The sequence below is a fragment of the Kumtagia ephedrae genome (assembly GCF_003012745.1).
Lineage (GTDB): Bacteria > Pseudomonadota > Alphaproteobacteria > Rhizobiales > Rhizobiaceae > Kumtagia > Kumtagia ephedrae.
Window position 1 is genome coordinate 56311 of record NZ_PXYK01000007.1, and the last position, 176766, is coordinate 233076.

The 176766-nt window shown below is 66.4% G+C and carries 177 protein-coding genes, 2 pseudogenes and 1 riboswitch (1 of these 180 only partly in view); of the genes and pseudogenes, 70 read left to right on the forward strand and 109 right to left on the reverse strand.

Annotated elements, in window-relative coordinates; translation table 11 throughout:
- A protein-coding gene (gene tkt, locus C7I84_RS09040) for a transketolase (protein ID WP_245428368.1) crosses the window boundary here: on the reverse strand, positions 1 to 1842 show its 5' portion. Its footprint begins 168 nt before the window's first position; only the first 1842 of its 2010 coding nucleotides appear in the window; the start codon lies at positions 1840 to 1842; its stop codon lies off the left edge, out of view.
- Between the two features lie 331 nt (positions 1843 to 2173).
- Between tkt and C7I84_RS09045 the strand changes: the two genes are divergently transcribed.
- The 6 genes from C7I84_RS09045 (at position 2174) to C7I84_RS09075 (ending at position 8554) form a co-directional block, all read left to right on the forward strand.
- Positions 2174 to 3172 (forward strand): sulfate ABC transporter substrate-binding protein, encoded by a 999-nt coding sequence (locus C7I84_RS09045; RefSeq protein WP_106771848.1) that lies wholly within the window; start codon positions 2174 to 2176, stop codon positions 3170 to 3172.
- Positions 3173 to 3495: 323 nt separating this feature from the next.
- Positions 3496 to 4320 carry a sulfate ABC transporter permease subunit CysT gene (gene cysT, locus C7I84_RS09055; RefSeq protein ID WP_106771850.1) on the forward strand — a complete coding sequence of 275 codons (825 nt, stop codon included), beginning with the start codon at positions 3496 to 3498 and terminating at the stop codon, positions 4318 to 4320.
- Between the two features lies 1 nt (position 4321).
- Entirely contained in the window at positions 4322 to 5206 is an 885-nt protein-coding gene (gene cysW / locus C7I84_RS09060; protein WP_106771851.1) for a sulfate ABC transporter permease subunit CysW, read from the forward strand.
- Positions 5203 to 6222 (forward strand): sulfate/molybdate ABC transporter ATP-binding protein, encoded by a 1020-nt coding sequence (locus C7I84_RS09065; RefSeq protein WP_106771852.1) that lies wholly within the window; start codon positions 5203 to 5205, stop codon positions 6220 to 6222. Before cysW ends, C7I84_RS09065 begins: the two co-directional genes overlap by 4 nt.
- A 285-nt stretch (positions 6223 to 6507) precedes the next feature.
- Entirely contained in the window at positions 6508 to 6957 is a 450-nt protein-coding gene (locus tag C7I84_RS09070; RefSeq protein WP_106771853.1) for an RrF2 family transcriptional regulator, read from the forward strand.
- Positions 6958 to 7201: 244 nt separating this feature from the next.
- Positions 7202 to 8554: an FAD/NAD(P)-binding protein gene (locus C7I84_RS09075; protein WP_106771854.1), complete on the forward strand. Its 1353-nt coding sequence runs from the start codon at positions 7202 to 7204 to the stop codon at positions 8552 to 8554.
- 81 nt (positions 8555 to 8635) lie between these two features.
- Here the strand turns inward: C7I84_RS09075 and C7I84_RS09080 are convergent, their stop codons facing one another.
- From C7I84_RS09080 to C7I84_RS29985, 4 genes are all read right to left on the reverse strand, one after another.
- Positions 8636 to 9604 carry an LLM class flavin-dependent oxidoreductase gene (locus tag C7I84_RS09080; RefSeq protein ID WP_106771855.1) on the reverse strand — a complete coding sequence of 323 codons (969 nt, stop codon included), beginning with the start codon at positions 9602 to 9604 and terminating at the stop codon, positions 8636 to 8638.
- A 103-nt stretch (positions 9605 to 9707) separates the two neighbouring features.
- Positions 9708 to 9860: a hypothetical protein gene (locus C7I84_RS29980; protein ID WP_165816035.1), complete on the reverse strand. Its 153-nt coding sequence runs from the start codon at positions 9858 to 9860 to the stop codon at positions 9708 to 9710.
- Positions 9861 to 9972: 112 nt separating this feature from the next.
- Positions 9973 to 10302 carry a BRA0787 family protein gene (locus tag C7I84_RS09085; protein WP_106771856.1) on the reverse strand — a complete coding sequence of 110 codons (330 nt, stop codon included), beginning with the start codon at positions 10300 to 10302 and terminating at the stop codon, positions 9973 to 9975.
- A 104-nt stretch (positions 10303 to 10406) separates the two neighbouring features.
- Positions 10407 to 10565 carry a hypothetical protein gene (locus C7I84_RS29985; protein ID WP_165816036.1) on the reverse strand — a complete coding sequence of 53 codons (159 nt, stop codon included), beginning with the start codon at positions 10563 to 10565 and terminating at the stop codon, positions 10407 to 10409.
- A gap of 430 nt (positions 10566 to 10995) precedes the next feature.
- Between C7I84_RS29985 and C7I84_RS09090 the strand changes: the two genes are divergently transcribed.
- The gene (locus C7I84_RS09090; RefSeq protein ID WP_106771857.1) at positions 10996 to 12420 is read left to right on the forward strand and encodes a pyridoxal-phosphate dependent enzyme; all 1425 of its coding nucleotides are present in this window, start codon (positions 10996 to 10998) and stop codon (positions 12418 to 12420) included.
- Positions 12417 to 13586, forward strand: coding sequence for a cystathionine gamma-synthase (locus C7I84_RS09095; RefSeq protein ID WP_106771858.1), 1170 nt, complete (start codon positions 12417 to 12419; stop codon positions 13584 to 13586). The genes C7I84_RS09090 and C7I84_RS09095 overlap by 4 nt, the downstream gene beginning before the upstream one ends.
- Before the next feature lie 36 nt (positions 13587 to 13622).
- Here the strand turns inward: C7I84_RS09095 and C7I84_RS09100 are convergent, their stop codons facing one another.
- From C7I84_RS09100 to C7I84_RS09115, 4 genes are all read right to left on the reverse strand, one after another.
- Positions 13623 to 14060 (reverse strand): DUF1489 family protein, encoded by a 438-nt coding sequence (locus C7I84_RS09100; RefSeq protein WP_106771859.1) that lies wholly within the window; start codon positions 14058 to 14060, stop codon positions 13623 to 13625.
- 180 nt (positions 14061 to 14240) lie between these two features.
- Positions 14241 to 15038 carry an FAD binding domain-containing protein gene (locus C7I84_RS09105; RefSeq protein WP_106771860.1) on the reverse strand — a complete coding sequence of 266 codons (798 nt, stop codon included), beginning with the start codon at positions 15036 to 15038 and terminating at the stop codon, positions 14241 to 14243.
- A gap of 123 nt (positions 15039 to 15161) precedes the next feature.
- The gene (locus C7I84_RS09110; protein WP_106771861.1) at positions 15162 to 17513 is read right to left on the reverse strand and encodes a xanthine dehydrogenase family protein molybdopterin-binding subunit; all 2352 of its coding nucleotides are present in this window, start codon (positions 17511 to 17513) and stop codon (positions 15162 to 15164) included.
- 118 nt (positions 17514 to 17631) lie between these two features.
- Positions 17632 to 18126 carry a (2Fe-2S)-binding protein gene (locus C7I84_RS09115; protein WP_106771862.1) on the reverse strand — a complete coding sequence of 165 codons (495 nt, stop codon included), beginning with the start codon at positions 18124 to 18126 and terminating at the stop codon, positions 17632 to 17634.
- A 274-nt stretch (positions 18127 to 18400) separates the two neighbouring features.
- Here C7I84_RS09115 and C7I84_RS09120 point away from each other — a divergent pair, with 274 nt between their 5' ends.
- Both C7I84_RS09120 and C7I84_RS09125 read left to right on the forward strand, forming a co-directional pair.
- The gene (locus tag C7I84_RS09120; RefSeq protein WP_106771863.1) at positions 18401 to 19555 is read left to right on the forward strand and encodes an FIST N-terminal domain-containing protein; all 1155 of its coding nucleotides are present in this window, start codon (positions 18401 to 18403) and stop codon (positions 19553 to 19555) included.
- A 2-nt stretch (positions 19556 to 19557) separates the two neighbouring features.
- Entirely contained in the window at positions 19558 to 20895 is a 1338-nt protein-coding gene (locus C7I84_RS09125; RefSeq protein WP_106771864.1) for an ATP-binding response regulator, read from the forward strand.
- Between the two features lie 118 nt (positions 20896 to 21013).
- Here the strand turns inward: C7I84_RS09125 and C7I84_RS09130 are convergent, their stop codons facing one another.
- Positions 21014 to 21694: a response regulator gene (locus C7I84_RS09130; protein WP_106771865.1), complete on the reverse strand. Its 681-nt coding sequence runs from the start codon at positions 21692 to 21694 to the stop codon at positions 21014 to 21016.
- A gap of 203 nt (positions 21695 to 21897) precedes the next feature.
- Here C7I84_RS09130 and C7I84_RS09135 point away from each other — a divergent pair, with 203 nt between their 5' ends.
- On the forward strand, positions 21898 to 22578 hold the full coding sequence (locus C7I84_RS09135) for a DNA alkylation repair protein (protein ID WP_207770983.1): 681 nt from the start codon (positions 21898 to 21900) through the stop codon (positions 22576 to 22578).
- 13 nt (positions 22579 to 22591) lie between these two features.
- On the opposite strand, the gene C7I84_RS09140 is transcribed toward C7I84_RS09135, so the two are convergent.
- The 3 genes from C7I84_RS09140 to C7I84_RS09150 all read right to left on the reverse strand — a co-directional run bounded on the left by C7I84_RS09140 (position 22592) and on the right by C7I84_RS09150 (position 24292).
- Positions 22592 to 23077 carry a MaoC family dehydratase gene (locus C7I84_RS09140; protein ID WP_106771866.1) on the reverse strand — a complete coding sequence of 162 codons (486 nt, stop codon included), beginning with the start codon at positions 23075 to 23077 and terminating at the stop codon, positions 22592 to 22594.
- A 109-nt stretch (positions 23078 to 23186) separates the two neighbouring features.
- Positions 23187 to 23618, reverse strand: a complete 432-nt coding sequence (locus C7I84_RS09145; RefSeq protein ID WP_106771867.1) for a phasin family protein — start codon at positions 23616 to 23618, stop codon at positions 23187 to 23189.
- Between the two features lie 86 nt (positions 23619 to 23704).
- Positions 23705 to 24292, reverse strand: a complete 588-nt coding sequence (locus C7I84_RS09150; protein WP_106771868.1) for a GNAT family N-acetyltransferase — start codon at positions 24290 to 24292, stop codon at positions 23705 to 23707.
- A gap of 208 nt (positions 24293 to 24500) precedes the next feature.
- Between C7I84_RS09150 and rirA the strand changes: the two genes are divergently transcribed.
- A complete protein-coding gene (rirA, locus tag C7I84_RS09155; RefSeq protein ID WP_106771869.1) occupies positions 24501 to 24965 on the forward strand; it encodes an iron-responsive transcriptional regulator RirA in 465 nt (154 codons plus the stop codon).
- A 113-nt stretch (positions 24966 to 25078) separates the two neighbouring features.
- On the opposite strand, the gene C7I84_RS09160 is transcribed toward rirA, so the two are convergent.
- From C7I84_RS09160 to hemP, 5 genes are read right to left on the reverse strand one after another with little or no spacing between them, the layout of a single operon-like run.
- Complete coding sequence (locus tag C7I84_RS09160; RefSeq protein ID WP_106772012.1) at positions 25079 to 25876, reverse strand: heme ABC transporter ATP-binding protein; 798 nt, start codon at positions 25874 to 25876, stop codon at positions 25079 to 25081.
- A gap of 10 nt (positions 25877 to 25886) precedes the next feature.
- Positions 25887 to 26990, reverse strand: coding sequence for a FecCD family ABC transporter permease (locus C7I84_RS09165; protein WP_106771870.1), 1104 nt, complete (start codon positions 26988 to 26990; stop codon positions 25887 to 25889).
- A gap of 8 nt (positions 26991 to 26998) precedes the next feature.
- Positions 26999 to 27904: a heme/hemin ABC transporter substrate-binding protein gene (locus tag C7I84_RS09170; protein ID WP_106771871.1), complete on the reverse strand. Its 906-nt coding sequence runs from the start codon at positions 27902 to 27904 to the stop codon at positions 26999 to 27001.
- Between the two features lie 10 nt (positions 27905 to 27914).
- Complete coding sequence (locus tag C7I84_RS09175) at positions 27915 to 28973, reverse strand: hemin-degrading factor (RefSeq protein WP_245428369.1); 1059 nt, start codon at positions 28971 to 28973, stop codon at positions 27915 to 27917.
- Positions 28974 to 28981: 8 nt separating this feature from the next.
- The gene (gene hemP / locus C7I84_RS09180) at positions 28982 to 29194 is read right to left on the reverse strand and encodes a hemin uptake protein HemP (RefSeq protein ID WP_106771872.1); all 213 of its coding nucleotides are present in this window, start codon (positions 29192 to 29194) and stop codon (positions 28982 to 28984) included.
- A 199-nt stretch (positions 29195 to 29393) separates the two neighbouring features.
- Here hemP and C7I84_RS09185 point away from each other — a divergent pair, with 199 nt between their 5' ends.
- From C7I84_RS09185 to hmuQ, 4 genes are all read left to right on the forward strand, one after another.
- On the forward strand, positions 29394 to 31625 hold the full coding sequence (locus tag C7I84_RS09185) for a TonB-dependent hemoglobin/transferrin/lactoferrin family receptor (protein WP_106771873.1): 2232 nt from the start codon (positions 29394 to 29396) through the stop codon (positions 31623 to 31625).
- A gap of 19 nt (positions 31626 to 31644) precedes the next feature.
- Entirely contained in the window at positions 31645 to 32088 is a 444-nt protein-coding gene (locus C7I84_RS09190) for a hypothetical protein (RefSeq protein ID WP_106771874.1), read from the forward strand.
- A gap of 124 nt (positions 32089 to 32212) precedes the next feature.
- Positions 32213 to 32476 (forward strand): hypothetical protein, encoded by a 264-nt coding sequence (locus C7I84_RS29660; RefSeq protein ID WP_133170077.1) that lies wholly within the window; start codon positions 32213 to 32215, stop codon positions 32474 to 32476.
- 22 nt (positions 32477 to 32498) lie between these two features.
- On the forward strand, positions 32499 to 32813 hold the full coding sequence (gene hmuQ / locus C7I84_RS09195) for a heme-degrading protein HmuQ (RefSeq protein ID WP_106771875.1): 315 nt from the start codon (positions 32499 to 32501) through the stop codon (positions 32811 to 32813).
- Positions 32814 to 32886: 73 nt separating this feature from the next.
- Here hmuQ and C7I84_RS09200 read toward each other — a convergent pair whose 3' ends face one another.
- The 3 genes from C7I84_RS09200 to putA form a co-directional block, all read right to left on the reverse strand.
- Positions 32887 to 33237 carry a DUF5615 family PIN-like protein gene (locus tag C7I84_RS09200; RefSeq protein WP_207770985.1) on the reverse strand — a complete coding sequence of 117 codons (351 nt, stop codon included), beginning with the start codon at positions 33235 to 33237 and terminating at the stop codon, positions 32887 to 32889.
- Between the two features lie 14 nt (positions 33238 to 33251).
- Positions 33252 to 33482 (reverse strand): DUF433 domain-containing protein, encoded by a 231-nt coding sequence (locus C7I84_RS09205; protein WP_106771877.1) that lies wholly within the window; start codon positions 33480 to 33482, stop codon positions 33252 to 33254.
- An 88-nt stretch (positions 33483 to 33570) separates the two neighbouring features.
- Positions 33571 to 37182: a bifunctional proline dehydrogenase/L-glutamate gamma-semialdehyde dehydrogenase PutA gene (gene putA, locus C7I84_RS09210; RefSeq protein ID WP_106771878.1), complete on the reverse strand. Its 3612-nt coding sequence runs from the start codon at positions 37180 to 37182 to the stop codon at positions 33571 to 33573.
- A gap of 146 nt (positions 37183 to 37328) precedes the next feature.
- Between putA and C7I84_RS09215 the strand changes: the two genes are divergently transcribed.
- Positions 37329 to 37781, forward strand: a complete 453-nt coding sequence (locus tag C7I84_RS09215; RefSeq protein ID WP_106771879.1) for an Lrp/AsnC family transcriptional regulator — start codon at positions 37329 to 37331, stop codon at positions 37779 to 37781.
- Positions 37782 to 37866: 85 nt separating this feature from the next.
- Here the strand turns inward: C7I84_RS09215 and C7I84_RS09220 are convergent, their stop codons facing one another.
- The 4 genes from C7I84_RS09220 to C7I84_RS09235 form a co-directional block, all read right to left on the reverse strand.
- A complete protein-coding gene (locus C7I84_RS09220) occupies positions 37867 to 38373 on the reverse strand; it encodes a GNAT family N-acetyltransferase (RefSeq protein WP_106771880.1) in 507 nt (168 codons plus the stop codon).
- 3 nt (positions 38374 to 38376) lie between these two features.
- A complete protein-coding gene (locus C7I84_RS09225) occupies positions 38377 to 38679 on the reverse strand; it encodes a type II toxin-antitoxin system TacA family antitoxin (protein ID WP_106771881.1) in 303 nt (100 codons plus the stop codon).
- 122 nt (positions 38680 to 38801) lie between these two features.
- Complete coding sequence (locus C7I84_RS09230) at positions 38802 to 40013, reverse strand: cytochrome-c peroxidase (protein WP_106771882.1); 1212 nt, start codon at positions 40011 to 40013, stop codon at positions 38802 to 38804.
- A gap of 7 nt (positions 40014 to 40020) precedes the next feature.
- Entirely contained in the window at positions 40021 to 40524 is a 504-nt protein-coding gene (locus C7I84_RS09235; RefSeq protein WP_106771883.1) for a FixH family protein, read from the reverse strand.
- Between the two features lie 67 nt (positions 40525 to 40591).
- Between C7I84_RS09235 and C7I84_RS09240 the strand changes: the two genes are divergently transcribed.
- On the forward strand, positions 40592 to 41512 hold the full coding sequence (locus C7I84_RS09240) for a sugar kinase (RefSeq protein WP_106771884.1): 921 nt from the start codon (positions 40592 to 40594) through the stop codon (positions 41510 to 41512).
- Positions 41513 to 41528: 16 nt separating this feature from the next.
- Here C7I84_RS09240 and C7I84_RS09245 read toward each other — a convergent pair whose 3' ends face one another.
- The 3 genes from C7I84_RS09245 to C7I84_RS09255 all read right to left on the reverse strand — a co-directional run bounded on the left by C7I84_RS09245 (position 41529) and on the right by C7I84_RS09255 (position 45156).
- Positions 41529 to 42593: an aldose epimerase family protein gene (locus C7I84_RS09245; protein ID WP_425351318.1), complete on the reverse strand. Its 1065-nt coding sequence runs from the start codon at positions 42591 to 42593 to the stop codon at positions 41529 to 41531.
- Entirely contained in the window at positions 42565 to 44022 is a 1458-nt protein-coding gene (locus C7I84_RS09250; protein ID WP_106771885.1) for an NAD-dependent succinate-semialdehyde dehydrogenase, read from the reverse strand. Before C7I84_RS09250 ends, C7I84_RS09245 begins: the two co-directional genes overlap by 29 nt.
- A gap of 183 nt (positions 44023 to 44205) precedes the next feature.
- A complete protein-coding gene (locus C7I84_RS09255; RefSeq protein ID WP_106772015.1) occupies positions 44206 to 45156 on the reverse strand; it encodes an AEC family transporter in 951 nt (316 codons plus the stop codon).
- A 200-nt stretch (positions 45157 to 45356) separates the two neighbouring features.
- Here C7I84_RS09255 and C7I84_RS09260 point away from each other — a divergent pair, with 200 nt between their 5' ends.
- From C7I84_RS09260 to C7I84_RS09275, 4 genes are all read left to right on the forward strand, one after another.
- Positions 45357 to 45914 carry a histidine phosphatase family protein gene (locus tag C7I84_RS09260; protein ID WP_106771886.1) on the forward strand — a complete coding sequence of 186 codons (558 nt, stop codon included), beginning with the start codon at positions 45357 to 45359 and terminating at the stop codon, positions 45912 to 45914.
- Between the two features lie 135 nt (positions 45915 to 46049).
- Positions 46050 to 47297: a tetratricopeptide repeat protein gene (locus tag C7I84_RS09265; protein WP_106771887.1), complete on the forward strand. Its 1248-nt coding sequence runs from the start codon at positions 46050 to 46052 to the stop codon at positions 47295 to 47297.
- A gap of 230 nt (positions 47298 to 47527) precedes the next feature.
- Positions 47528 to 48592: a class II fructose-bisphosphate aldolase gene (gene fba, locus C7I84_RS09270; protein WP_106771888.1), complete on the forward strand. Its 1065-nt coding sequence runs from the start codon at positions 47528 to 47530 to the stop codon at positions 48590 to 48592.
- 181 nt (positions 48593 to 48773) lie between these two features.
- Positions 48774 to 49520: a copper homeostasis protein CutC gene (locus C7I84_RS09275; protein ID WP_106771889.1), complete on the forward strand. Its 747-nt coding sequence runs from the start codon at positions 48774 to 48776 to the stop codon at positions 49518 to 49520.
- Positions 49521 to 49584: 64 nt separating this feature from the next.
- Here C7I84_RS09275 and C7I84_RS09280 read toward each other — a convergent pair whose 3' ends face one another.
- Complete coding sequence (locus C7I84_RS09280) at positions 49585 to 50325, reverse strand: 3-oxoacyl-ACP reductase family protein (protein ID WP_106771890.1); 741 nt, start codon at positions 50323 to 50325, stop codon at positions 49585 to 49587.
- 103 nt (positions 50326 to 50428) lie between these two features.
- Between C7I84_RS09280 and C7I84_RS09285 the strand changes: the two genes are divergently transcribed.
- From C7I84_RS09285 to soxG, 5 genes are all read left to right on the forward strand, one after another.
- Positions 50429 to 51055, forward strand: a complete 627-nt coding sequence (locus C7I84_RS09285) for a TetR/AcrR family transcriptional regulator (protein ID WP_106771891.1) — start codon at positions 50429 to 50431, stop codon at positions 51053 to 51055.
- 167 nt (positions 51056 to 51222) lie between these two features.
- Complete coding sequence (locus C7I84_RS09290; protein ID WP_106771892.1) at positions 51223 to 52482, forward strand: sarcosine oxidase subunit beta family protein; 1260 nt, start codon at positions 51223 to 51225, stop codon at positions 52480 to 52482.
- A gap of 229 nt (positions 52483 to 52711) precedes the next feature.
- Positions 52712 to 53008, forward strand: a complete 297-nt coding sequence (locus C7I84_RS09300; RefSeq protein WP_106771894.1) for a sarcosine oxidase subunit delta — start codon at positions 52712 to 52714, stop codon at positions 53006 to 53008.
- Positions 53005 to 55995, forward strand: coding sequence for a sarcosine oxidase subunit alpha family protein (locus C7I84_RS09305; RefSeq protein WP_106771895.1), 2991 nt, complete (start codon positions 53005 to 53007; stop codon positions 55993 to 55995). The genes C7I84_RS09300 and C7I84_RS09305 overlap by 4 nt, the downstream gene beginning before the upstream one ends.
- Entirely contained in the window at positions 55988 to 56575 is a 588-nt protein-coding gene (gene soxG / locus C7I84_RS09310) for a sarcosine oxidase subunit gamma family protein (protein ID WP_106771896.1), read from the forward strand. The genes C7I84_RS09305 and soxG overlap by 8 nt, the downstream gene beginning before the upstream one ends.
- 176 nt (positions 56576 to 56751) lie before the next feature.
- Here the strand turns inward: soxG and C7I84_RS09315 are convergent, their stop codons facing one another.
- Positions 56752 to 57870, reverse strand: coding sequence for a DUF2336 domain-containing protein (locus tag C7I84_RS09315; RefSeq protein WP_106771897.1), 1119 nt, complete (start codon positions 57868 to 57870; stop codon positions 56752 to 56754).
- 149 nt (positions 57871 to 58019) lie between these two features.
- On the opposite strand from C7I84_RS09315, the gene C7I84_RS09320 reads away from it, so the two are divergent.
- Positions 58020 to 58472: a MaoC family dehydratase gene (locus C7I84_RS09320; RefSeq protein ID WP_106771898.1), complete on the forward strand. Its 453-nt coding sequence runs from the start codon at positions 58020 to 58022 to the stop codon at positions 58470 to 58472.
- Positions 58472 to 59335 (forward strand): HpcH/HpaI aldolase/citrate lyase family protein, encoded by an 864-nt coding sequence (locus C7I84_RS09325; protein WP_106771899.1) that lies wholly within the window; start codon positions 58472 to 58474, stop codon positions 59333 to 59335. Before C7I84_RS09320 ends, C7I84_RS09325 begins: the two co-directional genes overlap by 1 nt.
- Positions 59336 to 59357: 22 nt before the next feature.
- Here the strand turns inward: C7I84_RS09325 and C7I84_RS09330 are convergent, their stop codons facing one another.
- Both C7I84_RS09330 and C7I84_RS09335 read right to left on the reverse strand, forming a co-directional pair.
- Positions 59358 to 59963 carry a flavin reductase family protein gene (locus C7I84_RS09330; RefSeq protein WP_106771900.1) on the reverse strand — a complete coding sequence of 202 codons (606 nt, stop codon included), beginning with the start codon at positions 59961 to 59963 and terminating at the stop codon, positions 59358 to 59360.
- 3 nt (positions 59964 to 59966) lie between these two features.
- Positions 59967 to 60551, reverse strand: a complete 585-nt coding sequence (locus tag C7I84_RS09335; protein ID WP_106771901.1) for a nitroreductase family protein — start codon at positions 60549 to 60551, stop codon at positions 59967 to 59969.
- 110 nt (positions 60552 to 60661) lie between these two features.
- Here C7I84_RS09335 and C7I84_RS09340 point away from each other — a divergent pair, with 110 nt between their 5' ends.
- Complete coding sequence (locus tag C7I84_RS09340; protein WP_106771902.1) at positions 60662 to 61609, forward strand: hypothetical protein; 948 nt, start codon at positions 60662 to 60664, stop codon at positions 61607 to 61609.
- Positions 61610 to 61628: 19 nt separating this feature from the next.
- Here the strand turns inward: C7I84_RS09340 and cobO are convergent, their stop codons facing one another.
- The 5 genes from cobO to C7I84_RS09365 all read right to left on the reverse strand — a co-directional run bounded on the left by cobO (position 61629) and on the right by C7I84_RS09365 (position 64691).
- Positions 61629 to 62243: a cob(I)yrinic acid a,c-diamide adenosyltransferase gene (gene cobO, locus C7I84_RS09345; protein WP_106771903.1), complete on the reverse strand. Its 615-nt coding sequence runs from the start codon at positions 62241 to 62243 to the stop codon at positions 61629 to 61631.
- Position 62244: 1 nt separating this feature from the next.
- Positions 62245 to 62760, reverse strand: a complete 516-nt coding sequence (gene cobU, locus C7I84_RS09350; RefSeq protein WP_106771904.1) for a bifunctional adenosylcobinamide kinase/adenosylcobinamide-phosphate guanylyltransferase — start codon at positions 62758 to 62760, stop codon at positions 62245 to 62247.
- On the reverse strand, positions 62753 to 63517 hold the full coding sequence (locus C7I84_RS09355; RefSeq protein ID WP_106771905.1) for a CbtA family protein: 765 nt from the start codon (positions 63515 to 63517) through the stop codon (positions 62753 to 62755). Before C7I84_RS09355 ends, cobU begins: the two co-directional genes overlap by 8 nt.
- A 12-nt stretch (positions 63518 to 63529) precedes the next feature.
- Positions 63530 to 63709, reverse strand: a complete 180-nt coding sequence (locus tag C7I84_RS09360; protein WP_106771906.1) for a CbtB domain-containing protein — start codon at positions 63707 to 63709, stop codon at positions 63530 to 63532.
- Positions 63710 to 63744: 35 nt separating this feature from the next.
- Positions 63745 to 63938: riboswitch (cobalamin riboswitch) on the reverse strand.
- A gap of 66 nt (positions 63939 to 64004) precedes the next feature.
- Positions 64005 to 64691: a gamma-glutamylcyclotransferase gene (locus C7I84_RS09365; protein ID WP_106771907.1), complete on the reverse strand. Its 687-nt coding sequence runs from the start codon at positions 64689 to 64691 to the stop codon at positions 64005 to 64007.
- Between the two features lie 136 nt (positions 64692 to 64827).
- On the opposite strand from C7I84_RS09365, the gene C7I84_RS09370 reads away from it, so the two are divergent.
- Positions 64828 to 66009: an aromatic ring-hydroxylating oxygenase subunit alpha gene (locus tag C7I84_RS09370; RefSeq protein ID WP_106771908.1), complete on the forward strand. Its 1182-nt coding sequence runs from the start codon at positions 64828 to 64830 to the stop codon at positions 66007 to 66009.
- A 28-nt stretch (positions 66010 to 66037) separates the two neighbouring features.
- Here C7I84_RS09370 and C7I84_RS09375 read toward each other — a convergent pair whose 3' ends face one another.
- The gene (locus C7I84_RS09375; RefSeq protein ID WP_106771909.1) at positions 66038 to 66871 is read right to left on the reverse strand and encodes an aldo/keto reductase; all 834 of its coding nucleotides are present in this window, start codon (positions 66869 to 66871) and stop codon (positions 66038 to 66040) included.
- An 80-nt stretch (positions 66872 to 66951) separates the two neighbouring features.
- On the opposite strand from C7I84_RS09375, the gene C7I84_RS09380 reads away from it, so the two are divergent.
- Positions 66952 to 67950: a heparan-alpha-glucosaminide N-acetyltransferase gene (locus C7I84_RS09380; RefSeq protein ID WP_106771910.1), complete on the forward strand. Its 999-nt coding sequence runs from the start codon at positions 66952 to 66954 to the stop codon at positions 67948 to 67950.
- Complete coding sequence (locus C7I84_RS09385) at positions 67947 to 68411, forward strand: methyltransferase family protein (protein WP_106771911.1); 465 nt, start codon at positions 67947 to 67949, stop codon at positions 68409 to 68411. Before C7I84_RS09380 ends, C7I84_RS09385 begins: the two co-directional genes overlap by 4 nt.
- Positions 68412 to 68432: 21 nt before the next feature.
- Here C7I84_RS09385 and C7I84_RS09390 read toward each other — a convergent pair whose 3' ends face one another.
- From C7I84_RS09390 to mgtE, 3 genes are all read right to left on the reverse strand, one after another.
- A complete protein-coding gene (locus C7I84_RS09390; protein WP_106771912.1) occupies positions 68433 to 69842 on the reverse strand; it encodes an adenylate/guanylate cyclase domain-containing protein in 1410 nt (469 codons plus the stop codon).
- Between the two features lie 119 nt (positions 69843 to 69961).
- Positions 69962 to 70348, reverse strand: coding sequence for a MerR family transcriptional regulator (locus C7I84_RS09395; protein ID WP_106771913.1), 387 nt, complete (start codon positions 70346 to 70348; stop codon positions 69962 to 69964).
- Positions 70349 to 70417: 69 nt separating this feature from the next.
- Positions 70418 to 71836, reverse strand: coding sequence for a magnesium transporter (gene mgtE, locus C7I84_RS09400; protein ID WP_106771914.1), 1419 nt, complete (start codon positions 71834 to 71836; stop codon positions 70418 to 70420).
- Between the two features lie 308 nt (positions 71837 to 72144).
- Between mgtE and C7I84_RS09405 the strand changes: the two are divergent.
- Both C7I84_RS09405 and C7I84_RS29990 read left to right on the forward strand, forming a co-directional pair.
- A pseudogene (locus C7I84_RS09405) lies at positions 72145 to 73002 on the forward strand (MBL fold metallo-hydrolase); the annotation flags it as partial.
- A 115-nt stretch (positions 73003 to 73117) separates the two neighbouring features.
- Complete coding sequence (locus tag C7I84_RS29990; RefSeq protein ID WP_165816033.1) at positions 73118 to 73255, forward strand: hypothetical protein; 138 nt, start codon at positions 73118 to 73120, stop codon at positions 73253 to 73255.
- Between the two features lie 9 nt (positions 73256 to 73264).
- On the opposite strand, the gene C7I84_RS09410 is transcribed toward C7I84_RS29990, so the two are convergent.
- Positions 73265 to 73582: a Dabb family protein gene (locus C7I84_RS09410; RefSeq protein ID WP_106771916.1), complete on the reverse strand. Its 318-nt coding sequence runs from the start codon at positions 73580 to 73582 to the stop codon at positions 73265 to 73267.
- 95 nt (positions 73583 to 73677) lie between these two features.
- The gene (locus C7I84_RS30845; protein WP_280954219.1) at positions 73678 to 73806 is read right to left on the reverse strand and encodes a hypothetical protein; all 129 of its coding nucleotides are present in this window, start codon (positions 73804 to 73806) and stop codon (positions 73678 to 73680) included.
- Positions 73807 to 74010: 204 nt separating this feature from the next.
- Between C7I84_RS30845 and C7I84_RS09415 the strand changes: the two genes are divergently transcribed.
- Positions 74011 to 74358 carry a hypothetical protein gene (locus tag C7I84_RS09415; protein ID WP_106771917.1) on the forward strand — a complete coding sequence of 116 codons (348 nt, stop codon included), beginning with the start codon at positions 74011 to 74013 and terminating at the stop codon, positions 74356 to 74358.
- Between the two features lie 12 nt (positions 74359 to 74370).
- On the opposite strand, the gene C7I84_RS09420 is transcribed toward C7I84_RS09415, so the two are convergent.
- Entirely contained in the window at positions 74371 to 76347 is a 1977-nt protein-coding gene (locus C7I84_RS09420; protein ID WP_106771918.1) for a bifunctional 2',3'-cyclic-nucleotide 2'-phosphodiesterase/3'-nucleotidase, read from the reverse strand.
- Positions 76348 to 76445: 98 nt separating this feature from the next.
- Positions 76446 to 77726 (reverse strand): NAD(P)/FAD-dependent oxidoreductase, encoded by a 1281-nt coding sequence (locus C7I84_RS09425; RefSeq protein WP_106771919.1) that lies wholly within the window; start codon positions 77724 to 77726, stop codon positions 76446 to 76448.
- 168 nt (positions 77727 to 77894) lie between these two features.
- Between C7I84_RS09425 and C7I84_RS09430 the strand changes: the two genes are divergently transcribed.
- The 3 genes from C7I84_RS09430 (at position 77895) to C7I84_RS09445 (ending at position 82025) form a co-directional block, all read left to right on the forward strand.
- Positions 77895 to 78563, forward strand: a complete 669-nt coding sequence (locus tag C7I84_RS09430) for a 5-formyltetrahydrofolate cyclo-ligase (RefSeq protein ID WP_106771920.1) — start codon at positions 77895 to 77897, stop codon at positions 78561 to 78563.
- A gap of 726 nt (positions 78564 to 79289) precedes the next feature.
- Entirely contained in the window at positions 79290 to 80246 is a 957-nt protein-coding gene (locus C7I84_RS09440) for a manganese catalase family protein (RefSeq protein ID WP_106771922.1), read from the forward strand.
- A gap of 423 nt (positions 80247 to 80669) precedes the next feature.
- Positions 80670 to 82025, forward strand: coding sequence for an 8-oxoguanine deaminase (locus C7I84_RS09445; protein WP_106771923.1), 1356 nt, complete (start codon positions 80670 to 80672; stop codon positions 82023 to 82025).
- A 54-nt stretch (positions 82026 to 82079) separates the two neighbouring features.
- Here the strand turns inward: C7I84_RS09445 and C7I84_RS09450 are convergent, their stop codons facing one another.
- Positions 82080 to 82553, reverse strand: coding sequence for an Lrp/AsnC family transcriptional regulator (locus tag C7I84_RS09450; RefSeq protein WP_106771924.1), 474 nt, complete (start codon positions 82551 to 82553; stop codon positions 82080 to 82082).
- 157 nt (positions 82554 to 82710) lie between these two features.
- Between C7I84_RS09450 and ald the strand changes: the two genes are divergently transcribed.
- A complete protein-coding gene (ald, locus tag C7I84_RS09455; protein WP_106771925.1) occupies positions 82711 to 83826 on the forward strand; it encodes an alanine dehydrogenase in 1116 nt (371 codons plus the stop codon).
- A 192-nt stretch (positions 83827 to 84018) separates the two neighbouring features.
- On the opposite strand, the gene C7I84_RS09460 is transcribed toward ald, so the two are convergent.
- The 5 genes from C7I84_RS09460 to sseA form a co-directional block, all read right to left on the reverse strand.
- The gene (locus C7I84_RS09460; protein ID WP_106771926.1) at positions 84019 to 84489 is read right to left on the reverse strand and encodes a DUF1203 domain-containing protein; all 471 of its coding nucleotides are present in this window, start codon (positions 84487 to 84489) and stop codon (positions 84019 to 84021) included.
- A 103-nt stretch (positions 84490 to 84592) separates the two neighbouring features.
- Entirely contained in the window at positions 84593 to 85246 is a 654-nt protein-coding gene (locus C7I84_RS09465) for an outer membrane protein (protein WP_245428371.1), read from the reverse strand.
- 113 nt (positions 85247 to 85359) lie between these two features.
- On the reverse strand, positions 85360 to 85914 hold the full coding sequence (locus C7I84_RS09470; protein WP_106771927.1) for an OmpA family protein: 555 nt from the start codon (positions 85912 to 85914) through the stop codon (positions 85360 to 85362).
- A 176-nt stretch (positions 85915 to 86090) separates the two neighbouring features.
- Positions 86091 to 86654, reverse strand: a complete 564-nt coding sequence (locus tag C7I84_RS09475) for a GNAT family N-acetyltransferase (RefSeq protein WP_106771928.1) — start codon at positions 86652 to 86654, stop codon at positions 86091 to 86093.
- Between the two features lies 1 nt (position 86655).
- Positions 86656 to 87507, reverse strand: coding sequence for a 3-mercaptopyruvate sulfurtransferase (sseA, locus tag C7I84_RS09480; RefSeq protein WP_106772017.1), 852 nt, complete (start codon positions 87505 to 87507; stop codon positions 86656 to 86658).
- A gap of 240 nt (positions 87508 to 87747) precedes the next feature.
- Here sseA and C7I84_RS30555 point away from each other — a divergent pair, with 240 nt between their 5' ends.
- Entirely contained in the window at positions 87748 to 88068 is a 321-nt protein-coding gene (locus tag C7I84_RS30555) for an antibiotic biosynthesis monooxygenase (protein ID WP_106771929.1), read from the forward strand.
- Positions 88069 to 88076: 8 nt separating this feature from the next.
- On the opposite strand, the gene C7I84_RS09490 is transcribed toward C7I84_RS30555, so the two are convergent.
- From C7I84_RS09490 to C7I84_RS09505, 4 genes are all read right to left on the reverse strand, one after another.
- Positions 88077 to 88811 (reverse strand): alanyl-tRNA editing protein, encoded by a 735-nt coding sequence (locus C7I84_RS09490; protein ID WP_106771930.1) that lies wholly within the window; start codon positions 88809 to 88811, stop codon positions 88077 to 88079.
- Positions 88811 to 89845 (reverse strand): cysteine synthase A, encoded by a 1035-nt coding sequence (locus C7I84_RS09495; protein ID WP_106771931.1) that lies wholly within the window; start codon positions 89843 to 89845, stop codon positions 88811 to 88813. Before C7I84_RS09495 ends, C7I84_RS09490 begins: the two co-directional genes overlap by 1 nt.
- 185 nt (positions 89846 to 90030) lie before the next feature.
- Positions 90031 to 91227 (reverse strand): MFS transporter, encoded by a 1197-nt coding sequence (locus C7I84_RS09500; protein WP_106771932.1) that lies wholly within the window; start codon positions 91225 to 91227, stop codon positions 90031 to 90033.
- Between the two features lie 124 nt (positions 91228 to 91351).
- Positions 91352 to 92821 (reverse strand): DEAD/DEAH box helicase, encoded by a 1470-nt coding sequence (locus C7I84_RS09505; RefSeq protein ID WP_106771933.1) that lies wholly within the window; start codon positions 92819 to 92821, stop codon positions 91352 to 91354.
- 447 nt (positions 92822 to 93268) lie between these two features.
- Between C7I84_RS09505 and C7I84_RS09510 the strand changes: the two genes are divergently transcribed.
- Positions 93269 to 93577 (forward strand): hypothetical protein, encoded by a 309-nt coding sequence (locus tag C7I84_RS09510; RefSeq protein ID WP_133170078.1) that lies wholly within the window; start codon positions 93269 to 93271, stop codon positions 93575 to 93577.
- A 420-nt stretch (positions 93578 to 93997) separates the two neighbouring features.
- Here C7I84_RS09510 and C7I84_RS09515 read toward each other — a convergent pair whose 3' ends face one another.
- Complete coding sequence (locus C7I84_RS09515; RefSeq protein ID WP_106771935.1) at positions 93998 to 94699, reverse strand: metal-dependent hydrolase; 702 nt, start codon at positions 94697 to 94699, stop codon at positions 93998 to 94000.
- Positions 94700 to 94794: 95 nt separating this feature from the next.
- Between C7I84_RS09515 and ruvX the strand changes: the two genes are divergently transcribed.
- The gene (gene ruvX / locus C7I84_RS09520; protein ID WP_106771936.1) at positions 94795 to 95280 is read left to right on the forward strand and encodes a Holliday junction resolvase RuvX; all 486 of its coding nucleotides are present in this window, start codon (positions 94795 to 94797) and stop codon (positions 95278 to 95280) included.
- Here ruvX and C7I84_RS09525 read toward each other — a convergent pair.
- The 3 genes from C7I84_RS09525 to C7I84_RS09535 all read right to left on the reverse strand — a co-directional run bounded on the left by C7I84_RS09525 (position 95247) and on the right by C7I84_RS09535 (position 97928).
- Positions 95247 to 95558, reverse strand: a complete 312-nt coding sequence (locus C7I84_RS09525; protein ID WP_106771937.1) for a DUF6105 family protein — start codon at positions 95556 to 95558, stop codon at positions 95247 to 95249. The two genes, ruvX and C7I84_RS09525, sit on opposite strands and share 34 nt — an antisense overlap.
- On the reverse strand, positions 95558 to 96112 hold the full coding sequence (locus C7I84_RS09530) for a hypothetical protein (RefSeq protein ID WP_106771938.1): 555 nt from the start codon (positions 96110 to 96112) through the stop codon (positions 95558 to 95560). Before C7I84_RS09530 ends, C7I84_RS09525 begins: the two co-directional genes overlap by 1 nt.
- 190 nt (positions 96113 to 96302) lie before the next feature.
- Complete coding sequence (locus tag C7I84_RS09535) at positions 96303 to 97928, reverse strand: acyl-CoA dehydrogenase family protein (protein ID WP_106771939.1); 1626 nt, start codon at positions 97926 to 97928, stop codon at positions 96303 to 96305.
- 343 nt (positions 97929 to 98271) lie between these two features.
- Between C7I84_RS09535 and C7I84_RS09540 the strand changes: the two genes are divergently transcribed.
- Both C7I84_RS09540 and C7I84_RS09545 read left to right on the forward strand, forming a co-directional pair.
- Positions 98272 to 99756 (forward strand): SLC13 family permease, encoded by a 1485-nt coding sequence (locus tag C7I84_RS09540; RefSeq protein WP_106771940.1) that lies wholly within the window; start codon positions 98272 to 98274, stop codon positions 99754 to 99756.
- A gap of 133 nt (positions 99757 to 99889) precedes the next feature.
- Entirely contained in the window at positions 99890 to 101104 is a 1215-nt protein-coding gene (locus C7I84_RS09545; protein ID WP_106771941.1) for a glycerate kinase family protein, read from the forward strand.
- Between the two features lie 306 nt (positions 101105 to 101410).
- Here C7I84_RS09545 and C7I84_RS09550 read toward each other — a convergent pair whose 3' ends face one another.
- Genes C7I84_RS09550 through C7I84_RS09560 form a run of 3 tightly spaced genes read right to left on the reverse strand, consistent with a single transcriptional unit; the run spans position 101411 to position 103427 of the window.
- On the reverse strand, positions 101411 to 101749 hold the full coding sequence (locus C7I84_RS09550; protein WP_106771942.1) for a hypothetical protein: 339 nt from the start codon (positions 101747 to 101749) through the stop codon (positions 101411 to 101413).
- Positions 101750 to 101766: 17 nt separating this feature from the next.
- A complete protein-coding gene (locus C7I84_RS09555) occupies positions 101767 to 102465 on the reverse strand; it encodes a L,D-transpeptidase (RefSeq protein WP_106771943.1) in 699 nt (232 codons plus the stop codon).
- Entirely contained in the window at positions 102462 to 103427 is a 966-nt protein-coding gene (locus C7I84_RS09560; RefSeq protein ID WP_106771944.1) for an ABC transporter substrate-binding protein, read from the reverse strand. Before C7I84_RS09560 ends, C7I84_RS09555 begins: the two co-directional genes overlap by 4 nt.
- 300 nt (positions 103428 to 103727) lie before the next feature.
- Here C7I84_RS09560 and C7I84_RS09565 point away from each other — a divergent pair, with 300 nt between their 5' ends.
- From C7I84_RS09565 to dprA, 4 genes and pseudogenes are all read left to right on the forward strand, one after another.
- Positions 103728 to 104696, forward strand: a complete 969-nt coding sequence (locus tag C7I84_RS09565; RefSeq protein WP_106771945.1) for an aspartate carbamoyltransferase catalytic subunit — start codon at positions 103728 to 103730, stop codon at positions 104694 to 104696.
- Entirely contained in the window at positions 104693 to 105979 is a 1287-nt protein-coding gene (locus C7I84_RS09570) for a dihydroorotase (RefSeq protein WP_106771946.1), read from the forward strand. Before C7I84_RS09565 ends, C7I84_RS09570 begins: the two co-directional genes overlap by 4 nt.
- 38 nt (positions 105980 to 106017) lie before the next feature.
- Positions 106018 to 106605: a glycerol-3-phosphate 1-O-acyltransferase PlsY gene (gene plsY / locus C7I84_RS09575; RefSeq protein ID WP_106771947.1), complete on the forward strand. Its 588-nt coding sequence runs from the start codon at positions 106018 to 106020 to the stop codon at positions 106603 to 106605.
- Positions 106602 to 107730, forward strand: a pseudogene (gene dprA / locus C7I84_RS09580) (DNA-processing protein DprA). Before plsY ends, dprA begins: the two are co-directional and overlap by 4 nt.
- Here dprA and C7I84_RS09585 read toward each other — a convergent pair.
- A complete protein-coding gene (locus C7I84_RS09585; RefSeq protein ID WP_342587159.1) occupies positions 107692 to 107841 on the reverse strand; it encodes a hypothetical protein in 150 nt (49 codons plus the stop codon). The pseudogene dprA and the gene C7I84_RS09585 sit on opposite strands and share 39 nt — an antisense overlap.
- 321 nt (positions 107842 to 108162) lie before the next feature.
- Here C7I84_RS09585 and topA point away from each other — a divergent pair, with 321 nt between their 5' ends.
- From topA to rpmG, 6 genes are all read left to right on the forward strand, one after another.
- On the forward strand, positions 108163 to 110760 hold the full coding sequence (topA, locus tag C7I84_RS09590) for a type I DNA topoisomerase (RefSeq protein WP_106771949.1): 2598 nt from the start codon (positions 108163 to 108165) through the stop codon (positions 110758 to 110760).
- 33 nt (positions 110761 to 110793) lie between these two features.
- A complete protein-coding gene (gene rnr / locus C7I84_RS09595; protein WP_106772018.1) occupies positions 110794 to 113088 on the forward strand; it encodes a ribonuclease R in 2295 nt (764 codons plus the stop codon).
- Positions 113089 to 113090: 2 nt separating this feature from the next.
- Positions 113091 to 113525 carry a DUF983 domain-containing protein gene (locus tag C7I84_RS09600; RefSeq protein WP_165816037.1) on the forward strand — a complete coding sequence of 145 codons (435 nt, stop codon included), beginning with the start codon at positions 113091 to 113093 and terminating at the stop codon, positions 113523 to 113525.
- Between the two features lie 76 nt (positions 113526 to 113601).
- Complete coding sequence (locus C7I84_RS09605) at positions 113602 to 114339, forward strand: NUDIX hydrolase (protein WP_106771951.1); 738 nt, start codon at positions 113602 to 113604, stop codon at positions 114337 to 114339.
- 22 nt (positions 114340 to 114361) lie between these two features.
- Positions 114362 to 115549: an MFS transporter gene (locus tag C7I84_RS09610; protein ID WP_106771952.1), complete on the forward strand. Its 1188-nt coding sequence runs from the start codon at positions 114362 to 114364 to the stop codon at positions 115547 to 115549.
- 100 nt (positions 115550 to 115649) lie between these two features.
- Positions 115650 to 115817, forward strand: coding sequence for a 50S ribosomal protein L33 (rpmG, locus tag C7I84_RS09615; protein WP_106771953.1), 168 nt, complete (start codon positions 115650 to 115652; stop codon positions 115815 to 115817).
- A gap of 843 nt (positions 115818 to 116660) precedes the next feature.
- On the opposite strand, the gene C7I84_RS09620 is transcribed toward rpmG, so the two are convergent.
- Positions 116661 to 118034: a PleD family two-component system response regulator gene (locus C7I84_RS09620; RefSeq protein WP_106771954.1), complete on the reverse strand. Its 1374-nt coding sequence runs from the start codon at positions 118032 to 118034 to the stop codon at positions 116661 to 116663.
- A gap of 37 nt (positions 118035 to 118071) precedes the next feature.
- Positions 118072 to 118443 (reverse strand): response regulator, encoded by a 372-nt coding sequence (locus C7I84_RS09625; RefSeq protein ID WP_106771955.1) that lies wholly within the window; start codon positions 118441 to 118443, stop codon positions 118072 to 118074.
- Positions 118444 to 118665: 222 nt separating this feature from the next.
- Here C7I84_RS09625 and C7I84_RS09630 point away from each other — a divergent pair, with 222 nt between their 5' ends.
- On the forward strand, positions 118666 to 118965 hold the full coding sequence (locus C7I84_RS09630; protein ID WP_106771956.1) for a DUF3572 domain-containing protein: 300 nt from the start codon (positions 118666 to 118668) through the stop codon (positions 118963 to 118965).
- Positions 118962 to 119615, forward strand: a complete 654-nt coding sequence (locus C7I84_RS09635; RefSeq protein ID WP_106771957.1) for a hypothetical protein — start codon at positions 118962 to 118964, stop codon at positions 119613 to 119615. The genes C7I84_RS09630 and C7I84_RS09635 overlap by 4 nt, the downstream gene beginning before the upstream one ends.
- A 48-nt stretch (positions 119616 to 119663) precedes the next feature.
- Here the strand turns inward: C7I84_RS09635 and C7I84_RS09640 are convergent, their stop codons facing one another.
- Complete coding sequence (locus C7I84_RS09640; RefSeq protein ID WP_106771958.1) at positions 119664 to 122003, reverse strand: calcium-binding protein; 2340 nt, start codon at positions 122001 to 122003, stop codon at positions 119664 to 119666.
- 693 nt (positions 122004 to 122696) lie between these two features.
- Between C7I84_RS09640 and C7I84_RS09645 the strand changes: the two genes are divergently transcribed.
- Positions 122697 to 122915, forward strand: coding sequence for a hypothetical protein (locus C7I84_RS09645; RefSeq protein ID WP_106771959.1), 219 nt, complete (start codon positions 122697 to 122699; stop codon positions 122913 to 122915).
- A 49-nt stretch (positions 122916 to 122964) separates the two neighbouring features.
- Here the strand turns inward: C7I84_RS09645 and C7I84_RS29995 are convergent, their stop codons facing one another.
- A complete protein-coding gene (locus C7I84_RS29995) occupies positions 122965 to 125688 on the reverse strand; it encodes a calcium-binding protein (protein WP_165816038.1) in 2724 nt (907 codons plus the stop codon).
- Between the two features lie 344 nt (positions 125689 to 126032).
- Here C7I84_RS29995 and C7I84_RS09655 point away from each other — a divergent pair, with 344 nt between their 5' ends.
- Complete coding sequence (locus C7I84_RS09655; RefSeq protein WP_133170079.1) at positions 126033 to 127007, forward strand: helix-turn-helix transcriptional regulator; 975 nt, start codon at positions 126033 to 126035, stop codon at positions 127005 to 127007.
- Between the two features lie 83 nt (positions 127008 to 127090).
- Here the strand turns inward: C7I84_RS09655 and C7I84_RS09660 are convergent, their stop codons facing one another.
- The 3 genes from C7I84_RS09660 to C7I84_RS09670 all read right to left on the reverse strand — a co-directional run bounded on the left by C7I84_RS09660 (position 127091) and on the right by C7I84_RS09670 (position 139205).
- Positions 127091 to 130216 (reverse strand): S8 family serine peptidase, encoded by a 3126-nt coding sequence (locus tag C7I84_RS09660; protein WP_106771961.1) that lies wholly within the window; start codon positions 130214 to 130216, stop codon positions 127091 to 127093.
- Positions 130217 to 130400: 184 nt separating this feature from the next.
- Positions 130401 to 134087, reverse strand: a complete 3687-nt coding sequence (locus tag C7I84_RS09665) for a calcium-binding protein (protein WP_106771962.1) — start codon at positions 134085 to 134087, stop codon at positions 130401 to 130403.
- Positions 134088 to 134372: 285 nt separating this feature from the next.
- Positions 134373 to 139205, reverse strand: coding sequence for a beta strand repeat-containing protein (locus C7I84_RS09670; protein ID WP_106771963.1), 4833 nt, complete (start codon positions 139203 to 139205; stop codon positions 134373 to 134375).
- A gap of 891 nt (positions 139206 to 140096) precedes the next feature.
- On the opposite strand from C7I84_RS09670, the gene C7I84_RS09675 reads away from it, so the two are divergent.
- Together C7I84_RS09675 and C7I84_RS29665 are read left to right on the forward strand one after the other, a co-directional pair.
- The gene (locus C7I84_RS09675) at positions 140097 to 143996 is read left to right on the forward strand and encodes a vitamin B12-dependent ribonucleotide reductase (protein ID WP_106771964.1); all 3900 of its coding nucleotides are present in this window, start codon (positions 140097 to 140099) and stop codon (positions 143994 to 143996) included.
- An 11-nt stretch (positions 143997 to 144007) separates the two neighbouring features.
- Complete coding sequence (locus C7I84_RS29665) at positions 144008 to 144340, forward strand: hypothetical protein (RefSeq protein WP_133170080.1); 333 nt, start codon at positions 144008 to 144010, stop codon at positions 144338 to 144340.
- 225 nt (positions 144341 to 144565) lie between these two features.
- Here the strand turns inward: C7I84_RS29665 and C7I84_RS09680 are convergent, their stop codons facing one another.
- Positions 144566 to 144937, reverse strand: coding sequence for an endonuclease domain-containing protein (locus C7I84_RS09680; RefSeq protein ID WP_106771965.1), 372 nt, complete (start codon positions 144935 to 144937; stop codon positions 144566 to 144568).
- 1211 nt (positions 144938 to 146148) lie between these two features.
- Between C7I84_RS09680 and C7I84_RS09685 the strand changes: the two genes are divergently transcribed.
- The 5 genes from C7I84_RS09685 to C7I84_RS09705 all read left to right on the forward strand — a co-directional run bounded on the left by C7I84_RS09685 (position 146149) and on the right by C7I84_RS09705 (position 148900).
- A complete protein-coding gene (locus tag C7I84_RS09685; protein ID WP_106771966.1) occupies positions 146149 to 146772 on the forward strand; it encodes a YdeI/OmpD-associated family protein in 624 nt (207 codons plus the stop codon).
- Positions 146769 to 147044 carry an acylphosphatase gene (locus C7I84_RS09690; protein ID WP_106771967.1) on the forward strand — a complete coding sequence of 92 codons (276 nt, stop codon included), beginning with the start codon at positions 146769 to 146771 and terminating at the stop codon, positions 147042 to 147044. The genes C7I84_RS09685 and C7I84_RS09690 overlap by 4 nt, the downstream gene beginning before the upstream one ends.
- 10 nt (positions 147045 to 147054) lie before the next feature.
- Complete coding sequence (locus C7I84_RS09695; protein WP_106771968.1) at positions 147055 to 147645, forward strand: SOS response-associated peptidase family protein; 591 nt, start codon at positions 147055 to 147057, stop codon at positions 147643 to 147645.
- 71 nt (positions 147646 to 147716) lie between these two features.
- Positions 147717 to 148277 carry a type 1 glutamine amidotransferase domain-containing protein gene (locus tag C7I84_RS09700; RefSeq protein WP_106771969.1) on the forward strand — a complete coding sequence of 187 codons (561 nt, stop codon included), beginning with the start codon at positions 147717 to 147719 and terminating at the stop codon, positions 148275 to 148277.
- A gap of 173 nt (positions 148278 to 148450) precedes the next feature.
- Entirely contained in the window at positions 148451 to 148900 is a 450-nt protein-coding gene (locus tag C7I84_RS09705; RefSeq protein WP_106771970.1) for a hypothetical protein, read from the forward strand.
- Between the two features lie 128 nt (positions 148901 to 149028).
- Here C7I84_RS09705 and C7I84_RS09710 read toward each other — a convergent pair whose 3' ends face one another.
- A complete protein-coding gene (locus C7I84_RS09710; RefSeq protein ID WP_106771971.1) occupies positions 149029 to 150048 on the reverse strand; it encodes a glycoside hydrolase family 25 protein in 1020 nt (339 codons plus the stop codon).
- 239 nt (positions 150049 to 150287) lie between these two features.
- Between C7I84_RS09710 and C7I84_RS09715 the strand changes: the two genes are divergently transcribed.
- A complete protein-coding gene (locus C7I84_RS09715; RefSeq protein ID WP_106772020.1) occupies positions 150288 to 150914 on the forward strand; it encodes a glutathione S-transferase family protein in 627 nt (208 codons plus the stop codon).
- A gap of 5 nt (positions 150915 to 150919) precedes the next feature.
- Here the strand turns inward: C7I84_RS09715 and C7I84_RS09720 are convergent, their stop codons facing one another.
- Positions 150920 to 151633 (reverse strand): DNA-3-methyladenine glycosylase I, encoded by a 714-nt coding sequence (locus tag C7I84_RS09720; RefSeq protein WP_106771972.1) that lies wholly within the window; start codon positions 151631 to 151633, stop codon positions 150920 to 150922.
- A 76-nt stretch (positions 151634 to 151709) separates the two neighbouring features.
- Here C7I84_RS09720 and C7I84_RS09725 point away from each other — a divergent pair, with 76 nt between their 5' ends.
- Together C7I84_RS09725 and C7I84_RS09730 are read left to right on the forward strand one after the other, a co-directional pair.
- On the forward strand, positions 151710 to 152273 hold the full coding sequence (locus C7I84_RS09725) for a DUF1003 domain-containing protein (RefSeq protein WP_106771973.1): 564 nt from the start codon (positions 151710 to 151712) through the stop codon (positions 152271 to 152273).
- A complete protein-coding gene (locus tag C7I84_RS09730; protein WP_106771974.1) occupies positions 152270 to 152869 on the forward strand; it encodes a DedA family protein in 600 nt (199 codons plus the stop codon). The genes C7I84_RS09725 and C7I84_RS09730 overlap by 4 nt, the downstream gene beginning before the upstream one ends.
- An 8-nt stretch (positions 152870 to 152877) precedes the next feature.
- Here C7I84_RS09730 and C7I84_RS09735 read toward each other — a convergent pair whose 3' ends face one another.
- Both C7I84_RS09735 and C7I84_RS09740 read right to left on the reverse strand, forming a co-directional pair.
- Positions 152878 to 153237, reverse strand: a complete 360-nt coding sequence (locus tag C7I84_RS09735) for a diacylglycerol kinase (protein WP_106771975.1) — start codon at positions 153235 to 153237, stop codon at positions 152878 to 152880.
- 236 nt (positions 153238 to 153473) lie between these two features.
- Positions 153474 to 153893: a GFA family protein gene (locus C7I84_RS09740; protein WP_106771976.1), complete on the reverse strand. Its 420-nt coding sequence runs from the start codon at positions 153891 to 153893 to the stop codon at positions 153474 to 153476.
- A 306-nt stretch (positions 153894 to 154199) separates the two neighbouring features.
- Here C7I84_RS09740 and C7I84_RS09745 point away from each other — a divergent pair, with 306 nt between their 5' ends.
- The gene (locus tag C7I84_RS09745; protein ID WP_106771977.1) at positions 154200 to 155267 is read left to right on the forward strand and encodes a GGDEF domain-containing protein; all 1068 of its coding nucleotides are present in this window, start codon (positions 154200 to 154202) and stop codon (positions 155265 to 155267) included.
- A 51-nt stretch (positions 155268 to 155318) separates the two neighbouring features.
- Here C7I84_RS09745 and C7I84_RS09750 read toward each other — a convergent pair whose 3' ends face one another.
- From C7I84_RS09750 to C7I84_RS09910, 34 genes are all read right to left on the reverse strand, one after another.
- Positions 155319 to 156635, reverse strand: coding sequence for a replication-associated recombination protein A (locus C7I84_RS09750; RefSeq protein ID WP_106771978.1), 1317 nt, complete (start codon positions 156633 to 156635; stop codon positions 155319 to 155321).
- Positions 156636 to 156640: 5 nt separating this feature from the next.
- The gene (locus tag C7I84_RS09755; RefSeq protein ID WP_106771979.1) at positions 156641 to 158176 is read right to left on the reverse strand and encodes a DegQ family serine endoprotease; all 1536 of its coding nucleotides are present in this window, start codon (positions 158174 to 158176) and stop codon (positions 156641 to 156643) included.
- 186 nt (positions 158177 to 158362) lie between these two features.
- A complete protein-coding gene (locus tag C7I84_RS09760) occupies positions 158363 to 159481 on the reverse strand; it encodes a 2OG-Fe(II) oxygenase (RefSeq protein ID WP_106771980.1) in 1119 nt (372 codons plus the stop codon).
- A gap of 69 nt (positions 159482 to 159550) precedes the next feature.
- The gene (locus tag C7I84_RS09765) at positions 159551 to 160222 is read right to left on the reverse strand and encodes an ankyrin repeat domain-containing protein (protein ID WP_106772021.1); all 672 of its coding nucleotides are present in this window, start codon (positions 160220 to 160222) and stop codon (positions 159551 to 159553) included.
- A 91-nt stretch (positions 160223 to 160313) separates the two neighbouring features.
- On the reverse strand, positions 160314 to 160742 hold the full coding sequence (gene rplQ, locus C7I84_RS09770) for a 50S ribosomal protein L17 (protein WP_106771981.1): 429 nt from the start codon (positions 160740 to 160742) through the stop codon (positions 160314 to 160316).
- Positions 160743 to 160871: 129 nt separating this feature from the next.
- Positions 160872 to 161882: a DNA-directed RNA polymerase subunit alpha gene (locus C7I84_RS09775; RefSeq protein WP_106771982.1), complete on the reverse strand. Its 1011-nt coding sequence runs from the start codon at positions 161880 to 161882 to the stop codon at positions 160872 to 160874.
- A 103-nt stretch (positions 161883 to 161985) separates the two neighbouring features.
- Positions 161986 to 162375, reverse strand: a complete 390-nt coding sequence (gene rpsK / locus C7I84_RS09780) for a 30S ribosomal protein S11 (RefSeq protein WP_106771983.1) — start codon at positions 162373 to 162375, stop codon at positions 161986 to 161988.
- A gap of 123 nt (positions 162376 to 162498) precedes the next feature.
- On the reverse strand, positions 162499 to 162867 hold the full coding sequence (gene rpsM / locus C7I84_RS09785; protein ID WP_106771984.1) for a 30S ribosomal protein S13: 369 nt from the start codon (positions 162865 to 162867) through the stop codon (positions 162499 to 162501).
- 219 nt (positions 162868 to 163086) lie between these two features.
- Entirely contained in the window at positions 163087 to 163542 is a 456-nt protein-coding gene (locus C7I84_RS09790; RefSeq protein WP_106771985.1) for a hypothetical protein, read from the reverse strand.
- Positions 163543 to 163557: 15 nt separating this feature from the next.
- The gene (locus tag C7I84_RS29670; protein WP_133170081.1) at positions 163558 to 164490 is read right to left on the reverse strand and encodes an RHS repeat-associated core domain-containing protein; all 933 of its coding nucleotides are present in this window, start codon (positions 164488 to 164490) and stop codon (positions 163558 to 163560) included.
- 130 nt (positions 164491 to 164620) lie between these two features.
- Positions 164621 to 165226, reverse strand: coding sequence for an adenylate kinase (locus tag C7I84_RS09795; RefSeq protein ID WP_106771986.1), 606 nt, complete (start codon positions 165224 to 165226; stop codon positions 164621 to 164623).
- On the reverse strand, positions 165223 to 166563 hold the full coding sequence (secY, locus tag C7I84_RS09800) for a preprotein translocase subunit SecY (RefSeq protein WP_106771987.1): 1341 nt from the start codon (positions 166561 to 166563) through the stop codon (positions 165223 to 165225). Before secY ends, C7I84_RS09795 begins: the two co-directional genes overlap by 4 nt.
- Positions 166564 to 166692: 129 nt before the next feature.
- Entirely contained in the window at positions 166693 to 167190 is a 498-nt protein-coding gene (gene rplO, locus C7I84_RS09805) for a 50S ribosomal protein L15 (RefSeq protein ID WP_106771988.1), read from the reverse strand.
- Positions 167191 to 167212: 22 nt separating this feature from the next.
- Positions 167213 to 167410: a 50S ribosomal protein L30 gene (gene rpmD, locus C7I84_RS09810; RefSeq protein ID WP_106771989.1), complete on the reverse strand. Its 198-nt coding sequence runs from the start codon at positions 167408 to 167410 to the stop codon at positions 167213 to 167215.
- 24 nt (positions 167411 to 167434) lie between these two features.
- Entirely contained in the window at positions 167435 to 167998 is a 564-nt protein-coding gene (gene rpsE, locus C7I84_RS09815) for a 30S ribosomal protein S5 (RefSeq protein ID WP_106771990.1), read from the reverse strand.
- Between the two features lie 173 nt (positions 167999 to 168171).
- Positions 168172 to 168531 (reverse strand): 50S ribosomal protein L18, encoded by a 360-nt coding sequence (gene rplR / locus C7I84_RS09820; RefSeq protein ID WP_106771991.1) that lies wholly within the window; start codon positions 168529 to 168531, stop codon positions 168172 to 168174.
- Positions 168532 to 168717: 186 nt separating this feature from the next.
- Complete coding sequence (gene rplF, locus C7I84_RS09825) at positions 168718 to 169251, reverse strand: 50S ribosomal protein L6 (RefSeq protein WP_106771992.1); 534 nt, start codon at positions 169249 to 169251, stop codon at positions 168718 to 168720.
- Positions 169252 to 169351: 100 nt separating this feature from the next.
- Entirely contained in the window at positions 169352 to 169750 is a 399-nt protein-coding gene (gene rpsH, locus C7I84_RS09830) for a 30S ribosomal protein S8 (RefSeq protein WP_106771993.1), read from the reverse strand.
- A gap of 12 nt (positions 169751 to 169762) precedes the next feature.
- Entirely contained in the window at positions 169763 to 170068 is a 306-nt protein-coding gene (gene rpsN / locus C7I84_RS09835; RefSeq protein WP_106771994.1) for a 30S ribosomal protein S14, read from the reverse strand.
- A gap of 27 nt (positions 170069 to 170095) precedes the next feature.
- Positions 170096 to 170653, reverse strand: coding sequence for a 50S ribosomal protein L5 (gene rplE / locus C7I84_RS09840; RefSeq protein WP_106771995.1), 558 nt, complete (start codon positions 170651 to 170653; stop codon positions 170096 to 170098).
- The gene (gene rplX / locus C7I84_RS09845) at positions 170646 to 170957 is read right to left on the reverse strand and encodes a 50S ribosomal protein L24 (protein ID WP_106771996.1); all 312 of its coding nucleotides are present in this window, start codon (positions 170955 to 170957) and stop codon (positions 170646 to 170648) included. Before rplX ends, rplE begins: the two co-directional genes overlap by 8 nt.
- A 12-nt stretch (positions 170958 to 170969) precedes the next feature.
- The gene (gene rplN / locus C7I84_RS09850; protein WP_006205457.1) at positions 170970 to 171338 is read right to left on the reverse strand and encodes a 50S ribosomal protein L14; all 369 of its coding nucleotides are present in this window, start codon (positions 171336 to 171338) and stop codon (positions 170970 to 170972) included.
- A gap of 63 nt (positions 171339 to 171401) precedes the next feature.
- A complete protein-coding gene (gene rpsQ / locus C7I84_RS09855) occupies positions 171402 to 171647 on the reverse strand; it encodes a 30S ribosomal protein S17 (RefSeq protein ID WP_106771997.1) in 246 nt (81 codons plus the stop codon).
- An 11-nt stretch (positions 171648 to 171658) separates the two neighbouring features.
- Positions 171659 to 171856 (reverse strand): 50S ribosomal protein L29, encoded by a 198-nt coding sequence (gene rpmC, locus C7I84_RS09860; protein ID WP_106771998.1) that lies wholly within the window; start codon positions 171854 to 171856, stop codon positions 171659 to 171661.
- Between the two features lie 14 nt (positions 171857 to 171870).
- Positions 171871 to 172284, reverse strand: a complete 414-nt coding sequence (gene rplP, locus C7I84_RS09865) for a 50S ribosomal protein L16 (RefSeq protein ID WP_106771999.1) — start codon at positions 172282 to 172284, stop codon at positions 171871 to 171873.
- Positions 172285 to 172310: 26 nt separating this feature from the next.
- Positions 172311 to 173042 carry a 30S ribosomal protein S3 gene (gene rpsC, locus C7I84_RS09870; RefSeq protein WP_106772000.1) on the reverse strand — a complete coding sequence of 244 codons (732 nt, stop codon included), beginning with the start codon at positions 173040 to 173042 and terminating at the stop codon, positions 172311 to 172313.
- A complete protein-coding gene (gene rplV / locus C7I84_RS09875) occupies positions 173042 to 173428 on the reverse strand; it encodes a 50S ribosomal protein L22 (RefSeq protein WP_106772001.1) in 387 nt (128 codons plus the stop codon). The genes rpsC and rplV overlap by 1 nt, the downstream gene beginning before the upstream one ends.
- Before the next feature lies 1 nt (position 173429).
- A complete protein-coding gene (gene rpsS / locus C7I84_RS09880) occupies positions 173430 to 173708 on the reverse strand; it encodes a 30S ribosomal protein S19 (protein WP_106772002.1) in 279 nt (92 codons plus the stop codon).
- Between the two features lie 16 nt (positions 173709 to 173724).
- The gene (gene rplB / locus C7I84_RS09885) at positions 173725 to 174558 is read right to left on the reverse strand and encodes a 50S ribosomal protein L2 (RefSeq protein ID WP_106772003.1); all 834 of its coding nucleotides are present in this window, start codon (positions 174556 to 174558) and stop codon (positions 173725 to 173727) included.
- Between the two features lie 19 nt (positions 174559 to 174577).
- Positions 174578 to 174871 (reverse strand): 50S ribosomal protein L23, encoded by a 294-nt coding sequence (locus C7I84_RS09890; protein ID WP_106772004.1) that lies wholly within the window; start codon positions 174869 to 174871, stop codon positions 174578 to 174580.
- Positions 174868 to 175488, reverse strand: coding sequence for a 50S ribosomal protein L4 (gene rplD / locus C7I84_RS09895; RefSeq protein ID WP_106772005.1), 621 nt, complete (start codon positions 175486 to 175488; stop codon positions 174868 to 174870). The genes C7I84_RS09890 and rplD overlap by 4 nt, the downstream gene beginning before the upstream one ends.
- Positions 175488 to 176207, reverse strand: a complete 720-nt coding sequence (rplC, locus tag C7I84_RS09900) for a 50S ribosomal protein L3 (protein ID WP_106772006.1) — start codon at positions 176205 to 176207, stop codon at positions 175488 to 175490. Before rplC ends, rplD begins: the two co-directional genes overlap by 1 nt.
- A 62-nt stretch (positions 176208 to 176269) precedes the next feature.
- A complete protein-coding gene (gene rpsJ / locus C7I84_RS09905; RefSeq protein ID WP_007066362.1) occupies positions 176270 to 176578 on the reverse strand; it encodes a 30S ribosomal protein S10 in 309 nt (102 codons plus the stop codon).
- 63 nt (positions 176579 to 176641) lie between these two features.
- A partial coding sequence (locus tag C7I84_RS09910; protein WP_483423485.1) for an EF-Tu C-terminal domain-related protein occupies positions 176642 to 176766 on the reverse strand: 125 nt, incomplete at its 5' end.

Sequence of the window (176766 nt, forward strand, 5' to 3'; positions counted from 1 at the left end):
CGGCGACGCCGCCTCGATGGCGAAGCGCGGGGCATCTCCCAGCACCGCGGCCTGGTAGGCGCTATCCTGGCGGGCGAACACCTCCCAGCAGGGCATCGACACCACCGCCGCGTCGAGGCCGTGCTTGGCCAGCAGCTCGCGCGTCTCCAGCGCCAGGCTGACCTCCGAGCCGGAGGCGAGCAGCGTGAGGTCGCGCTCGGCGCCGCCGGCCAGCAGATAGGCGCCGCGCCGCGCCGGCATGCCTTCGGCCAAGGAGAGTCTGACCTGCGGCACCTTCTGGCGGGCCACCACCATGACGCTCGGGCCCTGGCCGGCGACGGCGTCGTACCAGCATTCCAGTGCCTCGACGCTGTCCGCCGGCCGGTAGACCTTCAATCCGGGAATGGCGCGCAGCGACGCCAGATGCTCGATCGGCTGATGGGTCGGGCCGTCCTCGCCCACTCCGATCGAATCGTGGCTCATCAGGAAGATGGTGCGGATGCCCATCAGCGCCGCCAGCCGGATCGCCGGGCGGGCATAGTCGCTGAAGGTGAGATAGGTACCGGCGTAGGGCACGAAGCCGCCATGCAGGGCGATGCCGTTCAGCGCCGCCGCCATGCCGTGCTCGCGCACGCCGAAGCTGATATGCCGGCCGGCGAGGTCGCCCGGCGTCAGCGGCGGCATGCCGTCCGGCCGCGACAGCACGCTGGAGGTGAGGTCGGCGGAGCCGCCGACGAGTTCCGGCATGACGGAAGCGAGCACGCCGGTGGCAAGCTGGCTGCCCTGGCGCACCGGCACGGCGGCCGGCTTCGCCACCTGCGCGGCGATCGCCGCCTGCACGGCCGGCTCCACCGCGGCATCCAGCCTGCCCTCGATCCGCCGCGAGAAGGCGGCGCGGCGCGCCGGCTCCGTCGCTTCGAGCCGTCGCTGCCATGCGGCGCGCTCGACCCCGCCGCGCCGCCCGGCTGCCTTCCAGGCGACCGCGATGGCCTCGGGAATCTCGAACGGCGAATGGTGCCAGTTCAGCGCCTTGCGCATCGCCTCGACCTCGCCGGCGCCGAGGGGCGAGCCGTGCGCGGCGGAAAGCCCCTGCTTGGTCGGCGCGCCGAAACCGATCCTGGTGCGCGCCGCGATCAGCGTCGGCCTGTCCGACGCCCTGGCATAGGTGAACGCGCGGTCGATGGCCTCGGCATCGTGACCGTCGACGCCGATCGTCGCCCAGCCCGACGCCTCGAAACGTTTGCGCTGGTCGTCGGACGTGCTGACCGAGGTCGGCCCGTCGATCGTCGTGCTGTTGTCGTCGAAAACCAGCGTCAGTTTAGACAGGCCGAGATGACCGGCGAGCGAGATCGCCTCCTGGCTGACGCCCTCCATCAGGCAGCCGTCGCCGCAGAACACCCAGGTGCGGTGGTCGACGAGGTCTGCGCAAAACTCTGCCGCCAGCATGCGCTCGGCCAGCGCCATGCCGACCGCGGTAGCCACGCCCTGCCCCAGCGGCCCGGTGGTCGTCTCGATCCCGGCAAAATGGCCGTATTCGGGATGGCCGGCGGCCAGCGCGCCAGCCTTGCGGAAATTGCGCAGCTCCTCCAGCGGCACGTCGGCATAGCCGGTGAGATGCAGCAGCCCGTAGAGCAGCATCGAACCATGGCCGTTCGACAGCACGAAGCGGTCGCGGTCCGGCCATTTCGGCTCTGACGCGTCGAATTTTAGGTGCCGGGTGAACAGCACCGTCGCCAGATCGGCCATGCCGAGCGGCATGCCGGGATGGCCGGTGCCGGCCCGCTCGACCGCGTCGGCGGCCAGAAAGCGCAGTGCCGTCGCCAGCGGTGCGATTTCGTCCAGAGGAATATGCGTGTCGTTCACTCTATGCGCTCCTGCTCCGACCATTCCGTCGATAGAGCAATGGCACCTTTGTAGCAATTCCTTGCTAAAAAGAAATTTCTTTCTCATTCATTTCGTGGAGTACCGGAGGCCCGCCTCCCAAGCCATCAGTCGTCACCACTGGCAGACTTGGTCGACCGCGAGCGTGCAGTTTCCGCCGCGGATACGGTTCGCAATTCCCGACCCTATTTCCGACAATTTCAGGAACAATTTTCCAAAGGCTGCCGACAAACTGCAGGTCCGTCTCTCTGCCAAGCGCGCGATTGGCATTATTTTTGGCATCCTCAGGCAACACCTTCTTCCGGAGACATCCATGAAACGCCTATTGCTCCTCGGCGCCGCCCTAGCCTTGCTCGCCGGCCCGGCCAGCGCGCAATCGGCGGACAAGATCCTCAACGCCTCCTACGACGTGGCACGCGAGCTGTTCGAGGACGTCAATGCCGCCTTCGTGCCGAAATACAAGGCCGACACCGGCAAGGACGTCACCGTCGACCAGTCGCACGCCGGCACCTCCAAGCAGGCGCGCGCCATCGTCGAGGGTCTGGAGGCCGACGTCGTCACCTTCAACCAGGTCACCGACATCGACTTCCTGGTCAAGAACGGTTTTGTCTCCGACGATTGGCAGGGCGATTTCGCCAGCAACGCCTCGCCCTTCTATTCGCTGCCGTCCTTCCTGGTGCGCGCCGGCAACCCGAAGAACGTCAAGGACTGGAGCGACCTCGTGCGCGACGACGTACAGGTGATCTTCCCCAACCCGAAGACCTCCGGCAACGCCCGCTACACCTATCTCGCCGCCACCGCCTACGCCCGCGAGGCCTTCAACGGCGATGAGGCCAAGGTGAAGGAATTTGTCACGAAACTCTTCGACAACGTGCCGGTGTTCGACACCGGCGGCCGCGCCGCCACCACCACCTTCGTCGAGCGCGAGATCGGCGACGTGCTGATCACCTTCGAATCCGAGACCACCGGCATCCGCAAGGAGTTCGGCGAGGACAAGTTCGAGACGGTCACGCCCTCGGTCAGTCTGCTCGCCGAGTTCCCGGTCGCCATCGTCGACAAGGTGGTCGACAAGCGCGGCTCGCGCGACCTGGCGAAGGCCTATCTCGACTTCCTTTATACGCCCGAGGGCCAGAAGATCGCCGCCGAGAACGGCAACCGCGTGCGTGACGAGACGGTGGCGGCGGAGTTCAAGGCGACATTCCCGGAAGTCCGACTGGTGACCGTCGAGGACGTGTTCGGCGGCTGGTCGAAGGTCCAGGAGGAGCATTTCGCTTCCGGCGGCCTGCTCGACCAGATCTACGGCGAGCGTTGACCTGACGTGTCGTTTCGGCTTGATGGCCGGCGGGCCTTCTGGGCCCGCCGGTTTTTCCGTTTTCACGCTTCAGCTTCTGTGATGCCACCGCTCTACTTTGCCCCCCTCTGTCCTGCCGGACATCTCCCCCACAAGGGGGGAGATTGGCCGGCCGCCTTCGCAGCGCCCGTTCTGCAACGCTGGAGATTGGCGGAGGCCGCATTGAAGGCCAATCTCCCCCCTTGTGGGGGAGATGTCCGGCAGGACAGAGGGGGGCAACGTAGGGCACTGGCTCATTCTATATCTATGCCCGCGCGGCAGGCTCCGCTCGCGAGCATCCAGACATGACCCGCCGCCGCGTCCTCCCCGGCCTGCCGCTGTCGCTCGGCATCACGCTCTTCTATGTCGGGCTGATCGTGGTGCTGCCGCTTGGCGCTCTGGTATTTCACGCCGCCAGCCTTGGCCCCGAGGACTACTGGCGGGTCGTGTCGTCGGCACGCGCGGTCGCCAGCTATCGAGTCACCGTCTTGTCGGCGCTCGCCGCCACCGCCTTCAACCTCGTCTTCGGCCTGGCGCTGGCCTGGGTGCTCGTGCGCTACCAGTTTCCGGGCAAGCGGCTGGTCGATGCCATCGTCGACCTGCCCTTCGCGCTGCCGACCGCCGTTGCCGGCATCGCGTTGACCGCGCTGTTCGCCCCGAACGGCTGGTTCGGCTCGGTGCTCGCCGAGACCGGCGTCAAGGTCGCCTACACGCCGCTCGGCATCATGATCGCCATGTCCTTCACCAGCCTGCCCTTCATCGTGCGCACGGTGCAGCCGGTGCTCGAAGACCTCGACCCGACGCTGGAGGAGGCCGCGCAGACGCTCGGCGGCTCCGACCGCTCGATTTTCCTGCGCGTGATCCTGCCGCTGCTGATGCCCGCTTTGCTCGCCGGCCTGTCGCTCTCCTTCGCCCGCAGCCTCGGCGAATTCGGCGCCGTCATCTTCATCGCCGGTAACCAGCCGATGTCGACGGAGATCACCGCGCTGCTCACCTTCATCCGGCTGGAGGAATACGACTACCAGGCGGCGGCGGCGATCGCCTCGGTGCTGCTGATCACCGCCTTCGTCATGCTGGCCTTCACCAACCTCCTGCAGGCGCGCGCCCTGCGCCACACGGCGAGGAGCTGACATGCAGCGAGGAAAGCGCCCGCCCCGCGTCGGCGACAACCCGGCGATCCGGCGCACGCTCATCGCCTTCGTGCTCGTCCTCGGCGCCCTGCTCGTCCTGGCGCCGCTCGTCGTCATCTTCACCCAGGCCTTTTCGCTCGGCCCAGCCGGCTTCGCCCGCACGATCGGCCATCCCGACACCCGCCACGCCATCATGCTTACCGTCGTGACGGCGCTGATAGCCGTGCCGGTCAACACCGTCTTCGGCATCGCCGCCGCTTGGGCGATCACCAAATTCGACTTCTGGGGCCGCCGCTTCCTGCTGGTGGTGATCGAAATCCCATTCTCGGTCTCGCCCATCGTTGCCGGTGTCGCCTATCTGTTCGTCTACGGCCTGCAGGGCGTATTCGGCCCGATGCTGGACTCCGCCGGCATCAAGATCCTGTTCGCGCTGCCCGGCATCGTGCTCGCCTCCATGTTCGTCACCGCCCCCTTCGTGGTGCGCGAACTGGTGCCGCTGATGCAGGCGCAGGGCCGCGACCTGGAAGAGGCCGCCACCTCGCTCGGCGCGTCGGGCTGGCGCACCTTCTTCTCGGTCACGCTGCCCAACATCCGCTGGGCGCTGCTTTACGGCGTGGTGCTGTGCAACGCTCGCGTCATGGGCGAGTTCGGCGCGGTCTCGGTCGTCTCCGGCAATATCCGCGGCCAGACCAACACGCTGCCGCTGCATGTCGAACTGCTCTACCACGACTACCAGACGGTCGGCGCGTTCGCCGCCGCCGCCATCCTCACCGTGCTCGCCATCGTCACCATAGCCGCCAAAGTGCTGCTGGAGCGCCAGGGCGCCGGTCGCGCCAGCCGCCCGGCGCTCGCCGCGCCGACCGCCGCTCCGGGGAATGCGAAATGAAGATCCGCCTCGACGAGGTCGTGAAGACCTTCGACACCTTCCGCGCCGTCCATGGCGTGTCGCTCGACATCGAGAGCGGCGAGCTGGTGGCGCTGCTTGGGCCGTCCGGTTCGGGCAAGACCACGATCCTGCGCATGGTCGCCGGGCTCGAATATGCCGACGGCGGCCGCATCCTGTTCGGCGAGCAGGACGCCACCGACATTCCGGTGCGCGACCGCGGCGTCGGCTTCGTCTTCCAGCACTATGCGCTGTTCCCGCACATGACGGTGGCCGAAAACATCGGCTTCGGCATGAAGGTCTCGAAGGTGCGGCGCACGAAGGCCGAGGTCGCCGGGCGCGTCGCCGATTTGCTCAGGCTGGTGAAGCTGGAAGGCTTGGGCGACCGTTTCCCCACCCAGATTTCCGGTGGCCAGCGCCAGCGCGTGGCGCTGGCGCGGGCGCTCGCCGTCGATCCCAAAGTGCTGCTGCTGGACGAGCCGTTCGGCGCGCTCGACGCCAATGTGCGCCGGGATCTGCGCCGCTGGCTACGCGAGATCCATGACGAGCTCGGCATCACCACGCTGTTCGTCACCCATGACCAGGAGGAAGCGCTCGACCTCGCCGACCGCGTCGTCATCCTGAACGAAGGAAAGATCGTCCAGCAGGGCACGCCCGAAGAGGTCTGCCGCGCGCCGGCCACCGCCTTCGTGATGAAGTTCCTCGGCGACACCAACCGCCTGCGCGCCACCGTCAAGGATGGCATCGCCTCGCTCGACGGCCTGACGCTCGACGCCGCCGGCTGTCCCGACGGCCCGGCCGACATCTATCTGCGTCCCGGCGACCTCGAATGGACCAGCGAGGGCGACGGCGTCGCAGCCACGGTTTCGCGCGTCATCGACAGGCCGGACGGCCGCCGCCTGTCTGTCCGTACCGGAAGTGGTGAAACGGCTGAGCTCGACGTGCCGCCGGAAACCGTCGTCGCGGCGGGCGACCGCGGCGTTCTGCGGGTGGTGCGCATGCGGGTTTTCGCGGCTTGAAGGCCAAGGAGCCTGCTGGCGTGCTTCCCTAATCCTATTTTTTCTATAGACTTTGCCTGCACCCTTGGACCGTCCCGCCACGAGGCCGAACGACGCCAATGAAGCCGTTTTTGCTCGAAAACGTCGAGAGTCGACATGGATATTTCCGGATTCGTCGTAGAAATGACGAAAAATCAACGCATTTTCACTTGTTTATAGACTCACTCAAAATTACTCGGGGCGGATGCGAGCCCTTCCCGCATACGCATCGGGCTTTCTCAGGCAACACAAAGAAACCGCAGAAAAATGCTCACCAAGAAAGGCAAGTACGGGCTGAAGGCTCTCATCCACCTGTCGCAGATACCCGAGGGCCGGCTGGCATTCGTCAACGACATCGCCAAGACGAACAACATCCCGAAGAAGTTCCTCGACGCCATCCTCAGCGAGCTGCGCAACGCCGGCTTCGTGCAGAGCCGCAAGGGCAAGGACGGCGGCTACCGGCTGTCCCGGCCGGCCGCCGAGATCCGGATTGGCCACGTCATCCGCGTGCTCGACGGTCCGCTGGCGCCCATCCCCTGCGCCAGTCACACGCAGTACCAGCGCTGCGAGGATTGCGACGAGGCGACCTGCCAGGTCCGGCACATGATGCTGGAGGTGCGCCACGCGATCGCCTCGGTGCTGGACAACCGCAGCCTCGAGCAGATGCGCGACGCTGCCAACGACGACGTCGCGGCGTTGCTGAAGTATCAGGCCTGAGGCCGCCGCTCGCCGGCCGGGCGATCGCACTTCAGTCCACCCCCACCCCTAATCCCTCCCCGCAAGGGGGAGGGGAATCGTGCCGCGCCTCTGCCAGACGCCAATCGGCGGCGATTTCGCCCGGCATAGCGGCCGCAAAGTTCCCCTCCCCCTTGTGGGGAGGGGTTAGGGGTGGGGGTGCGAGGCCCCCGAACTCCTCGCCGCTTGCGACACGCGACTGCCCTCCCCCTTACGGGGCGCGCGCGTGAGCGGTCGGCAGCGCTCCTCGATCGCCATCGTCGGCGGCGGAGCCAGCGGCGTGCTGCTCGCCGCGCATCTGCTCAGGTCGCCGCAGCCCGACCTGCGCGTCACCCTGATCGAGAAGGCGCCGACCTTCGGACGCGGGCGGGCCTATTCGACCACGTTACCCGACCATGTCCTCAACGTCAGCGCCCTCGGCATGAGCGCCTATGCCGACGACCCCGAGCATTTTTGGCGCTGGGTGCGCGAAAACGGCATCGTCACCGACGGCAATCCCGCCGTCTACCTGCCGCGCGCCATCTATGGGCGGTATCTGGAGGAACTGCTGGCCGACATTGTCCAACGCGAGGGCGACCGGCTGCGGGTGGTGCGGGAAACCTGCGCAGGGCTCATGCCGACGGCCTCCGGTGTCGACGTGCAGCTGGCGAACGGCACCAGCATCGCCTGCCACGCCGCGGTGCTGGCCGTCGGCCACGACGAGGAACCGTCCCCCGAGCATCCGCTCTCTGTCCGCATCGATTCGCCGGCGGATACGCCGCTCGCCCCGCAGGCGCGTGTGCTCATCCTCGGCACCGGTCTCAGCATGGTCGACGCATGGCTGACGCTGCAGCATCGCGGCCATCGCGGCGAGGTCGTCGCGGTCTCGCGCCGCGGGCTGCTGCCCTCGCCGCACCGCAAGGGCAAGCCGATCCGCCTCGACATCGCCGACGTGCCTCTCGGCACCGAGCTGTCCTATTTCGTCGGCTGGCTGCGCGACCTCATCCGCGCGACCCAAAGGGCCGGCGGCGACTGGCGCGACGTTCTCGACGGCCTACGCCCGTTCAACCAGAGCGTCTGGCAGAGTTGGCCGGCTTCGGCGAAGCGCCGCTTCATCGAGCACACGAAGGCCTGGTGGGACATCCATCGCCACCGCATGGCGCCGGCAATCCATATGCGCATCGACGCGGCGGTGAGGGGCGGGCGCATCCGCCTCGTGGCGGCGCGCATCGAGAGCATGACGAAACACGATGGCCGTATCGCGGTGGCGCTGCAGCATCGCCATTCGCGGGCGCCCGAGACCATCGAAGCCGACCGCGTCTACGACTGCACCGGGATCGTCAAGGATCTGTCCGCCGGCTCGATCGCGGTGGTGCGTGCGCTGATCGACCGCGGCCTGGCACGCCCCGACGCGCTAAAACTCGGCCTCGACGTGACCGATGGCTGCGCCGTCATCGCCGACAACGGCTCGGCGTCGGACAAGCTGTTCGCCGTCGGCCCGCTGACCCGCGGTACCTTCTTCGAGATCGAGGCGATCCCTGACATCCGCACGCAATGCGCCGGGCTTGCGAGGACATTGCTCGGGCACGCCGGGACCTGACGGCGGCAGACGACGCCGATCGCCGCGTTATGACAAGGGCCGGCGTCTGGCGCCGGCTCTCCATCGGTGAAGCGTATCCGTTCAGTGATGCCGCAACAGGTCCGGCGCCGACAGCCCGGCCGACAGGACGGGGCGGAAGGGACGGCCTGGCCATGCCACCTCGGGCGAAAGCCGCCGCTCGGCGGCATCCCGGATGGCGGGCGCGATCCGGTCGCCGAAGGCGGCGATCGTCTCCACCGTGTTCAGATCATGGATCATCAGCTCCGAGACGCCGAGCGATGCGTAAGGCAGAAGCGCTTGCGCAAGCCGCTCGGGCGAGCCGGCCCGGATGGCGGCGTCCATTGCATCGTCGGCTGTCCCGCCGTGCTGCCAATGCCGCAGGCTGAGCGGCAGGGCGAAGCCGACCTTGCCCGACCGCCCCCGCTCGGCCGCGGCGGCCAGCACGCGTCCGATCACATGGCGCAGCTGATCGGGCGCCCCGTAGGGCAGCTCGAAGACGTCGGCATGGCGACCGGCGACGCGGAAGGCGGTGCCCGACAGGCCGTTCATGCGCACCGGTATGTCGGCGCCGCGCGGCCCCTTGCGCGGCACGAAGCCGGCGCGCAAGCTGTAGGCTGGACCTTCGTGATCGAAGGGCGACGTATTCGCCCACAGGCGCTTCAGCAGCACCAGATATTCGTCGGTCCGGGCCAGTGCCTCGACATGCGTGGTGGCATCGATATCGCCACCAGCCGTCATCCGCAGCGCCAGCCTGCCGCCGCTGATGGCATCCAACGCCGCCAGCTGGCGCGCCGCAACGGCCGGCTCTATATCGCCGGCCCAGTGTGTCAGGGCGATGTCGATCCCGCCGGAGGCCCGGACCGCTTCGGCGGCGATGTCCATGTTGGTCAGCAGCCCGCCGGCGTCGTCGACGACCAGCCGCGAGAATCCGGCACGCTCGATCGCGGCGATCCGCCGCTCGGCGTCATGGGCATCGAAGAAGAAGGACGTCGCGACACCTCCGCTGGCGGCGCGAGACGGACCGGCGACATGGGAAAATGCGAGTTGCATGGGACACTCCTTCGCCTTCCGCGCGCCAGCCGGCGCGAACGGTCAGTCAGAAACGCGAGCGGATTGTTCCGGGTATCCGGTTGGAAGCGGCCGGACGGCCGCTTCAGGCAACGAAGCCGAGCACCAGGGCCGCGGCGAAGGCCACCGCTGCGAGGAACACGGCGTGCGCCGCTACCGAAGCCAACGAGGAGCCGGCCGAGGCATTCTGGGAGCGCGACGCGGAGCGGGTTTCGGACAGGTTTTGAGTGTGAGCCACGGCAACCTCCTCTTTCCCTTAGTCTATAAAATAAGTAGATTTTGTCGATTCCGAATTTTGCAGAGAAAGAGGAACATCATCCCTCTTCAGCCGAAGAAATTGGAACCGCATTTCAATTTCCGTCTCCGCGCAGCCGTTCCACGCAAACAGCCCGCATCAGGAAGGCGGCCTGCGCATAGGTGGCCGCGTCGTCGTCAAGCTCGGCTGCGCGCTCGCCGAGAACGATCTTGACCGAATCCAGTGTGCGGACCGGCAGGATATCGGTACAGGTGCGCATGCGGCCGAAGACGGAGCTGATCGGCACCGCCTTGCCGTCGAGATCGACGGCCGGCTCGCCGACATCGAAATTCCAGTCCTCATAGGCATCCAGAGCCTCCTGGAAGGCGAGGTGAAGAAAGATCGGCGCATGGCCTTCGTACAGCGGGGGAAGAACTCGGGTCATGGCATGGCTCCTCTGGCCGATTTCGCTTTCTGGCGCAATCGCGGCCGAACAGGCCGCTCAAGGCTCGACTGTCGAAAGGGTTGCGGGTGGGGCTTTTGAGCGGCTCACCAATGGCCGTTCATGCACCAGCCCCAATAGAACGACTCATCACGCGTCAGACGATCCTTGTCGTCAGGCGCGGTGCGGCCGTCTGCTTGGGTCTGGCGGGCCGGCGAAAGAAAGGCCCGCAGGCGGTCGATCAGCGACCGGACTTTCTGTGTCATCGTCAACTCCTCCCCATGCGATTGCGGACGGTTGGCAGAACGGCACGTCTGTCACGGATTATGACTCCTGATTTCAGGATGTCAACAATGTCTACTAGAATTATAGATTAATGAATCGAAGCAATGACTTAACGTCTGGTACCGCTGTGGATGGCATCGCCCGAGCCGCGGCGGGCTTGCTGCTCGCCTCGAAAATCCATTGGAAGCCGGTAGAATCTTCCTGAAAATGGGTCGTTTTCCCGCGGGCACTGAAACATAAATCCCGAATTCGCTCGAATAATAGTGAATGCTGCCTTCTTCGGAACAAGCCGCTTGTGAGATGAGGGCGGCCGGCAACGCGATGCCGGTCATGCGCGTTTGCTGATAAGCTCCGACAGGTGAATCGCCCCGGCGCAGTGCCGGGCGTTCGGCCGGCAACAGGGAGGCAGGAATGAGCGTCCATGCGGTATCGGCATCAGACGGTAACAAGGGGCGGCTCAGGCCGCCTTACAGCTCCGTCCTCGACCTGATCGGCGAGACGCCCGTCGTCGAACTCACACGTTTCGATACCGGCAAGTGCCGGTTGTTCGTCAAGCTGGAGAGCCAGAACCCCGGCGGCTCGATCAAGGACCGCATCGCGCTATCGATGATCGCCGACGCCGAGCGCTATGGAAGGCTGGCGCCGGGCGGCACCATCGTCGAGGCCACCGCCGGCAACACCGGGCTCGGTCTCGCCCAGGTCGGCATCCCCAAGGGTTATCGCATCGTGCTGGTCGTTCCCGACAAGATGTCGCGCGAGAAGATCCAGCATCTTAGGGCGCTAGGTGCCGAAGTGCGGCTGACCCGCTCCGACGTCGGCAAGGGCCATCCCGAATATTATCAGGACATGGCGGAAAAGATCGCCGCCGACACGCCCGGCGCCTTCTACGTCAACCAGTTCGCCAATCCGGCCAATCCGCTGGCGCATGAGACGACCACCGGGCCTGAGATCTGGAGCCAGCTCGGCGAGAAGGTCGATGCCGTGGTGGTCGGCGTCGGCTCCGGCGGCACGCTGACGGGGCTCGGACGCTTCTTCGCGAAAGTTTCGCCCAAGACCGAGATGGTGCTGGCCGACCCGGTGGGATCGGTGCTCGCGCCCTACGTCAAGACCGGCGAGCTCGGCCAAGCCGGTAGCTGGACGGTGGAAGGCATCGGCGAGGACTTTATTCCGCCCAACTGCGACCTTTCCCTCGTCAGGAAGGCCTATTCGATCACCGACAAGCACAGCATGCTGGCGGTGCGCGACCTGTTGTCCAGGGAGGGCATCCTCGCCGGCTCCTCGTCCGGCACGCTGCTCGCCGCCGCCCTGCGCTACTGCCGCGAGCAGACCGCGCCGAAGCGCGTCGTCACCTTCGTGTGCGACAGCGGCAACAAATATCTGTCGAAGGTGTTCGACGATTTCTGGCTGGCCGAACAGGGCCTTGCAGAGCGCGAGCAGCATGGCGACCTGCGCGACATCGTCGCCCGCTCGCATCGCGAGGGCGGTACAGTCTTCGTCGGGCCGCAGGACACGCTGCTCACCGCCTATGGCCGCATGCGCCGCGGCGACGTCTCGCAGCTGCCGGTGCTCGACGACGGAAAGCTGGTCGGCATCGTCGACGAGAGCGACATTCTTGCCGTGCTGGAAGGCCCCTACGAAGGCCGCTGGGACCGCTTCAGCGCGCCCGTCAGTTCGGCGATGACCGCCGACCTGCACACGCTGCAGGCAAGCCAGACGCTCGACGCGCTGCTGCCGGTGTTCGAGCGCAACGAGGTGGCGATCGTCTTCGACGGCGACGAATTCTTCGGCCTCATCACGCGGGTCGATCTCATCAACCATCTGAGGCGCAATCGATGACCCTTGAGCGCAGGAACCGGCTGGCCTTCTCGACCCGCACCATCCATGGCGGCCAGAGCCACGATCCGACCACCGGCGCGGTGATGGTGCCGATCTACGCCACCTCCACCTACGGCCAGCAGAGCCCGGGCGTGCACAAGGGTTTCGAATACGCCCGCAGCCAGAACCCGACACGCTTCGCCTTCGAGCGCGCCGTGGCCGATCTCGAAAGCGGCACCGCCGCCTTCGCCTTCGCATCGGGCCTTGCGGCGATCGGCACGGTGCTGGAGCTGTTCGATTCGGGCGCCCACATCGTCGCCACCGACGACATCTATGGCGGCACCTTCCGGCTGTTGGAGCGGGTGAGAAAGCGCTCGGCCGGATTGCAGACGAGCTTCGTCGACTTCACCAACCTCGCCGCAGTCGAGGCGGCGATCCGGCCGGAGACGAAGCTGCTGTGGGTGGAGACCCCGACCAACCCGTTGCTCAGGGTCGTCGACCTCGAAGCCGTGGCGACGCTCGCCCGCCGCAAGGGGCTGCTGTCGGTCGCCGACAACACCTTCTGCAGCCCCTACCTGCAACGGCCGCTGGAGCTCGGCATCGACATCGTCGTGCATTCGACGACGAAATACCTCAACGGCCATTCGGACATGGTCGGCGGCGTGGCGGTGGTGGGTGACAACCGCGACCTCGCCGATCGGCTGAAATTTTTGCAGAACGCGGTCGGCGCCATTTCCGGGCCGTTCGACAGCTTCCTGGCACTGCGCGGCCTCAAGACGCTGGCGCTACGTATGGAGCGGCACTCCGCCAACGGCGAAAAGATCGCGCGCTGGCTGGAAGGCCGCGGCGACGTGCGCCGCGTCCTCTATCCCGGCCTCGCCAGCCACCCGCAGCATGAAATCGCCAGGCGACAGATGCACGCCTTCGGCGGCATGATCTCGGTCGAGCTCGACCGCGACCTCGCCGGCACCAAGCGCTTCCTCGAGCACACGCATCTGTTCACGCTGGCCGAAAGCCTCGGCGGTGTGGAAAGCCTGATCGAGCACCCTGCCCTGATGACGCACGGCTCGATCCCGCCCGAGCAGCGCGCGGCCATCGGCATCTCCGATTCGCTGGTGCGGCTGTCGGCCGGCATCGAGGACGGCGACGACCTTATCGCCGACCTGGAGCAGGCGCTGAAGGCGTAGCGATCAGAAGCGAGTTCGTCGCGTTCGCGGTGGCCGCTAGAGAAGCCCGAGCTCGGCCAGTTCCTGCCGCAGCTTCGGCGGCATCTCCATCAGGCCGGACCCGCCCCTGCCGAGATCGGCCGGCGCGTCCGCCTGCTTCAGGTAGCGCCAGCCCTGGAAGGCGCGGCGCGGCTGCCATTGCGTGCGCTCCACCTTCGGATCGAGGACCAGATGACAACGGCCGATGCCGTCGGCATCCACGAACGGGCGGATGTCGAGCAGGCGCTGGCGGCATTGCACCTGCGCCTTGATCACCCAGTAGAGCGAGCCGCCGTCGACGAGTTCCGCCGTGCGGCTCGGCACCATCCGGGTCGTGTGCCACTGTTCCACAGGCTCGCCGGCGCGGCGCCTTTCATCGAGCCGGAAGGCGATCCATTCCTCCAGGTCCTCGACGCTGTCGCAGCCGACGCAGAGCTTTATGAGGTTGAGAGCCATGGAACGAAGGTTTAGCGTCCGCGCCGGCGGGGTCAACGGCCGCGATGGTTCTCCACAGGCTCGTCGCCTCCCGAAAGGCAGGCAAACGAATACAAGACCAGAGGCGCTGGTGGCACAATCCCTGCCCTCCCCGCGAAGAGGAGATTAAGCCGGCCGCGCCTGCCAGCGAAATGCTCTTCCCTACCCGGTCGCCGCCATCACCGCGCGCTTGGCCATGACCACAACGAGATTGGCTCGGTACTCCGCCGAGGCGTGCAGGTCGCTCATCAGGCCGTCGCTCGGCACCGACACGCCTTCAAGCGCGGCAGCCTCGAAGTTCCTGGCCAGCGCCGCCTCGATTGGCCTGGAGCGGAACACCCCGTCGTCGCCGGCCCCGGTCACGGCGGCACGCACGCCCTCCTTGCCGCTGGCGACGAACACCCCGGTCATGGCGTAGCGCGAGGCAGGATTCGGGAATTTCGCGTAGCCGGCCTTGGCCGGAACCGTGAAGCGGACCGCCTTGACGATCTCGCCGTCCTTCAGCGCCGTCTCGAACAGGCCCTTGAAGAATTTTTCGGCGGCAAGCTCGCGCTTGGTGGTGACGATCGTGGCGTCGAGCGCCAGCAGCGCCGCCGGGTAGTCGGCGGCGGGGTCGTTGTTGGCGATCGAGCCGCCGATGGTGCCGCGATGGCGCACATGCGGGTCACCGATATGCGATGCAAGGTGGCAAATCGCCGGGCATGCCGCCTTGAGTTTTGCATTGTTGGCGACCTCGGCATGGGTCGTCGCCGCGCCGATGGTGACGCTCTTGCCCGACACGGTGATCCCCTTGAGCTCAGCGATGTGCGTCAGGTCGATCACGTCGGGTGGCGCGGCGAGCCGCGTCTTCATGGCCGGGATCAGCGTCATGCCGCCCGACAGGAACTTTGCCTCGTCCTTCTTGGCGAGCTTGGCCGCGTCGGAAAGCGAGGCGGCGCGGTGGTAGGTGACGGAATACATCGTGTTTCTCCCTTCGGGAGAGAGCGAATAGGGAATAGGGAGTAGCGAATAGGGAGTTGAACCTATAACGCCAGCGCCTTCTTTCCCTATTCGCTACTCCCTATTCGCTATTCGCTTCTTCTCTCAATGCCTCGTCGCCGCGCGCGCCGCCGCCCACACCTTCTGCGGCGTCGCCGGCATGGTCAGGTTCTCGGTGCCGAGCGCGTCGGTGATGGCGTTGATGACCGCCGGCGGCGAACCGATGGCGCCGGCCTCGCCGCAGCCCTTGATGCCGAGCGGATTGCTCGGGCACGGCGTGTTCGAGGTCGACACCTTGAAGGACGGCAGGTCGTCGGCGCGCGGCATGGTGTAGTCCATGTAGCTCGCCGTCAGCAATTGCCCGCTGCCATCGTAGTAGGCGCCTTCCAGCAGCGCCTGGCCGACGCCCTGGGCGATGCCGCCATGCACCTGGCCTTCGACGATCATCGGATTGATGATGTTGCCGAAATCGTCGGCCGCGACGAACTGGACGATGTCGGTGCGGCCCGTTTCGGGATCGATCTCGACCTCGCAGATGTAGCAGCCCGCCGGGAAGGTGAAGTTGGACGGATCGTAGAAGGCGCCTTCCTTCAGGCCCGGCTCCATGCCGGCCGGCAAATTGTGGGCGGTGTAGGCGGCGAGCGCCAGCTGGAACCACGGCACCGTCTTGTCGGTGCCGGCGACCTTGAGCGCGCCGTTCTCGATGACGATGTCGCCCTCGTCGGCCTCCATCAGATGCGCGGCGATCTTCTTGGCCTTGGCCTCGACCTTGTCGAGCGCCTTGACGATCGCCGACATGCCGACCGCGCCGGAGCGCGAGCCGTAGGTACCCATGCCCATCTGCACCTTGTCGGTGTCGCCATGCACGATGTTGATGCTGTCGAGCGGCAGGCCGAACCGGTCCGCGACCAGTTGCGCGAAGGTGGTCTCGTGGCCCTGGCCGTGGCTGTGCGAACCGGTCAGCACCTCGATGGTGCCGACGGCGTTGACGCGCACTTCCGCTGATTCCCAGAGTCCGACGCCAGCCCCCAGCGAACCGACCGCCGCCGACGGCGCGATGCCGCAAGCCTCGATGTAACTGGCCATGCCGATGCCGCGCAGCCTGCCGCGCTTCTTCGCCGCCGCCCGGCGCTTCTCGAAGCCGGCATAGTCGGCCGCCTGCATCGCGGCGTCCAGCGAGGCGGCATAGTCGCCGGCGTCGTAGTTCATGATCACCGGCGTCTGGTGCGGGAACTGGGTGATGAAGTTCTTGCGGCGCAGCTCGGCCGGCGACACGCCGAGCTCGCGCGCGGCGATCTCCATGGTGCGCTCAAGCAGGTAGGTCGCCTCCGGCCGCCCTGCCCCACGATAGGCGTCGACTGGCGCGGTGTTGGTGTAGACCGTGCGCACATTGGCGTGGATGGCCGGGATGTCGTACTGGCCCGACAGCAGCGTGGCGTAGAGATAGGTCGGCACGCAGGACGAGAACAGCGACATGTAGGCGCCGAGATTGGCGATCGTGTCGACCTTGAGCCCGGTAATGCGGTTGTCCTTGTCGAAGGCCATCTCGACTTCCGACACATGGTCGCGGCCATGCGCGTCGGTCAAAAAGCTCTCGGTGCGGTCGGCCACCCATTTCACCGGCACGCCGGTCTTCTTCGACGCCCACAGGCAGACGATCTCTTCCGGATAGATGTAGATCTTGGAGCCGAAGCCGCCGCCGACGTCCGGCGCGATGACGCGCAGCTTGTTCTCCGGCGCGACATTGTAGAAGGCGCTCATGACGAGGCGCGCCACATGCGGGTTCTGCGAGGTGGTCCAGCAGGTGTAATGGTCCTCGCCGCGGTCATAGTGGCCGAGCGCTGCGCGCGGCTCCATGGCGTTGGGCACCAGCCGGTTGTTGTGGATCTTCACCCGTGTCACATGCGCGGCCGAGGCGATGGCCGCGTCCGCCGCCTTGGCATCGCCGATCTCCCAGTCGAAGATCAGATTGCCCTCGGCCTCGGGATGGATCTGCGGCGCGCCCTTCTTCAGCGCGTCGACCGCCTCGGTTACCGCCTTTTTCTCCTTGTAGGTGACATCGACGGCCTCGGCCGCGTCGCGCGCCTGGCCCTTGGTCTCGGCCACCACGATCGCCACCGCGTCGCCGACATAGCGCACCGAGCCGACTGCCAGCGGCGACCATGCGCCCATCTTCATCGGCGTGCCGTCCTTGGAATGGATCATCCAGCCGCAGATCAAATTGCCGATGCCGTCCGCCTTGAGCTCCTTGCCGGTCAACACGCCGATGACGCCCGGCATCGCCTTGGCCCTGGACACGTCGATCTTCTTGATGTCGGCATGGGCGTGCGGGCTGCGCACAAATGCCGCGTGCTTCATGCCGGGCACGACCATGTCGTCTACATAGCGGCCGGCGCCGGTGATGAAGCGCCTGTCCTCCTTGCGCGCAACGCGTGCGCCGATTCCCTCGATGCCCATTGGATGGTTTCCTCCCGAATTTCGCGAGCGAATAGGGAATAGCGAGTAGCGAGTAGCGGAAAAGCAGATGCGATAGAGGGAAAAAACCCTATTCGCTACTCCCTATTCGCTCTGTTCCCTATGCCGCCTTCGCCCTGCCCTTGCCCTTGGCCATCGCCTGCGAGGCCGCCAGGATCGACTTGACGATGTTGTGGTAGCCGGTGCAGCGGCAGATATTGCCTTCCAGCTCGGCCCGCACGGTCGCCTCGTCGAGGCCTTCCGGGTGACGGTTGATCATGTCGGTCGCCGCCATGATCATGCCCGGCGTGCAGAAGCCGCACTGCAATCCGTGATTCTCCTTGAAGGCGGCCTGCACCGGGTGCAGGCCGGTGCCGTCGGAGAGCCCTTCGATGGTGACCACGGTGGAGCCGGAGGCCTGGGCGGCGAGCATGGTGCAGGACTTCACCGCCTTGCCGTCGACATGCACGACGCAGGCGCCGCATTGCGAGGTGTCGCAGCCCACATGCGTTCCGGTGAGCCCGAGATGCTCGCGGAGAAAATGCACCAGGAGCGTGCGGTCCTCGACCGCTGCGTTCACCTGGCGCCCGTTCACGGTTAGAGAAACGTCCGACATTCTGCCTGCCTCCCTCGGTAGGTATTTTTCAGGGCACTCCGGGCACCCCCTGTTCGTCGATCGCGGTGGCTCCCCGGCGCGCAGCCGGCAGCCGATATGGCGAGAATGCAGCCGGCCCCCGAAAGCGTATATTGTACTAAAGGCCAGCCGCTTCGCCGCCCAGCATTGCAAAAGAGCGTCGCGCGGACAAGAATGCATCACGTCATCGTGCGTGGGCACGGCAGTTGCGGTCGGCGGCGGAAGGCCGGAGGAATTGGCGCCAGTCACATCGAAGATGACCTATGGCTGCGGCCTGACGGTGCTCAGCACCGAGCGGCGCGATGCCGATGTCTTCGCGGCAAGCGTGGCCCGGGAGGCCGCGGCGATCGACGCCGGCTTCGCCCTGTTCTTCTTCTCGCAGGAGCTCGTCGCGGCCCGCGATCTTTCCGCGGCGATCGCCCGGCACGCGCCGGGACTGCGGCATGCCGGCTGCTCGACCGCCGGCGAGATCACGCCGTTCGGGCTGGAGGAAGGGCAGATGCTGGCCATTCTCTTCCCGGCGCGCCGCTTCACCATCGTCAGCGCCATGATCCGCAACCTGTCGGGCTGCGGCATGGACAGGATCGCCGCCGACGTCGGCACGCTCAGGCGCACGCTCGCCGCCCATGCCGGCGATTCCTCCTCGGCGGGCGCCTTCGCGCTCTGCCTGATCGACGGGCTGTCCTTCGCCGAGGAATCGGTGACCTCGGCGATCCACTGGGGCCTCGACGACATCCCGCTGATCGGCGGATCGGCCGGCGACGACCTGCATTTCGAGACGACGACGCTGCTGAGCGACGGCGCCGTCGACACGGATTGCGCGGTGGTGATCCTGGTCCGGACCGACGTGCCGTTCCAGGTGTTCAAGACCGAAAACTTCGTTCCAACCGACGAGAAGCTGGTGGTCACCGCCTCCGACCCCGACCGCCGGATCGTCCACGAGTTCAACGCCGCGGTGGCGGCGGAGGAGTTCGCGCTGGCCGTCGGTATCCTGCCCGACGCGCTCACCCCCTTCAGCTTCGCCTCGCATCCGGTGGTGGTGCGGGTCGGCGGCGAGTACTACTGCCGCTCCATCCAGAAGCTCAATCCCGACGGCTCGCTGTCCTTCTTCTGCGCCATCGACGACGGCGTGGTGCTGTCGATCGCGCAGCCGACCGGCATGGTCGAATCAACGCGCGCCGCCCTTCAGGAAGTCGCCGAGAAGGTCGGCGGCATCGACGTGATACTCGGCTTCGATTGTGTGCTGCGCCGGCTCGACGCACGCAACCGCCAGGTGCTGCGCGACATCTCCGACCTCTACCGGACCAACAACGTCGTCGGCTTCGGTACCTACGGCGAGCAGTACCGCACCATGCATCTCAACCAGACGCTGACCGGCATCGCCTTCGGCCGGCAGCAAGCGGCGGAGTGACGATGCCGGTCCGCGACATCACCGACGTCGAGCGGCTGAGGAAGATCAACGCCGCGCTGATCTCGCGCGTCGAACGCTCGATGGACCAGCAGGGCAACGCCTTCACGCTGTTCCAGACGGCGATCAACCTGGAGAACCGGGTTCGCAGCCGCACCGAGGAGCTGCGCTCGACGCTCAGGCGGCTGGAGCAGTCGAACATCGACCTCTATTCCGCCAAGGAGGCGGCCGAGCAGGCCAACCTGTCGAAGACGCGCTTTCTTGCCGCCGCCAGTCACGACGTGCTGCAGCCGCTCAACGCCGCGCATCTCTCCGTCTCGGCGCTGGCCGAAGTGCAGACCAGCGAGGAAGGGCGCCGGCTGGTCGGCCAGGTCGAGCGCTCGCTCGCCACCATCGGCAACCTGCTGCAGACACTTCTCGACATCTCGCGGCTGGACGCCGGCGTGGTGCGGCCCGACGTCACCGAGGTCGCGCTGGAGCCGCTGTTTGCCTCGCTCAAGTCGGATTTCCAGCCGCTCGCCGAACAGAAGGGGCTGAGCTTCCGCTTCCGCGCCGGCAATGCGGTCGTCCGCTCCGACCGCACCATGCTCAGGCGCATCCTGCAGAACATCGTCTCCAACGCCATGCGCTACACACGCTCAGGCGGCGTGCTGGTCGGGGCGCGCCGCCGCGGCGCGACGATCCGCATCGAAGTCGTCGACACCGGCTGCGGCATCGCCGAAGACCAGCAGGAGGCGGTGTTCGAGGAGTTCCACCGCGGCGCCGGCGCGGTCGAAAGCGACGCCGCCGGCGCCGGGCTCGGGCTCGGGCTGTCGATCGTGCGCCGCATGGCCGACACGCTCGGGCATCGCATCGCCGTCTCCTCGGTGGTCGGACGCGGCACCGTCTTCCGGCTCGACGTGCCGGCCGTCTCGCCGCGGCGTCTTGGCCTGCACTCGGCCACCTCGCCGGCGCGGCCGCGCGGCTACGGCCTGTTCGGCACGAAGGTGCTGCTGATCGAGGACGACGACGCCGTTTCCGCCGCGATGGTCGCGCTGCTGGCGCATTGGCAATGCGCGGTGCGGGCCGCCGCATCCTCGGGCGAGGCGATCCGCGCGCTCGGCGACACCGACTGGCTGCCGGACGTGATCATCGCCGACCAGCATCTGGCGGATGGCGATCTCGGCACCGAGACCGTCGCCGCCGTGCGTGCCTATCTCGGCCGTCCGGTGCCAGCACTCATCGTAACCGGCGACCCCTCCCCCATGCTGGCAAAGACAACGCGCGCCGCGGCGATCGAACTGATGCGCAAGCCCGTCAAGCCGGCGGAGCTCAGGGCGCTGCTGGCGCATTTGCTGGCGTGAGATGAGCGAATAGCGAATAGCGAATAGCGAATAGCGAATAGCGAATAGCGATAGAAGCAGATACCGGGGTACTCCCTATTCGCTACTCCCTATTCGCTATTCGCTCTCTTCTGTCCGCTCAGAATCCCTGCTCCCTAAACAGATCCGCGTTGTCCAGCTTCGACACCTCGATCACCGCCTGGGTGCGGCTGTAGACGTTGAGCTTGCGCAGGATCTCCGAGACGTGCGCCTTCACCGTAGTCTCGCCGACCTGCAGCTCATAGGCGATCTGCTTGTTGAGCAGCCCCTGTCGCAGCATCTGCAGGACGCGCAGTTGCTGCGGGGTCAGCGTCGCCAGCCGGCGCACCATGTCGGCGCGGTCGGCGGTGTCCGGTTCGGCCTGTCGAGCGCTGTAGTTCTCCGGGACATAAACGGCGCCCTCCATGACCGAGCGGATGGCGGCCGCCAGATCGTCCTTGCGCGCCGATTTCGGGATGAAGCCGGCCGCACCGTAGGACAATGCCTCCGAGATGATCCTGGGTTCCTCATGCGCCGACACCACGACGATCGGCAGGCGCGGGTGGCGGGTGCGCATCTGCAACAGTCCCTCGAAACCATGCACGTCCGGCATGCTGAGATCGAGCAGCGCGAGGTCGAAAGGCAACGGACCGGACAGCTTGTCCAGCGCCTCGGCGATCGACTTGGCCTCCACCGTGTCCACGTCGGGGTAAGCCATGCGCACGGCGCTGTGCAGCGCCTCGCGGAACAGCGGGTGATCGTCGATGATCAGGAAGCGGGTCGCTTCGCTGCTCTGGCTCATGGCGCAACTCCCTCCCGGCCCTCCTCGCGGACCGGGCCTCCTCCTCGGCCGGCAGCTCCCGACACCGCCGGCCGGACACACCCTGTCAGAAGTTCTGGCACGACTTCAAGCATGGAAGTGGATCGGTCATGCGCTATGATGGGCTGGCGGAGAGCGAACCTTGGAACAGCACCGGTGAAGGAGCGCCGGATGGAGGAGGCACCATGTCGACGAGCATGCCGATCGAGGAAATCCTGCGCGAGCTCGCAACGCTCGAAGACCCGAAGATGCGCGAGGCCAACGAACGCCGCGGCGACGATCACGGCGTGAACCTCACCCACCTTCGCACGCTCGCCAAGCGACTGAAGACGCAGCATGAGCTCGCGCTTCAGCTCTGGGCAACGGGCGGCACCGCAGCGCGCCTTCTCGCGACGCTCATATGCAGGCCGAAGGCTTTTTCCGCGGCCGAGCTCGATGCGATGGTCCGTGACATCCGCTCTCCAAAACTCCTCGACTGGTTCATCGTCAACGTGGTGAAGCCGGGCCGCCACGCAGAAGAGCTCCGCCCGGTCTGGAAGGACGAGGACGATCTCGTCGGCCGCGCCGGCTGGAGCCTGACGACGGACCGGGTCGTCAAGAACGCAGACGGTCTCGACCTCGATGCATTGCTCGACCAGATCGAGAGGGAGCTGAAGCAGGCTCCGGACCGCAAGCAGTGGACGATGAACCATTGCCTCGCAGAGATCGGCATCCATCATCCGGAATTTCGCAGGCGGGCGATAGCGATCGGCGAGCGGCTGGCCGTGCACATCGACTACCCCGCGTCACCCGGCTGCACGCCACCCTACGCGCCGGCCTGGATCGCCGAGATGGTTCGCCGGCGCGAGCAAGCGCCGGGTGCATGACCACCGCGCGAGGCTATGCCCCGCGCCTGCGCCGCTCGTAGAGCATCACCAGCGTGTGGGCCACCAGCGCCGGCCTGTCCTCCCCTTCGATCTCCATCGTGTTGGACGCCTTCATCAGATATTGGCCGGGACCTCTATCTTCCATCGACAGGAGCGTCGTGCGCAGCCGCACGCGGGCGCCGGAGCGCACCGGTGCGGTGAAGCGGACGTGGTCGATGCCGTAGTTGAAGGCGCCCTGCGTGTTCTCCGGCAGGATGCGCATCTCCTGGATGAAGGAGCCGATCAGCGAAAGCGACAGGTAGCCATGGGCGATCGTGGTGCGCAGCGGGCTCCTGCGCCGCGCCAGCTCGACATCGACATGGATCCACTGCCGGTCGCCGGTGCATTCGGCGAACTGGTCGATCCGCGCCTGGTCGACCGTCACCCAGTCCGACACGGCGAGTTCCTGCCCAATCAATCCGCGCAGTTCGTCGAATGTCGGCGCTACCTCCCGCGGCATCGCGTCCCCCTTGCTCGATACGATATGAAACTACTTAGCCGGCGGTGCCGGAAGCGCAAGACGGGAGGCCGGCGCCACCGGGCGATTGCCGGCGCGGCAGCCGGCGCCGCTACTTGCGCCTGTCGTAGCCTTCGCGGATCTCCTCCATCGAAGCGCGGATGCGGGCGCGCAAAATCTCCAGCGATTCGGCGCCCGATTTCTGCGCGATCTGCGCCACCTCGCTGGCATTCCTCACTGCGGCCTCGAAGGAGCGGCGGGCGAACTCGGCATGCTTCGACATGGCCTCGCCGGCACCGGGCATGGTGTTGTAGCTGCGGGCGAGGTCGGCGATCTCCTCCAACTGCCTGTGCAGCGCCTCGCGCTGCCTGGCGAGGATGGTGGAAGCGCCCGTGGCCGATGCCGAAGCCGACTTCTGCAACGCCTCCAGGTTCTTGCGGTGGTGCTCGAGGACCGCCTCGATGTCCATCTTCGGCACCTTCATGTCGCGGCCGAAGCTGTTGAACAGGTCCAGGAAGGATTCGCTGTCGGGTTTGTTGACCATGACTTCCTCCTTGCTTGCACAAGGAGGATAGGCGCCGGGCACGGCGCGTCAAATCACAGGATCGGTCGCCGCGAACAGCAGTGCCGCTACCTGCCGATCGCACGCGTCGAAGCGACCGGTGCGCCACGGCCGAAGCCGAGCATGCGCAGCGGCCACCACGGCTGGCCGCGCGTCTCCGGAACCGGCGGCAGCGGATCGAGCGCGATGACGCCGACCGCCTCGCCGGCCTGGAAACTCAGCCGCGCCTGGAACTTGCGCGCCAGCCGGCGCATCCGGTCGTTGCCCGGATGCGTGGTCACCCGCAGATGCCGGTAGCCCATGGCGCGGGCGTGCGCCAGCAGCCGTTCGAACAGCAGCGCGCCGATGCCGCGGCCCTGCAGCTGCGGCTCGACGCTGAAGGCGATCTCGGCCGTCGGCTCGTCGTGGCCGGCGCATTCGTGGATCTCTGCGGCGCCGCGGATCTCGTCGCCTTCCAGATAACCGATCACCGTCGTGCCGCGCGCAAAGCTGCGCTCGGCATAGGCGGCGACGAAGGCATCGCCGATGCCGCCGTTGAAGCGGTCGTGCCGGCTCGACGAATCGAGCCGCAGCAGATGATCGCGGAATCGCGGCAGGTCGGACGGTCGAAGCTGCCGGATCACGCCCGGAATCGGGCGCTTGCTGACTGGTGTCATGTCGTAGCCCTCATGGGTTCCTCCCCGTGAGTTGACGACTCCCGCGCGGATATTGTGCGCCGCAGCATCGATTGCAAGGCGCCTGCCTGCGACATGTTCGCAAAACATGACAGGAAAATTCAGGAAATAGATTCTCGTGTCTGGAATTATTCCAAACTATGGTCCATATTCCGGCTTACCAAAAGACTCTGTCCGCGGAGGAACCACCATGCGGCTGACCCGACAGACCAACTACGCCATGCGCATTTTGATGTATTGCGCGGCCAATGACGGACGGCTGAGCCGGATTCCCGAGATCGCCGAGGCGTATTCGGTATCCGAGCTGTTCCTGTTCAAGATCCTGCAGCCGCTGGTCGAGAACGGCCTCGTGCAGACCGTACGCGGCCGCAACGGCGGCGTCCGCCTCGGCCGGCCGGCCGACAAGATCAACCTGTTCGACGTCGTGCGCGTCACCGAAGAGAGCTTCGCCATGGCGGAGTGTTTCGAGAACGACGCGGCCGAATGCCCCCTGGTCGACAGCTGCTCGCTGAACGCGGCGCTGCGCGAGGCGCTCAACGCCTTCTTCGCCGTGCTGGAGCGCTACACGATCGAGGATCTGGTGGCGTCCCGCAAGGACGTCCGCACCTTGCTCGGCATAGAGGCCCTCGCCTCCGCGCGCGCGCCGGCGGCCTGACAGGCATTCCGCTTACAGCACGTCGCGTGAGGAAGGACTCACGCAACGTGCTGTAAGGCCTTGATGTTGCGCATATTCTTCCGAAATCGCTACCCGCTTTCGGGAGACATTTCCTACAGACGCGCCGCCACCGACTGCGGCAGCACGAAGGGCACGCCGCCCGCCGGCAGCACCCCCACCTTGAGCTCGCAGTCGAACACCTTTGCGATCAGCCTGTCCTCAAGCACGTCGCGCGGCGTGCCGGCGGCGGCTATGCGGCCATGGCTCATGACGGCGACCCTGTCGGCATACATGGCCGTCAGGTTGAGGTCGTGCAGGATCGCCACCACGCCGCCGCCGCGGCGCGCATAATCGCGGGCAATGTCCATGATGACGAGCTGGTGCTTGATGTCGAGGCTGGATACCGGCTCGTCGAGGAAGAGATAACGCGGCCGCCCTTCCAGCACCGGTGCCCACACCTGACAGAGCACGCGCGCCAGCTGGACGCGCTGCTGCTCGCCGCCGGAAAGCTCCTGGTAGAAGCGCCCGCCAAAACCGTCGAGATCGACCTTCGCCAGGGCGCGTTCCGGCAGCCGCTCCGCCTCGCCGGCGAGCGCGCCGGAGCGCCCGCCCATCAGCCCGAGCTTCACCACCTCGCGCACCGTGAACGGAAAGGAAAGCTGCGTCGCCTGCGGCAGCACGGCACGCATGCCGGCCGCCTCGGGCGGCCGCATCGCCGCGACCTCGCGGCCGTTGAGCGTGATGCGGCCGCGATAAGGCAGGTCGCCGGTGAGCGCCCGCAAGAAGGTCGTCTTGCCCGACCCGTTCGGCCCGACGATCGCCGTGATCTCGCCCGCCGAGGCCGTGAACACAACGTCCTCGACAATCCGTCGATCGCCGATCGAGACGCCGACAGTGCTCGCTTCAATCATCGCCGGCACCCTACAGGTCGAGGATGCCGCGCCGCCGCAGCAGTATCCACAGGAAGAACGGGCCGCCGGCGGCGGCGGTTAGGATGCCGATCGGCAGTTCGGCCGGCGCTACGATGGTGCGGCTGACGGCGTCGGCGATCAAAAGCAGGCTGGCGCCGAGCAGGGCCGCGCAGGGCAAGAGGTAGCGGTTGTCCGGCCCGATCAGCAATCTCAGCAGATGCGGCACGACGATGCCGACGAAGGCGATGCCGCCGCTGACGGCCACCGCCGCGCCCGTGCCGGCCGAGACCAGCAGGATCGCCACATGCTTCAGCCGCTGCACCGGCACGCCGAGATGCGCGGCGGTCGCCTCGCCCAGCGCCATGGCGTTCAGCCCACGCGCCAGGAATGGCGATACCGCGAGCACGGCGACCACGATCGGGCCGACGGCAAACACCTTGCTCCAGGTTGCGCCGGCCAGCGAGCCGAGCGACCAGAAGGTGAAGTCGCGCAGCTGCCGGTCGTCGGCGACGAAGATCAGCAGGCCGGTCAGTGCCACCGCCATGGCGCCGATGGCGATGCCGGCAAGCAGCATGGTGGCGATCGAGGTCTGACCGCGCCGGGTGGCGACGCGGTAGAGGGTGAGCGTCACCGCCAGCCCGCCGGCAAAGGCGGCGAGCGGCAGCGCATAGATGCCGAGGACGGCGGTGAGCGGCGCCAGCAGGGTGCCGCCGAGCACGATGACCGAGACGGCGCCAAGGCCGGCGCCGGCCGAGACGCCGACGATCGCCGGATCGGCGAGCGGATTGCGGAACAGGCCCTGCATGACAGCGCCGGAGACGGCGAGCGCCGCGCCGACCAGCATGCCCATGACCACACGCGGCATGCGGATGTCGTAGATGATGATGCGGTCGCGCTCGGAGAGCACCGCCTCCCCTGCCCCGGCCGGCAGCAGCCAGCCCTTCAGCACCGCGAACGCGGATGCATCCGAGGCGCCGGACGAGACGCCGAAGGCAGCCGTCAGCGCAAGCACCACGCACAGGGCGCCGATGACGAGCCTGGCCCGGCCCGACCTGTCGCCCGCGATCTGTCCGGAATGCATCGTTGCCGGCGCCACCACCGATTGAATGGACATCGGCAGGCCTACTGCTTGATCGTGTCGCCGTAAAGCTCGCCGGCAAGGGCACGGACGGCGTCGGCGGTGCGGGGGCCAAAGCCGAGCAGGAAGGCGCCGCCCATACGGACCAGGCGCTTCTGCTCTCCGGCCGGCGTCGAGAGGATGGCCGGCAGCGCCAGGAGTTGCGCCTCGACGGCCTCGTGGTCGCCCTCGCCGCGGTCCATCATCAGGATGAGGTCGGGCTTGGCGGTGATGATCGCCTCGTCTGCCAGCGGCCGGTAGCCGGCGAAACCCTGGATGGCGTTGACGCCGCCGGCAAGCTCGATGATGCCGTCGGCAGCCGTGTCGCTGCCCGAGCCGAGGATCTTGCCGTCCTGCAGTCCGAGCACGAACAGCACCCGCTTGCGCTCGCCGATGCCGGCGGTCAGCGCTTCGGCCGCCTTCATGTCGGCATCGACCTTTTCGGCGAGCTTTTCCGCCTTCTCGTCGGCGCCGATCGCCTTGCCGACGATCCTGATCTTGTCGAGGATGCCTTCATGTTCGAAGTCGTCGGGTACCTCGATATAGGGGATGCTGGTTTTCTTGAGCACGTCGACGGCTTCCCGCGGGCCGCTGCCCTTGAGTGCCAGGATGCCCGTCGGCTTCACCGACAGCACGCCTTCCGGCGACAGCGCGCGCATGTAGCCGACATCCGGCAGGCTGAAGGCTTCGCGCGGATAGACGCTGGTCGAATCGCGGGCGACGAGCCGTTTTTCCTCGCCCAGCGCATAAACGATTTCGGTGATCGAGCCGCCGACGGCAACGATCCGCGACGGGTCCGGGAAGACCTCGACGCCTTCGACGGCATGCGACGGCCCGGTGGCCGAAAACAGAAAAAGCGCGGTTGCAAAAACCGCGCGCAGCGACGAACCGCCGAAACCAGCTATTTTCATTTCCGAACTTTCACGCGGCGGTCGAACAGGGGATGCGCGGCAGGCGCTCGGCGAGGGACCGCCAGTCCCCGCGCTCGCCCTCGCCTTCATGGCGCTTGCCGAAGAACTGTATCACCAGTTGGCCGGCGGCGTCATAGGCCTCGACCGAGGTCACGTGACCGTCCTTGGTCGGCTTGCGCACCGCCCAGGTCTCGTGGATATGGTCGAGACGCAGATGCAGGTGGAACGTCTCGTCGAAGACGTTGATCCACGGGCCCATCGGCGCCACCGAGCGGATCGGCCCGGAATGGATCTGGATGCAGCCGCGGCTGCCGACGAAGCACATGATCGGCTGGCCGCTCTCGGCCGCCCCGTTCATCAACCCCGACACCGCCGTGGAATCGAGCTGCCATGCGAACTCCGGCCCGGCCAAATGCATGGCGCGCCGGCGGCTGATCTTCAGCGTGCGCAGCATGCCGAAGAACTGGTGCGTGTCGGTGAGTTTTGTCCAGCGCTCGCGCAGCATCTCCGGCGACACCGATTCGTCGTCGGTCTCGACCGCCCGCAGGTCGGCCCGCACCGCGACGACCGGCGACTGGTCCGCCGCCTCGAGCGAAGCCACCAGCTTCTGATAGGCATAGAGGTTCGAGCCGGCCCGCAGATGCACCTTGTGCACCGCTTCGCCGGTCGCATCGAAGAACTGCAGGCTGCGGCGGATATCCTCGCCGTCGCGCTTCTCCACGGCGAAGCCGTGCGCCCACACTTTCGGGAAGATGCGCAGGTCGATGTCGGCACCCAGCACCATGGCGCTGTGCTCGCCGGTCACCACCTTGTCGTAGACGCCGATCTTCTCATGCACGGCGCTGTCGTTGCGGGTCAGCGCCATCACCTCGCCGACGGCTTCGAGCCCGGCAAGCAGGTCGTTGACGCGCGGCTCGATGCGCAGCGCGCTTTCGCCGCAATGCGCCGCGACCAGCTCGGCCTCGGAAATGCCGAGCTTGGCCGCGAGATCGCGCTCGCGCATCTTGGGATTGTCGGCGCGCTCGCGCCGGATCTGCTCCGGCGCGGGCTTCACTTGCTCTGCACTCACGGGCTGCATCACTTGTTGAGGATCAGCTTGCCCTGGCGGGTGATCTTCAGCCGGTAGAGCGATCCGGCGTGGTCGATGCCGATCTCGTGCTCGCCCTGGAACAGCGACTGGCTGGTCAGGGTGCGCACGGCAGCGGGGCGTTTGAACTCGGGCCGATGCAGCGCCTCGCCGGCGTAAGGACGCGCGCGATGGAAGAAGCCATTCGGATTGTGCGTGTTCATCTCAATCGACCCTCTCGGTCTCGCCGCGGTACCGCCCCGGCCCGGTAGCCCGAAGGCCGCCCTGTTATCTTGACTTAAAATATCAGGTTTTATAGGGAGTGCAATACCGGATAATTCGAGTCAAGATTATATCGGATCAGAAAATGATGCCAGCCAGCCACGAGCCAGCCCGCATTCCCATTTGGCATGGAGCAGGGACATGGGGCACGGGCGGTCTGAAGAGACCAGGGGATCGAGGTCGGGCAAGGCCTGCGGATCGGCGCTTTCAGGAAGAATCGGATTTTTGGCGAGCGTCGCCGCGCTGGCGCCGATCGGCGCGCCGGCCTACGCGCAGGATCAGGCCGCGACGGAACAACTGCCCGCTGAGCAGGCGGCGCGGGAAGGAAACGAGCAGCGCACGGACCAGGGTGCGACCGTGCTGGACCAGATCACGGTGGTCAGCCGCACCGGCGAATCGGCGATCGACACGCTTGGCTCGGTCAGCCATGTCGACCAGGAGCAGCTCGAGCGGCGCATGGCGGTGACGCCCGGCGACGCCCTGTTCGGCATCCCCGGCGTGGCGGCGCAGACCGACGCCAAGCGCGCGGCGACCAGCATCAACATTCGCGGCCTGCAGGATTTCGGCCGCGTTGCCGTCATCGTCGACGGCGCGCGCCAGAATTTTCAGCGCACCGGCCACGGCACACAGTCGGTCTTCTTCATCGACCCCGAACTGATCAAGCAGGTGGACGTGATTCGCGGCCCCGTCTCCAACACATATGGCTCAGGCGCGATCGGCGGTGTGGTCTTTTACGAGACCAAGGACGCCGAAGACTTCCTGCGGCCCGGCGAGACGTGGGGCGCCTCGACCACCGGTCGCTTCGACAGCAACGGCGAGGGCTGGACCACCAGCGGCACCGCCGCCTACCGCATCAGCGATTCGGCCGACATCCTCGGCAACATCGTCTGGCGCGACTTCGGCGACTACAAGGACGGCGACGGCGACACGGTCGACGGCACCGGCTTCGATGTGCTGAGCGGCATGCTGAAGAGCACGCTGAAGCCGACCGACAACAGCGAGTTGAAGCTCGGCTGGATCGGCGCCAACGACAGCTGGTCGGAGGGAGGCGAGAATTACGACGTCGACACCCGCCAGAACACCTTCACCGGCCGCTACAACATTACCGACGACGACAAGAGCTGGCTCGACCTGCACATCAACGCCTCGGCCAACATCGCCTCGCTCGACCAGACCTACAACCGCGACGTGACACGATACAGCTCGGTGACCGGCCTGCCGATCGTCGTCCCGGCCGGCTCGAAAACCGGCTACGATCTCGACACCTACAGCATCGACGTCTGGAACACCTCGCGCTTCGACACTGGCGCGGTGTCGCACGAGCTGACTTATGGCGGCGACTGGGTCACCGACGATGTCGTCACCTCCAGCCCGGAGGGCGGCAGCGACATCTACACCCCGTCCGGCAAGCGGCGCGTGTCCGGCGCCTATATCCAGGAGAAGTTCACCTGGGAGTGGCTGGAGGTCATCGGCGGGCTCCGCTACGACAGCTACAAGCTGGACAGCGACGAAGGCGAAGTCTCAGGCGACCGGCTATCGCCGCGCATCACCGTCGGCGTTTCGCCGTTCCAGAACATCGGCCTGGAGGGACTGCAGGTCTACGGCACCTATGCCGAGGGCTATCGCTCGCCGTCGCTCTCCGAGACGCTGATCAGCGGCCTTCATCCGAACGGCGTGGTGTTCCCCTTCCTGCCCAATCCGGACCTGAAGCCGGAGACCGGCAAGACCTGGGAAGCCGGCATCAACTACGCGCAGGACAGCGTGATCCAGGCCGGCGACAGCCTGCGCATCAAGGCGGCCTACTTCAACAATGACATCGACGACTATATCGGAGGCACGGAACTTAGCGCGGGTGACCCGGGCTGTCCGTTCATTCCCGGTCTTCCCCCGGTCTGGGTTCCGGGTGGCTACTACGTTCCGACATGCTTCCAGTACCAGAACTACGCCAACGCCAAGATCAAGGGTTTCGAGTTCGAGGCCGTCTACGACGCCGGCTGGGGGTTTGCCGGCTTGAGCGCCTCGATCATCGACGGGCACACCGTCTCCTATGCCGGCGTGCGCGAGGATCTCGCCACCATCCCGTCGTCGCAGGTGACGGCGCAGCTCGGCTTCCGCTTCCTCGAGGACAAGCTGACGGTGGGCGGCGAGGTGCAGTACAACGCCGCACCGAAGGGAAACCCGGTCGCCGACGACTTTACGCTGGTCAACGCCTTCGCCAGCTACCAGGCGAGCGAAGACTTCCGGCTCGATTTCCGCGCCGACAACATCTTCGACGTCAAATATGTGAACCCGCTCAACGGCACGACCACGGCCACGCTTTACGAGCCGGGCGTGTCGCTGAAGCTGGCGGCGACCATGCGCTTTGGAGGCTGACTTGCGAAAACCCGATCTTTTGCGCCTGGCGCGCCTTCTCCCGGCCGTAGCGCTCGCTGCTGGGGCGGGCGCGGCCAATGCCCAGGAGGCCGCGCCGAAGCCGGCGGAGGCCGCGGCCAAAACCCTGTCGCTCGAGCTCAATGCCGCGCAGCCGTCGCAAAAAGGCTGCCGGCTGACCTTCGTCGTCGCCAACGGGCTCGGCGCGGACCTGTCGAAGGCCGCCTTCGAGATCGCGCTGTTCAACGATGTCGGCGTGGTCGACACGCTGACCGTGCTCGACTTCAAGGACCTGCCGTCCGGCAAGACCAAGGTGACGCGCTTCGACCTGCCGCTCGACTGCGCCAAGATCACCCGCGTGCTGGTCAACCGCGCCGTCGACTGCGCAGGCGGCGGCGTCGACCCGGCCGCCTGCATGCGGCAGCTGCAGCCGAGCGGCAAATCGCAGATTGCCTTCGGCCTGTGAGCCGCGCTTCAACCGGCCGTGCGACGGTTCCGCGTCTCGCGGCCTCCCAACCCTGCCCGGAGGGCGGGCTTCGGCCTGCCCTCCCCTCTTTTCAGCCCGGCGCGGCCCGGCAGGAGCAACGATCTTGAACCTTCTACCCCTCCACAAGCTGATCGCCGGACGCGGCGACGGCCTGCACCCGCACCTCGTCTACCTGCTCGAGGCCCGCGCGAAATCCGCGGCCGATCCGGCGATCAAGGAGCTTGCGCTTCATCGCGCCGACCCGCATATCCAGGCCGGGTCGCATCCGAACCGGAGTGCGGGCGCGCAGTTGCCTGAGGGCGTCGTGCGTTTTGCGCCGCGGTCAGCGGAAGCCAGGAGACACGGCCGCTCGAAATCGGCCCGATGAGGAATCACGGAAAGGAAATGCCATGTTCATCGCAATGAACCGCTTCAAGGTGCAGAAGGGCTCGGAGGAAGCCTTCGAGAACGTCTGGAAGGGCCGCGATTCCAAGCTCTCCGAAATGAAGGGGTTCAAGCAGTTCCACCTGCTGCGCGGCCCGGTGAACGAGGAGGAAGGTTATACGCTGTTCGCCTCGCACACGGTGTGGGCGAGCCAGGACGATTTCGTCGCCTGGACCAAGTCGGAGAATTTCCGCGCCGCCCACCGCAACGCCGGCGACAACAAGCCGCTCTATCTCGGCCATCCGCAGTTCGAGGGTTTTTCGGTGGTCGAGGGGGCCTGACGCTCAGGCGCGCCTCCTCGCTGCTTGGGAGGAGAAGTCCGGAAGGCAACGCAGCTTTTCCGACGCTGCGGCGTTATCGCCGCAGCGGCAGCAGTCGTATACGCACCCGCACCGGGTCAATCGACAACAGCGCGCCGGCCTCCAGTTCCGTCGCCATCTGATGTAGAGCCCTGATCACCGGCTCGCCGATTGCATCGGGGCTGACATCGTCGGAACGAACCTGAATGACGCTCGGCTTCCCGCCATTGGTCGCGGCAAGGATCGAGCTGAAGTCGAGATCGTGCGTCAGCACGATGTAGCCCTCAACCTTCGCATGTTTCATGATCTCTTTGTCGGAAGCATTGGCCGCGCCGATGGTCGACCAATGTGCCGCCTCGAAGCCGGCGACAACAAGCCTGCCGATCCATGCCGGGGACAGGTTCATGTCAATGAGAATTCTCATTCACCGGCCAGCACGACTTCCCTCTCGTCGGCGCGCCAGGCCGCATAGCGGAGCGCCTGCATGACGTCTTCGCGCTCAAGATAGGGAAAATCGGCAAGGACGTCGTCAACGCTGTGACCGGCGCCGATCTGCGCGACAATCATCCCAACCGTTACCCGCATGCCACGAATGCAGGGGCGACCGCCCATCTTTCCGGGCTCCAGGGTGATGCGGTCAAAAGACTCCATCCAACGCTCCTCGGGACCTTCCGGCTCCGAACATACATGCAGCCGTTCGACAATCTCTATCACGGATGAGCCGACATCCGAAGCGCCCTCACCCCGCGCCGGCCAGCAGGCTGGCGTTGCCGCCCGCCGCCGTCGTATCGACGCAGACCGAGCGTTCATGCGCATAGGCGGCCGGGTTCAGCACCTCGCTGATCAAAGGCACGATCGGACCGGGATGGTCGGCCAGCACGCGACGCACGACCCGCATCGCCTCCGGCGTGCCTGAAAACGCCACTGCGTCCACACCGAGCGAACGGGCCTCGACCGGATCCGGCCGTCCGTCGACCACCGCCAGCGGCAGGCCCTTTCCGGTCAGCGGCTGCAACGCCGCCGGCGCGCCCGGCGCCACGGCCAGCACCGCATTGCCGGCGGCGAGCGCCTGGATCGTCTGGGCGAGCAGCGTGTCGCCGTCCGGGCCGAGGCAGAGCACCTTTCCGCGCGGATGCAGCGTCAGCGTGTTGGCCTCGCCGGTCGGTCCCGGCAGGTCGACCGGGCCGAAATCCGTCGCGGCGGCCGCGGCGATCGCCTCCGCACCCCTGCCGCGCAGCAGCTTGCGCAGCACCGGCACCCGGTCGGTGCGCATCGACCAGTCGGCCGGATCGGAGAGCGCGTCGGCCAGTTCGGTCGCCGTCACCTTGCGGCCGTCGCCGAGTTCGGTGCCTGCTCCCGCCGATTTGCGGAAACGACGGAGATAATGCGGCCCGCCGGCCTTCGGCCCTGTACCCGAAAGCCCCTCGCCGCCGAAAGGCTGCAAGCCGACCACCGCGCCGATCTGGTTGCGGTTGACGTAGATATTGCCGGCATGCACGCCATCGACGATGTGCTGGACGCGCACCTCGATGCGCGTGTGCAGGCCGAAGGTCAGGCCGTAACCCTTGCGGTTGATGGTTAAGATGACGTCGTCGATGTCGTCGGCCCCAAAACTGGCGACATGCAGCACCGGCCCAAAGATCTCCTTGCGCATCTCCTCGATGCCGGACACACGGAAGATGTGCGGCGCGACGAAACGCCCTTCCGCCGGCGCGTCGAGTTTTGCGACCAGCCGGCCCTGCCGCTCCATGTCAGCACAATAGCCGAGGATCGCCTCGCGCGCCTCGTCGTCGATGACGGGCCCGACATCGGTGGCGATTTTCCAGGGGTCGCCGACGGTGAGCGCCTTGAGCGCGCCCTCCAGCATCTCCAAAACCTTCTTCTCGACGTCCTTCTGCACGTAGAGGATGCGCAGCGCCGAGCAGCGCTGGCCGGCGCTCTGGAAGGCGGAGGCGAGGATGTCGCGCACCGCCTGCTCCGGCAGCGCGGTGGAATCGACGATCATGGCATTGAGCCCGCCGGTCTCGGCGATCAGCATGGCGTCGGGCGCCGCCGTCTCGGCGAGCTGTTTCTCGATCAGCTTCGCCACCTCGGTGGAGCCGGTGAAGCAGACGCCGGCGATGCGCGGATCGGCGGTCAGCGGCGCACCGACGGACGGCCCGTCGCCGGGCAGGAGATGCAGCACGTCGGCCGGTACGCCGGCCCGGTGCAGCAGTTCGACCGCGCGCGCCGCGATCAGCGGCGTCTGCTCGGCCGGTTTTGCGACCACCGCATTGCCGGTCGCCAGGGCCGCGGCAATCTGCCCGGAAAAGATCGCCAGCGGAAAATTCCAGGGCGAGATGCAGGCGATCACTCCCCTCGCCTCGGTGCCGGGCTCTACCTTCGCCGCCTCGCCGGCGTAGTAGCGCAGAAAATCGACCGCCTCGCGAAGCTCGGCCACGCCGTCGGCCAGCGTCTTGCCGGCCTCGCGCGTGCACAGCGCGAAGAACTCGGCGGCGTTCTCCTCGTAGAGATCGGCGGCGCGGCGAAGCATCTCCGCGCGTTCGCGGACCGGCCGCTTCGCCCAGGCGGGCTGTGCCTCCACGGCGATACGCACCGCCGCCGCGACCTGTTTCGCGCCGGCCTCGACAACCGTGCCGACCGTCTCGGCCGGCCTTGCCGGGTTCAGCACCGGCCGCTTGGTGCCGTAGCCGGCGGCGCGCGGCGCCGGACCGGCCGACCAGCGCTCGGCTCCGGCGAAGGCGCTTCTGGCGTCCTCGATACGGGCCAGAGTGTCCGGATCGGATATGTCGAAACCCCGCGAATTGCGCCGCCCGCCACCGAAGATGTCAGCCGGTTTTGCGATCGCCGGATTGGCGGCCGGGCCTTGGCTCTCCACCACGGCGAACGGATCGCGCGCGATCTCCTCCGGCGGCACATCCTCGTCGGTCACCTGGTGCACGAAGGAGGAGTTGGCGCCGTTTTCCAAGAGCCGGCGCACCAGATAGGCGAGCAGGTCGGAATGCGCGCCGACCGGCGCATAGATGCGGCAGCGCGTGCCTTCCGCCTTGCGCACGGTCTCGTGCAGCGCCTCGCCCATGCCGTGCAGCCGCTGGAACTCGAATCTTTCACGGTCCGGCGCCATGCGCAGGATGGCCGCGACGGTGTGCGCGTTGTGCGTGGCGAACTGCGGGTAGATGCGGTCGGTCATGCCCAGCAGCTTTTTGGCGCAGGCGATGTAGGAAACGTCGGTGTTCACCTTCCGCGTGAACACCGGATAGCCGGAGAGCCCCAGAACCTGCGCCCGCTTGATCTCGGTGTCCCAGTAGGCCCCCTTGACCAGCCGCACCATGATGGTGCGGTCGAGCCTTTGCGCAAGCGCGTACAGCCAGTCGATGACGAAAGCCGCGCGCGGCCCGTAGGCCTGCACCACGACGCCGAACCCGTCCCACTCCGCCAGCCGCGGATCGGCGAGCACCCGCTCGATCACGTCGAGCGAGAGGTCGAGCCGATCGGCTTCCTCGGCGTCGATGTTGAGCCCCATCCTCGCATGGGCCGCGGCCAGCGCCAGCGACAGCAGCCGTTCGCTCATGACGGGCAGCATGGTCTCGCGCTGCGCCTGCTCGTAGCGCGGATGGATGGCCGAGAGTTTTACCGAGATGCCGGGATTGTAGCGGATCTCCGGGGCATTGGTGCCGCTGTTGAGCGACGAGATCGCATCGGCATAGGCCTTAAGGTAGCGCAGCGCGTCGGCTTCCGTCCGCGCGGCCTCGCCCAGCATGTCGTAGGAATAGAGATAACCCTTCTCCATCGTGTCGCCGCCGCGCCGCACCGCTTCGTCGATGGTGCGGCCGAGCACGAACTGCTCGCCCATCTCGCGCATGGCGGCCGACACGGCGCGGCGGATGACGGGCTCGCCCAGCCTGCGCACCATCGAGCGCAGCGTGCCGGCGATGCCGTCGTCCTCGCTTTCGTCGAGCACCCGGCCGGTCAGCATCAGCGCCCAGGTCGAGGCGTTGACGAAGATCGAGCTCGATTTCCCCGAATGCGCCGACCAGTCGTGCGGTGCGATCTTGTCCTGGATGAGGTCGTCCATGGTCTGCGTGTCGGGCACCCGCAGCAGCGCCTCCGCCAGGCACATCAGCGCCACACCCTCCTTGGTGGAGAGACCGTAGGCCGACAGAAAAACCTCCATCAGCCGGGGATCGGAGGAGGCGCGCACGGCGCACACCAACTCGGCGGCGCGCGTGGAAATCGCCTTGCGCTGCTCGGGCGTCAGACCGGCGAGTTCCACCAGCCGAGCCAGCGCCTCGTCCTCGTCGGGAAGGTAGTTTTCGCGGATATGGCTGCGGAGCACGTCGAGCGCGGTCATGACGATCCTGTTGGCGCGGGGCGGAGTGGAAAGGATGACGCTCGATTATCATGCACCGCTTTTCGGCGGGAACCAAACTTGTGGTGCCAGCAATCCGATCGAACTATAGAATGGCTGATCAAGAACCGAATCAGATCATAATCTCTATGCGGGAAGACCAACTGGACCGCATCGACCGCAACATCCTTGCCGCGCTTTCGCGCGAAGGTCGGCTGTCGGCGAGCGAACTGGCGGCCAAGGTCGGCCTGTCGAAGACGCCGGTGCAGGCGCGGGTGCGTCGGCTGGAGAAGGACGGCTTCATCCGCGGCTACATGGCCGTCATCGACCGCGAGCGCATGGGCGAAGGCCATGTCGCCTTCGTGCAGGTAAAACTGTCGGACACGCGCTCGCTGGCGCTTAATGAGTTCAACCGCGCAGTGCAGGCCGTACCCGAGATCGAACAGTGCCACATGATGGCGGCGAGCTTTGACTACCTCTTGAAAGTGCGCACCCGCGACATCGCCGCCTACCGCCGCGTGCTCGGCGAACGCATCTCGGCGCTGCCGCATGTCGCGCAGACGTCGACCTTCGTGGCGATGGAGACGGTGAAGGACCGGTAGGATGGCAGATCACTAAGCACCTGACGTGCCCACGAAGATGGGTTCGAGACGCGAATGGCGCCGCCGCCGTCACATATGATCCGATTTAGTCCAGCACCTTGCGGATATCGGCAATCGGTCGAAACAACTTCAGTGGGCGATCAGGAAACGGAAGGAAGCCTTCCCGCGCATAGAACGATCGAGCCGCGTCATTCTTGGCATCCACTATGACCGCAAAAGAGGCGATTTCGCTGCGGACTACCCGCATCAATGCGTCCGCGAGCAGGAAACGGCCAAAGCCGCGGCCTTGTTGATGCCGGTCGACGGCAAGTCGGCCGAGCAGAGTCGCAGGCACGAGCGGATAGCGGGCCAAACGACTCACCGTCTGTGCGGGAAGCTCGCTCAGCACAATTGCGGTCGAGGATAGAGTGTAGTAGCCGCCGATCGAACCATCATCCAGGATGAGCACGAAAGTCGCGGCCATGTTCTTGCGGGCATCCTGCCCAGCCTGAGTTCGAAAATATCGATCCAGCTGCTCGACGCCACTTGTGAACGCGCCGCGGTCGTGATGGGGGCCAAGAGCTTCGACGCGGAGGCCAGCCGTCAGCTTCACTACCTACCCGCCGGTTGTTTCGCGGTAGCGGCGCATCGTCTCACGCAGCCGGTCATTCGCGGGAGCGGGGTTCAACATGGCTTCAACGAAGGCCTCGCTGTCGCGAACCGACAGTTCCAGTTGCCGATGCTCCTCGATTGCGCGGCGGGCTGCGTCCTGAACGCTCGCCAGGACGAAGTCGGTCACTGTCCGCCCCTGCAGCGAGGCCGCCCGCTCAATCAAACCCTTCTGCTCGGCCGTGACACGGGCCTCCAACCGCTCTGCCTTAGCGCGGGTCCGGGGTGATTTGGTGGCCATGTTCTTCATCGTCAGCTCTCCTCCAAAATGTACGGCCAATGACCGGCCATTTCAAGTGAAACCCGTAATGTTCCTTCCGCCCTCGTCGTCCCCCTTTATCTCCACCCTGAATGCAGTACCTTGCGCTGCATTCAATCCGCACCCCCTGGCGACAGCGTCCCCAAAAACGCCACCAGCGCCGCCCTTTCCCTCTCAGACAATTGCAGCTGCTTTGCCTCCGAATGCCCTTCCGCCGGCTGCGGGGCGCGGGCATAGTGGTCCACCACCTCCTCAAGCGTCTTGATCTGCCCTGCATGCATGTAGGGCGCCCGCCCGGCCGCGCCGCGCAGCGACGGCGTCTTGTAGGCGCGCCTCAGTTCTGGCCCGTCGCGCACCATGTGGCGCAGCTCGCCGCAAGCCGCCTCGTCGCCGTCGCGAAAACGGCCGAGGCAGTTGAACGGATCGGCCAGCACTTCGGCTGTCGCCGTCTCACGGCCGAGATCGGGCGGCTTGCCCACAGCCGGCGGCACGCCGGTGTTGTGGAAAAAATCGTCCGTGAAGCGCGGGCCGTTGTGGCAGGTCGAGCAGTTCGCCTTGCCAATGAAGAGTTTCAGGCCGAGCACCTCCTCGTCGCTGAACACCGCATCCCCTTCCGGCTCGTACCCTGCGGCGAGCGCGTCGGCGAATCGGTCGAAGCGTGTCGGCTGATGCACAATCGTGCGCTCGAAGGCGGCGAGCGCCTTGCCGATATTGGCGAAGATCGTATCGATGCCGGCGCGCTTCGCTTCCGGCACCGCGGCCCAGGCCGCGCGCTCGGTCTCGGTTCCGAACGGCCCGGCCGAAGCAGGAAGATCGGCAAGGTCCGGCAGCGGTCCGAAAATGCGCTCGTAGCGGTCCTTGAATTCACGCGCGATCAGATGCGCATAGGCGGTGCGCGTCCCGGCATGCTCGTTCATATCCTCCAACGGCACCAGCGCCTGCGCCCACAGGCTGTCACGGCGGCCGTCCCAGAAGAACCACGGGCTGTAGGCGACCCCGGCGAGCGGCATGGTGCGCCGCTTGGTCTCGCCGACGGCGATCCCGAACGGCCGGTCGTCCTGGAACTGCCGGTCGATCATGTGGCAGGTCGAGCAGGCGACGCTGCCGTCGCGCGACAGCCTCTGCTCGAAGAACAGCGTCGCGCCGAAGGCAGCGGGCGCCGCCTGGTCGGCGAAGCGGTTGGTCGGATCGGGCGGCAGCGGTTGTTGCGCCGACAGCGACAACGAGGCGATCGCCGCCTTCTCGGCATCGGAAAAGCCATCGCCGCAGCCGGCCGCTAAGGCGGAGAACCCGACCGCGAACAGCAATGCCAGTGCCCGGCGCATGGCGCACCTAAAGCAGGATGTTGAAGGTCACCCGGTCGGTGCCGTCGTCGGCCGCGATGTCGAACCGCAGCACCCACCGGCCCGGCATGGAGAATTTTAGGCCATCGATCCGATAGCGGCCGTCCCCTTCTGCTGCCGATACGGTCGGCCGGGTCGGCAGGCCGTGATCGTGTTCGGGCATGCCGCCATCGACAGCGACCCGGGCATTTTCAACCGGACGGCCATCGGGATATCTGAGTTCCAGCGTCCAACTCGCCAGCGGGCCGACCGTCGGCTCGCCGCCTTCCGGCGCGATCGTGGCGACGAACAGGCGTTTTTCCGTCGCCTTGGAGCGCGCCAGGTCCGGCGTCGCCGCGGTCGGCGCCGTGAGATAGACGATGCCCATCGCCGCGGCTGCCAGTGCCACGAAGCCGAGAACGGCAAGGATTTTTGCAATCGGCCTGCGCACGATCTTCTCCACCACCAATCGCGGCAATCTACGCTCGCGACCGGCGATCGGAAAGCCGCCCATCGCCGCTTGTGAACGGCTGGCGGCAATGGCAAAAGGCGGCCAAGCTCGACGACGGGAGGAGGCAAACATGCGCGGCATCGCGACGATCGGCGAATGCATGCTGGAACTGTCCGGCCAGAGCGGCGAGACGTGGCGGCTCGGCTATGCCGGCGACACCTTCAACACCTTGTGGACGCTGCGGGCGCTGGCCGGCACCGAGCGCGACGCCGACTATGTCTCGGCCTACGGCGACGATCCCTTCTCCGAGCGGCAAATCGCCTTCTTCCGGGAAAACGGCATCGGCATCGCCGAAAGCCCGGTGATCGCCGGCGCGCGGCCCGGCCTTTATGCCATCACGCTCACCGGGGCAGAGCGCTCCTTCACCTACTGGCGCGCCGACGCCGCCGCCCGGCAGCTGGCGCGCGATCCGGCGACATTGGCAAAAAGCCTCGAAAACCGGGAGCTTGTGTATTTTTCCGGAATTACCCTGGCAATTCTGGAGCCCTCAGACCGTGCAGTTCTGCTGGAGGCCGTGGCGGAGGCGCGCCGGCATGGCACCCACATCGCCTTCGACCCCAACTACCGACCCCGCCTGTGGCCGGACGCGGCGGCCGCGCGGGCCGCCATCGACCAGGCGCTGGCGACCGTCGACATCGCCTTGCCCACCTTCCCCGACGAGCAGGCGCTTTACGGCGACCAGACGCCCGAGGACACCGCCATGCGTATCGAGCGGTCCGGCGTCGGCGAAATCGTGGTGAAGAACGGCGAGGAGACGGCGCTGATCGCCCATTATGGCGGCCGCCAAGGCTCGCCTGCCGTCAATGTCGCGACGCCGGTCGACACTACCGGCGCCGGCGACAGTTTTAATGGCGCCTACCTTGCCGCACGGCTTGCCGGCGATACGCCTGCCGAGGCCGCCGTCCGCGCCCACCGGGTCGCCGCCGCCGTCATCCAGGTGCGCGGCGCGCTGGCGCCGGTCGACGTGTTGAAGATGGCGTTCCGGGCGTAGAGACGCCGGCGACCGCTCACCCCCGCCGGAACCGGAACTCCGTGATCTGCCGGTAGATTTCGTCGGGCCGCAGCAGCGCCTGCGGGAAATACGGCCGATTAGGCGAATCGGGCCAGGTCTGCGCCTCCAGGCAGAAGCCGGAGAACGGCCCGTAGTCCCGCCCGCCAAGCCCGGCCGGCTGATTGCCAACGTATTGGCCGCCATAGAACTGGATGCCCGGCTCGGTGGTCCAGACCTCCATCTCGACGCCCGACCGGGCGCCGCGCGCCCAGGCCGCGCGCCGCAGGGCGCCGCGGGCGGCGGCCAGGCAAAAATTATTGTCGTAGCGGACGGATGCTTCCACCTCGGCGGGCCTGATCTTACGCGGCCGGCGGAAATCATACACGGTGCCCGCCACCGGCAGCACCTCGCCGGTCGGGATCAGCTCCGCATCGACCGGCAGGTAGGCATCCGCCGCGATCGTCAGCTCGTGCGACAGCGTGTCGGTCGCGCCGCCGTCGTCGAGATTGAAATAGGCATGCTGGGCGAGGTTGCAGAGCGTCGGCTGGTCGGTGGTGGCCGTCAGCTCGACGGAGAAAATGCCGGGTTCCCGCAGCCTGTAGACGCACTGCACGTCGAGGGAGCCGGGAAAGCCCATTATGCCGTCCGGATCGGTAAGCGAAAGACTGACGAAATCGGCGCCGAAACCGGCCACGGCCCAGTTGCGGCGGCCGTAGCCGCCCGAGCCGCCGTGCAGGCCGTGCGCTTGCGGACGCTCCGGCTCGATGCGGTATTCGTCCCCTGCAACGGTGAAGCGCCCGTCGCGGATGCGGTTGGCGTGGCGGCCCACCACCGCGCCGAAATAATTGGGATGTTCGAGATAGTCGTCGAAGCGCTCGAAGCCGAGCGTCAGCGGGGCCTCGTGGCCCTCCAGCCTGAGATCCTGGATCACAGCGCCCCACGACAGGATGTTTGCCGTGAGGCCGCCGGCCGAGATCGTCACCCGCCGGACCGGCTCGCCGTCCGGCGCATGACCGAAGATCGTGTCCGCCCCCATCTCCAGCGCCGCCGGCTCAGAGGCCGAGGCCGCCGATGCAGACATATTTTGTGTCGAGATAGTCCTCGATGCCCTGGTGGCCGCCCTCGCGGCCGATGCCTGACTCCTTCACGCCGCCGAACGGCGCCTCGACCGTGGTGATCAGGCCTTCATTGACGCCGACCATGCCGTATTTCAGCCCTTCCATCACCCGGAAGGCGCGACCGAGATCGCCGGTATAGAAGTAGCAGGCGAGGCCGAACTCGGTGTCGTTGGCGAGCTTTACCGCCTCCTCCTCCGTCTCGAAGCGGAAGACGGGCGCCAGCGGGCCGAAGATCTCCTCCTTCATGAACATCATGTCGGGGGTAGCCTCGGAGATCACGGTCGGCTCGAAGAAGGAGCCTCCGAGCGCGTGGCGCTTGCCGCCGGTCACCACCTTGCCGCCCTTGGCCTTCGCGTCGGCGACGAATTCCTCGACCTTCTCGACCGCCTTCTCGTCGATCAGCGGACCCTGCTGGGTGCCATCCTCGAGGCCGACGCCGACCTTGAGCTTGCGGCTCGCCTCGGAAAACTTCTCGACGAACGCGTCGTAGACGCCCGCCTGCACGAAGAAGCGGTTGGTGCATACGCAGGTCTGGCCGGAATTGCGGTACTTCGCAAGCATCGCGCCTTCCACGGCGCGGTCGATGTCGGCGTCGTCGAACACCAGGAACGGCGCATTGCCGCCGAGTTCCATCGACACCTTCTTCACGGTCGCGGCGGCCTTGGCCATCAGCATCTTGCCGACGCCGGTCGAGCCGGTGAAGGTGATCTTCTTGACCAGCGGGTTGGCGCAGATCTCGTCGCCGATTTCGGATGCCGAGCCGGTAACGATGTTGACCGTGCCCTTCGGAAAACCGGCCTCCTCGCACAGCGCCCCCCAGGCGAGGCCCGAATAGGGCGTCTGCGAAGCCGGCTTCACCACCGTGGTGCAGCCGGCGGCGAGCGCCGGCGCCAGTTTTCGCGACAGCATGGAGGACGGGAAGTTCCACGGCGTGATGGCAGCGACGACGCCGGTCGGCTCCTTGGTGACGAGGATGCGCCGGTCCGCCCAGGGCGACGGCACGACGTCGCCATAGGCGCGGCGGCCTTCCTCGGCGAACCACAGCACATAGGCGGCGGAGATGGCGATCTCGCCCTTGGCCTCGGTCAGCGACTTGCCCTGCTCCATGGTCAGCAGCTCGGCCAGCGGCTGCTGGTTGTCCATGATGGCGTCGTGCAGCTTGCGCAGCAGCTTGTGGCGCTCCAGCACGCTCGTCTTCTTCCACGACAGGAACGCGGCCTCGGCCGCCTCGATGGCGCGGCGCGTCTCGGCCTTGCCGGAGTTCGGCACGGTGCCGATGACCAGGCCGGTCGCCGGATTGGTGACGTCGACCGTCTTGCCGGAATCGGCCTGCACCCACTCGCCGCCGATGAAGTTGGCCTGGCGCATGAAATGGCTGGTCTTCTGGAGCATGATGGTCTCCCTGCGGTCCCGTCCGGGCGGGACCCTTTGCGTGACGTGATGAGGGCGCCGCGATCGGGCGCATGCGGCCACGCCGACCGGCGGCCGCTCCGGCAGTGGTCTTACCGCATAGGCAACGCCCGGATCAATCGCCGCACGCGCAGATCGCGATTGGTCCAGTTCAGCCGACCTGGCCTAACCGAACACCGCCTGCGCCGCCGTCAGCCACAGCGCGGTGGTGACCGCCGCAAGCGCCGTAGCGATCGTCATCTGGTTGGAGGCGAGCGCCTGGCCGGTGCCGAACTGGGTCGCGATGAGATAGGAATTCACTCCAGACGGCAGCGCCGCCGCCGCGACTGCCACTTTCGCGGTGAGCGGCGGCAGGCCGAACAGCCAGGCGAGCGCCAGCGCCGCCGCCGGCATCAGCCCGAGCTTCAGCGCCGACAGCGCCAGCGCCGGGCGCACATTGCCCGACACGCCGAAGCGTTTCAGTCCTAGCCCCATGGCGAACAGCGCCAGCGGCGCGGCGATCTCGGCCAGCGCATCGACGAAGCGCATGGCGAGCGCCGGCAGCTCCAGCCCGGTGAACCGCCACGCCAGGCCGCAGACGATGCCGACGATCAGCGGGTTGGTGAAAACCTTGCGCAGGAAATCCCGGACGATGCGCAGCGGGTGCATCGGCTCGCCGCCGTCCCGCGAGAACAGCTCGAACAGGATGATGGAGGCCATCAGCATGGTCGGCAGGTGGATCGAGATCAGCAGCGACAGCTCCTCGAAACCGCGCTGTCCGAACACGCCGAGCATGAAGGGGATGCCGAGCAGCACCAGGTTGGAGAAAGCCGACGACACGCCGCCGACCACACCGGCCCTGGAATCGCGGCCGAAGACGCGGGTGGTGACGAGGTGCCCGGCCGTCCAGGCGACGATGACCGCCGCGAAGTATACGCCCCACAGCCCCCACGGCGCTGAACCGTGGAAATCGGCCCCGATCATGGTGCGGAACAAAAGCAGCGGCAGCGCCACGCCGACGGCGAATTCGGAAAGCGCCTCGCCCGTCTGCACCTTCAGATAGCCTGTGGCGCCGGCGATATAGCCGAGCGCCACCAGCCCGAAGATGAACAGCACGGTTTCGAGAAGAGGAGACATCAGCGCGTGATAGGCGAGCGCCGGAGGCGGCGCAACGTCCGTGCGCGTCCACACGTGCATGCCGGCAACGCCCCTGGACCCGCCTGATACCGGCCTGTCAATCGTCGAACACCTTCTGTTGAGCTTTCGCCCCGCGCGCCGGCTTGTCTTTTCGCCGTCGATACCATCCCTATATCCGGGCGACCGCACAGGGAGGCCGGATGCTTCGTTTCGTTTTCGCATTGATCGCGCTCATCGCCACGGCAGTCGCCGCGCCGGCGACGGAAGCCGGCTGGGCGCTGCTGCGCGACGGCGGCCATGTCGTTCTGCTGCGCAACGCCATGGTGAGCGGCGGAGCCGCGGAGCCGGCCAATTTCGACATCGAGAAATGCAGCACGCAGCGCAATCTTTCCGAACGCGGCAAGCAGCAGGCGCGCAAGATCGGGGCGCTGTTCGCCGCCCGCGCCGCGCCGGTCGAGCGGATGCTGTCCAGCCGCTACTGCCGCTGCCTCGAGACGGCGCGTGTCGCCTTCCGCGAAGATCCGGAGCCTTTCGAAGCCCTCGACCCGCTCGCTGCCGACGAAGCGGTCAAGGCCGAGCAGATCAAGGCGATCCTGACCGAGATCACGAATTTCTCCGGCTCGGACAATTTTCTCATGATCACCCATGCCGAGAACATCCGCGAGTTGACCGGCGTTTCGGCGCGCGAGGGCGAGGCGGTGATCGTGCGGCCGGAGGGCGAGCGCCTGCACGTGCTCGGCCGCATCGTGTTCAACTGACCAGTGGTTGTTTTCCGACCGTCGGCGCCGACCTCCACCGCAGCGGGGAAATCGCTCTTTCGCCGCCTTGCGGTTTGCAGCCGGGGCGAAGTCCTGTAGGAGTGGCCCGTTTTTTCTGCTGAAGGAGGTGCCCGCGTGAGTCGTCAATCGGAGCTGGCCCTGAAAACCGCCATCGTGGCGCCCCCCTCCGCCTTCGAGGGAGATGCCTTCAAGGTCGTCCCGCATGCGGGCTCGAAGCAGCTCGCGATCTTCATGAGCGCTTCCGGCGCCAAGCCGGGTTCCTTCAATTTCGTCGACGCCGCGGACGAACTCCCCGCCAACCGGCTATTCCTGAACAATGGCGGCCGCAACGAATGGTACCAGGGCGGCGTCCCGGGCCTGGGCGACGATGTCGATCAAACGCTGCATACGCTTTCGCTCTGGGCCCGCTATCTCGGGGCCGAGGAAATCGTGGTCGTCGGGCAAGGCATGGGCGCACACGGCGCCATCCTCTACGGAACGCAACTCGGCGCGCGCGTCCTCGCCTTTTCTCCGGAAACCACGCTGAAGCTGCCGGCAAGCCGCAGCGAAAGGCTGATGGCGCCGGATGCCCCCATCCGGCACCAGAACCTGCACGGCTTCGTCCGCGCCGCCGAACAGCCGGTCACGGTGATTGCGGGGGAGCGCGATCCTGTCGAGCTCTACTGCATGAGCCTGGCGACGGCGCTGCCGAATTTTCAGGGACGAACCCTCCGCCGGGTCGGCCATGACATTCCGGCCTATCTGCATGGCAGACGCCTTCTGGTGCCGCTGCTGCAGGCCTTTCTCGCCGGTGAACCGCTGCCGCCGCTGCAACAGGACGGCAACGCACTGCGGCACGAGGGTTTTGCCACCTACTTCTATGCGCTGCATGTCGCCCACGACCGGAAGGAATGGAACGCCGCTATCCGCATCGGCCGGGAAGTCACCAAGCAGAACCTGTGGTCGGACCATGCCCACTATCTGCTGGGATTGGCGCTCATGCAGGAAGGGGACCATGCGGAGGCGTTGCGCGCCTTCGCGCTCGCCGACGCGATCCTGCCCGACCAGCCCAACTACCGCTTCAACCTGGCGACGTGTTTCAAGAAGCTCGGCGACTACGATCAGGCGATCGCCATTCACCGCAAGTCAATGCAGGCGTTCCCGCGCTTCGCCAAGCCCAGCTACGACCTCAGCCTGATCTACATGCAGTTCGGGCTCTATGCGAAGGCGCAGACCTTCGCGGCGAAGGCGGCGAAGATTGAGCCCGCCAACAAGGGCTATGCCGCGCATGTCAAGAAGATCAAGGCCAGGGTACAGAAGGGCTCGCAGCCGGGCGACATGTCGGAAGAAGCGGTGCGGATGCGCGCGGTCTACGGAGCCTGAACGGCGGGGCTCGAAATGCCGCCGCCGGGATGGTCCTGCCCGGGCCTCCGGCTTGCTAGGCAGGTAACAGTATCCTTTTAATCGATTGAGCCGCCCGGATGCCGCGTTGCGCTCCGAATCGGCGCTGCAAATGTCGCGAAAAGTTGGAAATTCGCTGTTTTCCCGGTCGTTTTTCCACTATTCGGTCGGCATCCAGATTATTTTTTGCAGATCGTGAGGAGACAGTTTGCATGGCCCGCATCACCCTTCGGCAGTTGCTTGATCACGCCGCCGAGCATGGCTACGGCGTCCCCGCCTTCAACATCAACAATATGGAGCAGGCGCTGGCGATCATGGAAGCGGCGGACGCCGCCAACGCTCCGGTGATCCTGCAGGCCTCGCGCGGCGCCCGCGCCTACGCCAACGACATCATGTTGCGCCACATGATGGACGCCGTCACCGAGATCTATCCGCAGATCCCGGTGTGCGTGCATCTCGACCACGGCAACGAGCCCGGCACCTGCATGACGGCGATCCAGTCGGGCTTCACCTCTGTGATGATGGACGGCTCGCTCAAGGCCGACGGCAAGACGCCCGGCGACTGGGACTACAATGTCGGTGTGACCAAGACGGTCACCGACATGGCGCATCTCGGCGGCATCTCGGTCGAGGGCGAACTGGGCGTGCTCGGCTCGCTGGAGACCGGCATGGGCGACAAGGAGGACGGCCACGGCGCCGAGGGCAAGCTGTCCCACGACCAGCTGCTCACCGATCCCGACGAGGCGGTGAAATTCGTCGCCGAGACCAGGGTCGACGCGCTGGCCATCGCCATGGGCACCAGCCACGGCGCCTACAAGTTCTCGCGCAAGCCGGACGGCAAGGTTCTCGCCATGCACGTCATCGAGGAGATCCACCGCAAGCTGCCGAACACGCATCTGGTCATGCACGGCTCCTCCTCCGTGCCGGAGGACCTGCAGGAGATCATCAACAAATACGGCGGCAAGATGAAGCCGACCTGGGGCGTGCCGGTGGAGGAGATCCAGCGCGGCATCAAGAACGGCGTGCGCAAGATCAACATCGACACCGACAACCGCATGGCGCTGACCGGCCAGATCCGCAAGATTCTCTCCGAGGACCCGAGCGAGTTCGACCCGCGCAAATATCTGAAGCCTGCAATGGCGGCGATGACAAAACTGTGCAAGCAGCGCTTCGAGGAGTTCGGCACCGCCGGTCACGCCGACAAGATCAAGCCACTGCCGGTTTCCGAAATGGCCAAGCGCTACAAGAACGGCAGCCTCGACCCGAAGTTCGGCTGAGCGCGAGCTTTCTCCCCTTTGAGGGAGGAGATGGCCGCGAAGCGGCCAGAAGGGGTACAAGCGGCCGTGCGCCCGCGCCCGTTCTGACGGCGTAAGACGAGGTGCCGAGCACTGCTGCACGTACCCCACCTGGCGGCTTCGCCGCCACCCTCCCCTCGAAGGGGAGGAAACGGAGACGCCAATGCCCCTCATCGAAGTCTGCGTCGAAGGCATTGACGGGCTGGTGGCCGCCCAGGAAGGCGGCGCCGACCGCGTCGAGCTGTGCGCGGCGCTGATCGAGGGCGGCATAACGCCGAGCATCGGTACCGTACGGCAGGCGCTCGCCGTCGCCAAAATCCCGTTCCATGTGATCGTGCGGCCGCGCGGCGGCGATTTCCTCTACAGCGAGCGCGAGTTCGGCTCGATGCTCGATGACGTGGCGGCGCTGCGTGATTTCGGCGTCGCGGGCATCGTCGTCGGCTGCCTGAGGGCCGACGGCACGATCGACGAGCCGCGGATGGCGGCGCTGGCCGAGGCGGCCGGGCCGCTCGCCGTCACCTGCCACCGCGCCTTCGACATGACGCGCGATCCGGCGGAAGCGCTGGAGGCGCTGGCGCGCTGCGGCGTCGGCCGCGTGCTCACCAGCGGCCAGCGCGACACGGCGGTCGAGGGTGCCGACCTGCTCGCCCGCCTGGTGAGGCAGGCGTCCGGCCGCATCATTGTCATGGCCTGCGGCGGGCTCGACGCCGTCAACATCGCCAGTGTTCTGGCTGCCACCGGCGTCGAAGAGATGCATTTCGCCACGCTGAAGAACGTGCCGAGCGGCATGGCCTACCGCAATCCGAATGTCGGCATGGGCGGCACCGACCTCGACCGCGAGTACCGCAACACGGTGACGGATGCCGAAGCGGTGGCGGCAACGATCGCGGCCGCGCAGTCGACTGCCTAAACCCGCACCGGCCTTTCCGGGAGCCGCTGGAAGGTTGCGCCACGACGCCGGCCGACCGCATCGTTCAGACGTTCGCCCCGCCGTCGATCGTGAATTCGGCGCCGGTGACGTTGCGTCCTTCCGGCCCGGCCAGCCAGGCGACGAGTCCTGCGACGTCGTCCGGATCGCTGAAGCGCCGGAGCGGGATCGATCGCAGTTGCGCCGCCGCCCCCGGGCCTGAAGCCGGGTTCATGTCCGTGTCGGTCGGGCCGGGGTGGACGACATTGACGGTGATGCCCCGCGCGCCCAGGTCGCGCGCCATGCCCTTGGTCATTCCGATGAGGGCGGCCTTGCTCAGCGAATAGAGGCTGAGTCCTTCTTCCGGCGCGCGCGTGGCGAAGGTGCTGCCGATCGAGATGATCCTGGCGCCATCGCCCATGTGACGCGCCGCCGCGCTGGAGGCCAGGAAGGGGGCGCGAAGATTGATGGCGACGGTCTTCTCGAAATCCTCCCGGGTAAGTCGGTCGATCGCGCCGACCTCGTAGACGCCGGCGTTGTTGACCAGGACGTCGAGCCTGCCGAGCCGCTCGACGGTCAGACTGACGGCGGTTTCGACCGCGCCGGGATCGGCGCTGTCGGCATGAATCGCCAGGGCGCGGCGCCCCCGCTCTTCGACCGCCCGGACCATCGCTTCTGCCCTGTCGCCCGAGCGGGCGTAGGTGAAGGCGACATCGGCGCCTTCCAAGGCCAGGCGTCCGGCGATCGCGGCACCAATTCCGCGACTTCCTCCCGTGACCAGCGCAACCTTGCCAACCAGCTTGCTCATGTCTCGACTCCTTTTAATTTAGTGATTACTACATATTTCATGCGCCGCTTGCCCAGACACGTCAAGCAGTTTATTTATCGACTGATACAAAAAGGATGAAGGCATGTCCGGACGCGGCAGGCCACGGCAGTTCAATCGTCAGGAAGCGCTGCGGTGCGCGATGGAGCTGTTCTGGGCAAAGGGTTATGGCGGCACGTCGCTGGCGGACCTGACGGCTGCGATGGGCATCAATCCGCCCAGCCTCTATGCCGCCTTCGGCTCCAAGGAAGAGCTGTTCAGCGAGGCGGTGGAGCTCTACGAGCGCAGCGAAGGCCCGGAGATATGGGAAGCGCTGACGACCGAGCCGACCGCGCGCGCCGCCTTCGAGGCCTATCTGAGGCGGACGGCCCATTCCTTCACCCGCTCGGACAAGCCGGCCGGCTGCCTGATCGTGCTGGGCGCGCTCAACGGCAGCGACGCCAGCCCCGAAGCCTGCGCCGTGCTGCGCCGGCATCGCGCCGGAAATCTCGCGGGATTGCGCGAAAGGCTGGAGCGCGGCGTCGCCGAGGGCGAGCTGCCTGCCGGCCTCGACTGCCAGGCGATCGCCAGCTTCTACGCCACCGTCCAGCAGGGCATGTCGATCCAGGCCCGCGATGGCGCCGCCGTCGGGACGCTGCTCGCCGTCGCCGAAGGCGCGATGGCCGCCTGGGACAGGCTGACCGCCGTACCGCGGGAAGCGTCGCCAGCCTGACTTCCGCCCGCGCCAGCCCCCGTTACCCGCGCCGTCGAAGGAACGGCAGGTTGTCGATATCCTCCCGCCAAGTCGGACTTGTGAAAAGCGGTGGCGTAAAACTGGCCTTGGCGCACCGGCTGCGCCTATAGTCTGCCGCGACTCCCTGACCTGGACGATGCCCTGCGATGGCGGAATATTCTGCTCTCTCGATCCTGAAGAACGCGCTTTCGGGCAACCGCCACTGGAAGCCGGCCTGGCGCAAGCCGGACCCGAAGCCGTCCTATGACGTCATCGTCATCGGTGGTGGCGGCCACGGGCTGTCGACCGCCTACTATCTCGCCAAGGAGCACGGCATCACCAACGTCGCCGTGCTGGAGAAGGGCTATCTCGGCTCCGGCAATGTCGGACGCAACACCACGGCCGTGCGCTCCAACTACCTGCTGCCGGAAAACATCCGCTTCTACGAGCAGTCGATGAAGCTGTGGGAGAATCTTTCCCACGACCTCAACTACAACGTCATGTTCTCGCAGCGCGGCGTGCTCAACCTGGCTCACACGCCGGCACAGCTCGACGATTATGCCCGCCGCGGCAACGCCATGCGCCATCTCGATGCCGACGCAGAGCTCATGACGCCGGAGCAGATCGCCCGCCTCGTGCCCGGCATCGACATGTCGCGCTCCGCCCGCTTCCCGATCGTCGGCGGGCTGATGCAGCGGCGCGCCGGCACGGCCCGCCACGACGCCGTCGCCTGGGGCTATGCGCGCGGCGCCGACCGCCGCGGCGTCGACATTCTTGAGAACTGCGCGGTCACCGGCTTCCTCAGGGAAGGCGACCGCGTGGTCGGCGTCGCCACGACGCGCGGCGAGATCAGGGCGAAGAAGGTGGCGGTGGCGGTCGCCGGCTCCACCGGCCACGTGCTCCGCATGGCCGGCATCGAGCGCCTGCCGATCGAGAGCCACGTGCTGCAGGCCTTCGTCTCGGAATCGCTGAAACCCTTCCTCGATACCGTGGTCACCTTCGGCATGGGCCATTTCTACATGGGCCAGTCCGACAAGGGCGGGCTCGTCTATGGCGGCGACCTCGACGGCTACAACTCCTACGCCCAGCGCGGCGGTCTGCCGATCGTCGAGGAGGTGATGAGCGAGATGCTGGCGCTGTTCCCGTCGCTGGCGCCGGTGCGCGTGCTGCGCTCCTGGGGCGGCGTGTGCGACATGTCGATGGACGGCTCGCCGATCATCACCACCGGCCCGCTGCCCGGCATGTATCTCAACTGCGGCTGGTGCTATGGCGGCTTCAAGGCGACGCCGATCTCCGGCTGGTGTTTCGCCTGGACCATCGCCAAGAACGCCCCGCACGAGCTCAACGCCTCCTTCACCCTCGACCGGTTCCACCGCGGCCTCGTCATCGACGACAAGGGCCAGGGCGCGACGCCAAGGCTGCATTGAAACCCACTTTGATGTTCGCATTCCTTCACACCCCCCTCTGTCCTGCCGGACATCTCCCCCACAAGGGGGGAGATTGGCTGTCATCTCCCCTCTCGCCAATCGCCAACGTCGCAGGATGGGCGGCAATGTCGAAGCTGCCGATCTCCCCCCTTGTGGGGGAGATGTCCGGCAGGACAGAGGGGGGTGCCTCGCGCCAACCGTTCACACACTACGCCTGGACCACTTCCCCATGCTGATCCCCTGCCCCTATTGCGGCCCGCGCGACGTGTCCGAGTTCACCTACCAAGGCGACGCCGGCCGCGTGCGTCCGGATCCCGCCTCGACCGACCAGGCGGCATGGAACGCCTATGTCTACGACCGGACCAACCCGGCCGGCGACCATCATGAGTATTGGCAGCACTCCGGCGGCTGCCGCTCGCACCTCAAGGTGACCCGCAACACGCTCAGCCACCGCATCCTCGACGTCGCCTTCGCCCGGCCCTCAACCGCGCATGCCTCGTCCCGCAGACAGGGGCCTCGCCCATGAGCCCGCGCCGCGGCAATGGCGGGCGCATAGACCGCACCCGCACGATCCGCTTCACCTTCGACGGCAGGCCGATGACCGGACATGCCGGCGACACGCTCGCCTCGGCGCTGCTAGCCGGCGGCGTGTCGCTTTTCGGCCGCTCCTTCAAGTACCACCGCCCGCGCGGCCTCTTGTCGGCCGGCGTCGAGGAGCCAAACGCGCTGGTCACGGTGCTGCGCGGCGAGGTGCGCGAGCCCAACATCCCGGCCACCACCACCGAAATCCACGACGGCTTTACCGCCGTCAGCCAGAACCGCTTTCCCTCACTGGATTTCGACGTCGGTGCCGTCAACGGGCTCGCCGGCCCGCTGATCTCGGCCGGCTTCTACTACAAGACCTTCATGGGACCGGTGCTCGGCCCGCTGAAGGGCACGCGCTTCTGGATGATATGCGAGCGCTTCATCCGCCGCGCCGCCGGCCTCGGCCGCGCCGGGCTGGCACCTGATACGGCGCGTTATGAGCGCATGAACGCCTTCTGCGACGTGCTGGTCGTCGGCTCGGGTCCGGCCGGGCTGATGGCCGCCAGCACCGCGGCCGACAGCGGTGCGCGCGTCATCCTGGCCGAGCTCGAGCCGCGCCTCGGCGGCTCGGCCAACTGGTCGGCCGAGACCATCGACGGCACGCCGGCGTCCGAATGGTCTGCGGAAGCCGTCCGCGACCTTGCCGGGCGCGACAACGTCCGGCTGCTGCCGCGCACTACCGTTTGGGGCTACTACGACGACAACACCATCGCGGCGCTGGAGCGCGTCGCAGACCACAAGCCGGCGCCGGCCAAGGGCGAGCCGCGCCATCGCCACTGGACCATTCGCTCCCAAAAGGTCGTGCTCGCCACCGGCGCCTTCGAACGCCCGCTAGTGTTTCCCGGCAACGACCGGCCGGGGGTGATGCTCGCCTCCGCCGCCGAACGCTATGCGCGGGAATTCGGCGTCGTCACCGGCGACAAGGCCGTTCTGTTCGTCAACAACGACGGCGCCTATGCGGCAGCCGCCGGACTGCGCGAGGCAGGCGGCACGATCGCCGCCATCGTCGACATGCGCGCGGAAATCTCCGCCGAGGCGCGCGCCATCGCCGCCGCGGCCGGCTGCGAGCATCTCACAGGCCATGCCGTCGTCGGCACCGAGGGCGGCAAGGCGCTTTCCGGCGTCAAGGTGCAGCGCTTCGACGCCGCCACGCGCCGGCTTTCCGGCGAGCCGCGCCATCTCGATGCCGACTGCCTGCTGGTCTCCGGCGGCTGGTCGCCCGCCATCCACCTCGCCAGCCAGGCCGGCACCGCGCCGCGCTGGGACGACGGCCTGCAGGCCTTCCTGCCGCCGGCGCCGACACAGGCCTGGCTCGGCGCCGGCGCCTTCAACGGCCGCTTCTCCACGGCGCAGGCGCTGGCGGAAGGCATTTCCGCCGGGCTGACCGCCGCCGCCGGCAAGGGCCGTCCGGCCGTCGCACCTGCGGTCGGCAACGCAGCCCCCTTCTCCGAGCCGGCGCCGGTCTTCGAGGTCCCGGCCAAGGGAAAAGCCTTCGTCGACTTCCAGCACGACGTGACGGCCGAGGACGTCCGGCTGGCCCATCGCGAAGGGTTCGTCTCGGTCGAGCACCTGAAGCGCTACACCACGCTCGGCATGGCGACCGACCAGGGCAAGACCTCCAACGTGCCCGGGCTCGCCATCATGGCCGAGACGCTCGGCAAGCCGATCCCCGAGGTCGGCACCACGCGCTTCCGCCCGCCCTTCGCGCCCGTGTCGATCGGCGCGCTGGCGGCCGAGCGTTTCGGCGACATCAAGCCGGAGCGGCTGACGCCGATGCACGACTGGCATGCCGACAACGGCGCCACGCTCTATGCCGCCGGCCTGTGGCTGCGTCCGCAGATCTACGGCCTGTCGGGCGAGACCGTCGATCAGGCCTATGTGCGCGAGGCGCGCATCGTGCGCGAGGCCGCCGGCATCGTCGACGTGTCGACGCTCGGCAAGATCGCCGTGCAGGGGCCGGACGCGGCCGAATTCCTCGACCGGGTCTATACCAACATGTTCTCCACCCTGCCGGTGAACAAGGCGCGCTACGGCCTGATGCTGCGCGAGGACGGTTTCGTCATGGACGACGGCACGACCTGGCGGCTCGGCGAGCACGATTTCCTGATGACCACGACCACGGCCAATGCCGGCAAGGTCATGCAGCATCTCGAGTATTTCCTCGATGTGGTGTGGCCGGACCTCAGGGTGCACGTCACCTCCGTCACCGACCAGTGGGCGGGTGCTGCGATCGGCGGGCCGAAGGCGCGGGAAATTCTCGCCGCCTGCGTCACCGGCACGGCGGTCGACAATGCCGCCATGCCCTTCATGGGCATCGTCAAAGGCGACATCGCCGGCGCGCCGGTGACGATCTGCCGCCTCTCCTTCTCCGGCGAAATGGCCTTCGAAGTCTATTGCGGCGCCGGCCACGGCACGCATGTCTGGGAAGCGCTGATCGAGGCCGGCAAGCCATACGGCCTCGTCCCCTACGGGCTGGAGGCGCTGGGCACACTGCGCATCGAGAAGGGCCATGTCACCGGCGCCGAGATCGACGGCCGCACCACCGCGCACGACCTGCATCTCGACTGGATGCTGTCGAAGAAGAAGCCGTTCATCGGCTCCGCCATGCTGGGGCGCGAGGGTCTTGTCTCGGACGAACGCCTGAGCCTTGTCGGCCTGATCGCCCGCGACAACCGGCCGCTCAACGGCGGCGCGCATGTCGTCGACTACCCCGACGAGGAGCGTCCGCGCTATTCGCTCGGCCACCTTACCGCCGCCTGCTACTCGCCGGCACTGGGCAAGCACATCGCGCTGGCGCTGATCCGCGGCGGCAAGGCGCGCCATGGCACCCGCGCCTACATCTCCGATCCGCTGCGAAAACGCTTCGGCGAGGTCGAGATCGTCAGCCATCACTTCTTCGATCCGGAAGGGACCCGCCTGCATGGTTGAGATGCTGTCGCCTCTGCAGCCGGTGTGGCGCCCGGGCTCGCATGGCAACTTCGCCGACGGCGTCGGCGTGGTGCTGTCGGAGACGCAGCCCGGCTCCATCGTGCAGGCCGCGGCCTGGCCCGGCTCGGAACGGGCCGTCATCGCAGCGATCAAGACGGCAACCGGCCTGTCGCTGCCCGACGGCGCCGGCGGCGGTGTCGCCACGGAGGCCAAGGCGGCTTTCGGCTTCGCGCCCGGCCGCTTCCTGATCGTGGCCGACGACGAGGGGCTGGCTGACACGCTGGTTCAGGCGATCCCAATAAGTGACGGAACCGTCACCGATCTTTCGCATGGTCGTACGGCGATCCGTATCGCCGGGGTGAAGGCGGAGTGGGTGCTGCAGAAATTCTTCGCCGTCGACTTCTCGCTGCCGGCGCTGCCCGTCGGCTCGGGCATCTCGACCAATCATCACGACATTTTCGCGCAGATCCAGCGCACCGGCCCCGACCGTTTCGATCTCTACGTCTTCCGCTCCTTCGCCCGCAGCTTCTGGAAGATGCTCTGCCACGGCTGCGACGAGGTCGGCTACGAGGTGCGATGAGGGTCAGGCTGGCGACGATGCGCGCGGCCCGCGAGGCCGATGCCTGCCGCGGCGTACCCGTCGGCGCCCACAACGACATCTGGTCGGCAGGGCTGACGACGATTGCGGCCGAATGGCGATTCGGCGCCGGCCGGCGAAATCGAATAACCAGGCTGGCCTCGCCGGTGCGCGGAAAGCTACGCGGCCGCGATCGCCATCGCATGGGCGCGGGCGTTCTCGCGCAGTACGTCGACATGGATCGACTTCAGCAGGCTTGCGAGTTCTCCCGCCGGATTCGGGCCGAGTTCCCTCAACATCAGCCATGACACCTCCTGCGGGCCGGCGACGCGCTTGCCCCTCGCGACCTCGCGCCAGACCTTCAGTGCGCGGACGATCACGGTATGGGTGACGGCGGCCAGCCCCGCCCGGTGCAGCAGCGCCGAGACGGCACCGTCGCCGCCGGCGGCGAGCAGCGACTTCACGCGGTGCCCGGCCTCTCCGCTCAGGGCAATCAGGGCGGATCCGAAAAAATCCATCTTGCCGTGCGCGACCACGCGGATGAGGAAGGCGGCGGTGAGGTCGCCGCGCAGACGCAGGTGCTCGATCAGCGCGCCGTGTTCGTCGGCATGCGTGCCTTCGATGAGCATGAGCGATGCCCTGACACAGGCGTCGCGCGCCACCTTCTCGGCGCGTGCATGGCCGATCAGCGCGCGGACCAGCGGCGCCCGGCTCAGCGCGTCGCCGAGCTTGACCAGCAGCATGTGACGGCAGTCCGAGGGCAGCCGCGGATCGGCGACCATGGCTTCGCGCAGTCGCCCGACATGGCCGTGCCTTTCGGCGATGCGGCGGAAGCTGATCGAGGCGATGTCGGCGCCGGGATTGGCGAGAAGGGCCGAGCAGGCTTCGGCTTCGCCCACCTCGGCCAGCGCGGCCGAAACCGACATCGAGATGGCCGACCTGCGGGCGATCAGTTCCTGCGTGGCCACGCTTCCCGTGGCGACCCGGTCGATCAGATCGGCATCGGTGATCAGCGGCGAGCGCCCGATGATCAGGCTGGCCACCTCCGGCTGGTCGGAGGCCAGCGCGCTGATCACCTGCAAGGGGGCGTGCCGGCTCATCGACAGGGCTTCAGCAAGCGCCAGCCGCACTTTCCACGAGGGGTCGTCGAGCAGGAAGGTGAGCGCCGCTTCCGCCGCGCAGCGTTCCTCGAAGGCGAAGCGGTTCTCGATGAAGGCGCGCGCCAACGCACTCGCCGCCGCGGCCCGCTCGGCGACGCGCGCCGTGTTGACCCACCTCAGGAATTGCGACACCACCATGCGGACTGCCCACTACCCCCCGGAACGATGCCCGGTCCCGTCGGCGACCCTAGGAACAAAAGGTTTACGAAGCGTTCACCATGTTCCTTAACCGGCTTGCCAGCCGGGGCGGCGGGGGCTAGCAAGGTCGGGAAACAGGAGGAGATCGCGTGGCGGGCTTGTACCTGGAGGAGTGCCGGCCGGGGCTGGTCGTCCGGCACCAGCTCACCAAGACGGTGACGGAGAACGACAACATGATGTTCTCCACCATGACGCTCAACCCGCAGCCGCTGCATATCGACTTCGACTTCGCTGCCAAGAGCGAATGGGGCCGGCCGCTGGTAAACTCGCTGTTCACGCTCGGCCTGATGATCGGCATCTCCGTGCACGACACGACGCTCGGCACGCTGGTCGGCAATCTCGGCATGCGCGAGACGGTGTTTCCGCATCCGGTCTTCCATGGCGACACGATCCGGGTGGAGACGGAGATCGTCTCGGCGCGCGAATCGAAGTCGAAGCCGGATCGCGGCATCGTCGAGATGGAGCACCGCGCCTTCAACCAGGACGGCGTGCTTGTGGCGCGCTGCCTGCGCCAGGCGATGATGCTGAAGAGGCCCGCCTGATGCGCTCGCTGCTGTTCGTCCCCGGCGATTCGGAGCGCAAGCTCGAGAAGGGATTCGCGTCCGCTGCCGACGTCATCATCGTCGATCTTGAGGATTCGGTCGCAGCGGGCAACAAGGCGGCCGCCCGCACGATCGCGGCCGATTTCATCCGCGCCCGGCGGACCGCGAGGGCCGCGATCTACATCCGGGTCAACGATTTCTCTTCCGGCCTCACGGATGACGATTTGGCGGCGCTGGTGCCGGCGCGGCCGGACGGCATCATGCTGCCCAAGGCATCCGGCCTGCCTGATGTCGAGCGGTTGGCCGCGAGGCTCCGCGTCCAGGAGGCAGAGAACGGCCTTGCCGACGGCGCCACCCGCATTCTGCCAATCATCACCGAGACCGCCGCCGGCGTGTTCGGCGCGGCGAGCTACGGCCAAGGCCACCAGCGTCTTGCCGGCGTCACCTGGGGCGCGGAGGACCTTTCGGCCGCCATCGGCGCGCACGCGACCCGCGACGAGCGTGGCCGCTATACCGACGTCTTTCGCCTCGCCCGCTCGGTCACGCTCCTTGCAGCCTCGGCGGCCGAGACCGCGGCGATCGACACCGTCTTCGTCAACTTTCGCGACACGGCCGGCCTGAAGGCCGAATGCCTCGATGCCGAGCGCGACGGTTTTGCCGGCAAGATGGCGATCCATCCCGACCAGGTGGCGATCATCAACGAGGCGTTCACCCCCTCACCCGAGGTGGTAGCGGAGGCGCGTGCCGTGATCGAAGCCTTTGCCGCCGCCGGCAATCCGGGCGTGGTCGGCATCGGCGGCAAGATGTACGACCGCCCGCATCTCAAGCGGGCAGAGCGCCTGCTGGCCAGGCTGCGTCCGTAACCGCGATGCAGCCTGGCCAGTCTCAATCCCGATCCCATTTCGGCGGGCGCATGGCAAAGGTTGCATCGACGCGGGCATAGTCGAAATAGCCGAGACGGGCGACGTTGCCGGCCTTGGCCGTGTCGAACAGCCCGTCCTTGAGATAGGCCTCGTCGATATGGACGCCGACGACCTCGCCGATCGCGATCGTGGCGGGCGACGACCCGTCGAGCGCCTTCGGGTGGATGATTTCGGTCACCTTGCATTCAAGTGCTGCCGGAGCCTCGGCGACGCGCGGCGGCGCCACCAGCCGCGAGGGTGCGGCCGCCAGCCCCGCATAGTCGAATTCGTTGACGCCGCGTGGCGCCTCCACGGAGGTCCTGACCATCCGCTCGGCAAGCTCGCGGCCGACCAGGTTGACGACGAATTCGCCGGTCTCCTCGGCGAAGGTCACGCTGTCCTTGCCGTTGTCGGAGGAGAACCAGACGAGGGGCGGCTTCGACGAAAGCGCATTGAAGAACGAATAAGGCGCGAGATTGACCTGCCCTGCCCTGCTCATCGTCGATATCCAGCCGATCGGCCGCGGCGCCACGATCGCCTTGAACGGATCATGCCGCAATCCGTGGCCTTTCGCCGGCTCGAAGAACATCGTCTATTCCTTCCACGGCCCGGAGTAGTCGGAATAGAGCGCCGGGACATCCGGGCGCGGCCGCTCCGGCGGCTGGCCTTCATAATTGCCGATGTGGACGAAGCCGACGACGCGCTCGTGCGGCGCCAGACCGAGCAGCCGGCGCCCCTCCTCCACGTCAGAGTACCAGTTGGTGATCCAGTTCGCCCCATAGCCGAGCCCGTTCGCAGCAATCAAAAGGCTCATGGCGGCGGCTCCGCCTGACAGGAACATCTCCCATCTCGGGATCTTCAGGTTCGGTTTCGGGCTCGAAATCACACCGATCACCAGCGGCGCGCGGGAAAACCGCTCGCGCTCCTTCTGCTTGCGGCCTTCCGGCTGCGGCCCCTCGACCGCGTCGACCAGGTCCGCCAGCTTCTCGCCGATCTCCTCGCGTGCCTTGCCGCGATAGAGGATGAAGCGCCAGGGCTCCAGCCGCCCGTGATCCGGCACGCGGCTTGCGATCTTCAGCATCAGGGCGATCTCGTCGTCCGTCGGACCGGGCCCCTTGAGATCCTGGATCGGCGCGGAGCCGCGGGCAAGCATGAAGTCGATGATGGGCGACGCCATTTTATTGTGGTTCCTCGAGTTTTCGCTGAAGCACGCTGGGCGGCGGCTTGGGCCGCGCCCTAGCGCGCGCGGTCTTGAAATTGCCACCGCCTTGCGCTTCAAGGCAAGACATGATCGCGCGAAAATTCCTGCTGGTGGCCGTCGGCCTTGTCGCACTCCCGGCTGCCGCATCCGCGCAGGACCGCGGCGATCGCCTGCACATCGACATGCCCGGTCTGTCCACCTACGCCCCGGCCCAAGCCACCTCGCCCTTGGCGACCGCCGGGCTCGGCCGCATCACGCTGGCGGCGCAACTGGTGGGCGATGGCGCCGAGATCACGCGCGGCCTGGTCTGGCGGGTGTTCGATACCGAGGCAGGCCCGGACGGTAAGCTGAAGCTCGTCGCCTCGGCCAAGGGCGGCACGCAGTCCTTCGACCTGATGCCGGGGCAATATCTCGTGCACGCCTCCTACGGGCGCGCCGGCGCGACCAAGCGCGTGTCGGTCGGCAGCGATGCCAAGCGCGAGGCCTTCGTGCTGGATGCCGGCGGGCTGAAGCTCAATGCGGAGAATTCCGGCGGCCTGCGCATTCCCGGCAACAAATTGAGCTTCTCGGTCTACCAGGGCGACGACAAGCCGGGGGCCGAGCGCGCGCTGATCCTGCCCGACATCAGCCCGGACACGGTGATCCGGCTCAACGCCGGCACCTATCACGTCGTGTCGACCTACGGGAACGTCAACGCCGTCGTGCGCTCCGACATCAAGGTCGAGGCGGGCAAGCTGACCGAGGCTACCGTGGAGCACAGGGCGGCCGAGCTGACGATGAAGCTGGTGCGCGAGGCCGGCGGCGAGGCCATCGCCGACACGTCCTGGTCGGTTCTCACCAATTCGGGCGATCCGGTGCGCGAGAGCGTCGGCGCCTACGCCTCCATGGTGCTGGCCGAAGGCGACTACACCATCGTCGCCAAGAACCGCGACCACATCTACCAGCGCGACTTCACGGTCGAGGCCGGCCGCAACGAGGAGGTCGAGGTGATCGCCGACGAGAATGTTCCGCCGGCCGTGGAGGGCGCGGACTGAGCGCGTTCCCGCCAGCCGTCTAAAACTCGATTCCCTGCTGCGCCTTCACGCCGGCTGCGAAGTGGTGCTTGGTCGCGCCCATCTCGGTGACCAGGTCCGCGGCCTCGACCAGCGCCGGCTTGGCGTTGCGGCCGGTCACCACCACATGCAGCCCGCCGCGCCGCGCCTTGAGCGCCGCGACGACCGCGTCGAGATCGAGATAATCGTAGCGCAGCGCGATGTTGAGTTCGTCGAGCACGACGAGGCCGATCGTCGGATCGGCCATGAGTTCCCGTGCCTTCGCCCAGGCGGCTTCGGCCGCCGCCACATCGCGCCGAAGATCCTGCGTTTCCCAGGTGAAGCCTTCGCCCATCGAATGCCACACCACCTTGTCGCCGAAGGCCGCGAAAGCGGCCCGCTCGCCGGTGTGCCAGGCGCCCTTGACGAATTGCACGATGCCGACGCGGCGGCCGTAGCCCAGCATGCGCAACGCCAGACCGAAGGCGGCCGTGGTCTTGCCCTTGCCCGGCCCGGTGTTGATGATGAGCAGCCCCTTCTCGACCGTCTTGGTCGCGACCTCCGCGTCCTGAACGGCCTTGCGCTTGGTCATCTTGGCCTTGTGGCGCTCGGCCTGCGCGTCGTCGATCGCCTTCATCTCACTTCACCCGCATCGGCAGCCCGGCCGCCATGAACAGCACATCGTCGGCCACGGCTGCCACCTTCTGATTGAGCCGCCCGGCCGCATCGCGAAAGCGCCGGGCGAGCGCGTTGTCCGGCACGATGCCGAGGCCGACCTCGTTGGAGACGACGAACCAGGGGCCGCGCGGCCGCGCCAGCAGGTCCGCCAGGCGGCGGCTTTCGCCCTCGACGTCATGATCGGCGAGCATATGGTTCGACAGCCACAGCGTCAGGCAGTCGACCAGCACGGGCCGCCCATCCGTAACCGCCTCGAGGGCTCCGGCCAGATCGAGCGGCGCGTCGACCGTTTCCCACCCGGCCTCGCGGCGGGCGCGGTGCAGCGCGATGCGCTCCGCCATCTCGTCGTCGAAGGCCTGCGCCGTGGCGATATAGGTCCACGGCGCCGGAAGCGCCGTGACCCGCGCCTCGGCGTGGCTGCTCTTGCCGGAGCGCGCCCCGCCGAGGACGAAGGTCAGCCGGCCGCGTTCAGGCAAGCTGGCCGCGCGCCTCACTGGCCGAGCCGAAAAAGCGCGAGCGCACGGCGCCGACCAGGCCGCCGAGCAGCGCCCAGAAGATCAGGTTGGTCACCGTGGTGGCGACCACGAACTGGTGGTGCAGGTCGGCGGGAATGGGCGAATCGTGGCTTTCCGGCTGCGGCGCGCCGATGATGTGCGGGACGACGATCAGCGCCACGCCGAGGATCGACAGCGCGACCGTGCCGCGAAAGGCGATCAGGGCGAGGCCCGCCGCCGTCGCCAACACCGTGCCGATCCACCAGACCTGGCGCGCGGCGAGATCGGCCGCCGGCATGGCCGGCAGCTCCGGCGGCAGGCCAAGGCCGGGCGCCAATGTGAACACGGCGAAGCCGGCAAAGCCCCAGAGAATTCCCGAGCGCCAGCCCGAAATGCCGCCGGCGAACTCCGACGCGGCCACCAGGATCAGCGCGAAACCGATGCCGCTCAGCACGTTTGCAAGGAAGTTGAAGAAGAAGCGCTCGAAACCGTCGGCCGGAGTCCACGCCTCCTCGCCATGGGAATGCGCCTCGGCGGCGGCCGGCACGGCTTCGGTGCCGGTAGCTTCAGCCGCAGCGGGCGCGCCGTGGTCGTGGCCTGTGGCCTCGCCGGCGCTCTCGAAGGTTTCCGCCTTCAGGATCAGCGGCACGGTGGAATAGGCCTGGAGCGCGGTCATGACGAGGCTTGCCAAAAGCCCTGCCGCCGCCGCGACCAGCACGACGTTGCGAAGAAAGGTCATGTCACGCTCCCGTCAGTGGCAGGGAAAGGCCATCGAGTGACGGTAGTCATGCGCCGCGTTGTGCGCCGCCTCCATATGCGAGAAGCCAACGAAGCCGACGATGAAGATGCCGAGAAAGCCGGCAAGCGCGAGTTGAATGGCGCGCGAGGAAGCCGAGACCGGAACGCCCAGCGAAGTCGAAACCGTATTCATTGCAAGTCCCTTCCGCCCTCCACCCGAGGGCCCTTGATGCACGAATGTCGCCGGCAGGTCTCCTGGCTCGCGGGTTCTCGCCTTGCCCCGCCTTCCCGAGACAAAAGCCTCAGTGGCATTCGGGGTAGGCTCGCCGCTTACAGTTGCGGGGGCAGCCGCGGCCTTGGGCGAGACGCCCGCACCGCATTCCCTTTTGGTTCCTCGCGGAACCGACGACGGCCGCGACAATAGGCGCAAACCAGCGCCACTGCAAATCCGAATCCGACATCGCACAGCCGGCCTGGTCGAGGAATCGCTATCGGTCGGCCGCGAGTTCGGCTGCCACCAACTCCTGCAGCCGCCACAGGCGGCGGTCATGGATGCCGCGCGTTTCGAGGTTGCGCACGGTGTGGAACAGATAGTCGGCGCCGGAGCCGAGATGGCCGCAGGCTCGGGCCAGGATGCGCGCCACTTCCGCGTCGCTTCGCTTGCCGGCAAACGTCCGGCCCTTCGGGTTGACGGCGAAGCCGAGCGCGGCAAGCGGCCCGCCGGCGGTATCGAGCTTCAGCCAGGTCGGCAGGTAGGTGGAAGGCTTTGCGGTCATCTCGCGGCGGATCAGCCTGGAGACCATCTCCGCCGGATCGCCATCCGGCAGCCTGAAGGCGACGCCTCCGCATTGGCCGCCGGGCATGAGACCCATCATCAATCCCGGCTGCTCCAGCGTGCCGCGCCAGCGGGTCTGGTGAATGCAGAAGGCGCGGTGATAACCGCGCGCGGTGGCGACGCACTCCTCCACATGCTCGATCTCCGGCTTCCAGATCAGCGAGCCATAGGCGAACAGCCACAGCGGTCCGGCCGGCCGCTCCTCCATCGTGGCACCGAGGAGTTGCGCATAGTCGTCCTCGTCGAGATAGCCGAGGCCCGGCTCCTGACCGGAATCGGCGATATCTCGGTGGCAGCGCGCCACCATTTCCTCGGTCAACGCCATCAAGCGGGGCTTCATGCGACCGTACTCCGCGATAGGACACCCTGGCGCCCTTCGCGGCACAATCGCCCGGCGCTGCCTGGAAAAGCAAGTCGCCCCGGCACGGTTGACAAAGCCCGATGCGAAGTGTCCGCTCATGCAAATGGAGTGCGCGATGACCCCTGAATCGGTGAAGAGCGATCCTTACAACGGCCTGCCGTCGGCCGAGCCGACCCTGCCGTCCTCCGCCTACTGGGACCCCGCGGAATACCAGCGCGACCTCGAAGCGATCTGGTACCGCGACTGGATAATGGTCTGCCGCGAAGCTGACCTGTCGCAGCCGCTTGCCTACCGGGTCTTCACCATCGGCTCGCAGCAGGTGCTGGTGCTGCGCGACGAGCACGGCGAGTTGCGGGCCTTCCACAACACCTGCCGCCACCGCGGCTCGCAGCTCTGCCGCGGAAGCGAAGGTCGGCTCAAGGCGCGGCTGCTCACCTGTCCCTACCACGCTTGGTCCTATTCGCTGCGCGGCGATCTGGTGCGCGTGCCGTCGAAGTCGCTACCCGAAGGCTTCGACAAGGCCGACTATCCGCTCTACCCGGTGGCGCTGTCGCTGTGGCGCGGCTTCGTCTTCGTCAATCTCTCGCCCGAGCCCGCCGGCACGGCCGCCCACGCCCTCGACCGCGATTCGGCCGACCTCACCAACTGGCCGCTGGAAGGTCTGGTGACCGGCCATGTCTTCACCAAGGTGATGGCCTGCAACTGGAAGATATTCTGGGAGAACTTCAACGAATGCCTGCACTGCCCCGGCGTGCACAAGCACCTGTCGGCGCTGGTGCCGATCTACGGCCGCGGGCTGATGGCGCGCCATGACGATCCGCAATGGGCGCTGCATGCCGACAATGACGAGCCGCAATATGCCGGCGGCCTGCGCGCGGGCGCGCAGACCTGGTCGCATGACGGGCGGGCGCTGCGCCACACGTTCAACGGGCTGTCGGAGCGCGAGCGCACCGCCGGCCAGAGCTATGCCATGAACCTGCCGTCCATGTTCGTCGTCGGCCATGTCGACTATGTGCGCACGGTGCGGCTGGTGCCGCTCGGCCCGGAGTTGACCGAACTCACCGCCGAATGGCTGTTCCTGCCGGAAGCGCTCGAAGAGCCCGGTGCCGACCTCGACAACATCGTCGCCTTCGGCACCACCGTACTCGAGGAGGACGCGGCCGTCTGCGAGATCAACCAGCGCGGGCTGCACGCCCGGCCGCACCGGGCCGGCGTGCTGATGCCGGAGGAATACGATCTCCACCGCTTCCACGAATGGGTGCGCGCGGCACACCGGCGCGCCGCCGCCTCGCCCTGACGCTCCGCCTCCGACCGGGAAAACCGGATCAGCCCGCGGCCCAGTCGATCGGAAATTCATCGTGGTCGCAGAGCCGCCGGCCGGCCTGCGTGAGCGTAGTGATCGCCTCCATCTCCGGCTCGCTCAAGGCGAAATCGAAGACGGCGATGTTCTCGGCCAGCCGCTCCTTCCTGGTCGTGCGCGGGATGGCCACCACGCCGGCCTGCTGCACGTGCCAGCGCAGGATCACCTGACCCGGCGTCTTGCCGTGGTGCTCGGCGGCGGCGCGCACCGCCGGCTCCGAAAACAGGCCGCCGTCACGGAACAGCGGACAGTAGGAGACCAGCGCCATGTCAGCCGCGCGGCATGCGGCGACGAGCTTCGACTGGTCGAGATAGGGATGGTACTCGACCTGGTCGCAGACCAGCGGCGCTTCCGACAGCGCCACCGCCTCGGCGAGAAGTCTCGGCGGAAAGTTCGAGACTCCGACGTGCCGGGTCAGGCCGCCACGGCGCGCCGCGTTGAGGGCGCCGATCGTCTCCTTCAGCGGGATGGTGGGGTTCGGCCAATGGATAAGCAGGAGGTCGACATGGTGGAGGCCGAGCCGCCGCAGGCTCGCTTCGGCCGCGCGCTCCAGCTTGCCGGCGGCAATGTCGGTGTACCAGACCTTGGTCGTGACGAAGACCGCGTCGCGGCCAATATCGCTCGCAGCAAGCCCGCGCCCGACGTCGGCCTCGTTGTCATATCGCGCGGCGGTGTCGACGTGCCGGTAGCCGAGCGCCAGCGCCGACGCCACGAGATCCGCGCAGGCATCGCCGCGCAGGGTCCAGGTGCCGAGCCCGAGCGCGGGAATGGCGGCGCCATTGGCGTTGACGACATGCATGATAGCCTCCAGGTGCTTTCGTTGGCGCTGCCGGACGTGATAGCCGTGGCGCCGCAGCCGGCACCGGAACCCGCCCCCAAATGCATCCTGACCCGAAAACCCAGCGAGAGCCAGCCGCGAAGCGGCGAATCGAGGCGCTCGACCTCGCCCGCGGCCTCGCCCTCCTCGCCATGGCGATCTACCATTTCGCCTGGGATCTCGAATTCTTCGGCTATGCGCCGCCGGGCATGACGGCCGTCGGCGGCTGGAAGCTGTTCGCCCGCTGCATCGCCTCCAGCTTCCTGTTCCTGGTCGGCGTCAGCCTGGTGGTGGCGCATGGCCGCGGGATACGCTGGCCGGGTTTCCTGCGCAGGCTGGCGATGATCATCGCCGCCGCGGCGGCGATCTCCGCCGTCACCTATGTCGCCGTGCCGGACGCCTTCATCTTCTTCGGCATCCTTCACCAGATCGCCCTGGCCAGCCTGCTCGGCCTCGCCTTCCTGCGTCTGCCGCCGCTCCTGACGCTTGCGGCAGCCGCCTTCGTCATCGCCCTGCCGCTCTTGTTCCGCTCTACAATCTTCGACCATCCGGCCTTGCTGTGGCTGGGGCTGTTCGAGAGCAGGCCGCGCTCCAACGACTACGTCCCGCTGTTCCCCTGGTTCGGCGCGGTGCTCGCCGGTATCGCCCTGGCGGGAATGGCGGCCGCCGCCGGCCTGTTCGACCGGCTCGCAACAATCCGGTTCGGCCGCTGGTCGACCCCGCTGCAGTTCATCGGCCGCCACAGCCTCGCCTTCTACCTGATCCACCAGCCGGTGCTGATCGGCGCCGTCTGGCTGTTCTCCCAGATGCTTCCGCCTGCGATACAGCCTCCGGAGGTACGCTTCCGCGCCTCCTGCGAGGCGACATGCGCGCAAGAACGCGACGCGGCGTTCTGCACGCGCTATTGTGCGTGCATGCTCGGCGAACTGGAGACTACGGGCGACCTGCCCAGCATCTTCGCCGGACGACAGGATGAGGATCTGCGCGAACGCGTCTCGGGCATGGCCGGACTGTGCACGGCGCGCGCCGAGGACAACGAGCTGGAGGATACCGCGCCGTGACGCCACCCAACCGCTTTCCCTGGCCGCCGGTGATCTATCTCGCGGCGATCGCCGTCAGCATCGTGCTCGGCATCGTCTATCCCCTGCCGTGGATCACCGGACCGCTGTCCGACCTGCTGTTCGCCGCCGGCTGGCTGGTGGTCGCCGCCGCGGTCGCCGTCGAGGTCGCGGCCTTCCGCGCCTTCTCGCGCGCCAGGACGACGGTCATGCCGACACGCGTGTCGGAACATCTGGTGACCACCGGACCGTTCGCCTTCACCCGCAACCCGATCTATCTCGGCAACACCGCGCTCACCATCGGCATCGGGCTGATCGTCGGCAGTCTATGGTTCCTGCTCTTCGCTGTGCTCGCAGCGGTGACCACGCAGAAGCTGACGATCGAACCGGAGGAAAGACATCTGGAGGCGCGCTTCGGCAAGAAGTACCGCGACTATCGCGCCCGCGTCCGCCGCTGGCTGTAGAGGCGGCGAGCTGCGCCGCCGTCAGGGAATCGCGAAAATCCTCACCTCGCGCTCGATGCCGCGCAGCGCCAGATCCTGTGAGACCGGCGTCAGCCTGTTGGCGGCGAGCACGCCGGCCGAATGCTCGTCCTCGACCACCGCGCTTGTGACGAAGATCGCCTGCGAGGTGGCGAGCCCCTGCACCCTGGACGCGATGTTGACGGTCTGGCCGAAATAGTCCTGCCGGTCGTTCATGGTGACGGCGATGCAGGGGCCCTCATGGACGCCGATCTTCAAGAGCAGATCCTCGCGGCCGCTGTTCTCGTTCAGCGAGCGCATCGCGTCCCGCATCCTGATCGCCGCCGCGACGGCCCGGTCCGGCGTCGGAAAGGTCGCCATCACCGCGTCGCCGATCGTCTTGACCACCGCGCCGGCTTCCGAGGCGACGATCTCCTGCAGCACGCGGAAATGCGCCTGCACCATGTCGAAGGCGTTCAGGTCGCCGACACGCTCGTAAAGCTCGGTCGAGCCGCGCAGGTCGGTGAACAGGAATGTCAGGCTGGTGATCTTCAGCCGCTGGTCGACCGCCACCGTATCGGTGCGGTAGAGATCGCGAAACGTCTGGTTGGTCAGCAACTGCTTGGCGGTCAGGAACGGCCGCCGCCGCCCGAGCATGTCGTGCAAGGCATGGCCGGCGATGAAGACCGCCGGCAGGACGCGTATGTCGGTGCGGTTGTCGATCGCAATGCGAAGCGGTCCGGGCTGCATCTGCAAGGTCTGGTTCTGCGAATGCTCGCGGTCGTAGATCAGCGCTAGATTCTGCCGCTCGCGCGTCGGCTCGCCCTTCACGTCGATGAACTGCACGCTGTGCGTCACCGGTTCGAAGACGATGATGAACTCGGCTGGCAATTGCAGCGCCAGCACCATCTTCTCGCCCGCCGGAACCTCGACGGCTTCGATGACCATCTCGTCGATCGCTTCGGCGTAACCATCCTCCGGCAGGTCGACGCCGGAGCCCCAGTAAAGCTGCCTGAGATATTCGAGCATCGGCAGCGTTTCGGGATTGTGGGCGGCGATGCGGCGCACCCTCGGGCTCACGGTGAACGTCACCTCGACCATCTCGTCGAGCGTCGGTGAATACCCTTCGGCGCAGAGGGTGCAGACATATTCTTCCTTGGTGACGGTCTTCAGGGTGGCACCGCTCTCCAGCACGCCGCCGCAGCCGGGGCAGAGCACGTTCCACGCTATGTCGAACACGCCGAGCGACGCGCCATGCAGGAAGCCGGCGACGGTCCGCTCCGGGTCGAGGCCGTTGCGGTCCGCGAAGGCCAGCGGGTTGATTCTGCACAGCGCGCGGTCGGTGCCGTCGGCGACAAGCGTTTCGATGGCGCCCGCCACCGCAGGGTCCGCGGAATTCCGCAACATCGCAAAGAGAGCGCTTGTTTCGCTCATGATCCGCCTCCGCAGCTGCTGGAGCGTCGTTCAAGGCGATTCATACACCCGGCGAAGCGGTCCGTCACTTGCGACATGGGCACCTGCTGACACCGCAGTGTCGGCAGGGCCGCGGCAAGTCAGGTGTTGACGCCGAGCTCGACCAGCCGCTCGACGCAGGATTCCTCCGCCTGGTCCAGTTCCGCCAGCGTCTCTTCCAGATCCCGGCGCTTCTGGCGAAGGTCTTCCTTCTTCTCGTTGATGCGCGTGATGAGCAGCTTCAGCTGTCCGACCTCGCCGGGCGGCTCCCGGTACATCTGGATGATCTCGCGGATCTCGTTGATGGAGAAGCCGAGCCTTTTTCCGCGCAGGATCTGTCGCACCAGATGGCGGTCGGAGGGCCGGAACAGCCGGGTGCGGCCGCGCCGGACCGGCTGGATCAATCCCTCGTCCTCGTAGAAGCGCAGGGTGCGCGTCGATATGTCGAACTCCCTGGTGAGTTCGGTGATCGAATAGTATTCGCGCATGCCCAGTCCTGCCGGCCGATTCCAGTTCGGCAGGATCGCACGGCGTTTACGTAAAAGTCAATTCAGGCCTCACCCGAGATGCATCCACCACGTGGCCAGCCCGAGAAAGGCCAGAAACCCGATGACGTCGGTGATCATCGTAGTGAAGATCGACGAGGAGATCGCCGGGTCGGCGCCGAGCTTGTCGAGCAGCAGCGGGATAAGGATGCCGCCAAGTGCTGCCGCCAGCATGTTGATGACCATGGCGGCGGCGATCACGATGCCGAGGTCGTGGTTCTGGAACCACAGGGCGGCGACGACGCCGATGATGATGGCGATAATGGCGCCATTGGTGAGGCCGACCAGCACCTCGCGGCGGATGACGCGGCCTGCATTGTAGATGTCGAGATCCTTGGTGGCGAGCGCCCGCACCGTCACCGTCATCGTCTGGGTGCCGGCATTGCCGCCGAGCGAGGCGACGATCGGCATCAGCGCGGCAAGCGCCACCATTTCCTCAATTGTGGCGCCGAACAGGCTGATGACGGAGGCCGACAGGAAGGCGGTCGCCAGATTGACCAGCAGCCAGGGCACGCGCGAGCGCGAGGTCGCAATGACAGTGTCGGAGAGCTCCTCGTCGCCGACGCCGCCCATGCGCAGGAGATCCTCCTCGGCCTCCTGCTGGATGACGTCGACGACGTCATCGATGGTGAGCACGCCGACCAGCCGCTCGTTCTCGTCGACGACGGCGGCCGACAGCAGGTTGTACTGCTCGAACTCCCGCGCCGCCTCCTCCTGGTCCATCGTGGCCGGGATCGCGTGGCGCGTCTCGTGCATGATGTCTTCGATCTTGACCGAGCGCTTGGCGCGCAGGATCTGGTCGAGATCGATGGCGCCGAGCAGCTTGAAGGACGGATCGATGACGAAGACCTGGCTGAAGCGGTCGGGCAGGTTGTTGTCCTCGCGCATGTAGTCGATGGTCTGGCCGACCGTCCAGAACGGCGGCACCGCGACGAACTCGGTCTGCATGCGTCGGCCGGCCGACTCTTCCGGATAGTCGAGCGAGCGGCGCAGCCGGATGCGCTCGGTGAACGGAAGCTGGGCGAGGATCTCGTCCTGGTCGGCCTGGTCGAGATCCTCGAGAATGTAGACCGCATCGTCGGAGTCGAGCTCCTGGACGGCCTTGGCGATCTGCGCGTTGGGCAGGTTCTCGACGATCTCCAGGCGGATCGCCTCGTCGACCTCGGTCAGCGCCGAAAAATCGAAGTCGGCGCCGAGCAGGTCGACCAGCGTGCGCCGCTGCTCCGGCAGCAGCGCTTCCAGCAGGTCGCCGACCTCCGACTGGTGCAGGTCGCCGACATCCTTGCGCAGCGTCAGCGTATCGCGGTCGGCGATCGCCGCGCCGATATGCGCGACGAAAGCCGGCCGGATGACGCCGTCCTCGCCATAGATGTCGGCATGCGCCGCCTCGTGGCCGGCGTCGCCCGGGGTCGTTTCCTCGTGGCCTTCCAATTGCGCCGCCTTGCGATGTCCGGTGTCGTTGTGCCGCAGCTTTAGCCCGGCAGGGAACGGAATTTCAAACGAAATGCAGCCGCGCCGAACACCGTCTCCGGCGGGCAACGCACTGATGACCCCGCTGCGTTAAGTGCGGCATCCACGAACGGCGTGGACAGAAGCAGGCGCCGACCGCCCCGGCAACAGGTGCCGCCGTCGCGATGGCGTTGTACACTCTACCAGAATCGACGGGTTTCCGGCTGGCGGGAGATGCAATGCAGCAGAACGAAACCACCGATGGGTGCGCGGTCACCGGCCGGCCGGCCGTACAAGGCTTCTTCGACCCGCGAACATCGAGCATCCAGTACATCGTCACCGATCCCGCGACGAAGCGCTGCGCCATCGTCGACCCCGTGCTCGATTTCGACGAGAAGTCGGGCGCGACCTGCACCGCCAGCGCCGACGCCCTGCTCGCCCATGTGACGGCACAAGGGTTCACTGTGGACTGGATCCTCGACACCCATCCGCATGCCGACCACTTTTCCGCCGCGCACTACCTGAAGGGCAGGACCGGCGCTCCCACCGCGATCGGCGCCCATGTCGTCGACGTCCAGCGGCTGTGGAAGGATATCTACAACTGGCCGTCGCTCGCCACCGACGGCTCGCAATGGGACCGGCTCTTCGCCGGGGACGACCGCTTCGGCATCGGCTCGCTGGAGGCCCGGGTGATGTTTTCACCAGGCCACACGATGGCTTCGGTCACCTATGTCGTCGGCGACGCCGCCTTCATCCACGACACGCTGTTCATGCCCGACGGCGGCACCGCCCGAACCGATTTCCCTGGAGGCAGCGCGTGCAGCCTGTGGGCGTCGATCCAGGACATCCTCGCCTTGCCGGATGACACCCGGCTGTTCACCGGCCACGATTACCAGCCCGGCGGACGCGAGCCCTCTTGGGAAAGCACGGTGGCCGAGCAGAAGCGCTCCAACATCCACGTCGCCGGCTCCGATGAAGCCGCCTTCGTCGCCATGCGCGAGGCGCGCGACCGCACCTTGCCGATGCCGAAGCTGATCCTGCACGCCCTGCAGGTCAACATCTGCGGCGGCCGCCTGCCCGAGCCGGAGGACAATGGCCGCCGCTACCTCAAGTTTCCGCTCGATGCGCTGAAAGGCGCCTGCTGGTGATTTTTCCGACCTCCGCCGCCCGACGGTCACCTGACACAGCAGCCTTGCGCCGTGGCCACCCTGCCCTACCTGTCGGCCACACCTTGCGAAACGGAGCGGCCGATTGAAAACTGTTGTGATTGTCTTGCTGGCCGTCCTGCTGTCGGCCTGCGGCGCGGCCAAGGCCGCACGCGAGACCGGGCAACTCTTCGACAAGTATGGCTGCATGAGCCGCGATCTGAAGGGCGAGAAACCTTGCGGCGTGGAGAACTGAAGTGCCGCCCTACTGGATTTCGGGCGCCGCTTTGGCATGGGCGAAAGCCGCGAAATCAGCCGAAAACCGCAACTCGCGCATCGGCCTGACCTTGCGCGTCGTCTCGGCATAGAGCGGATGCGCCTTGTAGGCGGCCAGCGCCGCCTCGTCGGCGAACTCCGCATAGACGACGACGTCGATGGCGTCGCACAGCGGATCGACCTTGCTGTTGCGCGCAACCTCGAAATGGCTGGAATGCGGGATTTCGGCGAGCTTCCACAGCCCCGCCTCGACAGCGTCCACCTGGCCGGGGCGCTTTGCGCTGAAGAATACGATATGCCGGATCAACACCGCCTCCGCACGACGATCGTGCGGTGCTTTTGCGGCGCCGGGCGCCGATCGTCAATGCGACGACTTCGCCCTCCCCGCGCCCGGGCAGGCCGTCAGCCGGTGACGCTCTTCACCATCGCGTCGACCGTCTTCATGACCTGCGCCAGATAGCGGCCGTCGTAGCGGGCGCCGTCCCATATGATGAGGCCGGTCAGAATGCAGATGCCGATGACGTAGCGCATGTCCGTTCCCGCCTCAAATCCATCATCCGCAGCATAAGGCGCAGGAGTAAATCATCCGTCATCGGCGGCGAACAGGCTTCTGTCGGCGGTCCGCCCGTCTCGAACGTGATCTCGGAAAGGCATGAAACAAATGCGGGCGGGCGGCGTTGCGGATGCGAACCGCGCGGATTCTCGCCACGCGGTGCATGACGAAAGGATGCAGTCATGAAGCGCATTTCGTTTCTAGCAGCGGCGGTTCTGCTCGGCAGCGCCGCAGCAGGTTTGGCGCAATCGGATGAACCTTGCGTCGAGGATCTGGCAGGCATTGCCGGGTCGGGCGCATGCATCGCCACCCCGAGTTTCGATTCGACGCTGGACTCGTCAGGAACACTTGACGAGGGCACGACCTCGGCCATCCCCTCGGTTCCGCAACCGCAAGGCATGGCGCCGCTGGTGGTGCCGAGCACGCCTCAGGAACAGGGGCTCGGCCAATCAGGCGGCAGCGGGAATTTGCTGGACGGTTCCGGCAACGGTCTGGGCAGCAACCGGATTCCTTCGCCGGAAATCCGCTGACGGTGTAGCCGCTTACAGCGTGATGCGGTACTTCGCGAAGCCGTTCTCGCCCTCGCCCGCCGGCTCGATCTTCACCGCCTTGACGTCGGCGATGAAATCCTTCGCCTTCGGCCCGGTCTCGAAGATCACGGTGGCGCCTTCGACCGGTACGAACGACCAGTTGGCATCGGCGGTCGGGTTGATCGTCTTCTGCTCCATGATGTAGCGCACGATCACGTCGCGGTTGGTGTCGGGCGCCTCGAAGATCACCTTGCTGTCGTTGATCTCGGGGAAATTGCCCCCGCCGCCGGCACGGTAGTTGTTGGTGGCGACCACGAATTTCTGCACGGGATCAACCGGTTTTCCGTCGAACATCAAGTCCTTTATGCGATTCGCGGAGGCATCGAGCACGGCGCCCTTCGGATCGTATTTCGGTGGCTGCGACAGGTCGATGCGATAGGTCACGCCGTCGATGACGTCGAAATTGTAGGCGGGGAAGTCGGTGTTGATGAGCTTCTGGTCGGCCTTGCCAGGCTCGATCCGGTTGAAGATGCCGGCCGACATCTCCAGCCATTCCTTGACCTGCGCCCCGGTGACCGCCACGGCGCGGACGGTGTTCGGGTAGAGATAGAGATCGGCGACGTTCTTGATCGCCACGTCGCCGGCCGGCACATCGGTGTAGTAGTCGGGTCCGCCACGGCCGCCCGACTTGAACGGAGCGGCCGCCGACAGCACCGGAAGGTCTTTCCATTCAGTGTCTTTCAGAAGATCCTTGATGTACCAGGTCTGCGCCTGGCTGACGATCTGCACGGACGGATCGTCGGCGACCAGCGCGAAATAGGAATAGAGCGGAGCAGCCGTCTTGCCGACGGGACGGCGGACATAGGCGAGCGTCGCCTCGTGGTCGGTCTTCAGCGCCTCGACCAGGCGCTTGTCGTCCTCGACCGTCGCCTTGTTCCTGTTGTCGACCCGTTCAAAGATCGGCCGGGCCTCCGAGGTCGCGGAGACGACCTTCCATTTCGAGCCGTCGCGTTCGAGCAAGAGGTCGATCAGGCCCATATGTGAGCCCCAGAAGCCGCCCATGACCGCCGGCTTGCCCTGCAGCGTGCCGGCCTTGGCGTCGACTCCCTCCAGGTCCTGAAAATCCTTCTTGCCGGGGAAGACGAGGTGCTGATGCCCGGTGAACACCGCATCGATACCGTCTACGCCGGCAAGGAAGAAGGAAGCGTTCTCCATCATGTCGCCCTGCTTGACGTCGATGCCGGAGTGCGACAGCGCGATCACGATGTCGGCTCCCTCCTCCTTCATCTGCGGCACCCAGGCCTTCGCCGCCTGCACGATGTCGCGGGTGGCGACGTTGCCGGAAAGATTTTTGGCGTCCCACAACATGATCTGCGGCGGCACGAAGCCGATGACGCCGATCTTGATCGGGTGTTCGGCGCCGGCGCCGTCCTTGATGGTCTTGTCGAGGATCAGATACGGCTTGAGATAGAGCTTGTCGTCGCGCGGGTTGGCGGCGAGTTCGGTGCCGCGCACCAGGTTGGCGCAGACGAAGGGGAAATTCGCACCGGCCAGCACCTTGTCCATGAAAGACAGGCCATAGTTGAACTCGTGGTTGCCGAGCGTCGAGGCCTCGTAGCCGAGCAGGTTCATGCCCTTCATCACCGGGTGGACGTCGCCGTCCTTCATGCCCTTCTCATAGGCGATGTAGTCGCCCATCGGATTGCCCTGCAGGAAGTCGCCATTGTCGACCAGCATGGCGTTGGTCGCTTCCTTGCGCACCGCCTCGATCAGCGACGCCGTGCGCGACAGGCCCATCGTGTCGTTCGCCTTGTCGGCATAGTAGTCGTAGGGCAGCACGTTCACATGGATGTCGGTCGTCTCCATGATCCTCAGATGCGCCTGATTGGCCTGGGCGCGCGCCGAGAATGGATGCATCATGACGAAGGCGGCAGCGGTGCTGCCGGCCAGAAAGGAACGACGCGAAACAGGCCGAACGAGACGGGACATGCTCTCCTCCCCAGGATGTGCCGCGGCAACTGTCGCGCCGAATCCCGCGCAAGTCCAGCAGCCGGGATCACCGGCACGATCAAACTGCCGGCCGGGAGCTATGCGCGACCGTCGTTTCCTCCGTCCGCGTCGCCTTGCGTGATGAGCCGCGCGCTGCGCTGGCCGGTGGCATAGATCCACAGCCAGCTCAGCGCCACCGCCAGCCTGTAGCGCAGGCCGATGAGGAAATAGATGTGGGCGAACCCCCAGAGCCACCAGGCAGGCCGGCCGGTCAGCCTGATCCAGCCGAGATCGGTGACGGCGGCCCGCTTGCCGATGGTGGCGAGGTCGCCGCCGTGGCGGTATCGGAAAGGCCGGGCCTCGCCCTCTCCCGCAAGCCTCGCCTTGATCGCCGCGGCGACATGCCGTCCCTGCTGCTTTGCCGCGGGCGCGACGCCCGGCACGAGCGAGCCGTCCGCATTCTCGACATGCGCCGTGTCGCCGACGACGAAGATGTCCGGATTGCCCGGCAGCGTCAGGTCCGGCGCGACCTTGACCCGTCCCGCCCGATCGGCCTCGGCGCCGAGCCATTCCGCCGCCGGCGAAGCCGCCACGCCGGCCGCCCAGATGATGGTGGCCGCCGGCAGGACCACGCCGCCGAACGTCACCCCTTCCGCGCCGCAGCCGGTGACCGGGCGGCCGAGTTCCACCGTCGCGCCCAGCTTTTCCAGCGCCCCCTTCGCATAGGCCGAAAGTTCGGGCTTGAAGGCGGGAAGGATGCGCTCTCCGGCTTCGACCAGCACGACACGCGCCTCGCGCGGATCGATCGAGCGGAACTCGCCGGCCAGCGTGTCGCGCGCCAGTTCTGCGATCGTGCCGGCGAGCTCGACGCCGGTCGGGCCTCCGCCGATGATGACGAAAGTGAGCAATGCCCTGCGGCGTTCCGGATCGGGCTCGGTCTCGGCCTTCTCGAAGGCGAGCAGCAGGCGGCGCCTGATCGTCGTCGCGTCCTCGAGCGTCTTCAGTCCGGGTGCGTAGGGCTCCCACTCGTCATGGCCGAAATAGGCATGGCGCGCCCCCGTGGCGACGACGAGCGTGTCGTAGGGAATGCCGCCGCCGTCGTCCAGCAGGACGCGCTTGCCGGCCCTGTCGACGCCGGCCGCCGAGGCGAGCAGCGTTCGCACGTCCTTGCGCCGGCGCAAGAGATGGCGGATCGGCCAGGCGATTTCGGAGGTCGCCAGAGAGGTCGTTGCGACCTGGTAGAGCAGCGGCTGGAAGAGATGGTGGTTTCGCCGGTCGATCAGCGTGACCTCGACATCGGCGCCTTTGAGCTCCTTGACGAGCTCCAGTCCGGCAAAGCCGGCACCGACGACGACGACATGGTGTCTGGCCTTCGCCATTCGTTCACCTTTCGCAGGCCGCCCTGGTAGATGTAGGGAAATTTGTGCATTGCAGCAAGACAATGCCTGCCGAATGCCCATGAATGCCGGGTGCCATGTCGCAAATGCGCCTGCCGCATTCCCGCGCGAGGACTAGCTTTACCTGGCAGGAGAGCATGGAGGACACGCATGGCCCATGGTGCCGACGACCGACGCGGAGCGCAGTATTCCTCCCCGCCCTGCTTCATGCATGAACTGGAAGGACATGCCGACCGGGAGACGCCCGCGGATCCGGCGCAGTGGGCTGACGTCCGGCGCTGGCGCAAGGCCGAACGCGAGCGCCTGATCGAGGACCGCCTGGCGATCTCGGCCGAGGCGCGCGGAAATATGTCGGCAGCAATCGCGGCCGGACTCGACACCGCGATCGGCGGCCTGCGCGGGAGGACGATCAGCCTCTACTGGCCGTTTCGCGGCGAGCCGGACCTGCGGGGCTGGGCCGCTGGCGTGGTCGAGCGCGGCGGCGGCGTCGCGCTGCCGGTGGTGATCGAGAAGGCGCGGCCGCTGGTGTTCCGCAGCTACCGGCCGGGCGACAGGCTGGAAAAAGGTGTCTGGAACATCCCGGTCCCGGCGGACGGCGCCGAGGTGCTGCCCGACATCGTCATCGCCCCGCTGGTCGGTTTCGACGCCAAAAACTTCCGGCTCGGTTATGGCGGCGGCTTCTTCGACCGCACACTGGCGGCCCTGCCGCGTAAACCGCTGGTGATCGGTGTCGGCTATTCCATGCAGAGCATCGCGACCATCTACCCGCAACCGCACGACATTCCCATGGACTTCGTCGTGACGGAGATACCCGGATAGTCGTTCCAGGCTACCCGAACTGTCGGTTCTGACGGCATATCAGGCCACGGCTGCCGCCAGGCGGCCCGCCTCTCTCGAATTGTCACCGTCCCGGATCATCTTCCTTAACCTGCACCGCCTAACATTGGCCGTCGAACAGGCGAGGTCGAGATGCGCCGTGTTGAAGCCCTACTTGCAGGCGCCCTGCTGCTCCTTGCCGGCCTGTCCGGCACCCTTCCAGCCACGGCGGCCGAGGCATGCATGGGCGAGAACTGCCTGTCGCAAGAGGCTGCACCGCAGACGGACTGCGTCGGCGAGCAATGCAGCGCTCCCGCCGAGCAGGCCGACCCTCCCGCGATGGAATGTCTGGGCGATGGCTGCGCCCAGCGGGCAGGCGGCCCTGTCAAGGAGTGCTCCGGACAGGATTGCGTCCTGAAGCCGGTGGAGCCAAATGCGGACTAAGAGTCTGTCAGGCCATATCGACTCATGGTGAGCCCTGAATCCGGCTGTGAAAGCAGTCCGCCGGCAAACGACCCCTTCGAAGACGTTGACGACGCCATCACACGTACCAAAGCAGCCGTTCCCACAGAGGCTCGCAGCAGCGGATGGCGTGAACGAGGCCATCACGCCTCGTCGACGCACCCCCAGTGCAGAGAAAGGCGGACAACTTCCCGACCAGCTTAGCGGAACATGCGAATGCCTGGAAAGTTGGGAAGGCCGTCGAAACCCCTGCCAGGAGCGTCATCAATGTTTATGCACAACAAGCGGCTTCAATACACAGTGCGCGTCTCTGAGCCGAACCCGCAACTCGCATGCATGATAATGGAGCAGTTCGGCGGTGCGGACGGCGAGCTTGCCGCTGCGATGCGCTATTTCACGCAAGGGCTTGGTGAGGACGATCCCGGCCGAAAGGATATGCTGCTTGACATTGCGACCGAGGAGTTGAGCCACCTTGAGGTGGTCGGTTCCATCGTCACCATGCTCAACAAGAGCCTCAAGGCACAGCTCGCCGAAGGTCAGATGAAGGAGGCCGAGCTTTACAGGATGGTCGGCGCCAGCGGCACCAGCGCAAAGGAGTCGATCCTCTTCGGCGGCGCTCCGGCCTTGTGCGATTCTGCCGGTGTTCCGTGGACCGCCGCCTATGTCGATTCGCGCGGCGAGCCTACGGTGGACCTGCGCTCCAACATCGCTGCCGAAGCACGCGCCAAGATTGTCTATGAGCGCCTGATCAACATCACCGACGATCCCGGCATCAAGGACGCGCTCGCCTTCCTGATGACGCGCGAGGTCGCTCACCAGAAGTCGTTCGAAAAGGCGCTCTATGCGATCGAGAACAACTTCCCGACGGGCAAGCTGCCGGGCATCGAGAAGTATGCCAGCATATACGTCAACGCCTCGCAGGGCGAGGGCGACGCGACTGGCCCGTGGAATTCCGGCGATGAATGGGACCGCATCGACAATCTCGAGGAGGTGATGCCGATCGACGGCGGCGACGGTCTCGCGACGGTCAAGCTCGACGCAAAGGACAAGAAGGTTGCGATCAAAATGGCCCAGCGCACCATGTCGGATCCGTCGTCCGACCCCACAACCGGTGCCGATCTCGGTGCGGGCCCGGGAGCGGGCCGTACCAAGAATGGCGATATGGGCGGGGCCGCCAACATCCAGAAGGCCCCCGCCATGGCGGAAGCGACCGCTCGCAAGTGAGCGACGTTAGTCAGCCGCGAATCTTCTTTCGACCGCGGCTGATTTTGCCCCGACGGAATCTCCGGGTCTGCGTGGATGGCCCTGCTTCCCGCGTGCCTTCTGGGAAGCAGACGGACCGCTTCCCACTCCATCTCAGCGTTTCGCGTTTATGGTTTCACCGCCCAGACGGGCTCGCGAGCTAACGTTTTCGCCTTCAAGGCTTCAGCGGGCGAAAACTTCACTCCGATGAATTTAGTTTGACATCCATGCAAGGATCGTTTCAGATCGCCTGATCGAAGGCTGCGAACTGCAGCCCTTCGAAATCGGAAACCAGCCCGCTCGCGCAAGCGATGACGATCCGGAGCGCACACCTCCAGGGACAGGGCTCACAACGCACCGCCAGGTATCGGCGCTGCATGGTGAGATTGCCTTGGAGGACTGCCAATGATCGTCGACCTTCTCGTCCGTGACGCCTACATCTATGTCGATCGCGACTGGGAAGTGGATGGCGGCTGGATTGCTATCGAGAACGGGCGTGTGCACTCGATCGGCAAGACCAGTCAGGAACCTCCCCCGGCTGCGCGCACGATCTCGGCCCGCGGCCGGCTGGTGACGCCGGGGCTGATCAATGCCCACCACCACATGTATCAAAACCTCACCCGCTCCTACGCGCCGGTGACCAACGGCTCGCTGTTCGAGTGGCTCACCGGCCTTTACCCGCTGTGGGCGAAGCTCGACGAGGAATCCCTCTATCTCTCGACCTTCGTCGCCATGACCGAGCTGCTGATGGGCGGCTGCACCACCTCGATGGACCACATGTACGTCCATCCGAAGCCGGGCCTGATCGACGCGCAGATCAAGGCCGGCACCGATATCGGCTTCCGCTTCTACGCCACGCGCGGCTCGATGACCCGCTCCGTCGAGGACGGCGGCCTGCCGCCGGCCTCCGTCGTGCAGACGGAGGAGGAAATCCTTGCCGACAGCATCCGCCTGGTCGAGCGCTATCACGATGCCTCGCCGGGGGCGATGACACGCGTCGCGCTGGCGCCCTGCTCGCTGTTCTCGGTGACCGAACGGCTGATGTCGGAGACGGCCAGGCTGGCCGACCGCTACGACCTGCGGCTGCACACGCACCTGGCCGAGGATCCCGACGAGGACGACTATTGCGCCCGGGTCTACGGCTGCACGCCCACGGAATATTTCGAGCGGGTCGGCTGGGCGAGCAAGCGCTCCTGGGTGGCGCATTACATCTACCCGTCGCATGACGAGATCGGCCGCCTCGCCCAGGCGGGCGTGTGCGCAACCCAATGCCCATGCTCGAACATGCTGATCGGCGGCGGCTCGGCCGACGCCATGGCGCTGCGCGCCCGCGGCATGCCTGTCGGACTGGGCTGCGACGGCTCGGCCTCGACCGACCATGCCTCGCTGTGGCTGGAGGCCCGCACCGCCCTGCTGCTCGGGCGCTATCGCAACGGGCCGAGATCGATGACGGCGCGCGACGCGCTCGAGATGGCCACGCGCGGCGGCGCCGCGTGCCTCGGCTGGGAGGACGAGATCGGCCATTTGCGGCCCGGCGCCTGCGCGGACCTGGTCATCTGGAAGATGTCGGACGTGGCCCTTGCCGGCGCGCATACCGACCCGGTCGAAGCCTGGCTGCGCTGCGGCCCGGCGGTGGCGGGGACGACCATCGTCAACGGCAAGGTGCTGGTCGAGGACGGCGAGCCGGTCATGCCGCAGCTCGGCGACGTGCTGACGCGCCACGCCAGGCACGCCCGGCGCATTCAATGCCTGGAAGCCTGACGCTTGGACCGTCGGGATGACCCCACTGGACCTCTTTCCGCGGCAAGACAGCGTTTATGCCATCTCCGGCTTCAGCCCCAGCGCGGTGCGGTCGACGATCTCGCGCAGGGCGAAACTCGAATTGATCTTGGTCACATGCGGCATCGCCGACAGCCATTCCTTGTGGATGCGCTCGTAGTCGGCGAGATCCTTGGCGGCGATGCGCAGGATGTAGTCGTACTCGCCCGACATCAGATGGCAGGAGAGCACGTTGGGGCAGCGCTTGATCGCCGCCTCGAAATCCGAAAGCGTCTTCTCGAACTGTCCCGACAGCGATATGTGGACGATCGCCGTCATCTGGTGGCCGAGCGCTGCATTCGACAGGCGGGCGTGATAACCGCGCACCACGCCGCTCTTTTCCAGGTTGTCCAGCCGCCGCGAACAGGCCGACTGCGACAGCCCGACCTTCTCGGCCAGCGCCGCGTTGGAGATGCGGCCGTCCTTCTGCAGCGTATCCAGAATCGCAATATCAATCCTGTCAAGCGACATTCTTGCCAATTCCTTCGATATTCTCCGGGCTTGACGCAAGGAATAGCGAAACCGACGGGGATAGACAACCGACTTCGCAAGGACGTTCGGCCTGCTCCGTGGTTCAATTCATCCTCAGCAGGAGACAAGGCCGCAAAGGCCGGTGAGGAGAACGAAGATGCGCGTCGGCTGCCCTAAGGAAATCAAGAATCACGAATACCGCGTCGGGCTGACCCCGGGCTCGGTACGCGAATATGTGGCGCACGGCCACGACGTGCTGGTCGAGACAGGCGCGGGCGCCGGCATCGGCGCCGGCGACGATGCGTATCGCGCCGCCGGCGCGACGATCGCCAGGACGGCGGCGGACGTGTTCGCCAGGTCCGACATGATCGTCAAGGTGAAGGAGCCGCAGCCCGGCGAATGGGCGCAGCTGCGCGAAGGCCAGATCCTTTACACCTACCTGCATCTCGCGCCGGATCCGGAGCAGACCAAGGGCCTGCTCGCCTCCGGCGTCACCGCCGTCGCTTACGAGACCGTCACCGACGAGCGCGGCGGCCTGCCGCTGCTGGCGCCGATGTCGGAAGTCGCCGGCCGCCTGTCCATCCAGGCCGGCGCAACGGCCCTGCAGAAGGCCAATGGCGGCCGCGGCGTACTGCTTGGCGGCGTGCCGGGCGTGCTTCCCGGCAAGGTCGCGGTGATCGGGGGCGGCGTCGTCGGCCTGCACGCGGCCAAGATGGCCGCCGGGCTGGGTGCCGACGTCACCATCATCGACCGCTCGATCCCGCGCCTGCGCCAGCTCGACGACATCTTCAACGGCCGCGTCCACACGCGCTACTCGACCGTCGAGGCGCTGGAGGAGGAATGCTTCTCGGCCGACATCGTGATCGGCGCCGTGCTCATCCCGGGCGCGGCGGCGCCCAAGCTGGTTAGCCGCGAGATGCTGTCCGGCATGAAGAAGGGCGCGGTACTGGTCGACGTCGCCATCGACCAGGGCGGCTGCTTCGAGACCTCGCATGCCACTACCCATGCCGAGCCGACCTACGAGGTCGACGGCATCATCCACTATTGCGTCGCCAACATGCCTGGTGCCGTGCCGGTGACGTCGGCGCATGCGCTGAACAACGCGACGCTGCACTACGGCCTGCAGCTCGCCGACAAGGGTCTGAAGGCGCTGGTCGACGACCCGCATCTGCGCAACGGCCTCAACGTCCACAAGGGCCGGGTCGCCAACCGCGCCGTCGCCGAGGCGCTGGGCTACGAGATGGTGGAGCCGAAGCAGGTGCTAGCCGCTTGACCAGTTTCCCTATCCTGAACTCAAAATCCCGCTGCTAAGGCGGGATTTTTTCAAGCAGGCAACAAAAAAGCGGGACAAAACCCGCTTTTTTGCAATCGGCTTTCCGCCAGTCCATCCGTGGTCGGAAGCCGATCAGCATTGCCAAGCGTAAGCCGTGGAAGGTTAACGAAAGGTAATGACAGGCGACCGACCCTACGCCCGCTCGACGCGGCACTGGTAACAATTGTTCCTGGCCGAGCGCACGTGAACATAGGCGACGTCGTCGCGCTCGAACAATTCGTGTGCCCGGCCGCAGATGCTTTGCGTCGGCGTGACCGCGCCGGTGCCGTAGACGATGCGGTCGTCGGCGCCGTAGCCTCGGACGATGTAGTCCGGGGTCGGGCGAAAAATGTCCGGCAGCACGTCGCTTTCCGGCGCGCGGTCGCACTCGTCGGCGCACAGGAAGATCGGCCCGGTCTCGGCATAGGGCTGCAGCGCGGGGAACGGCCGGTAGGCCAGGACGAGATACGATTTGCCCGCCGGAACGGTCCGCAGGCAGTGGCGGCAGGGAACACCGTCGCCGTCGGAGACCTTGCGCTCGGGCGCAAAGCCGTAGGCGTCCTTGCCGCCGCGCTGCAAGGCGCGGACGCTATCGGTCGGCAGGGCGATGAAGCGTATCAGCATGGGAGGCCTCCTCGTCATTGATCGACGAGGACGCTACGCTCGCGGACGGCGCCCCTCCACCCGAAACCTGCGTTCGGCCAGTCGTCCCTGCCCCTTCGTCAGGTCAGAACTTGTAGGAGAAGCCGGCCGTCACGGTGTGGGTGTTCAGCTCGACATCGCTGAAGCCGAGGATGTCCTCCTTGCCGAAGTCGTAGTAGCGGTACTCCAGGCGGCCGATCAGGTTGTCGGTGAAGGCGTATTCGGCACCGCCGCCAACGGTCCAGCCCGTATAGCTCTGGTCTTCACTGAAGGTCGCGCCGCCGGCACTCGCATCCACCGAAGCCCTTGTGAAGGCGACCCCGCCGGTACCGAAGATCAATGTCCGATCCCAGGCATAGCCGACACGTCCGCGGATCGACGCCAGATAGTCCGTTCCGACCTCGACCTCCACGCCCGGAAACGCGAAGGTCTCGTCGTTCCAGGTCGCGTTGATGTCGCCTTCGACGCCGAACACGAACGATCCGACCTGCCAGTTGTAGCCGATAAAGCCGCCGAGCAGGCCGCCGTCGAAATCCCGGGAGCCGCTGCCGAATACCGCGTCGAACTCCGCTTCGTTCCAGGCATAGCCGCCCTGGATGCCGACATAGCCGCCGGTCCATGTGAACACGGGCGCTTCGGCGATCGGCACGGGTTCCTGCACGATCGCGTCGGCCGCCATCGCGCCGGACGCGGCAATGAGGGAAAGAGCGGACGCGACGAAGATGGAACCAAGGCGCACAGCGGCCTCCACGTTAACGAAAATCAAGCCCGTCTACCCCTGGGCCTCTATCTAGCACACACAACCGGAGATAGCTGTAGCAAAACGGCATCAGCTATCTCCGACCAGCCCATTCACCGCAGAAAATCGTCGATGCGCCGCAGCGTCACGCGGCGGTTCTGCCAGTTCTCGTTCTGGGTTGGCACCAGCAGGAACTCTTCGCCATAGCCGACGGTCTCCAGCGCCCGGCCGGGAATGCCGAACTCGCGCATCAGCACGCGACGCAGCGATTCGGCACGGCGCTCGGACAGGATCTGGTTGGAGGCGGCCGAGCCGACCGCGTCGGTGTGGCCCTCGATCAGCACGGTGGTGCCCGGCCGCCGGCGCAGCAGGCGCTCAAGCGCGGTCGCGATGGCCTCGACCTTTTGGTATTGCGAGACGGGGATCTCGGCCGAGCCGAAGGCGAAGTTGATCGCCTGGATGTCGATCGATGGCGCGGCGCGGCGCAGGTCGGGCCGGCGCTTGAACTCGCGTGCGGTCACCCGCTGGTCGGGCCTTATCCGGCGCTCCGCCGGCGCTTCCAGGCGCCGCTCGATCTGGGCGGCGGACGGCATCGACTGCGCCGCGGCGACAGTCGGGAAAGCGAGCAGCGCGAGCGCAAGGGCGGCGAACTGGCGGCGGGTGGGCATGGATATCTCCTTCGGTGGTCGTCGTGCGGTGGATCGCCGATCGGCACCACTTCTGGACGGTGGAAGCTGAATCGTTGCTGAACGGCGTGTTCAGGCAGTAGGCAATGGGCAGTCGGCGATAGAGGCCCTTTAGCTACTGCCCTACTGCCCTACTGCCCTACTGCCCTACTGCCCTCTTACCGCATCACCACGGCAGAGCGCTCGGCGAAACTCATCGGATGGACGACCTCGCGCTTCTGGCCGATCGGCGAGAAGCCGATCTTCTGGTAGAGCGGCAGGGCGGCGGGATGGTCGAGCGTGCAGGTCTGCACCGACACCTTCTGCGGCTCGTAGGACCACGCCGCCGCGACGGCGGAGCCGAGGAACCAGCGGCCGAGCCCCTGGCCCGTCGCGTGCTCCATCAGGCCGAAATAGGCGAGCTCGACCTCCTCAGGCAGGTCGGTCTTGAGGTCGAAGAAGCCCGCCGGCGCACCGTCGACATAAAGCACCCGGATATCGCGCTCGGGCTTGCGCAGCCCCTCCTCCATTTCTTCATCGGAGAGCCGCAAGGCATTGACCCAATGCCACTTCCGCCCGACCCGGTCGATCAGATAGCGATAGTAGTGGACCGGAATGTCGCGGACCCTGAGCAGCGCGATCTGCCGGTTGTACGGCAAGGGCGCGTACTGCGCCGGCGGCCGCGCCATTTCGAGGAACGTCACGGTCACGTCTATCGTCTCGGGCAACTTCGTGTCGGCCATGTCAGTCCTTGCCTGTGACGACGGGCGTATCGGAGTTCCCGCCCCATTCGGTCCACGACCCGTCATAGAGCCGGTTGTCACCGTGTCCGACGCTCTGCAGCGCCAGCGTGATAACGGCCGCCGTAACACCGGAGCCGCAGGAGGTGACGACCGGCTTCGACAGGTCGAGCCCTGCCTCCGCCAGTTTGCGACGCAGTGCCTCGACCGGCAGCAAATGGCCGTTTTCCGACAGCGAGACGGCGGGCACGTTCTTCGCGCCCGGCATGTGGCCGGAACGCACGCCCTTGCGCGGCTCCGGGTCGGTTCCGGCAAAGCGGCCCGGCGGGCGCGCGTCGGCGATCTGCGCCGTGCCCGCCTCGACCACCTCGCGCATGTCGGCGAGGCTCGCCACCCGCTTCGCGTCGAAATCGGTGAAGAACACGTTGGGCGCCGTGCGTGTCGCCTCGGCCGTGACCGGACGTCCGGCCGCCTTCCAGTTGTCGAAGCCGCCGTCGAGGACAAAAACCTCCGGCGCCCCCATGACGCGGAACATCCACCAGACGCGCGGCGCCGAAAACATGCCGGGGCCGTCATAGACGACAATGGTGTCGTCGGCCGAAATCCCCATCGAGCCGACATGCTGGGCAAAGACCGCCGGCCGCGGCAGCGTGTGCGGCAGACCCGAATCGGGATCGACGACCAGGTCCTGATCGAAAAAGATCGCGCCCGGTATGTGGGCCGCGTCATATTCGGCCTTGGCATCGCGGCCCTGCGCCGGCAGGTACCAGGAGGCATCGACGATCGACAGGCCGGGGCGGCCGAGTTGGCCCTGCAGCCAGTCGGCGTCGACGACGAACGGGCTTTTCTCCGGCATGCGCGCCTCCATAGCAACGGCCACTGCTTCTCGCATATCGCGGCCCGGGCAAAAAGGGGCAGCGCTGCTTTCCTGCATGGGCAGCACCCCGGCTCCGCCGGTCTTGATCCCGGATGGTGCCATTCTCGCCATTCTTGCGGTCGTTCGGCCACATCATGGCTGGAAGGCCATCCTTCCCGGCACAAATAGCAGAGACACGCCCTCGCCCGCCATGCGAGGAATCACGAAGGAGAGCCTGCCATGATCAAGCGCATCTGGAACGGTTTCACGACCCGCGAAAATGCCGACGCCTATGAGCGGCTGCTCGACGGCTTCGTTTTTCCGGGCATCGAGGCGAAAAGGATCCCGGGCTACCGCTCGATCGAGCTGTTGCGGCGCGAGGTGGGCGACGAGGTGCAGTTCACCACGGTGATGTGCTTCGATTCGCTTGCCAACGTCGTCGCCTTCCAGGGCGCCGACTATGAGATAGCCTATGTGCCGGAAGAAGCCCGAAGGATTTTGAAGCGCTGGGATGAGCGCTCGACGCATCATGAGGTGCGGCAGACGCGGATTTATGGCTGATCCGGCGGTTAGCTCGGCAATTCGCCGAAGCGTATGCGGAAGCGGCGCTTCTCCCGCCCCTTTTTCTCGATCTTGCCGATGTGGATCGGACCGACCTCGCCGGTCGAGCGCACATGCGTGCCGCCGCAGGGCTGGCTGTCGATCCCCCCGTCGTCGCCGATGCAGACCAGCCGGATACGGCCGGTGCCCGAGGGCGGGCGGACGTTCTTCGACTTCACCAGCCCGGGATTGGCGGCGAGATCGGCATCGGTGATCCAGCGGGTGAACACCGGCTGCTCCGCCGAGACGAGTTGCATCAGCTTTTCGCTGACCAGTTCCTTGGTGTAGCCCGCGTCGGGAATGTCGAAATCGACGCGGCTCTCCTCCTCGCCGACCGACGCGCCGGTGATCGGGAACGGACAGACCACGGTGAGCAGGTGGCAGGCCGTATGCATGCGCATCAGCAGATGCCGGCGCGGCCAATCGATGAACAGGCCGACCACTTCGCCGGCGACCGGCAGCGGCTGATCCGGCGCCGGCAGATGGATGATCTCGTCCTTGCTCTCGCCGGTGATGGTGGCGGCGATGGCGATGCGGCTGCCATCGGGTCGCAGGAGATGGCCGGTGTCGCCCGGCTGGCCGCCCGACGTGGCGTAGAAGATGGTCTTGTCGAGCACGACGCCGCCGCGCTCGTTGACGCCGAGGACCGTCGCATGCGCTTCGGCGAGATAGGCATCGTCGCGGAACAGTGCCTCGGTCGGCATCACGGCACCGGCTCGTACGGCACGGGAATGTCGGCCGTCCGGTCCATCCAGTCGGGGATCGGCAGGTTCTTGGTGCGCAGGAAATCCGGATTGAACAGCTTCGACTGGTAGCGCGTACCGTAGTCGGCGAGCACCGTCACGATGGTGTGGCCGGGGCCGAGCTCGCGCGCCAGGCGGATGGCGCCGGCAATGTTGATGCCGGTCGAGCCGCCAAGGCAGAGCCCCTCCTCCTGCACGAGGTCGAAAATGATCGGCAGGGCCTCCTCGTCCGGGATCTGGTAGGAAAAGTCGGGCGCGAAACCTTCGAGATTGGCGGTGATGCGCCCCTGCCCTATGCCTTCGGTGATCGAGCTGCCTTCTGCCTTCAGCGCGCCGGTCGTGTAATAGCTGTGCAGTGCCGCCCCCAACGGATCGGCGATGGCTATCTTGACGTCCTTGCGCTTGGCCCTCAGCCCGATGGCGACCCCGGCCAGCGTGCCGCCGGTGCCGACCGCCGACACGAAGCCGTCGACCTTGCCGTTAGTCTGCGCCCAGATCTCCTCGGCGGTGGTGGCGATATGGCCGTCGCGGTTGGCGACGTTGTCGAACTGATTGGCCCAGATGGCGCCGCTGTTGTCGCTGCGGGCGAGCTGCTCGGCGAGCCGCCCGGATACCTTCACGTAGTTGTTCGGATTCTTGTACGGCACCGCCGGCACTTCGATGAGCTCGGCGCCGAGCAGTCGCAGCGCGTCCTTCTTCTCCTGGCTCTGGGTATCGGGAATGACGATCACCGTGCGATAGCCGAGCGCCTTGGCGACCACGGTCAGCCCGATGCCGGTATTGCCCGCCGTACCTTCCACGATCACGCCGCCGGGCCGCAGCAGGCCGCGCTTCTCCGCGTCGCGAATGATGAACAGGCCGGCGCGGTCCTTGACCGACTGGCCCGGGTTCATGAACTCGGCCTTCCCGAGGATCTCGCACCCGGTCTCCTCCGAAGCGCGGCGCAGCCGGATGAGCGGCGTGTTGCCGATCGCGTCGATGACCGAACCAAGCATGAGGCAGTTCCCGTTGCGCAGGCGGCACCGGCGAAGCGCTGCCGCTGTTGAAGGACGTGGCGGCGCCTGCCGCCATTTCGACCGCCTTCCTGCCAGAGACCGCCCCGACATTCAACACGCCGGTCGGGATAGAAGAACGCTGGTCCATGGGAAATACCGGCGCGGCGTGATCCCGCAACGGCGTGTCATGCCGCATGGGCCGGCTTGGCGTCGCGAGCGGCGAGATAGACGACAAGGGCCAGTCCGAGCACCAGCGCGATGAACAGGAACAGCGCCGAATAGGCGGCGGCCGGCTCGCCGGGCACCGTGCCGCCGGTCACCACCGCGCCGGTGGCGAACTGCAGAAGCCCGGCACCGCCGATGACGAAAAAATTCATCAGGGTGACGCCGCGCCCGATCAGGTGCGGTGGCATGAAGGCCCGCGCATGCGCCATCAGCAGGCCGTAGCTGCCGCCGGCGACCCCGATCAGCACCAGCAGCGCCGTAGCCGACCCGAGCGAACTCTGTGGATGAAGGCCGAGCGCGAGCAGCGCCGAGAGGCTGATCGTTGTCCCCACGACCGCCACCCATTTGCGCGTGCCGAAGAACTGGTCGAGCGGGCCATAGATGAAGGCGCCCGCCGCCATGGCCAGCGCCATCAGGACCGTGGCGTTGCCGATCGCCAGCATGTCGGCGGCATGGACATCGGCGAGATAGGGACCTGCCCACAGGCCGCGAATGCAGGCGGACGGCGCGTAGGCGACCATGGTCAGCGGGATGATCGGCCACAGCACGCGCAGCCGCAGCAGCTCGGCGAACCCGGCAAATCCCGTGGAGCCGCTGCCGGCATGCGGATTTTCCGGATCGCGCACGAGCGCAAAGACCAGCGCCGCGATCAGCAGGGTGAACACGCCGAGCCCGGCCATGACCGGGCGCCAGCCGAACGCCTCGGCGGCATAGGCCAGCGGCGAGGCGCCGAGGACGTTGCCGGCCGTGCCGAAGGCGACGATCCACGACGACAGCATGGCGAATTTGGCCGGCGTGTAGCGGCGCGCAAAGATGAACAGCGCCGCCATCAGGACCGGGGCGCAGCCGATCCCCATCAGCCCGGTGGCGAAAATGACCATCCAGGGTGCCGTAGCGGCGGAAAACAGGAAGGTTCCGCCGCCCGCGCCGAATATCATCAATGTCACCGCGGTATAGCGCGGCCCGATGCGGTCGAGCGCAACGCCGACCGGGAACTGCGACAGCGCGAAGGTCAGGAAGAACACGCCGGAGGCGATGGAGAAGTCGGCCTTGGTCATGCCGAGCTCGCTGCCGAGCACCGGCGTGAGCACGGCCAGGAATGAGCGGTAGAACTGGGAAAGCACATAGGCGACTGCGAGTGCCGCGATGCCGGCCATGTCCTCTCCCGTCTCCCCGAAAATGCAAGTGGCGGCCGAAGCGCTCGCTGCGGCCGCCACCTTGTTTCATCGTCGAGTGCCGCGCAATTGGACCAAACGCGGCTTCGTTCGGCCCAACCGCAGGTCAGGCCGCGCGCGGGGCATTGCGGCGGCCGCGGAACGGCCGCTTCTTGCCGGCGAAGCGCTTCTCGCCGGCCGGCTGGCCGCCGGGGCGTCCCTCGCCCGCGGGTTTGCCGCCAAAGCGCTGCTCGCCGGCCGACGGCTGGCCACCGAAGCGCTGGCCACCGGGCTTGCCGGAGAACGGCTTCTTGCCAAAACCCTGGCGCGGCTTGTCGCCGCCGGGCCGGCCGGCGCGGTGATGCTCGCGCGGCTGTCCGCTATCCCTGCTGTCCGCAGGACGGTCGGCACGCGGCTCGCGCGCCTCGGCCTGCGGATCCGGCTCGCCGAGATGGTCGGCAGCGACCGGCAGCTTCATGCGGATGATGCGTTCCACCGAGCGCAGCTTTGCGTTCTCGTTGGGATCGCACAGCGTGATGGCGACGCCGTCGGCGCCGTTGCGGCCGGTGCGGCCGATGCGGTGGACATAGCTCTCGGCCTCGTCCGGCAGGTCGAAATTGACGACGTGCGAAATGCCGGGCACGTCGATGCCGCGCGCCGCGATATCGGTGGCGACGAGGATGCGCACGGAGCCGTCGCGAAAGCCATTGAGCGCCTTCTGGCGGGCGTTCTGCGACTTGTTGCCGTGGATGACGGCGGCATTGAAGCCGTCGCGCTCGAGGTCGCGCACCACCCGGTCGGCGCCGTGCTTGGTGCGGGCGAAGACCATCACCGAGGACATGGCGGGATCGGCGAGCATCGCTGACAGCACCTTGCGCTTCTGCTTCAGTCTGGCCAGCACGACGCTCTGCCTGATCTCGGCGGCAGTGGTGCCCTGCGGGGCGACCTCGACATGCACGGGATCCTTCAGGATGCCGCGCGCCAGCTGCTCGATCTCGCTCGGCATGGTGGCCGAGAACAGCGCCGTCTGGCGCTCGCGGTGGGTGGCATTCGCCAGCCGCCGGACGTCGTGGATGAAGCCCATGTCGAGCATGCGGTCGGCCTCGTCGAGCACCAGCCAGCGGGTCTCGCCGAGCTTGACCTCGCCTTCGCGGACCAGGTCGGTGAGCCGGCCCGGTGTCGCGATCAGGATGTCGACGCCGGGAGCCATGCGCTTGACCTGGCTGTGGCGCGACACGCCGCCCAGCACCAGGGCGGTCGAGATGTGCATGCCCTTGGCGAGCACCTTGATCGTGTCCTCGATCTGCACCGCGAGCTCGCGGGTCGGGGCGAGGATCAGGGCGCGGGCGGTGCGCGGCAGCCGCTTGCTGCCGAGTGTGGCGATCTTGGCCAGAATCGGCAGGCTGAAGGCTGCGGTCTTGCCCGACCCGGTCTGGGCGACGCCGAGGATGTCGCGGCCTTCGAGCTGCGCGGGAATGGCCTGGGCCTGGATCGGCTTCGGCGTGTCGAAACCCGCGGTTTCGGTCGCCTTGAGCAGCGCACCTGTGATGCCGAGGGCGGCGAAGCCTTCGGGCTTCGCGGAAAGTTCAGTGTTCAAAATTGTCTCTTTCAGGCGGCATCGGCCGCCAACTATCTGCCGCGGCAGGGCGCAACCTGCCGTCGAGCATCATTACGTGAAACGACAAGGCGGCAGGCTGGTTGGCCCGCGCGGCTGCGCTGTCGTGCCCGCGCTTCAGAATACGCGGGGCTTCGTCTCCATGCCGGGATAAGCGGGGAAGGAGAACACGAGACGCAACCAGTCCCATCCGATCGGGAAAGCCGCATCATTCGCGGCCCAAGCGCCTGTTGGCTGCGCATATGGCCCATTCGCCGGGCAATTGCAAGGTGCCATTGTGCATCGCAGCAATGCAGCAGGGGTGGCGGGGGGTAGAAGTGACGTGGATCGCATGCCCTCTTTGCGTCCATACCTGGCATCGGTTGCTGCGTCGGCTTGACAGGAAAAACGCTGTCGTCCTTTGTCACGCTGCAAATTCGGGGGGACAAGATGAGACCATTCGCCATAACTCTGTTGGTGGCGTCGGCCGCGCTGGGCGGCTGTTCGACGGTTCAGGACGATGTGAGGAACGACCGCGAGGCTGCCATCGCTCGCTGCGTCAGACAGGTCGATCTGTCTGGTCCGCGCTTCAAGGCGCATGCCATGACCTATATGGGCGTATCACGCGAGAGCCTGGCAACGACGATGTGCGATCGGCTGGCCAACGGCGTTGCCGAAGGCCGCATCGACCAGAGCGACATCAATCGCCTGATAAGAACCGGCCAACTGACGAGCAAATTCAGTTTCCTCAGGGGATAGAATCCAAGCGTCATCCTCCACGCCCTGCTTTTGCAGTCTGGCCATTGAAAGGAAAGTGCGGGAAGCGGGGCGCGGGGCCGAGCCTCTCTAAGTAAAGTACGTGGCGCGGTGACCCGCGCCCCGCCGGCGTTCTTGCCCGTCCGCTAACCCGCATTCGCGCGACCTTCGCGGCTGGGGCCCGGGTCTCCAGCTCACGCCAGCCGCGCTACCGATTGCGCGACCGACCCGGCGCCGACGCTCCCTCCTGATACCCGGTGCGCACCAAGTTCCCGCAGGAAGCGGCTTTCACGGCGAAATATAGGTGAGGCGGAAAGGGAGGGGATAGAATCGCATTTTCCGAACCTGCCGCTCGACGCGGGGAAACAGGTAAGTGACGGCGACGGTTCACTTTTCCCGTGCACAGCGCGAGACGATACCGTCTCAGATTTCCCTCGCTTGCCCCACCGTCGGCAGCACCAGCTCGGTGCCGCTGCCTTCCATGCCGGAGACGAATTTGTCGGCGCTCTGGTCGAGCACTCCGAACGTGCCATAGTGGCAGGGCACCACGGCCTCGAACTGGAAGAAGCGCCGGCAGGCCAGAGCCGCAACGGCGCCGCCCATGGTGAAGCGATCGCCCACCGGCACCAGGCCGATCTGCGGCTGATGCAACTCGTTGATCAGCGCCATGTCGGAAAAGATGTCGGTGTCGCCCATGTGGTAGAGCGTCCTGTCGTCGGGGAAGTGCAGCACCAGCCCGTTGGGATTGCCGAGATAGACCGCCTGGCCGTTCTCCTGCGTCAAGGCCGAGGAGTGCACGGCGTTGACGAAGGTCACGGTGAAGCCGCCGCAATCGACCGTACCGCCGTGATTGCCGGGATTGACGTTTTCGATGCCCTTGCCGGCGACGAAGTCCGATATTTCCGCATTGGCGACCAGCATCGCCCCCGTCTTCTTCAGAATCGCTATGGTGTCGCCGAAATGATCGTTGTGCCCGTGGGTGAGCAGCACATGGGTGACGCCCTCGGCCGGCTCTTCCCAGCCGCCGGGCCACGACGGATTGCCGGAGAGGAACGGATCGATCAGGATTTTCGCGTCGCCGGCTTCGGCGCGAAAGGCCGAATGGCCGTACCAGGTGAGTTTCATGGCGCACTCCTCGATTTCGGTTGCGGGCGAGGATAGAACGCGCGACGGCGAGGGCAAGGGCGGAGCGCCCGGAAGCGGACCGAAAAGGACAGCCAATGACCGTGGTTGCAATCGAATCGCTCGCCGATCATCTGAGCGGCGGCAGGACGCTTGCCGGGCTGGATCTCGGCGAGAAGACCATCGGCGTTGCCGTCTCCGACCGCGGCTTCTCCTTCGCCCATCCCCGCCCGGTGATCCTGCGGAAAAAATTCACCGCCGATGCCGAGGCGCTGCTCACGCGGCTGAAGGCCGAGGACGTCGGCGCGATCATCATCGGCCTGCCGGTCAACATGGACGGCAGCGAGGGACCCCGCGCCCAGGCGACACGCGCCTTCGTGCGCAACATGGCGCGGCTGACCGCGCTTCCCTTCGCATTCTGGGACGAGCGGCTGTCGACGGTCGCGGCGGAGCGCACGCTGATCGAGATGGATTTTTCGCGAGCCAGGCGCAAGGAGAAGATCGATTCGGCGGCGGCCGCCTTCATCCTGCAAGGCGTCCTGGACCGGCTTCAGGTGCTGCGGGCCGGCTCCACGCCGGAATAGCGCTCGCGCCGCCGCTGTATCCAGGCGGCGATGGCGCGGCGGCGCCGGAACGCCAGGATGCCGAACAGGATCAGCGTATCGATGACGAAAGCCTTTGCCAGCAGCCAGGGGATCGTGGCCGGTTCGAGCCCGAGCAGTTCACCGTAGAGCTCGAAGACGAGGTCGTGCAGCCCGCGCGACAGCATCACGTAGCCGAAATTCATGTCGTAGTAGGACAGCCCGAACCAGCCCCAGAAGACGGCGAGCGGCAGGGCCCAGAGGATAAGGATCCAACGCATCAGCGCTCAAAACTCCTCTGCCCGTCATGCGCGCCGGCGAAGCGCGACAGTTTTACCGTCTGCGAGGCGCCGATCGCCCTGGCGCGCGCCGCCAGGCGCAGTCGCTCGTCGACCAGAGCCTCGGCCCGTTGCACGGCGCTCTGCTGTTCGCTGCGGATCGCCACATAGGATGCGATCAGCGCGGCGAAATGCGCCGCCATCGCCGGAAACAACCCGGCGGAGGACCTGAACGTGCCGACCACCAGCAGCAGGGTCATCAAGCCTGCCGCCGCGGCGAAGGCGACGCGCAAGACCTCCTCGCCGATCGTTCCGTCGTCATTGCCGGCAAACAGCGCCACCAGCGCCCACCAGAACAGCACCGCGCAGGTCGCGAATCCCATGGCCACGCTGGCGGCGACCACCGGAACGGAAACGACGAGGTAGTCGGCGCCCGGCAGGTCGATGCCGAAGAAGCGCAACCCGCCGCCATCGCTCCCGAGGACGCTGAGCGTCGCCAGCAGCGAGAACACGACCGCCCAATGCACCACCAGAAAGAATGTCAGAATCCGCGCCATGTCGCCCCTGCTCCCTGGCTAAATTGGAGCGGCGGCGGTCGCTGCGCAACGTAAACCAATTGTTAAGGTTAACGTCGGCCGGGAACCGTGTCGGCGCGCTGTGCCGGTCCATAGCCAATTGCCTGGGAATGCCGCGCCGTCCCCCTTCCCCGTGGAAGCAGGAAAGCCGGCCGCCGGCGTGAAAGATGCTTCAGACCGCCGGATACAGCGTGTCGAGGATGAGGAGCGGGTCGTGGCGCGGCGCCAGCATGCCGTAGGTGGAGCGCCACTGGCCGGCAAGCCGCGTCTCGACGAAGGCGTCGGCGATACGACCGGCGCCGATGCGCCGCAGTTCCGCCGCCGCCGCCGACAAAGCGAGCTGCTCAGTCAGGACGCGCGCCGAGCCCTCGTCCGACGAGGCTATCTGCATGGCGGCGCGCAGCACGCCGGTCGTTCCGGCGCCGCCCGCGCCGAGGTCGCGCTCGATCCCCGCCAGCACCTCGTCGAACAGCGCCGAGCCGCGGCCGAGCACGCGCAGCACGTCCAACGCCATGACGTTGCCGGAACCTTCCCAGATGGCGTTGACCGGCGCCTCGCGATAGTAGCGGGCGAGCGGTCCTTCTTCGACATAGCCGTTGCCGCCGAGGCACTCCATCGCCTCCGCCAGCAGCGGCGGCGCCACCTTGCACACCCAGTACTTCACCACCGGCGTCATCACGCGGGCAAAGGCCGCCTCGCCGCGATCCCTGGCCGCCTCGTCGAAGGAGCGCGCCAGCCGGAACGACAGCGCCGTGGCGCCGGCGACGTCGAGCGCCATGTCGGCAAGCACGCGCTGCATCAGCGGCTTGTCGATCAGGTTCGCCCCGAACACTTTTCGATGCCGTGCATGGTGGACGGCTTCTGCCAGTCCGGCGCGCATGATCGCGGCCGATGCGACGGCGCAGTCGAGCCGGGTCAGCGTCACCATGTCCATGATCGTCTTGACGCCGGCGCCGAGTTCGCCCACCGGCTCGCCGATGGCGCCCTCGAACTCGACCTCGGAGGACGCGTTGGAGCGGTTGCCGAGCTTGTCCTTGAGGCGCTGGAAGCGAAAGCCGTTGCCGCTGCCGTCACCGAGGATGCGCGGCACCAGGAAGCAGGACAGCCCCTCCCCGGCCTGCGCAAGCACGAGGAAGGCGTCCGACATTGGTGCCGACATGAACCATTTGTGACCGGTGAGGCGATAGAAGCCGTTGCCGGCCCGCTCGGCGCGGGTGGTGTTGGCGCGCACGTCGGTGCCGCCCTGCTTCTCGGTCATGCCCATGCCGAGCGTCAGCCCGGCCTTCTGCACCGGCGGCTTCTGCGTCTGGTCGTATTTGCGGCTGGTGACGCGCGGCGCCCATTCGCGGAACAGTTTCGGGTTGGCCATCAGCGCGGCGAGCGAAGCGCTGGTCATGGTGACGGGGCACAGATGCCCGGCCTCCAGCTCGGCGGTGAGATAGAAGCGCGCCGCCCGCACCTGGTGGCGGCGGCCGGTCTCCTGCTCCCCGTTCTCCCATACAGAGGAATGCAGCCCGCCGGCGATGCTGCGGCGCAGCAGTGCATGATAGGCCGGATGGAAGTCGACGACGTCGAGCCGCCGGCCTTGGCGGTCGTGCGTTTTTAGCCGCGGCGTCTCGGTGTTGGCGAGCCGCGCCAGCTCCTGCGCCTCCTGGCTCATCACGAAACGGCCGTGCTGGTCGAGCTCCTTGCGCACCGGCTCGGAAAAATCCTCCGCGAGCTGCACCAGCAGCGGGTCGCCCCGCCATGCGTTCGTGCCCGTCAGCGGTGGCGGCTGGTTGGTAACCTCGTGCGTCACGCCGGATCTCTTGCTCGCGCCCTGCGCTATCGAATCCGTAGCGCCTGCGGCGCTTATAGCCGAAGCCGCGGAAGCCGCGCGACGAAAAATCCGAAGCGCCGACGCACATCGCGATCGTAGCGGCGGCTTCGCCGGCCGGCCGGACTGCCGCAGGGACGTAGCGCAGCGCGGTGCTTCGCCGCCGCGGACGAGCGCGGCCGCCCGTCTGCCCACCGGCGCGACGGGACCATTTCCTCACGAAAATGTTAGCCGGCTGGAATAGACCGCAGCCGTCGCCGTTTGCTCCCGCATCGCACAGACAAGCGCAGCCGGCCTGGGCGCGCGTTCGGAGAGATGCCCAAAGATGTCAGACATCAGCACCTTGCCAGGCGCTGCCGCGTCAACACTTCAACTGCCCGGCGGTACCGCAAAAATCTCGCGGCCGGTCGGCAGGCTTGTGATCGGCGCCCTGCTCGCAGGTCTGGCCGTCCTCGCCATCTTCGCCGGCGGCGATGGCCTGACATATCCGATGCGCGTGGCCCTGTCGGTTTTCGCCGCCACGCTGATCGCCTGGACGGTCATGGACCTGCCGGAGACGCCTGTGGCGCTGGCCGGCGCCCTAGCGCTGGTCTTTGCCGGCGCGGTGGAGCAACGCGCCCTTTTCGACGCGCTCGGCAGCGGCATCGTCGCCCTGATGCTGGCCGCTTTCGTCATCGGCGCGGTGCTGAAGGAAACCGGCCTCGCCAACCGCCTCGCCTTGCGCATGCTGGCGCCGTTCCGCACCGTCTCCGGCATCTTCTGGGGGATCACCGGCGCCATCTTCCTGACGGCATTCTTCATACCGTCGACGTCGGCGCGGGCAGCGATCCTGATGCCGGTCTTTCTCGCGCTTTCCCGGACGATCGCCAGGCCCAGGGTGACAAGGGCGCTTGCCCTGCTGTTTCCGTCGGTGATCCTGCTTTCGGCCGCCGCTTCCCTGACCGGCGCCGGCGCGCATCTGGTGGCGGCCGATGCGATCCGGCGCATCTCCGGTGAGACGCTGGGCTTCGCCGCCTGGGCGATGCTCGCCGCGCCGTTCGCGCTGCTGTGCAGCCTTGCCGCCGGCGGCCTGATCCTCGGCACGTTCCTTGGCGCCGACGACCGCAGGGCGCGTGTCGCCGCGCTCGACGCTGCAACGCAACCGCTGTCCAGCCGCGACCGGGTCGTCGCCGGCATCGTGCTTGCGGTCGTCGGGCTGTGGGCCACGGCCGGTCTGCATGGGATCGACCTGGCGCTGGTCGCGCTTGCCGGAGCGCTTGTCGCCGCGTCGAAATCCGTGTCGGGCGTCTCGTTCAAGGCCGCGCTCAAGGGCGTCGAATGGAACCTGCTGCTGTTTCTCGCCGCCACGCTCGTCATCGGCGAAGCGCTGCTCGACACCGGAGCCGCCAGGCTGATCGTCGACCGGCTGCTGCTTTCGTTTGCCGGCGCCGGCACGCCGCCTGCCTGGCTCGTCGTCACCCTTACCGCGACCGCGTCGGCGTTGGCGCATATCGTGATCAACTCGCGCACGGCGCGTGCGACCGTCCTGATTCCTGCCCTGGCCCTTCCGCTCGCCGGGTTCGGCATCGACCCGGCCTCGCTGATCCTGCTGGTCACGCTGGGCAGCGGCTTCTGTCAGACGCTGATGGTCTCGGCGAAACCGGTCACGCTGTTCGGCGGCATGGAACCACCGGCCTTCACCTCGGGCGATCTGCTGCGCCTGTCGGCGATGCTTCTGCCGCTGTTCGTAGCGCTGCTCTGCCTGTTCGCCCTGCTCGTCTGGCCAAGTTTTGGGCTTTTTCCCACGCCGGCCGAATACCGGAACCTCTAGATTTGGCAGCTCGACGAGCTCCTAAAAAATTAGGCCAAGTTATTCTCATAAGATACTGAAATAATGTGGAATAAACTCGATTTCGCTCCGTTTCTCCTTGGTCCTTCCAATGCACTGAGACAAGGAGTTTACCATGCCTTTCACCGTTCTCGTCGCGCCGTCCGGCTTCAAGGAAAGCCTGTCGGCCAATGAGGTGGCCGACTGCATCGGCGAAGGCGTTCTGCGTGCCGTGCCCCGCGCCAGGATATTGAAGGCGCCGCTGGTCGACGGCGGCGAGGGTTTTACCGAGGCGCTCGTCGCCGCCACCGGCGGCGAGATGCACCGCCTGACCGTCACCGGCCCGGTCGGCGATCCCGTCCCCTCTTTCTTCGGCTTTCTCGGCGGCGCGCCGGTGCGCACCGCGGTCATCGAGATGGCCGCGGCCGCTGGCCTGCGGCTGGTGCCGCGCGACCGCCGCGATCCCTGCCGCACGACCAGCCGCGGCGTGGGCGAACTGATCAAGGCGGCGCTCGACGCCGGCGCCGAGCGCATCCTGCTCGGCTGCGGCGACAGCGGTATCAACGACGGCGGCGCCGGCATGGCCGAGGCGCTGGGCGTGCGCTTCCTCGATCGCAGCGGCGAACCTCTTGCAGCAGGCGGCGGTGCCCTGGCGCAACTCGCCCGGATCGATCTCTCCGATCGCGACCCGCGCCTCGACGCGGTGCGGATCGACGCCGCGGTCAACTGGCACAACATGCTCACCGGCCCGCGCGGCGTTGCCCGGGTGTTCGGGCCGCAGAAGGGAGCGACGGCGGAGCAGGTCGAACTGCTCGATCGGGCCATGGAGACCTATGCCGGACAAATCCTGGCCGCCGCCGGCATCGACGTCGCCACGGCCGAAGGCGCCGGCGCCTCGGGCGGACTCGGCGCAGGCGTGCTCGGGTTGCTCTCCGGCCGGCTGCATCCGCGCTACGACATCGTCATGCGCTATCTCGATCTCGACCGGATGATCGCCAAGGCCGATCTCGTCATCACCGCCGAAGGCAGCCTCGACGGCCAGACCCCGTTCGGAAAAGTGCCGGCGGAGGTGGGGCGCCGCGCCAGGGCGGCGGGCCTGCCGGTGATCGCGCTCGCCGGCACCATCGGCAAGGGCGTGACGCTCAATTTCGAGCATGGCATCGACGCCTTCGCCTCGATCCTCAAGCGGCCGTGCAGCCTCGACGAAGCGATCGCGGCGACGTCCAAGCTGCTGGTGCGTGCCGCCGAGGACGCGGCGCGCATGATCCTGGTCGGCATGCGCCTGAAACGGACGGGCGTCGTCGCGCGCCGCGTCCGGCATGGGCGGGCCGGATCACGAGCCGCGGCGTGACCCGGACGGCGAGCCGCCTGCCTGCCCCGGGTGGGCAGGGCAATAGCATATGGCAAACGACGGGGACTTTCGCCGGTTCGCACCCCCATCCCTAACCGCTCCCCACAAGCGGAGGGGGACTTTGCGGCGGCCATGCCGCGCGAAACCATTGACGATTGGCGCCTGGGGGAGGTGCCAGTCGGCCCCCCTCCCCCTTGTGGGGAGGGGCTAGGGGTGGGGGTAAACTCATATGCCCTGCCCCGAGGTGGACAGGCTGTCGTCTCGCTGCGAACGCCAAGGCGCATGCCGTGGCCAGGGCGCACGCCGTCAGGCCGCCTGAACGGAGACGATCTTCCCGTCGGCGTCGACGACGCAGGTCGTCGGCTTGCCGCCGGCATTGAGGTCCACGTGATAGTTCCTGGCGTCCAGCTTGCGCGAGCCCACGGGCAGCACCTTGCTGCTTTCCACCCCGGTGGTCTTCGCCACCTCGTTGGCGCAAAGCAGCTGCAGATCCGCCGGCGCCGTCTCCACCGTCGTCCGCGACATCTGGTCGGGGGTCGGACCGCTGGTGCTGCAGGCGCCGAGCGCCGCCAGGGCCAGCGCGACGAGCGCCCATCCGCCAGGGCGCGCCCATCCGCCGCCCGCCTGCCTTGCCGGTAAAGTCATGTCCCCTCCGTCGGCGCTCAGACGCCCTTGTACAGTGCAGCCCCCTGCATCAGCACGATCACCTTCGCACCGACCTCGATGCGGGAATGAAGGTCGACGATGTCGTCGTTGTTCATTCTTATGCAGCCGGACGAGACATCGAGGCCGATCGTCCATGGCTCGGGCGTGCCGTGAATGCGGTAGATCGTGTCCTGATCGCCTTCGTAGAGGTAGAGCGCCCGGGCGCCGAGCGGATTGTCGGGACCGCCCGGCTGGCCGCCCGCCCATTTGCGGGCGTTCGGGTCGCGGGCGACCATCTCGGCGGGCGGCGTCCAGGTCGGCCATTCGGCGGTCCGGCCGATGCGCACGATGCCGGCCCAGCCGAACCCTTCACGGCCGACGCCGATGCCGTAGCGGATCGCCTTCTGGCCGGGCTGGACGAGGTAGAGAAAATGCTGGTTGCCGTCGATGATGATGGTGCCCGGCTTCTCGGCGGTGCGGAACTTGACCATTTGCGGACGAAACGCCTCGGGCACCTGCTTGTGCTGCTTCCAGTGCCGGTAGGCTTTGGTGCGGTCGTAATTGACCCATTTCCGCGTCTTGGAATCGTAGACCTGGGTTCCCGCCGCGAGCGCGGTCGCCGTGGCGACGGCAAGCCCGGCGGCGAGCAGGATCGCGAACCTCGCGAACCGCCGGCGGCCTGGTTCAGTCCTGTTGCGGGCGAAAAACTTGGTCATGGCTTTGCCCACCCATCGACCCGCGCTTCGTTTTTGGCCACCCATTGCTCGGCGAATTTATAGGGATCCTGCCTTTCCACCTGCAGCGCATAGCTCATGTCGATCGCCTCCTCCGGCTTGAGATCCATGCGCTCGAGAAAACGCACGACATCCGGATGCTTTTCGCGCAGCGAGGTTGCATAGGCGACATGGTAGTGGGCGGCGTCCCAGCCGACGCTGGCCTCCGATTTCGACAGCCACTCGGCATCTTCCGACGGCAGCACGACCTTCCATTTCGCCGGATCGTAGGGAGGCTCGGAGAGGCGCGCGATGTCGTGCAGCTTGAACACGGCGTGCGGCGCGTAACAGGCGAAGACCACGGGACGGGCCGTCGCCTCGGCGGCATCCACCGCGGCCATGCCGACGTCCTCGGGCATTTCCAGCAGCGTCAGCGTCGCCGCATAGCCGTAGCTGTTGGCTCTGATCCGCTCGATCGTCGTGGACGACCAGGTCGACGCCCCGATCCACATTTCGCCCTGGCCGTCGCCGTCGGTGTCGAGCGCGGCGGTCTTCTTCTGGTCCTGCAAATCCGAGATGTCGCGAATCCCCGCCTCGTCGGCGGCGGCGCGATTCGCACAGATGCCTTGCCAGGCCGGCACGCCCGTCGGGCTGATGGCGACGGTGCCGGCATCGGTGACGTAGCGTTTGACGAGATTGTCGAGATTGGGCAGCCACACTTCCGGATGGATGTCCACCTGCCCGGAATCCAGTCCGGTGAAGGCGATCAGCGTGCCCATCTCGACCACGTCCGCGTCGAGACCGAGCTCCTTTTTCAGTCCGACCTTGATGATGTTGGCCGTCGCCTGCCCGGACGACCAATTCGGCATGGCGATCACGAGATCGGCGGCACCGGCATATCCGTGGGACACAACGACCGCCGCCGCGGCCAATGCCCCCCTCAACCACGGCCACGCAAAAGTCATCAAGCGAGCCTCTCTTTCGAGCGTCCCCCGTCCCGCGCAACCAATGTTGCACGGTCGCCGGCCGTGCGCAATTGCCGCAGCCGCGCTAAAACCGACAGCGTTCGACTTTTGGTTGCAGAAGGGTTTCCGCTCCGGGCAAACAGACGCCTCGCGTCGATCTTGCGGCAGCAGCTCCGACCTGCCGAAAATCCCGCCTCCGCTCGCAGGGTGCCTCCGAGGGTCTCCAGGCAGCGAGAGGTGTTGATGACCCGCCTCGCGCCTTGCGGCGCGGCTGGCCCGGCCCTATAGCACCGTCTCGACATGATCGACGCCGCGCCCCCGCCCCTGTTTCCGCACCGCCATCTGCTTGGCATCCGCGATCTTTCCCCCGCCGACATCAAATCCCTGCTCGACCGCGCCGACGCAGCCGTGGCGATCTCGCGTCGCCACGAGAAGAAGACGTCGGCGCTGCGCGGGCGCACCCAGATCAACCTGTTCTACGAGGCCTCGACCCGCACCCAGTCCTCCTTCGAACTGGCGGGCAAACGGCTCGGCGCCGACGTCATGAACATGAGCGTCGCCTCGTCCTCGGTGAAGAAGGGCGAGACGCTGATCGACACGGCGATGACGCTCAACGCCATGCGCCCCGACATCCTGATCATCCGCCACGCCTCGGCGGGAGCGGCCGCGCTGCTTGCCCAGAAGGTCGGCTGCTCGGTGGTGAACGCCGGCGACGGCACGCACGAGCACCCGACCCAGGCGCTGCTCGACGCCCTCACCATCCGCCGTGCCAAGGGCCGGCTTGCCGGCCTCACCGTCGCCATCTGCGGCGACATCCTGCATTCGCGGGTGGCGCGCTCCAACATCCTGCTGCTCAACGCCATGGGCGCCTTCGTGCGCGTCGCCGCGCCCTCGACGCTGCTGCCGGCAGGCATCCGGCAGATGTCGGTCGAGGTCTTCCCGACAATGGCCGACGCGCTGCGCGGTGCCGACGTGGTGATGATGCTGCGCCTCCAGCGCGAGCGCATGGCCGGCGCTTTTGTCCCCTCGGTGCGCGAATATTTCCGTTATTTCGGCCTCGACGCGGAAAAACTGAAGGTTGCCAGGGAGGATGCGCTGGTCATGCATCCCGGACCGATGAACCGCGGCGTCGAGATCGCCTCCGAGATCGCCGACGGCCCGCAAAGCGCCATCCAGGAACAGGTGGAGATGGGCGTCGCCGTGCGCATGGCGGTCATGGAGGCGCTGCTCGATCCGCGCCGCAACCCGGCCGACGGGGTCGCGGCATGAGTGTCACCGTCTTCCAGAACGCCCGCATCGTCGACCCGTCGCGCGGCCTCGACGAAGTCGGCGCGATCCTCGTCGAAGGCAAAAAAATCGCCGCCGCCGGCGCGGCCGCCCACAATCAGGGCACGCCGGAGGGCGCCAAGGTCATCGACTGCGGCGGCAAGACGATCGTGCCAGGCCTGGTCGATGGCCGCGTCTTCATCGGCGAGCCGGGGGCGGAGCACCGCGAGACCATCGCCTCCGCAAGCCGTGCGGCCGCCGCCGGCGGCGTCACCTCGCTGGTCATGATGCCCGACACCGATCCGGTCATCGACGACATCGCGCTGGTCGAGTTCGTGCTGCGCACGGCGCGCGACACGGCGCTGGTCAACGTCTTTCCGGCCGCCGCCATCACCAAGGGGCTGGAAGGCCGCGAGATGACCGAGTTCGGCCTCTTGCGCGAGGCCGGCGCGGTCGCCTTCACCGATGGCCGCCATTCGATCGCCAACGCCCTGGTCATGCGGCGCGCCCTCACCTATGCCCGCGACTTCGGTGCCGTGGTGGCGCACGAGACGCTCGACCGCGACCTCGGCGCCGGCGGGGTGATGAACGAGGGCCTGTTCGCGAGCTGGCTCGGCCTGCCCGGCATGCCGCGCGAGGCGGAGACCATCCCGCTGGAGCGCGACCTGGCGCTGGCGCGGCTGACCGGTGGCGCCTACCACGCCGCAAAAATCTCGACCGGGCTCGCCGCCGCCGCGGTGGCGCGCGCCAAGGCGGACGGCGCCGACGTCACGGCCGGCGTCTCGATCAACCACCTGTCGCTCAACGAGAACGACGTCGGGGAATACCGCACCTTCTTCAAGCTGTCGCCGCCGCTGCGCGCCGAGGACGACCGGCTCGCCATGATCGAGGCGCTGCGCGACGGCACCATCGACATCGTCGTGTCCTCGCACGATCCCCAAGACGTCGACACCAAGCGCCTGCCCTTCGCCGACGCGGCCGACGGCGCGATCGGCCTGGAGACGCTGCTCGGCGCGGCGCTCAGGCTCCATCACAATGGCGACGTGCCGCTGATACGGCTGATCGAGGTGCTCTCCACCGCCCCGGCAAGACTGTTCGGCCTGCCGGGCGGCACGCTGAAGCCCGGCGCGCCGGCCGATCTGGCGGTGCTCGACCTCGACGAGCCGTGGATCGTCCGCGAGGCGGACATCCGCTCCCGCTCCAAGAACACCTGCTTCGAAGGCGCGCGCCTGCAGGGCCGCGTGCTGCGCACGCTGGTTGCCGGCAGGACGGTTTTCGAGGCATAGTCCGAACGGGACGGCGCAGGCCGTCGCGGGGGAGGCTCATGGTACTTCATCTCATCGCCGCGCTCGCTTTCGGCTATCTGCTCGGCTCGATTCCCTTCGGCCTGCTGATCACCCGGGCCGCCGGCCTGGGCGACGTGCGCAAGATCGGCTCGGGCAATATCGGCGCGACCAACGTGCTGAGGACCGGCAACAAGGGGCTGGCGGGGCTGACGCTCGTCTGCGACGCCCTCAAGGGCACCGCGGCGGCGCTGATCGCCGGCAGCTTCGCCCCGGAACTCGGCATCGCCGCCGGCTTCGCCGCCTTCATCGGCCACATCTTCCCGGTCTGGCTCGGCTTCAAGGGCGGCAAGGGGGTGGCCACCTATCTCGGCGTACTGCTCGGCCTCGCCTGGAAGGCCGTGCTCGCCTTCGCCGTGATCTGGCTGGCGATCGCCTTCCTGCTGCGCTACTCCTCGCTCGCCGCGCTTCTGGCCACGCTCGGCGTGCCGGTCGCGCTCTTCATCATGGGGCAGACCGATCTCGCCCTGGTCTTCGCCGTCATGTCGGCGATCGTCTGGCTGAAGCACCGCGCCAATATCGGGCGGCTGCTCGCCGGCACCGAATCGCGCATCGGCTCCAAGGGATGACCGAGGCGCGGCCGCGGCTCTCCGAGCGCCAGCGGCTTGCCTGGCTGAGGCTGATCCGCACGCCTAATGTCGGCCCGGCCACCTTCCGCGACCTGATCAACCGCTTCGGCTCGGCCGAGACGGCGATCGAGCACCTGCCGGAGCTGATGCGCAACGCCGGCTCGACCGCCGTCCCGCGCGTGCCGAGCGTGGCGGCGGCGGAAGCCGAGATGGAGAAGGCGGAGCGCTTCGGCGCCCGCTTCATCGGCATCGGCGAGCCCGACTACCCGCCGCAGCTCCGGCGCATGGACTATCCGCCGCCGCTGATCGCCGTGAAGGGCAACGACGCGGTGTTCAGGCTGCCGGCGGTTTCCATCGTCGGCGCCCGCAACGCCTCGCTGGCCGGGCTGAAGATGGCGCGCATGCTGGCAGGCGCCGTCGGCAGGGAAGGTTATGCCGTCATCTCAGGGCTGGCGCGCGGCATCGACACGGCGGGCCCACGAAGGCAGCCTCGCCACCGGAACGGTCGGCGTGCTGGCAGGCGGCCTCGATCGCCCCTACCCGCCGGAAAACGTCGGGCTGTGCGAGCGCATCACCGAGGCCGGTGCGGTCGTCTCCGAAATGCCGTTCGGCTGGGAACCGCGGGCGCAGGATTTTCCGCGCCGCAACCGCGTGGTCGCCGGGCTCGGCCTAGGACTGGTCGTGGTCGAAGCGGCGCGGCGCTCGGGCTCGCTGATCAGCGCGAGGCTCGCCGGCGAGATGGGCCGCATCGTCTTCTCGGTGCCGGGCTCGCCGCTCGACCCGCGGGCCGAAGGCGCCAACCGCCTGCTCAAGGACGGCGCCATCCTGGTCACCGGGCCGGAGGACATCCTCGACGCGCTGGCGCCGCTCACACTGACGGAGGGGCCTCCGGACATCTCGGCGGAGGAGCCGCCCGACTATTCCGACGTGCCGCCGCCGGCGGCGACCGACCGCCAGAAGGTGCTGGAGGCACTGAGCCCGGTGCCGACCGGCATCGACGAGCTGATCTGGCACACCGGCCTGCATCCGGCGCAGGTCTTCCTCATCCTGCTGGAGCTCGACCTCGCCGGCCGGCTGGAGCGCCATTCAGGCGGTGCGGTTTCGCTTGTGCTCCCGGACGCTTGACGGTCGTTCGCCGCGGGCGAGGTCGCCGACTTCGAGATAGGCCATCTCGATCAGATAGGCGAGCATGTCGCAGCGCTCGGCCTCGGCCATGGTGCGCAACTGCGCGAGCATGCTTTGCATATACTCCAGCGTCTCGCTGCGGCGCCTTCCATGATGAGCATTCATGATCAGACCCTTTGCCGGGCAGAGGCCGTCCCGAAGCCTTCGCCTGCGATTGTGATCGTCACTGCAACCGATGGTCGTCCTTTATTTACCATATTAACTTAAAATTGCAAGGAATATTTGCCTATCCTGCAAGTTGCAGGAGGTGGTATCGGACCGACAATCAGCGTCTGCCCTTGACCGGACGGTTTTCCGCAGCCATTTGACGACACCGACCGGCGTTCGCGGATACTGTCGCCGGCCCATTTAGATACGGAATTGCGAAATCCAATGGACGTTGTCGTCGTCGAGTCGCCCAACAAGGTCAAAACGATCAACAAGTATTTGGGCAAGAACTACAAGGTTCTGGCTTCCTTCGGCCATGTCCGCGACTTGCCGGCCAAGGATGGCTCCGTACGGCCGGACGACGATTTCTCCATGTCATGGGAAGTTGACGGCCCGTCGTCGAAGCGGCTGGCCGACATCGCCAAGGCGGTCAAGGAGGCCGACGGGCTGATTCTGGCGACCGACCCCGACCGCGAGGGCGAGGCGATCTCCTGGCATGTGCTGGAGGTGCTGCGGCAGAAGCGCGCGCTCAAGGACAAGCGGGTGCAGCGCGTCGTCTTCAACTCGATCACCAAGCAGGCCGTGCTCGACGCCATGGCCAACCCGCGCCAGATCGATCCGCCGCTGGTCGACGCCTATCTCGCCCGCCGCGCGCTCGACTACCTCGTCGGCTTCACGCTGTCGCCGGTGCTGTGGCGCAAGCTGCCGGGTGCCCGCTCCGCCGGCCGCGTGCAGTCGGTGGCGCTGCGCTTCGTCTGCGACCGCGAGGCCGAGATCGAGCGCTTCGTGCGCGAGGACTACTGGCTGATTGCCGCTATCCTCGGCACGCCGCGCAACGAAAGCTTCGAGGCGCGGCTGACCACGGTCGACGGCAAGAAGCTCGAAAAGCTCGACATCAAGACCCAGGAGCAGGCCGACGGCATCAAGGCCATGCTCGACGGCGCCGTCTTCAGGGCCCTGTCGGTCGAGGCCAAGCCGACCAAGCGCAACCCGGCGGCGCCCTTCACCACCTCGACGCTGCAGCAGGCCGCCTCTTCGCGGCTCTCCTTTTCGGCACAGCGCACCATGCAGGTGGCGCAGCGTCTCTACGAAGGCCTCGAGATCGGCGGCGAGACGGCGGGCCTGATCACCTATATGCGTACCGACGGCGTGCAGATGGCGCCGGAGGCGATCACCGCCGCTCGCGAAGCCATCGCCAAGGAGTTCGGCCAGAAATACGTGCCGGAGAAGCCGCGCTACTATTCGGCCAAGGCCAAGAACGCCCAGGAGGCGCACGAGGCCATCCGCCCCACCGATTTCTCCCGCACGCCGGCCGAGATGAAAAAATATCTCGATGCCGACCAGGCGCGGCTCTACGAGATGATCTGGAAGCGGGCGATCGCCAGCCAGATGCTGCCGGCCGAGATCGAGCGGACCACGGTCGAGATCGAAGCTCGCAACGGCGCGCAGACCGCCGGCCTGCGCGCCGTCGGCTCGGTGGTGCGCTTCGACGGCTTCATCGCCGCCTATACCGAGCAGAAGGACGAGGACGCCGAGGACGAGGAAAGCAAGCGCCTGCCGGAGATCCGTGCCGGCGAGACGCTCGACCGCAAGACGGTGAACGTGACCGCCCACACTACCGAGCCGCCGCCGCGCTATTCGGAAGCGTCCTTCATCAAGAAGATGGAAGAGCTCGGCATCGGTCGCCCGTCGACCTATGTCGCGACGCTGAAGACGCTGGAGGACCGCGACTACGTCAAGATCGAGAACCGCAAGCTGATCCCGCAGCCCAAGGGCCGGTTGGTGACGGCCTTCATGGAAAGCTTCTTCGAGCACTATGTCGAATACGACTTCACCGCCTCGCTGGAGGAGAAGCTCGACGAGATCTCCGACGGAAAGCTCGCCTGGAAGGACGTGCTGCGCGATTTCTGGCGCGATTTTTCCGGCGCCGTCGGCGGCATCAAGGAGCTGCGCGTCACCGACGTGCTGGATGCGCTCAACGAGGAACTGGCGCCGCTGGTGTTCCCGGCGCGCGAGGACGGCTCCAACCCGCGCATCTGCCCGCGCTGCGGCAGCGGCAACCTGTCGCTGAAGCTCGGCAAGTTCGGCGCCTTCGTCGGCTGCTCCAACTATCCCGAATGCGGCTACACCCGCCAGCTCGGCGACGCCGCGAACGGCAATGGCGAGGCCGCCAACGGCGATTCCGGCGACAAGGTGTTGGGCAAGGATCCCTATACGGCCGAGGAGATCACGCTGCGCAACGGCCGTTTCGGCCCCTATGTGCAGCGCGGCGAAGGCAAGGAGGCCAAGCGCTCCAGCCTGCCCAAGGGTTGGACGGTCGACACGGTCGACCACGAGAAGGCGCTGGCGCTGCTGGCGCTGCCGCGCGACGTCGGAAAGCATCCGGAAAGCGGCAAGATGATCTCCGCCGGCCTCGGCCGCTACGGGCCGTTCGTGCTGCACGACGGAACCTATGCCAATCTGGAGAGTATCGAGGACGTGTTCTCGATCGGCCTCAATCGCGCGGTCTCGGTGATCGCCGAGAAGCACTCGAAGGGCAAGGCCGCCCGCGGCGGTGCGCCGGCGGCGCTGAAGACGCTGGGCGACCATCCGGACGGCGGCGCCGTCACCGTGCGCGACGGTCGTTATGGTCCCTATGTGAACCACGGCAAGGTCAACGCGACGCTGCCGAAGGGCAAGGACCCGATGACGGTGACGCTGGAGGAGGCTCTGGCGCTGGTCGCCGAACGCGCGGGCAAGGGTGGCGGCAATGGCAAGGGCAATGGCGCCCGGCGAACGGCGAAGCCCGCCAGGAAGACCGCGGCCAAGAAAAAGAAGGAATGAGGCCTTTTGGCCAGAAAGCCGTCTCCGCCGAGGATTGAACGAGGCAGCCCCGCCTTCGGGCCCGGCGCGCACCCGCGGACGGCCGGCGATTTCCGGCCGAGCCGCGAGGAACTCCTTACCTATATCGAGGAGAATCCCGACCGGAGCGGCAAGCGCGATCTGGCCAAGGCCTTCTCGCTCAAGGGCGCCGACCGCGTCTGGCTTAAGGAGACGCTCGCCGGCCTGCATGACGAGGGACTGATCGAGAAGGAGCGCAAGCGGCTGCGGCGCCCCGGCACCCTGCCCCCGGTCACCGTGCTCGACATTTTTTCGCGCGACGCCGACGGCACGCTGCTGGCGAGGCCTGCCGAGCGCGACGGCGCCGACAGCCCGATCGTCGTGGCGATCAAGACGACCAAGGGTGGCCGCGGATCCGCGCCCGGCGTCGGCGACCGGGTGCTGGCAAAGACCTTCCGCAACGACGACAAGGCCGGCCCTGCCTACACCGCTCGCGTGATGAAGGTGTTCGAGAAGCGCGCCGACACCGCGCTCGGCGTGTTCCGCACGCTGGCCGACGGCCGTTTGCGCATCATCCCGGTCGAGCGTGGAAAGTCCGAGTTCGAGGTGGCGGAGGAGAACCGCAACGGCGCCCGCGACGGCGATCTGGTCGAGATCGAGACGGGTCGCTCCATCCGCTACGGCCTGCCGCAGGCGAAGGTGCTTTCCGTCGTCGGCTCGCTGACCAGCGAGAAGGCGGTCTCGATGATCGCCATCCACGCCCACGGCATCCCGCATATTTTCCCGCGGGAAGTGCTCGCCGAGGCGGACGCTGCGGCGTCGGTCGGCATGGATGGCCGCGAGGACTGGCGCGACCTGCCGCTAGTCACCATCGATCCGGCCGACGCCAAGGACCATGACGACGCCGTGCTCGCCGTGCCGGATACCGATCCGGCCAATCCCGGCGGGGTGGTCGCCACCGTCGCTATCGCCGACGTCGCCGCCTATGTGCGGACCGGCAGCGCACTCGACCGCGAGGCGCTCAACCGCGGCAACTCGGTCTACTTCCCGGACCGGGTGGTGCCGATGCTGCCGGAGCGCATCTCCAACGACCTCTGCTCCCTGAAGGAAGGCGTCGACCGCCCGGCGCTCGCCGTGCGCATGACGTTTGCGGCCGACGGCCGAAAACTGCGCCATTCCTTCCATCGCGTCATGATGCGCTCCATCGCCCGCCTCGCCTACCCGCAGGCCCAGGCCGCGATCGACGGCACGCCCGATGAGCGCACGGCGCCGATCCTGGATACGGTGCTGAAGCCGCTGTGGGATGGCTACGCAGTGCTGAAGCGCGGCCGCGACAAGCGTCAGCCGCTCGACCTCGACCTGCCGGAGCGAAAAATCCTGCTGAAGCCCGACGGCACCGTCGACCGGGTCATCGTGCCGGAACGGCTCGACGCCCACCGGCTGATCGAGGAGTTCATGATCCAGGCCAATGTCGCGGCTGCCGAGACCCTGGAGGGCAAGCGGCAGAAGCTGGTCTATCGCGTCCACGACGCACCGTCGCTGGCCAAGCAGGAAGCGCTGCGCGAGTTCCTGCACTCGATCGGCATCTCGCTGGCGCGCGGCGCCGATCTGCGCACCGCGCAGTTCAACCACATCCTCGAGCGCGTCCGCGACGGCGAGCATGAGGCGCTGGTCAACGAAGTTGTGCTGCGCACGCAGATGCAGGCCATCTATTCGCCGGACAATCTCGGCCATTTCGGCCTCAACCTCAGGCGTTATGCGCATTTCACCTCGCCGATCCGCCGCTATGCCGACCTGATCGTGCACCGCGCGCTGATCGCCGCGCTCGGCCTCGGCAAGGACGGGCTGACGGCGGGCCAGGAGGAGCGGCTGGACGACATTTCCGGGCTGATCTCTACCACCGAGCGGCGCGCCATGGCGGCCGAGCGCGAGACCGTCGACCGGCTGATCGCCGCCCATCTTGCCGAGCGCATCGACGGCGAGTTCGACGGCCGCGTGTCGGGCGTCACCAGGGCGGGACTTTTTGTCCAATTGCCGCAGTTCGGCACCGATGGCTTTGTCCCTGTGGCAACGCTCGGCGGCGATTACTATGTCTTCGACGAGACGACGCGGGCGCTGGTCGGCGAACGCACCGGCAAGGGTTTTCAGCTTGCCGACGCCGTTTCGGTCAAGCTGGTCGAGGTCGCGCCGCTCGCAGGGGCGCTGCGCTTCGAGATGCTGAGCGAGCCGAAGCCGATGGGCAGCGCCACGCGCTCGTTCCACAAGGCCAAGGCCCGGCAGAAGCGCGCCCGCGCGTCGCAGCCGCGACGCGGGGCCCGCGGCAGGAGATGAGCATGGAAGAACAGGTTTTCGGCGGCGAGCACCATGCCGGCAGGCCCACGCGGCCGCTGTGGATGGCGATGAAGCGCGGCTTCCTCGGCCGCTGCCCGCATTGCGGCGAGGGAAAGCTGTTCCGCTCCTTCCTGAAGACCGTCGACCGTTGCGAGCACTGCGGCGAGGAGATGCACCACCACCGCGCCGACGACCTGCCGGCCTATCTCGTCGTCGTCATCGTCGGGCACATCATCGTCGGCGCCTTCATGGGCGTCGAGGCGACCAGCACGCTGTCGACCTGGCAGCATCTGGCGATCTGGGTGCCGCTGACGATCGTCTCGGCGCTGGCCCTGCTCCGGCCGGTCAAGGGCGCCGTCGTCGGACTGCAATGGGCCTTCTATATGCACGGCTTCGGCGGCGAATCGGACCTGGTCGAGCAGCATCCCGAGGCGTGACGCCACGGCGCTGGCCCAAGACTGCGCCGCGACGCGGCGGTTTTCTCACAGGCCGCGCTCCGCTATGGGAGGCTCCATGGACGGCATGACTCGCACAGAGGTCGACAAGGCCGAGGCCAAGGATTTCGCGCTCGGCAAGGGTCCGCTGCGGCCGCGCGACGCCGCCACGCTCATCCTGCTCGAGCGCAGGGATGGCGAGGTCCGCGTCCTGATGGGCCGCCGCCATGCCCGCCACGCCTTCATGCCTGGCAAGTTCGTGTTTCCGGGCGGCCGCACCGACCCCGAGGATGGCCGCATTCCGGTGGCGCAGGACCTGCATCCCGACGAGCAGGCCAAGCTGACCAGCGCAGCGCGAATCGCGCCGGCGCGTGCCCGCGCCATCGCGCTGTCGGCCGTGCGCGAGACCTATGAGGAGGCGGGCCTTCTGATCGGCCGCGCCGCATCGTTCCAGACGCGCCAGGCCGGATGGCTCGGTTTCGCCGAGCACAATGTGGCGCCCGCTCTCGACGGCTTGCGCTATATCGCACGCGCCATCACCCCGCCCGGCCGCGTGCGCCGCTTCGACACCCGCTTCCTCGCCGCCTGGCGCGACAGCGTGGCGGTGGAGCTGCCGCAAGGCGGCCCGACCGGGGAACTGGAAGAGCTCGCCTGGCTGCCGCTCGCCGAGGCCCGGCAGGCCGACATTCCCGCCATCACCGGGACCGTCCTGGGCGAGCTCGAGCAGCGTCTGACCGAAGACCCGCTGCTGCGTCCCGGCGGGCCCGTGCCGTTCTACCGCATGGTCCGCAATCGCTTCGTCCGCGAACTCCTGTAGCCACAAGCCAAGCAGTTTCGACATGACCGGCAGCGTTGACACCGAAGACGATCCCGCGCGCGTGCGCTGGCTGGCGATCACGGCGGCAATCGCCTCGATCAGCGTGGTCGGCATCGCCATCGGGCTGGGCATGCCGCTGCTCAGCATCATTTTGGAGAATCGCGGCTACTCCGCCAGCATGATCGGCCTCAACACCGCCGTGGCCGGGCTCGCCTCGATCGCCGGCGCGCCGCTCGCCACGCCGCTCGCCGTGCGCTTCGGCACGGTGCCGGTGATGGTCACCATGATCCTGCTCGGCGCCTTCGCCTTCATGGGCTTCTATTTCGCGCCGGCCTTCTGGACGTGGTTTCCGTTGCGCGTGGTGCTGCACATCGCGCTCACCGTGCTGTTCATCCTGTCGGAATTCTGGATATCGTCCTCGGCGCCGCCGCACCGGCGCGGCTTCGTGCTCGGCATCTACGCCACGGTGCTGTCGCTCGGCTTCGCGCTCGGCCCCTGGCTGTTCTCGCAGCTCGGCAGCGGCGGCTTCGAGCCCTTCGGCGCCGTCTTCGTCCTGGTGATGATCGCGCTGGTGCCGGTGATCGCCGCCTGGCGCGAGAGCCCGCGCATCCATGCCAGGGAGGACGAGAGCGGTCACTTCCTGCGCTATATCTGGCTGGTGCCGACGGCGACCGCGGCGGTGCTGGTGTTCGGCGCCGTCGAGACCGGCGGCTTCGCCCTCTTCCCGATCTATGGCGCCCGCAGCGGCTATTCGGAGGCCGACGCCGCACTGCTGCTCACCATGATCGGCCTCGGCAACGTGCTCTTGCAGATCCCGATTGGCATGCTGAGCGACCGGGTGCCGGACCGCCGCTATCTGCTGCTCGGCTGCGCCACGGTCGGCTTGGCCGGCATGATCGTCCTGCCCAGCGTTTCGATCAGCTGGCACATGCTGGCGGCCGTGCTGTTCGTCTGGGGCGGTGTGGTGGCGGCGCTCTACACCATCGGCCTCGCCCATCTCGGCGCAAGACTCTCCGGTCACGAGCTCGCCAACGCCAATGCCGCCTTCGTGCTCTGCTACGGCCTCGGCATGGTCATCGGCCCGCAGGCGATCGGCATCGGCATGGACCTGTTCGGCAAGGAAGGTTTTCCCGGGGCGCTTGCCCTGTTCTTCCTGTTCTACATCGTTCTCGCCGTCAGCCGCATCGCTGCCTCGCGCCGCCGCTCTTGACTTTCCGGCACCGATCTTTATGTGTCGCGCCTGATTTCCGCGCCGGGGCCACCGCCCTTCGAGAAGCGGTCAGGCCCCAGACAGTCGAACGGAACGCATCATGGCAAAAGCCGCCAACATCAAGATCAAGCTGCTCTCCACCGCCGACACCGGCTATTTCTACGTGACCAGCAAGAACAGCCGCACCAAGACCGACAAGCTGTCCTTCCGCAAATACGACCCGGTCGCCAAGAAGCACGTCGAGTTCAAGGAAACGAAGATCAAGTAATCTTCGCTTTCCGCGTTGCCGCCAAAGCCGCCGCGAGGCGGCTTTTTGCGTTTGGGCGGCAAGCCCTCGCGGCCGCGGACGGCCCGCGACCGCACAACCGGACGAAGCCGCAAGAGGCCACAACCGGAGCCTGCGACAATTTGCATGACAGATATGCATGCGCCGAGGCTTGCCGAAAGAGCAGGCAGCGATTAGGTCAATGGTGTTGACGCTCTTCCTCCTCCCTGAGCGTCGGCACAGAGAGCGGCGCACCTCCTCCCGCGCCGCAATCAAATCAAGCCCGCCGGACCTCCTCCCCCGGCGGGCTTTCTTTTTGCGCGCCGGCCGGCATGCATTTGCCCGCGAGGACCATCTGCCTGAAAAGGAGCCCGAAGGTCGGGGCTCAACCCTCTGGCGATACAGGAGCAGGACGGGACGCTGCATCGCAGCGGCTCTTTTTTATTGAGGATTTTGCGGAAGAGGAGAAAAGGGGGCCGGCCGACATGCTGGCAGCGGTACGAGGAGGCCACTGTGTGCCAGTTGCCGGCCGGCCGACCCCACGGACCCAGGAGATGCGGCGGACCTGAGCATCATGGGGTATCTTCGGAAAACATCGGCATGCCGAAGCATTATGACGTTTTCTTGTTCTTGATTTTGATCGTTGCTCAGGAACACTTGAAAATCAACAGTTTCTTAACCAAACCGCGACGGATTGCGGTGTTAAGGTAAACTGGAAACCATCTTTTTCGCCGGCAAACGGTCAGAAAACCGCGTAAACGGACGCGTTTCCACCGTTTTCGCGCGCGCTTTCAAAAGCATGCCGGCTCAACTTCACGTTTGCTTGAGCATTGCAAGATTTGGCGTTCATGCCGCCTTGGCGACCACCCGGTTGCGTCCGCCGGACTTGGCTTCGTAGAGGGCAAGGTCCGCGCGCTTGATCAGGTCCTCGACCGCATCGGGGCCGCGTAGCACCGAGGAGACGCCGACACTGATGGTGAGCGCGATGGTCTGCCCCGTCTTGCCGACCGGGAACGGATGGCGCTCGATCTCGGCGCGGATGCGCTCGGCGACCTTCTCGGCGACCGAAGCCTCGGTGTCCGGCATGACGATCACGAACTCCTCGCCGCCGTAGCGGCAGGCGAGGTCGATGCCGCGGACGTTCTTGCGCAGCCGGCGCGCGAACTCGCGCAGCACGTCGTCGCCGCCGTCATGGCCATGGGTGTCGTTGATCGACTTGAAGCGGTCGAGGTCGGTGATCATCATCGACAGCGGCCGGCGCCGCGACACGGCCCGGTCGAACAGCGTCTTCAGGTGGCTGTCGAGATAGCGCCGGTTGTGCAGGCCGGTGAGCGCGTCGGTCACCGCCATCTCGATGGTCTGGGCGACGCTGGCGCGCAGCTCGTCGTTGTAGCGCTTTCGCTTCACCTGGGTACGCAGCCGCGCCGTCAGCTCCTGCCGGTCGATCGGCCGCACCAGATAGTCGTTGATGCCGAGCTCCAGCCCGCGCACGATCCGGTTCTCCTCGCCGGTGTCGGCAAGCAGGATGATCGGCACGAAGCGCGTGCGGTCGAGCGACCGTATCTGCGAGCACAGCCTGAGCGGATCGTAATTGGCGAAGGCCGTCGAGATCAGCATGCATTCATACGGCGCCTCGGCCGCCTGGAAGAAGCCGGCCTGCGGATCGCTCACCACGTCGAGCTCGGCCTGTCCCGCGAGGAAGCGGCCGATGCGTTCGGACGAGGACGGCCGCTCGTCGACCAGCAGCACCCTGGGCAGCGTCTCGTCGTCCGGCACGCGACGGGCGAGCAGTTCCTCGATGCCTATGTTGCGGGTTGTCGCGGCCCGCAGCCGCAGTTCGTCGGTGAGCGTCTTCAGCCGCACCAGGCTTTTCACCCGTGTCATCAGCTGCAGGTCGTTGACCGGCTTGGTCAGAAAATCGTCGGCGCCCGCCTCCAGGCCGCGCACCCGGTCGACCACCTGGTCGAGCGCCGTGACCATGATCACAGGGATATGCTGGGTCGCGGGGTCGGCCTTCAGCCGGCGGCAGACCTCGAAGCCGTCCATGCCCGGCATCATCACGTCGAGCAGCACCACGTCGACCTTGCCGTTCTCGCAGGCCTCGATGGCGTCCTCGCCATTGCCGGCGGTGAGCACCTCGAAATATTCGGCGAGCAGCCGCACCTCGAGCAGCTTCACATTGGCCGGAATGTCGTCGACGACGAGGATGCGCGCGGTCATCGGCTGCAAGGGCTCCGGAGGGGCGGGCGGGCGGGCCTCATGCGTCGCCCAGATATGACTTGATGGTCTCGATGAAGCGCGGCACCGAGATCGGCTTGGAGATGTAGGCCTCGCAGCCGCCCTGGCGGATACGCTCCTCGTCGCCCTTCATGGCGAAGGCGGTGACGGCGATGACCGGGATCGTGTGCAGGTCGTCGTCCTGCTTCAGCCATTTCGTCACTTCGAGGCCGGAGACTTCCGGCAGCTGGATGTCCATGAGGATGAGGTCCGGCCGGTGCGAGCGCGCCAGTTCCAGCGCCTCGAGGCCGTTGCGGGTGCGCACCGTCTCGTAGCCGCTCGCCTCGATCAGGTCGCGGAAGAGCTTCATGTTGAGCTCGTTGTCCTCGACGATCATCACCTTTTTGGCCATTTCGCCTTCAACCCCGGACCAGGACGTCATGCCCCCAGCCTCTCCGCGCCACGCTCATAGCGCCGAGTCCAGCCGGACCTTATCTCCAGAACATTGACGAAACGGAAACTGTTCCGTCCGCTGAGGCGATCGTGAACGCAACGATCGCCCGGCTCGCTTGCCCGGCCGGCACTACCCGGCTACTGGCAGATAGGAATTTGTTGCGGGAGTCGCCAGAAAGCCATGCCGGCGCACAAGACCACAGCGGCGGATGCCGAGGCCCTGGCCGTGTCGGCGCTGGCGTTCATCGCCGGCGACCCGGTGCTGTTGCCGCGCTTCCTGGCGCTGACCGGCATCGAGGCGCAGGCGATCCGCCTGGCGGCGCGCGAGCCGGGTTTTCTGGCCGGCGTGCTGCGCTTCATCCTGGCACACGAGCCGACCCTGCTTTCCTTCGCCGAGCATGCCGGGATCGACCCGGCCTCGGTCGGCGCGGCGCTCAGGGCGCTGCCCGACGGCGACGAACTTTATGAGGCATCGACATGAGCGACGATCCCGAAACAGCGCGCCAGATCGCCGAGCTGGCGCCCGGCACGCGGCCGCTGCTGGTGCTCGACGTCGACGACGTGCTGATGGAGTTCATCGCGCCGTTCATGCGCTTCCTCGACGCACAGGGGCTGCATCTGTCGCTGGAGACTTTTCGGCTGCACGGCAACATCACGCGGCGCGAGACAGGGGAAGCGCTCGACTACGAGGCCGTCTCGACGCTCATCGATGATTTCTTCGCCGCGCAGGACCGCTGGCAGTCGCCGCTCGCCCGGGCGGTCGAGGCGGTGGCGGAGCTTTCCGACCAGGCCGACATCGTGCTGCTCACGGCGATGCCGCACCGGCACCGGGCGGTGCGCCGCATCCATCTCGACAGCCTCGGCTTCCCCTACCCGCTGCTGACCACCGAAGCGGCCAAGGGGCCGGCGCTGCGCCGGCTGCTCGGCGCCACGCCGCGTCCCATCGCCTTCGTCGACGACACGCCGCACAATCTCGTCTCGGCCCGCCAGACGCTCGCCGACGTGCATCTGTTCCACCTGATGGGCATGCCGGCCTTGCGTCCGCTGCTGTCGCCCTTGCCCGAGCGCGTCGAGATCGTCGACGAGTGGCACGAGGCCGGCCCGCGGATCGCCGCCGCGCTGGGCATCTGAACAGGGCCTTTGCCGTTCTTCCCTGCGCCGCACTGCGGGACCGCGGCCTCAAGCCACCGAAAAATCCAGGTTCGTCATAGCCAGGCCGGCGTCGGCGACGGCGAACAGGACACCGCCGCCGGCCGCGTCACCGTTGAAGTCGTAATAAACCTCGCCCGTGTCCATCTCGTAGATGATGCGGTCGCTGGCGTCCTCGGCGAGACCATCGTCATTGGCGCGGAAGGCGGCGGCGGCCAGCGTGCCCGGCGTCAGCGCCGTGAAGATCGCGTCGGACAGGAGGAAGCGGTCGTCGGCCACGATGAAGTCGATGATGGTGTCGACATTGCCGCCCCCCAGCGCCGTGGCGAAGACGAAGGTGTCGTCGCCGCCGAAGCCGCGCAGCGTGTCGGCCCCGCCTTTGCCCTCCAGCCGGTTGTCGCCGGCATTGCCGACGATTTCCTGCGCGATCTCATTGCCGGTGAGCCATATGTCCGAGGTCCCGCCGGAGCCGTTGGTGGTCATGATCTCGACACGGACGTCCGCGTCGAGCGTGTAGCTGACGGCGGCGACGACCCGGTCGGCGGCACCTTGCACCGCGCTCTCCTCGATCACGTCGGCGGAATTGAACACGCGGTAGGTGTCGTCGCCATCGAGCCCGCGCAGCGTGTCGGCCGCGCCCTTGCCGCCGTCATGCAGGATATTGTCGCCGGCATTGCCGATGATCTCCTGGGCCAGCACGTTGCCGGTGAGGTTTATATCGGCCAGCCCTGCCGATGAGGTCGTGCCCAGGATTTCGACCTGCACGCCGGCGCCGAGCGCATAGTCCACCGCCGCCGCGACCTTGTCGGCCGTGCCCTGCGACACGCCTTCGGAAACCGTCGTGGCGGAATTGTAGACGAGATAGGTGTCGTTGCCGGCAAACCCCTTCATCGCGTCGGCGGCGCCGCCGCCATCCTTCAGCGTATTGCCGGCCGCATTGCCCTCGATCGCCTGCGCGAAGGTGTTGCCGGTCAGGTCGATCGCCGCCATACCGGTCGAGCCGTTGGTGGTGAGGCGCTCGATCGAGGCCCCTGCAGTCAGTTGATAGCTGGTCGTGGCGATGACGCGGTCCTCGCCACTACCGATGATCTCGTCGATGACGTCGCCGGCCTGGCCGACGCGGAAGACATCGTCACCCTTTCCCCCGGCCATGGTGTCGTTGCCGTCCTTGCCGTCGATGGTGTCGTTTTCGACCGTGCCTATGATGATCTCGCCGGCATTGGTGCCGTTGACCTTGATGATGTCCGTGCCGTTCGTCCAGTTCGAGAAGGCCAGGCCTGCGAGGTCGAACAGGCCGGCGCCGGTGCGGTCGACGGTGAGCGTGTCCACCGCGGCGCTGCCGGTGACCTTGTCGAAATCGATGATCGCCTCGGAGCCGAACCGCGCGCTGCTGACGCCGGACTGGTAGGTGAGTTGCTCGACGCCGTTGAACACCACCTCGAAGAAGTCGATCGCGCCGGCGTCGGCGAGTTGCACGGTGTCGGTGCCGGCGGCGCCGATCACCCCCTCCGCCTCGCCCTTCACCAGGTCGCTGCCGGCGCGGTAGACGAACTTGTCGGCGCCGTCGTTGCCAAACAGGAGATCGGTGCCGCCGCCGCCCTCCAGCGTGTCGCCGGCGGAGCCGCCATTGATCGTGTCGTCCTCGCTTGATCCGACGAGGTCGTTGGCGACGAAGATTTCGCCCTCGATCGAGATCGTCTGGTCGGGCCTGCCCCAGGTCAGAAAACTGACGCCGCTCAGGTCGGTATCGGCACCCTCCACGACGACCACATTCTGCTCGGACTTGGTGCCGATGACCTGCTTGATCGCATCGGCGCCTAACTGGTCGTCATTGAAGGTGGCGGTGATGATCTGCGCGAACTGCACCTGCTCGACGTCGACGATCGTGGTCCCGGTGAAATCGTAGTCGGCAACCTGGGTGAGCAGCAGCCCGTCGGTGCCGTCGCCGCCGTCGAAGATCGAGCCCGCCACCGCTCCGAACGGAAGCCGCAGGATGTCGTTGCCGCCATAGGCGAACAGCTTGTCGATGCCGCCGCCATTGTTGAGCGCGCCGATCTGGTCCTTGCCGTCGGTGCCGTGGATCTCGTCGTTGCCCACCGTCCCGAATATCTGGACCTGGTCGAAGCCCGTCCAGTTCGACAGCGTCCAGTCCTTGGCCGAAAAGAAACCGGCCGCGGACATGTCGACCCGCAGGAAATTGTTGCCGGCGCCGCCGGTCAGCGTGACGGTCTCGGAGACCTGCCCGCCGCCGAACTGGCTGCTGTCGAAGGTGGCGGAGATCGAGATGTCGTCGCCATAGACGATCTCGTCGATGTCGACGAGGTCGTCGGCCGAGAAGTCGGTGGAAACATCTACGTTGAGCGTGGGCATGATTCCTCCTTGAAATGAGACGTCATTTCAATGCGAAGATGTCTGCCCCGTCGGAAGGTCGGACGCGCGGGACGCGTCCAGAATTGTCAAAGCCTGCAGCCGGCCCCTAATGTGGGCTCAGGACAATCTTGCAGGCAACATGCTTCCAGATGTTTGCACTATACTCGCACAAGGCCCGCAAAGCCAGCCGCGACAACAAACACGCTGTATTTTACCGTCCTGTCACCCCTGTGACTATCGCCATATCGCCCAATTCTCGTCACGGCGTCGGGCGGCCGCTCGCCGGCTGTCGCCGACCCGGCAATTCACATTTTGGCGGCGGCGTTTACGCAAACGATCGGACGGCCCGGCAAGCGCCTGTTGGGGCACCGAGTGCGGCGCATGGCCGGGCCGCCGACGCTGCGATTGTGACGCGGGCCCTATGACGGCGCCAGTCGGCATATGCCGACTGCCTGCCTTGGCTCGCGTCACCGCAGCTCCTGGTCCCGACGTCCGGTGCCGGCTTCGAAGGGCCGGTCCCGGGCGGCGGGTTGTTCCCGCAAGGCGCATACCGCAGTGGCGGCACGCCTGTTCACGGCATGAATTGAGGACGGCGGGAGGAAGCGGGCCGATCACCTCATCGTCGGTTGCGGGCTTCCGGCCGGGCGCACGGTAGTCTTTCCACCGCGCGCCGCCGCCCTATCTTAGTCGGCTATGAAAGATCTGCCGGCCGACATCGACGCCGATGCCGTCATCACAATCGGGCGCTATCTCGACGACCACGGCCGCTCGGCGCCGGTGTCGCTCGGCATCGCCATCCCGGAGGTCCGCGCGCTCGTCAGCACCCGGCTCTCCAACAAGGCGATCGAGGAGCTGCTCGTCCAGATGGCGGCGACACGCGGCATGGCGGTCCTGCTCGACAATCACGGTTGACTGTGCGGTCCCGGCCGGAACACGTCCGGCCGGGACCTGATGGTTTTGCCTATGCGATGCTGAAGTCCGCATTGGTCAGGCTGAGGCCGGTATCGAGTTTTGCGAACAGCACGCTGGCGCCGGCGCCATTGCCGTCGGCGTCGTAGTACAGCTCGCCCGTGTCGGTCTCGTAGACGATGCGGTCGCTGGCGTCCGCCGCAAGACCCGTCGTGTTCGCCCGGAAGGCGGCAGCGGCAAGCGTGCCGGGGGCGTTGAGGACGGTGAAGACCGCGTTCTCCAGCTCGATCGTGTCGGCCGCCGCGTTGAAATCGACGATGGTGTCGACATTGCCGGCACCCAGCGCCGAGGAAAACACGAAGGTGTCGGCACCGCCGCCACCTTGCAGAGTGTCGATGCCACCCTTGCCGTCGATGCGGTTCACCCCTGCATTGCCGGTGATCGTCTGCGCGATTTCGTTCCCGGTAAGATCGATGCTCGCCTTGCCGGCCGAACCGTTGGTCTGCACGATCTCGACATGGACGCCGGCGCCGAGCTTGTAGTCGACCGCCGTGACGACCTTGTCGGCGCTGCCCTGCGAGGCAGCCTCGACGATGAGGTCGCCGGAGTTGAAGATGCGATAGGTGTCGTTGCCGCCAAGCCCCTTCATGGTGTCCGCCGAGCCAGCGCCGCCATCGTGCAGGATGTTGTCGCCGGCATTGCCGGTGATCTCCTGCTTCAACGCGTTGCCGGTGAGGTCGATCGCCGCCTTGCCGGCAGAGCCGTTGGTCGTCATGATTTCGACTTCCACGCCGGCACCGAGCTTGTAGTCGACCGCGGCGGCGACCTTGTCGGCGGTGCCTTGCCCGGCGGCCTCGGCGATGAGGTCGCCGGAATTGTAGACGCGGTAGGTGTCGTTGCCGCCAAGCCCCTTCATGGTATCCGCCGCGCCGGCGCCGCCGTCATGCAGGATGTTGTCGCCGGCATTGCCGGTGATCGTCTGCGCCAGCGCATTGCCGGTCAGGTCGATCGCCGCCTTGCCTGCGTTGGAGGTGGTCGAGAGGATCTCGACCTCGACGCCGGCCCCGAGCACGAAATCCACCGCCGCCGCGACCTTGTCGGCGCTGCCCTTGCCGGCCTCTTCGAGAACCACGGTGCCGGCGGCATAGACCAGATAGGTGTCGTTGCCGTCGAGCCCCTGCAGCGTGTCGGCCGCGCCGCCGCCGTCCTTCAGCAGGTTGACGCCGTTGTTGCCGTAAATCTCCTGCGACAGCGCGTTTCCGGCCAGGTCGATCGCCAGGGTGCCCTTGTAGTTGGCCGTGCTCAGAGTCTCGACGTCATCGTCGGCCGCGAGCGCGAAGCTGTCCCTGGCCGCCACCAGATCGGTGCCGTTCCCGGCTGTTTCGATGATCACGTCGCCGGTGCCATCGACAAAGTACCGGTCGTCGCCGCTGCCGCCATCCAGCGTGTCGTTGCCCTCGCCGCCGTCCAGCCGGTCGTTACCACCCTCGCCGATGAGCGTGTCGTCACCGCCGTTGCCGTTGATCTGGTCGTCGCCTCCCTGGCCGTCATACACATCGTTGCCCAAATGGCCGAAGATGTTGTCGACCAGCTCGTCGCCGGTGAAGACCGTGTCGGAAGCCAGCCCCGCCGTCGTGGTGCGCACGATCTCCGTCACGGTCGAGCTGATCCGGCCGCTGCTGGAGTCGGCCGTGTTGTCCTGCCACACCGTCATGAACTTGCCGGCGAGCAGGCCGGCGATGGAAGGATCCGTATCGGAGCCGCCCGAAACGTTGAGCGTGAACTCGTCGGTCACCGGCGTGCCGTCCGGCATGAACACCCGCGCCAGCACGTCGTTGTCGATGATGTCGAAATTCTTGCGCCAGGTCACCGCGATGAAGCCGTTTTCGAGCATCGTGACGTCGGGCTCGGATTCGTACTGGCTGGACGGCGCGTTGACGCGGATGAAGCCGGTGATGCCGTCGCCGTTGCCGTCGAACACTTTCAGCGTGATCGCCAGATTGCCGGCATCGTCCGATCCCCAGCCGCTGTCCGTATAGACGACCGCCCAGTTGCCGCCCTCCAGTCCGACCACCTTGGAGGCGGTGTTGTCGCCGAAGCTGTCGATGACGAAGTCGTTGACCTTGGTCGTCCCGTCGGCATTGTAGATGCGGGCATGCAGCACCTGATCGGACGGAGCGGTGTCGGTATAGGTCACGACGTAGCCGCCGGTGCTCAGGCCCGCCACGGCCCCCAGGCCCTGGTTTCCCGGCAGGGCGGCATTCACCTGGAAGAAGCCGCCGTCGAGAATGCCGGTGCCGGCGAAACGCCCTTGCATCACGTTGCCGCCTTGGGTGAAGGTCATGACGACCTCGCCATTGTCGAGGGCGGTCAGCTTCAGGTCGGTGAAGTCGGTGCCGGTATAGAACGTCAGCTCGTCAGGATATTGTTGGCCATTGATGTCGTAGAGGCGCGCCTTGATCCCGGCATCGTTGTCGCCCTCGTCCTTCCAGGCGACCAGGACGGTGCCGTTGGTGAGCTGGATCACCTGCGGCTGGCCGGCTGCCTCGGTGGCGCCGTCATGCGGTATCCTGTAGTTGCCGATGAGATTGTGGTCGGCATCGTAGAAATCGACCAGGATCTGGCCGCCCGCGGCGCCGCTGTTGTTGTAGGCGACGACGGAGTTGCCGTTCGTCAGACCCGTGATGTGCGGGGCGAACTGGTTGCCGGCTTCGAAGCTGTTCGCCTGGAACTCGGCTTCGACGACCGAGCGGCTGTAGTTGGTGCTAAAGGCCATTGGTGCATTCCTTCTGACAATAGGGTTCCCGCCGCGGCCGTGTGGCGCGGGGATGGATTTTCCTGATGGATGTGCGAAGGTTTCAGCCGGTCTGCCGCGCAGCCTCAGCGGGGGTGGCGGCGCCGGAAGTCCTTTCGCGATTTTCGGCGCCAGATAGACGACGCCCCCAGCCTCGTCTTGCACCCACGGGCACCGGGCTTGACCGTGGGGGAACTCGTGTCAGCCAGGCGCGAAAAAGATCGTGTTTCCTATGAGATGAGCGCGGCTGTCGCGGTCGCTGCGTATTGTTCGTGCTCCGCCGCGTCGGCGGTGCCGCCCTCCTCACAGCCGAAAGAACCCCGTTCATGACCGACAAGGTCGTGCTCTCGACCCACGACATGCCGGCGCAGCTCGATGACCTGGCCCGCTTCCGGACCTGGCACGACATGTATGTGGCGGCCTATTGCGAGTTCGACCTCAGCCGCGTCGGCGAAACGCCCTTTGCCGCGACGACGGAAGCCCGGCAGATCGGCGGCGTCAACGTGGCCGAGACGACCGCCGCGGTCGAGCGGCTGGTGCGCGACCGGCGCCAGGTCGCGACCGCCGTGCGTTCCAATTTCTGCCTCGCCTTCAGCCGCAACAATTCTCCCATCGTCCAGGCGCAGCTCGGCCGCGAGACCGTCCATCGCCTCGACAGCCCGGTGCTGGTGACGGAGAGCGAGACCGGCGACATCCGCCAGCCGGGCGGTTTCGATTTCTTCCTCATCGACCTGCCCGCCAAGCTGCTGCTGGAGCGCGTGGCGCATGCCTTCGATCTGGTGTCGCAGCCGCTCGACGCGGCTCCACAGGCCTCGGCGCACCTCAAGCGCTACCTTGCCATCCTGCCGCAACTGGCGGCGGACAAGGCGGAATCGGCGCTGACCACCCATGTCGAATCGACCCTGATCGACCTGGTGTCGCTTGTCCTGGGGGCCAACGGCGATTCGGCCGAGCTGGCGCGGATGCGCGGCCTGCGTGCCGCCCGGCTGGAGGAGATTTTTGCCCTGATCCGCAAGCACTATGCCGATCCCGAGTTCTCGACGGCGCATGTGGCGCGCCGGCTCGGTCTGACGCCGCGCTACGTCAACGATCTCCTGCAGGAGACCGGCACCGGATTTTCCGAGCGTGTCACCGAACTGCGGCTGCAGGCGGCGCGAAAGATGCTGGCCGACCGCGGCAAGGACCGGCTGAAGGTCATCGACATCGCCTACGCCGTCGGCTTCAACGAGGTGTCCTACTTCAACCGCCGCTTCCGCCAGCGCTTTGGCGAGAAGCCGACGGAAGTGCGCGGCGACGGCTGACCGATTTCGTCCATACCGGAGATGCGGACGGGCGGCCCAATGACGTGGAATGGCGCTTTTGTCGCCGTCCGCCGAGGCCTGGCTCAGGCGACGGAAAAATCGGCGCTGGTGAGGGCTAGCCCGGCCGTGATCGTGGCGAAATGGATGCCGGCCGCGGTGCCGGTGCCGTCCGCGTCGTAGAAGATGCTTCCCGTATCGGTCCGGTAGACGATGCGGTCGTCGGCGTCCCCGGCAAGCCCGGTGGCGTTGGCAAGGAAGGCGGCCGCGGCGAGCGCGCCTTGCGCCAGTGCGGCAAAGATCGACGCCGACAGAAGAAGAACGTCCTCGCCGACGCCGAAATCGGTGATCGTATCGACATTGTCGGACCCGAGCGCGCTGGCGAAGACGAAGCTGTCGGCGCCGCCGAGCCCGCTCAGCCGGTCCGTCCCGCCCTGCCCCTCCAGCCGGTTGTCGCCGGCATTGCCGTAGATCCGCTGGCCGAGCTCGTTGCCGGTCAGGTCGATTGCCGCGCGCCCGGCCGCCGAGATGGTGGTCATCACCTCGACATCGGCGCCGGCGCCGAGCGCATAATCCACCGCCGTGGCCACACGGTCGGTGCCCCGTCCGGCCACCTCGACGATCGTGGTCGCCGCGGAACGGACGATATAGGTGTCGTCGCCCAGGAACCCGCTGAGCACATCGCCTGCCCCACCGCCGTCCCCCAGAACATTGTCGCCGGCATTGCCGGTGATCGCCTGCGCAAGCTCGTTGCCGGTGAGTTTGACGGCCGCCGTGCCGCCTGCCGACAGGGTGCTCATCGCCTCGACATGGACGCCGGCCGCCAGCGCATAGTCGACCGCCGCGGCGACCTTGTCGGAAGCGCCCTGGGCGGCGCCCTCGACGATGGTCGTGCCCGAAGTGTAGATGCGATAGGTGTCGTTGCCGGAAAGGCCGCGCAGGTGATCGGCGGCGCCGGCGCCGTCGGTCAGCACGTTGTCGCCGGCATTGCCGACGATCTCCTGCGCGAAGCCGTTGCCGGTCAGGTCGATGGCGGCGGTGCCGACTGAACCGTTGGTAGTCAGGCGCTCGACATGCACGCCGGCGCCGAGCCTGTAGTCGACTGCCGCCATCACCCGGTCGGCCTCGCCCTGCGCCGCGCCCTCGGCAATGAGGTCGGCGGCGTTGAAGACCCGGTAGACGTCGTTGCCGCCGAGCCCTTTCATGACGTCCGCGGCGCCCTTGCCGCCGTCATGCAGCACATTGTCTCCGGCATTGCCGATGATCGTCTGGGCCAGCCTGTTGCCGGTGAGATCGAGGGCCGTCAGGCTGCCATTCGCGGTGGTGCGCAGCGTCTCCACCGCGGAGCCCGCGGCAAGCGTGTAGTCGATGTTGGCGGCGACCAGGTCGGTGCCCTGCCCCGCCTTCTCGAAGGAGCCGTCACCCGCGCCGTTCACGTAATAAATGTCGTTGCCGCGTCCGCCGTGCAGGGCGTTGTCGGCGCTATTGCCGAAGATGACGTCGTCGCCGTCGCCGGTCACCGCGTTCTCGATCACCGTTCCGGCGGCGATCTCGATGAATTGCCCGCCCTCCAGCGTCGAAAACGCGCCTTCCCGCAGATCGAGGCGGATGTCGCCGCGTACCGCCGCCATGTTCAGCCAGTCGAGACCGGCATCGCCGTCGTCGACGAGCCGGCGCGCCGGATCGAGCGCGGCCATCGCCGAAAACTCGTCGGTGAAGTGGTAGACGTCGTCGGCGCCTTCGGCGCGGCCGTGGATGCGGAACTGGACGTCAGTGAGTTGGCCCGACGGTCCGCCGGCTCGCGAGACCCGGATCGACCAGTCGCCTTCCGCCGCGACGTTGCGCAGTCCCTCGACGCTGAACCGCCAGATCACGTCGGCATAGGTGATCGACGGCGTGTCGTAATAAAGCAGCGGATGGACGCTGCCGTCGGGCGCGATCAGTTCGGCGCTCAGCACCGGGAAAGTGGAATTGACGAAGCGCAGTGTGACGTCGACCTGCTCGACCACCAGGTCCGAGGTCAGCGACAGCGTATAGATGGCGGGCTGCTCGGTGATCGCCAGGTTCGCCTTGCCCGACAGGTCGACGAAACTCTCGTTCGTGGAGGTGCGGGGCGCGCCGAACAAACCCCAGGCCTCGGCCATGCGCACCGCGTTGGAGCCGTTGACTACGCCGTAGCCGTAGTTGACGTGGTAATGCAGGCCGCCGCCGTTCCAGCTGTCGGCGCCGTTCACCACCCAGGTGCCGTTCTCGAATCCGGTGCTTGCAGCGCCGATGGCGCTTCCCGTATGGGTGGCCGACAGCGCAAGTATGTCGCGCACGTCGGGCCAGCCGAGAGTTTCGTTCGCCTCCAGCATGAGCGCCGCGACGCCGGACACGACGGGCGCTGCCCCGGAGGTGCCGCCGAACTGGTTGGTGTAGTCGTTGTCGCCGCCGCCGTTCCAGTTCCATCCCTCTTCGCCGAGGATGTCGACAGTGACCATGTTGTAGCCGGCCGGTGCCGAGACCAGGACATTGGCGCCGTGGTTGGAATAGTCGGCCGCCAGACCGTCCTCCGTCACCGATCCCACCACGACCACGTGCCGCGAGACGTTCAGCCCGATGCTCTGGGCGTTCCAGTAGTCGTTGCCGGCCCCCTTGACGACAATCGTCCCGAGCCCACCGCGGCCGTTCTCGGCTAGATCTTCCCAGATGCCGGCGATCTGAAAATCGACGGTGTCGGGGCGGATGACGTTGTGGCTGTAGTAAAAGGACGACCGGAAACTCCAACTGTTGTTGACCACGTCGAGCAGCGCGCCCTGGGCCAGCGCCGCATACAGGCCGGTCAGCGTGCCCATGTTGACGTAGAGCGGCGTGGCGGGGTTGAAGATGTCGAAGCCGGTCAGGCTGGCGCCGGGCGCCACGCCTACCGAGCCCTTGCCGTCCAGCGCCGCGGCGATGACGCCGGCGACATGCGTGCCGTGCTCGGTGCCGTGCGGGTTGCCGTCCTTGGCCGGGCCGGTATAGGCGGCGTCATAGACCGTGCCCTCGAAGACGAGATGCTTGGTCGCGTCATAGTTCGCCGCGAGCTCGGGATGGGCGTACTGGATGGCACTGTCGTAGATGCCGACCGAGACGCCCGCGCCGGTATAGTCGTCCCAGACCGTCGGCATGTCGCCGATCAGCGCGAGATGCCACTGCGCATCGTAGAGCGGATCGCTTGGATGCGGCATGCCCCCTTGCACCCCACATGGCGCCGGCGGCCCGCAATGGCCGTCCGCTGCCGGTGAATTAGGCACATGCCAACGGATTGTTCAACGGAAATCTGGCGCGTATCTCCGCGGCCGGCGATCTTCTTCCTTCGCGGTCGATGTCCGGCCGGGTGAGACGCGTGTGAAATCCCCTTGGACGTCGCGGCTACGCCACCGACAAATCCGCACTGGTGAGCGCCAGCCCGGCGGTGATCGTGGCGAAGTGGACACCCGCCACCCCGCCCACGCCGTCCTCGTCATAGAACAGCTTGCCCGTGTCGCTCTCGTAGACGATGCGGTCGGTCGCATCCTGGGCGAGCCCTGTGGTGTTGGCCCGGAACGCCGCGGCCGCAAGCGTGCCGGTGTTCAGTTCGGTGAAGATCGCATCCGACAGCAGGAAGCGGTCGTCAGCGACGTTGAAGTCGGTGACGATGTCGACATTGCCGGCGCCAAGCGCGGTGGCAAAGACGAAGGTGTCCTTGCCGCCAAGGCCGCTGAGCACGTCGAGCCCGCCCTTGCCTTCCAGCCGGTTGTCGCCGGCGTTGCCGACGATCTCCTGCGCCAATTCGTTGCCGGAAAGATCGATGGCGGACGTGCCGCCCGAACCGTTGGTGGTCATGATCTCGACATGCACGCCGGCGTCGAGCGTGTAATCCACGGCGGCTACGACGCGGTCGGCATTGCCCTGCGCCGCCGCCTCGACGATGACGTCGCCGGAATTGAAGATGCGGTAGGTATCGTTGCCGCCGAGCCCGCGCAGGATGTCCGCTGCGCCCTGGCCGCCGTCATGCAGCACGTTGTCGCCGGCATTGCCGGTGATGTCCTGCTTCAGCGCGTTGCCGGTGAGGTCGATACCCGCCGTGCCGCCGCTGCTGCTGGTGGTCAAGATCTCGACGTGCACGCCGGTGCCGAGCTTGTAGTCGATTCCGGCGGCCACGCGGTCGGCGCTGCCCTGGGTCGCGCCCTCGACGACCACGGTGTCGGCGCTGTAGATGAGATAAGTGTCGTTGCCGCTCAGACCGCGCAGCAGGTCTCCGGCGCCGACACCGTCCTTCAGAACGTTCTGCCCGGCATTGCCGATGATTTCCTGCTTCAGTGCATTGCCGGTAAGGTCGATGGCTGTCGTGCCGGTCGAGGATGTCGTGGTAAGCAGTTCGATGTCGGCGCCGGCCGCCAGCGCATAGCTCGCCCGCGCCGCCACCCGGTCCGCCGTGCCGTTGCCGGCGATCTCGATGACGACGTCTGCCTGCGTGTCGACGAAGTAGGTGTCGTTGCCGGCATTGCCTTCCAGCCGGTCGACGCCGCTGCCGCCGTCGAGGATGTCGTCCCCGTCCGCTGCCGTGATCGTGTCGTCGCCTGCGCCGCCCTTGACGGTGATCTTTGCCAGCGCGCCCAAAGCGCCGCTCATGCTGATGACATCGTCGCCGCCGCCGGCGTCGAGCACCAGGTTCTCCACCGTACCGACATCGAGCGCAAACGGCACGGGATTGGTCCGCTGCAGCAGCACCCGGCCGATGTTCTCGGCGATGGTGAATATCTCGGCGCCGGCGCCGCCGTTGACCTCGGCGGTGTCGGTGCCCTCGCCACCCTCCATCACGTCGCTGCCGTCGCCATCGTTCCAGATCATGCGGTCGTCGCCGGCCTCGCCCAGCAAGATGTCGCCGCCGATCCCGCCGACAAGCGTGTCGTTGTCGTCGCCGCCTTTCAGCACGTCCTGCCCGCCGCCGCCCTTGAGCGTATCGTTGCCGGTGCCGCCTTCGATCGACACCGCCCGCAAATGGCTCGACGCATCGACGCTGTCGTTGCCGCCGAGCGCCCGCACGACGATGGCGTCGCCCGATTCCACCCTGGTTATCTCCACCGTCGCGGCAAGGCCCGAGACGGTCGTCTTGGCACTGCCGCCCGAGATCACCACGGCATTGGCGCCGTTGGTGCCGTTGACGGTGACCTTGTCGGCGGCTCCGTCGCCGACGCTGCCGCCCGCCGCGGCCAGGCTGATCTTCACCAGGTCGACGTCGGTTCCGGAGAGGTCGTTGACGACGACGTTGTCGGTCCCGGCCAGGGCGTTGAGTTCGATCTGCTCGATATCGTCGAGATCCATGACGATGTTGGCGATGTCGCGGAAGAAGCGGACCCGCCCGCCATTCGCCGCGATGTCGAAATTCTCGTTGGCGCCGCTGCCGTTGAACAGCAGCGCATCGAAGCCGGCCTGGCCTTCGACCGTATCGTTGCCGTCGCCCGGGTCCCACTGGAACACGTCGTTGCCGGCCCCCAGGAAGGCCACGTCGTTGCCCTGCTGGCCGTCGAGGAAATCGTCGCCCTCGCCGCCGAGCAGAAGGTCGATGCCGTTGCTGCCCAAAATCGTGTCGTTGCCGGCGCCGCCGTCGATCGTGATCCTGATCAGTGCCGCGAGATTGCCGGTCGTCGAGATGAAATCGTCGCCGCCGCCGGCGTTCAGCACCAGGTTCTCGGTCGTGCCGATGTCGAGCGAGGAAGGCGCCGGATCGAGTCGATCGGAGCGCACCCGTGCGCCGTTGGCGGTGATCGTGAACTCCTCCGCGCCGGCTCCGCCATTGACCTCGGCCGTGTCGTTGCCCTCGCCGCCCTCCATCAGGTCGGTGCCGTCTCCGGAGTTCCAGATCATGCGGTCGTCGCCGGCCTCGCCCAGCATCTGGTCGCTGCCGATGCCGCCGGAAAGCGTGTCCTTGTCCGCTCCGCCGACCAGCACGTCGTTGCCGCCGCCGCCCTTCAGCGTGTCGTTCCCGACGCCGCCATTCAGCGTCACCGCATGCAGCGCCGCGGATGCGTCGATGCCGTCGTCGCCGCCGAGCCCGTTCACCGCCACGACGTCGGTCGCCTCCAGCGTCGCTATCGACACCACGGCCTGCAGCCCCGCGATCTTGGCGTCGGTCGCGCCGCCCGACACGACGATGGCATCGCCAGCCCCGGTGCCGTTGACCGCGACGGTATCGATCTGCGCATCCCCGGCGGTTCCGCCGATCACGCCGGCCAGGTTGACCGCCACCTGCGTGACGTCTGTGCCGGAGAGATCGTTGACGGTGATCGTATCGGCTCCGCCCAGGGCGTTGTGCTCGAGCCGCTCGACGTCGTTCAGGTCCATGACGATGTTGCCGACGTCGCGGAAGAATCTCACCCGGCCGCCATTGGCCGCGATGTCGATATTCTCGTTGGCGCCGCTGCTGTTGAACAGCATGCGATCGAAGCCGGCCTGGCCTTCGACCACGTCGCTGCCGTCGCCCGGGTCCCACTGGAAGACGTCGTCGCCAGTACCGAGGAAGGCGACGTCGTTGCCCTGCTGGCCGTCGATGAAATCGTTGCCGATGCCGCCCAGCAGGACATCCGCGCCGTTGCTGCCGAGGATCGTGTCGTTGCCCGAGCCGCCGTCGACGGTGATCTTGATCAGGGCGGCGAGATTGCCGGTGGCGGAGATCTTGTCGTCGCCGCCGCCGGCATTGAGCACGAGGTTTTCCGTCGTGCCGATGTCGAGCGCCGCCGGCGCCGGGTCGAGGCGGTCGAACCGCACCCGCGTTCCGTTGGCGGTGATGGTGAAGACCTCGCCGGCGGCGCCGCCATTGGCTTCGGTCGTGTCGACGCCGTCACCGCCTTCCATCAGGTCGGTGCCGTCGCCGGAATTCCAGATCATGGTGTCGTCGCCGGCCTCGCCGAACATCTGATCGTCGCCGCCGCCGCCCTCAAGCGTGTCGTTGCCGCCGCCGCCGCTCAGGATGTCGTCTGCCGCACCGGGGGCTGATCCGCCCGATGTCGCGACAGTCGGAGACACGAGATCCGGCGTGATGGTCTCGTTGGCATCTGTGCCCGTGAAGGTAGCCATGACTGCTCCCGATCGGTGTCTTCCGCACGGAGGGAAGGCGAAAACTATCGAAGCGACCGCGAGAATATCCGATGGCAGCCGCCGGCCGGCAAGACAAGGCCTTCGGCACCTTGGCGAGCGTCTGCAACGGGTCGATGTCGCTTGGCGATGCCGAACGATACCGATCCGTTACCCGTGGCCCATTGATTGAATGAGACTGCAAAGGCTGCCGGACATCGGAGCGCCTGCCTGCCGCGCGCCGCCGGAGCGGGCGCCGCGAGGATCAGGCCCCGCGGCGCTTGAAATTCAGACCACCGCGAAGTCGGCGTTGGTCAGTGTCGGCAATCCCGTGAGCGTGGCAAAGTGGATGCGCGCGCCGGCGCCGTTGGCGTCGGCGTCGTAGTAGAGCCGGCCGGTGTCGGTCTCGTAGATGATGCGGTCGTTGCTGTCCTGCGCCTCTCCGGTGGTGTTGGCCCGGAAATTGGCCAGGCTCAGCGTTCCGGTCGTGGTCAGCGCGGCAAAGATCGCATTTTCCAGCCGTATCGTATCGTCGACGACGCTGAAGTCGGCGATCGTGTCGATATTGGTCGCGCCGAGGGTGGAGGAGAACAGGAAGAAATCCTTGCCGGCTCCTCCCGTCAGCACGTCGTCGCCCGCCTTGCCGTCGAGGATGTTGGCGCCGGCATTGCCGGTGATCGACTGCGCGATCTCATTGCCGGTGATATCGATGCCAGAGGTTCCAGAGGCGCCATTGGTCTGCATGATCTCCACATGCACACCGGCGCCGAGCGTGTAGTCGATCGCCGACACCACCCTGTCGGCTGTCCCCTGCGTCGACGACTCGACGATGATGTCGCCGGCGTTGTAGACGCGGTAGGTGTCGTTGCCGCCGAGCCCGGTCATCGTATCGGCGGCGCCCGCCGCGCCGGAGCTCAGGATGTTGTCGCCGGCATTGCCGGTGATCTGCTGCGCCAGCGCATTGCCGGTCAGATCGATGGCCGATGTCCCGGCAGCGCCGTTGGTCTGCATGATCTCGACCTCGATCCCGGCCTTGAGCACGTAGTCGACGGCGGCCAGCACGCGGTCCGCGGTCCCCTGCCCGGCGCCTTCGACGATCACGTCGCCGGCATTGTAGACGCGGTAGGTGTCGTTGCCGCCGAGCCCGGTCATCGTATCGGCGGCGCCCGCCGCGCCGGAGCTCAGGATATTGTCTCCGGCATTGCCGGTGATCTGCTGCGCCAGCGCATTGCCGGTGAGGTTGATCGCCGTCGTGCCGGCAGCGCTGGTGGTGGTGAGCAGCTCGATCTGGACCCCCGCCTTCAGCACATAGCTCACGCCGGCTGCCACCTTGTCCGCCGTGCCCTGGCCCGCCCCCTCGACGACGACGGTCCCGCTATTGCGGACGATGTAGGTGTCGTTGCCGCCGAGCCCGGTCATCGTGTCGACGCCGGCGCCACCGCCGTCGGAGAGGATGTTGGCGCCGGCATTGCCGGTGATGTCCTGCACCAGCGCGTTGCCGGTAAGGTCGATGGCCGCCGTCCCGGCCGCGTCGTCGGTCGCCATGATCTCGACCTCGACGCCCGATTTCAGCACGTAGTCCAAGCCCGCGATCACCCGGTCGGCTGTGCCCTGCCCGGTCGCCTCGACGATCACGTCGCCGGCGTTGAAGACCCGGTAGGTATCGTTGCCGCCGAGGCCCCTCAGCGTATCCGCAGCACCCGCCGCACCGGCGCTCAGGATGTTGTCGCCGGCATTGCCGGTGATGTCCTGCGCCAGCGCGTTGCCGGTCAGATCGATGGCCGACGTGCCGGCCGCGTCGTCGGTCGCCATGATCTCGACCTCGACGCCGGCCTGCAGCACATAGTCCAAGGCCGCCGCCACTTTGTCGGCCGTGCCCTGCCCGGCGCCTTCGACGATCACGTCGCCGGCATTGTAGACGCGGTAGGTGTCGTTGCCGCCGAGGCCGGTCATCGTGTCGGCCGCACCCGCCGCGCCGGAGCTCAGGATGTTGTCGCCGGCATTGCCGGTGATCTGCTGCGCCAACGCATTGCCGGTCAGATCGATGGCCGACGTGCCGGCCGCATCCTCCGTTTCGAGCAATTCGACATGGACGCCGGCGGCCAGCGCATAATCCACGGACGCCATCATGCGGTCGGCCGCGCCTTCGGCGGCGCCCTCGATGATGATCGCGGCGGAGTTGCCGACCTTGTAGGTATCGTTGCCGCCGAGACCCCGCAGCGTGTCGATGCCGGCGCCGCCGCCGTCTGCCAGAATGTTGTCGCCGGCATTGCCGGTGATCTTCTGGGCGAACGTGTTGCCGGTGATGTTGATGGCGCTTGTTCCACCCGAGGAACTGGTGGTCATCACCTCGACTTCGCTGCCGGCCGTCAGGACATAGGACGCCTTCACCACGACCTTGTCGTTGGCGCCCTCGCCCACCGCCTCGGTGACGACATCGCCGGCGTTGTCGACATAGAAGGTATCGTCGCCCTTTCCGCCGGCCAGGGTGTCGGCGCCGCCGGCGCCATCCAGGACGTCGTCGCCGTCGAGGCCCTCGAGCTTGTTGGCCGAGCCGTTGCCGGTCAGCTTGTCGATGAAGTTGGAGCCGCGCAGGTTCTCGAAGCCGATGAAGGTGTCGCCCTCCGCATGCCCGCCGGTGGCGACGCCGGTCGCGAGGCTGACGGTCACCCCGGCGTCCGATCCGGCATAGCTCAGCGTATCGCTGCCCGTGCCGCCGTCGACATTGTCGTAGCCGACATGGCCGGTATAGGTGTCGGCGCCGCCGTTGAGGAGTATCTGGCTGCCGTAAAGTGTCGTGATGCCGCTGAGGTCGAAGACGTCGGCGCCTGTGGTACCGAACAGCGCCGCGCCGTTGAGGTTGAGCTCCTCCACCCCGGCCGCCGCATTCAGGATGAGGCTCGACAGTGTCGTATTGTCGGTCAGGAAGACGCGGTCGTACTCCGTGCCGCCGATGAAGCTGTCCTTGCCGGCCTCGTTGCCGCCGATGTAGAAGTAGTCGTCGCCCGCTCCGCCATCCAGCGTGTCGTCGCCCTTGCCGCCGGTGAGCTCGTCATTGCCGTCGCCGCCCGACAGCGTGTCGTTGCCGTCGCCGCCATCGACCAGATCCGTGCCGACATGGCCGGTATAACTGTCGACACCGAGGCCGAGCTGGATGAGGGAATAGGGGAGCGACGTCAGGCCGCTGAGGTCGAAGACGTCGGCCCCGTCCGTCCCGGAAAGCGTCCAGCCGTTGAGGGTCAGTTCCTCGACGCTGCCGGCCTTGAGCGAAAGATAGGATACCGAGACGTCGGCGATAAGATAGACGCGGTCATAGTCGTCGCCGCCGACGAAGCTGTCCTTGCCGGTCTCGTTGCCGCCTATGTAGAAATAGTCGTCGCCGGCGCCGCCGTTGAGATTGTCGTCGCCCTTGCCGCCGGTGAGTTCGTCATTGCCGTCGCCGCCCGACAGGGTGTCGTTGCCGTCGCCGCCGTCGACCAGGTCCGTGCCGATGTGCCCGGCATAGCTGTCGGCGCCGCCGTTGAGATTGATGGTCGCATAATCGATGGAAGACAGGCCGCTGACGTCGAAGACATCGTCTCCGCTGGTGCCGGACAGCGTCCAGCCGTTGAGGCTCAGATGTTCGACGCTTCCGGCCTTGAGGGTCAGGCTCGACAGCGCGGTATCGGCGGTGAGCGACAGGTAGTCGAAACCAGCGCCGCCGACATAGCTGTCCTTGCCCACTTCGCTGCCGCCGATATAGAAGGTGTCGTCCCCCTCGCCGCCTTCCAGCGTGTCGTCGCCCTTGCCGCCGGTGAGCAGATCGTTGCCCTTGCCGCCGGAAAGCTTGTCGTTGCCGTCGCCGCCGTCGACGAGGTCGCTGCCGACATGGCCCACATAGCCGTCGGCGCCGGCGTTGAGATTGATGGTGACATAGTCGATGGACAAGACGCCGCTGACGTCGAAGGCGTCGTTGCCGCCCGTTCCCGACAGCGTCCAGCCGTTGAGGCTCAGATAGTCGACGCTGCCGGCCTTGAGCGTCAGGCTCGACAGAACGGTATCGGCGGTCAGGAACAGATAGTCGTTTCCGGCACCCCCGACGAAGCTGTCCTTTCCGCTATCGGTTCCGCCGATAAAGAAATAGTCGTCGCCGCCGCCGCCATTGAGGCTGTCGTCGCCCTTGCCGCCGGTGAGTTGGTCGTGACCGTCGCCGCCCGACAGCGTGTCGTTGCCGTCGCCGCCGTCGACCATGTCCGTTCCGACATGGCCGACATAGCTGTCAGCTTCGGCGCCGAGATTGATCGTGACCGCGTCGAGCGCCGCCAGGCCGCTGACGTCGAAGACGTCCTTGCCGCTCGTTCCCGACAGCGCCCAGCCGTTGAGGCTCAGCTGCTCGACGCTGCCGGCCTTGAGCGTCAGGCTCGACAACGACGTATCGGCCGTGAGCTGGACGTAGTCGTAGTCGGCCCCGCCGACATAGCTGTCCTTGCCGACGTCGTTGCCGCCGATGTAAAAAACGTCGTCGCCGCTTCCGCCGTTGAGAACGTCGTCGCCCTTGCCGCCGGTCAGCTGGTCGTAGCCAGCGCCGCCCGACAGCGTGTCGTTGCCGTCGCCGCCGTCGACGATGTCGGTGCCGGCATGGCCGGTAAAGCTGTCGACGCCGTTGCCGAGATTGATGGCACCGCCATAGAAATTGGTCAGCCCGCTCAGGTCGAACGTGTCGTTGCCGCCGGTTCCCGACAGCGAATAGCCTTGGGAGTTGAAATCCTCGACGCTGCCGGCCTTCAGGAGGAGGCTCGACAGCGCTGTGTCGGCGAAGAGAGCGAGAACGTCGTAGTTGGCTCCGCCATTGAAGGTGTCCGAGCCCGCATCGGTGCCGCCGATGTAGAAGATGTCGTCTCCGGCGCCGCCGTTCAGCGTGTCGTCGCCGGTGTCGCCGTAGAGAACGTCGTTGTCATTGCCGCCGTCGAGCGTGTCGTTGCCGCCGCCGCCACGGATTTCGTCGTTGCCTTCGAGACCGTTCAGCGTGTCGTTGCCGATGTCGAGAAGAGGGTCGCCACCGTCGGGATAGCCATAGATGAAATCCCCGTCCACCGTGCCGTTCTTGGTGTCAGCACCATTCGTTCCGAAGATGGTAGCCATCCGGATTCCCCCCGCCAAAGATGTCGATATGCTTGAGCGCCTTCGCAGGTCACCCGGCCCCGCCTGATTTGTAGATTTTCTTAAGGAAATAATCAACTGTCAACTTGCGAGTATTCTTTGGCTTCTTCCAAGGCCCGCAAAGACATCGACAACCGAAACATGATCACCGATCGGCATGTAGTTGGCCGGAGCTGATCTCGCATTGTGCTCGGAAGCTGCGGAACGAAGGTCAAATCCACTCGACTTCGACCTGGATCGAAGTCGAACGACCGACGATGCGCGAGGATCCTCTGCCCGTCCCCGCCACTCGCATCCATGCCGGCACGATGCGTTCCCCATCCCCGCTATCCACATGCCCACCCACAAGATGTTGAGGCTGCGGGATTGCCGCAAACGAATCCTTGACGGCCCCGGACGAGTCGCCTTTTATGGATGACGCGCCTCTGTTGCGGGCGCGGCCGGCGGGCCTTCCCGCAGGCCCTGTGAAGTGAACCTTCAAGTGTTTTCGGGCATTTCGCCGCCCCTTCCGGGCGGGCGGAGGCCTGTTGCGTCACGCGTGGCTTTTTTCGCGCCGGAAAGCGTCGAAAGGGTGGCGAGAAAGGTGTGGTTAACCTATATTTAGTGTTTACCGACGACGATGGACGCTAGATGAAGTGGTTAGTCGACTTCGGGATCAAGCGGCGGCCGGAACGCAGGGGCCGCCTCGAGGGCTCGATCCCAGGCGTCGACGCAGTGCTCCACGGGGCGGCCTTCCCGGACGAGGCGGAAGGTTTCGGGGCAAAGGTGCCGCGGCCATGACGGCGGCGGCGGACGGTGGATCTAGCCCTGCCGATGAGAGCCGGTGGCAGCCGGCGGGCAGGCGCTATATATAGACATGAAGGACTGAGCATCATGCGGATCGAGCGGCGTTTCACCAAGTCCGGACAGAGCCCCTATGCGGAGATCGATTTCCGCAAGGCGGTGAGCGAGATCAAGAACCCGGACGGCTCCGTCGTCTTCCGGCTGGCCGACATCGACGTGCCCCAGCAGTTCTCGCAGGTCGCCGCCGACATTCTGGCGCAAAAGTACTTCCGCAAGGCCGGCGTGCCGGCGCGGCTGAAGAAGGTCGAAGAGACCTCCGTCCCGTCCTTCCTGTGGCGCTCGGTGCCCGACACCGAGGCGCTCGCCGCGCTGCCCGAGGCCGAGCGCTACGGCTCCGAGACCGACGCCCGCCAGGTCTTCGACCGACTGGCCGGCACCTGGGCCTATTGGGGCTGGAAGGGCGGCTACTTCGCATCGGAAGAGGATGCGAGGACGTTCCGCGACGAACTCGCCTACATGCTCGCCACCCAGCGCGTCGCCCCCAACTCGCCGCAATGGTTCAACACCGGCCTGCACTGGGCCTACGGCATCGACGGCCCCGGCCAGGGCCATTTCTACGTCGACCCGTTCACCGGCAAACTCACCAAGTCGAAATCCGCCTACGAGCATCCGCAGCCGCATGCCTGCTTCATCCAGGGCGTGCAGGACGACCTCGTCAACGAGGGCGGCATCATGGACCTGTGGGTGCGCGAGGCGCGCCTGTTCAAATACGGCTCCGGCACCGGCTCCAATTTTTCCATGCTGCGCGGCGAGGGCGAAAAGCTGTCCGGCGGCGGAAAATCGTCGGGCCTGATGAGCTTTCTGAAGATCGGCGACCGCGCCGCCGGCGCCATCAAGTCGGGCGGCACGACGCGCCGCGCCGCCAAGATGGTGATCGTCGACGCCGACCATCCCGACATCGAGGCCTTCATCGACTGGAAGGTGAAGGAGGAGGAAAAGGTCGCCTCGCTCGTCACCGGCTCCAAGATCGTGAAAAAGCACCTCGCCGCGATTATGAAGGCCTGCGTCAACTGCGAAGGCAGCGACGACGACTGTTTCGACCCGTCGGTCAACACCGCGCTGAAGCGCGCCATCAAGGACGCCAAGAAGAGCGCCGTGCCGGAGAACTACATCAAGCGCGTCATCCAGTTCGCGCGCCAGGGCTACACCGCGCTCGACTTCAGGACCTACGACACCGACTGGGATTCCGAGGCCTATCTCACCGTCTCCGGCCAGAACTCCAACAACTCGATCTCGCTCAGGGACGATTTCCTGCGCGCCGTCGAGACCGACGGCGAGTGGAACCTGATCCGCCGCATGGACGGAAAGGTCCACAAGACCCTCCCCGCCCGCGACCTGTGGGAGAAGATCGGCTACGCCGCCTGGGCCTCGGCCGATCCGGGCCTGCATTTCAACACCACCATGAACGACTGGCACACCTGCGTGTCGGCCGGCGCCATCCGCGCCTCCAATCCGTGCTCGGAATACATGTTTTTGGACGACACGGCCTGCAACCTGGCGTCCATCAACCTGCTGCCCTACCGCAATGCCGACGGCAGCATCGACATCGCCGCCTACGAGCACACCGTGCGCCTGTGGACCATCGTGCTGGAAATCTCCGTCATGATGGCGCAGTTCCCGTCCAGGGAGATCGCCAAGCTCTCCTACGACTACCGCACGCTCGGCCTCGGCTACGCCAATATCGGCGGCCTGTTGATGACCTCCGGCATCCCCTATGATTCGGCCGAGGGCCGCGCCATCTGCGCCGCGCTCACCGCCATCATGACCGGCGTCGCCTATGCCACCTCGGCCGAGATGGCGGCCGAGCTCGGCGCCTTCCCCGACTACGGCCGCAACAGCGTCCACATGCTGCGTGTCATGCGCAACCATCGCCGCGCCGCCTATGGCGAGAAGGACGGCTACGAGAAGCTGGCGGTCAACCCGGTGCCGCTGGTGCATGCCGACCTCGTCCAGAGCGAGCTCGGCGAGCATGCGAAAACCGCCTGGGACCGCGCCATCGAGCTCGGCGAGGAGCACGGTTTTCGCAACGCCCAGGCGACGGTGATCGCGCCCACCGGCACGATCGGCCTCGTCATGGACTGCGACACCACCGGCATCGAGCCCGACTTCGCCCTGGTGAAGTTCAAGAAGCTCGCCGGCGGCGGCTACTTCAAGATCATCAACCGCGCCGTGCCCGAGGCGCTGCGCACGCTCGGCTATTCGGAAAGCCAGATCGCCGAGATCGAGGCCTATGCGGTCGGCCACGGCAATTTGAACCAGGCGCCCGGCGTCAACCTGACCACGCTCAGGACGAAGGGATTCACCGACGACAAGATCGAGGCGCTCAACGCCGCGCTGAAGTCGGCCTTCGACATAAAGTTCGTCTTCAACCAGTGGGCGCTCGGCGCCGACTGGCTGAAGCAGACGTTCGGCTTCACCGACGAGCAGCTCAACGATTTCTCCTTCGAGATGCTGCCGTCGCTCGGCTTCACCAGGAAGGAGATCGAGGCCGCCAACATCCATGTCTGCGGCGCCATGACGCTGGAGGGTGCACCCTTCCTGAAAGCCGAACATCTGCCGGTGTTCGACTGCGCCAATCCCTGCGGCAAGATCGGCAAGCGCTACCTGTCGGTCGAGAGCCACATCCGCATGATGGCGGCGGCGCAGCCCTTCATCTCCGGCGCCATCTCCAAAACCATCAACATGCCGAACGAGGCGACCGTCGAGGACTGCAAGAACGCCTACATGCTGTCGTGGAAGCTGGCGCTGAAGGCCAACGCGCTCTACCGCGACGGCTCGAAGCTGTCGCAGCCGCTGAACGCCTCCCTCATCGCCGACGAGGATGAGGACGAGGACGACGCGGTCGAGGCGCTGGTCGCCGCCCCCGCCGCCGCCAAGGCCGTGCAGGTGACGGAAAAGATCGTCGAGCGCGTGGTCGAGCGCCTCTATCGCGACCGCGAAAAGCTGCCGAACCGCCGCCAGGGTTATACGCAGAAGGCGGTCGTCGGCGGCCACAAGGTGTACCTGCGCACCGGCGAGTTCGGCGACGGGCGGATCGGCGAGATTTTCATCGACATGCACAAGGAAGGCGCGGCCTTCCGCGCCATGATGAACAATTTCGCCATCGCCATTTCGCTCGGCCTGCAATACGGCGTGCCGCTCGAGGAATATGTGGAGGCCTTCACCTTCACCAAGTTCGAGCCGGCGGGCGTGGTCATCGGCAACGATGCCATCAAGAACGCAACCTCGATCCTCGACTACGTCTTCCGCGAGCTCGCCGTCTCCTATCTCGGCCGCCACGACCTCGCCCATGTCGACGTGTCGGATTTTTCCAACACGTCGCTCGGAAAAGGCATCCAGGAGGGCAAGACCAATCTGGTCTCGACCGGCTGGACGCGCGGCCACAAGCCGACGCTGGTCGGCAAGTCGAACGAGGCCAAGGGGTTTGCCGGCGCCGGTGCAGGTGGCTCCAGCCCCTCCCCCGCCGCCGCTCCCGTCCGCGCCGCGCCGACCGCCTCCGGCGGTTCCAACGTGCGCGCCTTCACCGGCAGCACCGTGACCGCGCTGAAGCCGCTCGCCTCCGAACTGCGCGACGAGGTCACCGCCTTCAAGCGCGACTACGAGGAGCGGGCGAAGGAGCTGGCGGAAGACATCGCCTTCGACGAGGAATGGGCACCCGAGGCCGACGCCTCCCCCACGCCCGCCGCCTCCGCCGCGCCGACCTCCCGCGCCGCCGCCTCGTCCGGCGCTTCGGCGACGGCCGACCTCTTCACCGACGCGGCGGCGCGCGAAGCGTCCGACGCCAAGGCGATCGCCGCCGAGCGGCGCAGCCAGGCCATCATGCGCGGCTACACCGGCAACATGTGCTCGGAGTGCCAGAATTTCACGATGGTGCGGAATGGGACTTGCGAGAAGTGCGACACGTGCGGGGCGACCAGCGGGTGTAGTTGAAAGACGATCAAATGAACCTAAAAGACTTCGTCCGAACAACACTGTTGGAAATTATGGAAGGTGTTGCAAGCGCGCAACAGGAATGGAATTCAAGGCCAAACTCAAAAGGTGTCATCAACCCGGTCTTTGGCTCTGTCCAAGAGGCACACAAATACACAAGGACGGTCAAGTTTGATGTCGCGGTAACCGTCTCGGAGGCTAAGGAAGGCTCCGGGAATGCAGGGCTGAAAATATGGAGCGTTGAGCTTGGAGCTAGTGGTGCACTCTCTAGCGGTAACAGCACTGTCAGTCGCGTCGAATTTGAGATTCCTGTCAACCCGGCTGCGCTTATAGTCGAGTCGTGACGGAAATCTGCCAAGCGCCAACGCTGAAGATTGGCGGAAGCGTAAATGCAGCGCTCCCCCTTCTCCCCTTGTGGGAGAAGGTGTCGCCCTCGGCCTTGGCGACAGCCAAGGACGAGAAAGGGCGACGGATGAGGGGTGTTGGACGGATCGCGTCGCGCCAGGCTGGAACACCCCTCATCCGACCTCGCTTCGCTCGGCCACCTTCTCCCACAAGGGGAGAAGGGGTCACCGCCACGGCTGCAAACTCTGGTTCCGCACATAGGCGATGATCGTGTCGCAGACGGAGTCCAATTCCCTAAGCACCTCGTCGTTCCAGAACCGCAGCACCCGAAATCCCCTCGCCTGCAAGTCGGCCTTGCGAAGATCGTCGTGAGCGGATTCGGCATGCTGGCTGCCGTCGATCTCGACGATCAGTTTTGCCTCGAGGCAGGCGAAGTCGGCCACGTATCGGCCGATCGGCACCTGCCGGCGGAACTTGATGTGGTCGAGCCGCCGGCCGCGCAATTCGCGCCACAGCCTGTCCTCGGCCTCGGTCATGTCGCGGCGCAGGGTTTTGGCGAAACGACGTTTGGCCGGTGGCACGGGCTGGTGCGGCATGACGTCAGACTATGCCCGCGTCGCGATCCTTCCAACGCCCTTATAGGTCCCGTTTCGTCCAACACCTCCCATTCGACCTTTCTTTTGCCTCGCTCGCTGCGCTCGGGGCTCAGGATCTGGCCCCTTCTCCCACAAGAAGGGGCGTTTCGCGTCGGCCTCGTCGCCAATCGCCGACGTCGATGATTGGCGGAGCCGCAAAAGCAGCGCCCCCCTTCTCCCCTTGTGGGAGAAGGTGTCGCCATCGGCCTTGGCTACAGCCAAGGCCGAGATCAGGCGACGGATGAGGGGTGTTGGACGGAGCGCAACGGCTGCGGCCTCAGGGGACAGTTTTATTTTCCTTCCGCGGAGAAGCGGCGGCACTCCAAGGCTGGCGCGAACGAAAAAGCCAATCTTTTCCGGTTCTTACCCGTCCTCTTCGGAAGGCGTTGCGGAGAAATTGCGGCGTCTCCCACCGATTCTTATCCCCTCCCTCCGGCCTCCCTTATACTTCCACCCAGTCCCTCCTGCGGGAACGCCGATCATGACGGTGGTCTGCGGGGAGGGGCCGGTGTCCGGAAGGTAGCGGCTAACGTGGCCGCGAGGGCCGGCGCTGCTTCAGAGTTTCCAACGATCCCGTCTTTGAGCGGGACGGGGCTCCGGTATGGCCTCAGGAGCCGTCATGAGCGGGATATCGCCGGCGTCGCTTAAGCCGGAGTAGCGAGTACGATCCCATGACCCGGAAATGAAGCGGCGAAGAAGCACCGGACGGGCGGCCGAAAGGTCGCATATAAAATTAGATGAGCGATCTCGCGGCCGCCCGTCTTCCCGACTTCTTCAATGGCCAGACTGCGATGCAGGGCGTGGCGAGGACGACGTATGCTCAGGGGATGCTCAGGGGACAGTTTACTTTCTTTCGGCAGAAAGGCACGGCGGTTCAAAGGTCGCGCGGGCCAAAAAAAGTAAACTGTCCCCGGCGCTTCCTCTCCCGGCGCTTCCCTCTCTCCGTCTCGGGCTTCGCCCTCGACACCTCTCCCCCTGCGGGGGCGAGGAACCGCTGCCGCGATGCCGGCGCCTCTCCAGCCTGGGTTCCTCGCCCCCACGCATGTGGGGGAGAGGTGTGGAGCGCGAAGCCCGAGACGGAGAGGGGGAGATTTGCGCCGGCGCGCCCGGGCGCGGTAGATATCGGGTCTCGCGCAAGCACCGCGTCCAGGAAACTGCCAGGGTTTGAGAAAATGGCCCCCGTCCCCGTCGATCCCGCCAAGGTGCACGAATTCGCCGATGCCGATGCCTTCCACGACTGGCTCGGCAGGCATCACGACAGCGCCGACGAGGTCTGGATAAAGATCCACAAGGTCGGCTCGGGCCTGCCCTCGATCACGCCCAAGGAGGCGATCGACGTCTGCCTGTGCTGGGGCTGGATCGACGCCATCCGCAAAGGGTTCGACGAGCGCAGTTTTTTGCAGCGCTACACGCCGCGCGGGAAAAGGAGCACCTGGAGCAAGATCAACGTCGACAACGTCGCCCGGCTGATCGGCGAGGGCCGCATGACCGGGCACGGGCTGAGGCAGGTGGAGATGGCCAAGGCCGACGGGCGCTGGCAGCGCGCCTACGGTCCGGCCAGCGAGATGACCATCCCCGCCGACCTGCAGGCGGCCATCGACGCCGAGCCGCAGGCCAAGGCGATGCTGGAAAAACTCAGCGCGCAGAACCGCTTCGCGCTCGCCTTCCGCCTGCACAATCTGAAAACCGAGGCGGCACGCCTGAAGAAGATCGAAACCTTCGTCGCCATGCTGAAGCGCGGCGAGACGATCTATCCGCAGGGCGGCAGGCGCGGCGCGGGGGGCGGCACGCCATGAGCAGGCGGGCGGTAAAACTCCGCATCCGCGGCCGCGTGCAAGGCGTCGGCTTCCGCTACTGGACGCAGGGCGAGGCGCAGGCGCTCGGCGTCGACGGCTGGGTGCGCAACGAGCCGGACGGCTCCGTCTCCGCCCTGATCGCCGGGCCGGAGGAGGAGGTGGAAAAGATGCTGAAAAGGCTGCGCGTCGGCCCGCCCGGCGCGGAGGTCACCGGGATCGCGCACGATCCGGCCGACGAGCCGGCTCCGGACGGCTTCCGCATCCTGCGCTGAGGCCGCTGCCATGTGCAACGACTACGAGCAATATGTCGCCTGGGACGAATACCGCAAAGCCATGGCGCAGGCGGCGCTCAAAATCCCGGAGCATCAGGGCCCGTCGGACCTGCCGCAGGCGGCCGACATCCGCATCAGGGATGTCGGGCCGGTGATGCGCACCGCCGGCGAGGCCGTCGAGCTGGCGCCGATGGCCTTCGGCCTGCCGCCCAAAGGCAAGGGCGGGCCGGTGTTCAACTTCCGCTCGGAAGGCCGCGGCTTTGCCGGAAGCCGGCGCTGCCTCGTGCCGACCTCCGGCTTCTTCGAGTTCACCGGAAAAAGATCGCCGAAAGCGAAACATCGCTTCCGGCTGGCGGGCTGCGCCGTCACCGCGATCGCCGCTCTCTGGCGGGAAGGTGCCGGCAACCAGCCGCCGGCCTTCGCCATGCTCACCACCGCGCCCGGACCCGACATCAAACCCTATCACGACCGCCAGGTGGCGGTGCTGGCACCGCAGGACTGGGCGCATTGGCTGCATCTCACCCGTCCGGAAGCCGAGCTGCTCACGCCGCTTGCCGCTGGCTTCCTGTCGGTGGAGACGGTGCGGCCAGGCAGCGACTAGCCGCGGCGCGCATGGAACACCTCCCGCCCCTCTCCGTTGGGCCGATGTCCCCCGAAAGCAAGGAGAGAACAATGCCGGAGATTTCAGGAAAGCGCGTCGCCATCCTCGCCACCCACGGTTTCGAGCAGTCCGAGCTGGAGGTGCCGCTGAAGAAGCTGCGCGAGGCCGGCGCAAAGGTCGATGTCGTGTCGCTTGAGCCGGGCGAGATCAAGGGCTGGGAGAAGAAGGACTGGGGCCGGCCGGTGCCGGTCGACCGCACGCTCGATGCCGTAAGCCCGCAGGATTACGACGCCCTGGTGCTGCCCGGCGGCCAGATCAATCCCGACCTGCTGCGCATCGAAGACCAGGCGCTGGACTTCATCAAGGGCTTCTGGACCGAGCGCAAGGTGATCGGCGCCATCTGCCATGCGCCCTGGCTGCTGGTCGAGCTCGGCATCCTCAAAGGCCGCCGCGTCACCTCCTACAAGTCGATCAGGACCGACGTCGTCAATGCCGGCGGCAAGTGGGAGGATTCCGAGGTGGTCACCGACCAGGGCCTGGTCACCAGCCGCAATCCCGGCGACCTCGACGCCTTCTGCGGCAAGCTGGTCGAGGAGATTCGCGAGGGCCGGCACGAGCGCCGCGCCGCGTGAGTGCACGATATCGCAAAAGACCCGTCCGGCCGGTCGCCGGCGGGGTCTTTCGCGGTGTCCTGCCGTTCCCGAATCCCGTCCCGCAAATCTGAAAAAAACCTTGCCCGGACCTCCTGTCCGCGCGCGCTGCCTGCGCTACCTTTCCATTGATCTCATCAAAGTTGGAGGTTGCCATGAAGCACCAGATCCCTGACGAGATCATTTCGACCGCCGAACTCATCCCGCTGATCGGCAACCCGGCGAAGCTCTCCGCCGGCGAGCGTATCGAGCTGTGGGCGAAGGCGCTCGAACGCCACGGCGGGCCGCTCAGCGCGCTCAGGCGCCTCGAGCACCTGTCCTCCGACGAGCTTCGCGCCTACCGCGGCGGCAACACGCCGCTCACCGTCGCCTTCAGCGACCCAGTGCTGCGTGCGCATGGGCTCAAGGGCGACAGCCTGGGCGACGCGATGGACTTCTTCGCGCTCAGCGACCGCGACGCCCATTGGCTGCTCTGCGACTGCCACCATGTCGGCACGATGACCGGCGCCGGACTTGCCAAACGGCTGCGCCACCATGCTCGCTGGAGCGAGCGCCGGGCCCGCTGGTCCGGGGCGGTCATGCGGTTCTTCGGCCTCGCCCGCTGAGGGCGAGGCTCAGGACCCTGCGATCCATGGCCGGCCGCTTAGGCGGACCGGCCCGGATCGTTTGCGGCCTTCAGCTCCAGGGGCCTGCCGCTCCGGCCGGCTCGTCCCCGCGACGCAGCGCGACCGCATCACCCGGCATTGTCGCCCAGCCAGCGGCGCCATTCGCGCTCGCTGCCGTGGAAGACGTTGAGGTCGATCTGGCCCCTGACTCCGTGCGACAGGCCGGAGCCGGAATATTGCCAGAACACCCATTCGCGGCCGGGATAGACCTTTGACGGATGCGCCGCCACCGAGCGCAGCCAGAACGGATAGCCGCGGAAGTGGCCCTTGAGGTTGTCGCGATAAAAATCCGGCGGCGTGTAGATGACCGGGCGCTGGCCGTAATGCGCCTCGAGCTTGTCCATGAACACCTGCATCTTCTCGCGGTAGCGCTCCGGCGACAGCCGGCGCTTGCAGCGGGATTCGGCATTGTATTCGACGTCGATCACCGGCGGCAGCGCACCGGGAACCTTCGGCACGTTGCGGATGAACCAGTCGGCCTGCTCGCTGGCGACGCGGCACCAGTAGAAGAAATGGTAGGCGCCGCGCCGCAGCCCCGCCTCGCCCGCCCCGCGCCAGTTCTTGCGGAACATCGGATCGAGGTGGTCGCCGCCGTCGGTCGCCTTGATGTAGGCGAAGTTGGCGCCCTGGCTGCGCAGCCGCGGCCAGTCGATCTCGCCCTGCCAGCGCGACACGTCGACGCCGTGCACGGCGAGCCTGCTCGGCGAGGCCGAGCCGAAATTGATCGGTTTCGCGTCGCGGAAGCGGTGGCGCGTCACGGTGCCGTCGAAGCTCGGCGCGGAGCGCGCCCGCGGCCTCGCCTGCGGGATCATAGCCGCCGCCGGCTTCGCCGGAGCGACCAGGGCGGCGGGCTCGACCGGGGCCCCCAGAGGTTCGGCGGACTCGGGAACGACCATCGCGACCGTTTCCTCCTGCCGGATGATGGCCTCGACATCGGCCGGCGGCACCGGTCGCGGCATGCCGGCGACCGAGCTCGTCGTTTCGGCCGAAGGGCCCGGCACTTGCAGAACGTCGATGCCGGAGCGCGACGTGCAGCCGCTCAGGGCAAGACACGCAATGAGAGCGAGGACGACGCTTGGCGACCGCATTGGCACCTGTACGCAAAACAACACAGACCGTCGGCAACCCAGCGCCACCCGCCAGAGCCTGGGAAAATTCCTAACGAGAAATTACCAACAAAGTTTGAATCCGATTCGCATTCGAACGATTCGCTGTCCTCGCATCGTGTTGGCGTCCAGTGTCAGCAGACCGTCCGTGGACCAGCAGGCAGGACTTGCAGGCCGATCCCGGCGAAGCGCATTCTGGCGCGCCTCCGGAGACCTTCTTCATGATCCTCATCGGCCAGTACGATTCCTCCTTCGTCCGCCGCGTCGGCATTGCGCTCAGGCTCTACGGCCTGCCCTTCGAGCACCGGCCGTGGTCAACTTTCGGTGAGGCGGACAAGATCCGCCCCTACAACCCGCTCACCCGCGTGCCGACGCTGGTGCTCGACGACGGCGACGTGCTGGTCGAGAGCCACGTCATCCTCGACTACGTCGACAGCCTCGTTGCGCCCGAGCGGCGCATGTACCCGACCGCCGAGCCGGAGCGGCACCGCGGCATGAAGGTCGCCGCGCTCGCCACCGGGCTCGCCGACAAGGGGGTGAGCCTGTTCTACGAGAAGCGGCTGCACGGCGAGGTCTCCGACCTGTGGGTGGAGCGCTGCCGCACCCAGATCGGCACCGTCCTCGACGTGTTGGAGAAGGACCGGGCCGGCCGGCCGACGCCTTACTGGTTCGGCGAGGCGATCGGCCATGCCGACATCGCCGTGGCGGCGGCGCTGCGCCACGTCATGGACTCGCATCCCGGCATGATCGCGCTCGACGCCTATCCGGCGCTTGCCGCGCATGCGGCGAAGCTCGAGGCGCTGCCAGTCTTCCAGGAAATCCAGCAGCCCTTCATCCCGCCGGAGTGATCGCCCTACTCGCCGGTATATTCCCTGATCTGTGCCGGCGTGTTGTTGACGCCGGTCGACATGGCGAGGATGCGTGAGATGTGCTTGCGCGGCAGGCCGGTCTCCTCGACCCATCCGTTGATGCGATCCTGGATTTTCTGCAGATCTTTCTTCGAGGTCGGGTTGTCCGGAATGTCGAGCCCGGCGTCGCGCAGCGCCGCCGTCATGTCGCTGGAGACGATGAAGGCGTCCCAGCCGATCCAGCGCAGGAAATACTGCCCCGTATTGCCGCCGAGCCGGCTGCCATGCTTGCCGAGAAAGGCCATGAGTCCGACCTGATCGCCGGCCGGCCAGGCGGCGAGGAACTTTCCGAAGCCGCCATGCTCCGCCGACATGCGCTCGACGAAGGCGGCGTTGTCGCGCACCGAGCGTATCTTCTGCGGGTTGCGCACGATGCGGCTGTCGGAGGCGAGCTCGTGCCAGAAGTCGTCGGGCTGGAACAGCAGGCGCTTCGGCTCGAAGCCGAGAAAGGCGGCCTCGAAGCCTGGCCATTTCTGCTCGATCACCCGCCAGACGAAACCGGCGGCAAAAACCCGCTCGGCGATGGTCGACAGCAGACGGTCGTCGGAAAGCTTCGCCACGTCGCGATTGTCGGGCGCCGGGCCGAGCAGCGAGACCAGCACCCGCTCGCCGCCCTTGCGTTCGGCGGCGCGGGCGCGAATTGCGGCGAAATCGGCCATTCTGCTATTCCTCCCCTGGCCGCGGCCGTTTCAGCGGCGCCGCAGTGCCCCCAACCCAGAAGCCGGAGCGCTTCCCATGCACAAGACCCTCCCCGACCTCGCCAAGCGGTGGCTGACGCGCAAGCCGGAGCACCTGACCGAAACGGAGAGCCGTGTGCTGCAAAGCGCGCTCGACCACAGCACGATATCGCGCGACGTCAATGACGTCCATGCGAGCCGCCAGTCACGCGGCGACCGCATAGCCGACGGCATGGCGCGGGTCGGCGGCTCGTGGAGCTTCATCATATCCTTCCTGGTCTTCCTGGTGCTGTGGGCCGTCGCCAACACGCTGCTGCTGACCAGAGAGGCGTTCGATCCCTACCCCTTCATCTTCCTCAACCTGGTGCTGTCCATGCTCGCCGCCATCCAGGCGCCGATCATCATGATGTCGCAGAACCGCCAGACCGAGCGCGATCGCGTCGACGCCGCGCACGACTATGCGGTCAACCTCAAGGCGGAGATCGAGATCATGGCGCTGCACGAGAAGTTCGACGAGATCCGCCACATGGACATCCTGAAGCTGCGCGACGACATCACCGAACTGCGGGCGATGCTGGCCCGCATCGAAAGCCGGCTTGCAGAGACCGGCCGGCCGGCATGAGCGAGACCATCCACGCGCTGATCGAGCAATACGGCCTCGTCGCCGTCTTCGCCGGCTGCCTGTTCGAAGGCGAGACGGCCGCCATCCTCGGTGGCTTCTTCGGCCATCAGGGCGTGTTCGTGCCGTGGCAGGCCTTCGCCGCCGCCTTCGCCGGAGCCTTCCTTGGCGACGCCAGCTTCTTTCTCGCCGGCCGCCGCTTCGCCGAACACCGTCTGGTGCGGCGCCTGCGCAAAAGGCCCGGCTTCAGCCATGCCTATGAGCTGGTGCGGGCGCATCCCAACCTGTTCGTGCTCACCAACCGCTACGTCTACGGCATGCGGCTGCTCGGAGGCGTCGTCGCCGGGCTGTCCGACATTCCGCCGCTGCGCTTTCTGCTGCTGAACGCGGTTTCGTCGCTGAGCTGGGCCGCCTTGTTCACGGGCCTCGGCTACTTCTTCGGGCTCGGCGCCGAACAGCTGCTCGGGGAGACGCTGCACAAGCACCACAGGCTGCTGATCGCCCTGGGGATCGGCGTCGTCGTGCTGCTGCTCGGCCATTTCGCGGCGCGCCGGCTGTCCCGCCGCCGGAAGGACGGCGAGCCTGCCGACGGCACATAAGCAACCGCTCAGGCCGGCATGCCACCAAGGCGCTCGACGATGGCGAAACCCCAGACGCCGAGGACCAGGATGATGGCGATCAGCACGGCAAGCGAGCCGCAATCCTTGGCGAGCTGGATCTCGACGTTGAACTCGCGCGAGAAGGCGTCGCAAGCCGCCTCGATCCCGGTGTTCAGCACCTCCACCATGATCAGCACCAGAATAGCGCCGATCAAGAGCGCATAGCCCGACCATGTGGTGGCGAGGAACCAGCCGGCGGGGATCGCCAGAACCAGAAGGGCGAGTTCCTGCTGGAAAGCCTTTTCGGTCAGGGTCAGGCGCCGAAGCGCCCGCATGGAATTCCAGAAGGCGCTGACGATACGGTCCATGGACGACGAGAATCCGCTTGCTGGCTTGTGCAGGCAGATCGTTTAGAGCAATTCCAGCAAAAGTGTGAGCGGTTTCGCGTTCGGAATTGCGAAAAAACAAGGAGTTAGAGCAGTTCCGATGATCGAGGAGAACCGGAAATGCTCTAGCGAAAGCCGCGCCTGCGGGAACAGGCCGCGGTCGCCGCCGACGAGAAGGTGCGGTGCGGGCTTGTGGGATGCCTGCCGCGCCGGCAGGCTCAATCGCCCGCGACCTTGATCGACGGCGTCGACTGTTCGAACCGCGGAAGGCCGTCCGTCAGTTCGTAATAGTCGCCCTTGTCGGAGACGAAGATGTGACACGTTCCGGAGAGGCCGGTGGGGTGGTCGAAGAGCCCGGCCATCACCGAGATTGTCGGATCGCCGTCCAGCTTCCAGAACAGCGCCGAGCCACAGGTCCGGCAGAATCCGCGTTTGGCGGCGGAAGAAGACTGGAACCAGGTGATGTTGTCTGTCCCCTCAACCAGAAGATCGGCATCGGTGACATTGGTCGCCGCATAGAAATGCCCGGTCTGCTTCCGGCATTGCGAGCAGTGGCAGTAGATGACATCGCGCAGCCTGCCGGTGGTTCGGAACCTGATCGCGCCACAGTTGCAGGATCCGGTGTGGACTTCGCTCATTGGCTCGCCATCTCCCTTCGCATCTGCCCACGAGGGTGACAGGCTGCTCGGGATGGCGCCGCCCCGGATACGGCATCGGATGCCGCCTTCGCGAAACTCGACGCGCTCCCGGAAAACCCATCGCAAGGCCGCGAGCAAGGTTTGCAAGTAAAGTTTTTGCGATGGCGCCGATGATTTAAGGAAACTTTAGAGTCAAGTGTTGCATTGTCGAGCCGTCAACGGACGAAACAAGGCCTCCCCGATCGAGCACCCACGTCGGGTGACGGCGGCGAGCACCGTTATCGCCAGTGCGGGAGTGTTTTGCAGATGCAACCAGCGGTGGCTCCCGCGGAACGCGCGAACGACATCGCCCTAAGTGTCGTAACCACCATGCGGCAGATGGGTGTGGTCGGCCTGCCCCGCAACTACGAGATTTTCTACGAGGCGCTGACCGGCTCCAGGCCCGAGCTAACGCTGGAGGTCGTGGCGCTCGGCAACCGGCCGTCGCAGCAGGAACTGGACCGGATCGGCCGGAAATACTTCGCCCACAATCATGAGCAGACGATCGTCGAGACGGCGCGCGAGACGCTGGCGCGCGAGCTGGAGAGCGTCGCCCGCCTGCTCAGGGCCGAGCGCGTCCATATCGAGAAATATGGGGCGATCCTCAACGAGACGTCGGACGGATTGAAGAACCGTCACGCCCTGAGCCGCGAGCTGCTGCAGAAGATCGTCGGGGTCATGTCGAGCGCCACGAGCTCGACCATCGACCACGGCCGGCAGGTGGCCGAGACGCTGGACGAGAAGTCGGCCGAGCTCGAAAGCGTCAAGTCGGCGCTCGAGGAATACAAGATCCTCGCCGAGACCGACCCCTTGACCCACATCTGGAACCGCCGCGCCTTCGACCGCCGCATCGCCGAAATCTACAACGACAGGACGGGCATCCTGTTCGGCGCGCTCGTGCTTGCCGATATCGACCGCTTCAAGGCGATCAACGATCGTTTCGGCCACCCCGCCGGCGACAAGATCATCCGCCAGGTCGCCGACATACTGCGCGGCAGTCTCGGCACCGGCATGTTCGTCGCCCGCACCGGCGGCGAGGAATTCGCGATCATCATCGAAGGCGTCTCCGAGCACGCCACCTTCGATCTCGCCGACGGATTGCGCGCGGCGATCGAGCAGACCCATTTCCTGTCGCCGTCCAGCGCCGCCTGCGGACCGGTGACCGTGTCGATGGGCGTCTGCATGGCGTCCGAAGCGGACGGGCCGGAAGACCTCTACGCCAAGGCGGACCGGGCGCTCTACCGCTCCAAGATCAGCGGTCGCAACCGGGTAACGGCCTTCTCGACCGTGCGCGACCGCCCGCTGAAGAGCTGGATGCTGTACAAGCGCGATTGAGCGCGGAGGCAGTCGGCCGGCCGATCTTTCGCCCGGTCACCGGCAATCGGCTCAGTCGCCGCCCGATCGCTCCGTCCTGAGCTTCGCCCAATAGTCGAGACGCTTGCGGATCTCGCGCTCGAAACCCCGTTCCGGCGGATCGTAAAAACTCTGCCGGCCCATCTTCTCCGGAAAATAGTCCTGCCCGGAAAAGGCCTCCGGCTCGTCATGGTCGTAGCGATAGCCGGAGCCGTAGCTCTCGTCCTTCATCAGCTTGGTCGGTGCGTTGAGGATGTGTTTCGGCGGCAACAGCGAGCCGTGTTCCTTGGCCGCGCGCGTCGCCGCCTTGAAGGCCGTGTAGACGGCGTTGGATTTCGGCGCGGTCGCGAGATAGACGGCCGCCTCGGCGAAGGCGAGTTCGCCCTCGGGCGAGCCGAGATAGTCGTAGGCGTCCTTGGCGGCGTTGGCGATCACCAGCGCCTGCGGGTCGGCCATGCCGATGTCCTCGACCGCCATGCGCACAAGGCGGCGGCCGAGATAGAGCGGATCCTCGCCGGCATCGAACATGCGCGCGAGATAATAGAGCGCCGCATCTGGATCGGAGCCGCGCACCGATTTGTGCAGGGCCGAGATCAGATTGTAGTGGCCGTCCTGGCCCTTGTCATAGACGGGCGCCCGGCGCTGCACGACGCGCTGAATTCCTTCCGCGTCGAACACCTCGCCCGGCTTGGCGGCGCGCCAAATCTCCTCGGCAAGTGTCAGCGCGGCGCGGCCGTCGCCGTCGGCCATGCGCAGCAGCACCGCCCTCGCATCCTCGTCGAGCGGCAGCGGCTTGCCTTCGACCGCCTCGGCGCGCTCCAGGAGCCGCGACAGGCTGTCCTCGGCAAGGGTCTGGAAGACGAGCACACGGGCGCGCGACAAGAGCGCGGCGTTGAGCTCGAAGGAGGGATTTTCGGTCGTGGCGCCGACCAGTATGACGGTGCCGTCCTCCATCACCGGCAGGAAAGAATCCTGCTGGGCGCGGTTGAAGCGATGGATCTCGTCGACGAACAGCAGCGTCTGGCGGCCGTTGGTTCGGCGCAGCCGCGCCGTTTCGAATACCTTCTTCAGGTCGGCGACGCCGGAGAAGATCGCCGATATCTGCTCGAAAGCCAGATTGGTCTCGCCGGCGAGCAGCCGCGCCACCGTCGTCTTGCCGGTGCCCGGCGGTCCCCAGAAGATCATCGAACCGAGCGATCCGGAGCGGATCATGCGTGACAGCACGCCATCCTCGCCGGTCAGATGCTCCTGGCCGACGACCTCGCCGAGGCTTTTCGGCCTCAGCCGGTCGGCTAGCGGCCGGCCGGTTTCGACCTTTTGCGGCTCGTCCTTTGAGAAGAGATCGGCCATCGCCTTCAGTAACGCAGCATCTGCCGCATCAGTTGCCCGTCGCGCTCGACGGTGAAGCGCCACCAGCGCGTATCCTGGGCGGCCACCTCCTCGAGCTGGGCGGTCGTGCTGATCGCCTCGCCATTGACCTCGCGCACGATGTCGCGCGGCCGCAGCCCGAAGCCGGCGGCCGGCGAATTGCGGTCGATGTCGACCACCGTCACGCCGGCGACGTCGGCCGGCATGCGCAGCCGCTGCGCCAGCCGGGGCGACAGTTCGGCCACCTTGGCGCCGGCGAACGGGCTGCGTCCGCGGATGGTGACCGGCCCGGTGGTGCTGCCCTCCGGGGCGCGTTCGAGGCCGACCTCGACAGTCTTCTCCTCGCCGTTGCTGAGCAGCTGCAGGCTGGCCTTGGCGCCGATCGGCTGCGTCGAGAGGCGGTAGCCGAGCGCATCCACATGCTCGATGGCGACGCCGTTCATCGACAGCACCACGTCGCCGGGTTTCAGTCCGGCCTTCGCCGCCGGACCGTTTTCGGCCACGTTGGCCACCAGCGCGCCGGTCGGCGTCATGCCGAGCGCCTCCGCCACCTGCGCCGTGACCGGTTCGAAGCTCGCCCCGATGAAGGGTCGCTCGAAGAAGTCCTGGCCGTTCTTGGCCGCGTTCACCACGGCGCGCACGATGTTCGACGGGATGGCGAAGCCGATGCCGATCGAGCCGCCGCTGCGGCTGTAGATGGCGGTGTTGATGCCGACCAGCTGGCCGGTCATGTTGATTAGCCCGCCGCCGGAATTGCCGGGGTTGATCGCCGCATCCGTCTGGATGAAGAAGCCGAAGTCGGAGACGCCGATATGCGAACGGGCGAGCGCCGAGACGATGCCGCTGGTGGTGGTCTGGCCGACGCCGAACGGGTTGCCGATCGCCAGCACCAGGTCGCCGATCTCCAGCGCGTCGGAATCGCCGATCTGCACCACAGGGAAGTCTGCATCGCCTTCGATCTTGAGCACGGCAAGGTCGATGGTCTCGTCCTTGAGCAGCACCTTGCTCTCGAATTCGCGTCCGTCGGAGGTCGCGACCTTCACCTCGTCGGCATCGCGGATGACGTGGAAGTTGGTGACGACGATGCCGCTCTTGTCGACCAGCACGCCGGAGCCGAGCGACTGGGAGCGGCGCAGCGGTCCGCCGCCGCCGCCACCGCCGCCGAAGAAGCGCTCGAAGAACGGGTCGCCCTCGAAGGGCGAGCGCACCCGGACCTGCTGCGAGGCGTAGACGTTGACCACGGCCGGCGCCGTCTCCTTGACCAGCGGCGCGAAGGAGAGCTGGATTTCGGCACGCCCGAACGGCAGCCGCCGGCCGGGCGGCGCCGGCGGAGGCGGCGGCTCCTCCATGCTCTTCATCAGGTCGTTGAGCACATCCTTCAGGCCAGGCTCCGCCGGCTGCTCGGCGGCCGGCTTTTCGGTAGGCGCGGGCTGCCCGCCGGCCGGCTTCTCCTGCGCGAAGGCAGGGCCGGCGAGCGTCAGCGACAGGGAGACCAGAAGGGCCAGCAAGCCGTTCGGCAACATGCGAATCCTCCAGCGGGACATCCGCCTATAGACGCGATGATTGTGCAAATTGGAAGGCGTGCGTGACCGACGAGCCGCATCCCGTGCCCCGCCGGCGCGGAATCATGCCACCGGTCGCAAGTTTTGACCGATGAAACACCCCTCACCGGCTCTTCGGGCCACCTTTCCCGGACCTGAAGGTCCGGTTCAGCCTGTCTTCACGTAGTTGCCGACGTTCTCGTCGAGATATTTGTTGTTGGCTTCCCGCAGCGCTGCGGCAGCATCGTCGTAGAGGAACGGCAGAAAGGCGTAGCGCTTGCCGCGTGTCACCGGCGAGACGGCATGCAGCAGCGAACAGGAAAAGACAACGGCACCGCCCGGCGTCGGCTTGAACGAGCGCGGACCGTATTCGGGAAAACTCACCTCGCCGCCGTCGAACTCGGCATTGAGGTTGATCGACACGGCAAAGCGGCGGTGCGCCGTACCCTTAGTGGTGTTGTCGCGATGCGCGCGGAAGTGTCCGCCATTGGCGCTGTCGTAGCAAGCGACGATATAGCGCTCCATGCGGGTGACCGTATACTGATGCACCTTCTGGATCTCCGGCACCACCCGGCGGATGATCTTCTGGCGGATGGTGAGCCGCAGCTTCTCGTCCTCGATGGTGAAGTCGGACCGGCGCTTGTGCCGGGCATCGACGACCTCGACCGTCTTGCCGTCGACCTCCCGCATGAAACCGGAATCGGTGCCGCCATCGGCATCGTAGAGATCGATAAGGTGACGGCAGAAGGCCTGATCGAAGACGTTGGGCAGGACGATGATCGGCGCCTGCACGGCAAAGCCGGCATAGGCATCGACCGCCGGCAGCGCCTCCAGATAGGCGGCGAGCTCCCGGCGCTCGCTGCCGTCGGGTTTTGCGTTGAAGATGGCGCGCACCCGCATGGTCGGGTCGACGACCATCCAGAAGCGGCGGATCGACACCTGTCCGGTCGAATTGAGCGGCAGGCTTCCATAGAGCTGGCCGATCTTGCCGTCGAAATCGTAGAAATGCCGCGCGCCCGGAAGCGCCTCCGGCAGGCGTCCCTGCTCCTCGTCGCTGCGGTCGTGGCTGATGCCGAAGAAGGCGAGCTTCCGGTCGTCGAAAAAGTGCCGGTGCTCATCCGCGAAGCCGAGCATGGCGCGACCGACCTGGTCGGCTGCGGAGCCGAAGAAGCACAGGACCAGATAGCGTCCCGCCACCGTGTCGAAATGGAAACTCGGGTTCGAGGCAGTGCGCTGCGTGAACCATGGCGCGGGGTCTCCCACCTCCAGCAGACGATATTCCGGCATGGCTCCCCCCATTCAAGAGACCGCCAAGAATGCTGCGCAAAACGTCGCAGCGCAAGCCGGTCGCCGCGCTCAGCCCCTTCCCTGCCCTTCGAGGATGGCGGCGATCTCGCCGAAACCGAGCGACCGTGCGTGGTCGAGCGGCGTCCTCCCGCCGCGGTCGGCGATCGGCTTCGCGCCGGCGTCAATGAGCAGCCGCACGATTTCCTGGTAGACCGGCCCGCCATCGCCCAGGATCACGGCTTCCAGCAGCGCCGTCCAGCCGAGATCGTTGACGTGGTCGATGTCGATCGCCGTCTCCAGCAGGATACGCACCGTCTCGGGATGGCCGTGATGCGCCGCCGGGATCAGCGCGACGCCGCCATAACGGTTGGTGTCCTTCAGATCGGCCTTGCCGGTCGCAAGGATGTGACGGAGAATTCCGTTCCGCCCTTCCGCGCCGGCATAGAGGAAGGGCGTGTCCTCGATGGCATCCTTGGCGTTGACGTCCGCACCCGCCTCGATCAGCAATCGCGCCACTTCCGCCTGATCGGCCTGAACCGCGATGAGAAGCGGCGTCCGCCGCGCCCCGTCGCGCATGTCGACGGCAGCGCCCGACGCCAGCAATTGCCGCGTCCGCTCGACATCGCCGTCCGCAGCCGCCTCGTGCAGCATGACCTCTTCCCCGCTTTCGGCCGGCGCCAGCGATGCGGCCGAAACCATCGCCACCAGCACCATCGTCAACAGCCGTGTCAGAACCAGCATGCGCAGCATCTCCCGAATTCTGGCGCGCCGCCGCGCCGGACATGCAAAAGGGGCCCGCAGGCCCCTTGAGCGTTTCAGAAAAATGCGACGCTTATGCGGCTTCGGCCGTCTCGGCGGTCTCCGCCTCGACGCGGGCGCGGTCGCCTGCGCCCTTGGCCGAGGTATCGCGGTCGACGAACTCGATCACCGCCAGCGGGGCGTTGTCGCCGTGGCGGAAGCCCGCCTTCATGATGCGCAGATAGCCGCCATTGCGGGTGGCGTAGCGCGGCGCGATCGTGTCGAACAGGCGCTTGACGACCTTCTCGTTGCCGATCTGGGCGATCACCTGGCGGCGGGCGTGCAGGTCGCCGCGCTTGCCCAGCGTGATGAGCTTCTCGACGATCGGACGCAGGTCCTTCGCCTTAGGTAGGGTGGTGACGATCTGCTCATGCTCGATGAGCGAGACGGCGAGGTTTGCGAACATCGCCTTGCGGTGGCTTGCGCTGCGGGCGAAGCGGCGGCCGGCAAATCCATGGCGCATGGCTCTTCTCCGTGGGTTCTATGGGCCGGAGCCCGGTGTCTTATAGAGGGAGTAGCGAATAGCGAATAGCGAATAGTAGTACGCCTGCTATTTTCCTATTCGCTATTCGCTACTTCCCTATTCGCTGTTTCAGTACTGGTCTTCGTAACGCTTGGCGAGGTCTTCGATGTTCTCCGGCGGCCAGTCGGCCACCTCCATGCCGAGATGGAGACCCATCGCGGCGAGAACTTCCTTGATCTCGTTGAGCGACTTGCGGCCGAAATTCGGCGTGCGCAGCATCTCGGCTTCCGTCTTCTGGATCAGGTCGCCGATGTAGACGATGTTGTCGTTCTTCAGGCAGTTGGCCGAACGCACCGACAGTTCGAGCTCGTCGACCTTCTTGAGCAGCGCCGGGTTGAAGGCGAGCTCGGTGACGGCCTCGGCAGCGGTCTCCTTCTGCGGCTCCTCGAAGTTGACGAAGAGGCCGAGCTGGTCCTGCAGGATGCGCGCCGCGAAGGCGACGGCGTCCTCGCCGGTGACCGAGCCGTTAGTCTCGATGGTCATGGTCAGCTTGTCGTAGTCGAGCACCTGGCCCTCGCGGGTGTTCTCGACCTTGTAGGAGACCTTCTTGACCGGCGAATAGAGGCTGTCGACCGGGATCAGCCCGATCGGCGCATCCTCGGCACGGTTACGCTCGGCCGGCACATAGCCCTTGCCGGTGTCGACGGTGAACTCCATGCGGATCTCGGCGCCCTCGTCGAGGGTGCAGATCACATGGTCGGGATTGAGGATCTCGACGTCGCCGACCGTCTGGATGTCGCCGGCGAGCACGGCGCCCGGGCCCTGCTTGCGCACGACCATGCGCTTCGGCCCGTCGCCTTCCATCTTGATGGCGATTTCCTTGATGTTGAGCACGATGTCGGTCACGTCCTCGCGCACGCCGGCGATGGACGAGAACTCATGCAGCACGCCGTCGATCTGCACGGAGGTGACGGCCGCACCACGCAGCGAGGACAGGAGCACGCGGCGCAGCGCGTTGCCGAGCGTCAGGCCGAAGCCGCGCTCCAGCGGCTCGGCTATGAGCGTGGTCAGCGTCTTGCCCTTCGAGGAAAACTCGATCTTGTTAGGCTTGATCAGTTCCTGCCAGTTTTTCTGGATCATTTTACGGTCCTTCCGATACCCCGCCACCATCCAATCGTGACGGGCGATCTGGAAATGCCGCGCAGGCGCCTGATGGCGCTTGCGCGGCGGTTAAGCCTAAAGATCAGACGCGACGCTTCTTGCGCGGGCGGCAGCCATTGTGCGGGATCGGCGTGACGTCACGGATCGAGGTGATCGTGAAGCCGCCGGCCTGCAGGGCGCGCAGCGCCGATTCACGGCCGGAGCCGGGACCGCAGACCTCGACCTCGAGGGTGCGCATGCCGTGTTCCTGCGCCTTCTTGGCGACGTCTTCCGCGGCCATCTGGGCGGCGAACGGCGTCGACTTGCGCGAGCCCTTGAAACCCTGGGCACCGGCCGACGACCAGGCGATCGCATTGCCCTGAGCGTCGGTGATGGTGATCATCGTGTTGTTGAAGGTCGAGTTCACGTGGGCGACGCCCGACGAGATGTTCTTGCGTTCGCGACGCTTTACGCGCCCGGCTTCCTTGGCCATGTCAGTCCTTTCAGTCGATCTCGACGCCGCCGTAATGCCAGCGGCTACACCAGAGGAGCGAATAGGGAGTAGCGAATAGCAAGTAGTAAAAGGTTTCTATTCGCTATTTCGCTATTCGCTCAATTATTTCTTCTTACCAGCAATCGCCTTCGCCGGGCCCTTGCGGGTGCGGGCGTTGGTGTGCGTGCGCTGGCCGCGCACCGGCAGCGAGCGGCGGTGGCGCAGGCCGCGGTAGCAGCCGAGGTCCATCAGCCGCTTGATGTTCATCGACACTTCGCGGCGCAGGTCGCCCTCGACGCGGTAGTCGCGGTCGATCGCCTCGCGGATCGCCAGCACCTCGGCGTCGGTGAGCTGGTTGACGCGGCGCTCGGCCGGGATGCCGACCTTGTCGACGATCTCCTGGGCGAACTTCTTGCCGATCCCGTGAATGTACTGCAGCGCGATCACGACGCGCTTATTGGTCGGTATGTTGACGCCGGCTATACGGGCCATATTCTCTCACTCCATGTGGGCCGGCAAAAGCCGGCGCTCCGATTGACCCGCGTCCGGTGGAGGCCGGCCCTTGCGGGTGTTCCAATCAAAAAGCCGGCCTACCCGGCAAGGGTGGCCAGTTACACACCTGATTGGAATGTAGGCGGCACATAGGCGAGGAAGAGGCACATGTCAACTGGAGGGTCAAATTGACGATCGAATCCCGTCGATCCTGAAGTTTCAGCCGTACAGATACCGCTTCAGGCGCGGCAACTCCTTGACGACGTCATCAATCAGCCTGGCAGCCGCCGCTTCGACGGTCTCGCCATTGTGTTGTTCGAGCGAAAAAGACCTGTCGATGAACCTCGTGAAAAAATGCCTGAAAGAAAACGGCCGCAGCAGAGCAAAGCCGGCGGGAAAGCCAGGATGAACTGGAACGCTCCCGTCTTTGGGATCAACCACCACTCCTTTCTCTCCGATGATATCTAGGCTGGAGTCTTTGATGGAAATCGCAAACCGACACAGTCTAATGTCATCTGGATCGCGGACATCGGCAAACTCATACATATAGCCGTGTTGTTCACGGCCAAAGGAAGCTTGGGAATTGGGATGGCGGATCAAACCCCATGACTCGAAGATCGGCTTGACCCTCGTCTGGAACTCATCGTTGATCGCCCCGATCCGGCTTTTGCTCATCACACGGCACCAAAATTAAGGTGCACTCTCCTCCTTACCCGATGAGTGATTCGCTCCCGCCGCTATTCCCCCGGACGCAGCGCCTCCAGCAGCACCTCCTACTTGGTCAGGTGTCATCTTGTCATATTCGAAAATGCCGCCATTTCTTTTGGCAACTCGCTGATTCGGACTTGGCCCCGCCCAGCGCCCGAGTTTGCTATCCACCAATTTAGATTGACGAGTGAATGCATTATTAAACTCACGGTCAATAAGGGCCCTTTGCGGCCTTCCGGTAGGCGTCAAACGACCTGTAAACACTTCAACATTCTTGCGCCCAGGAAAGTTCCCCTTCACCGCCTCTTTTGCAATCGTCAGCTTCTCTCCCAACTTTCCCTTCGGGTGATTTGAGAGGCCGTTGATGCCATTGCTTATTCTGGATCCTACGACACCGCCGGCGAGTCCAAAAGCGCCGCCTACCGCAGCGTCCCCGACAACCCCCGATACGGTCGATGCATTGCCGTTTATCGCATCCTCGGTGACCCCAGCGGTCACGTTGCCGGCAGCTCCGGCAACTGCGGCCGTTCCGTAGACACCCACTGCCCCGCTCAACAACCCGGCCGTAGCTCCCGCGATCGCTCCGCCCGCCGCCGCCCCGGCGTAAGCTCCTACGCCACTGAGTTCTCCGTTGTATGCATCTACCGCCGCCTGAATGCCGACCCCAACCACGGCACCGACAACGGCACCCAATACCGCGAAGTTTCCATTCGGGTCGCTCTTGTTGATAGGATCGTTCAGAGCGTAGGCATATCTGTTGGTGCCGACACCGGGCAGTGTCGGATCCAGTGTATCCGGCGAAATATAGCGTATCGGCTCTATGATCGAGCGACTAGAGAGTTCCAGACGAACGGCTGGGGCCGCAATGCTCGTCGCCACATTGGCCGCTGTCGAGCATACCGCCAGCAGAACCACCGGCGCCCATCTTGCCCGTCTCCCGTTTCCCGATTCCATGGCAATCCCCCTTCGCCTAACGGAGGGAGAGCATGCCTGGAACCAAAGAACTTGAAAGACTACCCGTCGTTATCCACGGATTTTTTTGATCTCAGGCGACAGACTCCGCACGGTCGCCGCGATGCAGTATCCCCTCGACCTCGGCGGTCACCACATCGATGTCCGCCATGCCGTCGATCGTCCGCAATTCTCCGGTGCCGGCATAATACGCCGACAGCGGAGCCGTCTTCTGACGGTATTCGTCGAGGCGCTTCTTGAACGATTCCGGATTATCGTCGGCACGGGTCTGGCCGCCCGCCGCCAGGGTGTCGGCGACGCGCTTCTCCATGCGCTTCAGCAGCGCCGATTCGTCGACCTTGAGCTCGATCACCGCGTCGAGTTTCTGGCCCTTCTCGGCCAGCATGCTGGTCAGGGCCTCTGCCTGCGGCACCGTGCGCGGAAAACCGTCGAGGATGAAGCCCCTGCGGCAGTCCGGCTCGTCGATGCGCTCGGACACGATCTGGTTGACGATCTCGTCGGAGACCAGCTGACCGGAATCCATCACCGCCTTGGCGCGCTTGCCGACCTCGGTGCCTGCCTTGACGGCGGCGCGCAGCATGTCGCCGGTGGAGAGTTGCGGGATGCCGTGCTTCTCGACCAGGCGCTGCGCCTGGGTTCCCTTGCCCGCCCCGGGCGGTCCGAGCAGAATCAGCCTCATTTGCCCCTCTTCCCCCCGCGCAGCTTGGACTTCTTGATCAGCCCCTCATACTGGTGGGCGATCAGGTGACCCTGGATCTGCGCCACCGTGTCGAGCGTCACGCTCACCACGATCAGCAGCGAGGTGCCGCCGAGATAGAAGGGCACGCCGGTCGCCGAGATCAGGAACTCGGGCATCAGGCAGATGACGACCAGGTAGATAGCGCCGACCACGGTGATGCGCGTCAGCACGTAGTCGATGTATTCCGCCGTGCGCTCGCCCGGCCGATAGCCGGGAATGAAGCCGGAATGCTTCTTCAGCTGGTCGGCGGTGTCCTTCGGGTTGAAGACGATCGCCGTGTAGAAGAAGGCGAAGAAGGCGATCATCGCCGCATAGAGCGCCATGTAGAGCGGCTGGCCATGGCCGAGCGTCGCCAGGATGCCGCCCGCCCAGGCCGGCAGTTCCGCCGTATTGGTGAAGCCCGCGACGGTCGCCGGCAGAAGCAGCAGCGACGAGGCGAAGATCGGCGGGATGACGCCGGCGGTGTTGAGCTTCAGCGGCAGGTGCGAGGTGTCGCCCTGGAACATGCGGTTGCCGACCTGCCGCTTCGGATACTGGATCAGCAGGCGGCGCTGGGCACGCTCGAAGAAGACGATGACGGCGATCACCACGATCGCCAGCACGATGATCGCCAGGATGAGGCCCGTCGACAGCGCGCCGGTGCGCCCCAGCTCCAGCGTGCCGCTGATGGCGCTGGGCAGGCCGGCGACGATGCCGGCGAAGATGATCAGCGAGATGCCGTTGCCGATGCCGCGCGCGGTGATCTGCTCGCCCAGCCACATCAGGAACATGGTGCCGCCGACCAGCGTGATGACGGCGGAGATGCGGAAGAACCAGCCGGGATCGGTGACGATGCCGCTGCCGCTCTCCAGCCCGACGGCGATGCCGTAGGCCTGCACCAGCGCCAGAAGCACGGTACCGTAGCGGGTGTACTGGTTGATGATCTTGCGGCCCTGCTCGCCTTCCTTCTTCAGCGCTTCGAGCGACGGCACGACCGACGTCATCAGCTGCATGATGATGGAGGCGGAGATGTAGGGCATGATGCCGAGCGCGAAGATCGCCATGCGCTCGACCGCGCCGCCCGCGAACATGTTGAAGACGCCGAGCACGCCCCGGCTCTGCTGGGTGAAGGCCTGGGCGAAGGCGTCGGGATTGATGCCGGGAAGCGGGATATAGGTGCCGAGGCGGTAGACCAGCAGCGCGCCCAGCGTGAACCAGATGCGCTTCTTCAGGTCCTCGGCCTTTGCGAAGGCCGCGAAATTCAGGTTGGAGGCTAGTTGCTCGGCGGCCGATGCCATAAAGTATTCTCCGCTTCGTCACGCTGGGATGGCCGCAGCGGCGCCACGAGTCGACGAAGCTCCGAAATAGGCGCCGGGCGTCGAAGTTGCAAGCGGCCGACTATGCCGTCAGCCGCTTGCGACGAAGGGTCACTTGGCCTTTTTGACCATCTTCTTGACCGGCACGACCGGCTCGGGAAGCTTCACCGAGCCGCCGGCCTTTTCGATCTTCTCGACGGCCGCCTTGGAGGCGCCGGCCACGTCGAAGGAGAGCTTCGCCTTCAACTCGCCATCCGACAGCACGCGCACGCCGTCCAGCGGACGGCGGATGACGCCGGCCTTGATCAGCGCTTCGGCCGTCACGACCTCCTTCGCGTCGAGCTTGCCGGCGTCGACAGCCGTCTGGATGCGGCCCAGCGACACGGCGTTGAAGCTCTTCGAGAACGGGTTCTTGAAGCCACGCTTGGGCAGACGGCGATAGAGCGGCATCTGGCCACCCTCGAAGCCGTTGATGGCGACGCCGGAGCGCGCCTTCTGGCCCTTCACGCCGCGGCCGGCAGTCTTGCCGGAGCCGGAGCCGATGCCGCGGCCGAGGCGCTTGCGCGAGTGCGTCGCGCCTTCCTTGTCACGCAGTTCGTTCAGTTTCATCGTCTTTCTCCTGGCGCGCGGCTTACTTCTCGTCGACGACGCGGACGAGGTGCTGCACGGTCGCGATCATGCCGCGCACCGCCGGCGTATCCTCCAGCGTGCGCTGCTTGTGCATCTTGTTCAGGCCGAGGCCGACGAGCGTTGCCCGCTGTTCCTTCGGACGGCGGATCGGGCTGCCGATCTGCTCGACCGTGATGGTCTTGGTCGCTTTCTTTGCCATGGTCGTACTCCTCAGCGCCCGCGACTATTCTTCCGCGGCGACCGCGTTGCCGCGGCGAGCCTGGAGGGTCGAATACTTGATGCCGCGCTGGGCGGCGACGTCCTTCGGGTGCACCTGGTTCTTCAGGGCGTCGAAAGTGGCGCGCACCATGTTGTAGGGGTTCGACGAACCCATCGACTTGGCGACGACATCGTGCATGCCGAGCGTCTCGAACACGGCGCGCATCGGGCCGCCGGCGATGATGCCGGTACCGGGCTTGGCGGCGCGCAGGAGAACCTTGCCCGCTCCGTGGCGGCCTGCCACGTCGTGATGCAGGGTGCGACCGGAGCGCAGCGGCACGAAGATCAGGTCGCGCTTGGCGGCCTCGGTGGCCTTGCGGATCGCCTCCGGCACCTCGCGCGCCTTGCCGTGGCCGAAGCCGACGCGGCCCTTCTGGTCGCCTACCACGACGAGCGCGGCGAAACCGAAGCGACGGCCGCCCTTCACCACCTTGGCGACGCGGTTGATGTGGACGAGCTTGTCGACGAATTCGCTGTCGCGCTCGTCGCGGTCGCGCTCGCGGCGACCTTCCCTACGTTCCTGTGCCATGTCCTGTCCTTGTTCTTTTCCGGAAGCACGGGTTGCTGTGATGCGCCCGGCTGTGCCGGTGCGCGGTGGATTCACTTCGGTGAATGGTGAATGGAAAAATGGTGAATGGTATCAAGGCTTTGAAAGCCGCTCCTACCAGACTGCCATTTCACCATTCACCATTCACCATTCACTTAGAAGCTCAGGCCGCCCTCGCGCGCGGCTTCGGCCAGCGCCTTGACGCGGCCGTGATAGATGTAGGCGCCGCGGTCGAACACGACCTCCTTGACGCCGGCCTTGCCGGCCCGCTCGGCGATCAGCTTGCCGATGGCGGTCGCGGCGGCGATGTCGGCTCCCGTCTTGAGCGAGCCCTTCAGATCCTTCTCGAGCGTCGAGGCGGCTGCCAGCGTATGGCCCTTCCCGTCGTCGATGATCTGCGCGTAGATATGCTTCGACGAGCGATGCACGGACAGGCGCGGCCGATCGCCGGCGACCTTCCTGATCTGACGGCGGATGCGCTGCGCGCGCTTTTGCGTTGCTGCCTTGACGGCCATGGTCTGCTCCTGCCTTGTAAGACGGTGGCGGCCCTGTGCGGTAAGCCGATAGGCGCTTCCCGCGGCCGCCCTCCGTGGCGTTGCTTCGGTGAATGGTGAAATGTGAAATGGTGAATGGCACGATCCGCTGCGATGCAGTCGCTCGGACCTATCCTACTTCCATTTCACCATTCACCATTCACAGTCTTACTTCTTCTTGCCTTCCTTGCGGACGATCCGCTCTCCGGCATACTTCACGCCCTTGCCCTTGTAGGGCTCGGGGCCGCGATACTCGCGGATCTCGGCGGCAGCCTGGCCGACCGCCTGCTTGTCGATGCCCGACACGACGATCTCGGTCGGCTTCGGCACGGCGATCGTGATGCCCTGCGGCGCCTCGTAGACGACGTCGTGGCTGAAGCCAAGCGCCAATTGCAGGTTCTTGCCCTGCATGGCGGCGCGATAGCCGACGCCGTTGATCTCGAGCTTCTTCTCGAAGCCCTTGGTCACGCCGTCCAGGATGTTGACGATCTGGGTGCGCGACATGCCCCACTTGGAGCGGGCGGTCTTGGTCTGGTCGCGCGGCTCGACGGCAATCTCGCCGTCCTCCAGCTTGACCAGCACCTCGTCGTTGACGACGAACTTCAGCTCGCCCTTCGGACCTTTCGCGGTGACGATCTGGCCGTCGACCGAAGCGGTCACACCGGCCGGCACCTTCACCGGCTTCTTGCCAATACGAGACATCTGGTTGTCTCCTCTTTCCTATCCGGTGAATGGTGAAGGGAGGAATGGTGAAGGGTAGACGACCACCAACCGCTCGCTATTCACCATTCACGATTCACCCTTAGAACACCTTGCAGAGAATCTCGCCGCCGACGTTCTGCTCGCGCGCCTCGTGGTCGGCCATCACGCCCTTCGGCGTGGAGAGGATCGAGATCCCCAGCCCGTTGGCGACCGACGGAATCGACTTGACCGAGACGTAGACGCGGCGGCCCGGCTTGGACACGCGGGCGATCTCGCGGATGACCGGCACGCCGTCGAAATATTTCAGCTCGATCTCGATCTCGGACTTGCCGTTGTCGAAATCGGTCTGGCTGAAGTCGCGGATGTAACCTTCCGTCTTCAGAACCTCAAGCACGCGGGTGCGCAGACGCGAGGCCGGGGTCGACACCTTGGTCTTCTTGCGGCCGTAGGCGTTGCGGATGCGGGTCAGCATATCGCCGAGGGGATCGTTCAGTGACATGTCATGCCCTCCTTACCAGCTCGACTTGACCAGGCCCGGAACGGCGCCCAGCGAGCCCAGTTCGCGCAGCGCGATACGCGACATCTTCAGCTTGCGATAATAGGCGCGCGGACGTCCCGTCACCTCGCAGCGGTTGCGGATGCGCACCTTGGCGGAATTGCGCGGCATCGCGGCGAGCTTGAGCTGCGCGCGGAAGCGCTCCTCGATCGGCAGGTCCTTGCTCATGATGACCGCCTTCAGCGCCTTGCGCTTGGCTGCCTTCTGCTCCACGAGCCTGCGGCGCCGGTTGTTCTTCTCGACTGAGCTGGTCTTTGCCATTTCAGATCTTTCCTTTTCTCGCTGCCGTTACTGCCGGAACGGGAAGTTGAAGGCCTTGAGCAGAGCCCGGGCTTCGTCATCCGTCTTGGCGGTCGTACAAACGATGATGTCCATTCCCCAGATCTGGTCGACCTTGTCGTAGTTGATCTCGGGGAACACGATGTGCTCCTTGATGCCCATGGCATAGTTGCCACGCCCGTCGAAGCTCTTCGGGTTGAGGCCGCGGAAATCGCGCACGCGCGGCAGCGCGATATTCACCAGGCGGTCGAGGAACTCGTACATGCGTTCCTTGCGCAGCGTCACCTTGGCGCCGATCGGCATCTTCTCGCGCACCTTGAAGGAGGCGATCGACTTGCGCGCATGGGTGACGATCGCCTTCTGGCCGGCGATCAGCGCCAGGTCGGCGGCGGCCACCGACGGCTTCTTGGAATCGCCCGTCGCCTCGCCGACGCCCATGTTCAGCACGATCTTGTCGAGACGGGGGATCTCCATCTCGTTGTCGTACTTGAACTGCTCGAGCAGCGCCTTGCGGATGGTCTCTTCGTAGACCTTCTTAAGGCGTGGCTGAATTGCTGCCTTAGCCATTGATCGTTTCTCCCGAGCGCTTCGCGAAGCGCACCTTCTTGTCGCCTTCTGTTCTGAAGCCGACGCGGGTGGGCTTGCCGTCCTTCGGGTCGGCCAGCGCGATATTGGACAGATGGATGGGCGCCTCCTTGCGGATCAGCCCGCCCTGCTGGGACTGCGACTGACGCTGGTGGCGCACCACGATGTTGATGCCGCGCACGATCGCCGTGTCGTCCTTCGGCTGGACGGACAGCACCTCGCCGGAGCGGCCCTTGTCCTTGCCGGCGAGCACGACGACCTTGTCGCCCTTGCGGATATTCTGCATTTTTCCGGCTCCTTACAGAACTTCGGGCGCGAGCGAGATGATCTTCATGTGGTTCTTGGCGCGAAGCTCGCGCGGAACCGGCCCGAAGATACGCGTGCCGATCGGCTCTTTCTTGTTGTCGACGAGAACCGCCGCGTTCTTGTCGAAACGGATCACGCTGCCGTCCGGACGACGGATGTCCTTGGCGGTGCGTACCACGACCGCCTTCATCACATCGCCCTTCTTCACGCGGCCGCGCGGGATGGCTTCCTTGATCGACACCACGATGATGTCGCCGACGGAGGCGTATTTCCGCTTCGAGCCGCCCAGCACCTTGATGCACATGACACGACGTGCGCCGGAATTATCCGCGACGTCGAGGTTTGTTTGCATCTGAATCATGACTGGCCGCCTTCTTCATGTCTGGGGATGAGCAGCGCCCTCCCCGGCTTGTCCAAATTCTTGTTACTGCGAGGCCTGCGCCTCGGTCACGACGACCCAGCGCTTGTCCTTCGAGATCGGCTTCGACTCCTGGATGAACACGGTGTCGCCGACCTTGTGGGCGTTGTTCTCGTCATGCGCCTTGTACTTCTTCGACAGACGCACGGTCTTCTTCATCACCGGATGGGTGAAGCGGCGCTCGACCTTGACCACCACGGTCTTCTCGTTCTTGTCGCTGACGACGACGCCCTGCAGGATGCGCTTCGGCATTTTCTTCGTCCTTAAGCCTTCTTAGCCGCTTGTTGGGCGGCGATGGTCTTGATGCGGGCAATGTCCTTGCGGACCTGCTTGACCCGAGCAGTCTTCTCGAGCTGGCCGGTCGCCTTCTGGAAGCGCAGGTTGAACTGCTCCTTCTTCAGCGCCGCCAGGTCGTCGTCGAGCTGGTCGGGGGTCTTCGCCCTGATTTCGCTAGCCTTCATGTCCCAGCCCTTTCCTATTCCGCGATGCGCTGCACGAAGCGCGTCTTGACCGACAGCTTGGCGGCGCCGAGGCGCAGCGCCTCGCGCGCCGTCTCTTCCGGCACGCCGTCGATCTCGAACATGATGCGGCCGGGCTTGACGCGGCAGGCCCAGTAGTCGACCGCGCCCTTGCCCTTGCCCATGCGCACCTCGGTCGGCTTCGAGGTCACCGGAACGTCCGGGAACACCCGGATCCAGACACGCCCGGCACGCTTCATCTCGCGGGTGATCGCGCGGCGGGCCGCCTCGATCTCGCGCGCGGTGACGCGGTTCGGCTCAAGCGCCTTCAGCCCGAAACCGCCGAAGTCCAGGTTGGTGCCGCCCTTGGCGACGCCGTGGATGCGGCCTTTGAACTGCTTGCGGAACTTTGTGCGCTTTGGCTGCAGCATCGTTCTTACTCCAGATTCCTATGCTCTCAGGCGTTCTCGCGCCGCCGGCCGCGCTCGGCCCGCTCGCTGCGCTCGCCCGCATGGCTGTGATCGGTCTCGCTCGCCCGGCGCTCGGAGGCCATCGGGTCGTGCTCGAGGATCTCGCCCTTGAATACCCACACCTTGACGCCGCAGGTGCCGTAGGCGGTCTGCGCCTCGGCGGTGCCGTAGTCGACGTCGGCGCGCAGCGTGTGCAGCGGCACGCGGCCCTCGCGGTACCATTCCATGCGCGCGATCTCGGCGCCGCCGAGACGGCCCGCGCAGTTGATGCGGATGCCCTCGGCGCCGAGACGCATGGCCGACTGCACGGCGCGCTTCATGGCGCGGCGGAAGGCGATGCGGCGCTCGAGCTGCTGGGCGATCGACTGGGCGACCAGGGTCGCGTCGATCTCCGGCTTGCGCACCTCGACGATGTTCAAATGCGTCTCGGACTTCGTCATCTCGGTCAGCTTCTTGCGCAGCTTCTCGATGTCGGCGCCCTTCTTGCCGATGATCAGGCCCGGACGCGCCGCATGGATGGTGACGCGGCACTTCTTGTGCGGACGCTCGATCACGACCTTGGAGATCGCGGCCTGCTTGAGCTCGCTCTTCAGGTACTCGCGGATCTTGATGTCCTCGTGCAGCAGCTTGCCGTACTCGCCGGTGTTCGCGTACCAGCGCGAATCCCAGGTGCGGTTGATGCCGAGGCGAAGGCCGATCGGATTGATTTTCTGACCCATCAGGCGGCTTCCTTCTCTTCCACTTCACGCACCACGATGGTCAGGTGCGAGAACGGCTTCTCGATGCGGCTGGCGCGGCCGCGGCCACGGGCATGGAAGCGCTTCATGACGATCGACTTGCCGACATAGGCCTCGGCCACGATCAGCGCGTCGACGTCGAGGTCGTGGTTGTTCTCCGCGTTGGCGATCGCCGACTCCAGCGTCTTCTTGACGGTGCCGGCAATGCGCTTGCGCGAGAATTCGAGATCCGAAAGCGCGGACTGCACCTTCTTGCCGCGAATGAGCGCGGCAACCAGGTTCAGCTTCTGCGGGCTGATACGGATGGTGCGGAGGACCGCACGCGCCTCGTTGTCAGCAAGCCTGCGCGGAGCTTTGGCCTTGCCCATGTTACTTCCTCTTCGCCTTCTTGTCCGCGCCGTGACCGTAATAGGTCCGGGTCGGAGCGAACTCGCCGAACTTGTGGCCGACCATGTCTTCCGACACGTTGACCGGAATGTGCTTCTGGCCGTTGTAGACGCCGAAGGTGAGGCCGACGAACTGCGGCAGGATGGTGGAGCGGCGGCTCCACATCTTGATCACCTCGTTGCGGCCGCCATCGCGCACCTTGTCCGCCTTCTTGAGAAGAAAGCCGTCGACGAACGGACCTTTCCAGACTGAACGGGTCACTTCGCGTTACCTCTTCTTAGCTCTTGCGCTGATGGCGCGAACGCACGATGAACTTGTCGGTCGACTTGTTCGACCGCGTCTTCTTGCCCTTGGTCGGCTTGCCCCACGGGGTCACCGGATGGCGGCCGCCCGAGGTGCGGCCTTCGCCGCCGCCGTGCGGGTGATCGACGGGGTTCATGGTGACGCCGCGGTTGTGCGGGCGCTTGCCGCGCCAGCGCGAGCGGCCGGCCTTGCCGTCGTTGATGTTGGCGTGGTCAGGATTGGAGACCGCACCGACGGTGGCGAAGCACGAGCCGTGCACGACGCGCTGCTCGCCCGAGTTGAGGCGCAGGATCGCCATGCCCTGGTCACGGCCGACGAGCTGGGCGTAGGAGCCGGCCGAACGGGCGACCTGGCCGCCCTTGCCGGGCTTCAGCTCGACATTGTGGACGATCGTGCCGACCGGCATGGCCGACAGCGGCATCGCATTGCCCGGCTTCACGTCGACCGCCTCGCCCGAGACGATCTTGTCGCCGGCTGCGAGACGCTGCGGCGCCAGGATATAGTTGAGCTCGCCGTCCTCGTACCTGATCAGCGCGATGAAGGCGCTGCGGTTCGGATCGTACTCCAGCCGCTCGACCGTCGCCGCCATGTCGAACTTGCGGCGCTTGAAGTCGATGATGCGGTAGGCGCGCTTGTGGCCGCCGCCGATGAAGCGGGCGGTCACGCGGCCGTGATTGTTGCGGCCGCCCGACGACTTCAGCCCTTCGGTCAGGCCCTTCACCGGCTTGCCCTTGTAGAGCGCCGAGCGGTCGACGATGACCAGCTGGCGCAGGCTCGGCGTTACGGGCTTGTAATTCTTGAGTGCCATTGTTCTGTCCTCGCGCCCCTCAGAGACCCGTGGCGACGTCGATCGACTGGCCGTCGGCCAGCGTGACCACCGCCTTCTTCACGTCGCCCTGCCGGCCGATCGTCCCGCGGAACCGCTTCACCTTGCCCTTGCGGACGAGCGTGTTCACGCCCGTCACCTTGACGCTGAACAGCGCCTCGACGGCGGCCTTGATTTCCGGCTTCGTCGCCTTCTTGGCGACGTTGAAGACGACCTGGTTGTGCTCGGAAGCGGTCGTCGACTTTTCCGTGATCACCGGGCTGACGATCACGTCGTAGTGGCGAAGATCCGTCATTTGAAGCGCTCCTCGAGGGCCTCGACGGCGGCCTTCGAAAGGACCAGCGTGCCGCGGCGAAGAATGTCGTAGACGTTGATGCCCTGGATCGGCAGCACGTCGATGTTCGGAATGTTGGCGGCGGCGCGCTTGAAGTTCACGTCGAGCTCAGCCCCGCCGATCACCAGCGCGTTCTTCAGGCCGAGTGCCGCGAAATTCGCGACCAGCGCCTTGGTCTTGGCCTCGGCCAGCGTCAGCTCGTCGACGACGATGATCGAAGCGCTCTTCGCCTTGGCCGACAGCGCGTGCTTCAGGCCGAGGGCGCGCACCTTCTTCGGCAAATCGTGCTCGTGGCTGCGCGCCACCGGGCCGTGCGCCTTGCCGCCGCCGCGGAACTGCGGAGCGCGAGCGGAGGAGTGACGGGCGCGGCCCGTGCCCTTCTGCTTGTACATCTTGGCGCCGGTGCGGGCGATGTCCGCGCGGCCCTTCGCCTGATGCGTGCCCTGCTGCTTCTTGGCGAGCTGCCAGCGCACGACGCGCTGCAGGATGTCCTCGCGCGGATCGAGACCGAAGATCGCGTCCGAAAGCTCGACCTTGCCGGCGTCCTTGCCGCCGAGCGTTGAAATCTTGATGTCCATTATTCCGCACCCTCAGTGGCCGGAGCTTCGGTCTTGGCCGCAGCCGCTGCGCGCAGGCCGGCCGGCTTCGGCGCATTGTCCGGCAGCGCCACCTTGACGGCATCGCGCACCAGTATCCAGGCGCCCTTGGTGCCCGGAACCGCGCCGCGGATCAGGATCAGGCCGCGATCCGCATCGGTCGAGACGACCTCGACGTTCTGCGTGGTGACGCGGGTCGCGCCCATGTGGCCGGCCATCTTCTTGCCCTTGAACACCTTGCCGGGGTCCTGGCGCTGACCGGTCGAGCCATGCGTGCGGTGCGACACCGAGTTGCCGTGGGTGGCACGGCCGCCGCCGAAATTGTGGCGCTTGATGACGCCCTGAAAACCCTTGCCGGTCGAGGTGCCGGTGACGTCCACCTTCTGGCCCGGGACGAAATGGTTGACCGTGATCTCGGCGCCGACATCGAGCAGGTTGTCGTCGGAGACGCGGAACTCGGCGAGCTTCGCCTTCGGCTCGACGGAAGCGCCGGCGAAATGGCCGCGCAACGCCTTCGAGGTGTTCTTGACCTTGGCCAGGCCAACGCCGAGCTGGACGGCGGTGTAGCCGTTCTTCTCCTTCGTGCGCTGCGCCACGACCTGGCAGCTCTCCATGCGGAGAACGGTGACCGGGACATGCTCGCCGGCGTCGTTGTAGACGCGGGTCATTCCCAACTTCTGTGCGATTACACCTGAACGCATCGGTTCGATTTCCTTCAGAGGAGCCTTTCGGATTTCACCCCGGCCGGCTCATGGTCCAGCTCTCAGAGCTTGATTTCGACGTCGACGCCGGCGGCCAGATCGAGCTTCATCAGCGCGTCGACCGTCTGCGGGGTCGGGTCAACGATGTCGAGAAGCCGCTTGTGCGTGCGCATCTCGAACTGCTCGCGGCTCTTCTTGTCGATGTGCGGCGAGCGGTTGACCGTGAACTTCTCGATCCGCGTCGGCAGCGGGATCGGCCCGCGGACGTTGGCGCCGGTGCGCTTGGCGGTGGACACGATCTCGCGCGTCGAGGCGTCAAGCACCCGATGGTCGAACGCTTTGAGGCGGATACGGATATTTTGGCCGTTCATGCGTCAATTCCTTGTTCTGGCGCGGCGCGGGCGAATTCCCGCCCGCGACAGATCGGTTGCTTCTTATTCAGTGATCGACACGACGACGCCGGCACCGACGGTGCGGCCGCCTTCGCGGATGGCGAAGCGCAGCTTCTCCTCCATGGCGATCGGCACGATCAGCTCGACGTCGACCGTCACGTTGTCGC

Bases quoted from the DNA above. Each gene is read 5' to 3' on its own strand.
- rirA (WP_106771869.1), top strand. From the start codon at position 24,501: ATGCGGCTGACCCGACAGACCAACTACGCCATGCGCATTTTGATGTAT.
- C7I84_RS09360 (WP_106771906.1), bottom strand. From the start codon at position 63,709: ATGAATACGGTTTCGACTTCGCTGGGCGTTCCGGTCTCGGCTTCCTCG.
- C7I84_RS09630 (WP_106771956.1), top strand. From the start codon at position 118,666: ATGCCGGCGCACAAGACCACAGCGGCGGATGCCGAGGCCCTGGCCGTG.
- C7I84_RS09160 (WP_106772012.1), bottom strand. From the start codon at position 25,876: ATGATTGAAGCGAGCACTGTCGGCGTCTCGATCGGCGATCGACGGATT.
- C7I84_RS09260 (WP_106771886.1), top strand. From the start codon at position 45,357: ATGCTTCGTTTCGTTTTCGCATTGATCGCGCTCATCGCCACGGCAGTC.
- C7I84_RS09065 (WP_106771852.1), top strand. From the start codon at position 5,203: ATGAAGATCCGCCTCGACGAGGTCGTGAAGACCTTCGACACCTTCCGC.
- C7I84_RS09395 (WP_106771913.1), bottom strand. From the start codon at position 70,348: ATGCGCGAATACTATTCGATCACCGAACTCACCAGGGAGTTCGACATA.
- putA (WP_106771878.1), bottom strand. From the start codon at position 37,182: ATGACCGCGCTCGACGTGCTCCGCAGCCATATCCGCGAAAACTACCTT.
- C7I84_RS09200 (WP_207770985.1), bottom strand. From the start codon at position 33,237: ATGAACCTGTCCCCGGCATGGATCGGCAGGCTTGTTGTCGCCGGCTTC.
- C7I84_RS09695 (WP_106771968.1), top strand. From the start codon at position 147,055: ATGTGCAACGACTACGAGCAATATGTCGCCTGGGACGAATACCGCAAA.
- rpmC (WP_106771998.1), bottom strand. From the start codon at position 171,856: ATGAAGGCTAGCGAAATCAGGGCGAAGACCCCCGACCAGCTCGACGAC.
- C7I84_RS30845 (WP_280954219.1), bottom strand. From the start codon at position 73,806: ATGCGCTACGTCATCGGCATCTGCATTCTGACCGGCCTCATCATATGG.
- C7I84_RS09470 (WP_106771927.1), bottom strand. From the start codon at position 85,914: ATGCCCACCCGCCGCCAGTTCGCCGCCCTTGCGCTCGCGCTGCTCGCT.
- C7I84_RS09370 (WP_106771908.1), top strand. From the start codon at position 64,828: ATGACCCCTGAATCGGTGAAGAGCGATCCTTACAACGGCCTGCCGTCG.
- C7I84_RS09165 (WP_106771870.1), bottom strand. From the start codon at position 26,990: ATGTCCATTCAATCGGTGGTGGCGCCGGCAACGATGCATTCCGGACAG.
- C7I84_RS09675 (WP_106771964.1), top strand. From the start codon at position 140,097: ATGCGGATCGAGCGGCGTTTCACCAAGTCCGGACAGAGCCCCTATGCG.
- rplF (WP_106771992.1), bottom strand. From the start codon at position 169,251: ATGTCTCGTATTGGCAAGAAGCCGGTGAAGGTGCCGGCCGGTGTGACC.
- C7I84_RS09660 (WP_106771961.1), bottom strand. From the start codon at position 130,216: ATGCCGCATCCAAGCGATCCGCTCTACGATGCGCAGTGGCATCTCGCG.
- C7I84_RS09365 (WP_106771907.1), bottom strand. From the start codon at position 64,691: ATGAAGCCCCGCTTGATGGCGTTGACCGAGGAAATGGTGGCGCGCTGC.
- C7I84_RS09355 (WP_106771905.1), bottom strand. From the start codon at position 63,517: ATGACCTTTCTTCGCAACGTCGTGCTGGTCGCGGCGGCGGCAGGGCTT.
- C7I84_RS09450 (WP_106771924.1), bottom strand. From the start codon at position 82,553: ATGTCGCTTGACAGGATTGATATTGCGATTCTGGATACGCTGCAGAAG.
- C7I84_RS09215 (WP_106771879.1), top strand. From the start codon at position 37,329: ATGCGGGAAGACCAACTGGACCGCATCGACCGCAACATCCTTGCCGCG.
- C7I84_RS09635 (WP_106771957.1), top strand. From the start codon at position 118,962: ATGAGCGACGATCCCGAAACAGCGCGCCAGATCGCCGAGCTGGCGCCC.
- rplE (WP_106771995.1), bottom strand. From the start codon at position 170,653: ATGGCTAAGGCAGCAATTCAGCCACGCCTTAAGAAGGTCTACGAAGAG.
- C7I84_RS09125 (WP_106771864.1), top strand. From the start codon at position 19,558: ATGCCGGTCCGCGACATCACCGACGTCGAGCGGCTGAGGAAGATCAAC.
- rpsN (WP_106771994.1), bottom strand. From the start codon at position 170,068: ATGGCAAAGACCAGCTCAGTCGAGAAGAACAACCGGCGCCGCAGGCTC.
- C7I84_RS09150 (WP_106771868.1), bottom strand. From the start codon at position 24,292: ATGACACCAGTCAGCAAGCGCCCGATTCCGGGCGTGATCCGGCAGCTT.
- rplN (WP_006205457.1), bottom strand. From the start codon at position 171,338: ATGATTCAGATGCAAACAAACCTCGACGTCGCGGATAATTCCGGCGCA.
- rplB (WP_106772003.1), bottom strand. From the start codon at position 174,558: ATGGCACTCAAGAATTACAAGCCCGTAACGCCGAGCCTGCGCCAGCTG.
- hmuQ (WP_106771875.1), top strand. From the start codon at position 32,499: ATGTTCATCGCAATGAACCGCTTCAAGGTGCAGAAGGGCTCGGAGGAA.
- C7I84_RS09245 (WP_425351318.1), bottom strand. From the start codon at position 42,593: ATGTCTGCATCGGCGGCCTCGGCCTCTGAGCCGGCGGCGCTGGAGATG.
- rplP (WP_106771999.1), bottom strand. From the start codon at position 172,284: ATGCTGCAGCCAAAGCGCACAAAGTTCCGCAAGCAGTTCAAAGGCCGC.
- C7I84_RS09680 (WP_106771965.1), bottom strand. From the start codon at position 144,937: ATGCCGCACCAGCCCGTGCCACCGGCCAAACGTCGTTTCGCCAAAACC.
- C7I84_RS09665 (WP_106771962.1), bottom strand. From the start codon at position 134,087: ATGGCTACCTTCACGGGCACAGATGCCAACGAGACCATCACGCCGGAT.
- C7I84_RS09570 (WP_106771946.1), top strand. From the start codon at position 104,693: ATGAGTGTCACCGTCTTCCAGAACGCCCGCATCGTCGACCCGTCGCGC.
- C7I84_RS09515 (WP_106771935.1), bottom strand. From the start codon at position 94,699: ATGAAACTCACCTGGTACGGCCATTCGGCCTTTCGCGCCGAAGCCGGC.
- rpsJ (WP_007066362.1), bottom strand. From the start codon at position 176,578: ATGAACGGCCAAAATATCCGTATCCGCCTCAAAGCGTTCGACCATCGG.
- C7I84_RS09285 (WP_106771891.1), top strand. From the start codon at position 50,429: ATGTCCGGACGCGGCAGGCCACGGCAGTTCAATCGTCAGGAAGCGCTG.
- soxG (WP_106771896.1), top strand. From the start codon at position 55,988: ATGGTTGAGATGCTGTCGCCTCTGCAGCCGGTGTGGCGCCCGGGCTCG.
- C7I84_RS09255 (WP_106772015.1), bottom strand. From the start codon at position 45,156: ATGTCTCCTCTTCTCGAAACCGTGCTGTTCATCTTCGGGCTGGTGGCG.
- ald (WP_106771925.1), top strand. From the start codon at position 82,711: ATGCGCGTCGGCTGCCCTAAGGAAATCAAGAATCACGAATACCGCGTC.
- rplV (WP_106772001.1), bottom strand. From the start codon at position 173,428: ATGGGCAAGGCCAAAGCTCCGCGCAGGCTTGCTGACAACGAGGCGCGT.
- C7I84_RS09330 (WP_106771900.1), bottom strand. From the start codon at position 59,963: ATGTTCTTCGAGCCGGCGAAAGGCCACGGATTGCGGCATGATCCGTTC.
- rpmG (WP_106771953.1), top strand. From the start codon at position 115,650: ATGGCAAAAGCCGCCAACATCAAGATCAAGCTGCTCTCCACCGCCGAC.
- C7I84_RS29665 (WP_133170080.1), top strand. From the start codon at position 144,008: ATGAACCTAAAAGACTTCGTCCGAACAACACTGTTGGAAATTATGGAA.
- C7I84_RS09645 (WP_106771959.1), top strand. From the start codon at position 122,697: ATGAAAGATCTGCCGGCCGACATCGACGCCGATGCCGTCATCACAATC.
- C7I84_RS09325 (WP_106771899.1), top strand. From the start codon at position 58,472: ATGCGCTCGCTGCTGTTCGTCCCCGGCGATTCGGAGCGCAAGCTCGAG.
- fba (WP_106771888.1), top strand. From the start codon at position 47,528: ATGGCCCGCATCACCCTTCGGCAGTTGCTTGATCACGCCGCCGAGCAT.
- C7I84_RS09790 (WP_106771985.1), bottom strand. From the start codon at position 163,542: ATGAGCAAAAGCCGGATCGGGGCGATCAACGATGAGTTCCAGACGAGG.
- C7I84_RS09640 (WP_106771958.1), bottom strand. From the start codon at position 122,003: ATGCCCACGCTCAACGTAGATGTTTCCACCGACTTCTCGGCCGACGAC.
- C7I84_RS09085 (WP_106771856.1), bottom strand. From the start codon at position 10,302: ATGACCCGAGTTCTTCCCCCGCTGTACGAAGGCCATGCGCCGATCTTT.
- C7I84_RS09460 (WP_106771926.1), bottom strand. From the start codon at position 84,489: ATGCTGATACGCTTCATCGCCCTGCCGACCGATAGCGTCCGCGCCTTG.
- C7I84_RS09340 (WP_106771902.1), top strand. From the start codon at position 60,662: ATGATCGCGCGAAAATTCCTGCTGGTGGCCGTCGGCCTTGTCGCACTC.
- C7I84_RS09890 (WP_106772004.1), bottom strand. From the start codon at position 174,871: ATGACGGATCTTCGCCACTACGACGTGATCGTCAGCCCGGTGATCACG.
- C7I84_RS09690 (WP_106771967.1), top strand. From the start codon at position 146,769: ATGAGCAGGCGGGCGGTAAAACTCCGCATCCGCGGCCGCGTGCAAGGC.
- topA (WP_106771949.1), top strand. From the start codon at position 108,163: ATGGACGTTGTCGTCGTCGAGTCGCCCAACAAGGTCAAAACGATCAAC.
- C7I84_RS09185 (WP_106771873.1), top strand. From the start codon at position 29,394: ATGGGGCACGGGCGGTCTGAAGAGACCAGGGGATCGAGGTCGGGCAAG.
- C7I84_RS09315 (WP_106771897.1), bottom strand. From the start codon at position 57,870: ATGGTGGTGTCGCAATTCCTGAGGTGGGTCAACACGGCGCGCGTCGCC.
- C7I84_RS29995 (WP_165816038.1), bottom strand. From the start codon at position 125,688: ATGGCCTTTAGCACCAACTACAGCCGCTCGGTCGTCGAAGCCGAGTTC.
- C7I84_RS09415 (WP_106771917.1), top strand. From the start codon at position 74,011: ATGAAGCGCATTTCGTTTCTAGCAGCGGCGGTTCTGCTCGGCAGCGCC.
- rplQ (WP_106771981.1), bottom strand. From the start codon at position 160,742: ATGCGCCATGGATTTGCCGGCCGCCGCTTCGCCCGCAGCGCAAGCCAC.
- C7I84_RS09565 (WP_106771945.1), top strand. From the start codon at position 103,728: ATGATCGACGCCGCGCCCCCGCCCCTGTTTCCGCACCGCCATCTGCTT.
- C7I84_RS09120 (WP_106771863.1), top strand. From the start codon at position 18,401: ATGACCTATGGCTGCGGCCTGACGGTGCTCAGCACCGAGCGGCGCGAT.
- C7I84_RS09540 (WP_106771940.1), top strand. From the start codon at position 98,272: ATGTCAGACATCAGCACCTTGCCAGGCGCTGCCGCGTCAACACTTCAA.
- C7I84_RS09710 (WP_106771971.1), bottom strand. From the start codon at position 150,048: ATGCGGTCGCCAAGCGTCGTCCTCGCTCTCATTGCGTGTCTTGCCCTG.
- C7I84_RS09730 (WP_106771974.1), top strand. From the start codon at position 152,270: ATGAGCGAGACCATCCACGCGCTGATCGAGCAATACGGCCTCGTCGCC.
- C7I84_RS09705 (WP_106771970.1), top strand. From the start codon at position 148,451: ATGAAGCACCAGATCCCTGACGAGATCATTTCGACCGCCGAACTCATC.
- C7I84_RS09300 (WP_106771894.1), top strand. From the start codon at position 52,712: ATGCTGATCCCCTGCCCCTATTGCGGCCCGCGCGACGTGTCCGAGTTC.
- C7I84_RS09550 (WP_106771942.1), bottom strand. From the start codon at position 101,749: ATGACTTTACCGGCAAGGCAGGCGGGCGGCGGATGGGCGCGCCCTGGC.
- C7I84_RS09305 (WP_106771895.1), top strand. From the start codon at position 53,005: ATGAGCCCGCGCCGCGGCAATGGCGGGCGCATAGACCGCACCCGCACG.
- ruvX (WP_106771936.1), top strand. From the start codon at position 94,795: ATGACCGTGGTTGCAATCGAATCGCTCGCCGATCATCTGAGCGGCGGC.
- rplC (WP_106772006.1), bottom strand. From the start codon at position 176,207: ATGCGTTCAGGTGTAATCGCACAGAAGTTGGGAATGACCCGCGTCTAC.
- rplD (WP_106772005.1), bottom strand. From the start codon at position 175,488: ATGGACATCAAGATTTCAACGCTCGGCGGCAAGGACGCCGGCAAGGTC.
- cysT (WP_106771850.1), top strand. From the start codon at position 3,496: ATGACCCGCCGCCGCGTCCTCCCCGGCCTGCCGCTGTCGCTCGGCATC.
- C7I84_RS09145 (WP_106771867.1), bottom strand. From the start codon at position 23,618: ATGGTCAACAAACCCGACAGCGAATCCTTCCTGGACCTGTTCAACAGC.
- C7I84_RS09375 (WP_106771909.1), bottom strand. From the start codon at position 66,871: ATGCATGTCGTCAACGCCAATGGCGCCGCCATTCCCGCGCTCGGGCTC.
- C7I84_RS09445 (WP_106771923.1), top strand. From the start codon at position 80,670: ATGATCGTCGACCTTCTCGTCCGTGACGCCTACATCTATGTCGATCGC.
- C7I84_RS09740 (WP_106771976.1), bottom strand. From the start codon at position 153,893: ATGAGCGAAGTCCACACCGGATCCTGCAACTGTGGCGCGATCAGGTTC.
- C7I84_RS09555 (WP_106771943.1), bottom strand. From the start codon at position 102,465: ATGACCAAGTTTTTCGCCCGCAACAGGACTGAACCAGGCCGCCGGCGG.
- rpsQ (WP_106771997.1), bottom strand. From the start codon at position 171,647: ATGCCGAAGCGCATCCTGCAGGGCGTCGTCGTCAGCGACAAGAACGAG.
- C7I84_RS09700 (WP_106771969.1), top strand. From the start codon at position 147,717: ATGCCGGAGATTTCAGGAAAGCGCGTCGCCATCCTCGCCACCCACGGT.
- cobO (WP_106771903.1), bottom strand. From the start codon at position 62,243: ATGAAGGCGATCGACGACGCGCAGGCCGAGCGCCACAAGGCCAAGATG.
- rpmD (WP_106771989.1), bottom strand. From the start codon at position 167,410: ATGGCAAAGAAAGCGACCAAGACCATCACGGTCGAGCAGATCGGCAGC.
- C7I84_RS09620 (WP_106771954.1), bottom strand. From the start codon at position 118,034: ATGACCGCGCGCATCCTCGTCGTCGACGACATTCCGGCCAATGTGAAG.
- C7I84_RS09140 (WP_106771866.1), bottom strand. From the start codon at position 23,077: ATGCCGCGGGAGGTAGCGCCGACATTCGACGAACTGCGCGGATTGATT.
- C7I84_RS09240 (WP_106771884.1), top strand. From the start codon at position 40,592: ATGCGCGGCATCGCGACGATCGGCGAATGCATGCTGGAACTGTCCGGC.
- C7I84_RS09655 (WP_133170079.1), top strand. From the start codon at position 126,033: ATGACCGACAAGGTCGTGCTCTCGACCCACGACATGCCGGCGCAGCTC.
- C7I84_RS09205 (WP_106771877.1), bottom strand. From the start codon at position 33,482: ATGGAGTCTTTTGACCGCATCACCCTGGAGCCCGGAAAGATGGGCGGT.
- rplO (WP_106771988.1), bottom strand. From the start codon at position 167,190: ATGAAACTGAACGAACTGCGTGACAAGGAAGGCGCGACGCACTCGCGC.
- rpsK (WP_106771983.1), bottom strand. From the start codon at position 162,375: ATGGCCAAGGAAGCCGGGCGCGTAAAGCGTCGCGAACGCAAGAACATC.
- secY (WP_106771987.1), bottom strand. From the start codon at position 166,563: ATGGCATCGGCCGCCGAGCAACTAGCCTCCAACCTGAATTTCGCGGCC.
- C7I84_RS09600 (WP_165816037.1), top strand. From the start codon at position 113,091: ATGGAAGAACAGGTTTTCGGCGGCGAGCACCATGCCGGCAGGCCCACG.
- C7I84_RS09130 (WP_106771865.1), bottom strand. From the start codon at position 21,694: ATGAGCCAGAGCAGCGAAGCGACCCGCTTCCTGATCATCGACGATCAC.
- C7I84_RS09725 (WP_106771973.1), top strand. From the start codon at position 151,710: ATGCACAAGACCCTCCCCGACCTCGCCAAGCGGTGGCTGACGCGCAAG.
- C7I84_RS09685 (WP_106771966.1), top strand. From the start codon at position 146,149: ATGGCCCCCGTCCCCGTCGATCCCGCCAAGGTGCACGAATTCGCCGAT.
- C7I84_RS09625 (WP_106771955.1), bottom strand. From the start codon at position 118,443: ATGGCCAAAAAGGTGATGATCGTCGAGGACAACGAGCTCAACATGAAG.
- C7I84_RS09280 (WP_106771890.1), bottom strand. From the start codon at position 50,325: ATGAGCAAGCTGGTTGGCAAGGTTGCGCTGGTCACGGGAGGAAGTCGC.
- C7I84_RS09430 (WP_106771920.1), top strand. From the start codon at position 77,895: ATGGCCCATGGTGCCGACGACCGACGCGGAGCGCAGTATTCCTCCCCG.
- C7I84_RS09605 (WP_106771951.1), top strand. From the start codon at position 113,602: ATGGACGGCATGACTCGCACAGAGGTCGACAAGGCCGAGGCCAAGGAT.
- C7I84_RS09170 (WP_106771871.1), bottom strand. From the start codon at position 27,904: ATGAAAATAGCTGGTTTCGGCGGTTCGTCGCTGCGCGCGGTTTTTGCA.
- C7I84_RS09735 (WP_106771975.1), bottom strand. From the start codon at position 153,237: ATGGACCGTATCGTCAGCGCCTTCTGGAATTCCATGCGGGCGCTTCGG.
- C7I84_RS09230 (WP_106771882.1), bottom strand. From the start codon at position 40,013: ATGCGCCGGGCACTGGCATTGCTGTTCGCGGTCGGGTTCTCCGCCTTA.
- C7I84_RS09235 (WP_106771883.1), bottom strand. From the start codon at position 40,524: ATGGGCGGCTTTCCGATCGCCGGTCGCGAGCGTAGATTGCCGCGATTG.
- C7I84_RS09560 (WP_106771944.1), bottom strand. From the start codon at position 103,427: ATGACTTTTGCGTGGCCGTGGTTGAGGGGGGCATTGGCCGCGGCGGCG.
- C7I84_RS09795 (WP_106771986.1), bottom strand. From the start codon at position 165,226: ATGAGGCTGATTCTGCTCGGACCGCCCGGGGCGGGCAAGGGAACCCAG.
- C7I84_RS09490 (WP_106771930.1), bottom strand. From the start codon at position 88,811: ATGCCGACCGAGGCACTGTTCCGCGACGATGCCTATCTCGCCGAAGCG.
- C7I84_RS09390 (WP_106771912.1), bottom strand. From the start codon at position 69,842: ATGAGCGAAACAAGCGCTCTCTTTGCGATGTTGCGGAATTCCGCGGAC.
- rpsE (WP_106771990.1), bottom strand. From the start codon at position 167,998: ATGGCACAGGAACGTAGGGAAGGTCGCCGCGAGCGCGACCGCGACGAG.
- C7I84_RS09525 (WP_106771937.1), bottom strand. From the start codon at position 95,558: ATGCGTTGGATCCTTATCCTCTGGGCCCTGCCGCTCGCCGTCTTCTGG.
- C7I84_RS09745 (WP_106771977.1), top strand. From the start codon at position 154,200: ATGCAACCAGCGGTGGCTCCCGCGGAACGCGCGAACGACATCGCCCTA.
- C7I84_RS09715 (WP_106772020.1), top strand. From the start codon at position 150,288: ATGATCCTCATCGGCCAGTACGATTCCTCCTTCGTCCGCCGCGTCGGC.
- C7I84_RS09070 (WP_106771853.1), top strand. From the start codon at position 6,508: ATGCTCACCAAGAAAGGCAAGTACGGGCTGAAGGCTCTCATCCACCTG.
- C7I84_RS09585 (WP_342587159.1), bottom strand. From the start codon at position 107,841: ATGCTCGCGCAGTTGCGCACCATGGCCGAGGCCGAGCGCTGCGACATG.
- C7I84_RS09105 (WP_106771860.1), bottom strand. From the start codon at position 15,038: ATGTATTCCGTCACCTACCACCGCGCCGCCTCGCTTTCCGACGCGGCC.
- C7I84_RS09250 (WP_106771885.1), bottom strand. From the start codon at position 44,022: ATGCTCCAGAAGACCAGCCATTTCATGCGCCAGGCCAACTTCATCGGC.
- C7I84_RS09425 (WP_106771919.1), bottom strand. From the start codon at position 77,726: ATGGCGAAGGCCAGACACCATGTCGTCGTCGTCGGTGCCGGCTTTGCC.
- plsY (WP_106771947.1), top strand. From the start codon at position 106,018: ATGGTACTTCATCTCATCGCCGCGCTCGCTTTCGGCTATCTGCTCGGC.
- C7I84_RS09095 (WP_106771858.1), top strand. From the start codon at position 12,417: ATGACCCTTGAGCGCAGGAACCGGCTGGCCTTCTCGACCCGCACCATC.
- sseA (WP_106772017.1), bottom strand. From the start codon at position 87,507: ATGCCGGAGAAAAGCCCGTTCGTCGTCGACGCCGACTGGCTGCAGGGC.
- C7I84_RS09090 (WP_106771857.1), top strand. From the start codon at position 10,996: ATGAGCGTCCATGCGGTATCGGCATCAGACGGTAACAAGGGGCGGCTC.
- C7I84_RS09080 (WP_106771855.1), bottom strand. From the start codon at position 9,604: ATGCAACTCGCATTTTCCCATGTCGCCGGTCCGTCTCGCGCCGCCAGC.
- C7I84_RS09335 (WP_106771901.1), bottom strand. From the start codon at position 60,551: ATGGCGTCGCCCATCATCGACTTCATGCTTGCCCGCGGCTCCGCGCCG.
- C7I84_RS09420 (WP_106771918.1), bottom strand. From the start codon at position 76,347: ATGTCCCGTCTCGTTCGGCCTGTTTCGCGTCGTTCCTTTCTGGCCGGC.
- rpsM (WP_106771984.1), bottom strand. From the start codon at position 162,867: ATGGCCCGTATAGCCGGCGTCAACATACCGACCAATAAGCGCGTCGTG.
- C7I84_RS09135 (WP_207770983.1), top strand. From the start codon at position 21,898: ATGTCGACGAGCATGCCGATCGAGGAAATCCTGCGCGAGCTCGCAACG.
- C7I84_RS09670 (WP_106771963.1), bottom strand. From the start codon at position 139,205: ATGGCTACCATCTTCGGAACGAATGGTGCTGACACCAAGAACGGCACG.
- C7I84_RS30555 (WP_106771929.1), top strand. From the start codon at position 87,748: ATGATCAAGCGCATCTGGAACGGTTTCACGACCCGCGAAAATGCCGAC.
- C7I84_RS09275 (WP_106771889.1), top strand. From the start codon at position 48,774: ATGCCCCTCATCGAAGTCTGCGTCGAAGGCATTGACGGGCTGGTGGCC.
- C7I84_RS09775 (WP_106771982.1), bottom strand. From the start codon at position 161,882: ATGATCCAGAAAAACTGGCAGGAACTGATCAAGCCTAACAAGATCGAG.
- C7I84_RS09500 (WP_106771932.1), bottom strand. From the start codon at position 91,227: ATGGCCGGCATCGCGGCACTCGCAGTCGCCTATGTGCTTTCCCAGTTC.
- C7I84_RS09530 (WP_106771938.1), bottom strand. From the start codon at position 96,112: ATGGCGCGGATTCTGACATTCTTTCTGGTGGTGCATTGGGCGGTCGTG.
- C7I84_RS09495 (WP_106771931.1), bottom strand. From the start codon at position 89,845: ATGCTTGGTTCGGTCATCGACGCGATCGGCAACACGCCGCTCATCCGG.
- C7I84_RS09610 (WP_106771952.1), top strand. From the start codon at position 114,362: ATGACCGGCAGCGTTGACACCGAAGACGATCCCGCGCGCGTGCGCTGG.
- C7I84_RS09755 (WP_106771979.1), bottom strand. From the start codon at position 158,176: ATGTTGCCGAACGGCTTGCTGGCCCTTCTGGTCTCCCTGTCGCTGACG.
- rpsC (WP_106772000.1), bottom strand. From the start codon at position 173,042: ATGGGTCAGAAAATCAATCCGATCGGCCTTCGCCTCGGCATCAACCGC.
- C7I84_RS09475 (WP_106771928.1), bottom strand. From the start codon at position 86,654: ATGGCCGACACGAAGTTGCCCGAGACGATAGACGTGACCGTGACGTTC.
- C7I84_RS09760 (WP_106771980.1), bottom strand. From the start codon at position 159,481: ATGCCGGAATATCGTCTGCTGGAGGTGGGAGACCCCGCGCCATGGTTC.
- C7I84_RS09720 (WP_106771972.1), bottom strand. From the start codon at position 151,633: ATGGCCGATTTCGCCGCAATTCGCGCCCGCGCCGCCGAACGCAAGGGC.
- C7I84_RS09750 (WP_106771978.1), bottom strand. From the start codon at position 156,635: ATGGCCGATCTCTTCTCAAAGGACGAGCCGCAAAAGGTCGAAACCGGC.
- C7I84_RS09290 (WP_106771892.1), top strand. From the start codon at position 51,223: ATGGCGGAATATTCTGCTCTCTCGATCCTGAAGAACGCGCTTTCGGGC.
- C7I84_RS09225 (WP_106771881.1), bottom strand. From the start codon at position 38,679: ATGAAGAACATGGCCACCAAATCACCCCGGACCCGCGCTAAGGCAGAG.
- C7I84_RS09545 (WP_106771941.1), top strand. From the start codon at position 99,890: ATGCCTTTCACCGTTCTCGTCGCGCCGTCCGGCTTCAAGGAAAGCCTG.
- C7I84_RS09115 (WP_106771862.1), bottom strand. From the start codon at position 18,126: ATGTCGGACGTTTCTCTAACCGTGAACGGGCGCCAGGTGAACGCAGCG.
- rpsH (WP_106771993.1), bottom strand. From the start codon at position 169,750: ATGTCACTGAACGATCCCCTCGGCGATATGCTGACCCGCATCCGCAAC.
- C7I84_RS09440 (WP_106771922.1), top strand. From the start codon at position 79,290: ATGTTTATGCACAACAAGCGGCTTCAATACACAGTGCGCGTCTCTGAG.
- C7I84_RS29985 (WP_165816036.1), bottom strand. From the start codon at position 10,565: ATGACACAGAAAGTCCGGTCGCTGATCGACCGCCTGCGGGCCTTTCTT.
- C7I84_RS09765 (WP_106772021.1), bottom strand. From the start codon at position 160,222: ATGCTGGTTCTGACACGGCTGTTGACGATGGTGCTGGTGGCGATGGTT.
- rplR (WP_106771991.1), bottom strand. From the start codon at position 168,531: ATGGCCGTCAAGGCAGCAACGCAAAAGCGCGCGCAGCGCATCCGCCGT.
- C7I84_RS09510 (WP_133170078.1), top strand. From the start codon at position 93,269: ATGAGACCATTCGCCATAACTCTGTTGGTGGCGTCGGCCGCGCTGGGC.
- cysW (WP_106771851.1), top strand. From the start codon at position 4,322: ATGCAGCGAGGAAAGCGCCCGCCCCGCGTCGGCGACAACCCGGCGATC.
- C7I84_RS09100 (WP_106771859.1), bottom strand. From the start codon at position 14,060: ATGGCTCTCAACCTCATAAAGCTCTGCGTCGGCTGCGACAGCGTCGAG.
- C7I84_RS09110 (WP_106771861.1), bottom strand. From the start codon at position 17,513: ATGGGCATCGAGGGAATCGGCGCACGCGTTGCGCGCAAGGAGGACAGG.
- hemP (WP_106771872.1), bottom strand. From the start codon at position 29,194: ATGAACACGCACAATCCGAATGGCTTCTTCCATCGCGCGCGTCCTTAC.
- C7I84_RS09045 (WP_106771848.1), top strand. From the start codon at position 2,174: ATGAAACGCCTATTGCTCCTCGGCGCCGCCCTAGCCTTGCTCGCCGGC.
- C7I84_RS09380 (WP_106771910.1), top strand. From the start codon at position 66,952: ATGCATCCTGACCCGAAAACCCAGCGAGAGCCAGCCGCGAAGCGGCGA.
- rplX (WP_106771996.1), bottom strand. From the start codon at position 170,957: ATGCAGAATATCCGCAAGGGCGACAAGGTCGTCGTGCTCGCCGGCAAG.